Source organism: Verrucosispora sp. NA02020, from assembly GCF_013364215.1.
Lineage (GTDB): Bacteria > Actinomycetota > Actinomycetes > Mycobacteriales > Micromonosporaceae > Micromonospora.
Map to the genome: position 1 here is coordinate 5900884 of NZ_CP054923.1, position 227589 is coordinate 6128472.

Consider the following 227589-nt stretch of genomic DNA (forward strand, 5'->3'; position numbering starts at 1 on the left):
CCAGACCGGGTCGCCAGACGACGGCGACGGCCGCCCGCACAGCAGCAACAGCCTCGACACGCTCGGTCACCGAGAACGCCGACACGTGCTATTCTCCGGCGTCGATCTCCGCAGCGCGGACCCGGATCGGGTCGATTGTCGCAAAGGACGCCCTCCCCCGATGTCGGTCCACACCGCTTCGACCGCGCCACCCACTTCGGTGCAGCGCCCCGCCACCGGTGCGTTCACGCTGATCTTCACCCGGTTACCGGCATTGCTGCGACTGTCCTGCGGCCTTTTCGTCGCGGTGGTGGCGCTCTCCGTCCGTACCCCTCCGGTCCGGGTCGAGTTGTTGATCCCGGCCGTGACGGTGTTGACCGCCTGGGCCGTCTGGTATTCGCTGCGTGCCTTCCGGCACGGCATCGGTGCGGCCATGGTCACCGGGGACGTGGCCCTGACCACCGTCGCGTGCCTGGCGATGCCGGTCCTGGTCGCCCCGGAGGTGCTGCCCGGCGAGGCGAGCTGGATCGCGGTGCTGGCCAGCACCACGGTCATCAACGCCCAGGCGACCGCTCCGGCGCGCTGGTCGATCACCGCCGGTCTACTGGTCACCGCGAGCTACGCCGTCGGCGCGTACGCGGCCGCGGACCCCGTCGAGGCCGGCGCCCACTCGGTGACGCTGCTGGCACAGATCGCCTGCACCGCCATGATGACCGCGGTGATGCGTCGCCGGATGCTCCGCGCCGACGCCGAGTTCGTGACGAGCCAGAAGGCCACCCGGGAGGCGCTGCTCGCACGCACCTCGCGGGAGTCGGAACGGCAGCAGAACCGCGACCTGCACGACACCGTCCTGGCGACGCTGACCATGGTCGGACAGGGTGCCGTACCCGGCCCGTCGCCGGCCCTGCGCGACCGGTGCGCCACCGATCTGCGTACCCTCGCCGCCCTGGCGGACGCCCGGTCGGTGCCGGCGGGCGGCACGGCCCGGGTGGACGAACGGCTGCGGGCGGTGTTCGCCCGGCTGCCCGGACTGCCGGTCAACGCCGACCTGCCGCCGTGCCCGGCACCGGCGCCGGTCGCCGAGGCGCTCGCGGAGAGCACCCACGCGGCGCTGACCAACGTGCTCCGGCACGCGCCCGGCGCCGCCACCACCGTGCGGCTGCGGCGCATCACCGGCACCGTCGCGGTCGAGGTGGTCGACGACGGTCCCGGTTTCGACCCCAGCACCGTCCCGGCGCACCGGTACGGCCTGCGCGAGTCGATCCACGGCCGGATGGCCACGATCGGCGGGCGGGCCGAGGTGGACTCCGCCCCCGGTCACGGCACCCGGATCCGGTTGGAGTGGTCGGATGTCGGCTGAGGCGGGGACGGCACCCGGGGCGGTGGTGCGGCCTGCGGCGCGTACCCCCGGGATGGTCGACGGTGCCGACGCCGGCCGGGCGGCGGCTGCGGTGGCGCGGATCTCCGACCGGGGTGCCCGGGTCGTCGCGGTGACCATCGCGCTGGTCTGGCACCTGGCGATCGGGCTGCCGGCGGTGCTGTCCGCCTGGTCCGAGCTGGCGGTGCCGCAGGTGGTGCTCGGCGGCTGGCTGCTGGTGACGGCGGCCGGGGTGACCGCCGGCGTACGCCTGCTGCACGACCACCCGCTGCCGGCGGCGCCGATGGCCGGGCTGCTGCTGGCGGTCGACGTGGTGGTCTTCGCGGCGGTCGGCCGGGTGCACCTGTTCAGTCCCGCCAACTGGGTCTGGGGCACGCTCGCCTGGTTCTTCCTGGTGGTGCTCTGGGGGCAGCGGGTGCGCTGGCTGCTCGCCCTGCTGGTGGCGCACGCGGCGATCGCGATGTCCGCCGTCGCGTTGTACGGCGCGACCGGCGCGGCGGACCTGGCCCGTTCCACGATGGCGCTGTACGGCACCTCCTCGCTGCCGGCGGCGGTCTTCGTCGGCGCGGTGGCCCTGTCGCTGCTCTCTCGCGAGCGGGCCGCCACCGTCGCGACCACGAACGCGATGGTGGCCGAACGGGAGGCCGCCGAGCACGCCCGACGGGAGCGGCGGGAGCGGCTGGCGCTGGCCAGCGCGGCGGCCAGCGAGGTGTTGACCGAGCTGGCGCAGGGCCGGGCCGATCCGGCCGACCCGGAGGTGCAGCGCCGCTGCGTACGCGCGGCCGGACAGTTGCGTCGGTTGATCGCCGAGTCCGACGACGTGCCGCATCCGCTCCTGCACGAGCTTCGTGCCGCAGCCGACCTGGCGGAGCGCAACGGTCTGCCCATCGACCTGGTCACAATTGGTGCACCGCCACCGTTGCCGGTGCAGGTCCGCCGGAGCCTGACCGATCCGCTCATCGCCGTCCTCGCCGAGGCACGGGAGTGGGCCCGGATGACAGTCGTCGCCGGCCCCGACGAGGTGGTGGTCAGCCTGGTCACACCGGACCGGGGCGGCCCGGAGGCCACCGGGCCGCCGCCGGAGGACGGTGACGCGCAGGTCGAACAGGTACACGAACGGGACGGGGAGATCAGATGGACGCAGACGCGGTGGCGCCGTTGACGCCACACCGCCCCGTCGGAGTGGCCATTGTGGACGATCATCCGGTGGTCATCGACGGGGTACGCGCCTGGCTGGCCACCGAGCCGCGACTGACCGTACTCGCCACCGGCGACGACCCCGACGAGGTGCTGCGCGCCGCGCCCGAGGCCGACGTGGTGCTGCTGGACCTGCGCCTGCACGGCCGGCTGGTGCTGGACAAGCTCGCCGAGCTCTGCGCCTCGGGCCGGCGGGTGGTGGTCTACTCCGAACACTCCGATCCGCGCACCATGCTCGCCGCGCTCGATGCCGGGGCGGTGGCCTTCCTCGCCAAGCACGAGGGGCGGGAGCACTGCGTGGCGACGGTGCTGGACGCGGCGAGCGACCGTCCGTACGTCGCCCCGTCGTTGGCGGGCGCGATGGTCGGTGACCCCCGACCGGACCGGCCGGTCCTCTCCGACAAGGAGCGCGAGGCGCTGCTGCTCTGGTTCCAGTCGATGTCCAAGGCGTCGGTGGCCCGCCGGATGCGGATCAGCGAACACACCGTCAAGCAGTACGTCGACCGGGCGCGGATCAAGTACACCCGGGCCGGACGGCCGGCGGCCACCAAGGCGGCACTGCTCGCCCGGGCGATCGAGGACGGACTAGTCCGACCAGAGGAAATAGGCATCTATCGGTCGCACGCGTCGACCGATTGGCCGACCCCCTAACGGGCGTCATGACAGGGAGTGTCGGATTGGGCGAGGCTCGTGATCAGATGCCCCCGCCAGCACCGGAGGTTCCGTCCCGATGCACGATGATGCGTCCCCGTTCTTCATCGCCCCGCATCGCTTCGACGCGGTGCACGACGACGCCGGCCCGGTCCTGGACCGCCGGCACGAGCTGGTGCCGGAGGCCGGCGAGCAGGTGCTCGGCCGCCACCGACTGAACGTGGCGGGCTACCTGCTCGGCCCCACGGACGCCTCCCGGTCGTGGACGCTGCCCGCCCCGGTCACCCTCACCGTGACCGATTTCCGCATGGTCTACGTCGGGACGCGTTCGCACCTCGCCCTGGTCGGTTCCCGTTCCGGCCCGGGCGGCCGGACCCCGGGCCTGGTCAGCGGGCAGATCCGCTGGCAGTGGCCGTCCCGGCTGGAGTGGCTGCCGGGCACCGGCGACGACGAGATGCGGTTGCTGGTGGTCTGCGACGCGTTGCGGACCATCCGACAGCCGGCGCTCGGCCTGACCGGGCAGCGTGGCGAGGTGAGTGAGCTGGCCCGGCAGATCCGCCGCGCGGTGGCCGTTTTTCGGCTCACCCGGCCGGAGCTGGTGGACCTGTCGCCGCCGGAGCGGGACGCGCTGGCCCGGGTCGCCCGCAGTACGCCGCTGGCCGGTCCGGCGCGGGTGGTGCTGCCCGGCTCTCTGCCCGTCGAGTTCCACTCCCGGGACGACTACTACCGGCCCCGGCACTCCGATCCGATGCCGTACGACGCGGCCTCCGGGCTACGGTGATCCGCCCGCCGACCTGAACCCGCACAGCCCTGATCCGCGCCGGTCCGATCGGCACGGTCTGTCGTGCGCCGGGCGGGTCAGGGGTTCCGGGCACCCCGTCCGGCGTCGATGGCGTCGGCCTGCTCCGGGGTCGGCGCGGTGCCGCCGAGGTGGGCCGGCAGCCACCAGCGGTCCTCCGGCCCGGCGGGCTGGTCCGGGTACTCCCGTTGGACCCGGTCCACCATCGCGCCGAGCCGGGCGGCCAGGTCGGCGGTCATCGCGGCGGTGTCCGGGTACGCGCCGGGCAGCATCGGCTCGCCGACCAGGATGGTGATCGGGGTGTGCCGCCGGCTCAGCGTGCGCGGTCGGCCCTTGGTCCAGAGGCGCTGGCCGCCCCAGAGCGCCACCGGCAGCACCGGCACGTCGGCGTCGCGGGCCATCCGGGCGGTCCCGCTCTTGAGAGTCCGCAGGGTCAGAGACCGGCTGACGGTGGCCTCCGGGAACACTCCGACCGCCTCGCCGGCCCGCAACGCGCGCACGGCGGCGGCGTACGACTCGGCACCCGCCTGCCGGTCCACCGGGATGTGCCGCATCCCGCGCATCAGCGGGCCGGACACCCGATGCCGGAACACCGCGTCCTTCGCCATGAACCGGACCAGTCGCCGGGAATCCAGCGCCCCCAACCCGCAGAAGATGAAGTCCAGGTAGCTGACGTGGTTGCTGGCCAGCACCACACCACCGGTGCGGGGCACGTGGTGCGCCCCCTCCACGGCCAGCTTCAGGTCGAGTACGCGGAACATCGTCTTACAGGCGGCGATCACGGGCGGATACACGAGTTCCGGCATCCGGTAACTTTACCCCTAGTAGGTTACGCGCTGGTAGGACGCCCGTCCGGGCTGCTCAGCCACCATGACCGCGCCCTCAGTCGGCGAGTTTGTGCAGTTCGAGCCGACCACGGGCGAAGGCGTCCACCCGGCCCCATCGGCCCGGGATGTCCAACACCTCGATCCGACCCATGCCCACCGGCAACCGTGGCTCGACCGCCAGGTGACCCTCGTGCGGCTCCAGGCCCAGCATGGTGCGCAGCAGCAACAGTGGGGCCCCCGTCGACCAGGCCTGCGGGCTGCACGCCGTCGGGTACTCCACCGGGAACTTCGTCTGCTCACGCTGGTAGCCGCCGAACGCCTCGGGCAGCCGCCCGTCGAAGTAGCGGGCGGCGTCCAGGATGCCGTTGGCGATGACGGCCGCCTCCTCGGCGAAGCCGTACCGGCGCAGGCCCCAGGCACAGAACGAGGTGTCGAACGGCCAGACCGTGCCGTTGTGGTAGCCGATCGGGTTGTACCGCACCTCGCCCTCGGCCAGCGTGCGTACCCCCCAGCCGGAGAAGAGTCGCGGCCCGACCAGGTGGTGCGCGATCTGCGCGGCCCGGTCCTCGTCGACGATCCCGCTCCACAGCAGGTGACCGATGTTCGAGGTGAGCACGTCGCACTGTCGTCCCTCCGGGTCCAGCGCCAACGCGTAGTAGCCGCCGTCGGAGACCCACCAGTCCCGGTTGAACCGCTCCTTGAGCGCCGCCGCCTCCCGCTCCAACTGGTCGGCGAACCCCGGGTCGTCCCAGAACTCGCGGGCCAGCCGGGTGCCGCGCATCTTCGCGTCGTACGCGTACCCCTGCACCTCACACGTGGCCCGGGGAAACGGCGGCAGGCTGCCGTCGGCGTACGAGATGGAGTCCCAGGAGTCCTTCCAGCACTGGTTCTCCAGGCCGGTGTCGGTGTTGCGGCGTTCGTACCAGATGTAGCCGGTGCCGACGAGGTCCGCGTAATCGTCCATCCACCGGAACGCCCGACGGCACTCCTGCTCCAACTCCTTGACCAGCGCCGCGTCTCCGCTCCACCGCTCGTACTCGTCGAGCAGCACCACGAACAGCGGGGTGGCGTCCACCGAGCCGTAGTACGGCGAGTGCGGCTGCTCCTCGAATGCGGCACTCTCGCCGTAGCGCATCTCGTGCAGGATCCGACCCGGGTCCTCCTCCCGGAAGTCGTCGCACCGGGTGCCCTGGAGTGCGCCGAGGATCCGCAGCGTGGTGGCGCTCAGCTCGGGCGTGAACGGCAGGGTCTGCAGGCAGGTCAGGATGCTGTCCCGGCCGAACATGGTCATGAACCAGGGCAGGCCGGCCGCCGGCAGCGTCTGTCCGCCGAGCGAGAGCGGCGCGAACCGCAGCGCGGCCAGGTCCACGATGCACCGCCGGTACGTCGCCGCGACCTGGTCGTGCTCGCTGTTCACCTTCGGCGCCTTGGCGATCCACTCCTCCAGGTCGTGCTGGAGGGCGAGCCGCTCGGTGCCGTGCACCCGCAACCCGATCCGCAGGTCCCGGTGGTCCGGGCCGAGCGCCAGCGTCTGCACGTCGATGGTGGTGTGCCACTGCTCGTTCGGTTCCAGGTGGATCGTGTACGAGAAGCCGTTGCGGTCGTACCGGGTCGGCTCGGAGGAGGAGATGACGGTCTCCCGCCGGAAGTTGCCGCGCCGGTAGCCGATGCGCAGCTTGTCCGAGTCCACCTCGGCGTACGTCTCGCCCTTCTTGTTCAAGATCTCGTCCTTGACCTCGAACAGGTCGGCGAAGTCGCACGCCGCGTCCATCCGCACCTGGAGGTCGACGGCCTTCTCGTCGTGGTTGAGGATGGTGATGTTCTCCCGGAAGCTGCCCCCGACGGCCCGCTCGCGGATGATCGACAGTTTCGCGTCCACGTAGTGCGTGGCCAGGCCGGGCACCAGGAAGAAGCGCGACTCGAAGTACTGGAGATCGTCGTAGGAGAGCGCGTTCAGCCGCTCACCGTTGACGGTGAGCACCCACTTCGACAGGTAGCGGGTGTCGAAGGAGAACAACCCGGTCGGCTCGGTCGGTGTCGCCTCGATGTCGCCGGTGGCCTCGCAGACCACGAAGGTGCTGCCGTCGAGGATCCGTACGGTGTGACTGGGAGCCATCAGCGGACCCCCTTGCGGTACCGACGCGGCCCCTCGGCCTGCGGCGGCCCGGGAAAGAGCCGGTCCACCTGGACGACCAGGCGCGCGTCGCCGGAGACCGTGACGTCCCCGCGCAGCAGCGCCGCCAGCCCGTTCTCCCGACCGGTCACCAGGTCCTCGAACAGCTCCGGGCTGGTCCCGACCACGGTGTCGGCCGCCAGGTCCTCCCGGGAGACCGTCAGGTTCCCCCGGTCGATGCGCAGCAGCCAGTGGCTGGTCCGGGGCCCCTCGTGCAGATCGAAGCGCAGGGCGCCCGACGACTTCGCCAGCAGGGGCTCGTACCCCCGGTGGTCGAGGTCCTCGAAGAACCGTGTGGTCGCGTCCGACATCACCGCACTCCTCCCGGTCGCTGTGCTCTCCGGAAGGCGGGTCCCCATGCGCGACGGGGTCAACCTCGCCCGGATCGGGTGAGCTGAGCGGGATCCTCACCGCGACCGACGGGCGGCGCGGCGCTGCCGGCACGCCTGCGGCGGGAAGCGTCGACGCCGGCCCCCGAGGCGGGGACCGGCGTCGCACGGGCGGGGAGGCGTCAGTTGTTGGGATCGTCGGCGCTGATGTCGGCCAGCACCGACTGGGGCTCCCGCTCCACGGCCAGGTCACCCATGGAGACCAGACCGATCAGCCGGCCGTCCTCGACCACCGGCAGCCGGCGTACGGCATACGTCCGCATCAGGTCGGCGGCGGCCACGGCGTCGTCGTACTGACTGACCGTGATCACGTCCTTCGAGGTGATCTGGTCGAGCTGAGCGGTGTTCGGGTCCATGTCCTCCGCGACGCCCCGGACCGTGATGTCCCGGTCCGTGATGATGCCGACTACGTTGTCGCCGTCGCACACCACCACGTCGCCGATGGCGGAATCCCGCATCTCCTGCGCGGCGGCGGCGAGCGTGGCGCTGCCGTCCATGGTCACCACCCGGGTCGTCATGAAGTCTCCGACCGTTGTCATGGCGCCTCCCTCTCGGTGTGGGCAACCCGGTGTCTACCCCACGACCGCAGGCAGTAACGCTCAGTGCTCGGCGGCGACCAGCTCGGCGAGCTGCACGGCATTGAGCGCGGCACCCTTGCGCAGGTTGTCGTTCGCGCAGAACAGGGCCAACCCGTGCGGGACCGTCTCGTCGGCGCGGATCCGGCCCACGAACGTCGGATCCTGCCCGGCCGCCTGCAACGGGGTCGGCACGTCGGAGAGCGCCACGCCCGGCGCGTCGGCGAGCAGCTCGTGGGCCCGCTGCGGGCTGATCGGCCGGGCGAACCGCGCGTTGATCTGGAGCGAGTGCCCGGTGAACACCGGCACCCGGACGCAGGTGCCGGAGACCTTCAGCTCGGGGATCTCCAGGATCTTGCGGCTCTCGTTGCGCAGCTTCTGCTCCTCGTCGGTCTCGGCGGAGCCGTCGTCGACGATCGAGCCGGCCAGCGGCAGCACGTTGAACGCGATCGGCCGGGCGAACGAGCGCGGGGCCGGGAACTCCACCGCCGCACCGTCGAAGGTCAGACCGGACGCGGTCTCCACCACCTTGCGGACCTGCTCGTCCAGCTCGGCCACGCCGGACAGCCCGGCACCGGACACCGCCTGGTACGTCGAGACGACCAGGCCGACCAGTTCCGCCTCGGCGTGCAGCGGACGCAGCACCGGCATCGCGGCCATCGTGGTGCAGTTCGGGTTGGCGATGATGCCCTTGGGGCGGACGGTGGCGGCGTGCGGGTTGACCTCGGCCACCACCAGCGGCACCTCCGGGTCCATCCGGAACGCCGACGAGTTGTCGATGACCACGGCCCCGGCGGCGGCGACCCGGGGCGCCAGCTCCTTGGCGGTGCCCTTGCCCGCCGAGAAGAGGACGATGTCCAGCCCCGAGTAGTCGGCGGTGGTCGCGTCCTCGACCGTGACCTCCTCGCCGCGCCACGGCAGCGTCCGCCCCGCCGACCGCGCCGAGGCGAACAACCGCACCTGCTCCGCCGGGAACTCCCGATCCGCCAACACCTGTCGCATGACGCCACCGACCTGGCCGGTGGCCCCCACAATGCCGATCCTCATGCCCGCGAGGCTACCCAGCGGGCCGGTGGCGGTGGGAACGCTTTCCCACCGCCCGGACCGTCCGATCGCCTGATCAACGCGTGGCGTCGATCACCTCGCCCAGATCCGCCGCCACGAGTTCGTCCCTGATCACCGCCGCGTCGCCCTCGACGACGAGGGTCAGCGACTCCGGGAACAGGTGGGCGGCGGCCGCCGCCGAGACCTCCGCCACGTCGGCGGCGAGCAACGACTCACGCAGCCGGGCGTGGTAGTCGTCCGGCAGGTCGTGCACCACGAGCGTGGTGAGCGCACCGGCGATCGCACGGGGACTCTGCAACTCGACCGAGAGCTGCCCGGCCCGCCAGGACCGGGCCACCGCCAGCTCCTCCTCGGTCACCCCACCGGCCTGGGTACGCGCGATCTCCCCGACCGCGTCCACCAGCGCCGGCGCGGTGACGGCGGTCTGCACGCCGGAACTGACCCCGAACCGGCCGAACCGGCGCGACGAGGCGAAGTCACCCCGGATGCCGTACGTATAGCCGCGTACCTCACGGATCAGGTGGTTCAGCCGGGACGTGAAGGCACCACCGAGCACCGTGCCGGCCAGCGCGATCGGCACGTGGTCCGGGTGGGCCCGGTGCGGCGCCGGATGCCCGAGCCGCAGCGTGGACTGCACCGAACCGGGCCGGTCGACCAGGATCACCCGGCGGCCGGAGCGCAGCGGCACCTCGATCGGCGTGCCCCGGTCCACCGGTCCACCACCGGTGCCGGCGAACGCCGTCGCGGCCAGCGCGTCCAGGTCGAGCCGGTCCAGGTCACCGGCGACGACCAGCGTCCCCGGGCGGATGAACCACTCCGAGTGGAAGACCGTGACGTCCTCGACGTCCAGCCCGGCCACCGAATCCGGGTCGCCGTACATCGGGCGACCCCACCGGGTGTCGCCACCGAACAGGTCGGCGCGCAACGCCGCGTCGGCCCGTGGACCCGGATTCGCCCAGTCCATCCGCAACGCGGTCGCCTCGTCGTCCCGGACCCGGCGTACGTCGTCCGGGTCCAGCCTCGGCGTCCGCACCGCCTCGGCGAGCAACTCCACGGCGGCGCCCAGTCGGTCCACCGGCACCTGCACGCTGGCCTGGAAGGTGTCCCAGTCCAGCCCGGTCACCAACTCGGTGCCGAGCGCCTCGATGGCCAACGCGTACGCGGTGGCGTCCCGCTGGCTGGTGCCCTCCTCCAGGGCCTTGGCCAGGACGCCGCCCAGCCCCTCCTTGCCCACCGGCTCCCGGCCCGCGCCCGCGTCGAGCAGCAGCAACGCGACGGCCAGGTTCTGCCCGGGCAGGTGCGCGGCGACGACCTGCCCGCCCGCCACGCTCCGACGCACCACCTGCGGGAACCGGTACGGACGGGCCGCACCCGGTCCCGGACGATCGGCAATCAACGTCACTGGGCTTTCCTTTCGTTCGCGACTGCGGGGCTCGCGCACACCAGGCCACGGCCACCAACCGGTCCGCGCCGCTCACTCCTCGCGCTCACCGGGCTTTCCTTTCGTTCGCGACTGCGGGGCTCGCGCACACCAGGCCACGGCCACCAACCGGTCCGCGCCGCTCACTCCTCGCGCTCACCGGTTGTCCTCCGGAACGTAGGTCAGAGTCGCCCGGTCGGCGGGGGCGAGCACGTCGGCGGCGACCTCGGCGATCTGCTCGGCGGTCACCGCGAGCCAGCCCGGCAGCCGATCGGCGAGCACCCGGGGGTCACCGAACTGGGTGGTGTACCGGCCCAACGCGTCGGCCCGACCGTCCACCGTGGACATCTGCCGCCACCAGGCGGTGGTCAGCAGCGCCTTGGCGCGGTCCAGCTCGGCGGCGGTGACCGGCACGGTGGTCAGCTCGTCGATCACCTCGGCCAGCCCGGCGGCCAGTCGCTCGGCGTCCACGCCGGGACGGGCGGTGGCGGTGGCGATCAGCGGTGCCGGCGCGTGCGCCAGGTCCACCCCGTACGCCCCGACCAGATCCGGCTGGGCGATCCGCTCACCGTCGGCGAGGCGCTGGTAGAGGCGACTGCCCCGACCGCTGCCGAGCACGGTGGCGAGCACCGTCACCACGTCGTACCCGGGGGTGCCGAAGGGGTGCGTGCGGTGCGCGACGTACACCCGGGGCGCCGGAACGTCCGCGACCACCGTCTCCCCCACCGGCTCGCCGCTACCGGCGACGACCAGGCCGTCCGGGGCGGAGGGGATCTCCGGCCGGGGCGGGATGGCGCCGAAGTACTTCTCGGCCAGCGCGGTGACCTCGTCGACGGTCGTGTCACCGACCACGGTCAGCACCGCGTTGTTCGGTGCGTAGTACGTCCGGTGGAACGCCTGGAAGGTGGCCAGGTCGGCGGCGTTCAGGTCGGCCATCGAGCCGATGGTGGCGTGATGATACGGATGGCCCGGCGGATAGAGCAGCGGCAGCAGGCGCAGCCAGGCGTCGCCGTACGGCACGTTCTCGTAGCGCTGACGGCGCTCGTTCTTGACCACGTCCCGCTGGTTGTCCAGCGTCTCCTGGGTCAGCGCCGGCACCAGGCCGCCCATCCGGTCGGCCTCCAGCCACAGCGCCAGTTCGAGGTGCTCGGCCGGGACCGTCTCGAAGTAGTTCGTGCGGTCCGGGTTGGTGGTGGCGTTGAGCGAACCCCCCGCGCCCTGCACCAACTTCATGTGTTCGGTCTTGGCGACGTTCACCGAGCCCTCGAACATCAGGTGCTCGAAGAGGTGTGCGAAACCGGTCTGTCCGGCCGGCTCGTGCCGCGAGCCGACGTCGTACCAGAGGTTGACCGCGACCGCCGGGGCGGTGCGGTCCTCGCTGACCACCACGCGCAGGCCGTTGTCCAGTCGGGTCGTCGAGATGGGCCAGGGATAACCGCTGTCGGGCATGGCCCCGACGCTATCCGATCTCCCGGCCCGGGCGGGGGTGGGACGCGGCGCCCGTGTCGCGGGCGTCCGCGTCCCGACACGGTCAGTCCGGCGGCTCGATCGGGGTCACCGTCTGCTCCGAGGTACGCCGTTCCAGGACGGTGTCCGGTGCGGCGTTGCGGTCGGCCTCGCGGAGGTCCGACTCGGTCAGGATCGCGTCGGCCTGGGCCTGGGGGTCGTCGCTGCCGACCGCCGCCTCCTCCGGCAGCAGGTGGGCCCGCGACTCGATCCGCTCCTGGTCGCTCTGCGCGTTCGTCATGCCGGTTCCTTACCCCCACCCCGTTGCTCACACGCGTGTAAGGAAGGGCCCCTTACTAACGCCTCGTGTCGTACCCGGGTCCCCTCCTTGCATCTCAGGCGCGGAACGGCCCACGGACCTCGTAGGTGATACCGCCCGAGGAGGACCCGCTGGCGCCGCGCTGCGAGGAGAAGTAGAACCGGGTGCCGTCGGGCGAGAAGGCCGGCCCGCAGATCTCCGAGGAGGACTGGCCGGTGATCCGTAGGAACGGCGCCACCACCTCGTCCGGAGTGATCACGCAGATCTCCATGGTGCCGCCGTCCTCGGCGACGTAGAGATCACCCGAGCGGGCACCGGTGATGTTGTCCACCCCGGTCAGCGGTGCGGTGCCGGAGACCAGCGAGTCGTCGTACGCCAGGTCGATCCGCTGCCGGACCGCGTCGTACGCCCAGACCCGGTTGTCGCCCTTCGTGGTGAACCAGCAGGTGCCGTCGGCGTACCAGCAGCCCTCTCCACCGTTGAAGCCCTTGGCGCCGGAGACCTGGCGGCGGGTGAGCGTGCTCGACGCCGCCGGGTCGGGCACCCGCGCCCAGGTGATCGGGCCACTGGTGCCGCTGCCGGCGACCAGCACCTCCAGCGTGCCGGTGGAGAGGTCGCCCCAGTTCGTCGGCCGGAAACGGTAGAAGCAGCCGTCGGTCTCGTCCTCGGTCAGATAGATCACCCGCCGGTCCGGGTCGCAGGCGGCGGCCTCGTGCCTGAAGCGGCCCATCGCCGCCCGCCGCACCGCCGTGGTGCCGCCCTGCGGGTACGTCTCGTAGACGTACCCGCGGCTCACCTCCTCGCAGGAGAGCCAGGTGCCCCACCCGGTGGCGCCCCCGGCGCAGTTCTGGTTGGTGCCGGAGAGGAGCCGGTACGCCGACGCGACGCTTCCGTCGGCGTGGAACCGGACCGCCGAGGCCCCGCCGCCCGGTGTGATCTCAGAGTTCGAGACGTAGATCCAGCCGGTGCCGGCGGCGAAACAGGCGCCGCCGTCGGGAGCGTCGTGCCAGACGTATGACGTGCCGGGCACCGCCTGACGGGACCGGGCGATCACCCGGCTGGTGAATCCGGTCGGCAGCATGATGCCGTTGGCGTCGGCGGTGCGCAGCGGACCGTACGGGCCGGCACCGGGTTGAGCAGGGGCGGCGACGGCAGCGCCGGCCCAGAGACCGCCGGAGAAGGCGGCGGCGCCACCGGCGACGGCGGTACGCAGAACGGTACGACGATCCATCGGAACCCCTCGGGAGACGTCTGTCGGTCGCGCCGAAACTACCGAGCGTTTCATCGACGAGGGTGAACATGAGGCGAGGCTTCGGCGACGAGAAGGTGAGCATCCGCGCACCGTCAGGTACTCTTACCGCCGTGACGCGGTCGTATCGATGGTTTAGGCAGCCGGCTCGGCCGGTGACCTCACCATGATCTGACGTCACCGAATTCGAGCCGGCCGGGCAGGAGCTTTCGTTCCTGCCCTTTCGCGTACGAGCAGCCGGCTCGACCCGGGCACCGGCCCCGGGTGCGGTCGGCGAAAGGATGCCCACCGTGACGACCCCGGAGAACCACCGGGTCATCGACCAGCGGATCGACCGCGTCGTGCCGCTGACCACCCCGGCTCTGCTGCTGCACGAGTTGCCCCTGGACGCCGGCCTCACCTCGGCCGTGCTGTCCGGGCGACGCGCCGTCGGGCAGGTCCTCGACCGTGCCGACGACCGCCTGCTGGTGGTGGTCGGGCCGTGCTCGGTGCACGACCCCGCCGCCGCCCTGGACTACGCGCACCGGCTGCGCGAGGCGGCCGACCGGGTCTCGGACGACCTGTTGGTGGTGATGCGGGTCTACTTCGAGAAGCCGCGTTCCACGGTGGGCTGGAAGGGCCTGATCAACGACCCGGGGCTGGACGGTTCCGGTGACGTGAACACCGGCCTGCGGCTGGCCCGGGCGCTGCTGCTCGACGTGCTGCGCCTGGGGCTGCCGGTGGGCTGCGAGTTCCTCGACCCGATCACCCCGCAGTACATCGCCGACACGGTGGCGTGGGGTGCGATCGGGGCGCGCACGGTGGAGAGCCAGGTGCACCGCCAGCTCGCCTCCGGCCTCTCCATGCCGATCGGCATGAAGAACCGCCCCGACGGCAGCATCTCCACCGCGGTGGACGCGATCCGGGCGGCCGGCGTACCGCACGTCTTCCCCGGCATCGACGTCTCCGGCACCCCGGCGATCATGCACACCCGGGGCAACGCGGACGGCCACCTGGTGCTGCGCGGCGGTGGCGGTCGGCCCAACTACGACGCCGAGTCGGTCGCCGGCGCGCTGGAGCTGCTGCGGGCCGCCGGCCTGCCGGAGCGGCTGGTGGTGGACGCCAGCCACGCCAACAGCGGCAAGGACCACCGCAACCAGCCCACCGTGGCCGCCGACGTGGCCGCGCAGATCGCCGCCGGCCAGCAGGGCATCGTCGGGATCATGCTGGAGAGCTTCCTGGAGCCCGGCCGGCAGGACCTGGACCCGACCCGCGAGCTGACCTACGGGCAGTCCGTGACCGACGCCTGCATCGGCTGGGACAGCACCGACGAGGTGCTCGACGCACTGGCCACCGCCGTCCGCACCCGCCGCGCCCACCACTCGCAGACCCTGCCCACTCCCGCCTGACCTGCTCCCGTCGATCGGAGGTCGGCGTGCGGCGCGACCAGCGAGAACGCCGCCGACCTCATGATCGCCACGGATACAGGGGGAGTTTGGCCGGGTGGGGTGGGGGTAGGTGGCGGACGTGACCGATGACGTACCCGTGACCGGGGCACCCGTGGTGCCCACGGCACCGACGACCGAGGCGCGGCTGCCCGACGCCATCCTGGCCGACGTGCCCGTGGTCGACACCGCGGGCATCGACCCGGCCGTCACCGACCTGCCCGGTACGGCTGCCGCCGTACCCGACGAGGTGGAGACGGAGGAGGTGGAGACCCGGCCGCTCGTCGATCTGCTCGACGACCTCTACCACGGTCAGGAGCGGATCAGTCAGGTGGACATCTACCGGCGGGCGGTCGCCGCGGAGTTGCCGGCGCAGCTGCTCTCCCGGCTCAACGCGCTGCCCCAGGGCGAGTACGCGGTCGACGAGGTGACCGACCTGCTGGGTGGTACGGCGGGGTGACGTCCGGCGCCGACCCGGCCGGTGCCGGCGACGAGAAGAGGAACACGATGTCGCAGCCCGAGGAAGACCAGGACGACCGGATGCCCGCGCTCGGCCAACCCCCGGAGGGCACCGACACCCTCCCCGAGCCGGACTTCGCCAACGAGCACGACCGCACGGCCGTGGACCGGGACATCATCACCGGCGACGACGAGGGCGAACGCGAACCGGAGTCGCCGCGCGGCTGGTCCGGCATGCAGCGCTGACACGACCGGCGTGCGGCGCTGACGCACGCGCACGGAGAGGCCCGGTGTCCCGGCGGCACACGCCACCGGAGGGACACCGGGCCCACGTCACTCCTTGTGGTCGCCCTCGGCACCTCGCTGCGCCATCGCGTACGCCATCTGGAGGAAGTCCGACGCGGTCACCGCGGTCAGGGCGGTGGCCACCAGTCGGGTCAGCCTCGGCGTGAGCACCAGCGCACCGGTGAACCCGGTGGCCACCCAGACCGCCAGGCAGAACGGGCAACTCAGCAGTTCACCTATGGCGTGCCGGGTGGAGCTGCCGGAGTCGCGTACCTGCTCCATCACCTCGCCGCTGCCGATCGGCCGGTCGTACTGCGTGAACGGCGCCCGCAACGGACTGGTCACCGCGTCCTTGGACAGCAGCCGGCTGAGCTTGTGGGTGGCGATGGCCAGGAGCACGACGTCGGACGTGGCGGGCCGCTCCGGCACCGGGCGGCCGGTCGCCTTGACCAGTCCGGCGATGGCACCGGTCACCGCGGCGTAGGTGCCCATCGCCGCCAGGTAACCGCCCAGCGGGCGGTGCTCGTGCGGGGCGTACGCCTGACGCAACCGCGCCACCTTCTGCTTCAGCTCGCTCACCCGGCCTCCTTCGTCTCACGCGGGGGTGAGCCGTCCCGGCCGGGACGGCCCAGATCGCCGCCCGGACTCCGGGCGGCTCTGGTCGGTGTTTCGGCGGGTCAGCCGGCCTGGAGGTTGTCGTCCACCTCGCGGGCCAGCTTGGTGAGGGCCTCGTCGGCGAGCCGGTCGGTCTCGGCACCGCCGCCGGAGATGTCCAGGCGGACCCGGGCACCACCGGCGTCGACCGGCTCCACCCGCAGCTCGGCCCACCAGTCGGTGCCGTGGCCCGCCCACCGGGCCCGCATCCGGTCGCCGTCGCCCTGGTCGGACGAGTCGCCGGTGCGCAGGGGTTCGGGCAGCCAGGCGGCGACCCGGTCGGGATCGGTCGCGGTGTTGAAGACGACCTCGGGGGGCGCGGACACACCGCGTTCGGCGTACGCCATCACGCGTCCCGCAGCCGGCTCGGGTCGACCTCCCGCCCGGGGTGCCGGGCGAGGTACTCGGTCTCGAGTTCGGCGGTGCGCCGCAGGTGGTTGGCCAACGCCGAGTCGGTGGCGTGGCGCAAGGTGTCCAGGCGGGTGCGGTGCAGGCTCTGCACCTCACGGATCAGGTCGTCCTCGCTCAGCTCGGCCGGGTCGACGCCGGGCAGGTCCCCGTCGAGCGGGCCGGCTGTCGTCCGGTCCTCGCCCCACTCGGGGATCCGCTGCTCGGGGCTCACCTCGGTGCCACCGCCGGGAAACCCGTCCGATCGTCCTGATCCGGTCATCTCGCGCCCCCTCGTCCGTGCTGGGCTGGCATCTGTACGGTTGCCCACGCCGGGTGCGGCCAAACCAGCGCGGCCACTACGACACCGCGTCGGAGAGCGGAGCCGCTCCCGGTACCCTCGTTGCCATGAAGCGGCTCTGGACCCCGGCGTGGATCGCCCGCCACGTGGCCCTGGTCGTGCTGGTCACCACCTTCCTCAGCCTCGGCTGGTGGCAGGTCAGCCGGGCCGCCGCCGGCAACGCCATCAGTTGGGGTTACGCCGTGGAGTGGCCGATCTTCGCGGGTTTCGTGGTCTTCGTGTGGTGGCGCGAGGTGCGCCACACGCTGCGGGAGCAGCCGACCGCCGAGTCCGGCGACAGCACGGGAGCGCCCGACACCTCGACGGCGCCCGACACCTCGGCCGGCGGCGACCAGGCCGGAGTGATCGCCGGTACGCCGGAGGCGGACCGGCCGCGATCCGGATTCCGCCGCCCGGTACGGGTGGCCCGCGCCACCGCCGTCGAGGAGGTCTCCGACGACGCGGACCTGGCCGCCTACAACCGCTACCTGTCATGGTTGAACGCCAATCCGGGCGCCAAGCCCGGTGACTACCCCGGCTGAGCCCGGGCCGGAAGGACTGACGGACGTGCGCGCTGCCCTCACCCGCTACCGCGTGATCGCCTGGATCGTCGGCGTGGTGCTGATCCTGCTCGTCGTGATCGGCATGCCGCTCAAGTACGGCTTCGACAACCCGATCCTGGTGGAGACCGTCGGCCAGGCGCACGGCTTCCTCTACATGCTCTACCTGGTCGCCGCGTTCGACCTGTCCCGGCGGGTCAACTGGCCGCTCAAGCGGATGGTCCTGGTGATGCTGGCCGGCACCGTGCCGTTCGTCTCCTTCTGGGCCGAGCGCCGGGTGAGCGCGTTGTACCTGGCCGAGCAGCGGGAGCGGGAGCAGCAGACGCCGGAGCCGGTGGCCGGCTGACCACCCGCCCCGCGCGGCGGGCTCTCACCGGCCCGGTCGCCACGGGTCGGCGGTCGCCATCGGGTCCTCCCACCCGCCGTAGCTGTGCATCTCCCGGGCCCGGCGCAACGCCCGGCTCACCTGGCCGAACTGCTGCTCGTCGTCGCTGCTGAACAGCAGTTCCTCACGATCGCCGCGACGTCCCCACAGCTCGTACGGCGGCGGGCGCCAGCGGTCCCCGGCCGCCGCGAGCAGCACCGGCACCAGGAAGACCGCCCCCAGCAGCAGGTACGCCTCGGCGGTGAGCCGGTGCAGTCCCCCGGTGAAGCCGAGCACCAGGCCGATGCCACCGATCACCACGGCGGAGACCAGTACGGCCCGGGCCGCCACCGGGTCGTGATCCCCCCGGGTGGTGTGCAGATGGGTCAGCTCGGCGACCCGCCAGCTGCTGCGCCCGACGGTGAACCGGTCGGCGGTGACGACGATCCCGGGTCGGGCGTAGAGCAGCCGTTGGCTCCGACGGGCACCCCCGGGCGCGGAGCGTGGTGGTCGTGTCCTCGCACCATCCGGATTCACGGCACCTCCTCCCCCACCACCGGGCACCGCCGGACCGGTCACCGATCCTCGGTGCCGGGCTGACGGGAATCCCGGCTGTGCGCCCATTGTCTGCCGGACGCGCCAGCCTCACCGGCCTGTTTCCGGTGGTCACGCCGCTTCCTCGGCCCGCCAATGCCGGAAAGAGCCGCCCAAGTCCGTCTTATCGGTTATAGCGCCGAGGCATCCGACGTCATATGCCGAGAGCGACCAGTACGGCATCTGCCCAGATAACCCTACATACCCCCTTAGGGTGAATCAGATTCGCCACACGCTCCTCACATGTCCCGACAATCCCTGCCGGTAACTCTGTTCCCGTACTACCTTGGGCAGGTCGGCCCGGTCGACCGCCGTCCACCCGGACGGCACCGGGTCGGTGCCGTCGCGGAGCGTCAGCAGGCCCGCGCCGGCCCTGGGAGAGGAGCATCGAGCTCTTGTCGTCCCTGACGAACACGCTGCGCGCTCTGGCCGTGGCCGCCTGCTCGCTGGCGCTTGTCGCGCCCGCCACGGTGGCCCGAGCCGAGCCGTCGACCGCCGAGTTGACCCGGCGGATCGACAAGTCCTCCGCCGAACTCCAGGACGTGGTGGAGTCACACAACGAGCTGCGCGAAAAGATCAAGGACAACCGGACCGCTGTCGACCGGTTGCAGGAGCGGATCGGTCCGCTGGAGCAGCAGGCCGAACAGAGCCGGGCGGACGTCGGCCAGATGGCCGTGACCGCGTACAAGACCGGCAACCTCGGCGCCGCCGAGGCCCTGCTGCGCACCGACGACTCGACGTCCATGCTCGACCGGCTCGGCACGCTGGACCACCTGACCCGGCAACGCCAGGCGACCGTGGCCAGCTACACCGCCGACCAGCAGCGGCTGCTCGACGAGAAGACCCGGCTGGACGTCACGCTCAGCCGACAGGCCGCACAGTCCCGGGAGTTGGCCGCCGCGAAACGGCGGATCGAGCGGGACCTGGCCAAGCTCTACGAGATGCGCCGGCAGGCGTACGGCCGGGCGACCGAACGCCCGACCAGCAACTCCGGCGGCGCCGACAACGCGCCCTCGGTCTCCGGGCAGGCCGGTGTGGCCGTCCGGTTCGCCTACGGCGCGCTCGGCAAGCCGTACGCCTGGGGGCAGGACGGGCCGAACGGCTACGACTGCTCCGGGTTGACCTCGGCCGCCTGGCGGGCCGCGGGCAAGTCCCTGCCACACAACACCCGGATGCAGTGGGGCAAGGTGGCACAAATCAGCCGTGGCGAGCTACGCCCCGGCGACCTGGTCTTCTATCGCAGCCTCGGGCACGTGGCGATCTACGTGGGCGACGGTCAGGTGATCCACGCCCCCACGTTCGGCCGCAACGTGGAGAAACGTGCCGTCGACCTGATGCCCCCGTACGGCTACGGACGGGTGCGCTGAGTCGACGGTTCGGCGCGCCCGCAGACGGTGAACGGCCGGCGTCCCCCTATCGGACGCCGGCCGTTCGCCGTCATTGATACCAGCTCAGGCGGCCTGTAGGCCCTCCGCGCGAGCCAGCTCGCGCAGGCGCCCGAGCGCCTGGATCTCCAACTGCCGGATCCGCTCCCGGGAGAGCGAGAACCGCGAGGCCACCTCGGTGAGCGAGTGCTCCCGACCGTCCTCCAGCCCGTAGCGGGCCCGCATGATCCCGGCCGAACGGTCGTCGAGGTGGTTGAGCAACCCCTCGATCCGCTGCCGCTCCAGCCCGGTGAGCACGATCTCCTCCGGCGACGGCGCGTCGCTGTCGGCAACCAGGTCACCCAGGTTGGTGTCGCCGTCGTCGCCGACCGGCGTGTCCAGCGACACGGTGTCCTGCGACCAACGGACCAGCTCGTTGACCCGCTCGACGGTCACGCCGAGCGCCGCGGCGATCTGCTCCGGCTCCGGGTCGCCGCCCAACTCGCGGGTGAGCTGGCGAGCCACGTTGCGCATCCGGTTGACGTCCTCCACCAGGTGCACCGGCAGCCGCACGGTGCGCTCCTGCTGGGCGATGGCCCGGCTGATCGCCTGGCGGATCCACCAGGTCGCGTAGGTGGAGAACTTGTAGCCGCGCTCGTAGTCGAACTTCTCGACCGCCCGGACCAGACCGGTGTTGCCCTCCTGGATCAGGTCCAGCATGGGCATCCCGGAGCGGACGTAACGGCGGGCGATCGACACGACGAGCCGGAGGTTGGCCCGGATGAACAGGTCCTTTGCCCGCTCGCCCTCGGCGACCAGCCGGGCCAGGTCGTCCCGGGTGGCACCGTCGGGAATCCGGTCCTCACCGAGCAGGTGCTCGGCATAGAGGCCGGCCTCGATCGCCTTGGAGAGATCGACCTCCTTGGCGGCGTCCAGCAGTGGCGTCCGGGAGATCTCGTGCAGGTAGACTCCGACCAGGTCGCGCTCCTCGGCGACCTCGTCGGTGCGCATTCCGATGTTCTTGTCCACGTTGCCCACGGTCCCCTCGCTCGCGCCGGTTGCCCGGTTCCTTGCCATCCCCACGCCCATCGGCCCTCCCCGCGCCTTCCGCTGTGCCCACCGGAGCCGGCATCTACACAACAGATGAGACGTGTCAGGGATTCCTTGTCGTGGGTCGAAAGTGTCACGAATGCCTGATAATCCGCTGAGAGCGCGGTCCACGTTTGCTGTCAGCACCCTGCCTGACTGGGGTCGGCAGGCACCTCGTGAGGTCGACGGATCGACGGATCGCCGTCCGTCCCGGTCCATGGCAACACTGCCCGGCCGACCGACACAGCGACCCGGGTCACCGCCGTGCTGCGATCCTGGTCACTGGCTGATACGCGTACGCGGACCAGTCGGTTCATCCACGCCGGTGGTAATACCCCACGCCCAGATGAACAATCCGTGCCCCGCTTCTATGCCCGGCCCGTCGGGCGCCCGTGGGCGTGTCGGATTCAGGACGCGAGGAGCGCGAGCGCACCGCGTACCTGGTCGGCGGAACGCGCCAGAGCCGCCCGCGCGGTCGGCGCCCCCACCCCCGAGACGAGGCTGACCAGGGCGGTCTTCAGATCGCCGTCCGCCTCGTCGAGGGCCTGCCGGGCCCGCTCCTCGGCACAGCCGGTCGCCTCGACCAGGATCGAGAGCATTCGCCCCCGGAGCTTCGCGTTGGTCGCCACCATGTCGATCATCAGGTTCGAGTAGACCCGGCCCAGCCGCACCATGACCGCGGTGGAGAAGCTGTTCAGCACGATCTTCTGGGCCGTGCCCGCCTTCATCCGGGTCGACCCGGCGACCACCTCCGGCCCGGTGTCCAGGCCGATGAAGACGTCCACCGACCGGGCGGCCGGAGCGTCCGGGTTCGCGCAGAGCAGCACCGTCGAGGCGCCCTCGGTCCGGGACGCGGCGAGCGCCCCGAGGACGTACGGGGTGCGACCGCTGGCGGTGAGACCGACCACCACGTCACCGCTACGTACGCAGTCGGCCGCCTCGGCCACGCCTCGGTTGTCGTCGTCCTCGGCGTCCTCCACCGCCCGCCACACGGCGTCCGGTCCGCCGGCCACGTGGGCGCAGAACCAGTGGCGGGGTGAGTTGAAGGTGGGGGCCAGCTCGGCGGCGTCCAGCACGCCCAGCCGCCCCGAGGTGCCGGCCCCGAAGTAGTGCACCCGGCATCCACCGCGCAGCGCCGTGACGGCGAGGTCGACGCTCTCGGCGATCCGGTCGAGGGCGGCGGCCACCGCGGCCGGTACTCGCCGGTCGGCTTCGTTGATCACGGCCAGCACGTCCCGGGTGGACATCAGGTCCAGATCGACGCTGAGGGGGTTGCGCCGCTCGGTCGGCGCACCGACCCGGATCGTCGGGCGGACGGCGACCGGGGCCACCGCGTCGGGCTCCACCGCACCGGCGGTCATGCCCGCCTCCGGGCGGACCCGACCCGGTGGGACCGGACCGCCTCGGCGGTCGCCTCCAGCGCCTTGCGGGCCCGGGGACGGTTGCGCGCGGCCACCCCGACGAAAAGGCAGTCGACCACGGTGAGCTGGGCGATCCGGCTGGCGGTGGCGCCGGAACGGTACGTCGTCTCCCGGGCGGCGGTGGTCAGGATGTGGTCGGCGACGTCGGTCACCGGCGAGCGCGGGAAGTTGGTCAGCACCACCGTGGTGGCACCTCGGCCCCGCGCCTGCTCCAGCACCTCCACCACGTCCGACGTGGTGCCGGTGTGCGAGATGCCGACCGCGACGTCGCCCCGGCCGAGCAGGGCCGCCGAGGTCAACGCGGTGTGCACGTCCGGGAAGTAGAAGGCGGTCCGACCGATACGGTGCAGCTTCTGCTGGAAGTCCGAGGCCACGAATCCGCTCGCCCCGGCACCGTAGATGTCGATCCGTCCGGCGGCGACGATGGCGTCCACCACCCGCTCGCAGACCGCCGGGTCGAGTTGCTCGGCGGTCTCCTCGACGGCACGGGCGTCGTTGAACGCGATGGTCGCGATGATCTGGGCGAAGTCGGCCCCGGGCGGGATGTCACCGCCCACCACCCGCGCGTCCGGCGGTTCGATCCGCCGGGCCGCCTCGGCGGCGAGCCGGATCCGCAGTTGCGGGTAGCCGTCCATACCGACCGAGCGGCAGAACCGGATGACGGTGGCCTCCGATGTCTGGGCGGTGGTGGCGAGGTCGGTGATGGTGCGCCGGGCCGCGTCGGCGGGGTCGGCGACCACCAGCCGGGCGACGCGCTGCTCGGCCGGTGACAGCGACGGGAGCAGGCCGCTGATGTGGACGATCAGTCCACCCGGCTCCTGACTCGCGGAAATCTTCGGACTCTTCCCCACGTATGAAACTTACTTTCACACGCCGTGAGCGTCAACCACGCCGCGCCCGCCCGACGGACGACACGTAGCGGGCGCACGACCACAGCCTGCCACCCGTCCGAAGGGGCCCGCCTCCTCCGGCGGGCCGGGTCCGGCCGGTCGGGTGGGGCCGACCGGGGGCCGACCGGACGGCGGCACTAGCGTGAAGCCATGACGCGACGCAGTGTGCTGGTCACCGGGGGCACGGGCGGGCTGGGCGGGGCGGTTACCGCCGCGTTCGCCGAGGCGGGCTGGCGGGTGGTCGCGCCGCACCGCGACCGGTCGACGCCGGAGGCCGACCCCGAGGGCGACGCACCGGTCCGACCCGTCGCGGACCTCACCGACCCGCAGGACGTCGCCCGCGCCGTCGAGGTGGCCGCCGGCGACCCCGACGCGCCGTTGCGCGCCGTGGTCAACCTGGTCGGCGGGTACGCCAGCGGTGGCCTGGTGCACGAGACCCCGATCGAGGAGTTCGAGCGGATGCTCACCCTCAACCTGCGCCCGACCCACCTGGTGACCCGGGCGGCCCTGCCGCACCTGGTCGCGGCCGGCGGCGGCGCGGTGGTGTGCGTGGCGGCCCGGGCGGCCCTCGCGCCGTTCCCCGGGGTGGCCGGCTACGTGACCGCCAAGGCCGCCGTGCTCGGTTTCGCCTCGGCTGTGGCGGTGGAGTACAAGGCTGCGGGCGTGCGCTGCAACACGGTGCTGCCCAGCGTCATCGACACGCCTTCCAACCGGACCGCGATGCCCGACGCCGACCACTCTCGCTGGGTGGTCCCCGCCGAGATCGCCTCGGTGATCCGCTTTCTGGCCTCCGACGATTCCGCGCCGACCAGCGGCGCCGCGGTGCCGGTCTACGGCCGGGCCTGAATCGCGACCGGCCCGGTCGCCCACGGCAGGGCCTGGATCGGGACCAGCGCGGTCGCCGGACCGGGCAGCCACGGCCTGACCCGCCGTGGACCCGGCTCGTCCGGCTCGTCGTCGGCGGGAAGCCATGCGGCGAGATGGTCACGGATCTCGCGGGCCACCAGGTCCGCCGGCCGGTCCCCGTCGACCGGTACGAAGCCCGGCGACTCCGGCAGGGTGCGGTAGGCGAGGTCGGCGGCGGTCAGGTAGGGCAGGCTCTCCTGGTCGGTGCCGCGCCGCTCGATCCGCCGGTACGCCTCGGACGGCGGCACCGTCAACAGGAACGTCACCTGCGGCTGCGGGAAGACCCGGTACGCGGCCCGGACCAGCCGCTCCCAGCGCTGGCCCCCGTGTGCCCGCAGGCTCGCGTACTGGCATGCGGCGTACCGGTCCATCACCGCCACCCGGCCGGTGCACAGGCTGCCGAGCAGGGCCATGGCGATGGCGAGCCAGCGCAGCACGGACTCCAGCAGCAGCATGCCGTCGCGCCCGACCAGTCCCTGGGCGTCCGGTCGGCCGAGCCGGTGCGCGGCTCGCCCCAACCAGAGACGCCCCCCGGCGTTGCGGTGATAGGTGGCCGGGTGGCCGGCCGCGGTGAGCGCCTCGGCGAGCCGGTGCGCCTGAGTGGTCTTGCCCGAGCCGTCCACGCCGATCAGGGCCACGGTGCGCAGTCGGGCCGTGCCGCACCGAATACCCGTCGATCTGGCCACTCTCGACAGGATATCCGAGCCCCGCATCACGGCCGGGAGGTTCATCCCGTTATGTGGTTGATCGCGCCCTTACCCGCGCCGCACAGGTGTGGGCGACCGGATTGCCGGGTACCGATCCGGCATCCCACCGGTAGCACTGAACGAGTTCGACGGGAGAGGCGACATGGCCGAGCGCGACGACGAGACTCTCCTGCACACACTGAAGAAGGTCGCCGCCGTGCTCAAGCAGTCGGACATTCCGTTCGCACTCGGCGGCAGCTTCGCCGTGTACGCGCACGGCGGTCACTCCAGCGAGCACGACGTCGACTTCCTCATCCGTGAGCCCGACGTCGAAGCCGCCCTGGAGGCGCTGGTGGCGGCCGGGTTCACCGCCGAGCGGCCCCCGGAGGACTGGCTGGTCAAGGTCTACGACGGCGGCCGGATGGTGGACCTGATCCACCGCCCGATCGAGACCCCGGTGACCGAGGAGACCTTCGCCGACACGGTCGTGCGGCCGGTCGACGCCATCCACATGCCGGTGCTGTCCGCCTCACAGTTGATGGTGCACAAACTGCTCAGCTTCTCCCAGCACTACTGCGACTTCGCGCGAGGGCTGCCGCTGGCCCGGTCGCTGCGGGAGCAGATCGACTGGGAACGGGTACGCAAGGAGACGCAGCACTCGCCGTACGCGGAGGCGTTCCTGGTGCTGCTGGACAGGCTGGACGTCGTGCCCGACGGCGGCACGGCCGACGGGAGGGGAACACCGTGACCACGTACCGCGACCCCGGCGCCGGGCCGCCGGACGAGTACGTCGAGGCGGAGATCCACCGGCTGCTCGCCGAGGATCCCGCCGTCGCCGAGCAGGGCATCTCCGTGATCCGTACGGAACGCGGTCTGGTGCTCCGGGGTGAGGTGGAGAGCGCCCACCGGCGGGAGGAGATCCTGCGCCGGGTGGCCGAGCGCTTCCCCGAGGAGCCGGTCACCAGCGACATCGGGGTGATCCGCACGCAGGCGCCCACTGAGATCGAGCAACTGCCCTGAGGAGGCGCGATGGCTATCCGGATCGCCGCGGTGGGCGACGTACACGTGGACGAGGATGTGGTCGGCCGTTTCCGGCCGGCCCTGGAGGAACTGCCGGACAAGGCCGACGCGCTGCTGCTCGCCGGTGACCTGACCCGGCACGGCACCGAGGCGGAGGCCCGGTGCGTGGCACGGGAGTTCGGCGGGCTGGGGGTACCGGTCATCGCCGTACTCGGCAACCACGACCACCAGTGCGACCAGGTGCCGCAGGTGGTCGGCGCGTTGCAGGAGGCGGGGATCATCGTGCTGGAGGGCGACGGCGTGGTGCTGGACTGCGCCGGCGGCCGACTCGGCGTCGCCGGGGTGAAGGGCTTCGGCGGCGGGTTCGCCGGTCGGTGCGCCAGCGACTTCGGCGAACCGGAGATGAAGGCGTTCGTCCGCACCACGACCGAGAGCGCGGACCGGCTGAGTGCCGCGCTGCGCTCACTGGACTGCGACACGTTGGTGGCGTTGACCCACTATTCGCCGGTGCCGGACACGCTGGCCGGGGAGCCGCTGGAGATCTACCCGTTCCTGGGCTGCTACCAGCTCGGGCAGGCGGTCGACTCGGCACCCACCGCGCTGGCCCTGCACGGGCACGCGCACCACGGCTCGGAGCGCGGCACGACGCCGGGCGGGGTGCGCGTCCGCAACGTCGCACACCCGGTGATCAAGCAGGCGTACAGCGTCTTCCATCTGGGTGAAGACCTTGATCAGCCGCAGGTTTCCGGAGTCGGAGTGGGGGGTATTCAGCAAACATGGAGCTGATTCTCTGGATTCTCGCAGTCGTACTGGTGGTCTCCGGCATCCTCGCGCTGTTCCGCCGGCAGATCCTGTGGGGCATCGTCCTCATCGTTGTTGGCCTGCTCGTGGGCCCGGGTGGTGTGAGCATCTTCAGTTGACGTGGCGGCGCAACGCGTCGCCTGTCCCGGACCCGCCGGGGTCGTCGTGACCGGAACTCCGTCCTCCCGACAGGAGTCACCGGCCACGGCGACCCCGGCGTGCTTGCGTCCGGGCCCGGTCCGCGTCGCGGGCCGCGGATACCGCCGATCCACCGAGGCGGAAGCCCGCCCTGCCGGTGGGGTTTGCCGGCCTGACCGACGGAGAAGCAGGTGAGCATGCGAACGAGTGCGAGCGACACCCGGCGAGGCGGCGCCCGGCAGTGGTGGGCGTTGGCCGGGTTCGCGGCGGCGGTCATCGCGGCAGCGGTCATCGGCAACCTGGCCGCCGTCGGCGCTGCGGACGAGTACCGCAGCGTCGAGCAGCCCTCCTGGGCACCCCCGTCCTGGTTGTTCGGCCCGGTCTGGACGCTGCTGTACGTGACCATCGCGCTGGCCGGCTGGCTCGTCTGGCGCCGGGTCGGTTTCGGCCCGGCCGTGCTCGCCTGGGTGGTACAGCTGGCGCTCAACGCCGCCTGGACCCCGCTGTTCTTCGGTGCCGGGCGGTACGGCCTGGCCTTCGCGGAGATCGTGCTGCTGTGGTTGGCGATCGGCGTGACCGTCCTGCTGTTCCGGCGGGTCAGCACCGCGGCGGCCGTCCTGCTGCTGCCCTACTGGGCCTGGGTGACCTTCGCGGCGGCGCTGAACTACTCGATCTGGCAACTCAACGGCTGACCCGCCCGACGGCCCCTGCCGACCAGACGGGCGGATCGCCCCGATCAGCAGCAGGCCACGTCCGGCACCCTTCGCGATCGTGCCGAGGCAGCCATCCGCATCCGCGCACCGACCGCCCGTGTTGATCAAGAAGTTTGGTCACGGAGCGGGACGACTCAGGGTGCAAACTTCTTGGTCAACTCCTGCGGACCCGACCCGTTGAGGGTGCGGTCGACCGTCGACGTGGGTCGGCCGTCGGGAATAGGTCGACCGGCGGCGGGTCGCCCTGTCACAGTGCACCGGGTATTGGGAGTGGGGCGGCGGCAGCAGGTCGCGCCATGACAATCGGCGGCCCTTGGGAGTGGGGCGGGCGTGAGCGTGGGCTTGTCCGGGGGGTGGTCCGTCGGGCCTGGAGGTCGGGGACGCCGATCGACGAGGGTGATCGCCGACGCTGGGAGCGCACCCACGCAGCGACGACAGGTTTCCGGATTGTTACTCGGTCGTGTCCGTCCCAGGGCTGGACCGCGCGAGATGCAAGCGCTTACATGTGAAAACGCCCATCGGACCGGCGCCAGGTCACCGGATGCGATCCCGGCCGGCGCCGGCTAGGAAGGAGGACGGCATGGCAGTCTTTGCCAGGCCACGCCAGGCCCTCGTGATCGCCGGCGCGCTCGGACTGGCGCTCGGCGCCACCGCCTGCGGCACCGGCAGCAGCACCAGTAGCGGCAACAACACCAACGCCGATTCCGCCGAGTGTGCCCCGTACGAGAAGTACCAGGGCCACGACGGCAAGAAGGTGTCGATCTACTCGTCGATCCGGGACATCGAGGCCGACCGGCTGGACGAGTCGTGGAAGCAGTTCGAAGAGTGCACCGGCATCGAGATCAACCACGAGGGCAGTGGTGAGTTCGAGGCGCAGCTGCCCGTACGCGTCGACGGCGGCAACGCCCCCGACCTGGCGTTCATCCCCCAGCCCGGTCTGATCCAGCGGTTCGCCGAGCGGGACCAGATCAAGGCCGCCGGCGCCGAGACCAAGGCGATGGCCGAGGAGAACTACCCGGCCGACTGGCTGACGTACAGCACGGTCAACGGCACCTTCTACGGCGCGCCGCTCGGCTCGAACGTGAAGTCCTTCGTCTGGTACTCGCCGAAGATGTTCCAGGAGAAGGGCTGGGCCGTCCCGACCACCTGGGACGAGATGATCAAGCTCAGCGACACGATCGCGGACAGCGGCACCAAGCCGTGGTGCGCCGGGATCGAGTCCGGCGAGGCCACCGGCTGGCCGGCCACCGACTGGATCGAAGACCTGATGCTGCGTACGCAGACTCCCGAGGTCTACGACCAGTGGACCAAGCACGAGATCCCGTTCAACGACCCCCGGGTCGCCGAGGCGCTCGACCGCGCCGGCACCATCCTGAAGAACGAGAAGTACGTCAACGGCGGCTTCGGCGGGGTGCGCAGCATCGCCACCACCTCCTTCCAGGAGGCGGGCGTTCCGATCACGGCCGGCAAGTGCGCGCTGCACCGGCAGGCCTCGTTCTACGCCAACCAGTGGCCGCAGGGCACGCGGGTGGCCGAGGACGGCGACGTGTTCGCGTTCTACTTCCCGGCCATCGACCCGGCCAAGGGCAAGCCGGTCCTGGGCGGCGGCGAGTTCGTGACGGCGTTCAGCGACCGTCCCGAGGTGCAGGCGGTGCAGACGTACCTCGCCTCCGGTGAGCACGCCAACAGCCGCGCGAAGATCGGCGACTGGGTGTCGGCCAACAACAAGCTCGACCTGGCCAACGTCGCGAACCCGATCGACAAGCTGTCCGTGGAGCTTCTCCAGGACGACAGCTCGGTCTTCCGCTTCGACGGGTCCGACCTGATGCCGGCGGCCGTCGGCAACGGCACCTTCTGGAAGGGCATGGTCGAGTGGATCAACGGGCGGGACACCGCCACGGTCCTCCAGGGCATCGAGAGCAGCTGGCCCAAGTAAGTCCAGTGGTGGGCCGGTCCGCGAGCGCGGGCCGGCCCACCGGCTCTGCCGACACCTCTGGGAGGGTTGATGAACTTCGACTTCGCCGCACAGGCGCCGAAACTGATGATGTTGCTGTGGGGGCTGGTCGCCTTCGCAGTGGTGGTCGGCGGCCTGCTCATCCTGCTCGACGTGGTACCGGCGTTCTTCGCCCGGCGCCGTGAGGCGCAACTCGTCGCGGCCTCCGCCGGCGGCGGCGTGCCCCTGCCCCGCCGGACCAAGCCCCGGGAGGGGCTGTTCGCTCTCTTCTTCCTGCTGCCGACCGTACTGCTGCTGATGATCGGCCTGGTCGTCCCGGCGATCCGCACCACGCTCCTGTCCTTCATGGACGGCGGCAGCCAGAACTGGGTCGGTCTGGACAACTACCGCTGGATGTTCGCCGAGGACGCGATCGTCCGGGTACTGATCAACACGCTGGTCTGGGTGACGCTGGTCCCGCTGGTCGCCACCGGCATGGGCCTGCTCTACGCCGTGCTGGTCGACAAGGCCCGGCTGGAGTCGCTGGCGAAGTCGCTGATCTTCATGCCGATGGCGATCTCGTTCGTGGGCGCCGCCATCATCTGGCGGTTCGTCTACGCCTATCGGGGTGAGGGCCAGGAACAGATCGGTCTGCTCAACCAGATCGTCGTCAGCCTCGGCGGCGAACCCCGACAGTGGCTGCTCGACTCACCACTGAACACGCTGCTGCTCATCGTGATCATGGTCTGGATCCAGGCCGGATTCGCCATGGTGGTGCTCTCCGCGGCGATCAAGTCCATTCCGGCCGACATCGTGGAGGCGGCCCGCCTCGACGGGGTCACCCCCTGGCAGATGTTCCGGCAGATCACCGTGCCCAGCATCCGGCCGGCCATGATCGTCGTCGTGGTCACCATCTCGATCGCCACGCTGAAGGTCTTCGACATCGTCCGCACCACGACCAACGGCAACTACGACACCAGCGTGATCGCGAACGAGATGTACAACCAGGCGTTCCGGTACGGCCAGAACGGGCAGGGATCCGCCCTCGCGGTCTTCCTCTTCATCCTGGTGCTACCGATCGTGATCTTCCAGATCCGGAACCTGCGTCAGCAGCGACGGGAGGGCTGAGATGACCACCACCACTCCCCCGGTCGCCGCCGGCGCCCAGGACACCAACGGCCCGTCGACGCGGGCGTCCCGGGTACGCAAGCGGCTGAACAGCCGTACCGCGACCGTGGTCGCGATCGTCATCGCGGTCGTCTGGACCATCCCGACGTTCGGCCTGCTCGTCTCCTCGTTCCGGCCGGAGCCCCAACTCAAGACCACCGGCTGGTGGACGTTCTTCCGGGACCCGCAGTTCACCCTGCAGAACTACCAGGACGTGCTGTTCGGACAGGCATCCGGCTCGGGACAACTCGCCAACTACTTCGTCAACTCGCTGGTCATCACCCTGCCGTCGGTACTGTTCCCGCTCGCGTTCGCCGCGCTGGCCGCGTACGCGCTGGCGTGGATCAACTTCCGCGGCCGGGACTGGGTCTACATCGGCATCTTCGCGCTCCAGATCGTGCCGTTGCAGATGGCGCTGGTGCCACTGTTGAGCTTCTTCTCGCGCGGAGTCAGCATCGGCGGCGTCACCCTGATGCCCGCCTGGAACCTCGACGGCGCGCAGAACTTCGCCCAGGTGTGGTTCGCGCACACCTGTTTCGCGTTGCCCTTCGCCGTGTTCCTGCTGCACAACTTCATCTCGCAGCTACCGAAGGACCTGATGGAGGCGGCGCGGGTCGACGGGGCCACCCATCCCAGGATCTTCCGCACCATCGTGTTGCCGCTGGTGGCGCCCGCGCTGGCCGCGTTCGGCATCTTCCAGTTCCTCTGGGTCTGGAACGACCTGCTGGTCGCGCTCATCTTCGCCGGTGGCAGCGACGTCACCGCACCACTCACCGTCCGGCTGGCCGAACTGGCCGGTACGCGCGGCAACGAGTGGCAACGGCTGACCGCCGGGGCGTTCGTCTCGATCGTCGTACCGCTGATCGTGTTCCTGTCGTTGCAGCGTTACTTCGTTCGAGGGCTGCTCGCCGGCAGCGTCAAGGGCTGACACCCCGGGTGGTGCCGCCGTCGACGGCGACGGCGGCACCACCCGGGACATGAGCGGGGTAAGCGTGACCAGGATCGACGACGTCGCCCGGCTGGCCGGAGTCTCCACGGCCACCGTCTCCCGGGCACTACGCGGACTGCCGACCGTGTCGGCCGCCACGCGACACCGGGTGCTGGCCGCCGCCGAGCAGTTGCAGTACGCCGTGTCGCCGAGCGCCTCCCGGCTGGCCGGCGGACGCACCGGCACCGTCGCGGTGGTCGTCCCCCGGATCACCCGGTGGTTCTTCGGCGTCGTCGTCGAAGCGGTCGAGGACTTCCTGCACCAGGCGGGCTACGACCTGCTGCTGCACAACCTCGGTGGCCGGGAGCAGAACCGGCAACGGCTGCTGCACCCCGCCAACCTGCACAAACGGGTGGACGCGGTGATGCTGGTCGCCACCCCGCTGCGGGCACCCGAGCTGAGCGCCCTCGCCGCACTCGACCTGCCCGGCGTGACCGTCAGCTCCGGCACCGACGTACCGGGCTGGCCCTGCGTACGCATCGACGACGTGGTTGCCGCGCGGACCGCCACCCGGCACCTGCTGGACCTCGGCCACCGACGCATCGCCCACATCTCCGGCGACCCCGACGACGAGCTCGCCTTCACCGCGCACCTGGACCGGCGCCGGGGCTATCAGGAGGCGCTGCGCGCCGCCGGGTTGTCACCCGACCCGAGCCTCGACGTGGAGTCCCGGTTCGACATCGCCGGTGGCACCCGGGCCACCGAGGAACTGCTGCGTCGGGGCGACCCGCCCACCGCGATCTTCGCCGCCTGTGACGAGATGGCGATGGGCGCGCTGACCGCGTTACGCGACGCCGGCCTGCGGGTACCCCAGGACGTCAGCGTGATCGGCATCGACGACCACGCGCTCGCCGGGGTGCTCGGGCTGAGCACCATCGCCCAGCCCGCCGCCGAGCAGGGCCGGTTGGCCGCGAAACTGCTGCTCGACCCGCTCGCCGGACCGCCCCGGCAGCCCGGACCGCACCGGGCCACGTCGCCGGTGATCCTGAACACTCGGCTCGTCGTGCGGGAATCGACCGCACCGGCGCGGGCACACTAACGACCAGTCACCATCGTCGTCCGGCGACCCGCCGGGCCGGCTCGATTACGGGAGTCCGTCCTGAACGACAACGCGACGCAGCAGACCACGCCCTCCGCCCCGATCACGGGCTGGTGGACCGAGGCGGTGATCTACCAGATCTACCCGCGCTCGTTCGCCGACGCCAACGGCGACGGGATCGGCGACCTGCCGGGAATCACCGCCCGCCTCGACCACCTCGCCGAACTGGGGGTCGACGCGGTCTGGCTCTCCCCGTTCTATCCGTCGCCGCAGGCCGACGCCGGTTACGACGTGGCCGACTACCGGGACGTGGAGCCGCTGTTCGGCACGCTCGCCGACGCCGACGAGCTGATCGCGCAGGCCCGCGCCCGGGGGCTGCGGGTGATCGTCGACCTGGTGCCCAACCACACCTCGTCGGCACACCGGTGGTTCCAGGCCGCCCTGGCCGCCGCGCCGGGCAGCCCCGAACGGCAGCGGTACGTCTTCCGCGACGGCCGGGGCCCGGACGGCACCGAGCCGCCCAACGACTGGCAGAGCGTCTTCGGCGGACCGGCCTGGACCCGGGTCCCCGACGGGCAGTGGTACCTGCACCTGTTCGACACCGCCCAGCCCGACCTGAACTGGGACGCACCGGAGGTACGCACCGAGTTCCTGGACGTGCTGCGGTTCTGGCTGGACCGGGGCGTGGACGGCTTCCGCGTCGACGTCGCGCACGGGCTGGTCAAGCAGGCCGACCTCGCCGACTGGCGGGAGCCGCAGGAGATCCTCTCCGGGCAGGAGGCCGACAAGCCCCGCCCGCCGATGTGGGACCAGGACGGCGTACACGAGATCTACCGGGAGTGGCGGCGGCTGTTGGACGGCTACCCCGGGGAACGCGTCCTGGTCGCCGAGGCGTGGGTGGAGCCGGCCGAGCGGCTGGCCCGCTACGTCCGCCCCGACGAGATGCACCAGGCGTTCAACTTCGAGTACCTGGTCGCCTCCTGGACCGCCCCCGCCCAGTACGCGGTGATCACCCGGTCTCTGGAGGCCACCGACGCGGTCGGCGCACCCACCACGTGGGTGCTCTCCAACCACGACGTGGTCCGGCACGCGTCCCGGCTCGGGCTGCCGGTCGGCACCGCCCGGCCCAACGGCATCGGCGTCGGCGACGAGCAGCCGGACGCTGCGCTCGGGCTGCGCCGTGCCCGGGCGGCCACCCTGCTGATGCTCGGTCTGCCCGGTTCGGCCTACCTCTACCAGGGCGAGGAGTTGGGTCTGCCCGAGCACACCAGCCTGCCCGACGAGGCCCGGCAGGACCCGACCTGGGAACGCAGTGGGCACACCCAGCGGGGCCGCGACGGCTGCCGGGTGCCGATCCCGTGGGAGGCCGACGCCCCGTCGTACGGGTTCGGGCCCACCAACGCGAGCTGGCTGCCGCAGCCGCCGGTCTGGGCCGAGTACGCCCGGGACCGCCAGCGCGACGTGCCCGGCTCGACGTACGAGATGTACCGCACGGCGTTGCGGCTGCGGCGTACGCACGGGTTGGGTCGGGGCACCCTGGAGTGGCTCTCCTCCGGCGACGACGTGCTGACCTTCCGCAACGGCGACCTGGTCGTCTCGACCAACTTCGGCCCGGAGTCCGTGCCGGTGCCCGACGGCGAGGTGCTGCACAGCAGCGCCCCGCTCAACGAGGACGGCTCCCTCCCCACCGACGTCACCGTCTGGCTCCACACCCCCTGACCGTGCGCCGGGGCTGGGTGTAAGGAAGGGCACCTTATTAACGCCTCAGGTAGAGGAAGGGCCCCCTGTTAACACCGCCCGTCGCGGACTGCGGCAAGGCGAGCAGCCGCCGGCCGGGGCTGTCCCGTGCGGCCCGCCGGCTGGCGGTCGTTTGTTAACAGGGGGCCCTTGCTATGCACGAGGCGTTAATAAGGTGCCCTTCCTTACATCTGTCACAGCTTTTCGGCGCGGGTGTGCAGCAGGTCGCGGACGTCGGCGATGTCCTTGGGCGACGTCCGGGCGGCGAACCAGTACATGATCCCGGTGGGGATGAAGAAGAGCTGGAACGCGGCCAGCCCGACGGCGTAGTTCAGCGGCGGCGGGAAGGCCGCCCGCAGGGCGTGGAAGACCACGCCGACCAGCCCGTTGCCGGCCGCCCGCCCCACCCCGTTGACCAGGTTGCCGAGGCTGTAGACGGTGCCCCGGTGCTCGGGCGGGTTGGCGTCGGCGATCAACGCGAACCAGTTCGGTGAGTTCGCCGACGTCAACGCCAACGCCAGCATTGCGGTGAGCAGGCTCAGCCCGACCGTCGGCTCGGTGAACACACTGCCCACCACCGCCGCCACCACCGCGCCGGTACCAGCGCCGTCGGGCACGTCGATGCGGATCGGCACGAAGAACAGCACCAGGTAGAGCGGGACCGCGGCGAGGATGCCGACCGCGGCGACCAGAGCCCGGCCGGAGGGCGTACGCCGTTGCAGCGCGTCGCCGATCAGACCGCCGACGATGGAGAACACGCCGCCAAGCTGGAACAGGGTGGCGAAGACGCTGCCCACCACGATCGCCGTCGCCGGTGAGTAGCCCTGGTCGCGTGCCCGCTCGGTGAAGAGCACCGGCAGCCAGACCAGCGAACCGAACGCGGCCTGTGCGGTGAGGCCCTGCAGGACGAGCCACCGGTTGGTCCGCCGACCGAGGATGACCGGCAGGTCGGAGCGGCTGATCCGGTGGTCGTACTCGGCACCGGTCGCGAGCGCGGCGGCCAGTTCCGGTTCGCTCTGCCCGCGCCGGATGTCGTAGGTGAACAGGTACGCCGCGGTGGCGGCCAGGCCGACGACGGTGAGCAGGAGGAACGGGCGTCGCCAGTCGGCCGCGCCCAGCAGCCCGCCGACCAGCGTGCCGGCCAGCGTGCCGATGCCCTGGGAGAGTCCCCAGAAGCTCATCACCAGGCCACGGCGGCGGGGCGAGATCAGGTCGGTGACGACCGAGAAGCCGACCGATCCGACCGCACCGAGCCCGATCGCCGCCAGCAGCTGCGCGGCGAGGAACGTCGGGTAGTTGTCGGCCAGACCGCTGCCGCCGGTGCCGACCGCCCAGATCAGCGTGCCGATCATGAGCAGTGGCTTGCGGTTGGTGCGGTCCCCGAAATACGCCCAGCCGACCGCCGCGACGGCACTGACCAGGAAGCTGATCGCAGTGACCAGGCCGAGCAGGCGCTGCGGCACCGCGAAGGAGTCGGCGATCGCGCCGTAGAGCGGCGGCACCAGCCCGATCGCCACGTTGTCCAGCGAGGCGAGCAGCACGAAGACCACGACGCTGTAGATCCGGTGCGTGGCGCTCCCGCCCCACACCCGCGCGGATCGGCCCGTGCGCAAGGTCATGCCGGCAGCCAACCAGGACCGGATATCGGCCTGGTCACCGGGTCCACCCATCCCGTCACCGCGACGGGCGGACCGGTCCGAACCCGCGCCACCGATCCACCCAGGCCGCCGACCTGCCGAACATGCCACGACTCCGACCGACCGGACGAGGTCCGACGCCCTCATCCGGCCCGCGGATCGCGTCGCCCGCGTCGCGATGATCACGCTCGATCCTGGATCGAGTGGCATCCCGGCGCCGCAATGACCACTCGATCCTGGATCGAGCACGACCTTGGGGCGAGCACGACCTTGGGGCGAGCACGACCTTGGGCGGCGGGATCCGGGCCGGGGCGGTGTCGCACCCCGGCCCGGAACGCGTGCGCTATCCGGCCGTCAGGCGGTCCAGGTGACGCTCCCGGGCTTCGGCGTAACGCTCCCGGATGGCCGGCACCGGCTCGGCGGCGTACTCCTCGGTGCCGGACGGTGACCACGACGGCGGTTCCGCACCACCGAGGGCCAGCCAGGCGGCCTGGCGGGCGGCCCCGTCGGCGACGTACTCGCCGGGGGGTGGGACGACCACCGGGCTGCCGAAGACCTGGGCGGCGATCCGGCGGACGGCGGCGGAGCGGGCCCCACCACCGACCAGGATCACCCGCCGGACGGTCGCCCCGTGGGCGGCCAGCGCGTCCAGCCCGTCGGCGAGCGCGCAGAGCAGGCCCTCCACCGCTGCCCGGGCCAGGTGGGCCGGGGTCGAGGTACCCAGGGTCAGCCCGTGCACCGCCCCGGTGGCCAGCGGCCGGTTCGGCGTCCGCTCACCCTCCAGGTACGGCACCAGGACCAGCCCGTCCGCACCGGGCGGTGCCGACAGCGCCAGCTCGGCCAACTCGTCCAAGCCGACCCGCAGCATCCCGGCGGCGGCGTCCAGCACCCGGGCCGCGTTGAGGGTGCAGACCAGCGGCAGGAACCGGCCGCTGGCGTCGGCGAAGCCGGCGACGATCCCGGTCGGGTCGGCGGCCGGGGCGTCGGCGACGCTGAACACGGTGCCGGAGGTGCCGATCGAGACGACCACGTCGCCGGGTCCGGCGCCGACCCCGAACCCGGCGGCGGCGTTGTCCCCCGCGCCGGGTCCGAGCAGCGCACCGCCGGGCAGCGCGCCGGCCGCCTCGGCGGCACCCAGCACGGTCGGCACCCGTACCGTCCGGCCGAGCGCCCGTTCCAGCAGGTCGGGGCGGTACTCGCCGGTGGCCGGCGACCAGTATCCGGTGCCGCTGGCGTCACTGCGGTCGGTCCGCAACGCCGCCAGGTCGGACGATCCGGACAGCCGCCAGGTCAACCAGTCGTGCGGCAGGCAGACGGCGGCCACCCGGTCGGCGTTGGCCGGCTCGTGCCGGGCCAGCCAGCGCAGCTTGGTGACGGTGAAACTCGCCACCGGCACGCTGCCCACCGCGTCAGCCCAGAACTGCCGGCCCGCCGTACCGGCGCCGGCCTCCTCGACCAGGTCGGCGGCGGCCTGCGCGGAGCGGGTGTCGTTCCACAGCAGCGCCGGCCGCACCACCTCGCCCGACTCGTCCAGGCAGACCATGCCGTGCTGCTGGCCGGCGACGGAGACGGCGGCGACGTCGTCCAGCCCACCGGCGGCGTCGATCGCCGTCTGGAGGGCCGACCACCAGGCCGAGGGGTCGACCTCGGTGCCGTCCGGGTGCGGGGCCCGGCCCTGGCGGACCAGGTCACCGGTGTCCGCGTCCCGGACGACCACCTTGCAGGACTGGGTGGAGGAGTCCACCCCCGCGACGAGCGGCATGCCGTCGCCTCAGCGCGCGCCGAGCACGTGCTCGACGGCGAGCTGGTTGAGCCGGATGAAGCCGAAGCCCTTGGCGCCGGCCGCGTCGACGTCGTAGCCCTCGAACGCGCTGGTGTCGGCGAGCAGCTCGGCGTAGCCCTCACCCTCGCCCAGGGTCGGTACGCCCAGCTCGCCGACCTTGGCGGCGGCCAGTGCCTCGACCACCTCGGGGTCGGCCCGGAACGCCGCGGCCCGCTCCTTGAGCAGCAGGTAGGTCCGCATGTTCGCGGCGGCGGAGACCCACACCCCGTCCATGTCCTCGGTGCGGGAGGGCTTGTAGTCGAAGTGGCGCGGCCCGTCGTACCCCGGGCCGCCACCCGGGGCGCCGTGCTCCAGCAGGTCCACCAGCGCGAACGCGTTGAGCAGGTCACCGTGGCCGAAGACCAGGTCCTGGTCGTACTTGATGCCGCGCTGGCCGTTGAGGTCGATGTGGAACAGCTTGCCCTGCCAGAGCGCCTGGGCGATGCCGTGCACGAAGTTCAGCCCGGCCATCTGCTCGTGGCCGACCTCCGGGTTGACGCCGACCCGGTCGGGGTGGGCGAGCGTGGAGATGAAGGCCAGCGCGTGCCCGACGGTCGGCAGCAGGATGTCGCCGCGCGGCTCGTTCGGCTTGGGCTCCAGCGCGAAACGCAGGTCGTAGCCACGGTCGACGACGTACTGGCAGAGCAGGTCGACCGCCTCGCGGTAGCGGTCCAGCGCGGCCTGCACGTCCTTGGCGACGTCGTACTCGCCGCCTTCCCGGCCGCCCCACATGACGAAGGTCTGCGCGCCCAGCTCGGCGGCGAGGTCGACGTTGCGCAGCACCTTGCGCAGCGCGTACCGCCGGACGTCGCGGTCGTTGCTGGTGAAGCCGCCGTCCTTGAAGACGGGCTGCTGGAAGAGGTCGGTGGTGACCATCGGCACCACCAGGCCGGTCTCGTCGAGCGCCTTGCGGAACCGGGCGATCTGGCCGTCGCGGGCGGCGGCGTCCGCACCGAACGGCACGAGGTCGTCGTCGTGGAAGGTGACGCCGTACGCGCCCAGTTCGGCGAGCCGGTGCACCGACTCCACCGGGTCCAGGGCCGGTCGGGTGGCGTGACCGAACGGGTCTCGGCCCTGCCAGCCGACCGTCCAGAGGCCGAAGGAGAACTTGTCGACGGGGGTGGGACGGGATGCCATTACAGACCTCCGGTGGTGTCGTCCGCTATTTGTTCAGTGGTTGAATTAAATGGCCGCGATGTGGCAGTGTCAAGGGGTGACCCGACTCGCAGCCCCGGCCGGTGGCGTACGCCAGGGCAGCCTGCGTGAGCTGAACCTCGCCCTCGTCCTCGGCCGGATCGCCGCGGCCGACCGCCCGCCCTCCCGGGCCGCGCTGGCGGCCGAGACCGGGCTGACCCGAGCCACCGTCTCGGCCGTGGTGGAGGACCTCGTCGCCGGTCGACTGGTCACCGAGGCCGAGCCGACGCCACGCTCCGGTGCCGGGCGACCCGCCCGTGGCCTGGTGCTCGCCGGTGACGGCCCGGCCGGGCTCGGGCTGGAGATCAACGTCGACTACCTGGCCGCCTGCGTGGTCGACCTCTCCGGCGAGGTCCGGCACCACACCGTGCACCGGGCCGACCTGCGCCCGGTCTCCCCCACCGACGCGCTGGCCCGGCTGGCCCGGCTCGCCGCCCAGGCGCGCGCCGACGCCGACGCCCAGGGCCTCACCCTGGCCGGCGCGGCCCTCGGCGTACCCGGGTTGGTCGACGACACCGGCCGGGTCCGCCTCGCGCCGAACCTGAGCTGGCGGGACGTGCCGGTGCCGGAACTGCTGGCCGCGCTCCCGCCGCTCACCGAGACCGTCGAGGGCGTACCGGCGCTGGTGGTGGACAACGAGGCCAACCTCGCCGCGCTCAGCGAACTGCACGCCGGCGCCGGACCGGGCAGCTTCCTGCACCTCTCCGGCGAGGTCGGCATCGGTGCCGGGATCGTGCTCGACGGCGCGTTGTTCCGGGGCGTCCGGGGCTGGAGCGGCGAGATCGGGCACATCCCGGTGCGGCCGGACGGACCGCCCTGCCGGTGTGGCGGCCGGGGCTGCCTGGAGCGTTACGCCGGACAGGAGGCGATCCTCGCCGCCGCCGGCCTGGCCGGGGCCGACCTGCCGGCCGACACCGCATCGGTGCGGCTGGCCCAACTCGCCGAGGCCGGTGAGCCCACCGCCCGGCACGCGCTGCACGAGGCCGGTACGGCCATCGGGATCACCGTGTCGAGCGTGATCAACCTGCTGGACCTGGACACCGTGGTACTCGGCGGTGGTTACGCCCCGCTCGCCCCCTGGATCCGGCCGCCGGTGCTCGCCGAGATCGAACGTCGGGTACTCACCGCCGCCTGGTCACCGGTGACCGTACGACCGGCGACCCTCGGCGCCACGGCCGCCGCGGTGGGCGCGGCGGGCTCGGTGGTGCGCCGGATCATCGCCCGACCCGCCGGATGGCTGGCCCGGCTCTAGGCCCCCGGCGTTCCTGGACGGACGGCCCTCGGAGGACCTCGGTACCCTTGCCCCCAGGCAACAAACCCGTGGACCCGAGGAGCAGAGCACCGGCATGCGTACAGGTCGACAGCGCGTGGCGCAGGGCGACCGCCGGTGACCAGGACCCGACGGGGCCCGGCCGCCGGCGCCACCGGCCGTGGGCGAGCCGGCCGCCTCGGCTCCGCCCCCTCGGTGGACCCGGATCTCGCGCGGGAACTCCTCGACGGGCTCGCCGAGGCGGTGCTGATCGCCGACAGCGTCGGGCAGGTTCTCCTGGTCAACGCCACGGCCAGCGCGCTGCTGCCGGAGCTGCACCCGGGCGTCGCCCTGCCCGGCTCCCCGGTGACGATGCTGTCGCAGGCGTACGCGACCGGCGCGGACGACGTCGAGGGTGAGCACCGGGACCGGCGGCTCCGGGGCATCCGCCGCCCGTTGGCCGGTGACCGGTCGGCGTGGTACGTGCGGGACGTCACCGACGACCACCTGCGCGCCGAGGCGCTGCGGACCGAACGGGGGCGTACCGACTTCCTGGCCCAGGCCGGACGCCGTCTCGGCCTGGCACTACAGCGCGAGCAGGCGCTCCAGGCCGCCGCGACGCTGCCGGTGCCGTACCTCGCCGACCTGGCCCTGGTCGTGTACCTGCCGAGCGGGACGGTCGAGTACCAACCGCAGTGGATCCGGCACTCCGGCCACGGATCGACGCCGGCCCTCGGCGCCGCCGGCTGGGACGCGGTCAGCGCCGTACCCGGGCTGGTCGAGGCGCTCGACGGGGAGACCGGCGTCCCACGGCCCTGGCCCGTCACCGAGCGCGGCGGAGCCGGGCCGCTGATCCCCGACGATCTCGATCCGGCCGCGACGCTGCTGGTCAGCCCGATGCCGGGGGCCGGGCGGACGGCGGGCGCGCTGGTGCTGGTGCGGACCGGAGCACGTGACGGGTTCGACCGGCGCGACGTCGAGCTGGTCCGGGAGTTCGCCGCCCGAGCCGGTGCCGCCCTGGCCACCGCGCAGCTCTACGACGCGCAGATCCACCTGGCCCGGGTCCTGCAGAACAGCCTGCTCCCGCCGGGCCTGCCCGCCGTGGGCGGCGTACGGCTCGCCGGTGGGTACCGGGCGGCCGGCGACAGCCTGCGCATCGGCGGTGACTTCTACGACGTGCTCCCGACCGACGGGGGCGCGCTCTTCGCCCTCGGCGACGTCAGCGGCAAGGGCGTCGGCGCGGCCGTGCTGACCGGCCGGGTCCGGCAGTCGTTGCAGACGCTGCGGCTGGTCGAACACCGGCCCCGGGAGTTGCTCGCCCTGCTCGACCGGGCTCTGCTGGACATCCCGGACGCGACCCGTCGCGGCCAGTTCACCACCCTGCTGCTGGGCGCGCTGCATCCGGAGCCGGACGGCGGGCTACGGGTACGGGTGGCCGGCGGCGGGCACCCGGCGCCGCTGCTGGTCGACGCTGCCGGGACGGTGACCCCGGTCCAGGTGGGCGGCATGCCGGTGGGTGCGGTGCCGGGGGCGCGGTTCGACGAGGCCGAGATCCGCCTGCGGCCGGGTGAGCTGCTGCTGGCCCGCACCGACGGGGTCACCGAGGCCCGGGGCGGGCCGCACGGCACCGAGATGTTCGGCGAGCGGCGGCTGCACCGGGCCCTGGTCGAGGTCGCCGGGTCGTCACCGTCGGCGCTGGTCGACCGGGTGCTCCGGTTGGTCGACGAGTGGTGCGGCGGGCACCGGCACGACGACGTGGCGATGCTGGCGGTGGGCCCGGCCGGGCACGGTTGAGCGCCGCCGGTCAGGCGGTGCGGGAGACCGAGGTCTCCCCCGCGGACCAGCCCCGTGCCGGCGGCTCGGCGACGTGCTCCACGGCGGTCAGCCCCGCCGGCAGCTGTTCCGGGTGCGTCTCCTGCTGCGGCACCAGCGGCGACACCGGCCGCATCACCCGCGCCCGGGCCGCCGCGTCGAACTCGCGCAACCCGTGCAGCAACGCCTCCCGGGCCTCCGGGGCCATCGCAGCGAGGATCGTGGCCAGATGCTGACGGCGGTCCTCGCGCAGCTCGGCGAGGAGCCGGCGGGCCTCGGCGGTGAGGTGCAGCGAGATCTCCCGGCGGTCGGCACGGCCGGGCTCGCGTTCCAGCATCCCGGCGGCGACCAGCCGGTCGCAGAGCCGGCTGGCCGAGGAGAGCAGCATGTCCAGCCCGGCGGCCAACCGGCGCAGGTTGATCCCGTCCTGCCGTTCGACGAGCATGACGGCTCGCAGCTGGGCGGTGGAGATCCGGTTGGCCGTCCGTTCCCGTGCACCGTCCCAGACGGTCAGCAGGGCGCCTGCCGCGGTATCCAGCTCGGCAGCCATACTCGTCTCAGGTCCCGGTGGACCATGCAGTTCCGCCATGGTGGGCCTGAGCGTACTCCGATTCTGTCGCCGCATGGGCTTGTGATCAAGGAGAGACGATGAGCGAGCCGGTCGACGAGGCCCGTGCCACACTCACGGCGGCCCCGGCAGACCTGCTCGTCCGGCGGGTCGCGGAGCTGCTGGAGCGGGAGTACGGCATCACCGAGACCGAGCTGCTCCAGGTCGACTACCGCCTGGCCGCGCTGCTCCCGCTCACCGGGGGCGACGAGGTGACCAGCCCCGGTCACCCCGCCTGGCGCTGTTTCGACCACGAGACCCCGGTGTACGCGGACGGCACCGGTTACCTGCCGGTCAACATGCGCGGTGAACGGCGCGGAGTGCTCCGGGTCGCGCCGCTGGCCGACGACGGGCTGCTGGGCGAGCTGCTGGAGATCGCCACGTCCCTGGCCCACGAGCTGACCGCGGTCGACCCCGGCACCGACGTGTACCGCATCGCCCGGCGTACCCGACGGCTCACGCTCGCGGCCGAGGTGCAGTGGGAACTCCTCCCCGGGCGCAGCCGCACCCGGCCCTCGTTCAGCCTGGCCGGCCAGCTCGAACCCGCGTACGCGGTGCGTGGCGACAGCTTCGACTGGTCCGACGACGGTGAGCGGGTCTGGACCGCGACGATCAACGGGATGGGCGAGGGGGTGGCCGCCTCGATGCTCACCACGCTGGCCACCTGCGCACTGCGCAACGCCCGACGGGCCGGCATCCCGCTGGCCGACCAGGCGACCCTGGCCGACCAGGCGATCTACGACCTGCACCGGGGTGAGCAACATCTCTCCACCCTGCTGCTCGAACTCGACCTGCGGACCGGCCTGCTCACCGCCGTCGACGCCGGTTCGCCCCGGCTGGTGCTGCTGCGGGCCGGCCAGGTCACCGTGCAGCCGCTGGAGGCGCAGTTCCCGCTCGGCATGTTCGAGGGGACGACCTACGTCGAGCAGTACATCCAGCTCCAGCGCGGCGACCGCCTCTTCATGATCAGCGACGGGGTGATCGACGCCACCGGGCGCAACATCCGGTACGGCGAGACCGCACTGGACCGGATGTTGCGCCGTACCGCGCCGATGACTCCGCTGGACGCGGTCCGTTCCCTCCTCGGCGATCTGCGGGCCTTCGTCGCCGGCGACCTGACCGACGACGCGGTCGTGGTGTGCCTGGACTGGACCGGCCCGCAGCCGTAGCCACCTCGGGTCAGTACGCGCCCCGACTGTTGATCACCGCGCCGAAGGTCTTCCAGAGGATGGTCAGGTCGGCCGCGAGCGACCAGTTCTCCACGTAGTAGAGGTCCAACCGGATGCCGTCCTCCCAACTCAGGTCGGACCGGCCGCTGACCTGCCAGAGACCGGTCATTCCGGGCTTGACCAGCAGGCGGCGGGCCACGTCGCCGTCGTAGCGGGCCACCTCCGACGGCAGCGGCGGCCGGGGCCCGACCAGGCTCATCTGCCCCAGCAGCACGTTGACCAACTGGGGAAGCTCGTCCAGGGACCACTTGCGCAGCAGCCGACCGACCCGGGTCACCCGGGGGTCGTCCCGCATCTTGAACATCAGGCCGTCGGTCTCGTTGCGCACGGTCAACTCGGCCAGCAGGGCGTCCGCGTTCACCACCATGGTGCGGAACTTGAAGACGCCGAACTCACGCCCGCCCTGACCCACCCGGGTCTGCCGGAACAGCACCGGCCCCCGGCTGTTCACCTTCACCGCGAGCGCGATGGCTGCCAGCAGCGGCAGCAGCAGGGTCAGCGCCACCAGCGAGACCGAACGGTCGACCAGCCCCTTGACCAGTTTGCGCACCCCACGGAACTCGGGTGCCTCCACGTGGATCAGGGGCAGCCCGGCGACCGGGCGGGTGTGGATGCGCGGGCCCGCGACGTCGGTCAGCGCCGGGGCCAGCACCAGGTCGATGCCGGTTCCCTCCAGCTGCCACCCGAGTCGGCGCAGCCGGGTGGCGGTCAGCTCCCCGCAGGCGGTGACCGCGACCGTGTCCGCGCCGATGGCGTCGGCGGCCTCCGGGATGCCCCGGAACGAGCCGACCACCGGCACGTCACCGAGCCGCTGCGCCACCGGAGCCAACAGTGCGTCCGGGATGCAGGCGCCGACCACCTGGTAGCCGGCGTACGGCTCGCGGCGCAGCGTGTGCACCAGCTCCAACACGTGTGCGGTGTCACCGACCACCAGCACCCGCCGAGACCAGCCCGTCCCCCGCGACCGGGCTCGGTGCAGACGTTTGCGCGCGGCGAACCGGGCCACTTCCAGCCCGATCGTGCCCACCGCGAACGAGATCGCCAGGAAGCCACGGGACACGCCGACGTCGGCGACGTACCCGAGGATCGCGACGGCGCCGGCCAGCCGGAGGCTGGCCATGCTCACCCGCCGGTACTCGTCCGCGCCGTAGCCGACCACCCGGTCGTCGTAGCAGCGCAGGACCTTCAGGGAGACCAACCAGGCCAGCACCAGGGCCGGCGCGAACAGGACGTAGGGCACGTGGGTACCACGTGGCACGGATTCGCCGAATCGAGCCGCGTAACCGATGAGCACCGCCACGGACAGGACGGTGGCGTCCAGCACGACCAGGGTACGGACGTACGTCCGCTGGTCGCCACGCACCGACCCGCTCGATGGCGGAGTGTCACCCGATCGCGATGACGATCTGGCGGGGGTCAACAGCGTCGCCGAGGTCACCAGCCCTCCCACACTTCACTCGGAGACGGCCCGGGACCGGCCGGGACGGAGGCCAGATCTGCCGGTGCACGAGAACATCCTGCCTTGATAACTATGACGGCCGATTGCTTCGGACGTATTGCCGTCACTTTCCGGGGTGGAGGACGACCGGAAAGGGGCCTGTCGTACCGCTTTCTCCGGTACCGCAGACCCCGTCCCTGTGCATTCGCTCAGGCCGGCGCCTTCCTCAGGGCGATCGCCCTGAGGAAGATGTCACTGATGTTGGTGGGGTCGGCGGCGATGAACGCCCCGCCACCGGCTGCACCGGCGATGGTGTCCAGCTCCGACTTGCTCACCTCGGTGCCGATACCCACGATGATGACCTGGATCGGCTGCTCCGGGTCCTTGATCCGATCGAGCTCGGCGAGCAGATCACGTTGCGAGATGCCGTCCGGGTTCTCGTTCTTGCCGTCGGTGAAGAGCACGATCGAGTTGACCTTGCCCGGTTCCCAGTTGCGCTGGACGTCCTTGTAGGCGGCCAGCAGCGTGTCGTACAGCCCCGTGTCACCGCTGGACGAGGTGACCGTGTCCAGTCCCCGCTCCAGCGTGCCGCGCTGCCGTGACAGCGGCCCGATCGGCACCAGCTCGCGGTAGTCCCGCGACCCGGCCAGCTTGGTGGAGAACACCCACAGCCCGATCGACCAGGAGTCGTCGAAGAGGTTCAGGCCGCGCCGGGCCGCCTCGATGGTGACCTGTTGCCGGGTTGCCCCGTTGGCCGTCGGCACGGTCTTCTTCATCGAGCCCGAGACGTCGATGATGCAGAGCATCCGGCCGGACAGGGTCGCGATCGACCAACTCGACACCGCCCGCTCCACCGCGTCCGGCGCCAGTCCGCCGGCGGCCACCCCGCCCTGCGGCGGGGGCGCTGCGGAGGCGTCGCCACCGGCCGGAGAGGGCGCGCCCTGCGGGGCGGCGAAGCCGCTCCCCCAGTTCCCGTCCGGCCCGCGCAGCGACTGCGCGGCCAGCTTGTCCTTGAACGACGAGGTGGTCAGCGCCTCGAACAGCACACGGGCGGCGGACGCCTTGGCCGGATCGATACCGGGCAGTACCGCGTACGGATAGTCCAACGGCAGCGGCGCCGGTTTGAGATAGAGCGCCGCCAGCGGCACCGGAGGCTTGCGGGCGTTGTACTGGATGACGTCCTCTTCGGAGAGGGCCGCCGCACCGAGCGCACTGGCGAGCGTGGTGTTGTCCGTCGAGGTCGGGAACTTCGCGAGCAGGTCCTGACGCAGCGCCGAGGCGCCCGACGCCAGCGCCCGCAACGCGCCGACCCGGTCCTGCTCGGCGGTGGCACCACCGGTGGACGACGCCGCGGTCATCAGCGACAGCAGGCCGGACAGCCCGGCGGCGTCCCGGGTCGGCTCCACGATCCCGGTCCGCAGCGGCCGGTCGCTGTTGACCCGGGCCAGCAACTGGGTCCAGTCGAGTTCCTTCTGCGGCCAGCCCAGCCGGGCGGCGATCGGCTCGGGCATCGCGACGACCACCGGGCTGCTGGCGATCGACGCCCCGTTGCCCGGCTCGAAGGCCGCCGCGCCACCGGTCTTGAGCCGCAGCAGCCAGGTGGAGGAGTCCGGGATCCAGACATCGGGGCTCACCGCGGTGCCACTGGCCTGGCCGACGCCGGCCAGGGTCGCGCCGTGCTTGGCCGCCACCACCGCCGCCACCTCGACCGGGTCGGCCGCCGAGACCGTCACGTCGATGCAGGTCCCCTCGACGGCGGCACCCTTCTCCTCCCACTCGGTGGCCGCTTGGTCCACCGCGGGAGCGATCTCGTTGGCCACGGCGACGGACAGCTCGATCTTGCCCGAGCAGTCCTGACCCGCGAGTTGGCGATAGCCGACCCATCCCCCGGCCGTGACGACGAGAACGCCGACCGCCGCCGCGGCGGCGGCGCCGTGAAAACCTGAACGCATGCGATGGCGGCCTGCTGACACGCAGACCATCTTGCGTATCCCGCCGGTGGACTGCCATGGCCGTTCGGTCGAAAGTTACAGAGGAGAAACAGTTTCCCTCGATTTGATAACTTTGCGTGACGAAGTCACGGCGCAATGTGGATGCATCTATGTCTCAGGCCCACGATCAGGGCAGAACGCAGGTAGGGCTCGCGACCACCAGCGGCTCCCCCAGTGGCGCCGGTACGCCGGTCTCCCGATCGAGGAGAAAAATGCGTACCATATCCGCCCGCTCGTCGGCGACATAGAGGTGCTCGCCGATGATGACGAAGTGGCGCGGCCACTCGCCGCCGGTGTCCACCTCGGCGACCTGCTCCGGAAGTTTCGCGCCGAGGGCGAAGACGGTGATCGTGCCCACTCCCCGGTTGGCGACGTAGAGGAAACGCCCGTCGGCACCCACGGCGATCTCCGACGGCTGTACGTGCCCGCCCCTGCTGCTGGCCTCGACCCGACCGAGTTCCTGGAGCCCACCGTCGCCGGCCACCTCGTACGTGAGGACCGAGCCGTCCAACTCGCCCGAGACGTAGCAGCGCCGGCCGTCCGGGTGCCGGGCCAGGTGCCGCGGGCCCACCCCCGGGGCGGTCCGTACCCGGGCACCCCGGGGCGACAGTGCGCCCGCCGCGTCGAGGTCGTACCGGTAGATCGAGTCGGTGCCCAGGTCGACGGCGAACAGCGGTGCGCCGTCCGTGCCGGGCACGACCATGTGGGCGTGCGCCTGCTCCTGCCGCTCGGGGTCCGGCCCGTGCCCCTGGTGGGCCACCACGTCGGTACGCGCGCCCGGGACACCGTCGGCGTCGAGCGGGAACACCGTCACGCTGCCGCTGCTGTAGTTGGCCACCACGAGATGCCCGCCGTCCGGCGTGACTGCCAGGTGGCACGGATCCGCGCCACCGGTCGGCTGCGTGCCGGCGGCGTCCAGCTCTCCGTCGGCCCCCACCCGCCAGGCGCTGATCTCACCGGTGGGTAGTTCGTTGACGGCGTACAGCATCGGCAGTCGGGGGTGGCGGGCGAGGAAGGACGGCGACGCGGTGACCGCGACCGTGCCCAGCGACGTCAGGTCGCCGGTGTGCGGATCCCGGCGGGCCGCGACGATGCCGGTGGCCCGGCCGCCGCTGGACGCCGTGTAGCCGCCGATGTGCACGATCTCGCCCTGAACCGCCACCGTGTTCCGCCTCCCTGCCGAATGTCGTGTCGATCTCACCAGAAGCCTTGCCCCGATGCGGGCCGGTTAGACCTGGAATCCGCGACGGACCTCCGGTCCTTCCCGGAGCAGCCCGGCCCCGGCCCGCCTCCGGGACCGGGTCAGGCGGCCGGCACCGGCTCGCCCCGCTGCCGGGCCACGTGCTCGACCAGGGAGATCAACACTGTCTTGCCGGACTGCCGGTCGCGGGCGTCGCAGAGCACCATCGGCACGTTGCCGTCGAGGTCGAGAGCGCGGCGGACCGCCTCCAGGCTGAACCGCTGCGAGTTGTCGAAGCAGTTGACGCCGACCACGAACGGGATACCACGCTGCTCGAAGTAGTCGATCGACGGGAAGCAGTCGGCCAGCCGCCGGGTGTCCGCCAGCACCACCGCGCCGAGCGCCCCGAACGCCAGCTCGTCCCAGAGGAACCAGAACCGGTCCTGCCCGGGCGTACCGAACAGGTAGAGCTGGAGGTCGTCGTTGATGGTGATGCGGCCGAAGTCCATCGCCACCGTGGTGGTCGACTTGGTCTCCACCCCGGAGAGGTCGTCGGTCTCGATGCCCGCCCCGGTCAGGATCTCCTCGGTCTGCAACGGCCGGACCTCGCTCAACGCGCTGACCAACGTCGTCTTGCCGGCGCCGAAGCCACCGGCGACGAGGATCTTCAGCGCGATCGGGATACCGTGTTCCCGCCGCTCGCCGTCATAACGCACGGAGTCCATCGACCACCGCCTTGAGGATGTCGTTGTCGGGCAGGTACGTGGCACGTGGCGGCTGGTGCACGGCGACCAGTCCCCGGGAGAGTAGATCGCCGAGCAGTACCCGGACCACACCGATGGCGAGATTGAGGTCGGCGGCGAGTTCCACGACCGGCGTTCCCCGACCGGCGAGTTCCACCAACAGCCGGTGTTCCGGGTACAGCTCCGGGTAGGCGCCGAGGTCCGGGTCCGGCTTCGCCAGCACGTACGCCACCAGGTCCAAGGCGTCCGCGCTGGCCCGTACCCGGCCACCGGTCAGCGTGTACGGCCGGACCACCGGCCCGGCATCGGCGTCGAGCCATTCGTGCTGGTTCCCCGGTAAGTCAGTGCGCATCGGCGGCACCCACCGACGCCCGGGTCGGTGTCCCGAGATTCTCGCCCACCCGGGTCACCAGCATCGCCATCTCGTACGCCACCAGGCCGATGTCGGCATCGGCGTCACTGGCGACAGCGAGGCAGGCACCCTGCCCCGCCGCCGTCACGAAGAGGTACGCGTCCTCCATCTCCACCACCGTCTGACGCACCGGCCCGCCGGTGAGGTGGCGGCTCGCGCCCCGGGCCAGGCTGGACAGTCCGGAGGCCAGCGCACAGAGGTGCTCGGCGTCGGCCTTGTCCATCCCGGTGGAGCAGCCGAGGAGCAGCCCGTCCGCCGAGAGCACCACCGCCTGCCGCGCGGTCGGTACCCGCTCCAACAAGTCGTCCAACAACCAGCCGAGATCGGCACTCTGCCTCGTCGAATGCATCAGGCGTCCCTCTCAGTCGCGGTCGGGGGTTGCACAGTCGCCGGGTCACCGGCCGGCGGCCCTGCCGGCTCGGTGTCTCGGTCCTGCTCGTGGTCGGCGGAGGTCGCACCGGATCGCCCCGCCTCGCCGTTCGGCGGTCCGGTACGCACCGCGTCTCCGGTGGACGGTCCGGTGGACCCCGCGTCGTCGTTAGGCGCGACGGCGGCGCGTCGGCCCCGCGCGGTGCCCGCCTGGAGTGCCGACATGAACCGACGGGCCTCCTCCGGGCTGCGTGGGGTCGGCTCGCCGAGCGGCCGGATCGGCCCGCGCGGGACCACCACCGGTTGCCGCATCGTCGGCCCGTCGATCGCCGAGGACACCGCCGGCATCTGCACCGTCGGCGCGTCGAGGCCGTCCTGCGCACGGCGCGGTGCCGCCCGGTGCCCGGCCGGACCGGACGACCCGTCACTGGACGCACCGCTGCCGGACGGACCGGTGCCGGAGGCCACTGGGGGCGTCGACCCGACCGGCGCCGGTCCGGCGGCGTCGGCGACCGGGGATGAGGTGGCGGCGGAGGGTACGGCGGTGTCTGGCGACGCGGTGGCGGCCGACGGCGTGGTGGCGGCCGGGCCCCGCTGACGGATGCGGCGGGGCAGACCGTCCGCCTCGGCCGGGCCGACCGTGGAGCCGAAGGTGGGACCGCCCCGGCCACCGGTCGTGCTCGCCGGCACCGCCTCGGTGGTGGTCGGCTTCTCCGGCTCGGCCTGTGATCGCGTGGTCTGCCGGGGCACTGTGGTCAACCGGGTGGCCCGGGCCAGCCGGCGCTGTTCCGGGGTGGTGGCCTGGTCGTCTCCGGCGGGAGTGTCCAGGTCGGGCAGGGGTGACGGCTCGGCGGTGATGAGTGCCCCCGGGATCAGCACCACGGCGGTCAGCCCGGTCCCGTCCGACTCCCGCAACCGCACGCGTACGTCGTGCCGGGCGGCGAGCCGCGCGACCACGAACAGCCCCAGCCGCGCGGTCTCGGCCGGGTCGAAGTCCGGTGACCGGGCGAGCTTGCGGTTGGCCTCCTCGATGGCGGCGGCCGTCATGCCGAGCCCGTGATCGGTGACGGAGAGCGCGTACCCGTGGGCGACGTGCTCGCCCGAGATCTCCACACGGGAGTCCGGCGGCGAGTACGCGGTGGCGTTCTCGATCAGTTCGGCGAGCAGGTGGATGACGTCGCCGACGACCCGACCCACCGTGCCGGCGGCCTGGACGTTGACGATGTCCACCCGGTCGTACGACTCGACCTCGGAGATCGCGCCCCGGATCAGGTCCACCATGGCGACCGGGTTGCGCCAGCCCCGCCCGGGTGCCGCACCGGCGAGGATGACCAGGTCCTCGGCGTGCCGCCGCAGCCGGGTGGCGAGGTGGTCCACCCGGAACAGTTCGGCCAGGTGGTCCGGATCCTCGGCGTCGCGTTCCATCCGGTCGAGCACGGTGAGCTGCCGGTGCACCAGGCCCTGGCTGCGTCGGGCGATGTTCAGGAAGACCTCGTTGAGGCCGCGACGCAGGCTCACCTCGACCATGGCGGACCGGATCGCGGCCTTGTGCACCTCGGTGAACGCCTGGGCCACCTGGCCGATCTCGTCCGCGCCCCGGTCGGCCAGCGGCGCCTCGTGGGCCACGTCCACCTGCTCGCCCCGGCGCAGCCGCTCCACCACCTCGGGCAGGCGCTCCTCGGCCTCCTTGACGGTGCCGCGTACCTGGGTCAACCGCTTCGCCAGCGACCGGCCTACCCGCAGCGCGACGACCAGCGAGAGCACGACGGCGACCAGACCGAGCAGCCCGGCGGCGGCCAGCCGGACCAGGGTGCGCACCGCCATCGGCACCGAGCGGTCGGCCAGACCGTCGGCCTGGGTCAGCTCGAAGTCGCGCAGCGACCGCTGCACCGTGTCGTAGCTGGTCTGCCAGGCCTGCTGGTCGATCCGGAGTCGGGCCGAGGGATCGGCGGCGACCAGCTCGTCCTGCATCTGCCGCAACTGCGTGAACTCGTCCTGCTCGGTCAACCGCTGGTACGCCACACGGTCCGGCTCCGGCAGGTCGGCCACCGCGCTCTCGGCCAGGAAGCGCTGGTTGGCGATGCCCTGCACGAGCAGCGTGTGCTCGCCCTCGGCGAGTCGTCCGCCGATCAACGCGCCGGCCAGCAGCGCGTCGGTCTGACCGAGCAGCTCCCGCGAGCGGCCGATGTCGGTCAGCGCCCGCGCCTCCCGGTTGAGATCCTGGTCCGGCAGGTTCGCCAGCGCGGAGAAGGTGTGGAACGCGGACGAGATCATGCCACTGTAGAGACCGATCACCCCGGCCCGGTCGAGGTCCCGGCGATCGATGAACGCACGCCCCGACGGCAGCGCCTCCAGTTCGCCGAGGAGCCGGTCCAGCCGGGTCTCCAGCAGCTCACCGGCGGCGTCGCGCAGTTGCTCTCCGGAGACCCGGCGCTGGAGTTCGGCGATCGCGATGTCGGTGCGGTCCCGCTGTGCGACGAGCTCCGGCAGTACGCAGTTGGTCGGTGGTTGACCGCAGACCGTGCGCGGCGAGCCGAGATGGACAACCGAGAGCCGCCGCTCCCGTTGCAGCTCGGCCACCACCGTCTCGCCCGGCCGGCCCAGGTCGTACAGAAGGGTCCGGGCGGCGAGCAGATCCAGTGCGGGGCCGAAGGTGAGCGTGGTCGCGAAGATCCACAGTGCCAGCAGCGCGGTCACCGGCACCACGACCAGCGCGGTCAGCTTGGAGCGGATCGGCCAGTCGCGGGTGTTCAATCGGACCTCGCCCGGGAGGGTGGCTGGAAGGGCTCCGGCACGGCCGGGCAGCACCGTCACCGACACGCGCCTCGGCTGCCCGCCGGGGCGCCGGGGTTCGGGCGCCTTGGGCAGGATACGTAATCCCCGCCGGACGCACTACCGTCTGTCGAGACTACCTATACGGTGCCGGACGTACCGAGGACGCCCCTGCCGCCCGCAACGGGCGACCGTGCGGTGCCCGTCCCGGTCCCGGCCTCGGTCGATGTGACTGTCCGCCCTTCGCCCCCTTCGGACGACGTTCCGCCCTGGCCACCACCGATCCGGATGAGGAAAGTGCCCCGGAACGGGATTGGCGATCAGTGCCAGGAGGGAATACCTGAAGCGAAGGAGGAGCCATGTCGCCCACGCAGATAGTCGTCACCGTCCTCGTCATCCTGGTGGTCGCCGCCGTGGCCGCGGCCGTCGTCGTGGCCGGCCGCCGCCGTTCGCTACGGCAACGCTTCGGCCCGGAGTACGACCACGTCGTCGCCGAGCGGGACAGTCGCAGCGACGCCGAGCGCGAGCTGCGGGACCGGGAACGCCGGCACGCGGATCTCGAACTCGTCCCGCTGGACCCCGAGTCCCGCGCCCGGTACGCCGCCGCCTGGGAGGAACTCCAGGTGCGTTTCATCGACTCCCCCGCCGAGACCGTCGGTCAGGCCGACGAACTGGTCACGCGACTCGTCGCCGAGCGGGGTTACCCCACCGGTGACTTCTCCGACCAGCTCGCCCACCTCTCCGTCGAGCACGCCCGGACGCTCGGCCACTACCGGGACGCGCACGAGATCCACCTGCGCAACTCGCGGGGCGAGGCCGGCACCGAGGACCTTCGCCAGGCCGTCGTCCACTACCGCGCCCTCTTCGCCGACCTGCTCGGCGAGGAACCGGTCGCGTCGACCACCACCCCGGAGCAGCGCCACCCCGAGGCCGCCCATGACGCCACGAACCGCTGAGGAGAGCACCATGCGGCAAGACGAGCAGCAGCTCAACAACGACCACCCCGAGGCCGTCCGGTCTGCCCCGGTGGCAGTGCCGCCGAACGGTGACCACCGGGACGTACCGGACGACCTCGACCACACCGACGAGCCGACGGACCGCGACCGGGTGGAGTCCACCGACCGCAACCGCCCCTGGGACGGTCGGCCGGGCGACGACGACCGTGCCGACGAGGTGACCGATCCCGCTCCGGTGCCGACCGCTTTCGGCGCCACCTCGGTCGGTGGCGCGGTGGCCGCGTCCGCGCTGGCCAGCCCGCGCCCGGAGGACGAGATCGACCCGCGCGAGGAGCGCACCGCGGCGCCGGGCGACGGCGCGGTCGACGGTGAGCGGGAGGGGCTGCGGGCCGACCCGACCGCCGAGTTCGACCGGAGCGGCGACGACCTCGACGAACTCGACGACACTGGTACGGCCGTCGACCGTGGGCCGGGCGGCCACCGGGCCGACGACCTCGACGGGCGGATCGAGTCGCGGGACCTCCCCGGTGACGCGTCGACGGTCGACACCACCGACGTGGCAGCGGCTGGCGGCCCCGGTTACGGCAGCGCCACCGCGACGATGGTCGACCCGGACGGGCAGTCGCCGGCCGGCGGCACCGACGCCGGATCGACGGTTCCGGCCGGCGCGGCGACCCTCTTCGACGAGTCGACCGCACAGGGCTTCCGGGACCGCTGGCGTGACGTCCAGCTCCGTTTCGTGGACGACCCGCAGGCCGCCGCCGGTCAGGCGCAGTCGCTCGTCGACGAGGCCATGCAGGCGCTGTCCGCGGCGCTGGCGGAGCACAAGAGCAAGCTCGGCGGGTGGCAGGATGCGGGCTCGCCCGACACCGAGCAGCTCCGGGTGGCGGTCCGCGGTTACCGCGACTTCCTCGACCGGGTGCTCGGCCGCTGATCACCGTCGAAGGCGGGTGTCCCCGGACGGGACGCCCGCCTTCGTCGTGTCGTCGCAGGCATGGCCCGGTGACCGGCGGGTACCCGCAGGGGGCCGGAGGAACCGTGCGGCGGACAGGAGGGCGGCAGGATGACGGATCGCGACCGACCGCTGGAGGAGCGCCCCGAGGTGGCCGCGGCGGTGGACGACGACAGCGGCGTGCCCGAGTTGATGACCGGCGGCGGGGCCGACCGGGACACCCCGGCCTTCGCCGGGCCGGGTGAGCGGATCGACCTCGACGCACCCACCGAGGACGTCATCGCCGACCCGTACGCGGCGGGCACCGGCGCGACCGGGACCGGCACCGGAGCCGCCCCGGCCGACATCCGTACCGGTGCCGAGCAGCCGTGGGACCCGGAGGACCTGGTGATGGCCCGAGGCCAGGACCTCACCCCCGAGAACATCGAGCGCGCCCGGCGTGAGCTGGCCGAGACCGGCCGGGCGGCGATCGAGAAGACGGTGCCCTGAGCACGGTACGGGCCCACCCGGTTCGAGTGGACCCGCGCCGCGCGGCGAGAGGGGCCCCTGGTCCGACCGGTGCGGTCGGACCAGGGGCCCGGGGAACCCGCCGCCGCAGCGCCTCACCTACTGCTGGCGGCCGGTATGCCTGACCGTCAGGACAACGGCGGGTAGGCGTTGCGCATCAGCTCGGCGAACTGCGCCGAGAACCAGGCGCCCGAGATCGGGGCGTCGGCCAGGGCACCGCTGCGGCTGTTGCCGTTACGGTCGTTACCGGTGTAGGTCGGGTCGCACATCCGGTCGAAGCCCTTGCCGTCGTTGTTCGGGATCTCGCGGCTGGAGCCGTCCGACTCGCCCGGGGGCTTGGCCCAGACGTACGCGTCGATACCCGCCGCCGGCGCGGCCTTCGGCCGCTCGCCCATGCCCGCACCGGCCTGGTTGCACCAGTTGCCCTTGTGGATGCGACGGTCGACCCGGCCACCGTCCACGTAGGCGTCCACGCTGGTCGTCGGGCCCGCGCCGGTGGGCCGGGCGCTGCCGCCCCAGCCGTTACGGGAGGTGTCGATCAGCATGCCGATGCCGCTCGGGAAGCCCTGCCGGACCAGTTCCTGCCGGAACGCCTGAGCGAAGCTCTGCTCGTCGTTGTAGAAGTTCCAGTCGATCCACTTGGCCTGGCGCACCGTCTGCCCGTTGACCGTGTCGCTGATCTTCGCGTACGGCTCGATCAGGGCGGAGTAGTTCGCCGTGTTGGTGATGAAGCCGTGCACGTGGTTGACCGTGCTGCCGGAGGCGGTCGCGGCCTGCTTCAGGACCTGGGCGCTCGGGACGAAGTTGCTGTCCCAGCCGAGCCAGCCGTGGTGCCCGGCGTCGACGTAGTTGTAGACGTTCGAGAGCGCGCCCAGCTTGGCCAGCGCGTAGCCGACACCCTGCACGTACGCGCCGTTGGCCTTCACCGTGTCGCACATCACGGTGCCACCCGGGTTGTTGGAGGTGTTGGTCACCAGGTTCGGCAGCGAGTCGACCTCGATGACGTTGATGATCCGCAGGTTGCGGTACTTCGCGTCACCCATGATCGCCGCGATCGGGTCGATGTACTCCGCCTTGTACCTCGGCAGCTCGTCGGCCTTCAGCTCACCGTTGGAGGCGAGCGCCGCGCAGTCACGGCCGGGCAGGTTGTAGATGACGAACTGGATGTACTCGGCGTTCTGCCGCAGCGCCTCGTCCAGGTGGTCCCGGATGCCCATCGGGCCGTTGGACTGGCTGTTGTCCGTACCCTCGATCGCGGCGATCCGGTCGATCCAGACGGCGGTCGAGATGCTCGACACCCGGTTGCCGCCGGTGACCGACTCGGCCCGGGCCTTCCACTCCGGGTTCACGTAGCCTCGGGCGTTCAGGTACGGGTTGTCGACCTTGGTGCCGGGCGGCGGCGTCGTGGGCGGCGGGGTGGTGGGCGGAGGCGTCGTCGGCGGAGGCGTGGTGGGCGGCGGGGTGGTCGGCGGCGGAGTGGTGGGGGGCGGCGTGGTCGGCGTGGTGCCGCCGTTGCAGGCGACCCCGTTCACCGTGAACGAGGTGGGCTTGGGGTTGCTGCCGCTCCAGGCGCCGTTGAAGCCGATGCTGGTGCTGGCACCGGTGGCCAGGTTGCCGTTGTAGGACTCGTTCTGCGCGGTCACGTTCCGGCCCGACTGGGTCCAGCGGGCCGACCAGCCCTGCTGGACGCGCTGGTTGGCGTCGGGGAACGTGAAGCCGAGGGTCCAGCTGGTGAGCCGGTCACCGATGTTCCGGATGGTGATGTTGGCGGTGAAGCCGCCCTGCCAGTCGTTGGTCGTGTACGCGACGTCGCACTGCGTCGCGGCGTGCGCCGCGGTGACGGGGATCGTCACCAGACCGCCCGCGACCAGCGCGCTCGCGCCGGCCAGCGCGACGGTCCGTCGTCGACTGGACAGCCTTCTCCACACATTCATGCCACTGATCTCCTTGGGCGAGACCGGATCCGCGTACGGCCCGGCACGTGGCGTCCGAGGGACGTCCTACGCGGACGACCGCCGATGCCAACGGGATTCTTCGGGAGCGCCCGACCCGGGCGGGCGTTGGTGGTGGTGCACGACCGGGGTACCCGGTCGACGGCACGGTGGTCGTCCGGTGACACCGGCTGCCCTCGACACCTGCCTGCGCGGTGTGGCTCCGATCACCGCGTGCAGCGATTCTTGCATGGGAGCGCTTCCATGGCAATGGTTCGATATTTTCGAAAGCTTAACCCGGCATTTCTGGCGCCGCCCGTGACACACCGCCACCGGGGTGACGTCCACCGACCACAGGGCGTGAACCACCCCACCCGGGACGCCCCGGCACGCGTCTCTCAGCAGAAGCCGACCGATCGGGTAAAACGCATGAATGCCAGAACACGAATCTTTCCCTGCATAGGTCATGAAACGGTCTAACGTCAGTTCTGGCTCGGTTGTGCGGGCCGCAGGACAACAGGGATGGAGTGACACAGGTCATGGCTAAGAAGATGCTGGGGAAGGTCGTTGCGGGTGCCGCCCTCGGCGGTGCTTCCCTGCTGGTGTTCGCGCCCGGGGTCGCGCTCGCCGACGGCCACGCTCCCGAAGACGAGGGCAAGGTCTTCGCCAAGCCGCACGCGGTGAAGCCCGGCGACGAGGTCAAGCTCGTTCAGATCTGCGAAGAGGCGCAGGAGCACCCCTTCGTCTGGTCCAAGGTCACCGGCAAGGTCAAGCTCGAAGCGGCCCACAAGGGCGGCGACAAGGGTGACCAGGGCGGCGACCGGGACTGGAAACAGGACCGCAAGGACTGGCAGGACAACAAGGACTGGCAGGACAACAAGGACTGGCAGGACCGTGGGGACTCGCAGGACGGCAAGGACTGGCAGCCCGGCGGCGAGGACCGCTCCGAGGGCAAGGACTGGTCGGGCGAGGCCGAGTCGGCGCCGGAGTCCAAGGGCGCCGGTGGCGGTGCGGCCGACGCGGCCGACGCCGGAGGCAAGGACCGCGACTGGAAGGCCGAGGAGCACGGCCAGGACGCGGAAGGTGCGCGGGACCACAAGGCCCCGTCCGCCGAGGAGGAGCACGGCGCGAAGTCCGAGAAGGACTGGTCGAGCGAGGCCGAGCGCGAGTGGTCCGGCGAGAAGGACTGGTCGAGCGAGGCCGAGCGCGAGTGGTCCGGCGAGAAGGACTGGTCGAGCGAGGGCGACTGGTCGGGCGAGCGCGGCAAGGACGACTCGGGCGACCGCTGGGAGCACGAGAAGGACTTCGTCTACTACGGCGAAGCCCGCGTCGCCAAGGACGCCAAGCCCGGCACGTACGAGCTCAAGGGCTCCTGCGGCGTCGGTGAGATCGTGGTCCTGCCGCACGGTGGGGTCGACGGCGGAGACGGTGGCATCGCCACCGGCGCCAACGGTGGCCTGGCCACCGCCGGAGCGGGCATGGTCGGTGCGGCGGCCCTCGGTGGCCTCGTGCTGATGCGTCGGCGCCGGGTCGATGAGTTCGCGGCCTGACGCGACGGCGAGACGGGCCGGCGGCCGTCACGGTTCTCCGTGGCGCGCCGTCGGCGCCGCCGTCGTCGTGCTGCTGGCCATGGTGGGTTCCGGGCTGATCGGCGCGTCGCTGCGGCCCGTCGAGCCGGTACGCCCACCGCAGCCCCTGGCGCAGGCCGGTCCGAGTACCCCCGAGCCCCGCGCGTCCGAGCCGTTCGACGACGCGGACCTCGACGACGGTGATGCCGTCACGACCCGCCCCGCGACCGGGCTGCCCCGGTCCGCGCCGACCACGATCACCATCCCCCGCATCGGCGTCAACGCGAAGATCATGATGCTCGGCACCAATGCTGACGGCACCGTGGAGGTCCCCCCGCTGGACCAGGCCATGCTCGCCGGTTGGTACTCGCCGGGTCCCAGCCCGGGCGAGGTGGGCAACTCGGTGATCGTCGGGCACGTGGACTCCGCGGCGATCGGTGCGGCGGTGTTCTTCTCCCTCGGCGCGCTGCAGTCCGGCGACGTCATCACGGTCAGCCGGGCCGACGGGGGCTCCGTCGACTTCCGGGTCGACTCGGTGTCCGCCCACCCCAAGGACGCCTTCCCCACCGAGCAGGTGTACGGCCCCTCCGACCGACCCGGGCTCCGCGTGATCACCTGCGGCGGCCAGTTCGACGAGGTCAAGGGCGACTACCCGGACAACGTGATCGTCTTCGCCTCGCTGATGAGCTGACCGAGACGTTAGGAAGGGCCCCTTCCTATGCACGAGGCGTTAGAAAGGGGCCCTTCCTTACATGTCAGCTGGCTGAGGAGGTCCGCACCAGCGTCCGGATCTGCCGCAGCAGCACCGAGAGCGCGGCCAGGTCGGCGCGGGACTCGTCGAACTCCCCCATCGCCCGCTCGGCGCGGTGGATCGAGGTGGCGTTCGACTGTTCCCACTGCTGCACCCGCTCCGACGGCGAAAGGTCACCCGGCGTGGAGTCGAGCACCTCCCCGGTGAGCGCGGCCAACGCGGCGTACAGGTCGTAGCGCAGCGCCATCCGGGCCAGCGTCTGCCAGCGGTCCTCGCGAGGCAGCAGGGAGATCTTCGACAGCAGCGAGTCGACCCGGAACCGGTTCGAGAGCACGAAGTAGACCGAGGCCACCTCGCTCACGTTCCGCCCGCTGCCGGCCGCGGTCTCCACCACGTCCAGCAGACCGAAGCTGTACATCAGGCGGGTGTTGCGCTCGGCCAGCTCACGCGGCACGCCCCGCTCGGTCATCGAGTCGATGTGCGCCGCGATGCCCTCCCGCTCGGTGCCGTAGAACAGCGTCTCCAGCTTCGGCAGCAGCTCCGCCACGCCCTCCCGCAACCGGGCGATCTCGGCCGGCACGTCCAGCGGCGAACGCCGGTTGGTGACCAGCCAGCGCACCGCCCGGTCGAGCAGCCGCCGGGTGTCCAGGTAGGCGCTGGTCTGCAACTCCGGGTCGACGCGGTTGTCCAGGGCTTCGATGGCGTCCCAGACCTCCCGCAACCCGAACACCTCGCGGACCACCACGTACGCCCGGATGACGTCGGCGGCGGTGGCGGCGGTCTCCTCGACCACCCGATAGACGAACGAGATGCCGCCCCGGTTGATCGCCTCGTTGACCAGCACCGTGGTCACGATGTCGCGACGCAGCCGGTGCCGGTCCATCCGGTCGGCGAACCGCTCCCGCATCGGGGTCGGGAAGTAGTTGACCAACACCTCGTTGGTCCACTCCTCGTCGGCCAACCCCTCGGCGATGATCTCCTTCTCCAGGGCGATCTTCACGTACGCGAGCAGCACCGCGAACTCCGGCGCGGTCAGCCCGGACTCGGCGCGTACCGCCAGTTCCTCGTCCGGCGGCAACGCCTCCAGCGCCCGGTTCAACTCGCCGGAGCGTTCCAGGTGGGTGATCATCCGCCGGTGCACCGGCAGCAGCGACGCGGCCTGCGTCTGGGCGTTGTTGATCGCGCGGGCCTGGTCGTAGTTGTCCCGCAGCACCAGCTCGGCGACCTCGTCGGTCATCCGGGCCAGCAGGTCGTCCCGCTCGGGGACGGACAACTCGCCGTCGGCCACCGCCGTGTTCAGCAGGATCTTGATGTTCACCTCGTGGTCGGAGCAGTCCACCCCGGCCGCGTTGTCGATGAAGTCGGTGTACATCCGGCCGCCCGACTGGGCGTACTCGATCCGGCCCTGCTGGGTGAAGCCCAGGTTGCCGCCCTCGCCGACCACCCGGCAGCGCAGGCTGCGCCCGTCCACCCGGATCGCGTCGTTGGACTTGTCGCCCACCTCGCCGTTGGTCTGGGTGGAGGCCTTGACGTAGGTGCCGATGCCGCCGTTCCAGAACAGGTCGACCGGTGCGGTGACGATCGCCTTCATCAACTCCTGCGGGCTGATCTGCGTCACGTCGTCGGGCAGCCCGAGCACGGCGCGGACCTGCGGCGACACCGGCACCGACTTCGCGGTACGCGGGTAGACGCCGCCGCCCGCCGAGATCAGCTCGGTGTGGTAGTCCTCCCAGGTCGAACGGGAGAGCTCGAACAGCCGTTTGCGCTCGACGAACGAGGTGGCCGCATCCGGATTCGGGTCCAGGAAGATGTGCCGGTGGTCGAAGGCGGCCACCAACCGGATGTGCTCGGAGAGCAGCATCCCGTTGCCGAACACGTCGCCGGACATGTCGCCGACGCCGACCACGGTGAAGTCCTGGCTCTGGGTGTCGTGGCCCAGCTCGCGGAAGTGCCGCTTGACCGACTCCCAGGCACCCCGGGCGGTGATGCCCATCTTCTTGTGGTCGTACCCCGCCGAACCGCCGGAGGCGAACGCGTCGCCCATCCAGAAGTTGTGTGCGACGGAGATCTCGTTGGCGATGTCGGAGAAGGTCGCGGTGCCCTTGTCGGCCGCCACCACCATGTACGGGTCGTCGCTGTCGTGCCGGACCACGTCGTCGGGCGGCACGATGTCACCGGCCACGATGTTGTCGGTGACGTCCAGCAGCGCCGAGATGAACTCCTTGTAGCAGAGCACGGCCTCGTCCCGGTCGCCCGGCTTCTGCTTGAGCACGAAGCCGCCCTTGGCGCCCACCGGCACGATCACCGCGTTCTTGACCATCTGCGCCTTGACCAGGCCGAGCACCTCGGTGCGGAAGTCCTCCCGCCGGTCGGACCAGCGCAGCCCGCCCCTGGCCACCGGCCCGAACCGCAGGTGCACACCCTCGAACCGGGGCGAGTAGACGAAGATCTCGAACTTCGGCCGGGGCGCCGGCAGGTCCGGGATGGCCTGCGGGTCGAGCTTGAACGCCACGTACGACTTGGGCCGCCCGCCGACCGGCTTCTGGTAGAAGCTGGTCCGCAGGGTGGCCTGGATCAGGTTCAGGTACGCCCGCAGGATGCGGTCCTGGTCCAGGCTGGCCACGTCGTCGAGCGCGGCGTCGATCTCGGAGACCAGCTCCGCCGCCCGCTCCTCCCGCTGCTCGGCGGTGAGCGACCCCGGTTCGAACCGCGCCTCGAAGAGCCGCACCAGCAGTGTGGCCATGACGGGGTACGCGATGAACGTGGACTCCATGTAGTCCTGGGAGAAGACGGTGCCGGTCTGACGCAGGTACTTCGCGTACGCGCGCAGCACCACCACCTGCCGCCAGGTGAGCCCGGCGCGCAGCACCAGCTCGTTGAAGCCGTCCACCTCGGCCTCGCCCCGCCACGCCGCCGCGAAGGCGTTCTCCACGTGCGGGCGGACCTCGGCCAGCTCCTGGTGGCCCTCGGGCAGGCGCAGCCCGAAGTCGTACAGCCAGATCCGGCCGTCGACGCGTTCCACCTCGTACGGGTGCTCGTCGACCACCTTCACGCCGAGCGAGTGCAGCACCGGCAGCACCGCGGAGAGCATCATCGGCTCGCCGTAGCGGTAGACCTTGAACCGGACGTCCATCGACTCGTCGACATCGGACCGGACGACCGCCCGCGGCAACGGCTGCTTGCGGAACAGGTGCATCTCGAGCTGGCCGGACTCCTCCAGCAGCTCCAGCTTGGCCAGGTCCTTCATCGCCTCGTACGGCGTGTGCCCGTCCTTGTAGCCCTCCGGGAACGCGTCGGCGTACCGGGCGAACAGGTGTTTGGCCTGCTCGTCACCGAGCTTGCGTTCCAGCACCAGCCGGTAGTCGTCGTCCCACAGCCGGGTGGCGTCGGCCAGTTCCTCGGCGAGCAGGTCGGCGTCGATGTCCCCGGGCGGGCTGCTCGGGTCGGTACGCACGATGAAGTGCACCCGGGCCAGCATCGACTCGGTGACACGGGTGGTGTAGTCCACCCCGACCCCGTTCAGCTCGCGCAGCAGGATGTCCTGCATGCGCAGCCGGTTCTGGGTGGTGAACCGGTCCCGGGGCAGATAGATCAGGCAGGAGATGAACCGCCCGTACGCGTCCCGGCGCAGGAACACCCGCAGTTGCCGGCGACCCGCCATCCGCAGTACGCCGATCACCGCGTGGTAGAGGTCGTCGGTCTTGATCTGGAACAGCTCGTCGCGCGGGTACGTCTCCAGGATCTGCAACAGGTCCTTGCCGGAGTGGCTGCGCTGGCTCAGTCCGGAACGGTCCAGCACCTCGGCGACCTTGCGTCGCACCACCGGCAGCTCCTGCACGCTGGTCCGGTACGCGGCGGTGGAGAAGAGCCCGAGGAACCGCCGCTCGCCCACCACCCGACCGTCGGCGTCGAAGATCTTGAAGCCGATGTAGTCGAGGTACGCCGAGCGGTGCACGGTGGCCCGCGAGTTCGCCTTGGTGATGATCAGCAGGCGCTTCTCGGTGACCTTCTCGTGCGCCTCGGGTGTCATCGACGACAGCGCCCGCGCCTCCGGCGAGTCCTGCCGCAGGATGCCCAGCCCGGTGCCGAGCACCGCCTCCAGCGCCGGCCCGCTCTCGGCCGAGTTCTGCACCAGCCGGTACTCGCGGTACCCGAGGAAGGTGAAGTGGTCGTGGGCCAACCAGCGCAGCAGCTCGACCGAGTCGGTGATGTCCTTCTCCGGCACCGGCGGCCGGTTGTCGCTGGTCCGCGCGGCGGCCAGCTCGTCGGCGAGGGAGAGGGCCCGCTGGCGCATCTTGGGCCAGTCCTCGACGGCCTCGCGCACGTCGGTGAGCACCCGCTGCAACTCGCGGCGCAGCTTGTCGCGTACCTCCTGGTCGCGGACCGGGTCGATCTCGATCCGCATCCAGCTCTCGACCAGGTCACCGTCGATCGCGTCGTCCGGCTCCACGTCGGCGGCGACCTCGACCAGTCGTCCCAGCGGCTCACGGCGCACCACGACCAGCGGGTGCACCAGCAGGTGCACGTCCAGGTGGTGGCTGTTGAGCAGGGCGGTCACCGAGTCGACCAGGAACGGCATGTCGTCGGTGACGATCTCGACGACGCTGTGGTGCTGCTCCGCGTCGGGTGAGTGGATCCGCAGCTTCAACTCGCCCGGCACCCGCTGGTCGGCGAGCTGGCGGTGGGCGCGTGCGGCGTCGAGCATCTCCTCGGCGGTGAAGCCGATCAGCTCCTCGTCCGGCGCGAACCGCCAGAACCGACCCACCAGGGTCGCCGCGTCGTGGTCGTCGCCGGCGAGGGCGACCGCCTGGGCCACCAACCGCTCGGCGTTGGGCACCGGCTCGTCGAGTTCGGCGTCCTCCACGTCGTCCGCCAGCGCCTCTGGTGGCAGACCCAGGTCGTAGAGGGTGTCGATGCTCGAACCGGTCATCCCGGTCGTTCCTGTGTCGAGTCGGCCGTAGCCGTCTCCGTCGGTCGCCGTGTCGAAGCTGTCGTCCCGGCCGGTGTCAGCCTGCCGGAGGTCGGGTCCCGGTTTGATCGCCGGACGCCGGTCCATTCGGTGCCACTCCCCTCGACCCACCGCGTTGTGGGTCACTCTCGACGCCCAGCCTAGGCCAGACCGACCGGTCGCCCCGTCGGCGTACCACCAGCCGGACTTCCGGTGCGTGACGTCGTCCTTTCGCCCGTTGCGGTACGAGGTTCGGCCGGGTCAGGAGTACCCCGCCAGATGTTGTTCATCACACCGGCGCGGCCCCGTCTTTCGCCCACCTGGGACATCACGGGGCAACCCCAGGTGCCGCGGCGTACTAGCGTGCAGGGCAGCCCGAGCAGGAGGACCCCAGGCTGATGCACCGTGCGTACCGCAACCGTCACGTCTCGTCACGATTGGCCGCTGTCGCCGCCTGCCTCGTGATCTCGGCCACTCTGGTCGCCTGCTCCGGTGAGGACGGCCCGGAACGCAGCGTGGACGCCTTCCTCTCCGGCTGGCCCACGGGTGATCTCCAGGCGGTCGGCTTCGTCGACCCGACCGGCAGCCGGCTGGCCGCCGCCGACGTCGCTCGGGAGATCAAGGAGCTCTCCGGCGAACTGGCCGAGACGCCGCCCAAGCTGAGTCGACAGGGCAAGCCCACGGTGGAACAGGAGACCGCGACCAGCACCGTCCGCGTCGAGTGGACGCTGCCCGGCGACGTCACGTGGACGTACGACCGGCCGGTCCGGCTGGTCAAGGGACGCGACGACGTCTGGCAGGTGATCTGGGAGCCGCAGGTCCTCGCCGAGCAGCTCACCCGCGGCGACCGGCTCGGTCTGCGGCGCGACCCGGCACCCCGCGCCGGGCTGCTCGACGGTGCCGGCGCACCGCTGGTGGCCCCCCGGGCGGTGGTCCGGGTCGGGTTGGAACCCCGCGCGGTGACCGACGTGAAGGCCGTCACCCGCGACCTGGACGCGGCGTTCCGGGCGATCCGCCCGGCGATCACCCCGCCGGTCGACCTGTCCGGTCTGGCCGACCGACTCGACGAGGCGAAGCCGGACGCGTTCGTCGAGGTGGTCACGCTGCGCGACGAGGCGTTCCAGCAGATCAAGTCACGGATCGACGGCCTGCCCGGGGCCATCACCCAGAACGACGAGTTGGATCTCGCCCCCACCCGTGAGTTCGCCCGCGCGGTGCTCGGCACGGTCGACCCGGCCCAGGCCGACGACCTGACCAAGTTCCCGGACCGCTACTCCCCTGGCGACATGGTCGGGCACGGCGGCTTGCAGGGCCGCTGGGACGAACGGCTCCGCGGCGTGCCGGGCCTCACCGTGGTGGTCACCCGGGCGTCGGCGACCGGCACGGTGGAACGCACCGGCACCGAACTGTTCCGGCATGACCCGAAGCCCGGCGAGCCGGTGCGGACCAGCCTCGACGTGGCCACCCAGAACGCGGCCGACCAGGCGCTGCGCGGCGAGCGGCGACGCTCCGCCCTCGTCGCCGTCCGGATCGGCGACGGCGCGGTGCTCGCCTCCGCCAACGGCCCCGGTGCCGCCGGGGAGAACCTGGCCTTCACCGCCCAGGTCCCGCCGGGCTCCACGTTCAAGATGGTCAGCGCGCTCGGGCTGGTGGAACGCGGCGCGGTGACCCCGGACACCCGGGTCGACTGCCCCAAGACCCAGGTCGTCGACGGCCGGTCGTTCAAGAACTCGAACGACTTCGCCCTCGGCGAGGTGCCCTTCCGCACCGTCTTCGCCCGGTCCTGCAACACCACGTTCGCTGCCCTGGCACCGCAGCTCGGCGGCGACGGACTGGCCGCGACCGGCCGGACGCTCGGCCTGGAGGGCCAGTGGACGGTCGGGCTCGACGCCTTCACCGGCAAGGTCTCCGCGAACGGCGGCGCCACCGAGCAGGCCGCCGCCGCGATCGGCCAGGGCACGACCCTGGTCAGCCCGTTGGCCATGGCGGCGGCGACCGCAGCGGTGGCCAAGGGCGGTTTCACCCCGCCGAAGCTGGTGCTGGACCCCGCGCCCGAGGCGACGGCCGCGCCGGGACCGGAGCTGAACGCCGAGGCGGTGGCGGCGGTTCGGGGGATGATGCGCGAGGTCGTGACCAGCGGCACCGGCAGCGCGTTGAAGGACGCCCCGGGCGGGCCGGTGCACGGCAAGACCGGCACCGCCGAGTACGACGACGACCCGAAGAACACCCACGCCTGGTTCGTCGGCTGGCAGGGCGATGTCGCCTTCGCCGTCTTCGTGGAGAAGGGCGGCTCGGGTAGCGGCACCGCCGTGCCGATCGCCGAGCGATTCCTGCGCGCGCTGTCCCGCTGACGGCTCAGGCGGTCAGACCGCCCGGTGCCGACGCGGGCCGGGTCACGTCGTCGGCCGGGTCGACGTCGTCGACTTCGGCCTCGTCGGAGTCGACGACGCCCGGTTCCGACTCCGGGTACGCGCCGTCCGGTTCCGACGTCGGGTACGCGCCGTCCGGTTCCGGCTCCCGGTCGGTCCGGGCGTCCCGCTCGGGTTCGCCCCGGCGCTCGTCGGTCGGCGGGGCAGCGGCGACCGGTGGCACCACCGGCAGGAGCGGTCCGGCCGGTGGCGGGTCGACCGGGTCGAGGCCCCGGCGCGGGGCCGGAGCGGGACGCTCGACGGGCTCGGGACGCAGCCGGGGCGGCACCGAGCCGGGCGCGGTCACCGGGCGCAGCCCGGCCACCAGCGTGTTGACGATCTCGGCCGCGTACGCGCCGTCCGGGTCGTAGTCGGGGTCGAAGACGGTCAGCTCGACGCCGAGGCAGTGCGGGGTGTCGACCAGCCCGGCGAGCAGGATCTCCAGCTCGGCGAAGGCGATCCCACCCGGGTCGGGCGCGTCGACCGCCGGCATCACGGCCGGGTCGAGGACGTCCACATCGACGTGTACCCAGTAACCGGCGCAGTCGGCGAGCTGCTCGTGCGTCCACTGGGCGGTGCGGGCGGCGCCCTCGGCCCGCAGCGCCGGGACCGGCCGGGTCAGGATCCCGGCGGCCTGGAGGTCCAACCGGTACTCGTCCTGGGCACGGATGCCGAGCACCACCACGTCGATGTCCCGGAAGTACGGGCGTCGCCCCTCGATCGCCGCCAGGTCGGCCTGACCTCGGCCGGTGACCAGGGCGAGGTCCTCACCGGCCGCAGCGCCCACGTAGGAGGCGTTGCCCGGATGCCGGAAGTCGGAGTGCCCGTCCACGAAGACCAGGCCGATCCGGCCGCCCACCGCCTCGCCGAGCCGATGCATGGCCAGTGCCGAGCCGAGCAGGATCGAGCAGTCGCCACCCAGGATCACCGGGAACTCACCCCGGTCGATGATCGCGCCGATCCGGTCGGCCAACCCCACCGAGTAGTCGGCGATCTCCCGGGCGTGGCACACCCCGTCGCCCGGCCGCCAGTCCCCGGCGTCGTACCGGGGCGGCGTCAGATGACCGGCGTCACGGGCCCGCAGCCGGGGCAGCAGACCCTGGTCACGCAGTGCGCCGGGCGCCTTGCCGCAGCCCGGCACCGAGGTCGGCGTGGGTGGTCGCAGACCGAGGTTGCTCGGCGCGTCGAGGACGGCGATCCGACGCATCATCGACCGCTTTCGTTCGCGACTGCGGGGCTCGCAAGCTCACTGCTCGCGCTCACATGGGCTCCCGTCCTCCGATGTCGGGCGGGCCGGCATCACGCCGGCCCGCGCTGGCGTGGTAAGTGACTCAGAACAGGGCGCTGGCCAGGGCCCGACGCGCCGACGCGACCGCCGGATCCTCCGGACCGGCGATGGTGAAGAGGCCGACCAGGTGCTGTCGTACCTTCTCCCGGTCCTCCCCGGTGGTCCGCCGGACCACCGAGACCAGCCGCTGGTACGCCTGCTCGGCCAGACCGCTGAGCACCTCGATGTCGGCGGCCAGCAGTTGCGCGTCGACGTCGTCGGGGTCGGACGCGGCGGTGGCGAGCGCCGCCTGCGGGTCCGCGCCGGCCACCCGGCGGGCCAGCCCGACCTGGGCCAGCCCGGCCGCCGCCGCCGCGTCCGCCGGCGTCTCCGCCAGGATCTTGCGGTACGCCTGCTCGGCGGCGTCCAGGTCGCCGGTCATCAGGGCGTCGTCCGCCTCGTCCAGACGCGGGTCCTCCGGCTCGGCGACGGCCACGCCGCCGGCCTTGAGCACCGCCCCGATCCACTGGCGGAGCTGCGCCTCGGGGACCACGCCGGAGAAGGCGTCGACCGGCTGCCCGCCGACCACCGCGTACACCATCGGGATGCCCTGCACCCGGAACATCTGCGCCAGTCGAGGGTTGGCGTCCACGTCGACCTTGGCGAGCACCCAGGCGCCGCCGCCCTCCGCCGCCAACCGCTCCAGCACCGGGGAGAGCTGCTTGCACGGCTCGCACCACTCGGCCCAGAAGTCCACCACCACGGGTGTGGTCAGCGAGCGCTCCAGCACCTCGGACTGGAAGGTCGCCTCCGTCACGTCGATGACGGTGACGCCGCCGCCGACGGGGTTGCCGGGCGCGGCGGCGGGCGGGCCGGACTGGGCCGGTGCCGGGGTGGGACTGGGCGCGGCGGGGCGCAACGCGCTGAGGTCGACCGCGCCGCGGGTGAAGATCGACGAGGTGATCCGTGGGTCGCTCATGGTTACCTAGTCTCGCACGCGATTTGCCGAACTCAGGTGCAGCCACCGCCCGTGCGGTTGCCGCTGTCGCCCCTGCCCAGACACCCCCGCCGGAGCGGGTGTCAGAACCGGGCGGGCTCGCGGTAAACGCCCCATTCCGCACGCAGCGCGTCGCAGATCTCGCCGAGCGTGGCTTCGGCCCGGACGGCGTCGAGCATCGCCGGGATCATGTTCTCCCCGGTACGGCTCACCGCCACCATCTCCTCTACGGCCGTCCTGGCCCGGGCCTCGTCCCGGTCGGCCCTGCGCGCGGCCAGCAGCCGGCGCTGCTCCAGCTCCACCTCGTGCGAGATCCGCATGATCTCCAGTTCCTTGGCGACCGTGCCGGTGTGGCAGTTGACGCCGACGATCTTCTTGTCGCCCTTCTCCAGCGCCTGCTGGTAGACGAAGGCCGACTCGGCGATCTGGCCGGTGAACCAGCCGTCCTCGATGCCGCGCAGGATTCCGGAGGTCATCGGACCGATGGTGTGCGGACCCTCACCGCCCAGCGCGCGGATCCGGGCGAAGATCTCCTCCGCCTCCGCCTCGATCCGGTCGGTCAGCGCCTCGACGTACCACGAGCCGCCGAGCGGGTCGGCGACGTTGGTCACCCCGATCTCCTCCATCAGCACCTGCTGGGTCCTCAGGGCGATCTCGGCGGAGGAGTCGGTGGGCAGCGCCAGCGTCTCGTCCAGCGCGTTGGTGTGCAGCGAGTTGGTGCCGCCGAGCACTGCGGCGAGCGCCTCGACGGCGGTACGCACCACGTTGTTGACGGGCTGCTGGGCGGTCAGCGACACCCCGGCGGTCTGCGTGTGGAAGCGCAGCCAGAGCGCCTTCTCGCTGGTGGCGCCGTAGACGTCGCGCAGCCAGCGGGCCCAGATCCGGCGGGCGGCGCGGAACTTGGCGATCTCCTCGAAGAAGTCGACGTGCGAGTCGAAGAAGAAGCTCAGCCCCGGGGCGAAGACGTCGACGTCCATCCCGCGCGAGAGCCCCAGCTCGACGTAGCCGAACCCGTCGGCCAGCGTGTACGCCAACTCCTGCGCGGCGGTCGAGCCGGCCTCGCGGATGTGGTAGCCGGAGACGGAGAGCGGCTTGTAGCGCGGGATCTCCCGGGCGCAGTACTCCATCAGGTCGCCGATCAGACGCAGGTGCGGCTCGGGGTCGAAGAGCCACTCCTTCTGCGCGATGTACTCCTTGAAGATGTCGGTCTGCAGGGTGCCGTCGAGCGTCGACAGGTCGGCGCCCTGCCGCTCGGCGGCGACCAGGTACATGCAGAAGACCGGCACCGCCGGACCGGAGATGGTCATGCTCGTGGTGACCGCCGCCAGGTCGATGCCGTCGAAGAGCGCCTCCATGTCGACGGCGCTGTCCACCGCCACCCCGCAGTGGCCCACCTCGCCGAGCGACTGCGGGTCGTCGGAGTCGCGGCCCATCAGGGTGGGCATGTCGAAGGCGACCGAGAGACCGCCGCCGCCCGCGCCGAGGATCATCTTGTAGCGCTCGTTGGTCTGCCGGGCGTTGCCGAACCCGGCGAACTGCCGGATGGTCCAGGTCCGCCCGCGATAGCCGGTCGGGTGCAGGCCCCGCGTGTACGGGAACTCGCCCGGCCAGCCGATCCGGTCGAAGCCCGGGTACGCGGCACCCTCCGGGGGCCCGTAGACCGGCTCGACGGGCAGCCCGGAGAGCGTGGTGAAGTCCGCGTCCCGCTTGTGCGCGGCGTCGTACCGGGCCTGCCAGCGGGCCCGTCCGGCGGCGATCTCGTCGGCGTTCATCCCCGGGCTCCTCCTCGAGTCCTCGACAGCACGTCGAGTGTAGAGCCCTTACCTGAACGATCGCTAAGGAAACGCCTACCGGTCGGTAATGTCGAACCGCCCTCAGACGGCGGGACCACCGATGGCGACGTCGTCCACCCGGATGTTGATCTCGTCGACCCCCAGGCCGTACGCCTCGATCGCCTGGGTCACCCCGACCCGCACCGCCGAGGTCACCTCGGGCACCGCGTGCCCGGCGTCGATCACGATCACCAGGTTGACCACCGCCGCGCCGTTGGTGACGTGCGCCGAGCACCCGCGCCGGGCGTCACCCACCTGGTCCAGCCCGACCCGGTCGAGCACCGCGTTGAAGAACCGCGCCATGTCACCGCCCAGCTCGACCACACCGGGCACGGCCTTCGCCGCGGCCACCGCGATCTTCTCCACCACCTCGTCCGAGATGTCGGTACGACCGCCCGGCACCGCGTCCGGCGTCATCGGCAACTCCTGCGTCATCTCGTGGTCCATCTCTCTCCAGCAGCCGTCACACCACCCCACGCGCTCTGCGAAGGCGGTGCGAGCGTAACCGCCGGAGACGGTCCGCAGTGGACTACGTTCAGCCGGAGAGCTGGGCCAGCAGGGTGTCCGCAGCGGCGTACGGATCGACCGCACCGGCGGCGACCTCGGCGGCGAGCGCCGGCAACTGCGTACCGTCGCGAAGCGAGCCGATCCGGGCGCGCAGCGCGCCGAGCGCGATCGCCTCGACCTCGGCGGCGGCCCGCGCCTCCCGGCGGCGGCGCAGCTCGTCGTGCGCGACCAACCAGTCACGGTGCTTGTCGACGGCGGCGGCGACGTCGTCGATGCCCTCGCCCCGCACGGCGACCGCCCGCACCACCTGTGGCCGCCACTGCCCCGGGCCGCGCTCACCGAGCGCGATCATGCCCTGGATGTCCCGGACCGTCGCGTCGGCGCCGTCCCGGTCGGCCTTGTTCACCACGAAGATGTCGGCGATCTCCAGGATGCCGGCCTTCACCGCCTGGATCGCGTCGCCCATGCCCGGCGCGAGCAGCACCAGCGTGGTGTCGGCGAGCGAGGCCACCTCCACCTCGGCCTGCCCGACCCCGACGGTCTCCACCAGCACCACGTCGCAGCCGGCGCCCTCCAGCACCCGCACCGCCTGCGGGGTGGCCGCCGACAGCCCGCCCAGGTGACCCCGGCTGGACATCGACCGGATGTACACACCGGGGTCGGTGGCGTGGTCCTGCATCCGTACCCGGTCACCGAGGATCGCCCCACCGGTGAACGGACTGGACGGGTCGATCGCCAGCACGCCGACCCGGTGCCCCCGCGCCCGCAGCGCGCGGACCAGCTCGTTGGTGGTGGTCGACTTGCCCACCCCCGGCGAACCGGTCAACCCGACCACCTGGGCCCGGCCGGTGTGCGGTGCGAGCGCCGCCGCGATGCGCGGCAGCGTCTCGTCACCCGACTCGACCAGGGTGATCAGGCGGGCGACCGCGCGCGGGTCACCCTCGCGGGCCCGCTCGACCAGCATCGGTACGTCCCGACTGCGTCGCACCGAACCAGCCGCGGCCGGCGCGCTCCCCGTCGCCTCGCTCATGCAGCCGCCCTCGACCGCACGACCCGCCCGCGCACCGCGCCACTCGTCGTTCCCGACTGCCGGGCTCGCCGGATCGGCGTGCTCCTCGTGCTCACAGGTCGGTCTCGGTGGGGGCGGGGACGTGGATGATCAATGCGTCGCCCTGGCCACCGCCACCGCAGAGCGCCGCCGCGCCGGTGCCGCCGCCACGCCGCTTCAGCTCCATCGCCAGGGTCAGCACCAGCCGGGCGCCGGACATGCCGATCGGGTGCCCCAGCGCGATCGCGCCACCGTTGACGTTGACCTTGTCCGGGCTGATCCCGAGATCACGGGTGGACTGGATACCGACCTGGGCGAACGCCTCGTTGACCTCGATCAGGTCGAGGTCGGAGATGCCCAGCCCGCCCTTGCGCAACGCGTGCTGGATGGCGTTGGACGGCTGCGAGTGCAGGGAGTTGTCCGGGCCCGCCACGTTGCCGTGCGCGCCCACCTCGGCCAGCCAGGTCAGCCCGAGTTCCTTGGCCTTCGCCTTGCTCATCACGACCACCGCGGCGGCGCCGTCGGAGATCGGCGACGAACTGCCGGCGGTGATGGTGCCGTCCTTGGCGAAGGCCGGACGGAGCTTGCCCAACGTCTCGACGGTGGTGTCCGGACGGATGCCCTCGTCCTCGCTGACCACCAGCGGGTCACCCTTGCGCTGCGGGATGACGACCGGGGTGATCTCGTCGGCGAAGTGACCGTTCTTCTGCGCGGCGGCGGCCCGCTGGTGGCTGGCGGCGGCGAAGGCGTCCTGCTCCTCGCGGCTGATCTCCCGCTCGGCGCCGTGGCGCTCGGTGGACTCCCCCATCGAGCAGCAGTCCCACGCGTCGGTCAACCCGTCGAGCGCCATGTGGTCCTTGACCACCACGTCGCCGTACTTGTAGCCGCCCCGCTGACCGAGCAGCAGGTGGGGGGCATTGGTCATCGACTCCATGCCACCGGCCACCACCACGTCGAACTCGCCGGCCCGGATCAACTGGTCGGCCAGCGCGATCGCGTCCAGGCCGGAGAGACAGACCTTGTTGATGGTCAACGCGGGCACCGACATCGGGATGCCCGCCTCCACCGCCGCCTGGCGGGCCGGGATCTGGCCGGTACCGGCCTGGAGCACCTGCCCCATGATCACGTACTGGACCTGGTCCGGGGCCACGCCGGCACGTTCCAGTGCCGCGGAGATGGCGATACCGCCCAGTTTCGTCGCGGGTAGGTCCTTCAGGTTGCCCAGCAGGCGCCCCATCGGGGTCCGCGCGCCACTGACGATCACCGAAGCCATGACTGCCTCCGAGGGGGTGCCGACCTGTACGCCTTAACTATCGTTCGGCCAGACTAGCGTCATGCCTGAGAACTCCCCCGCCGAGCCCGCTGCCGACTATGTCACAGACATCGGTCTACGCCGCATCGACCATGTCGGGATCGCGGTCGCCGACCTCGACGCCGCGATCGACTTCTACCAACGGACCTTCGGCATGCGCTGCGTGCACACCGAGGTCAACGCCGAGCAGGGGGTACGCGAGGCGATGCTGACGGTCGGGCCGACCGCCGAGGGCGGGTGCGTGCAGCTACTCGCCCCGCTGACCCCGGAGTCGACGATCGGGAAGTTCCTCGACCGCAACGGCCCCGGCGTGCAGCAGGTCGCGTACACCGTGGCCGACATCGACGTGGCCTGTGCGGCCCTGCGCGAGCGCGGCGTACGCCTGCTGTACGAGACGCCCCGACGCGGCACCGCCGACTCCCGGATCAACTTCGTGCACCCCAAGGACGCCGGCGGCGTCCTGATCGAGCTGGTCCAACCCGCCTGAGTACCCGACGTCGAGCGCGCCGTGGTCGAGCGCGCCGTGTCGAGGCCCGACGCCGGGGGTGCGGTGCAAGGAAGGGCCCCCTGCTAACGCCTCGTGCATAGCAGGGGTCCCCTCCTAACACGCAGCGCGCCGCACGCACCGCGCCGCACGCACCCGCACCGCGCCGCACGCACCCGCACCGCGCCGTGCGCACCCGCACCGCGCCGTGCGCACCCGCACCGCGCCGTGCGCACCCGCACCGCGCCGTGCGCACCCGCAGTGCGCCGTGCGCACCCGCAGTGCGCCGTGCGCATACGCAGCTCGCCCTCACCCACACCCGAGCCGCGCCGTACCCTCGCGCAGCTCGCCCGTACGCACACGCAGCGCAGCGGATGCAGCCGCAGCTCGCCGGGACGACGCGGCTCGGGTGCGGGCGGTCGCTGTGCCCGGGTACGGCGGAGCGGACGCGACGGCTGACCTCACGGACGAGGTCCCGGTGGCCATTCGGTGAACCGCCTTTGGCTTTCCCAGAGGTACGCCGACACCCATTCGAGTGGGACGGGGGCGGCCGGAAACATAAGGACACCGGGCCCCTTTTCCGCGTCACGCTGCGTGCCATCACGCTCGCCTCGGAGCTGGCAAGATCGCCACTTCCCCCGGCGGTCCGGCGCGCTGTCGAGTTGACCATGTAATGAGGACGGCAAAGGGCGGCACGCTCTTGCGAAGCACCCCGGGGGGTCTGCCAGTATGTCCCAATGCCCCAGCAGCAGTCCTCCCCTCTCGCGTTCTTCGATAACGCGAACTCGCAGCCCGATTTCACGGTTGGCCTGCGCGGATACAACACCGGTCAGGTCGACGACTTCATCGGCCGGCTCAACGCCGCCCTGAGCCAGGCCAACAAGGATCGCGCTGACGCCGAGCAGGCGCTCAACGACGCCCAGCGCCGGCTCCGGCAGTCCGAGCAGCGGCTCACCGCCCTGGAGCAGAAGCTCACCGACACCAGCAAGCAGCTGGAGGAGAACAGCCGCCCGACGCTCTCCGGTCTCGGCACCCGGGTCGAGCAGATCCTCCGGCTCGCCGAGGAGCAGGCCAACGACCACCGCAACGAGGCCAAGCGCGAGTCGGAGGGCATCCTCTCCGCCGCCCGCCTCGAGGCGCGGGAGATCACCGACAAGGCCCGCGCCGAGGCCGCGGCCATGAAGGCCAGCGCCGAGCGGGAGGCGGGCAACGTCCGCACCGCCGCCGAGCGCGAGGCGGCCGAGGTCCGGGTGCAGGCCCGCCGGGAGGCCGACACGCTGCGCGCCGACGCGGAGCGGGAGACCAAGCAGCTGCGTACGGTGACCGCGCACGAGGTCGCCGAGCTGAAGTCGACCGTCGAGCGTGAGGTTGCCACGCTGCGGGCCACCGCCGAGCGGGAGATCACCCAGCAGCGGGCCAAGGCCGCCCGTGAGGCCGAGGAGAAGCGCGCCGAGGCGACCAAGCTGCTCACCGACGCCCGCGACAAGCGCGACAAGGACCTTCAGGCGCTGGAGCTGCAGCTCGCCGAGCGGCGGGAGAAGGCAGAGCGCGAGGAGTCCGAGCGGCACGCCGCCCAGGTCGCGCAGACCCAGAAGCTGGTCAGCGAGGCCGAGCAGCGTGCCCGGGCCGCGCAGGAGCGCGCCAAGGAGATCGAGCAGCGCGCCGAGGCCCGGCGGGTCGAGTCCGAGCGCAACGCCACCGAGACGATCGAGAAGGCCAAGGCGCTCTCCGAGCGGACCCTCAGCGAGGCTCGCGCCGAGTCGCAGCGTCTGCTCAACGAGGCGCGCACCGAGGCCGAGCTGACCACCCAGGCGGCCCGCCGCGAGGTCGAGGACCTCACCCGGCAGAAGGACGCGGTCACCTCGCAGCTCGGGCAGATGCTCTCCGGACTGGCCGGCATCGTGCCGGGCGTACCGAACAACGCGAACGCCGCCGCAGCCGACAAGCCGGCGGCCAAGAAGGCCGACGAGGCCGACGAGAAGGTCGCTGCGGAGACCACCAGCTGATCCGGCGGATCGGGGCATGATCGACGGCGCGGGGTGACACCGGGTGACGGTGCCACCCCGCGCCGCCCTGCATACGCGGGACGTGTCGGCATCCCGCTCCCCCGGCACGTGAAGTAGCTCCCAACAGGGGCGTCCGTATCGCCCCAGGAGTGGCCGTTGCGTGTGAGGATGGGAGCATGTCGCACGGCGAGGAACTGTTCTCTCTCGGCGGGGATGTGACCACGGAGCCCAGCTTCGAGTCCGCCCTGCGAGGGTACGAAAAACGGCAGGTCGACCGGTATGTCGCTCGTGCGGAGCACGAGATCTCGGCGTTGGCGGCCGAACGGGAACAGGCCTACACCCAGATCCACAAGCTGGCCGGTCAGGTCGAGGTGCTCCAGCGTGACCTCGCCCAGGTCCGTAAGCAGGTCGGCGTGGTCGACCGGGCCGCGTTCCGTCATCTGGGCCCCCGGGTGGAGCAGATCCTCGCTCTGGCCGAGGAGCAGGCCGAGGACATTCTCGGTGCCGCCCACGAGGAGATCGAGGCGCGCCGGGCCACCGCCGAACACATCATCGACGAGGCGCGCGCCGAGGCCGCCAAGGCGCTCAAGGACTTCGAGATCGCGCTGGCCACCCGGCGGGCCGAGGAGGAGCGCCAGGCCGCCGCCCGTAAGGCGGAGTCCGAGGCCGCCGCCCGGGCCGCCCGCGAGGAGGCCGCCCGGCTGCGCAAGGTCGCCCAGGAGGCGCTGGCCAAGGCCGAGCAGGAGGCAACCCAGCTCCGCGACGCCGCCAAGGAGATCCACACCCGGGCCCAGCAGGAGGCGACCAAGCTCCGCGAGGCGGCCCGCGAGGTGCACGCCACCGCCCAGCAGGAGGCCACCCAGCTCCGCGACGCGGCCAAGGAGGTGCACGCCAAGGCCCAGCAGGAGGCCAAGCGACTGGTCGACCAGGCCACCGAGGCGGGTCGCGCCACGCACGCCAAGGCCCAGCAGGAGGCCAAGCAGATCATCGACGACGCCGCCACGGCCGGTCGCGCCGCGCGCGACAAGGCTCGCCAGGAGGCCGATCGGCTGACCGCGCAGACCACCGAGGCCGCCCGTCGCACCCGCACCGAGACCGAGGCGTACGCGCAGCGCATGCGCACCGAGACCGAGGCGTACGTGCAGCACGCCCGCGCCCAGGCGCAGCAGGAACTGGGTGCCTGGCGGGCTGGGGTGGAGAAGGAGGTCAACGGCCGGCGGGAGGCGGCGGACCGGGAGCTGGCCGAGCGACGGGCGACCGCCGAGCGTGAGTTCACCGGCCGTCGCGAGGAGCTGGAGAAGCAGTACACGACGCGCAACGCCGAGCTGGACGAGCAGTTCCGGGCCCGTACCGTCGAGTTGGAGTCGGGTTTCGAGACCCGCCGCACCGAGCTCGAATCGGAGTACACCACCCGGAAGAACGAGATCGAGCAGGGCGCCGACGCGATCCGCCAGGCCGCCGAGGAGGAGGCCGCGACGGTACGCGCCGAGGCCGAGGAGCGGGCCACCGCGCTGCTGCGCGACGCCGGCACCGAGGCGGCCGACAAGCGCCGCGAGGCCGACGAGTACGCCACCGTCACCCGCCGCGAGGCCGACGAGCACGTCACCGGTGCGCGCCGCGAGGCCGACGAGTACGTCGCCTCCTCCCGCCGCCAGTTCGAGGAGTACGCCGCCACCACCCAGCAGCACCTGGCCACCACGCAACAGCACCTGGCCGCGACGCAGCAGGAGGCGGCGGCGAGCCGCCAGCAGCTCGCCCAGGTGATGCTGGAGATCGCCAAAGCTCAGCAGCAGCTCGCCGACCTGCGTCAGGAGACCTGGAAGTCCCGGCAGGAGTCCGACGAACTGCAGCGCAAGCTGCTCGACCTGCGGCTGACGGCGGCGGCGGGCCCCGACGGTCCGGGTGCTCCCGCCACCGTGGCCGCGCCCGCCATGGCCGCCTCCACCACGGGTGCCTCCGTCACCACCGCGTCTGTCCCGGCTGCCTCCGCCACGGCGCCGGTCGCCGTCAACGGCAACCGCCCGATCAACGGCGTCGTCGGTGCGGCGGGCGGACCGGGTGGCGCGGCCGACACCGCCACCAGGCCCGCGACCTCAGGTGACGACGGGTCGGCGGCCATGGGTGGCGACGGACCGGCCACGGAGCCCGCGACCGCAGGTGACGACGAACTGGCCACGACGTCGGCGATCACGGACGACGACGGGCCGGCGACGAAGCCGGTCGCGGAGCCGGTCACCACGGTCGAGGACGCGACGGCGAAGCCGGCCACCGAGCCCACCTCGGTCGACGGCAGTACGGCGAGCGCCGGTGTGGACGGCGAACCGACGGTGGCGGCGGTGCCCGGCACCGGCGGACGCAGCGCCACCCCGACGAAGATCACCAGCACCGGCGAGAACGGCAAGCGCCCGACCAAGCCGACCACTGACGAACGCAGCGCCAAGCCGAGCAAGGTCACCTCGGACTGAGCCGGATGCGGGGCGACGCGGCCCTGCCCCGGCCCGCCGAGGGCTGAACACCGCGCCGCGTCCCGAACTCCGGCTTCCGGCACCCGGTAAGGCACCTACCACCCGGCACCCGGTGCTCGGTGCTCGGTGCTCGGCGGTCAGAGTGAGTCGGGGCGGCGGTGGGCGATCGGTCGACGGGCCGCGCCCCAGGCGACGAACCGGTCGAACAGCGTCCGGGGTTCAGGGCCGTCGTGCGGGTTCAGGTGGTACAGGTCCCGCATCGCCTCGTACATCAGACCGGCCAGATAGATGGTGAGGCCGGCGCTGTTGGCGTCGTACTCCGATCGGAGCAGCAGGCGGGCCTCTCCGCAGGGCCACGGCTGCCCGTCGGCGCGGCAACACCAGGTCGGCCGGAGCGGGGTGTGCGGGGGCCGACTGCCGACGGAGCGGGGGCGCTCGGGACGGGGACCGTCACCCGGTACGGGCAGGCGTGTCGTGATCATGAGAGGCCGCCCGGCGAACTGCCCTTCGCCCGCCACCTCGTCGGGCACTGGCAACGCTGACTGCGCACATCGACCTCCCTCGGGAAAGCCCGGACACACCTGCCGCTCACGCGACGACGGATGCGGCCAGGACTGCGGGAGGGGCCGCCCACGCGGGGGGGAAGGCGGGGGCGGCCCCGGCCTGGACCAGCCCGCGCCCCCTCGGCTACGAACCAGTCCGGCATGGCTGACAGTCTGCTGAGCAAACCACTACTGTCGGAAGGCATCGAGGCTGGTCGTCGTACCGCTGCGAAGTCCCGCCCCCGACCGGAAATCCCGAGCGTTTCTCGGGCGCAGACTGTGGAGGCACTGTGGAGGGAACGACGGCGGACCTGATCCGGGCCCAGCTTCGCCGACTGCGCGTGGCCGCCGGGCTCAGTCAGGAGGAGTTCGGCAAGCAGGTGCACTACTCGCCGTCGATGGTCTCGGCCGTCGAGACCGGCAGCCGACCGTACGACCGGTCGTTGCTCGCCCGCGCCGACGAGGTGCTGCGCTCCGGCGGTCTGCTGGTCGCGTTGCAGCGGATCGCCGAACGGGAGGGACAGCCCTCGTGGTTCCTGCCGTGGCTGGACGCCGAACGCATGGCCCGGCAACTCCGGGTCTTCCAGCCCACGCTGATCCCGGCCCTGTTGCAGACCGAGGGCTACGCCCGCGCGGTGATCCGCTGCGACGACCTGCTCAGCGACGAGGAGGTGGACCGGCGGGTCGCCGCCCGGCTGGACCGGCAGACCGTCCTCACCCAGCCGGAGCCGCCGCAACTCATCGCGGTCGTCGACGAGGCCGTCCTGCATCGGAGGGAGGAGCGCTTCTGGCCTGTCATGGTGCACCAGATCGAGCACCTGATCGCCTGGGCGGAGCGAACCCAGGTCAGCATCCACGTCGTCCCGCTCGGGGTCGGGGTGCACATCGGGCTCTCCGGTCCGTTCTCGCTGGCCCGCAGCGAGGAGGGCGGCTGGGTGGCGATCATGGAGAACCAACTGACCGCCACGCCGACCGACAGCGAGACGGACCTGGCTACGCTGTTGGCGCGCTGGGAGACGGTGCGCAACGAGGCGCTGTCTCGCCAGCAGTCGATCGAACTCCTCGACAGGGTGGCGAAGTCATGGACCTGAACGGCGCGACCTGGCGCACCGCCAGCCGCAGCGGCAACACCGACTGCGTGGAGGTGGCCGACAACCTGCCCGGCGTGGTCGCGGTCCGCGACAGTAAGGACCGGCAGGGCCCGGTGCTCGCATTCGCCCCGCAGATCTGGCGCTCGTTCATCCGGCAGATCAAACAGCGCTGAGCCGGTGGCAACCGCGAGGGTGAGCGACCACGCGGGTCGGTGACCAGCAGCAAAGCCCCACCGCCCTGGTCGAGTCATCCCGGCCCACGAGCGGTCGGGCGGCTCAGCAGCCCCCGATACGACGCATCTGCTGGCTCGGTCCGCCGACCCCGCATTACCCTGCCGAGCAGGATCCGACGGCCAGCGAGGCTGGGCGGGACCGACACGGCTCAGGCAGCGATCAGCCCGGGCCAGAGCGGGGAGACCGAATGGCGCAGGACGGGCCGGAGCAGCCCGAACGAGAGCAACCCAAACGTGAGCAACCAAGGGCGGGCCAGCACGACAGCGCGAGCCAGGACGACAGGGACCAGCCCCGAGCGGGCCAGCGTGCCGGGGAACAGCCTACGGCGGGGCGGCCCAGGGCGATGGCGGTGAGCTCCGACCACGAGAGCTCGTCGACTGCCGAGATGGCCAGGGAAGCGTCGGCCTCCGGGGCAATGGACGGTCCGGCCGGAGCGGAGGCGGGTCGGTTCGGTACGCCGGGGCGACCGCTGCGGCGCAACAGCTTCCTGGTCGGGTTCACCGGTGCGCTCGGCGTGCTGCTCGCGTACGCCGTCTATCTGGGGTTGCGCAACGCGGCCGGGATGGTCGTGCTGGTGGTCATCGCGCTGTTCCTCGCGGTGGGCCTGCACCCGGCGGTCGTGCGCCTGCGGTCGTGGGGGGTGCCGCGCGGCCTGGCCGTGGCACTCGTGGCGCTCGTCGTGGTGGCGCTGCTGAGTGCGGGCGTACTGGCCCTGGTGCCGCCGATCGTCACCCAGACGACGCAGTTCATCGACCAGTTGCCGAGCTACCTGGAGTCGTTGCGTCGCAACGAGACGGTCAACGATCTGGTGGAACAGTTCGACCTGATGCGGCGGGCGCAGGAGTTGGCCAGCGCCGACGTGGTCGGTCGGGCGCTGGGCGGTGTGCTCGGCGGTGCCCAGTTCCTCTTCGGCACGCTGTTCCGGGTGCTCACCGTGCTGGTGCTGACGATCTATTTCCTGGTCTACTTCGACCGGATGCGCGACCTCGCGTACGCCCTGGTGCCGCGCTCGCGTCGGGAGCGGGTGCAGCTCATCGGGGACGAGATGCTGACCAAGGTCGGCGCGTACATGGTCGGCGCGCTCTCCATCGCCGTGCTGGCCGGTGTCGCCGCCTTCGTCTTCGCGCTCGCGGTGGGCCTGCCGTACCCGTTCGCGCTCGCCGTGGTCGTGGCGATCACGGACCTCATCCCGCAGATCGGCGCGACGCTCGGCGCGGTGGTCGTCAGCCTGGTCGGGTTCGCCACCGAGCCGTCCGTCGGCATCGCCTGCATCGTGTTCTTCGTGATCTATCAGCAGATCGAGAACTACCTGCTCTACCCCAAGATCATGCGTCGGTCGGTGCACGTCAACGAGGTGGCGGCACTGGTCGCCGCGCTCCTCGGGGTATCACTGCTCGGGGTCATCGGCGCGCTGATCGCCATCCCGACGGTCGCCGCGATCCAGATCGTCCTGCGCGAGGTGGTGATCCCCCGCCAGGATCGCCGCTGACCGGCAGGACTCAGTCGGCGCGACGCTGCTCCGGGCCGGTGACCGGGGTGTCGGCGAAGGCGGCCACCGTGCGGTCGGCGTACGCGCTGGCGTCGCCGGTCTCCATCGGACCGTCCCAGGTCGTCGGCAGCGGCACCGGCACCGCCGGGTTGACCCGCCGGACCACCTCGTCCAACACCGTCTCGGCGTCTCCGACCCAGAGGTGCTTTGCCCCCGGTACCCCGACCACTTCGGCCTGCGGCACCGCGGCGAACCGCTCGCGGGCCTGCTCGGGGCGGAGGTAGTCGTCGAACTCCGGCACCAGCGCGGTCAACGGTCGACCCGACTCGGCCCAGTTGGCCAGATCGGCCGGCTCGGAGAAGCGCAGCGGCGGGGAGAGCAGGATCGCGCCGGACACGGCCGGGTCACCGCCGTACTTGAGCACCAGGTCGGTGCCGAACGACCAGCCCAGCAGCCAGATGTTCGGCAGCTCGTGGAACTCGGCGTACTCGATGGCGGCGGCCACGTCGTACCGCTCGCCGACGGCCGAGTCGAAGCTGCCCTCGCTGGTGCCGCGCACGCTGCTGGTGCCCCGGGTGTTGAACCGCAGCACGGCCAGGTCGGCCAGCGCGGGCAGCCGCCAGGCCGCCTTGCGGAACACGTGGCTGTCCATCATTCCGCCGTGGGTGGGCAGCGGATGCAGGCAGACCAGGGTGGCCACCGGCTCGCGGTCGGCCGGGCGGGCCAGCTCACCGACCAGCCGCAGTCCGTCCGCGGTGTGCAGTTCGATGTCCTCCCGGCGGCCGGGCAGGATCGACGACGCGCGAATGGGTGCACTCACTCCCCCATCCTCCCGTCCCAACGGCCCGGCCGCGCGGGCAGGTGACAAAGATCGCCGGAAGGCGGGTACAGGCTGCCCGCGCCGCCGCAACGGGCGACTCGGCAACCCGGCGACCCGCGACCCGGCGACCGGCGACCGGCGACGGGCAACCCGGCGACCGGCGACCGGCAACCCGGCGACCGGCGACCGGCAACCCGGCGACGGGCGACGGGCGACTTGGCGACCCGGCGGCCGACGACGGACGTGCGCCGGCGTTCAGCCGTGGCGGGGGGCGCTGCGGCCGCGCTGGATCCCCGGTGTCCGCCGGTCCCGGGCGCGCCAGCAGCCGGTGTGCCAGTGCCGCCGGTCGGTCAGGTCGCCCCGGTCGTCGGCCGGCCAGGCGACCAGATGCGCCACGCCGGGCCGGATCTCCTGGTCGCAGCCGGGACAGCGGTACGTCTTGGTCGACCCACCGCCGCTGATCGCGCGTACCTGCCAGTCGCCGTCCCGCCACTGCTGCACCGAGGCGACTCCGTGCCGGGCACGTTCGGCGTCCAGACGCGTGTCGTCGTCACGGCGGGGACGGTTGCGACGAGGGCTCACATCACCCAGCGTAAGGCCGGGTGGCACCGTGCTTCGCGTCGGCTGGCCGGCGCTGCGGTTAGCAGGGGACCCTTCCTATACCGCAGGCGTTAATAAGGTGCCCTTCCTTTCACGAAGGCAGCGAGCGGAAGCCGCGCCCGGTGCGGTCGCCGAGGTGACCGGCGGTCACCAACTGCTCCAGCAGTGGAGCCGGGGCGAAGCCCGGATCGCGCAGTTCCCCGTACAACCGCCGCTGGACGGCCAGCGCCACGTCCAGACCGACCGCGTCGAGCAGGGCGAACGGGCCGACGGGGTAACCGCAGCCGAGCCTCATGGCGTGGTCGACGTCGTCGGTGCCGGCGTAGCCGGCCTCCAGCATCCGCACCGCGTCGTTGAGGTACGGGAACAGCAGCGCGTTGACGATGAAACCGGCCCGATCGGCGCAGACCACTGCGGTCCGCCCCAGCGTGGCACAGACCGCCCGCGCGGTGTCCACCACCTGGTCCGAGGTCCGGATGGTCCGCACGATCTCGACCAGCGGCGTCGAGGTGCCCGGGTGCACGAGGTGCAGGCCCACCACGTCGTCCGGGCGCCCGGTCGCCATCGCCAGGTCGATCACCGGCAGCGCGGAGGTGGTGGTGGCCAGCACGGCGCCCGGCTTGCAGACTGCGGCCACCTCGGCGAGGAGGGCCTTCTTGACGTCGAGATCGTCGGCCACCGCCTCGACCACCAGGTCCGCGTCGGCCAGCGCCGTCGACGCCGTCGACCAGGTGATCCGGCCGAGGGCGGCGGCACGGTCGGCCTCGCTCAACCGGTCGGGGGAGACGTTCTCGTCCAGTGCGGTCCGCACCGCCGCACCGGCCGTCGTGGGATCCCCGAATCCGGGGCCGACCGCGACGACCTGGTATCCGGCGGCGGCGAAGACCGCGACGAGCCGGTGCGCCGACGCGCCTGCTCCGACCACGCCGACGGTGCGTACCGGGTCGGTGGGTGCCTCGCCGGCCGGTGCCGGCGTCCGTGCGTCGGGCACGACGGTGCCGGAGCCGGGCCGCTCGTAGGTGTAGAAGCCCCGGCCGGACTTCCGCCCGAGCAGCCCGGCGGTCACCATCTGGCGCAGCAGTGGCGCCGGGGCGTGTCGGCGGTCCCGGCCGCCACGGCGGTACATGGTGTCCAGGACCTCGTAGGACGTGTCCAGCCCGATCAGGTCCATCAGGGCCAGCGGGCCCATCGGCAGTCCGCAGCCGAGCTTCATCGCGACGTCGATGTCCTCGCGGGTCGCGTACCCCGCCTCGACCATCGTGACGGCGTGGTTGAGGTAGCCGAACAGCAGCGCGTTGGCGACGAAGCCGGCCCGGTCGCCGATGGTGACGTCGACCTTGCCGAGTCGCCCGCAGAGCGCCTCCACGTCGGTCACCACGTCGTCGGCGGTGACGACCGTGCGCACGACCTCGACCAGCTTCATCACCGGTGCCGGGTTGAAGAAGTGGATGCCGATCACCTGTTCGGGCCGGCCGGTGGCGACCGCGATCTCGGTGACGCTCAACGACGAGGTGTTGGTGGCGAGGACGGCCTCGGGCCTGCAGATCCGGTCCAGGTCGGCGAAGAGCCGCCGCTTCAGGTCGAGGCGCTCGGGTACCGCCTCGATCACCAGGTCGACCGCGTGCAGCGCGTCCAGCCCGACGGCGAAGGTGACCCGGCCGTGCAGGGCGTCCCGGTCGGCGGCGGCGAGCCGGCCCTTGGCCACGGCCCGGTCGGTCGAGCGGGTCAGCGTGGCCCGGCCACGGTCCAGGGCGTCGTCGGTGATCTCGACGGCCACCACGTCGACGCCGCTGCGGGCGAAGACCTCGACGATGCCGGCACCCATGGTGCCCAGACCCACCACACCCACGCTGGTGAACTCGCGCGCCACGCCCGGCCTCCCCTTGTCCGCGGAACCGGCGACCGGACTTTAACGGTCGCTCAGGTCATGCGCGCGAGTCTGCCACGTGGCGCGGGCCTGTCCAGACGCGGTGGGGTTTGTCACCGCGCCGGGCACAGGTCGGCGGTCGGGCTCAGGCCAGCGGCCGGGTGCAACAGGTCAGGAGCCGCCGGTGATGGCGCGTGTGGAGGGCGCGACCGGCAGCGGCAGCGTCGGTCGCCGCTCCTGGCGCGGCACCCCGAAGCTGAAGCCCACCGGGTCGGTGAGCGCCACCCCCGGGTCGAAGAACCGCAGGTCGGTACGACCGATCCGGACCACGTCGCCGTCGCTGAGCCGGGTCAGCTCGGTGATCCGACGTTCGTTCACCCAGGTGCCGTTCGTCGAGCCGAGGTCCACCAGGGACACCCCCTCGCCGGCCAGCCAGATCTCGGCGTGCCGACGACTCAGATGCGGGTCGTGCACGACGATGTCGACCGCCGGATCGCGGCCGATCACCTGCGGCTGACGACGCAGCCGGAACCCGAGCCCGCGCATGGGCCCGGCGGCCACTGTCAGCAGCGGCATCAGTTGCGGATATTCCTCCATGGACAGTCGGACCTCCACCCCGCGCGGCCACCCCCGCGTCAGCCTGCCACCACCGGGCGGCCACCTCCACCACCCGGCCAGTCATCACCGAGTAACCGGCCGGACACCTTCCGTTCGACCCTTTCGGTGGACAGGGCACCTGCCTTCCGGCGAAAACTGCTGCTCAGTCCGATTCAACCATCCGCCGCCCAGCCCGCTCGGCCCCGCACCACTCCCTACCTGTGAGTAATATTCGGGTCTAGAATCCCGTCATGACGGCTCCCCACCGCCCCGGCACCCCGACGATCGAGGGCGGCCACCTGATCTCGACCAACCCGGCCACCGGCGACGAGGCGGGACGCGTACCGGTCGCCACCGGCGTGGAGGTGGAGCGCGCCGTCGCGAACGCCCGCGCCGCCGGCCTGTGGTGGGCCGGTCTCGGCTTCGACGGGCGGCGGGAACGGCTGCTGCGCTGGCGGCGGCTGCTCGCGCAGCGGATGGAGACGCTGGCGGAGCTGGTCCACGCCGAGGGTGGCAAGCCGATCGCGGACGCGCTGGTCGAGATCGTGACCGCGGTGGAGCACGTCGACTGGGCGGCGAACAACGCGCGCCGGGTGCTCGGCGCCCGCCGGGTCCGGTCCCGGCTCATCCTGGCCGAGTTCTCGGCCCACCTGGAGTACCAGCCGTACGGGGTGGTCGGGGTGATCGGGCCGTGGAACTACCCGGTCTTCACCCCCATCGGCTCCGCCGCGTACGCGCTGGCCGCCGGCAACGCCGTGGTCCTCAAACCGAGCGAGTACACCCCGGTGGTCGGGCAGTGGCTGGTCGACACGTTCGCCGAGGTGGTGCCCGAGCAGCCGGTGTTCAGCGCGGTGCACGGCCTCGCCGACGTGGGCGCGGCACTGTGCCGGTCCGGCGTCGACAAGCTCGCCTTCACCGGCTCCACCGCCACCGCGAAGAAGGTGATGGCGGCCTGCGCCGAGTCGCTGACCCCGGTGCTGTTGGAGGCCGGCGGCAAGGACGCGATGATCGTCGACGCGGACGCCGACCTGGACGCCGCCGCCGAGGCCGCCGTCTGGGGTGCGATGACCAACGCCGGGCAGACGTGCATCGGCATCGAGCGGGTCTACGCGGTGGAGCCGGTCTTCGACGCGTTCGTCGACAAGGTGGTCGAGCGGGCGGGCCGCCTCACCGTGGGCCCCGACGACGCCGACGTCGGCCCGATCACCATGCCCAGCCAGCTCGACGTCATCCGACGGCACATCGACGACGCGCTGACCCGGGGCGGACGCGCCGCCCTCGGCGGCCGGGACGCGGTCCGGCCGCCGTACGCGCACCCGACCGTGCTGGTGGACGTGCCCGAGGACTCCGCGGCCGTACGCGAGGAGACCTTCGGCCCGACGCTGACCGTCAACCGGGTGCGGGACGCGGACGAGGCGCTCGCCCGGGCCAACGCCCTGCCCTACGGTCTGGGCGGTTCGGTCTTCGGGCGGCGTCGGGCGGTGGCGATCGCCCGTCGACTCCGGTCCGGCATGGCGTCGATCAACTCGGCGCTCACCTTCGCCGGCATGTCCACCCTGCCCTTCGGCGGGGTCGGCGAGTCGGGGTTCGGCCGGATCCACGGCGAGGACGGGCTGCGCGAGTTCGGCCGGGCCAAGGCGGTGACCCGTCGCCGGGGCCGGACGCTCCTGCCGTCGACCACCTTCGACCGCACCCCTGCTGACGTGGCCCGTCTCGTCAAAGCGGTCAAGATGCTCTACGGCAGGTAAGCAGGCGGTCCGAAAGCCGCCACTGTCGGAAAGCCGATCATCGTCGGCTTCGATACGGGACAGAGGTTTAGCGTCGGTAGCCGCGACGGTACATTCCGTTAAATGCGCCCCCATCGATTGCGATTCCATCTCGTCGACAAGGACGGCTCATGGGCCGCGCGGCAACGCCAACGCCGCGCCGAATGGCTGGTCCGCACGTTTCCCCGGCTGTCCGAGATGAACGTGATCGACCTTGGTGGACGCCTCGGCACCTGGACCCGCGCGGCCGTCCGGCCGGCCCGCGTACACGTGGTCAACCTGGAGCGACCCGCCGTCGACGTGCCCGAGTGGGCCGAGGTCGACCAGGCCGACGCCTGCGACCTGCCGGCCCACATCACCGGGCGCCGCTACGACCTGGTCTTCTCCAACTCGGTGCTGGAACACGTGGGTGGACACGAGCGCCGGCTGCGGTTCGCCGAGGCGGTGCACACGCTGGCCGAGCGGCACTGGGTGCAGACGCCGTACCGCTACTTCCCGATCGAGCCGCACTGGATCGCCCCGGGCATGCAGTTCCTGCCGGTACGCCTGCGCACCGCGGTCGCCCGGCGCTGGCCGCTCGGGCACAAGGCCACCCACTCCCACGACGCGGCCATCCACCAGGTGCTCTGGACCGAGCTGCTGGACCGGTCCCAGATGCGGCACTACTTCCCGCAGTCCCGCATCCTGGTGGAGCGGGTCGGCGGCCTGCCCAAGTCGCTGATCGCGGTCCGCACCACGATCCCCCGCCAACGCACCACCTGACCGCGCCGCCGACCCTCAGAACAGGGTCAGTTCGTCGCGCTCGATGCCGCGCAGCCGGTCGTAGTCGACCACCACGCACCGGATGCCGCGATCCCGGGCGAGCACCCGCGCCTGCGGCTTGATCTCCTGCGCGGCGAAGACGCCGGCCACCGGTGCGAGCAACGGATCGCGGTTGAGCAGTTCGAGGTAGCGGGTGAGCTGCTCGACGCCGTCGATCTCGCCCCGGCGCTTCACCTCGACCGCGACCGTGCCCTGGTCGGCGTCGCGGCAGAGCAGGTCGACCGGCCCGATGGCGGTCATGTACTCGCGGCGGACCAGCGTGTACCCCTCGCCCAGCGTCTCCGGGTTGGCGGCCAGCAACTCCTGCAGGTGTGCCTCCACCCCGTCCTTGCGCAGCCCCGGGTCGACGCCGAGTTCGTACGAGGTGTCCTGAAAGATCTCCTCCAGGGTGATCCGCAGTTCCTCACCGGCCTTGTTGACCACCCGCCACACCCCGGGCGCCTCCTCCAGCCGACAGGGCGGGCTCATCCAGTTCAACGGCTTGTAGGCCCGGTCGTCGGCGTGGATGGACACCGAGCCGTCCGCCTTCACCATGAGCAGCCGGGTGGCCGGCGGCAGGTGGGCCGAGAGGCGTCCGACATAGTCCACCGAGCATTTCGCAATCACCAACCGCACCCGACGAGGGTAGCGGAGAGGCCGGGCATCGCCGCCGAGCGGCACTGGCGCGCCGGTGCCATGCTGAGATGGTGCTCGAAGTGCTGACCGGTACCGGCCTCGCCGCCTCGGCGGGGCTCAACGCCTACATCCCGCTGCTGTTGATGGGCGGTCTGGCCCGTTTCACCAGCGTCATCGACCTGCCCGGCGGCTGGCAGTGGCTCGGTAACGACTGGGTGCTGGGCATCCTCGCCGTGCTGCTCGTCGTCGAGGTCGTCGCGGACAAGGTGCCGGTGGTGGACCACGTCAACGACCTGGTGCAGACGGTGGTCCGGCCGACCGCCGGTGGGCTGGCCTTCGGTGCCGGCTCCGCCTCGGAGACGGTGACGGTCAGCGACCCGGACAGCTTCTTCACCGACGGCGGCCAGTGGCTACCGGTCGTCGTCGGGGTGCTGATCGCGCTCGGCGTACACCTGCTCAAGTCCGCCGCCCGGCCGGTCATCAACGCGACCACGGCCGGTTTCGGCGCCCCGGTGGCGAGCACCGCCGAGGACGCGACCAGCGTGGTGATGTCCCTGGTGGCGATCGTGCTGCCGGTGCTGGTGCTGGTGTTCCTGGTCGCGTTCGCCCTCTATCTGCCGTGGTTCCTGCGCCGACGCGCGGACCGACGCCGGGAACGCCAGGCCGCCCGGGACGCCGGCTTCCGGGTCTGATCCTCAGGTACGCGGGGCAGACCGGTTGCGTAGTGGATCTACGCTGCCCCGCATGACGTACCACCCGACTCCGGTCCCGCCCCGCAACAACCGCCCGCTGCGGATCGTGCTCGTCGTGGTGGGGGTGGTCGTCGCCCTCTGCTGCCTGGGCGGTGCGGTCGGCGGCTGGTTCCTCTACCAGACCGTGCAGGACGCGGTCGGTCCGGCCCGCAGCGCCACCGGCGAGTATCTGGACGCCCTCCGGGACGGCGACCACCAGCGCGCCTACGACCGTCTCTGCCAGCGGCAACGCGACGAGGTCACGGCGGACGAGTTCGCCCGGCAACGGCAGGCGATGCCGAAACTGGTGGAGTACGACATCACCGGGATGCGGGTCTCCACCAACAACGGCCGGACCACCGGGGCCGCGTCGGTACGCCTGGAGACGGCCAACGGCGAGACGAACGAGTCGATCAGCCTGCTCCGCGAGGACGGCGAGTGGCGCGTCTGCCCCTGAGGACCGGCGAATCGGTCCAGCCCAGCCCTCCGAAAGCCTAAAATTAGGGCAAATCAACGGAGGAGGGTGGGTCATGACCGCAGCGATGGAGATGCCCCGGGTCCAGGAGTGCGTGGTGTCCGCCTGCGCGTACAACCACACCGGCGACTGCAACGCCTTCGCCATCACGATCGGCAGCATGGACCACGCGCACTGCCACACGTTCATCGAGATGCCGGCCGTCCGCGCCGGCATCGACGGCCAGGTGGCCCAGGTGGGCGCGTGCCAGCGGGCCGACTGTCGGCACAACCAGCAGTTGGAGTGCCAGGCCCCGTCGATCAAGGTCGGCCCGGACGCCGACATGGCCGACTGCATGACGTACAGCCACCGCTGATCGACCTCCGGGTGGCGTCCGCCGGGCGGACGGACCCGGAACTGTGCAGAACCGCACAGCGGAACGACGGTGACGCCCGGGTCCGAGTCGCCCGTGACGGGGAGGAACCACCACCCCCCGGTGCGGACGGCGGACCCGGGCGCCCCGCACACTTGACGGCATGAGTGACGACGTCGCGATCCACGTCCGGGGCCTGCGCAAGGCGTACGGCGACAACGTCGCCGTGGCCGATCTGGACCTCGACGTCCAGCGGGGCGAGGTGTTCGCTCTGCTCGGCCCGAACGGCGCCGGCAAGACCACCACCGTGGAGATCCTGGAGGGCTACCGGCAGCGCGACGCCGGTGAGGTGCGCGTACTGGACACCGACCCCTCCTTCGCCCACGGCTCCCGGTCGGGCGGATCCCGCGCGCCGGGCCGCTCGGTGCGCGACTGGCGGGGTCGGGTCGGCATCGTGCTCCAGGGCACCGGCGAGTTCGACGAGCTGACCGTGGCCGAGGTGGTGCACCACTTCGCCGGCTTCTATCCCGACGGCGACGACCCGGACAAGGTGATCGCCCGGGTGGGGCTGACCGCCAAGGCCGGCGCCCGTACGCACACCCTCTCCGGCGGGCAGAAGCGTCGCCTGGACGTGGCGCTGGGCATCATCGGCCGTCCCGAACTGCTCTTCCTCGACGAGCCGACCACCGGTTTCGACCCGGAGGCCCGCCGCGAGTTCTGGGAACTGATCCGGGACCTCTCCGCGGCCGGCACCACCATCGTGCTCACCACGCACTACCTGGACGAGGCCGAGGCGCTCGCCGACCGGGTGGGCGTCATCGCCGGCGGCCGGCTGGTCGAGGTCGCCGTACCCGCCGAGCTGGGCAACCGGCAGGACGCGCTGGCCACGGTCTCCTGGCGTACCCCGGAGGGCACGTCGGAGAGCGCGCAGAGCGCGACGCCGACGGCGCTGGTGGCCGAACTGGCCGCGCGTTTCGGTGGCGAGGTGCCCGGCCTGACCGTCACCCGGCCCACGCTGGAGGACATCTACCTGCGGATGATCGGACACTCATGACCACCACCACCCGACCGGACGCCCCGGTCGCCGCCCCCGCCACCCGCCGCCCCGGACCCGGCGGTCTCGCCCTGCGCCAGGGCCGCATGGAGATCCGGCAGTTCCTGCGCAGCCGGGAGTCCGTCGTCTTCACGCTGGGCTTCCCGATCATCATGGTGCTGATCTTCGCGTCGATCTTCGACGGCGACCTCGGCGAGGGTGTCAGCTACACGCAGTACTTCATCACCGGAATGATCGCCACCGGCCTGATGACGGTCAGCTTCCAGAACCTCGGCATCTGGATCCCGATCGAGCGGGACCGGGGCGTGCTCAAGCGGTACCGGGGCACGCCGATGCCGAAGTGGGTCTGGTTCGCCGGCAAGGTGATCATGGTGCTGGTGACCGGCGTGGCGATGACCGCACTGCTGCTCACGGTCTCGGTGCTGCTGTTCGACCTGAACCTGCCGACCACCGCGACCGCCTGGGTCACCTTCGGCTGGGTCAGCGCGCTGGGCATCACCGCCTGCACCCTCTGCGGCATCGCCATCTCGTCCCTGGCCCGTACGGCACGCAGCGGCTCGGCCGTGGTCACCCCGGTCGCCCTGGTGCTCCAGTTCATCTCCGGGGTGTTCTTCGTCTTCACCAACCTGCCGAGCTGGATGCAGCAGGTGGCGGCCATCTTCCCGCTCAAGTGGATGTGCCAGGGGCTGCGGGCGGTGTTCCTGCCGGAGAGCTTCGGCGCCAACGAACCGGGTGGTTCGTTCGAGCTGACCCGGGTCGCGCTGGTGCTGGGCGCCTGGTGCGTGATCGGCCTGGTGCTCTGCCTGACCACCTTCCGCTGGACCACCCGCCGCGACGGCTGAGGTGCAAGGAAGGGCACCTTGTTAACGCCTGCGGTAGAGCAGGGGTCCCCTGCTAACAGCCCGGCAGCCCTCGACGGGCAGCGCCGTTAAAAGGGGTCCCCTGCTATGCACGAGGCGTTAGCAGGGGACCCCTCCTTTCATCCGGTCAGTACGAGTAGAAGCCCTGGCCGGTCTTGCGGCCCAGGTCGCCGGCGGTGGCCATGCGCTGGAGCAGTTCCGGCGGGAAGAACTTCTCGTCACCGGTGTCGGTGTAGATGTTGCGGGTGGCGTTGAGCAGCACGTCCACGCCGGTCAGGTCGACGGTGGCGAGCGGCCCCATGGCGTGCCCGAAGCCGAGCTTGCAGGCGGTGTCCAGGTCCTCGGCGGAGATCACGCCGGTCTCGACCAGCCGGACCGCCTCCATCGCCAGTGCGGTGATCAGCCGGGTGGTGACGAAACCGGCGATGTCCCGGTTGACCACCACCACGGTCTTGCCGATCTCCTCGGCGAACGACTTCGCCGTGTCGAGCGTGGCGTCGCTGGTCTTGTAGCCCCGGATCAGCTCGCAGAGCTTCATCATCGGCACCGGCGAGAAGAAGTGGGTGCCGACGACCGCCTCGGGCCGTTCGGTGACCGCCGCGATCTGGGTGACCGGGATGGCCGACGTGTTGGTGGCCAGCACCGCGTCGGACTTGCAGATCTTGTCCAGCGCGCGGAACACCTCGTGCTTGATCTCCAGCCGCTCGAAGACGGCCTCGACCACGATGTCCGCGTCGGCCGCCGCCTCCAGGTCGGTGGTGGCCGTGATCCGTCCCAGCGCCGCCTCGGCGTCGTCGGTGGAGATCCGGCCCTTCTCCGCGAACTTCCCCAGCGACGTACGGATGCCGTCCAGACCGCGCCGGGTGGCCGCGTCGTCCAGGTCCCGCAGCACCACCTGCCAGCCCGCCTGTGCCGCCACCTGTGCGATGCCCGAGCCCATCAGCCCGGCGCCCACGACCGCGAGTCGACCCGCCATCTGATACTCCCTCGCTGCGATTTCGAGTGTCTTCCTGCACCCTAGTCGGCGAGCCTGAACGAAGGCTAAGGAGGCTCAAATGGTCAGTTCGGGTTCCTCCGGCGCGGTGGCCCGCTCCACCTCGATGCCGAGCGCCCGCAGGTCGGCCACGAAGTCGGGGTACCCCCGGTCGACGTGGTGCACGTGCGACACCTCGGTCACCCCGTCGGCGCAGAGCCCGGCGATGATCAGTCCCGCGCCGGCACGGATGTCGGTGGCGCGCACGGGTGCGCCGGAGAGTTGCTCGCGTCCGCGTACGACGGCGTGATGGCCGTCGGTCTTGATGTCCGCGCCCAGTCGCATCATCTCGTTGGCGAACATGAACCGGCCGTCGAAGATGTTCTCGGTGATCAGGGACGCGCCCTCGCTGAGCGCGGCGAGCCCGATCGCCATCGGCAACAGGTCGGTGGCGAAGCCCGGGTAGGGCAGCGTCACCACGTCCACCGCCCGGGGGCGGTCGTCCATGCGTACCCGGAAGGCGTCCGGCCGCGTCTCCACCAGGCCGCCGGCCGCGACGACCTTGTCCAGCGCGACCTCCAGGAAGCCGGGGTCGAGACCGGTCACGGTCACGTCGCCACAGGTCATCGCCGCGCCGAAGGCCCAGGTCCCGGCGACGATCCGGTCGCCCACCGTGGCGTGCCGGACCGGTTGCAACCGGGGTACGCCGACGATGGTGATCGTGGAGGTCCCCTCCCCCTCGATCACCGCGCCCATCCGCTGGAGCATGGTGCAGATGTCCACGATCTCCGGCTCGCGGGCGGCGTTCTCGATCACGGTGGTGCCCTCGGCCAGCACCGCGGCCATGACCAGGTTCTCGGTCGCGCCGACGCTCGGGAAGTCCAGCGTGATCTCCGCGCCCCGCAGGCCGTCCGGCGCGGCGGCGATCACGAAGCCGTGTTCGCCGGAGATGTCGGCGCCCATCCGGGTCAGCCCGGAGATGTGCATGTCCAGACCGCGCGAACCGATCGCGTCGCCGCCCGGGTGGGCCACCCGGACGTAGCCGCGCCGGGCCAGCAGCGGCCCGAGTACGCAGATCGAGGCCCGCAGCCGGCGGACGAGGTCGTAGTCGGCCTCGACGCCGGGCTGTTCCGGCACGTCGATGGTGACCGAGCGGGACCGGGCCACCCCGCCGACGGCGACCATCGGGTCCACCGGCTCGTCGGCGTCGAAGCGCACGCCGCAGCCGAGTCGGCGCAGCACCTCGCCCATGATGGCGATGTCGGTGATCCGGGGCACGTTGGTGATCACCGTCCGGCCCGGCGCCAGGAGCGCGGCGGCCATCAGCTTCAACGCGGAGTTCTTCGCCCCCACCACGTGCACGGTGCCGGCGAGCCGGGCTCCGCCGCGTACCCGGATGACGTCGACGTCGGCGACCGCCGCGTCACCCGCGTCACCCGGGCCGACCCCGCTGGACCAGCCCGTACCGGCTGTCGGCCGGGTCGGGATCGTCAGGTCCGGTATCCGTAGGCTGTGCGTCATGGCCGTCCACCTCACGCGCATCTACACCAAGGCCGGCGACGCCGGCATGACCAGGCTGAGCAACAACGAGCAGGTGCCGAAGAACGATCCACGGATCGCCGCGTACGCCGACGTGGACGAGTGCAACGCCACCATCGGCATGGCGCTCGCCCTGGGCGGGCTCGACGACGGGTTGCGAGCGGTGCTGGGGCCGATCCAGAACGACATGTTCGACGTGGGGGCGGATCTGTCCACCCCGGTCGAACCGGACCCGAAGTACCCGCCCCTGCGGGTGACCGAGGAGTACGTCGAGCGCCTTGAGGGCTGGTGCGACGAGTACAACGGGCGCCTGAGCAAGCTCGACTCCTTCATCCTCCCCGGCGGTACCGCGGGTGCGGCACTGCTGCACGCGGCGCGGACCGTCGCCCGGCGCGCCGAGCGGTCGGCATGGGCCCTCGTCGCACACGACCCCGACCGGACCAGCCATCTCCCGGCAAAGTATCTCAACCGGTTGTCGGATCTACTCTTTATTCTGGCAAGAACGGCAAATCCGGACGGAGACGTGCTATGGGTTCCGGGCGGAGGTCGTTGACGCTCGGAGCACTGCACCACGTGGAGGTCTGGGTACCCGACCTGGGCGTCTCGATGCGCAGTTGGGGCTGGCTCCTCGGCCAGTTGGGCTGGACCCCTTTCCAGGAGTGGCCGGCCGGTCGGTCCTGGCGGCTCGGCCCGACGTACCTCGTCCTGGAGGAGTCCCCCGCGCTCTCCGGGCGGCGTCATGACCGTCTCGCGCCCGGCCTGAACCACCTGGCCTTCCACGCCGGCCCGCCGGCCGCCGTGGACCGCCTGGTCGAGGAGGCTCCCGGGTACGGCTGGACGCTGCTGTTCCCGGACCGCCACCCGCACGCCGGTGGCCCCGACACGTACGCCGCCTACCTGACCGACGGGCAGGGGTACGAGGTGGAGTTGGTCGCCGCCACCTCGTGACCCCCGCCCGGCCGGCCGGGACGAGCCTCGCTCAGCCGGCCACGGCGCGGAAGACCGGGTAGTACCCGCCGGACTGGCCGGCCGCCGTCGGGTGGTAGGAGACGCCGATGTTGGCGAAGTTCAGCGCGTGCAGCCACTTCTCGCCGTAGCTGCAGAGCTGGTGGCCGACGAACTGGGAGCGGACGTCGGCGAACGCGAAGCCGGCGGCCAGGGCGGCGGTGCGGATGATGTCGTTCACCAGGTTGATGCCCTCGTTGATCTTCGTGCGGGAGGTCGCGCTGAGTCCCGCGCAGATCGTGCCGAGCTGATAGAAGACCGGGTAGCCGGTGACCACCACCCGGGCCGACGGCGCCCGACTCCTGATCCCGTCGTAGACGGCGCGGAGCAGCCTCGGCAGGTCGGCTCGGGCCTTGGCCTGTGCCGCGTCGACCGCGGCGACGCATTCCGTGGTGCCCTGGAGCACGCAGGTGCTCATGATGGTGCCGAAGCCGACGTCGTTGCCGCCGACGGTGACGCTGACCAGCGTGGTCCGACTGGCCAGGGCCGAGAGCTGGGTGTTGACCACGCTGGTGGTGGTGGCGCCCGAGCAGGCGACCGAGCGGTACGACGCCGGGCCGACACGGGTCGCGTAGAGCGCCGGATAGGCGGCGGTGCTGCGTTGGCAGGAGCCGCTCTCGGAGGTGTAGCTGCCGGCGCCCACTCCGGAGGCGTACGAGTCGCCGAGGGCCACGTAGTGGTCGCTCGGTGCCGCCTGGGCGGGGGCGGCGGTCAGGCTGAGGGTGGTGGCGAGGGCGACGACCATGCTTGTGGCAAGCGTCGCCAGACGAGTTCTCCGCACGTCGTTACTCCGGGGTAGCAGGGGGACGTTCGGAGATTGATATCACTAGATATCGATGAAGGGAAGATCTCTAGGCGATTCCACCGGACACCCGGGCGAGATCTGGCACGGATGTGCCACCACCGCACGGGCACGGTGGTGGCGCTGAGGTCGGTTACCGGGACCGGTCAGACGGGCGGGAGTGGCACACCGGGACACGGCCGGACACGGCACACACCCGGTGCGTGCCGTTGAGACACGAGATCGATCAGGCGGCGGGCCAGTCCTGCGACGAGGCCAGACGCGGCGAGGCCGCCCCCGGAGGGGCGGCCTCGAGCCAGGAGAGGAATCCGGTGACGGTGGATCGCGCCATGGCGATCTCGACCGGAGCATGTCCGCTGCTACACCGGAGGATGATCCAGTCCGAGGGCATGGACATTCGCTCCTGCCCCTCGGGCAGGCGCCGTCGATCCACGGTCAGCCCCTCGCGGCACAGCACCCGCTTGGGCCGCACCGCGAAACTGACCAGGCGGTACCAGCGGAGCTCGTCACCGGCGAAGCGACCGAAGCCGGGCGCCCAACCACGGCCGTCGAGCATGGTGGAGGTCCGCACGCTGAGCCGGATGATCCCTCCGCTACGGGTCACCAGCGCCCGCCGGGCGAAGAGGACCAGGATCGCGCCGAGGATCACGGCGACGCCGATTCCGACCCCTTCGACGATCTCCATCGGCGGGTCGGCTCAGTTGCCCTGAGCGGCGGAGGCCCGGGTCGCGGTCTCGGCCAGCACAGTCACGCCCCGCTCGTTCACCGAGAGGAAGCCGCCGGCCACCTCGTAGACGACCTGCTCGCCGCCGGGCAGCTTGATGCGGACCTGGCCGGAGTCGGCGAGCTGGCCGAGCAGGGGCGCGTGCCCCGGCAGCACACCCAGCTCACCCTCGGTCGTACGGGCCATGACCATCTCGGCCTCGCCCGACCAGACCTTCTCCTCGACGGCCACGAGCTGGACGTTAAGGTGTTGTGCCACGCTGTCTCCTTGCTGAGGCGGCGGATTGGGGAAAGTCTAGTCGCGGCCCTGACCTGTGCTTCATGCGGGTGCCGGGAGCCACGCCGCGATCAGCCCTTGTTGACGAACTTGGGATGTTCGAGCAGGAACGGGTCCAGGAGTTCCCGCTCCAACGCGACGAAGAAGTCGTCCACCTCGGGCTCGAACCGCTCGCCGAGGTAGTTGCCGTTCTGCAGGATCCCGCCACCCGGCAGCTTGATCATCTGAATGTTGCCGGGCCGGATGTCCTTGAGCGCGAGGCCGAAGTCGATCACGCTGTGCCCCCGGCCGCTGAAGATCAACGACTCACCGGCCGCCCGCAGCACCCGGTCCAGCTTCACCGGGTTGGTCACCACGTCGGCGCTGAGCGCCTGACCCGCCATCGCCTTGACGAACTGCTGCTGGTGCCGCTGCCGGCCGTAGTCGCCGTCCGGCACACCGTTCTCCGGGTAGCGCTGGCGGACGTAGTCCAGCGCCTGCCACCCCTGCAGGTGCTGCTTGCCCTTCGGATAGATCGCCTGCGGCCCGATGTAGCCCCCACCGCCGGGCCGGCCCTCACGGTGCTTGCCGTCCGGCTGGCGGTGCCGGGAACGGACCTCCCGCTCGATGTTCATCGTGACGCCGCCCATCGCGTCGACGATCTTCTGGAAGCCGGAGAAGTTGATGATCGCACCGGCGTCGAACCGCTCGATGCCGGTGACCTTCTGCGCGGTGAGGGCGAGCAGCTCGAAGCCGCGCGCGGCGTCCGGCTTCCCATCGGGCACCCGGCTGCCGAAGGACATCGCCGCGTTCAGCTTGGTGGTGCTGCCGTTGAAGTTCGCCTTGGGGAACGCGGGGATCTCGACGTAGAGGTCCCGGGGCAGCGAGAAGAGGTACGCCCGGTCCATCTCCTTCGGCACGTGCAGGATCATGATGGCGTCGCTCAGCGGCGGCCGGTCGTCCCGGACCGGGTCGATGCCGACCAGCAGGATGTTGAGCGGGCCCTCGATGTCGCTCTTGGCCTCGCCCGCCGCCTGGTCACCGAAGAGGTCGGCCTTGCCGATCGCTCCCTCGTAACGGGCCATCAGCGCCTCGGCCCCCACCAGCGACGTGCCGCTGACCATCATCAGCACCACACCGAAGATGGTGCAGAGCTTCGCCCACAGCGGTACGCCCCGCCAGATCGACGTCTTCTTGCCACCACGCGTGCCGCGCGTACCGCCCCTGCCGGCCTTGCCCACAAGCTTCTCCGTTCGTCGCGTCCCCGGGAGGTGTACGGGTCCGCGTAGCCGAAAGGTTTAAGTCGTTCGCCGCTCATCCGCGCCTGAGCTGCACTAGACGGTATCTCGGGCACGGCGTGATCGCCGAGCACGGGAAACCGGGCAGCCAGGATCGTACGTCCCGTAGATGAACGAAAGGCCGTCCCGGCGTGAACCGGGACGGCCTTTCTTCGTTCGAACCGAAGGGTCAGCCCTTCATCAGCTCGGCGGCCTTCTTCTCCAGGTCGTCGAGCCCACCGCACATGAAGAACGCCTGCTCGGGGAAGTGGTCGTACTCACCCTCGCTGATCTTCCGGAACGCCTCGATGGTCTCCTTGATCGGGACCGTCGAGCCCGGCACACCGGTGAACTGCTCCGCCGCGTAGGTGTTCTGCGACAGGAAGCGCTCGATCCGACGGGCCCGCTGGACCGTGATCTTGTCTTCCTCGGAGAGCTCCTCGATACCGAGGATGGCGATGATGTCCTGCAGGTCCTTGTAGCGCTGGAGGATCCGCTTGACCTCACTGGCCACCTGGAAGTGCTCCTGGCCGACGAACTCCGGGGCGAGGATCCGCGACGAGGACGCCAGCGGGTCCACCGCCGGGTAGATGCCCTTGTCGGAGATGGACCGCTCCAGGTTGGTGGTGGCGTCCAGGTGGGCGAAGGTGGTGGCCGGGGCGGGGTCGGTGTAGTCGTCCGCCGGCACGTAGATCGCCTGCATCGAGGTGATGGCCTGGCCCTTGACGGAGGTGATCCGCTCCTGGAGCTCGCCCATCTCGTCGGCGAGGGTCGGCTGGTAACCCACCGCGCTGGGCATCCGGCCCAGCAGGGTGGAGACCTCGGACCCGGCCTGGGTGAAGCGGAAGATGTTGTCGATGAAGAGCAGCACCTCCTGCTTCTGCACGTCACGGAAGTACTCCGCCATGGTCAGCGCGGAGAGCGCGACGCGCAGCCGGGTGCCCGGCGGCTCGTCCATCTGACCGAAGACCAGCGCGGTCTTGTCGATGACGCCGGACTCGGTCATCTCGTGGATGAGGTCGTTGCCCTCACGGGTCCGCTCCCCCACACCGGCGAAGACGGAGGTACCACCGAAGTTCCGGGCGACTCGGGTGATCATCTCCTGGATGAGCACCGTCTTGCCCACGCCGGCACCGCCGAACAGGCCGATCTTGCCGCCCTTGACGTACGGGGCGAGCAGGTCGATGACCTTGATGCCGGTCTCCAGCATCTCGGTCTTCGGCTCCAGGTCCGCGAAGGCCGGGGCCTTGCGGTGGATGCCCCAGTGGTCGTCGGCGGAGATGGTCTCGCCCTCGGTGAGGTTGAGGCACTCGCCGATCGCGTTGAAGACGTGGCCCTTGACCGCGTCGCCGACCGGCACCCGGATCGGGAAGGCGGTGTCCCGCACCTCGGCGCCCCGGACCAGACCGTCGGTCGGCTGCATCGAGATCGCGCGGACCAGGTTGTCACCCAGGTGCTGGGCGACCTCCAGGGTCAGCGTCTTCTCGCCACCGGAGAGGGACACGTTCACGTGCAGGGCGTTGAAGAGGTCCGGCATGGCGTCGCGCGGGAACTCGGCGTCGACGACCGGGCCGATGACCCGGACCACGCGACCGGTGGCGGTCGTGGTCTCGGCTGGTCCTCCAGCAGTGGAAACAGTCATCACACTTCACTTCCCGACGCGGCCAGCGCGTTGGCGCCGCCGACGATCTCACTGATCTCCTGGGTGATCCCGGCCTGGCGGGCCGAGTTCATCTCACGCGTGTACTTGTCGATCATCTCTTCGGCGTTGTCGGTGGCGCTCTTCATCGCCCGCCGCCGGGCCGCCGACTCGCTCGCCGCCGACTCCAGCAACGCCGCGTAGATCCGCGTGTTGATGTACTTCGGCAGCAACGCGTCGAGCAGTTCCTCCGGGTTCGGCTCGAACTCGTAGTCGGGCAGCAGCCCGGGGGCCGCCTCCGACCGAGGCCGCTCCTCCACCTGCAGCGGACCGATGATCCGGGTCACCGGCGTCTGGGTCATCAGGGACTTGAACTCGGTGAAGACGATGTGCAACTCGTCCACCCCGAGCACCCCGTCCGCACCCGGACCGCCGTCGAGGTCGTCCGCGCCGGCCGAGAACGCCTTGACCAGCGTCTCGCCCACCTCGCGGGCGTCGGCGAACGACGGTTGCTCGGAGAAGCCGGTCCAGCTCGCCTCGATCGGCCGGTTACGGAACCGGTAGAACGAGACGCCCTTGCGACCGACGACGTAGAGCACCGGCTCCTTGCCGTCCTCCTTGAGCCGCGCGACCAGCGACTCCGCCGTCTTGATGGCGTTGGAGCTGTAACCGCCGGCCAGACCCCGGTCGGCGGTTACCAGCAGCACGCCCGCCCGCCGCACCCGCTCGCGCGGGGTCAGCAACGGGTGGTCGACCGACGCGTTGGACGCCAGCGCCGTGAGCACGCCGGTGATGGCCCGGGCGTACGGCAGGGACGCCTCCACCCGGGCCTGGGCCTTGGCGATCCGGCTCGTCGCCACGAGCTCCATCGCCTTGGTGATCTTCTTCATCCCCTTCGCCGAGCGAATGCGTTGACGAAGAACACGTACCTGCGCCGCCATGGCCCGGCCCTAACGCTTCTGGGCCGGCGCTGCGCTGTAGCGGGTGACCGTCTCCTGCTCGGCCTCGCCCTCCAGCGGCGCCGCCGGCGCCTCGTTGATCGTGCGCTCGTCCTCCCGGCCGAGGAAGCCCTGCTTGAACTCCGCGACGGCCGCGTCGAGGGTGGCGATGATCTCGTCGTCCCACTTGTTGTCCGCGATCGCCAGCAGCGTGGCGTTGTGCTTGCGCCGCAGGTGCTCCAGGAACTGGGTCTCGAAGCGCCGCACGTCGCCGACCGGAACGTCGTCCAGCTTGCCCTCGGTGCCGGACCAGACCGCGATGACCTGCTCCTGCACGGAGTACGGCGAGTAGTTCGGCTGCTTGAGCAGCTCCACCAGGCGGGCACCACGATCCAGCTGGGCGCGGGAGGCCTTGTCCAGGTCCGAGGCGAAGGCGGCGAACGCCTCCAGCTCGCGGTACTGGGCCAGGTTCAGCCGCAGCGAACCGGAGACCTTCTTCATCGGCTTCACCTGCGCCGCGCCACCGACCCGGGAGACCGAGGTACCGACGTTGATCGCCGGCCGGACGCCCTGGTTGAACAGGTCGGTCTCCAGGAAGATCTGACCGTCGGTGATCGAGATGACGTTGGTCGGGATGAAGGCCGAGATGTCGTTGGCCTTCGTCTCGATGATCGGCAGACCGGTCATCGACCCGCCGCCCATCTCGTCGGAGAGCTTCGCGCAGCGCTCCAGCAGACGGGAGTGCAGGTAGAAGACGTCACCCGGGTACGCCTCACGGCCCGGCGGGCGACGCAGCAGCAGCGACACGGCCCGGTACGCCTCGGCCTGCTTGCTCAGGTCGTCGAAGACGATCAGGACGTGCTTGCCGCCGTACATCCAGTGCTGACCGATGGCCGAGCCGGTGTACGGGGAGAGGTACTTGAAGCCGGCCGGGTCGGAGGCCGGGGAGGCGACGATGGTGGTGTACTCCATCGCGCCCGCCTCCTCCAGCTGCCCCTTGATGGAGGCGATGGTGGAGGCCTTCTGGCCGATGGCGACGTAGATGCAGCGGACCTGCTTCGTCGGGTCGCCGGAGGCCCAGTTCTCGCGCTGGTTGAGGATGGCGTCCAGGGCGACCGTGGTCTTGCCGGTCTTCCGGTCACCGATGATCAGCTGCCGCTGGCCACGACCGATCGGGGTCATCGCGTCGATGGCCTTGATGCCGGTCTGCATCGGCTCGGAGACGGACTGCCGGGCCATCACGTTCGGGGCCTGGAGCTCCAGCTCACGGTAGCCCTCGTCGGCGATCTCGCCGAGACCGTCGATCGGGGCGCCGAGCGCGTTGACCACGCGCCCCAGGAAGGCGTCACCGACCGGCACGGAGAGCACCCGGCCGGTGCGCTTGACCCGCTGGCCCTCTTCGAGGCCGGCGTAGTCGCCCAGGACGACGACACCGATCTCGCGGACGTCGAGGTTCAACGCCACGCCGAGCGTGCCGTCCTCGAACTCGAGCAGCTCGTTGGTCATGGTCGAGGGCAGGCCCTCGACGTGGGCGATACCGTCGCCGGTGTCAGCGACGGTACCGACCTCTTCACGGGAGACGTCGGGCGAATAGGAGGAGACGTAGCGCTCCAGGGCGCCGCGGATCTCCTCCGTCGAGATGGTCAGCTCGGCCATCCTCTGCTTCCTTAAGTATCAGGGGCCCGGGATACCTAGTACCGACCGGTCCTCGGGTCGACTGTTATTCCGGGCGCTTCGCGGGGTGCTGGTCAGCGCTTCGCGAGCGCGTTGCGGGTCTCGTTGAGGCGACGCAGGATCGTCCCGTCGTACAGGTCCGAACCCACCCGGACGCTCGCTCCGCCGAGGATCGTCGGGTCAACCGTAAGCTTCACCGCGACCGCCCGGCCGTAGATGGCCGAGAGCTGGTTGGTGAGCCGGCTCTCCTCCTCGGCGGTCAGCGGGGCCGCGACGGTCACGTACGCGACCTGACGGTCACGGCGCTCGGCCGCCAGCTCCACCAGCCGGGACAGCGCGGCGGAGAACGACCGACCGCCGAAGCCGGCCAGTGCCGCCTCCACCAGTCGCACCGTCACCGGCCGTGCCTTGCCCGTCAGGAGCATCCCGATCAGCTCGGCCCGCTGGGCCACCGGTGCCGCCGGGTCGGACAGGGCGTTGGAGAGCCGCCGGTCCGCCGCGACCACCTGGCCGAAGCGGAACAGCTCGTCCTCCACCTCACCGAGTTCGTCGGCGCGGTCCGCGCTGGCGAGCAGCGCCTGCACACCGAGACGCTCGGCACCGTCGAGCAGCTCCGACGGTGCCGACCACCGGCCGGCGACCAGTGCACCGAGCAGGTCGAGCGTGTCCGCGCCGACCTTGCCGGAGAGCACCGAGGTGAGCAGGCCGCTGCGGTCCGCACCCGAACGGGCCGGGTCGGAGAGAGCCCGACGCAGCCGGACCTCCCGCCGCAGCAGGTCCGCCACGGCGAGCAGCTCGGCACCGGTGGTGGCGAGAGCCGTCGAATCGGCGCCCCGGACGTACTCCTCCAGCCGCTGACTCACGGCGGTGTAGGACTCCCGGCTGGCGGCCTGCATCAGCGGGCCCCCGCGCTCTCGAGGTCGGTGAGGAACCGCTCGACGGTGCCCTTGCGGCGGGCCTCGTCGGCGAGCGACTCGCCCACGATCCGGCCGGCCAGGTCGACCGCGAGACCGCCGACCTCCGCGCGCAGCTCGCGCACGATGGTCTCACGCTCCACAGCCAACGAGTCCCGGCCGGCGGCGATGATCCGGTCGGACTCCTCCCGCGCCTTGGCGAGGATGTCGGTGCGGATCGACTCGGCGTCGGCCCGGGCGTCGTCCCGGATCCGTGCCGCCTCGGTACGCACCTCGGCGAGCTGGGCCCGGTACTGCTCAAGCAGCTGGTTGGCCTCAGCCTGCGCCGCCTCGGCGCGCTTGAGGCCACCCTCGATCGCTTCGACCCGCGCCTGGTACATCGCCTCGATGCGCGGCATGACGAACTTCAGCAGCACGAAGCAGAGCAGGGCGAAGGCGATCGTCCCGATGACCAGCTCCTGCCACAGCGGCACGAGCGGGTGGTGCTCCACACCTTCGGCGGCGACAAACATTTCAGACCTCCGGGTCGGGAAGCGGACGGTCAGTTAACGGCGAAGGCGAGCACCAGGCCGAACAGGGCGAGCGCCTCGACCAGGGCGAAGCCCAGGACCAGCCAGGTCCGGTTGTAGCCGGCCGACTCGGGCTGACGGGCGCTGGAGTTGATGTACGCAACGAAGATCAGGGCCACGCCGATCGCGGGGCCGACAGCGGCGAGGCCGTAGCCGATCGTGTTGACGTTACCGCTGATCTCGGCAAGAACAGTCATTGCGGGTATTCCTCCTGTTTGACACGTGAGATCTCACGCGTACCGGTCGTACCTGAAGCTTTGGGCGGGTGCCCCGCGAAAAGGATCAGTGTTCGGTTGCGAGCGCCGATCCCATGTAGTTGGCGCTCAGCGTGACGAAGACGTATGCCTGCAACAGCGCGATCAGCACCTCGAAGAAGGCCATCACGATCGCCATGATGAACGAGAAGATCGAGGTCGCCTGGATGAAGATGTTGTCCGAGGCGAGCAGCACGAAGCCACCGATGGTGAAGACCAGCAGGATCAGGTGACCGGCGAACATGTTGGCGAAGAGACGCACCGCCAGCGTGACCGGCCGGTTGATGAAGGTCTGCAGGAACTCGATCGGGATCAGCAGGATGTGCATCGGCCACGGGATGCCCGGCAGGATCAGGCTCTGCTTGAGGTAGCCGCCCACGCCGTGCGTGCGCATGCCCATGTAGATGTACATCACGTAGGTGATCGCCGCGAGCACGATCGGGAAGGCGATGTGCGAGTTCGGCGAGATCTGCAACCCCGGGATGATGCCGAAGAGGTTGGTCAACGCGATGTAACAGAAGAGCACCGTGAAATAGGGCGCGAACTTGACGCCCGCGCTGCCCATCTGTTCCTTGGCGATGTTGTCCCGGACCAGGCCGTAGATCGACTCCGCCATCCACTGGCCCTTGGTCGGCACCAGCTTCGGGTTCCGATAGGTGACCATGAAAAAGATGATCAGCAGGCCGACGGCCAGCCAGATCATGAGGGTGAACTTGGTGACGAATGGGCCGGCCACTTCCGGCAGGTAGAAGTCCTTGACCCCCGGGGGCCAGGGCAGCCCTTCAGCGGCGACAAGCTGTGCGCTCACCGTGTCATCCTCCGCACTCGACAGACCCGCGCGTGCCGAAACTCAGGCACCGAGCCTCTTCATGATCAGGTAGATCGCTCCGGCTGCGCCGAGCATCATGCCCACGCCGATCCCGATGCCGGTCGGCAGGCCGAGGAGCGTCCCCGCCAACCAGCCGAGGAATCCCCACACGAGGATGCCGGCGAGCAGGTAGCCAAGAACGGCTCCGGCAACGCCTTCCGACGAGTGCTCGTCGGAGCTTCCGCGATGAGGGTTGTCGGCCATGACGAGGCGAACTTTATCAGCCGGGGGTTTCGCGAGTGTGCGGCACCCCCCACACTGCGAGCAGCGTGCGGGCAATCGATACGGCGCCTCAGCCGCGCTCAGCTTACTCCTGCACGGCCCGCCGGGAAGGGGGGCGAAACGCCGGGCGAACACCGGCCGTACGGTCAGTGACCCGACGCCCGGTCGACGGTGGGCAGCGGGGAGCGCCAGGCCCAGGTGGTGTGCGCGACGATCCACACCAGCACGCCCGCGATGATCGCCACCCCCATGTCGGGCAGCCCGGGCCAGCCGGCCTGCGCCACGGCGGCCATCACCACGCCCAGGAACACCATCTTGGTGGCGTAGGTGACCAGCCCCACCGGCATGACCATCTTCGGGCTCACCGCGTCCGCCCAGGCCACCGAGAACCCGGAGACCAGGTAGCTCACCATCACCAGACCGATCCCGGCGGCCACCCCGGCCGCGCCGGTCGGGCCCCGCAGCAGCGCGGCGACCGGCACGCCGACCACGGCCAGCCCGGCACAGGCCAGCAGCGGCAGGCGCAGGTGCGGCAGGCGGGCACGGATGGCGCCGGGCTCCCCCGCACGAGGCGCGGTCATCGGGCGTACGCCGGGAACTCGGCGACCAGCTCGGCCACGTCGGAGGCGACGCGGGCCAGCTCGTCGGTGCCACCCGGAGCCGCCGGGTCGGTGCGTACCGCCCGGGCGATCAGCTCGGCGACCTGGCGCATCTGCGGCTCGCCCATGCCCTGCGTGGTGACGCTCGGGGTGCCCACCCGGATGCCGGAGGCGACCATCGGCTTCTGCGGGTCGTACGGGATGGCGTTCTTGTTCAGTGTGATGGTCGCCGCGTCGCAGCGGGCCTCCGCCTGCGCTCCGGTCACCCCGGTCTCCCGCAGGTCGACCAGGGCCAGGTGGGTGTCGGTGCCGCCGGAGACCGGCCGCATCCCCTCCGCCGCCAACCCGTCGGCGAGCGCCTGCGCGTTGGCCACGACCTGCGCGGCGTACGTGCGGTACTCCGGCTGCGCCGCCTCGCGCAACGCGACGGCCTTGGCCGCCACCGCGTGCATCAACGGTCCGCCCTGGGTGAACGGGAAGACCGCCTTGTCGATCCGCTCGGCCAGCGACTCGCGGCAGAGGATGATCCCGCCGCGTGGACCGCGCAGCACCTTGTGCGTGGTCGCGCAGACCACGTCGGCGTACGGCACCGGGGAGGGGATGGCCTGCCCGGCGACCAGCCCGATGAAGTGCGCCGCGTCCACCATCAGGTACGCGCCCACCTCGTCGGCGATCTCCCGGAACCGGGCGAAGTCGATCAGCCTCGGGTACGCCGTCGCGCCACAGATGATCATCTTCGGTCGGTGCGTGCGGGCCAGGTCACGAAGATCGTCGTAGTCGATCAGCTCGGTGTCCCGCCGGACGGTGTAGCCGACCGTGTCGAACCACTTGCCGGAGAAGTTCACCCGGCTGCCGTGGGTCAGGTGCCCGCCGTGCGGCAACTCCATCGCCAGCACCGTGTCACCCGGCTGCACCAGCGCGGCGTACGCGGCCAGGTTGGCGCTCGCGCCCGAGTGCGGCTGGAGGTTGGCGTGCTCGGCGCCGAACAGCTCCCGGGCCCGGGCGATGCCGAGTTCCTCGGCCCGGTCCACCTGGGCGCACCCGCCGTAGTAGCGCCGACCCGGATAGCCCTCGGCGTACTTGTTGGTCAGCGTCGAGCCGAGCGCGGCCAGCACCGCCGGGGAGGTGAGGTTCTCGCTGGCGATCAGTTGCAGACCGCCGCGCAGCCGGTCCAGCTCGCCGAGCACCACCTCCGCGATCTCCGGATCCGTGGTGCTGAGCTGCTCGAAGTCGGGCCCCCAGAAGGTGCCCTTACCGGTCTCCACAGCGCCCGAGTCTATTCGGCCGCAGACTGGAGGCCGTGAGATGTCTGGTGACCGGTGCGACAGGCTACATCGGCGGGCGGCTGGCGCCGCACCTGCTGGCCGAGGGACACACCGTGCGCTGCCTGGCCCGGCGGGCCGGACGGCTGCGGGACGTGCCGTGGGCCGGGCAGGTCGAGATCGCCGAGGGGGACCTGAGCCGGCCGGAGAGCCTGGCCGGGGTCTTCGACGACGTCGACGTCGCGTACTACCTCGTGCACTCGCTCGGGCAGGCCGGTTTCGAGGACGCCGACCGGCAGGCCGCGTCGGCCTTCGCGACGGCGGCCCAGGCGGCGGGCGTACGCCGGATCGTCTATCTCGGGGGGCCGGAACCGGCGGCCGGTGACGCCTCCTCGGCGCACCTGCGCTCGCGGACCGAGGTGGGCCGGATCCTGCTGGGCAGCGGCGTGCCCACGGTGGTGCTGCGCGCGGCGGTGATCATCGGTTCCGGCTCGGCCTCGTTCGAGATGCTGCGTTACCTGACCGAACGGCTGCCGGTGATGGTCACCCCGCGCTGGGTGTCGAACCGGGTGCAGCCGATCGCCGTCCGGGACGTGCTGCGCTACCTGGTCGGCTGCGTGGGCCTGCCGCCGGAGGTGAACCGGGCCTTCGACATCGCCGGCCCGGACGTGCTCACCTTCGGCGACATGATGCAGCGGTACGCCCGGGTCGCCGGACTGAGCCGCCGGGTCCTGCTGCCGGTCCGCGCGTTGACGCCCCGGCTCTCCTCGCACTGGGTCGGTCTGGTCACCCCGGTACCGAACGCCCTCGCCCGTCCGCTGGTGGAGAGTCTGGTGCACGAGGCGGTGGCGCACGAGCACGACATCGCGGCGTACCTGCCGGACCCGCCGGAGGGGTTGACCGGCTTCGACCGGGCGGTCGATCTGGCGCTGGCCAAGGTCCGCGACGCCGAGGTGGAGACCCGCTGGTCGTCGGCGGCGGGCCGGGACGCCCCGGCCGAGCCGCTGCCCAGCGACCCGCACTGGAGCGGCGGCAGCGTCTACACCGACGTGCGGGAGCAGCCGGTGGCGGCCTCGCCGGAGGCGCTGTGGCGGGTCGTCGAGGGGGTCGGCGGCCAGCACGGCTGGTACTCGTTCCCGCTGGCCTGGTCGGTGCGCGGCTGGCTGGACCGGCTGGTGGGCGGCGTCGGGCTGCGCCGGGGGCGGCGGAATCCGCACCGGCTGCGGGTGGGCGAGGCGCTGGACTTCTGGCGGGTGGAGGAGATCCTCCCCGGTGAGCTGCTCCGGCTGCGGGCCGAGATGCGGCTGCCCGGCCGGGCCTGGTTGGAGATGCAGGTGCGGCGCGACGACGACGGGCAGGTCCGGTACCGCCAGCGGGCCGTCTTCATTCCCAGGGGCCTGGCCGGGCACGCGTACTGGGCGGCGGTGGCGCCGTTCCACGCGGTGGTCTTCGGCGGGATGGCCCGCAACATCGCCGCCGACGCCGAGCGGACCGCCGTCGAGGCGCCACCGGCGGCGCGCTGACCGTCGCCCGCTCGCTCAGTCGCCGCTGCGGGTGGTGGTGTACCGCCACGCGGTCGTCTCGCTGGGCGGCACGAAGTCCCGGGACGGCACGTCGCGCAGCGCGAAGGCGAGGATCTCCCCCACCCCCTCCACCATCCGGCTCTGCACCGCCCGGCCGACCGCGTCCTGCGGATCGTCCGGGTTGGCCGCCATCGCCGCCGCCGCGAGCTGCGGGGTGAAGGCCACCACGGTCTCCGTGGCGTACCGCTCGGAGCTGCCCGTCTTGCCGGCCACCGGCCGACCGAGCTGTCCGCGCAGGGCGGTGGCGGTGCCGCCGTGGCAGCCCTGGTACATCGACTGGTCCCCGACCGGGCAGCGGGCGGCGTCCGCCGCCGCGCGGGCCACGTCCACGTCGAGCACCTGGCGGCAGTCCGGTTGGCCGGCGGTCACCCGGCGGCCGGTGCCGTCGACGATCGAGGTGACCGGGGTGGGCGCGCACCACGTCCCCTCGGCCGCCAGCGTGGCGTACGCCCCGGCCAGGTCCAGCGGGGTGGTGGCGGCCACCCCCAGGGTGAACGGCCCCCACTCGCGCGCGCCGTGCCGGGCCAGCCGGACGTCGTCCTCGGCCCGCAGCACGATGCCGAGCCGCTCGGCCATCTCCACCACGCGGTCCGCGCCGACCCGCTCGGTCAGCCAGACGAAGTACGTGTTGACCGACTCGCCGAACGCGGACCACATGTCGTGCTCGCCGCGCATCGAGGCGCTGGCGTTCGACGGGCACCAGTACCCGCCGCAGTTCGTCTCGCCGCTGATCCGGTAGTCGGTGAGGATGCGGGTCGGCGCGTCGTAGACGGTCCGCAGCGGCATCCCGGCCTCCAACGCGGCCAGCATGGTGAACAGCTTGAACGTCGAACCGGCCTGGTACCCGACGATCGTGCCGCCCCCGGCGACGAGCTGGTTGACCGTGTTCGGGTAGTTGGTCTGGCCGGGCGGGTTGGCCGCGACGCTGTAGTTGCGGTTGACCGACATGGCGAGCACCCGACCGGTGCCGGGCTCGACGACCGCCGTCGGCATGGCATGCGGCTCGTCCACCGAGTAGACCCGCCGCACCTGCTCGGTGGTGGCCCGCTGCACGCTCGGGTCGAGCGAGGTGACGATGGTGAAGCCGCCCCGGCGCAGGGTGCGCTGCCGCTCGTCGACCGTGCCGCCGAACGCCTTCTGCTCGTTCCACCAGCGGGTGAACCAGTCACAGAAGAAGCCCCAGTCGTTGTGTCCCGAGGGCACCGCCGTGCAGTCGTTCGGCGTCTCGCTGGGGCGCAGGTTCAGCGCTTCCGCCCGGGCCGCGTCCGCCACCTCGGCGGTGACCTGACCGGTGGCGACCAACTGGTCCAGCACGTACCCCCGGCGGGCGGTGGCCGCGTCCGCGTCACCGTTGATCGGGTCGTCGGTGTGCGGGGAACGGACCAGCCCGGCCAGCATCGCCGCCTGTGCCAGCGTGAGCCGGTCCGGCGAGGTGGAGAAGTAGCGCTTGCTGGCGGCGGCGACGCCGTACGCCCCGGCACCGAAGTACGCGATGTTGAGGTACCGGGCCAGGATCTGGTCCTTGGTCAGCTCCCGTTCCAGCGCCAGCGCGTACCGCATCTCCTGGATCTTGCGGGCGGTGCTCACCTCGGTGGCCGCCGCCCGTTGCGACTCGGTCAACCGGGGGTCCGTGCTCAACACGTTGCGGACGTACTGCATGGTCAGCGTGGAGGCGCCCTGCCGGGTGCCGCCGGAGCCCTGGTTGGCGGCGAAGGCCCGCGCCACGCCCCGCAGGTCGACGCCGCTGTGCTCGTGGAACCGGACGTCCTCGGCGGCGATGATGGCCTGGCGCATCACCGGGGCCACCTCGTCCAGCGGCACGTCCACCCGGTCCTCCTGATAGAAGGAGGTGATCAGGGTGGTGCCGTCCTTGGCGTACAGGTTGGACCGCTGGGCCGTGGGTGGCGTCCGGAGCGTGTTGGGCAGCTCGGTGTACGGCTCGGCCACCGCCGAGAAGCCGATCCCGAACACCAGCGCGGCCGGCAGTGCCGCCACCGCCAGCGCCAGGCCGGCCAGCGTGCCGGCCAGCAGAACGGTGAACACTTTCGGCAGGAACGCCCGGGTCATCAGCTCTCCCCGCAGGAGCCGTCAGGACCCTCCCAGAATGGCGCTAACCACCCTTTACGCCTCGGTTTTGCTCAAACCCGGAGGTAATTCACCGATCAGGGCAGCAGGATCGCCGCGAGCGGATGGATCGTCTCCTCGATCTCGTCCGCCACCCGGCTGAAGCACTGGTCGCCGCGTCCCCACGGATCGTCGAGGTCGTCGCTGGGCAGCAACGACGTGCCCTGACGGGCGACGTTCGCGGCCTCCACCACCGCCACGCCCCGGGCGTACACCGCGTCCGGGGTGGCCTCGACCGGGGGCAGCCCGTCGCGGTCCAGCGCGGTCAGCAGCCGACCGAACTCACCCAGCACGAAGGTGCGCGCGGCGGCGTCGGGGCGCAACGCCACCACGTACTCCTGCTGGTCGGCGGTGGCGGTCAGGACCAGGTCCGCGGCGTCGATGTGGTCGGAACGCAGCTTCCGCGCGGCGAAGCCGCTCACGGTGCCGCCCCGGGTGGTCACCTGGCGGGCCGCCGGCGGGTTCATCTCCTCGCCGGCGTGCCAGCCCCCGGTGCCCGCGCTGTGGCTGTGCAGCAGCTCCTCCACCCGGCCGGGGTCCAGGTCACGGCGGGCCAGTCGCTGGCCCACCGCGAGGGTGAGCAGCCGCTCCGCCATCGGCGAGCGGCAGATGTTCCCCATGCAGACGTGCAGGACGGTGAACGGAGGCATTCACGCCACCCGGCTCTCGACCAGCTCCGGCACCACGTCGCGCAGCCGGGCCAGGTCGATGGCGCCCTCGCGGACCATCGTCGGCACCTCGCCGGTCAGGTCGACGATCGTGCTGGGCAGCGGGTCGACGGCCGGTCCGGCCTCCAGGTACGCCCGCACCGAGTACGCCAGCTGCTCCCGCGCCTCGTCGGCGGTCTGCGCCGCCGGACGGCCGATCTTGTTGGCCGAGGCGACCGCCATCGGCCCGGTCTCCCGCAGCACCTCCAGCGCCACCGGGTGCAGCGGCATCCGGACCGCCACCACCCCGCTGTCGTCACCGAGATCCCACCGCAGGCTCGCCGAGTGCTTCACCAGGATGGTCAGCGCCCCCGGCCAGAACGCCTCCACCAGATCCCGGGCGGCCTGCGGCAGCGTGTAGACCAGACCGTCGAGGGTGTGTCGGGAGCCGATCAGCACCGGCGGCGACGCCTGCGTCCCACCCTTGGCGTCCACCAACGCCTTCACCGCGTACGGCGTGAAGGCGTCGGCACCGACCCCGTACACGGTGTCGGTCGGCAGGACGACCAGTTCGCCGTTGCGCACCGCCTCGATGGCCGCAGCGATGCCGCGGTCCCGGTCGGCGAGGGACCGGCAGTCGTAGAGCATCACGAGGAGCCAGTCTGCCACGTGTCGGACGTCGCGGGTCGCCGGTGGTCCGTGCGACGGAACGCGGTGGCGAAACGGGAGCGGCCGGCGAGGTCGTGGTGCGCGGTGATCGCGGTGTACCGGCCGTCGGCGGCGAGCAGGTCGGGCACCGACGCGCCGTGGGTGTCGTCGTGCTCCACCCCGAGCGCACCACCGGGCCGCAGCAGGGCCGCCGCCCGCCGCAGCACCGGACGGATCACGGTCAGACCGTCGTCCCCGCCGAACACCGCCTCCGCCGGGTCGTGCCCGGCCACCTCCGGCGGTACGACCACCGCGAGCGGCACGTACGGCGGGTTGCAGAGCAGCACATCCACCCGGCCGACCAGCTCCGCCAGCAGGTCCGGTGCGGTCACGTCGGCCGCCAGCACCTCGATCGGCCGGTCCCCCGCCGCCGCCCGGGTCGCCGCGTTGCGACGCAGCCAGGCCAGCGCGGCAGGCGCACGTTCCACCGCCACCACGCGGGCGGTCGGCACCTCCTGCGCCACCGCCAACGCGATCGCCCCCGACCCGCTGCACAGGTCCACCACCACCGGCGTCACCCCGTCGGCCACCCGCTCGGCGGCCCGCTCGACACCCCAGCCGGCGAGCAGCTCGGTCTCCGGGCGGGGCACGAAGACGCCCGGCCCGACGGCCAGTTCCAGATGCCGGAAGCCGGCGCTCCCGGTGAGATGTTGCAGCGGTTCACGCCGGCAACGCCGGCTCACCAACGCCTCGAAACGGTCGCGTTGCTCGTCGGTGAGACCGTCCGCGAGCGCCAGCCGTCCCCGGGGCACGGCCAGCACGTACGCGGCCAGAATCTCCGCCTCGACGCGGGCCGAGGGCACCCCGGCGTCGGCCAGCGCACGGGCGGCCCACGCCAGCACGACGGTGGGGCGCTCACGTCTCGTCCCTTCGGACGGGTGTTGCGGCACGGAGGTCACGCCATAATCATGAGTCGTCGCGGTGCACGTGCATAAGCGGGTGCATCCGGCGACACACCGACGGGAGGTCGCGGGTGGGCTGGCTCGACCGGGTCGATGACCAGGTTGACGCCCTGACGAAGGCGCGGGCGTTGCAGGAGGTGAGCCGCTCGGCCGAGGCGTCCGCGCTCCTGGATCGGGTGCTGTGCACCAGCAGCGACTCCCGGGTCCGCGCCGACGCGCTCGTCCAGCGGCTCTCGGCGTTGATCAATCTCGGTCGTACGGCGGAGTACACCCGGGCGATCGAGGAGGCTTCCGCCGCCGTCCGCGACCTCGCCGAGCCGTACCTGCACGGCCACCTCAACGCGCTGGCCGCGCTGGCCGCCCACCACCAGGGCGCGCTGGACCGCTGCGTGACGCACCTGGTGAAGGCCGCCCGGGCGCTGGGCGCGGTCGACGACCCGGACCGCGACACCGCCTGGGGCTGGCACGACCTGGCGATGGCGTACTCCTATCTCAGCTTCCACGGGTACGCGCTCGGTGCGATCGAACGGGCCCGTCAGCTCGGCACCGCCGCCGGAATCCCGGAGGAGACCTTCGCCGCCCCCGGGATCCGGCTGCGCAACGCGGTCGCCCTGGACCACACCGGCGACAGCGACGGGTGCCTGCGGGTCCTGCGGGACGTCGCCACCGACCTGGACCGGTTCGTCACCGCCGGCCGCGCCGACCGGCTGCGGCCGAGCAGCCTGGCCGCGTACGGCTACGCGGCGGCCCGCCGGGCCGCCCTCGGCGACGTGATCGACTCGCCGTCCGGGGCCGACCCGGCCCGGTTGCTCGGCCACGGCGCGGACAGCGCCCGGGCCCGCGACATGCGCCAACTCGGCCAGGCATGCCTGGCGGTGGCGGCCGGTCGGCCGATCGAGGCGGTCACCCGCCTGGACGCCGTCCAGGTCTCCGCCGAGACGCTGGGCGCGGCCGAACCGGCACGCCTGCGCAGCATCGCGTTGGCCCGCGCCGGTGACCACGCGGCGGCACACCGCGCCGACCGGCTGGCCTTCCGGCTCGCCGCGCAACGACACGACCGGCTCCGCGACGTCTACATCGACGGCATCGCCGCCCGGATCGACCACGAGGAGATGCGTCGCGAGGCGGCCCGGTTCGAGGGCGAGGCGCTGACCGATCCGCTGACCGGGCTGCCGAACCGGCGCCGTCTGGAGCGGTACATCGCCGCGGTGGTCGCCCGGGGCGAACGGGTGGTGATCGGCGTCTGCGACCTGGACGGCTTCAAGGCGGTCAACACCCGGCACGGCCACCACTCGGGCGACCTGGTCCTCCAGCGCGTCGCCGGGGTGATCAACCGGGTGATGCGCCGGGGCGACTTCGTGGCCCGCTACGGCGGCGACGAGTTCGTCGTGGTGCTGGCCGGTGCCGGGATGTCCGAGGCCGCCGAGGTGGCGCGCCGGATCGACGCCGCGATCCGGACCGAGGACTGGGAGTCGCTGGTGCCCGGCACGCCGGTCGGCGTCAGCATCGGCTTCGCCGAGGTGGGCGCCGCCGGGCCGGGACACCGCGACGCGCTCGGCGCCGCGTTCGAGGCCGCCGACCGCGAGATGTTGCAGGCCAAGGTCCGGCCGCGCAGCGCCTGAGCGGCGTCAGCGGCGGGTCAGCTCCGGGTCGCCGGCCAGGCGGGCGGCCCGGTCCGCCTCACTGAGCGCGTCGAGCACGCCGTCCAGGTCGCCGGCCAGGGCCAGATCCAGGTTGTACGCGGTGTAGCCGATCCGGTGGTCGGTGATCCGGTTCTGCGGGAAGTTGTAGGTGCGGATCCGCTCCGAGCGGTCCACCGTGCGGACCTGCGCCTTACGCGCGTCCGAGGCGGCGGCGTCGGCCTGCTCCTGGGCGGCGGCGAGCAGCCGGGCGCGCAGGATCCGCAGGGCCTGCTCCCGGTTCTGCAACTGGGACTTCTCGTTCTGGCAGGAGACCACGATGCCGGTCGGCAGGTGGGTGATCCGCACCGCCGAGTCCGTGGTGTTGACCGACTGGCCACCGGGACCGGACGACCGGAACACGTCGATCCGCAGCTCGTTCGGGTCGATGGTGACGTCGACCTCCTCGGCCTCCGGCAACACGAGGACGCCGGCCGCGCTGGTGTGGATCCGCCCCTGCGACTCGGTCACCGGCACCCGCTGCACCCGGTGCACGCCGCCCTCCCACTTGAGCCGGGACCAGACGCCGTTGCCCCCGTCGGGTACGCCCTTGGTCTTGATCGCCAGCGAGACGTCCTTGACCCCACCGAGGTCGGAGTCCTGGGCATCGATCACCTCGGTGAGCCAGCCCCGCCGCTCCGCGTACCGGGTGTACATCCGCAGCAGGTCACCGGCGAACAGCGCCGACTCCTCGCCGCCCTCACCGGCCTTGATCTCGACGATGACGTCCTTGGCGTCGTGCGGGTCACGCGGGATGAGCAGCTCGGCCAGGCGTTCCTCCAGGGCCGGCAGCGTCGACGCGATCGTCTCCGCCTCGGCCGCGAACGACGCGTCCTCGGCGGCCAACTCCCGTGCCGCTACCAGGTCGGCCCGGGCCTGCGCCAACTCCCCGGCGGCCTTGTGCAGCGGCACCAGTTCGGCGTACCGGCGGCCGACCCGACGGGCGGTGCCCTGGTCGGCGTGGATGGCGGGGTCGGCCAGGCGCTTCTCCAACTCGGCGTACTCGTCGAGGAGGGCGGCCAGGCGCTCGCTGCTCATGCTGCGGATCGCTCCTTGGACGGCGGTGAGACCGGACGACAGACGGACGACGCCCGCGTCCGGGAGAAACCGGACGCGGGCGTCGGACCAGGAGCTACTTGGCCTTCTTGGCCTGAACCTTGGCGTACTTCTGCTGGAACTTCGCGACCCGGCCCGCGGTGTCCAGGACACGCTGCTTGCCCGTGTAGAACGGGTGGCAGGCGCTGCACGTCTCGACGTGGATCGCGCCGCCCTTCGCGGTGCTGCGGGTGGTGAAGGTGTTGCCGCAGGAGCAGGTGACGTTCGTGGTCACGTACTCCGGGTGGATGTTGGACTTCATCTCGCCTCGGTCCTCTCGTCGTGGTCGCCGGGTCGCCCTCGCGCGCCAGTACGCGCGAACGGGGCGTGAACCGGAACCGGTGGCCGATTGACCAGTCTGCCATGGGGCCCGGCAGACCCGCGAAGCGGGCCGTACCGGCTGATCGACCAGGTCAACGCCGGACCCGTCCCCGGCATTCCCCGCGCGGGCTCGCGCATTCCGACCTGCCGGAGGCGGTACGCGAGAGGTCGATGGGGCCGCCGTGGCGCAGGAGAGAACCCCGGCGGGTACGTCGAAGGGGCGCGACCGTGTCGGCCGCGCCCCTTCGACGAGTGTCACCCGGTGGAGGTCACTCCCCCGGCGTCGACTTGGCGATCTGCATCAGGAACTCGATGTTGGTGCGGGACTGCTTGAGCCGGTCCAGCAGGAGGTCGAGCGCCGCCTGCGAGTCCAGCGAGTGCAGCACCTTGCGGAGCTTGTGCACGATGGCCAGCTCCTCCGGCGCGAGCAGGATCTCCTCCTTGCGCGTACCGGACGGGTGGATGTCGATGGCCGGGAAGGTCCGCTTGTCGGCGATCTTCCGGTCCAGCTTCAGCTCCGCGTTACCGGTGCCCTTGAACTCCTCGAAGATGACCGTGTCCGCCATCGAACCGGTCTCCACCAACGCGGTGGCGAGGATGGTCAGCGAGCCGCCGTTCTCGATGTTCCGGGCCGCGCCGAGGAACCGCTTCGGCGGGTACAGCGCGGTGGAGTCGATACCACCCGACATGATCCGGCCGCTGGCCGGCGCCGCCAGGTTGTACGACCGGCCGAGCCGGGTCACCGAGTCGAGCAGGACGACCACGTCGTGACCCAGCTCGACCAGGCGCTTGGCCCGCTCGATCGCCAGCTCGGCGACGGTGGTGTGGTCCTGCGGCGGACGGTCGAACGTGGCCGCGATGACCTCGCCCTTCACCGACCGCTGCATGTCGGTGACCTCTTCGGGCCGCTCGTCCACCAGCACCACCATCAGGTGGCACTCCGGGTTGTTGTGCGTGATGGCGTTCGCGATCGCCTGGAGCACCATCGTCTTACCCGCCTTCGGCGGCGAGACGATGAGTGCCCGCTGGCCCTTGCCGATCGGCATGACCAGGTCTATCACCCGGGTGGTGAGGATGTGCGGCTCGGTCTCCAGCCGCAGCCGCTCCTGCGGGTACAGCGGGGTGAGCTTGTAGAACTCCGGCCGACGCTTGGCCTCGTCCGGCTCCATCCCGTTGATGGTGTCCAGCCGGACCAGCGGGTTGTACTTGTCCCGCCGCTGCTCGCCGTCGCGTGCCGCGCGGACCGCGCCGGTGATCGCGTCACCACGCCGCAGTCCGTACTTCTTGATCTGGGACATCGAGACGTACACGTCGTTGGCACCGGCCAGGTAGCCGGTGGTCCGGACGAAGGCGTAGTTGTCGAGCACGTCGACGATGCCGGCCACCGGGACGAGTACGTCGTCCTCGCTGACCTGCGGCTCACGACCGCTGTCGGTGCCGCCGCCCTCGTTACGGTCGCCACGACCGCGTCGGCGGTCCCGGAAGCGGCTGCGCCGGCTACGCCGACCGCCGCCCTCGTCGTCGTCACCGTCGTTGTCCCGATCGACCCGCTGCCCGCGCTCGCCCCGGTCACCCCGGTCACCCCGGTCGTTGCGGTCGTTGCGGTCACCCCGGTCACTACGGTCGGTGCGCTCGCCGCGGTCACCCCGCTCGGTGCGCTCGCCCCGCTCGGTGCGGTCAGTGCGCTCGCCCCGCTCGGTGCGGTCGCCACGGTCGCCCCGCTCCGCACGCTCGGCGCGGTCGGTGCCACGCTCGGCGCGGTCGGTCTTCTCCGCGCGGTCGGTGCCGCGCTCGTTGCGCTCGCCCCGCTCCGCACGGTCGCCACGCTCGGCGCGGTCGTTCCGCTCCGCACGCTCGGCGCCGCGCTCGCGGCCGGACCGGCCCTCGGTGCGCTCGCCGGTCTCGGCGGCGGGCTCCTCGGTCCGGGGCTCCTCGGTCCGGGGCTCCGCAGCGGCGGTCCGGCTGCGCCGGGTCCGGCTACGTCCCTCGGTCTCGACGCTCGCCGCCGGCTGCTCGGTGCGGCGCTCGGCCTCCGGCCGCTCACCCGCGTCGCGGACCTCCGCGTGAACCTCCTCGCGGACCGGTGCGGCGGCCGCCGCGACCTCGGCCCGTGGTCGAGGGGCCCCGGCGGCGCTGCCCTGGCGCTCGGAGATCGCGCTGATCAGCTCGCCCTTGCGCATACGAGCCGTACCCGAGATGCCGAGCGACGCGGCCAGGCTCTGTAGCTCCGGCAGCAGCATCGCCGACAGGCCGGTGCCGCTGCGCCGACGCCGGGCAGGGGCAGCGGTGGTGGCATCGCCAGCGACGTTGGAAACATCCGACGTCACGTCGGTGGTGTCGCTCAATGGATTCCTTCCCTCGATAAGGCCGGGACTGCCCGGAATCGACTAACAGGTGGCCGGGCGGCCTCGGTGCACCCGCCTCGCATGACGCTTCGCGGGAGTCTGTGACACAGCAGCCGGTCGGTCGCCCGACCCACCAGGAAGCTGGTGAGCGGGTTTCGCCGTCTGCGGCGACCAGTGAAGACTGCGGTGCGGCGTGTGCCTAGGCAGGGGTGACGGGCTTACCGCCGAGAGCTTCGGGGGTGCGCCGACCCGCAGGAGATCGCATGCTTCGCGGCTGTGCTAAGTCTAGAGCGTAATCAACTCTTCCGACCTGCGGCAACAGGGTCCCGCTCCGCGTGTCCGAGTCTACCCTGCTCGACCTGCGCGCCGGGCACGTCTATCGGCAACCGCAGAATCTGCCATTCTGTTCCCGCGTCGAAGCCTTCCGGCAGCTCAGACAGGGCGAGCACGGTCGGTCCGGCACCACTGACCACGGCTGCCACACCGGCCGCACGCAACTCCTCGACCACTGCGGCCGTACCCGGCATCGACGATGCGCGATAACTCTGGTGCAACCGGTCGACGGTGGCCGGCAGCAGCAGACCCGGCTCCGTGGTCAACGCGTGCACCAGCAGCGCCGCCCGTCCGGCGTTGAGCGCGGCGTCGGCGTGCGGCACGGTCGCCGGCAACGCCGCCCGCGCCGACGCGGTCAGTCCGCGCTCGGTCGGCACCAGCACCGTCGGGTGTACGCCCTCGGCCACCGGCAACGACAACGCCCGCGCACCGCCGGACTCCGTCCAGGCCAGCGTGAACCCGCCGAGCAGGCAGGGCGCGACGTTGTCCGGATGCCCCTCGATCCGGGCGGCCAACCGCAACGCGGCGTCCTCGTCGAGCCGCTGCTCCCCGTCGACCACCAGGGCACGGGCCAGCAGCACACCGGCCACGATCGCGGCCGAGGAGGAACCGAGGCCACGCGCCTGCGGGATCCGGTTGACACACTCCAACGCCAGCCCGGACGGCTGGCCGCCGAGCTCGTCGAAGGTCGCCCGCATGGCGCGTACCACCAGGTGTCCGTCGTCGACCGGCAGGTCGTCGGCGCCCTCACCGGCCACCGACACGGTCACGCCACCCGCCGTCACCTCGGCGGCGACGTCGTCGTAGAGCGCGAGGGCGAGGCCCAGGGCGTCGAAGCCGGGACCCAGGTTCGCACTGGTGGCGGGGACCCGGACCCGGACCGGGCCGGCGGCGAATGTGGTCGGCACGCCGCCCATGCTAGGGCCCCACCGGCGACGCCCGACGCGCTGCCCGCCCCCTGGGACGCACCTCGCGCCCGGCACCCTTGCCCACAGGTCCTAGTCTGCCCAGACCGACGGCTTCGGGAGGACTGCGTGAGCGACGTCAGATATCTGCTGGTGCAGGTGGCGATGGATCTGCCGACGTTGATGGTGCTGATCACCGGAGGCGTGCTGGCGACGTCCGCCCGGGGGCGGCTGCCGGGAGCGGCCCGTCGTCTGCTGCTGGCCGGGCTCGCCGTCCTGCTGGCCGCCACGCTGATCAGCCTCGTGTGGTCGGTCGCGTTGCCCTGGGCGGTCACCGGGGGTACCGCCCGGTTCAGCGCGCTGTCCCTGGTCGTCGGGGTGATCAACGCACTGCTCTTCCCGGCCGGAGTCGGGCTGCTGATCGCGGCCGCGCTGGTCGGCCACCGGAGGGCGCCGGCACCGGGCGCCGCCGCACCGGGCGCCCCCACGGCCTGGGGTCCGCCGCCAGCCGACGCGTACCGACCTCCGGCGGACGCGTACCAGCCGCCGGCCGACCCGTACGGACCTTCGGCGGACCCGTACCGGCCGCCCACCGTCACGCGCTAACGGGGCGGGTCTACCGGGTCCCGGTCTCGGCGACGGTCGGCGCCGGGGCGGCGAGCGAGAGCCGTCGGGTGGCCACCCGCCAACCGATCGCGTACGTCAACGTGACCAGGCCGCAACTGGCCAGCACGATCCGTTCGTCCACCACGTCCACCACGGCGGCGACCGCGAGCTGGCTGACCGAGATCGCCAGGGTCGCCAGCATCATGTCGGTGGCGAACACCCGGCCCCGTAACCGGTCCGGCACCTCGCCCTGCAACGCGAAGTTCGACATCACCCAGTTGCTGCCGCCGGCGAAGTGCGCCACGAAGACCAGCACCAGCACCAGCGGGAACCAGGGCACCACCGAAGTGCCCAGATAGGCCAGCCCGTACGCCGACATGGACAGTGCCAGTCCGGGCAGCAGCCAGGCCCGGTTGGTCAGTACCCGGCGCATCAGGATCGGGCCGACCAGCGCGCCCGCGCCGCGTACCGCGAACAGCAGGCCGGTGCCGAGCGCGCCGACCCCGTACACCCCGGCCAGCAACGGGAAGACGGTCAGCACGCCGTTGCCCAGGCCGACCGCCGACTTCACCGTCACCAGGGCCAGCACCCGTGGGCGGTGCGCGATGTAGCCCAGCGCCTCGCGGATCGCCGCCCAGGTCTGCGGCGGTGCCTGGTCCTGCTCGCGCGCCGCCTGGAGGGGCCGGCGGATGCGGGTGGCCAGCAGCGCGGCGAGCACCAGCGCGACCGCGGCGACCCAGAAGCAGACGTACGGCCCGGCGGCGGCACTGAGGACCCCGCCGAGGGAGGCACCGACGACGGTCATGGTGCCCCAGGCCGACCCGGCCACCGCGTTGCCCGCCGCCAGCTCGTCCGCGTCGAGCACGTTCGGCAGGGCCGCCTGCGCGGCCGGGGAGTAGAACGCCTTGGCCACCGCGATCACGCCGATACCGAGCATCGCCAACCAGGCCGTGCCGGCATCGCGTACGCCGAGCAGCAGCAGGGCGCCGACGAGCGCGGCGACGTTCGCGGCGATCATGATCGTACGACGGTCGAAGCGGTCGGCGACGGTCCCGGTGTACGGCAGCAGCAGCGCCACGATGCCGGTGTCCACGGCCAACACGAGCGCGCCCCACACGCCACTGCCGGTGAGCTGCGGCAACAGGACCAACAGCGGCACCATCACGAACCAGTCGGCGCCGAAGACCACCAGTTGAGCCAGGAAGAGACTGCGGAAGTTCCGGTTGCGGGTGATGACCCCGACGGTGGACGCCACGAGCCGGACCCTACCCGGCCGTACTCCCCCGGTGAGTCGGGGCGCGGACACCCGGATGTAAGGAGGGGTCCCCTGCTAACGCCTCGTGCATAGCAGGGGACCCCTCCTTTCACTCGGTGGGTGGGAACGGTGAGTTGCGGGTCTTCGGCAGCCGGAGCACCTCGAACTGGTCGGTGCTCTCGATCAGGGCGCCGGAGGGTGCCGCCGGCACCGGCCGGCTCTCCGGTCTGCGCTCCTCGGCGGGCGGCGCGGTCGCCGTCGCCTCCCGTCCGGCCGGCTCGTCGCCGGGCGCGTCGTCCGGGTCGGCGTCGCGCGGCTCGTCCTCGGACGACGGGCCGGACCGGCCCCGACGCCGGGCCAGCACCGACTCCTTGGTGTCCTCCACCATGGCGTACAGCGTGGGCACCAAAATCAGCGTGAGCAGGGTGGAGCTGAGCAGACCGCCGATCACCACGATCGCCAGGGGCCGGGAGATGAACCCGCCCTCGCCGGTGAGCCCGAAGGCCATCGGCGTCAACGCGAAGATGGTCGCGATGGCGGTCATCAGGATCGGGCGGAGCCGGTGGCGTCCACCCTCGACCACCGCCTCCCGCACGCCCATCCCCTGGGCGCGGTACTGGTTGACCAGGTCCAGCAGCACGATCGCGTTGGTCACCACGATGCCGACGAGCATGAGCACGCCGATCAGCGCCGGCACGCTCAACGCGGTGCCGGTGGCCAGCAGCAGGGCGACCGCGCCGGTGGCCGCGAACGGGATCGAGACCAGCAGGATCAGCGCCTGTACGACGCTGCGGAAGGTCGCCATCATGATCAGGAACACGATCGCGATCGCGGCCAGCACGGCCAGACCGAGATCGGCGAAGGTGTCCCGCTGCTCGGCGCTGACGCCACCGATGGTCAGGGTCGCTCCGGGTACGTCGATCGCGTCCAGCTCGCGTTGCAGCTCGGCGCTGATCGCCCCCAGGTCGGAGCCGGTGACCGTGCCGGTGACCGAGACGCTGCGCTCACCGTCGATCCGTCGCACCTGCTGCGGTCCGGTGGTCTCGGTGACCTCGGCGATGTCGTCCAGCTTGACCGCGCCGACCCGCATCTCGCGCAGCTCGGTCACGGTCGTCGGCGGCTGCGCGGAGAGCCGCAGCACCACGTCGCGCGCACCGCCGTCCAGGCTCACCTGGCCCAGCGGCGTACCCCGGAACGCCTGCGCGACGAGCTGACCGACCGCGGCCTCGGTGAGCCCGGCCCGGCTGACGGCCGTCCGGTCGACGGTCACCTCCACCCGTGGCACCTGCTCGGTCAGGGTGGACGAGACGTCCTCGACGCCCCGCAGGCGGGTCAGCACCGCCTGCGCCTGCTCGGCCGCGCGGGTCAGCGCCTCGGGGTCGGCGGCCCGCACCACCACGGCCAGCTCGTTCGCGGACGCGCCGCCCTGGCCCGCCGGGAACGTGATCTCGCCCGCGTCGGCGCCGAGCGCGCCGATCCGGTCCCGCAGGATGCCGCGCATCTCCTTGGCATCGGTCCCCTCGCCGAGCAGCAGCGCGTAGCTGGCCACGTTGTTGCCGGCGCCACCACCCCACGGCGAGTCGCCGCCACCGGCGGTGACCTGGTACGACCGCACCCCCGGCGTCTCCGCCAGCACCGCCTCGACCCGGCGGGCCGCCGCATCGGTGCCGCCCAGCCCGGTGCCCACCGGCAACTCCTGCCGGATGTTCAGGGTGTCCTGGCCGGAGTCGTCGAGAAAGTTGGTCTCCAACTGCCGGGCCAGGCCGAACGTGCCGAGCAGCACCACCAGACCGGCCGCCAGGGTGGCCAGGCGGAACGCCCGCCGGCCGGTGGCGAACCGGATCACCGGCAGGTACGCCCGCTGCAACGGGCTGCGCAGTTCCCGCTCCTCGGCGGCGCGGCGCACGGTCGCCCCGTGGGCGCCGGTCACCGGCTTGAGGAACCAGTACGCGAGCACCGGCACCACCGTCAGCGATACCAGCAGCGAGGCCAGCAGCGCCACCGTGACCGTGATCGCGAACGGCGCGAAGAGCTGGCCGACGAAGCCGCCGACCAGGGCGATCGGCGCGAAGACCGCGACCGTGGTCAGGGTGGAGGCGGTGACTGCTCCGGCCACCTCGCGGACGGCGGTGAGGATCGCCTCCCGCTTCGGCCCGCCGTACGTCAGGTGCCGTTTGATGTTCTCCAGCACCACGATCGAGTCGTCCACCACCCGCCCGACGGCGACCGTCAACGCGCCGAGGGTGAGCAGGTTGAGCGAATAGTCGCCGATCCAGAGGGCGAGCAGCGCGACCACCACCGACAGCGGGATGGAGACCGCGGTGACCACGGTGGAGCGGATCGACAGCAGGAACACCAGGATGACCACCACGGCCATGATCAGGCCCAGCAGACCCTCGGTGCTCAACGTCTTGATCGACTTCTCCACGAACGGGGCCTGGTCGAGCACGACGGTCAACTCGGCACCGGTGGCGGCCCGCAGTCCGTCGAGCCGGTCGGCCACCTCGTGCGAGATCTGCACCGCGTTGCCGTCCGGGTCGGCGGTGACCGTGATGCCGAGGCTCTCGCGACCGTTGGTACGCGTGATCGCGGTGGCCGGGGCGAGTTGCTCAGAGACGGTGGCGACGTCACCCAGGCGGACCGGACCGGTCTTGCCCTTCGGCGGCGCGACGATGACGGCCCGCAGGTCGTCCAGCGTGGTCAGGGGCGAGCCCACCTGCACCGGCAGCGCCCGGTTGCCGTCCAGGACCGCCCCGGCGGGCACCGACACCCCGTTGGCCTGCAACGCGGTGCCGATCGCGGTCGGCTGCACCTTGGCCCGGGACAGCTTGGCCGGGTCGGGGGTGATGACCACCAGGTCGTCACGGACGCCGGTCAGCTCGACACCGCGTACGCCCTCGATGGCCGCCAGCTCGGGCACCACCGTGTCCCGCAGCTTGGCCGCGAGGGCACGCTCGTCGTCACCGCCGCTGGCGGCCAGCACCACGGCCGGCAGGTCGTCCGTGCTGCCCGCGATCACCTGCGGCTCGACGTCGTCGGGCAACCGGGTGCGGTTGAGCGCGGTCTGCATCCGGTTGACCACGTCGTCCAGGTCGGTGCCGAACTCGTACTGCACCTGGATGGTGCTCAGGCCCTCACGGGATGTGGAGGTGACGCTGTCCAGCGCGGGGATGCCCCGCAGGCTGTTCTCGATCGGGACGGTCACCTGGGACTCGACGACCTCGGGTCCGGCACCGGGGTAGGACGCCACGATGAACGCGGCGGGGAACTCCAACGAGGGCAGGAGTTGCTGCTTCAGCGACGGCACGGCGTACGCACCGAACGCCGTGGTCACCACCGCGATGAGGGCGACCAGCCCTCGGTTGGCGAGGCTGAATCTGGCGAGCAGCGACATCGGCGTGGCTCACTCCTGGGGGAGACGTTCGAAGGGCACGAGCAGTGTGCCCGACCCGATTCGCCCGTCGGTGTCCGGGGCGGGCCCGGCGGGCACCGGTTCGGCGGTGCCGATCCGCAGCGACGCCACCAGGTCCCGGTACAGCTCGTCGGTGCGCAGCAGGGTGGCGTGGTCCCCGACGGCGCGGATCCGGCCCCGCTCCATCACCACGATCTGGTCGGCGTCGAGCACGGTGGAGAGTCGGTGCGCGATCGTCACCACCGCCCCTTCCTCGGCCCGCTGCCGGACGCACCGGCTCACCACCGCCTCGGTCAGGCCGTCGACCTGCGAGGTGGCCTCGTCGAGCAACAGCACGTCCGGCGTCCGCAGCACCGCCCGCGCCAGCGCGATGCGCTGCCGTTCGCCGCCGGAGACGGTGGTGGCCGCCAGCGGCGTGTCCAGCCCGAGTTCCAGCCCGCTCACCTTCTCGTGCAGGTTCACCGCCCGCAGCGCGGCCCAGAGTTCGTCGTCGCTCGCGTCGGGGTGGGTGAAGCGCAGGTTGTCCCCGATGGTGCCGGGCACGACCGGCGCCTCCTGCTCCACGTAGGCCAGTCGCCCACGGATCTGCGCCGGGGTGTGGTCCGGGTAGCGCCGGCCGTCGAGCAGCAGTTCCCCGTGCTCCGGTTCGAGGAAGCGCAGCAGCAGGGAGAAGAGTGTGGTCTTGCCGGCGCCGGAGGGCCCGACCAGCGCGGTGTGGCCGACGCGGGGGATCTCCAGGTCGATGTCGCGCACGGCGGGTGGCGCGGAGGGCGCGTACCGGGCGGTGACGCCCCGCAGCGTCAGCACCGGCCCGGAGCGGTCGCGGTGGCCGGCGGTGACGACCGGCGGTACCGGCTCCGGCGCGGCGGACGCGGTGACGGTCGGCGACGAACCGGGTTCGGCCTCGACCGCCTCGATCTCACGGAGCCGACCGGCCGCCGCGATCCCGGCCTGCATGGCGGTGAGGTTCTGGGTCAGCTCGCCGATCGGCCCCATCAGCCCGAAGGCGTAGAGCAGGAACGCGATCAGGGTGGAGACCTCGATCAGGCCGCGTTCGGCCCGTGCCGCGCCGACGCCCAGGATGACGATGACGGCGAGCTGGATGCCGGTCCAGGAGATGGTCCACACCAGGGCGCTGCGGCGGGCCGCGCGGAGCCCGTGCTCGGCGGCCTCGCGGGCGTGCGTGGTGAGCGCCGACGTCTGGCGCTGCTCGGCGCGACTGGCCTTGACCGTCCGGATGGCGCGCAGGGAACCCTCCAGGGCCCCGCCGAACCGCCCGACGGATTCCTGGGCGGCTTCCTGGGCGCGGCCGATCGAGGGCAGCAGGTATCCCATCAGGACCGCCACCACGACCACCGCGACCATGGTGGCACCGAGCAGCACCAGGTCGAGCGCACCCATCAGCACGAGCGTTCCGACCAGCGCCAACGCACCGTTGGTCAGGCCCACCAGGCTGCCGGACGCCTGGTGCAGCAACGCAGGGTCGGAGGTGGCCCGGGTGACCAGTTCACCGCCGGAGCGGTGCGTGAGCTGGTCGATCCGGGCAGCGAAGTAACGGCGGATCACCCCGGTGCGGGCGTCGAGCACCACCCGTTCGGCGATGCGGCCCATCAGGATCCACTGCCACAGCGAGATGGCGGCACCCACCACCACGAGCACCAGCAGCACGGCGACGGGTCGGGCCAGCGACTCACCGGCGCCGAGGGTGTCCAGCACCCACTTGGTCACCAGCGGGGTGGCCAGCCCGGCCGCGTTGGCGACCAGGCCGAGCAGCAGCCCGACCAGCATGGCCGGCCAGTGCGGCCGGAGGTAGGTCAGCAGCAGCCGGGTCCGGGCCCTCGGGGCGGTCGGCTCCGATTCGGTCGCGGCGGGTACGGCGGTCACAGTCACCCGGCAATGGAACACCACTGTTCCACTACGGGCAAGCAATATTCCGAATCTGTACGTTGGTAACCTGTCCGGCGTGATGACCACCGACGAGAGCGGCAGCCGGGCGCGGACCCGGCAGGCGATCCTGCAGGCCGCGATCGAGGTGCTCAGCCACAACCAGGCCGCCAGCCTGAGCGAGATCGCCACCGCCGCCCAGGTCGGCCGGACCACCCTGCACCGCTACTTCGCCGAACGCTCCGACCTGCTGGCCGCCGTGGCCGCCGAGGGCGCGAACCGGCTCAACGAAGCCACCGGACGCGCCCGCCTGGCCGACGGCACCGGCGCCGAGGCGCTGCTCCGTCTCTGCGCGGAGTACTTCGACCTGGGTGACCTGCTCTCGCTCGTCTTCGCCGAGCCGACGATCATCGAGGACCCGATCTGGGGCACCGAGGTCTGCGACGACGACTTCTACGCGATGATCGCGCGCGGCCACGCCGACGGCAGCATCGACCCGGCGCTGCCCGCGCCGTGGGTGCAGTCGGTGCTCTGGTCCCAGCTCTACGCCGGCTGGAGCTACCTGGCCTCCCACGAGGTCTCCCGGCACGAGGCCCTCGGCCTGGTCATCCGGACCGTCGCCGGCGCTGTCGCACCCCGGGGCTGACCCTCCGCCGGCTCACCCTCGTTCAGCCCCGACCGGCGGCATCGGCCCGTCGACGGCGGTCCGTCCACGCGGCACGCCCGCACCACCACGGCGCGTCGAGCGGGACACCGCCGGGGCGCCCACCCGCAGCAGCCGTGGACGCCGCCGGGCGGCGAGGTCCTCGATCCACCCGACGGCCAGCGCCGCGACGGCCGTCAGCAGGACCATCCCGACCAGCCGTATCCCCACGTGGGCGACGGAGTCGAAGGAGAGCCACGGCATGAGCAGGGCGGTGATCGCCGCACTGGCCGGGATGTGCCACAGATAGACGGTGAGCGCCCGGGCGTTGACCAGGCGCAGCAGCCCGCCGCCCCGCGTCGGCCGGACCTCCCCGGTCGACCGGGCAACGGCGGTCGACCGGGGGGCCCACCGCAACAGCGCCGCGACCCAGGCCATCGACCAGATGGTGGAACCGGCCGGGATGTGGTTGAGCTCGCCCGGCGCACCCGTGGTGGCGGCGAGCAGCACCCAGGTGCCACCGACGGTGGCCAGCACCAGGACCAGACCGTGGTAGAGGCGGGCCGGCACCCGCCGCAGCAGTCCGTCGTGGTAGGCGAAACCGAGCAGCCAGCAGGGCAGGTACGACACGACGAAGTAGAACTGGGTCACCCCGGCGAGATGAGCGCACACCGGCAGGGCGGTGGCCGCCGCCAGCACGGGCCACGGCCAGCGGCGGTACAACGGCAGGAGCAGCGGTGAGAGCAGGGTCAGCCACAGGTACGTCGAGACGTACCAGAGGCCGACGGTGAACGCCCACCCCCAGGACATCGCGCCGGCCGACGGCACCCGCAGCGGCAGCAGCCACCAGCAGACGTCGCCCCAACCGAACCCGCTCGGCGTGCCGGAGACCTGACCGGCGACGGCCACCAGCACCAGCACCGTCGCGCCGAAGGCCCAGAACGGCACCAGCAGCCGCCGCATCCGACGGCCGACGGCACGGGTGCCGTACCGGTCCAGCGACGCGGCGAGCAACGCGCCGGCGACGCCGAACATGACGCCCATCGCCGGCACCAGCAGGCTCAGCCACAGCCACCCGGTGGCGTGGTACAGCAGCACCCGGGCCAGTGCCGCAGCGCGCAGCAGGTCCAGGTAGGAGGTCCGTGACTGCGCGGCCACCACGGGCGCGACGCCTGTCGCGTCGGGTGTCCGCCGAGCCTCGGCAGCCACCGGGTCGGTAGCCACCCCATAGTTGTACCGCCAGAAGACGCCTTTGCGACCAAAATGCCCATAAAGGAGCAAGTGTCGGTTTGGCTGCCTCAGGCGAGATCGAGCGAACGGGCGGCGGCGAGCGGGTCGTTGGCGATGGTGACCGGCGCCGGAGCCGTGGTGATCGCCCACTCCGGATCCTTCAGACCATGCCCGGTGACCGTGCAGACCACGGTGGAACCGGCCGGCACCCGCCCGGCGGCGGCCTGCTGCAACAGACCCGCCACGCTGGCCGCGCTGCCCAGTTCCACGAAGACGCCGACCTCCCGGGCCAGCAGGCGGTACGCGGTCAGGATCTCCCGGTCGGTGACCGACTCGATCAGGCCGCCGCTGGCGTCCCGGGCGTCCAACGCCTTCGTCCAGCTCGCCGGGTTGCCGATCCGGATCGCGGTGGCGATCGTGGACGGCTCGGGCACCACCTGCCCGGTCACGATCGGTGCGGCACCGGCGGCCTGGAAGCCGTACATCTTCGGGGTGCGGGTGGCGTTGCCGGCGGCGGCGTCCTCGCCGTAGCCCATCCAGTACGCGGAGATGTTGCCGGCGTTGCCGACCGGCAGGCAGTGGATGTCCGGCGCGTCGCCGAGCGCCTCCACGATCTCGAACGCGGCCGTCTTCTGACCATGCAGCCGATCGATGTTGACCGAGTTGACCAGCGCCACCGGGTAGTCCTGGGCGAGCTTGGCGGCGAGTGCCAGACAATCGTCGAAGTTGCCGGTGACCTGGAGCAGCTTCGCGCCGTGCACCAGAGCCTGGGCCAGCTTGCCGAGGGCGATCTTGCCCTGCGGCACCAGCACCGCGCAGGTCACCCCGGCGCGGGCCGCGTACGCGGCGGCGGAGGCACTGGTGTTGCCGGTGGAGGCGCAGATGATCGCCTTGTTACCCGCCTCGACCGCCTTGGAGACGGCCATCGTCATGCCCCGGTCCTTGAACGAACCGGTCGGGTTGGCGCCCTCCACCTTGAGGTAGACGTCGCAGCCGAGCCGCGCGGAGAGCACCGGCGCGGGCAGCAGCGGCGTGTTCCCCTCGTGCAGCGTGACGACCGGCGTGGCGTCGGTGACCGGCAGCCGGTCCCGGTACGCCTCGATCAGACCCCGCCACATGCCGCTCTCCTCGCCTCTCGTACCCGTCACCGGTCACCACCGGCCGGGAGCCGTACCCATCCGGTCCGCCCGCTCACGAGCCCCCCTCGACCCGCAGCACGCTCGCCACCGAACGGACGATATCGAGCCCGCGCAGTTCGTCGACGGTCGCCGCGAGCGCCGCGTCCGGCGCCACGTGGGTCACGATGACCAGGATCGCCTCGCCCGCTCCCCCGGTACCGCCGCCGGCCGGCCCCTGCCGCACGGTGGCGATCGAGACGTCGTGGCGGGCGAACACCCCGGCCACCGCCTCCAGCACACCCGGACGGTCGGCCACGTCGAGACTGATGTGGTAGCGGGTGAGCGCCTCGCCCATCGGGCGTACCGGCAGGTCGGCATAGGCGGACTCGCTGGCCGCCCGGACCCCGGCCAGCCGGTTGCGGGCCACCGCGACCACGTCGCCCAGCACCGCGCTGGCGGTCGGCGACCCTCCCGCGCCCCGGCCGTAGAACATCAACTGCCCGGCCGCGTCGGCCTCGACGAAGACCGCGTTGAACGCGTCGCCGACGCCGGCCAGCGGGTGGCTCAGCGGGATCATCGCCGGATGGACCCGGACGCTGACCGTCTCGCGGCCCTGCCCGTCGGCACCGCGCGCGGCGATGCAGAGCAGCTTGATCGTGCACCCCATCGCCTTCGCGCTGGCCACGTCGGCGGCGGTCACCTCGGTGATGCCCTCACGGTGCACGTCGTCGGCACCGACCCGGGTGTGGAAGGCCAGCGAGGCGAGGATCGCCGCCTTGGCCGCCGCGTCGAAGCCCTCCACGTCGGCGGTCGGGTCGGCCTCCGCGTACCCCAGCTCGGTGGCCTCCTCCAGCGCCTCGGCGAAGCCGGCGCCGGTGGCGTGCATGGCGGAGAGGATGAAGTTGGTGGTGCCGTTGACGATGCCGGTGACCCGGGTGATCCGGTCACCGTGCAGCGACTCGCGCAGCGGGCGCAGCAGCGGGATCGCCCCGGCCACCGAGGCCTCGTAGTAGAGGTCCGCGTCGCCCTCGGCCGCCGCGTCGTGCAGCGTGCCGCCGTCCTCGGCGAGCAGCGCCTTGTTGGCGGTGACCACGCTCTTGCCGGCCCGCAGCGCCTCGACCAGCCAGCCACGCGCCGGTTCGATGCCGCCGACCACCTCCACGACCACGTCCACGTCGTCGCGCTTGATCAGCCCGAGCGCGTCGGTGGTGAACAGGGCCGGATCGACCGGCAGGTCACCACGGTCACGCCCGAGCCGGCGTACCGCGATGCCGGCGATCTCCAGCGGAGCACCGATCCGGGCGGCGAGGTCGGCGGACTGCACGTGCAGCAGCCGCACCACCTCGGCGCCGACGGTGCCGCAGCCGAGCAGGGCCAGGCGCACAGGTTGATTCATCCCACATCCAAGGCGAGCAGGTCCTCTTCGGTCTCCCGTCGAACGATCAGCCGGGCCTGGCCGTTCCGCACCGCGACCACCGGGGGGCGGGGCACGTGGTTGTAGTTGCTGGCCATGCTGCGGCAGTAGGCACCGGTGCCCGGCACCGCGACAAGATCTCCGGGCTGCACGTCGGCGGGCAGGAATTCATCCTTCACCAGGATGTCCCCGGACTCACAATGCTTTCCCACCACGCGGGCGAGCATCGACCCGGCGGAGGTCGCCCGGGAGGCCAGCGTCGCCGAGTACGCGGCGTCGTAGAGCGCGGTCCGGATGTTGTCGCTCATCCCCCCGTCGACGCTGACGTAGGCACGGTGCCCGTCGGCCGCGTCACCACCGGCGCCGACCAGCACGGACTTCACGGTGCCCACCTCGTAGAGGGTGAACACGGCCGGGCCGACGATCGCCCGACCCGGCTCGATCGAGACGCGCGGCACGGCCAGCCGCTCCGCCGCGCACTCCGCGTCGACGATCCGGCGCAGCCGCTTGGCCAGCTCGTGCGGGGTCGAGGGGGCGTCCTGGGTGGTGTACGCGATGCCGAAGCCGCCGCCGAGGTCCAGCTCCGGCAGCTCGACGCCACGGGCGTCGCGGATCTGCGCCTGGAGCGCGAGCACCCGGCGGGCGGAGACCTCGAAGCCGCTGGTGTCGAAGATCTGCGAGCCGATGTGCGAGTGCAGGCCGCGCAGTTCCAGCACGTCCTCGTCGAGGATGCGCAGCGCCGCCGCGCTCGCCGCGCCCCCGGCCAGCGAGAAGCCGAACTTCTGGTCCTCGTGCGCGGTGGCGATGAACTCGTGGGTGTGCGCCTCCACGCCGACGGTGACCCGGATCATCACCCGGGGCCGGACGCCCCGCTCGCGGGCCAGCGCGGTGAGCCGGTCGATCTCGGCGGACGAGTCGACGATGATCCGGCCCACCCCGGCGTCCAACGCCCGGGTCAGCTCGGCCACGGACTTGTTGTTGCCGTGGAAACCGATCCGCGCCGGATCCATCCCGCCGGCCAGCGCCACGGCCAGCTCCCCGCCGCTGCACACGTCGAGGAAGAGGCCCTCCTCGGCGATCATCCGGACCACCGCCCGGCAGAGGAACGCCTTGCCCGCGTAGTAGACGTCCTCGTCCGGAAAGGCGTCCCGGAAGTCGCGGCAGCGCGACCGCAGGTCCTCCTCGTCCAGCACGTACACCGGGGTGCCGAACCGGGCGGCCAGGTCGCGGACGTCCAGGCCGGCGACGACCAGCGCGCCGTCGTCGCCGCGCCGGGTCGTGCGCGGCCACAGGCGCGGCACCAGGGCGTTGACGTCGGCCGGGGCACGCAGCCACGACGGCCCCCGGTTGCCGATGTCACCGTGCAGCGCACCGGCCTCGTGAGCGCGCATCGGTCACATCCTCTCGGGGGCCGAGACGCCGAGCAGGCGCAGGCCGTTGGCGATGACCACCCGGGTGGCGTCGTTCAGCCAGAGCCGGGCCCGGTGCAGGTCGGTGATCTGCTCGTCGCCCCGGGGCAGGACCCGGCAGTTGTCATAGAACCGGTGGTACGCCCCGGCCAGGTCCTCCAGGTAGCGGGCCACCCGGTGCGGCTCGCGCAGCTCGGCGGCGGCGGCCACCACGGCGGGGAACTCGGCGAGCGCCTTGAGCAGCTCGTTCTCCTTGTCGTGGTCGAGCAGCTCGGGCCGGAACGAGCCGGTGTCGCCCCGGGTCAGCCCGACCTCGGCGGCGTTGCGCGCGACGTTGGCCGTCCGGGCCGCCACGTACTGCACGTAGTAGACCGGGTTGTCGCGGGTGGCCCGGGTCCACAACTCGATGTCGATGTCGATGGGCGAGTCGCTGGAGTAGCGGGCCAGCGCGTACCGGGAGGCGTCCACCCCGATGGCGTCGACCAGGTCCTCCAGGGTGATCACGGTGCCGGCGCGCTTGCTCATCCGCACCGGGGCGCCGTCGCGCACCAGGTTGACAAGCTGGCCGATGAGGATCTCCAGGGTCTGCTCCGGCTCGTCGCCGAAGCAGGCGGCCATCGCCTTCATCCGGCCGATGTAGCCGTGGTGGTCCGCGCCCAGCATGATCACGACCCGGTCGAAGCCGCGCTCCCGCTTGTCCAGGTAGTAGGCGCAGTCGGCGGCGAAGTACGTCCACTCGCCGTTGGACTTGCGCAGCACCCGGTCCTTGTCGTCACCGAAGTCGGTGGTGCGCAGCCAGGTCGCGCCGTCGGCGTCGAAGACGTGCCCCTGCTCGCGCAGCCGGGTCAGGGCGTGCTCCAGCTCACCCCGGTCGTGCAGGTCCTTCTCGTTGAAGTAGGTGTCGAACTCCACCCCGAAGTCGCGCAGCGAGGACTTGATCTCCTCGAACATCAGCGCGACGCCCTCCACCCGGAAAACCTCCTGGGCGGCGGTCTCGTCGAGCGACAGCACCTCCGGCCGCCGGGTGGTGACCTCGGCGGCGATCTCCGCGATGTACGCCCCGCCGTAGCCGTCCTCCGGCGCCGCCTCGCCCCGGGCCGCGGCGAGCAGCGAGCGGGCGAACCGGTCGATCTGGGAACCGGCGTCGTTGAAGTAGTACTCCGTACCGACCTCGGCACCGGCGGCCCGCAGCAGGCGGCTCAGCGCGTCGCCGACCGCCGCCCACCGCACGCCGCCGATGTGCACCGGTCCGGTCGGGTTGGCCGAGACGAACTCCAGGTTGACCTTCAGGCCGGCGAGCCGGTCGCCACGGCCGTACTCCTCGCCCGCCTCGACGATGCTCCGGGCGAGCTGGCCGGCGGCGGCGGCGTCCAGCCGGATGTTGAGGAAGCCGGGGCCGGCGATCTCCACCGACTTGACCCCCGCCGTGCTGCCCAGCGCGGCGGCGAGCCCGGTGGCCAGCTCGCGGGGCGGTACGCCCACCTTCTTGCTGAGCTGGAGCGCCAGCGTGGAGGCGTAGTCGCCGTGCTCGGGGTTGCGGGGCCGCTCGACCGTCGTGTGCTCCGGCAGCGCGGAGCGGTCCAGCCCCCGGTCGGTGAAGACGGCGTGAGCGGCGGCCAGGACGGCTTCGGCGAGTTCAGCGGGAGTCACCGAACCATGTTATCGGGGGTAGACTCGGTCCCCGCGGCGGCGACCCGGCATCGGGGGCTGGGCCGCCGGACTCCTCTGACCGACCGACCTGACGAGGCACGATGAGCATCAGCACCCCGGGCGGCCCGCAGCGCCGCCCGACCGTGGTCAGCACCGGTAAGAAGCCGGCGGCTGGTCGGCCGGCCGCCGGCGACAAGCCGACCGGCGACAAGACCGGGTCCGGCAAGCCGGCGACCCCCCGCTCCGGCGGTGGCAAGGGCCCCCGCAAGCCGATCACCCCGGTGAAGGTCAGCCAGGGGCGCTCCTGGGGGCCGATCGCCCTCTTCGTCGCCGTGGGCGTGCTCGCCACCTCGATCATCGGCTTCGGCGCCTGGGCGACCTTCAAGGGCAGCCAGTCGTGGCAGGACAAGGCTGCGGCGATCGACGGCGTCGTCAACTTCCGGGAGAGCGACCCGGAGAGCATCGCCAACCAGGAGCACCGGGCCGGCAAGATCGAGTACCCGCACAGCCCGCCGGTCGGCGGCCCGCACAACAACACGTGGCAGCGCTGCCAGGGTGACGTCTACACCGCGCCGATCGCCAACGAGCACGCGCTGCACAGCCTGGAGCACGGCGCGGTCTGGATCACCTACCGCCCCGACCTGCCCGAGGCGGACGTGGCGAAGCTCGCCGACATCATCCGCGGCAACGACTTCATGCTGATGAGCCCCTACGAGGGCCTCGACAAGCCCGTCTCGATCCAGGCGTGGGGCTACCAGCTCAAGGTCGACGACGCCGGCGACTCCCGGCTGAAGGAGTTCGCCACCGTGCTGGCACAGAACGCCTCGATGGAGCCGGGCGTGCCCTGCTCCTCCGGCAACTACACCACCGGCACCGGCACCGAGCCGCGCGAGATGCAGCCCACGCAGGGCGGCTGACATGCCCACCGCCGTGCAGGACCCACCGGTGACCGAGCAGACGGGCGGGGCAGCACCCCGCCCGGCCTCCCGGACCCTGCGGTACCTGACGCTGGCCGTGACCGCGCTGATGCTGCTCGCCGTCGGGTGGACGGCTGCCACGCTGGCCGCCGGGCGGACGCCGGGTGAGGAGTCGGCCGAGGCCGGCTTCGCCCGGGACATGTCCCGGCACCACGCGCAGGCGGTCGAGATGGCCATGCTCGCGTACGCCAAGGGGCAGGATCCGGCGATCCGGCAGATGGGGTACGACATGGCCCTCACCCAGCAGGCGCAGATCGGGCACATGCAGCGCTGGTTGCAGGAGTGGGACCTGCTGCCCACCGGCACCCGGCCGGCGATGGAGTGGATGCCGGACGGCGTACGGGTGGACGCGAACGGGCTGATGCCCGGCATGGCCACCCGGGAGCAGATCACCCAGCTCCACGAGGCCCAGGGTGCCGAGGTCGACCGTCTCTTCATCGACCTGATCATCAAGCACCACCTCGGCGGGATCCACATGGTCGACGGGCTCCTCAAGACGTCCGACCGGGCCGAGGTGGTCCGGATGGCCGAGGCCATGAAGCAGGCGCAGCAGAAGGAGATCAACGAGCTCCGGAAACTCCAGCAGGCCGCCGGCTGATACCGGGACGGTCCGCGACCGCCGCAACACGTGTACGACCGGAGAGGGGCCCCGCCGGAACACCGGCCGGGCCCCTCGCCCGTCCGCAGGTCAGCCCCGAGCGTGCCCCACTTGTCCGATAGACACTTTTAGTACTTTCTGAACTAATTACCGAGCTTGACAACCTTTCTCCCCACATATCGTGACCAGTTGGGATTCGGGCTCGTTGCGCAGGACGTGGGGGTTGCACTCAGAGACGCACGGCGTTCGGTCACCAGTTGGTGCCGACGCCACACCATCGGCGGTGACGGGACGGTGGCAGCCGTCCGTCGCGGACAGCGGCAGAGCGAGTCGGGAGCGCTCAGCCGCGAGCAGGAGCTGGAACTCATCGACACCCTGCGGGGCGTCCACCCCGACGAGTTCGGGCTGGACGAGGAACTCTGGACTCGCCAGAGTCTGCACACCCTGATCGAGCAGCACTTCGGGCTGACCCTGGACGCCGGGGTCGTCGGGGCGTACCTGCGGGCCTGGGGGCTGGGCCCCCGCGAGCCGCGCGAGCGCGCCTGCGGGCTCTGCGTCGGCGCGGTCGAGCGGTGGGTACGCGGCGAGTACCCGGCCATCACCCGGGCCGCCCAGGAGCACCTCGCCGAGGTCTACTGGCTCGGCCGGGTACGCCTCCGGGGCACCATGCCGGCAGCCGACGTGATCTCGGCGGTCTCCTCGCGCGGCCGGGTGCGGTTCATGGTCACCACGCCGTCGGTGGATCCGGCACTACCCCGGGACTTCGTGCTCCGCCTCAGCGGCACCGAGCAGCGCACCGTGCACCTGATCGTGGACGGCTCCTGGGCCCGCAACGAGTGGCCCCGCCGCCTCCCCCGACGCATCGTGCCCCACCCCCTCCCCAGCTGCGGCCGCACCCAAGCCGCCTGACCCACCCCACCCCGTCCCCGTCCCCGCCCCCTCTCGCTGCGTTGATCAAGAGGTTTTGGCCTTCGGAATAGCCCGTCGAGTACCAAAACCTCTTGATCAACCGGACGACGCGGGGGTGGGTGTAAGGGTGGGGTCGGGGTGCCGGTTCGGCGATCGAAGGGTGAGTTTGCTAGTCTTCTCCAGTCGCTGAGCCCCCGTAGCTCAGGGGATAGAGCACCGCCCTCCGGAGGCGGGGGCGCAGGTTCGAATCCTGCCGGGGGCACCAGAGCAGACCAGCACGAGCAAGGCCGTTGACCAGAGATTCCCGGTCAGCGGCCTTTTTCGCGCCCAGCGGGCAGCACCGGACACGCACCGACCACGGCTGGATCGCCCTTCCGGGCCGTGACGACCCCCGATCGGCGGTCAGTACGGGGATGCGTGCCGACACTATGCTGTGAGCACCTCGCCACTCTGCGGAAGGGCTGCCGGTGCCCCGGGTGAACGTACGGTGGTCGCGGATCTCGGCCACCGAGAAGGCGTCCTACGGTGGTGCGGCGATCGCGGCCTCGGCCACGGTGGCGGTGGCGGTCGTGCAGGGCGCGGTGCCGTTGCTCGCCGGGCAGGGCGGTACGATCGCGGTCGCGGTGGTGTCGTTCCTCGCCGGGGTGGCCGTCACCGGCGCGACGGTCGCGGTGGTCGCCACCGTACGCCGACGATCCCTGGCCGGCGACGGACCGGAGTTCGACGTCTTCGTCTCGACGCCGATGGCCTCCCTGCCAAAGTCGGAGTACCCGGCCCACCGCCGACAGATCATGACGCTGATCCGGGAGATCGAGCAGCGCGCCGGGCTGAGCTGCTACTACGCCGGACGGGACCGTCCCGAGATCGCCGACTTCCCCGCCGTCGACCTGGGGTTCCGGGACGAGTTGCGGGCGCTGACCCACAGTCGACACTTCCTGCTGGTGCTGCCCGTGTCGAATCCGTCGAGCGCGCTTGTCGAGGCCGGGGTGGCGATCGCCCTGCGCACACCGTCCATCTATTTCAGACACACGTCCGCGGTGCTGCCGTTCCTCCTCCGGGGAGCGGCCAACTCCAATCATCCGGACATACCCCGGATCCGGGTCTACGAATACGCTGATTTCAGCGAGTTGGCGACCCTGGTCCGGGTCAACGGCAAGGGCCTTTTCGAGAGCCACACCTGACCAGCACGATCGGAACGTGGATGTCGAACATCTCGGGCGCCAAGAAACTCTTCGTCATCATGCCGTTCGGTCTGAAGCGGCTGCCCTCCGGCCTGATGCACGACTTCGACCGCTTCTATCACGGGATCCTCCGCCCGGTGGCTCAGGACGCCGGGTGGTCGGTGTTCCGCGCCGACGAGATCACCGAGCCGGGCACCATCGTCAACCAGGCGTTCCGGCACCTCCAGGCCGCCGACGTGGTGGTCGCCGACATCAGCTCGCCCAACGGCAGCGTCTACTACGAGTTGGGCGTGCGGCAGGCCATCTCGCCGGGCAAGACGATTCTCGTCGCGGTGCACGGCACCGAGTTGCCGTTCGATCTGAAAAGCCAGCGGGTGCTCTTCTACAGCCCACAGTTCGACCAGGATCCACGGTTCCGGTTCGCGTACCGCGAGGCGCTCATCTCGGACAGCCCGCACGTCCACAATCCGGTCCGGGACGCGTTGAGCGACCTCGGGTTGAACTTCCATCCGCGTACCGACCGGGTCGCCTTCGAGCAGGAACTGCACCACAAGATCGAGCGGAGCCGCAACATCGAGCAGTTGCTCGCGGTCTGGCACTGGGCGCGGCAGTCGGGTGACCTGCCGACCGGGGCGTTGCTGTCGTTGAGCAACCGGTTGGCCGCCGAGGGCGACTACGCCAGCGCGGTGCAGGTCCTCGACGCCGCCTTCCCTGAGGCTGACGGCGACTGGGAGGTGCACCGGCAGCGCGGCTTCTACCTGCGCAAGCTGACCCGGCTCGACGCGGCCGAGGTGGCGCTGAACCGGGCGTACGAGCTGAACCCCTCGGACCCGGAGACGCTCGGCATGCTCGGCGGCGCACTGAAACGTCAGGGCCGGTACGCCGAGGCGCTGCGCCTCTACCAGCAGGGTGCCACCCTCTCCCCCACCTCGTTGTACCTCGCGGTGGCCTGCGCCGGCATGCTGGCCATCGCCGATCCCGGCAACCCCGAACCGGCGCTCGCCCGGTACCGGCAGTTGCTCGACGAGATCGACTCCCGCCCCGGGCAGGAGACCGACTCCTGGGCGAACCTGGTCCGGGCCGAGGCACACTTCGTGCTGGGCGACGTGGAGGCGGCCCGCCGCTTCGGGCGGGCGGCGGTCCGGTACGGCGCGGAACGGCTGCACCTGGAGTCGACCGCCGACCAGATTCTCATGCTGCACGCCAACGGCCTGCCGCTGCGCGACGCGGACGGTTTCGCGCGCTGGCTGGTTGACGGGGCCAGGGATCCGGCGTCCACGACCGTGGAGGAGCGGGGCGCACCGGCGACCGATCCGGACTTCCCCCGTCGGATGATCTTCCACATCTCCGACGTCCACTTCGGATCGATCACCGAGGGCGGCAGCCGCATCGACGTGCACCGGTTCGCCGACACCGAGAACTCCGACCGGCTCAGCGTCGAGCTGACCCGGGAGTTCCACGGCGCCCTCAAGCGGTCGGGCTGCGCCGCCTCCGACGCCGTCCTGGTGGTCTCCGGCGACTCCACCTACACCGGACGGCAGGACGAGTTCGACCTGGTCCGGCAGTTCCTCACGGAGCTGTGCGAGAACACCGGGATGGACCGCAGCCAGGTGGTGCTGGTCCCCGGCAACCACGACATCGACTGGCTCCAGACCAAGTCGAACCGGGCCAACCGCTTCGACAACTACCTCACCTTCGCGCACCAGTTCTATGGCGAGGAACTGTTCCACGAGGTCTATCCCCGCATCGAGTGGGACCTGCGGACCTCGGGCACCCGGCCGGAGGCGAGGGAGATCGTCTATCGGCGTACCGACCGGACGATGACCGTCGTCGGGTTGAACTCCTGCATCTTCGAGGACGACCAGAACCACTACGGCTACATCGGCAAGCGTCAGCTCGACATCGTCAAGGACCTGCTGGAGCAGGAGCCGCCGGAGAACGTACGGGTCGCGGTCATGCACCACCACCTGCACCCCTTCCCCGAACCGCTGGAGCCGCGACGGGGTGACGCGGTCGTGCTCGACCTGTCCACCGTCCGCGACGCCGGGCTGGTGGAGCAGCGCCTGGAGCGGCTCGGCTTCTCGCTGCTGCTGCACGGGCACAAGCACAAGCCGCAACTGCGCGAGACGCTGGTGCGGATCCCGCAGAACGACTCCAGCGTGACGCCCCGCCCGCTGATCGTCTCCGGCTGTGGCAGCACCGGAGTCAGCCAGCACGAACTGGAGCACAACCAACCGAACCACTTCGCCGTCCTGGAACTGGCCCAGCCGGTCCGGGTGCCGGGTGCCGACTTCCTGGTCATCGAGTGGCGCGAGCTGGCCGTGGCACCGGGCGCCGAATGGGTCACCAAGCAGCGCTGGACCATCAAGGGCTGACCTCGCCCGGTGCCTCCGCGAGGGCCGGGTCCGCGCACGTGCCGGTCGCCGAGGGGCCTGTTGGGGACGGGACCTTGGTCCTGCCCGGCTCAGGTGTTCCGGCCCGGGTGCCGGAGCCCCGGCGCGGGGGATGGTGATCCCGTAAGAAGCTGACTGCGGAGGCGACGATGACCATCCACCACGGCACCCGACGATCGATCGAACGGCCGCTGGAGCACGCCGAGATGCCCGGCGCCATGCTCACCGTCACCGCCGCGCGGGCGCTGGCCGTGCTGCGGGTCGCCACCGGCCTGATCTTCCTCTGGGCCTTCCTCGACAAGACCTTCGGCTTCGGGTACGCTACCCCGGCCGAGCGGGCCTGGATCAACGGTGGCTCCCCCACCCGGGGCTTCCTCGCCAACGTGGAGGTGGGCCCGTTGCAGTCGATCTCCCACACGATCGCCGGCACCTGGTGGGCCAACGTGCTGTTCATGGTCGGTCTGGCCGCCATCGGCGTCGCCCTGGTGGCCGGTGTCGGGCTGCGCGTCGCCGCCGCCTCGGGCACCGTGATGATGGCGCTGATGTGGCTGGCCGAGTTCCCGCTTGCCCGGTTCACCGCCGCTGGCGACCCGACCGGCTCGACCAACCCGCTGGTCGACTACCACCTGATCTACGCGGTGGCGCTGATCGCCCTCGCCGCCGCGTACGCCGGACACACCTGGGGTCTGGGGCGGATCTGGGCCCGCCTGCCCTTCGTGCAGCGGCACCGCTGGATGATCTGACGCCCCGACCGACGCCGGGCCGGACCGCCTCCAGGGTCCGGCCCGGCGTCGTGTCGGCACCTGTCGACGAACCCGCACCGTCTTCCGGCGGACCGGACCCGGCACAGCACCAGGCGGACCGGACCCGCACCGCACCGCACCGGGCAGACCGGACCTCAGCCCGACTCTCCGGAACGGGTTCCTCGGCGCGTCGGTCCTCTGCTGCCGCCCTCGGCGCGCCGGCCCGTCACACCGTCCTCAGCCGCCCTCGGCGCGCCGGGCGCGGGCCCGGCGCCGGCCCTCGTGCATGGCCTGCACCCGGGGTACCGGGATGGTCCGCCCCTCCTCGACCAGGTCGGCCGGGAGCGGCTGCGGGGACGGCATCGCCTCGGCCCACGGGTCACCGTCCGCGAGCAGGCCGGGCACCGTCCGGATGGTGAAGTCCGCCGGGGCCACCGACTCCAGGTCGGCCCAGGGCACCGGGAAGGAGACCGGCACACCGGGCCGCAGCCGGGCGCTGTAGACGGACACGACGGTGGCTCCGCCGGACCGGGTCGGGTCCACGAAGACCTTGCCGGCCCGGTCCTCCCGGATGAACGCGGTGGTGGCCAGCGCCGGGTCGAGCCGTTCCGCACGGGCCGCGAGGGCCCGGGTGGCGGCGGCCAGTTCCTCGGCGTCCGGACCGGCCGCGATCGGCACGAAGACGTGTACCCCCTTGGCGCCGCTGGTCTTCACCGCACCGGTCAGCCCGGCGTCGGCGAGGGCCTGGCGGACCAGCAGGGCGGCGGCCACCCCGGCGCCGAAGCCGCCGTCGGAGGGTGGGTCGAGGTCGAGCACCAGGTGCGTGGGACGGCTCAGGTCGTCGACCACCGCCAGCGTCGGGTGGTACTCCACCGCGCGCTGGTTGGCGAACCAGAGCAGGGTACGGCGATCGTCGCAGAGCGCGTACGCGATCTCGCGGTGGGACGCCTCGGCCCAGACCGGCGTCCGGCGTACCCAGTCGGGGGTGTAGCGGGGCAGGTTCTTCTGCATGAACGGCGGCTGCCCGGGGCGTACCCGGACCACTGACAGCGGCCGTCCGCGCAGGTGCGGGACGAGCCGGTCGGCGACCGCGTCCAGGTAGTCGACCAGGTCCCGTTTGATCGCGCCGGACCCGTCGAAGAGCGCCTGATCGAGGTTGGTCAGCGCCACGCCGTCCCTGGTCTCGTCCCCCCGACTCATCCGCCCACCATCCCGCCGCCGCGACACGCGGTCAACCGGAACGCGCCGATCCGCCTACGCACTCAGCTCGAAAGGCGCACTGGCGCACTGGGGCGCGGACGGTCGGCTCGACTCACCCGCGGGACGGGGCACCCGGCTCCGCCCAGCTCACCCGCTCAGGCCAGTCGTTCGCCGGCGGCGACCGTGGCGAGCAGTCGGGCGGTGTGCGCACGGATCGCCGCGTACACAGCGGAGCCGTAGCTGATCCGGGCCACGCCGAGCGAGGCGAGTTCGGCGAGCGTCGGTGCCGCCGGGCGGGCCAGCACGTTCACCGGTCCGGGCACCTCCGCCACGAACGTCCGCAGGTCGGCGGCGTCGGCGAGCACGATCGGATAGACGCAGTCCGCACCGGCCGCCAGGTAGCGGCGGGCCCGGCGGATCGCCTCGGCGAGTCGCCGGGCCGGGTCGCCGGCCTGCTGGAGGAAGACGTCCACCCGGGCGTTCAGCACCACCGGTACGCCGGCAGATCCGGCCGCCGCCCGGATCTCGGCCAGCAGGTCGGCCTGCTTCTCGGTGTCCACCATCGCGCCGCCGGCCGGCTCGGAGTCCTCCAGGTTGAGCCCGACCGCGCCAGCGTCGAGCAGGCGCTCGACCAGTTCCGCCGGAGGCAGGCCGTACCCCCGCTCCAGGTCGGCGGTGACCGGCACGGTCACCGCACGGGCGATCCTGGCCACCGCCGCGAACATCTCGGCCGGTGGGGTGCGCTCGCCGTCGGCGTAGCCGAGCGACTCCGCGACGGCGGCGCTGCCGGTGGCGACAGCGGGGAATTCGGCGTCGGCCACGGCCCGAGCCGAGCCGGCGTCCCAGGCGTTGGGCAGGACGAGTGGTTCACCGGGACGATGCAGCGCGCGCAGTGCCGCCGCCCGATCGATCGCGGTAGAGGTCATAGCGCGATTCTGGGCATCGGACGGGCGGGAGCCCGAGAGCCAATCACACCCGGGTGGTTGTGGCGAAGACCACTGATCTGACCGATCGGTCAGCCTCTGACCGATCGGTCAGGCATGCTGGCTGCCATGGCCCGCCCGACCCAGCAGACCCACGACGAGATCCTGGCCGCCGCCACCCGGCGGTTCGCCGCCACCGGCTACCGGGGCACCTCGTTGCAGGACATCGCGCGCGAGGTCGGCTGCTCCAAGGCGGCGGTGCTCTACCACTTCGCCAACAAGGAGGCGATCCTCACCGAACTGATGGCGCCCGCCGTCGAGGTGTTGCAGGCGCTGGACGACCGGATCGCGGCGCAGGCCGACCCCGCCCGCGCCCAGCAGGTCGCCACCGAGGGCTTCGTCGACCTCGCCGTCCGGTTCCGTGGCGAGATCGCCCTGCTCCGCGGCGAGTTCCCCGAGCTGCTGCAACAACCCGACTTCGCGCACATCCACGAGATCTCCGAGCGGCTCATCGCCGCCCTGGCCGGACGCTCGTCCCGGGACTCGGCCCGGATCTGCGCGCTGGTGCTCCTCGCCGGCATCGCGGAGACCTGCGGACAGTTCGCCGAGGTGTCCGACGAGGACCTGCGGGCCGCCCTGCTCGCCCTGCTGCGACGGGCGCTGGAGCCCGTTCACTGACCCGTTCCACCATTCACTGAACCGAGGGAAAGGACCTCATGGCGACCCTGCTCTACCGGCTTGGCCGGGGTTCGATGCGCCGACGGCGGCTCGTGGCCGCGATCTGGCTCGTCGTACTCGTCGGGCTCGGCCTGGCCGCAGCGACCCTGCGCGGCCCGACGGCCAGCAACTTCACCATGCCCGGGACCGAGTCGCAGCGCGCTCTCGACCTGCTCGCCGAGCAGTTCCCGGCCGCATCCGGTGCCACCGGCACGATCGCCGTCAAGGCGCCCACGGAGGGACAACTCGGCACACCCGAAGGCCAGGCGGTGGTCCAGTCGATCACCCAGGAGGCCACGGCGGTTCCCGGCGTCCTCGCCGCCGTCGATCCGTTCCAGGTCGGCGCCGTGTCGCCGGACGGCCGGTACGCCCTGATCCAGGTGCAGTTCGGCGGTGGCTCCGACGCGATCACCGACGAGCAGCGCGAGGCGTACGAGCAGGTCGGCACCCAGGCCGAAGGCCAGGGCTGGCAGGTCGCGCCCGGCGGTGAGGTGCTGAACGCCGAGCCCGAGGTGGGCTCGACCGAGGCGATCGGTGTCGCGGTCGCCCTGGTCGTTCTGGTGATCACCTTCGGTTCGCTGGTGGCGGCCGGGATGACCATGCTCAACGCGCTGATCGGTGTCGGCGTCGGCATGGCCGGTCTCTTCGCGCTCAGCAGCGTGGTGGAGCTGACCAGCACCGCGCCGATCCTCGCGCTGATGCTCGGCCTCGCCGTCGGCATCGACTACTCACTGTTCATCACCTCCCGCTACCGGCAGAACCTCCTCGAAGGACTGCCCGCCGACGAGGCGATCGGTCGAGCGGTCGGCACCGCCGGATCGGCGGTGGTCTTCGCCGGGGCCACCGTGGTCATCGCCCTCGCCGGCCTGTCGGTGGTGAACATCCCGTTCCTGACCGTGATGGGTCTGGCCGCGGCCGGCACGGTGACCGTGGCCGTGCTGGTGGCGATCACCCTGCAACCGGCCCTGCTCGGCTTCGCCGGCCGCCGGGTGCTGCCCCGCAAGCTGCGTACGGCCGCACCGCAGGCCGCCGACGGCGACCAGAGCACGCCGGAGCCGACCGAGAGCGGTGCGGGCACCGACGTGGCCGCCGTCACCGGCGAGGACCGGTCGACGTTCGGGTTCCGCTGGGCGGCGTTCCTCACCCGCTTCCGGATCCCGGTGATCCTGGCCGGCGTGATCGGTCTCGGCCTGCTCGCGCTGCCCGCGCCGGACATGCGTCTGGCCCTGCCCGACGCCGGCACCGCGCCGGCCGGTTCGGCTCCCCGGGTCGCCAACGACCTGATCACCGAGGGCTTCGGGCCGGGCTTCACCGGCCGTCTCGCGGTGGTCGTGGCCGGCGACGACGCGCAGGCCACCGCCGCTGCTGTGCCGCAGGTGGCGAACCTGGTGCAGAACACCGAGAACGTGCTGGCGGTGGCTCCGCCGCAGCTCAGCCCGGACGGCCGGACCGCGCTGCTCGGGGTGATCCCGCTGACCGGCCCGACCGACCCGGCCACCGAGACGATGGTGCACGACATCCGTACGGCGGTCGACGGCGTCCAGGGCGCCGACGTGCTGCTGACCGGCGTGACCGCGATCGGCATCGACATCTCGGAGAAGCTCTCCGACGCGATGCCGGTCTATCTGGGCCTGGTGGTCGGCCTGTCGATCCTGCTGCTGATGCTGGTGTTCCGGTCGGTGCTGGTGCCGGTCAAGGCGGCGCTGGGCTTCCTGCTCACCGTGGCTGCCACCTTCGGTCTCACGGTGGCGGTGTTCCAGCAGGGGCACCTGGCGGGCCTGCTCGGCCTGGACACCCCGGGCCCGCTGATCAGCTTCCTGCCGATCCTGCTCATCGGCATCCTGTTCGGCCTGGCCATGGACTACGAGGTCTTCCTGGTCTCCCGGATGCGGGAGGACTTCGTCCACGGTGACACCGCCCAGCAGGCCACCATCAACGGGATGGGGCACGGTGCCCGGGTGGTCACCGCCGCCGCGCTGATCATGACGTCGGTCTTCGGCGGCTTCGTCTTCCTCGACGACCCGGTCATCAAGTCGATGGGCTTCGCGCTGGCGGTCGGTGTGGCCATCGACGCCTTCGTGGTCCGGATGACCATCGTCCCGGCGGTGATGTCGCTGCTCGGCAAGGTGGCCTGGTGGCTGCCGCGTTGGCTGGACCGGATCCTGCCCAACGTCGACATCGAGGGCGAGAAGCTGCGCGCCAAGCTCGACGACAAGGCGCACGCCAACACCTGACGGCATGCGTGAAAGGAAGGGTCCCCTGCTAACGCCTCGTGCATAGCAGGGGACCCTTCCTAACATCAGCACCCCGAGCGCCCGCACCCCACCCCGCAGCGCGAGCGCGCGTTCAGACGCCCGCTGGATAGGTCTCCATCTCGCCCGGTGTGGTCAGCGCGGGCAGCGGATGCAGGGCGGTGGCCTCGTCACACCAGACGAAGGCGTCGTACCGGTCCCCCAGCCGGGTCGGCACGTAGTTGCCCCACGACTCGAACGACGGGTCGTAGACCACGCCGATCGCCCGGTGGTCGAGCGTGTCGGTGACCCAGCCGGGCTGGTCCGGGCCGCCGAAGACCAGCACCGCCCGGTCCGGCATCAGCTCGTGCAGCCGGTGCTCCAGCGAGCCGGGGCGGGCCGGCGGCACCACCATCGCCTCCGCCGGGGACCCCCAGCGCGGTGCCGCCGTCACCGTGCCGTGATAGCTGCCGAAGCCGATCAGGGCCACCCCGTCCGGTCCGTACCGCTCCCGGGCCAACTGGCCGATGGTGAGCATCCCGTCGTCGGCCATGTCGGTGGCCCGCGCGTCGCCGACGTGCGTGTTGTGCGCCCAGACCACACCCCGGGCACCCGGCCCGTAGCGGTCCAGCAACCGGTCCAGGGTGTCGGCCATGTGGCCGTCCCGGATGTTCCACGACCCCGGCCCGCCGGCCACCATCTCCCGGTAGTACCGCTCCGCGCCGGCCACCACCTCCGCGTTCTGCCAGGCCGAGAAGGCGCCCGGCCCGTCCGTGGCGGCGTGTTCGCGGGTACGCGCCAGCAGCCGCACCACCTCCTCCTCGCAGCGGGCGGAGACGAAGCGGCTGGCCAACCCGTACTCCTCGACCTGCTTGCCGTACGGCTCGAAGCACCGGTAGGCGTCCTGGGCGGCCTCCAGCGACGCCGGGTCCTCCTCGCCGAGGTAGTCGAAGATCGCCTGCATGGACTCCCAGAGGCTGTACACGTCCAGCCCGTGGAACCCGGCCCGGGACGTCTCGGGCCGTTCCAGGTTCCAGGCTCGAAGCCAGCGGCAGAACCGGGCCACCTCGGCGTTGGACCACATCCACGTCGGCCAGCGTTCGAAGCGTTCCAGCGCGGTCTGCGGCTCCGTCGCCCCACCCGACGCAGCAGTCACCGACCGGTTCACCCGGTCGCAGTCCGGCCAGTCCCCCTCCACCGCGACGAAGCTGAACCCGCACTCGGCGATCAACCGCCGGGTCAGCTGTTCCCGGATGCGGTAGTAGTCGTGGCTGCCGTGCGTGGCCTCGCCGATCATCACCACCCGGACGTCCCGGACTCGCTCCAGCAACGGGTCGAGGTCGCTCGGTGCGCCGAGCCGCTGTACCAGCATGCCTGCGGCTACCCGGCACCCCCGGCAGCAAACCCGGGGGTGTGCCGGGCGCCTCGGGCGGGTAGGCCGTCAGCATGACCGACAGTGGTGCCCTCCTGCCGGAGCAGATCGCGGGGCTGGACTTTCCCGTCTCCCGCGAGGACCTGATCCGCTGGTGCCAGGAGAACGGCGCCAGCACCGAGCAGTTGGAGGCGGTCCGGGCGCTGCCGGTGGCGCACTTCGGCTCCCCGGCCGACCTCGGCGAGGCCCTACGCGCGGCGACCTGAGCAGACGTCACCGTGGTGACCTGACCGGCGTCAGCGTGCGCTGCGCGGCGACCTGAGCCGACGTCAGCGCGGGACGCGGGTCAGGCGGGCAGGTCGACGGTGGCGGAGCGGGTCCGGGCGGTCTCGGCGGCGGCCAGGACGGCGACCACCTCGCGGCCGAAGCGGACGTCGCAGCGGTGGTCCCGGGTGCCGCCGTCCACCTCGGCCAGCAGTTGGTCGATGGCCACGCCGAGGGCGGTCGCGGAGGAAGCGCTCGGGTTCGGCAGCCGCTCGACGCCGTTGTCGCCGTAGAGGGTGAACTCCGCCGCCACCGCCTCGGGCGGGGCGTCCAGCGTCAGCGACACCGTGCTGGTGGCCCCGCCGTCGTGGGTGAGCAGCAGGTGCACCAGGTCACCGGGGCCGTCGACGGCCGCCACCCGCCGTACCCGGCCCAGCACCGGCAGCAGGACGGCCAGCGCGTGCGGGCCGATGTCCCAGAGCGCGCCGCGTTCCCGTCGCCAGGGCGACTGGGCGTACGGGCTGCTGGGCTGGAAGACCGACGCGAACCGGACCACGTTGGCGGTGTGCCAGCCGCCGGCCGCCGCGACGGCCGTGAGGAAACCGGCGACCTCCGGTTGGTACCGGCCGGTGAAGAAGACCACCGAGGCCACGCCCGAGGTGGTGGCGGCCTCGACCACCCGGTCGGCGTCGGCGACGGTCAACGCCAGCGGCTTGTCCAGCAGCAGGTGACGCCCGGCGGTGGCGGCCCGGACGGCGATGTCGGCCTGTACGTCCGGGGGCAGCGCCACGGCGACCGCCTCGCACGCCTCGATCAGCGCCTCGACCTCGGCGAAGGCCGGTACGCCGTACCGGGTGGCGAGCGCGGCGGCCCGATCCGGGTTGCGTCCCCAGACGCCGACCAGTTCCGCCCTCGGGTGCGCGTCGAGCGCCGCCGCGTGCGTCTGTGCCGCCCAGTGGCCGGTGCCGAACAACCCGAACCGCATTACCGGTACCTCCGCCGTCTCGCCTGGCTGCCGCGTACCCGCAGCGGGGTCCACGCTAGTCCCCGGTCGGTCCGGCCCGGCGCCCCGCCGCCTGTACTACGGGGGTTAGTAGAGTGGGCCGGTGATCGGAACGAGCACCGGACGGACCCGGTGACCGCCGCGCCCGTCGCCGGGTCCCCGGTCGACGGCGTCCCGGCGACCGTCGCCATCGTGCTGTCGCTGCTGGTCGCCGTGTGGGCGCTGGTGGCCACGCTGCGCCACCGCGCGCCGGACCGGGTACAGATGATCGGCCTGGCCGTGCTGGAGTTGGCGTTGCTCGGGCTGGCGGTGCTGGCCGGGGTGGCCCTCGCCGGTGGCGAGCAGCCCGGCGAGCCGGGCGCGTTCTTCGGCTACCTGGTGACGCTGGTCTGCCTGCCGCCGCTGGCTGCGGTGCTGGCCCGGATGGAGCCGACCCGCTGGGGTTCGGCGATCGTCTGCGCGGTCTGCCTGGTGACGCCGGTGGTCGTGGTGCGGCTCCAGCAGACCTGGGAGGTGCTCGGTGGCTGAGGCGCGGACCGCCGGGACGACCCGGACCAACGCCGGCCCCGGCCGTCTGCTGATCGCGGTGTACCTGCTCTTCGCGATCGCCGCCACCAGCCGCGCCGGCCTCCAGATCATCACCCGGTTCGACGAGGCGCCGCTGGCGTACCTGCTCTCGGCGTTGGCCGCACTGGTCTACATCGTGGCGGCGGTGGGGCTGGCCCGGGCCGGGCACACCGGTCGTCGGGTGGCCCTGGCCTGCTGCCTCGTGGAGTTGGTCGGCGTGGTCGGGGTGGGCGCGTTCAGCCTGGCCCGCCCCGACCTGTTCCCGGACGAGACGGTCTGGTCCGGTTTCGGCAGCGGGTACGGCTACATCCCGCTGGTGCTGCCGGTCCTCGGCCTGGTCTGGCTCTGGTCCACCCGCCCCCGGATGTAAGGAAGGGCCCCCTACTAACGCCTCGTGTATAGGAAGGGTCCCCTGCTAACACCCACCACCCACCACCAACAGGAGCGGGTCAGTCGCGCGGCCCGCCCGCGACGTAGATCACCTGACCGGAGACGAAGGACGCGCCCTCGCTGGCCAGGAACGAGATGGTGTGCGCCACGTCCTCGGGCCGCCCGACCCGACGGACCGGGATCTCCCCCTCGGCGTGCTTCTGCATCGCCTCGAAGTCGATTTTCATCCGGGCGGCGGTGGCGGCGGTCATGTCGGTGACGATGAAGCCCGGCGCCACCGCGTTGACGGTCACCCCGAACGGCCCCAGCTCGATGGCGAGGGTCTTGGTGAACCCCTGCATCCCGGCCTTCGCGGCGGCGTAGTTGGCCTGCCCCCGGTTACCGAGCGCGGACGTGCTGGAGAGGTTGACGATCCGACCCCACTTGGCCTCGACCATGTGCTTCTGCGCGGCCTGACTGACCAGGAACGCACCCCGCAGGTGTACGCCCATGACCGTGTCCCAGTCGGCGTCGGTCATCTTGAACAGCAGGTTGTCCCGCAGTACCCCGGCGTTGTTGACCAGCACGGTCGGCGCGCCCAGCTCGGTGGCGACCCGTTCGACGGCGGCCTCCACCTGCGCCCGGTCCGACACGTCCGCGCCCACGCCGAGCGCCCGGCCACCGGACGACGTGATCGCCTCCACCGTCTCGGCGGTCGCCGACTCCTCGATGTCGACCACCGCGACGGCCAGCCCGTCGGCGGCCAACCGCCTGGCGGTGGCCGCGCCGATTCCCCGCGCCGCCCCGGTCACGATCGCGACCCGCTGCCCCTCCGACATGCCTACCTCCCGGTAACCTCGCTCGACGGCAGGAGCCTAACCCACCGTGCGCCCACCTCCGGCCCACCGAGATCCCCGACCGGCCGGCGACGGTCGGGGAATCCGGTGGGGAGGCTAGACGGACCAGGATCGACAGAGCCGGATCCACCGGTACCCGTGGCCGGCGATCTTGAGCTTGTCCAGCTTGCCCACGTCGTCGTAGTTGCGGTCGGCGAGCACGTCGATCGGCAGCTCCGCCTCCGACTCCAGCAGGCTCAGGTCGACCTCGGCGTCGTCGGTGCCCAGGTTGTGCAGGAAGACCATCGTGCCGGTCGGCCCGTCGGCCCGGTGCGCCAACACCCCCGCAGGCATGGGTACGTCGATGTGGGTGGTCGAGCCGAAGCCGATCTCCGGCGCCTCGCGCAGCGTACGGATCATCCGCTCGAACCAGCCGAGCAACGAGTTGCGGTCCCGTCGTTGCAGGGTGACGTTCACCTTCTCGTACCCGAACTCACCCTTGTCGATGACCGGGCGCACGAGCTTCTCCGACTCCGCCCGGGAGAAGCCGGCATTGGGCTCGTAGGACCACTGCATGGGGGTACGGATCGCCTCCCGCCCCGGCAGCGCCAGGTCCTCGCCCATCCCGATCTCCTCGCCGTACCGCAGCACGGGCGTGCCGCGCAACGAGAACTGGAGCGAGTACGCCAGCTCGATGCGCCGCCGGTCGTTGCCGAGCATCGGCGCGAGCCGCCGACGGATGCCCCGGTCGTAGATCCGCATGTTCTCGTCCGGGCCGAACTGCGCGTACACCTGGTTGCGCTGTTCGGCGGTGAGCCGGGACAGGTCGATCTCGTCGTGGTTGCGCAGGAAGGTGGCCCACTGGCCGCCCTCGGGCAGGGCCGGGGTGTCGCGCAGCGCCTCGATCACCGGCTCCGGGTCCTGGCGCGCCATGGCCAGCATCAGCCGCCCGTTGAGCATGAAGTCGAAGAGCATGTGCACCCGGTTCGCCGAGCCACCGCGGTCGCCGAAGAAGGCGGGCAGTTGGTCCGGCTCGACGTTCGCCTCGGCCAGCAGCACCGCGTCGCCCCGACGCCACTGCACGTGCTGGCGCAGCTCGGTGAGGAACTCGAAATCCAGCTCCGGGTTCGGGTCGCCGGGCTCGGTGCGCTCGATGATGAACGGCACCGCGTCCATCCGGAACCCGGCCACCCCGAGCTGGAGCCAGAACGACATGATCTTCTTGATCTCGGCGCGTACCTGGGGATTCGTGGTGTTGAGGTCCGGCTGGAACTTGTAGAAGCGGTGGTAGTACCAGGACTTGGCGGTCCGGTCGTAGGTCCAGGTCTCGTGCTGCTCGCCGGGGAAGACCATGCCCTGGTGCCGGTCCGCGGGCTCCTCGTCGGACCAGACGTACCAGTCGCGGTACGGCGAGTCCGGCGACGACCGGGCGGAGACGAACCAGGGGTGCTGGTCCGAGGTGTGGTTCACCACCAGGTCGATGATCACGCGGATGCCCCGGTTGCCGGCCTGGTGCAGCAGCTCGGCGAAGTCGCCGAGGGTGCCGAAGCGGGGGTCGACGTTGTAGAAGTCGGTCACGTCGTACCCGTCGTCACCGTTGGGCGACGGGTGGATGGGGTGCAGCCAGAGGCAGGTCACGCCCAGCCGGGCCAGGTAGTCCAGCCGGCCGATCAGACCCCGGATGTCACCGACCCCGTCGGCGTCGGAGTCCGCGTACGTGTCGATGTCGAGGCAGTACACGACCGCCTCGGAGTACCACCTGTCAGACATGCCCGGGAACCTTCTCCGTACGGCTCGCCCGGCAAACCCGCCGAGGTCGCGGGCGGGGCCCCGCCGGGGGGCGGCTGCTCGGTACGGTGCCGTCATGCGGAGCATCGATTGGTCCAGCGGGACCTGGCACGGGCAGCCGGTGCGGACGACCCAGGAGCCGGCCGGCGTCCTGAGCGTCGAGCCGGGGGCGAGCAGCGACCTGTGGCGGCACACCAGCTACGGATTCGTGCACGACGACGCCCCGGCCCTGCTCACGCCCTTCCCGGTGGGCAGCGCGATGGAGGTGGACTTCCCGCTCGACTACACCGAGCAGTTCGACCAGGCCGGCGTACTCGTGTGGGTGGACGACCGCACCTGGGTCAAGGCCGGGGTGGAGGTCAGCGACGGCCACCCGCAGGTCGGTGCCGTGGTCACCCGGGACTTCTCCGACTGGTCGGTCGCCCCGGTGCCCGAGTGGGCCGACCACGAGGTGACGGTACGCGTCAGCCGCACCGGCGACGCGCTGACCGTACGCGCCCGGGTGGCCGGCGAGCAGTGGCGGCTGGTCCGGCTCGCGCCGCTCGCGCCCGACGCGGTCGCCTCCGCCGGGCCGTACTGCTGCTCTCCCAGCCGGGGCGGGCTGACCGTGCGCTTCACCGACTGGCGACTCGGCCCGGCCGACGCCGCCCTGCACCCCGAGGAGTAGCAGCGGCTCCGGGCGGGTAGGAGCCTTCCCTCTACGCCGATCCTCGCGGAGGCACCGGATGGCACTCGCCCAGGACGTCGACCCGAGCCAGATCGGTGGACTGACCGGCTGGGTGGCCGGTGTGATCGACGCGGGCGGTGCGGTCGGCGTGGCGCTGCTGGTCGCCCTGGAGAGCATCATCCCGCCGATCCCCAGCGAGATCGTGCTGGCGATGGCGGGATACCTGGCCGGCGAGGGCCGCTTCAACGTGGTCGTGGTGACCGTCGCGGCCACCGCCGGTTCCCTGCTCGGTGCGCTGGTGCTCTACTGGCTCGGCGCCGCGCTCGGCGAGGAACGGCTCAAACGCTGGCTCGACCGGCTGCCGCTGGTGGACCTGGAGGACCTGGAGAAGGCCGACCGCTGGTTCGAGCGGTACGGCCGGTGGGCGGTCTTCTTCGGCCGGATGGCACCGGTGGTCCGCAGCCTGGTGTCGGTACCGGCCGGCGCCAACCGGATGCCGCTGGTCGAGTTCGTCACGCTGACCACGCTGGGCAGCGGCATCTGGAACGGGCTGTTCATCGGGCTCGGCTACGCGCTCGGCTCGCAGTGGCACGAGATCGACCGCTACAGCTCCTGGTTCGACTACGGCATCATCGCCGTCTTCGTCTTCATGATCGCCTCCTGGGCGATCAAGAAGAAGCGCCGCCGCGCCCGCCCCCGCACCCCCGTCTCCCGCTGACCTCGCGGCAGTGTCCCGCCCCGCCGTCAGCCCCCGCGATCATGGAGTTGTGGCTCTTGTTCTGACCACTTATGCGGCTTCTTCGGGAGCCACAACTCCATGATCGACGGAATGAGGTGGGGCGGGTTCAGGCGGTCAGGGGAGGGTGCGGAGGTGGGGGGCGACGGTGCGGGCGAAGGAGTTGTTGTGGGTGACGTCCCAGTTGATCGACCAGGTCATCGCGCCACGCAGGCCGGGGTAGGTACGCGGCGGACGGAAGCTGCCGCAGTTGGTGCCCCGGGTGAGGCAGTCCATCGCGGCGTTGACCACGCTGGGCGCGACGATGCCGCCACCGGCAGCCCCGGGACCGGCCGGCAGGCCGAGCCCCACCTGGTCGGGCCGTAGTCCCGCCTCCAACTGGATGCAGGCCAGCGCGACGATGAAGTTGACCGTGCCCTGGGCGTACGCGGCGTTGTTGTCGCAGCCGAGCATCGCCCCGGAGTTGTAGAACTGCGTGTTCACCACGGTCAGGATGTCCTTGATGTCCAGCGCCAGCTTGAAGTAGCTGGTGGTGGGGTTCTGCATGTCGATGGTCTGCGGCGCCATCGCGATGATCAGTCGGCTGCCCACCTTCGCCCGCAGGGAACGCAGCGCCTGCCCCATGTAGGTCGGGTTCAGGCCGTTCTCCAGGTCGACGTCGACGCCGTCGAAGCCGTAGCGCTGGATCAGCGCGTACACACTGTCGGCGAAGGCCACCGCGGACGCCGCGTCGTTCACCGCGACCCGGCCGGTCTCACCGCCGACCGAGATGATCACCTTCTTGCCACGGCTCTGGAGGGTGCGCACGTCGGCGGAGAAGTCGGCGTCGGTGTAGCCGCCGAGGGCGGCGGACAGGCCCGGGTCGATGGCGAAGGAGACCGCGCCGGGCGTGGTGGTGGCGTCGGCGAAGGCGACCGCGACCAGGTCGTACTCGGTGGGCACGTCCCGCAGCCGCAGCTCGACGGCCGGGTTGTCGAAGTTGTGCCAGTACCCGGTGAGGATGTGCTTCGGCAGGCCGGTGACCGGCGGCGGGCTGGTCGGCGGCGGTGTCGTCGGAGGTGGCGTGGTGGGCGGCGGCGTCGTCGGGGGCGGGGTGGTCGGCGGCGGGGTGGTCGGGGTGGTGCCGCCGGCGCAGGCCGCGCCGTTGAGCCGGCAGTTCGCGGGTACGCCGGAGCCGCTGCCGAGGAAGCCGAAGGAGACCGACGCGCCGGGGGCGATGGTGCCGTTCCAGGAGCGGTTGGTGAACGTGTGGCGCTGGCCGCTGGAGGTCAGCAACGCGTCCCAGTAGCTGCCGAGCGTGGTGCCGCTGGGCAGGTCGAAGGCGAGGCTCCAGCCGTTGACCGTGCTGCTGCTGCCGTTGGTGATGGTGTACTTCGCCTCCCAACCGGAGCCCCAGTCGGACGTCTTGGCGAAGCTGGCGGTGACTCCGGCGGCGTACGCGGCGGGCGCCAGCCAGACCGCACCGAGTGCGGCGGCCAGTGCGCCGACCACTGTGAGCACCAGGGTTCTGGACCGTTTCATGTGAGCCTCCAGACCGGACGGAAATCCATGGGCATCGACCTGGCGCTCATTATTAAGACTGTTAACTATTTCTGTCCAGGGTTGGTGTGAGGTTGTTAGGAGGGGTCCCCTGCTATGCACGAGGCGTTAGCAGGGGACCCCTCCTTGCACGGACCCGCGTGCGCGACGAGCACCGCCCTGCCGGGCAGCGTGTGCTCAGCGGCGGAACTGGAACCAGTTGACGTTGACGAAGTCGTTCGGCTGGCCGCTGCTGAACGTCAGGTAGACGGTCTGCCGGCCGGTTACCGAGGTGACGTTGCCGGGCACCGAACGCCAGCTCTGCCACCCGCCGGTGTTCGCGAGGGCGAAGCTGCCGATCGGCGTACTCGTCGGGCTGCCGATCCGCACCTCGACCAGACCGCTCACGCCGGCCGCCGCGCCGGAGGCCACCCGGGCCACGAAGTCGCGCGGCGCGGTGGAGCCGAAGTCGACGTTGTCGAAGCGGACCCAGTCACCGTTGCGCAGCGCGGCGATGTTCTGCCCGCCCTCGGAGCACGCCTCGACGATCACGCCGTTCTGCGCGTTGTACGACTCGGCCTGGATGGTGCCGTACGCGTCCCGCACCCCGGTCGGCGGCGGGGTGGTCGGCGGCGGCGTGGTGGGCGGGGTGCTGCCGCCACGGCTGTAGACGGCCACGTAGTCGACGAGCATCGGCCGCCCCGGCACGGTGCCCGAGGTCGGCGTGGTGCTGCCGGCCACCCCGTTCGGGAAGGCGCCACCCATGGCCACGTTGAGCAGCAGGAAGTAGCCCGCGTGGCTGGTCATCTGCGACCAGTACGGCTCGCCGACCCGGGACTGGCTGACGGAGTGGTAGAGCTGCCCGTCGACGTACCAGCGCAGTTGCTGGGGGCTGGTCGAGGCGTCCCACTCGAAGCGGTAGGTGTGGAAGGCCGACTGGCAGGTGCTGCCGGGGCAGGCGCGGGAGCCGCCGATGCCGTTGAACTCGTCGCACGGGCCGCCGGGCGCCACGCCGCAGTGCAGCACGCCCCAGACGGTGTTGAGCCCGTTCACGTTCTCCATCACGTCGAACTCGCCGATGCCGGGCCAGTTCTGGTAGTTGCCCCGGTACGGCGCGCCGAGCGCCCAGAAGGCGGGCCAGTAGCCGGAGGCGGCGGCGCCGGTGACGTTGGGCATCTGGATGCGTCCCTCGATGGCGAGGATGCCGCCGCTCGGGGCCTTGAAGTTGCTGCGGACCGTCTCGATCCGGGCCGAGGTCCAGCGGCCGGAGCTGTCGCGCAGCGGCGTGATCCGCAGGTTGCCGGCGCCGTCGTGGCTGACGTTCGCGGTGCTGTTGGTGTACGTCTGGATCTCGCCGGTGCCCCAGTTGGGCGGCCCGCCCGGGTAGCTGGTGCCGGTGTCGATGATCCAGTTGTTGGACGACGGGAGGGTGCCGGCGGCGCCGGTGAAGTCGTCGCTCCACACCAGGCTCCACCCGGACGGGGGCGTCGGCACGGCGGCGTCGGCGGTCGCGGCGAGCCCGGCGACGCCGGTGACGGTGGCGGTGATCAGGGCCAACGCGAGCCGCAGTCGGCGTCGCGCGGGCAGGGCGGCGGGCGCCGCCGGGGCAGGTGTCATGGGACGTACCTCTCTGCGGGACGGAGGTGTGAGAGCGCTCTCTCAGGAGTTGTACGTCCCACTCGAACAGTTGTCAATGTCGATCGACGGTGCTCCGGTTCCGCCGGATGTTAGGAGGGGCCCCCTGCTATGCACGAGGCGTTAGCAGGGGACCCCTCCTTGCACCGAGCAGGGCGGGTTTCCCTGGACCACCACGGGGGGTAATTGCCGGCCGACGGCGCGGACGTACCGCCCCGGCAGAAGCGGACGGTGGTAGTGATGGTCAGGCAGGTGGCGACGGCGCCGACCCGGCCGGTCGAGGAGACCGACCTGCTCACGGTGGGAGTCGAGGAGGAGTTCCTGCTGGTCGACCCGGACGGCGGCGCCGCGGTGCCCGCCGTCGAGGCGGTCATGGAACAGGTACCGGCGGAACTGCACGGCCAGGTCGAACGCGAGTTCCAGACCAGCCAGATCGAGATCGGCAGCCCACCCGGGCTGGAACTCTCCTCGATCCGGCACTCCCTGGCCCTGCTCCGCGCGGGGCTCGCCGACGCCGCCGAGCGGGCCGGTGCCCGGCTGCTCGCCATCGGCACCGGGCCGATCGACGGGCCGGTGCCGCCGGTGGTGGACAAGCCCCGCTTCGACCGGATGATCGAGCGCTACCGGCTGCTGGTGCCGGGGCCGGGCAACAACGGCATGCACGTGCACGTCGGGGTGCCGGACCCGGACACCGGGGTGCAGGTGCTCAACCACGTCCGGCCGTGGCTGCCGATCCTGCACGCGGTGACCACCAACTCGCCGTTCTCCGCAGGCGAGGACACCGGGTACGCGAGCTGGCGCTCGATCGAGTGGGAACGCTGGCCGTCGGTGGCGCCGACCCCGTTCCTGACCTCCCACCACCACTACCGACGGCTGATCGACCAGCTGATCGGCAGCGGGGTGATGCTCGACGAGGGGATGCTCTACTGGTATGCCCGGCTGTCGGCCAAGTACCCGACGGTCGAGCTGCGCATCGGCGACGTCTGCCCGACGGTGGACGACGCGGTCCTGGTCGCCGGCCTGGTCCGCGCGCTGGTGGCGACCGCGCTGGACGACATCGCCGCCGGACGGCCGCCACTGCCCGCCGACCACCACCTGCTGGTCGGCGCGCACTGGCGGGCCGCGCACGACGGCATGGAGGGCGACGCGGTCGACCTGGCCACCGGTGAGCTGCGCCCGGCGTGGGACCTGCTGAACCAGCTCGTCGGTCGGCTCGGCCCGGCGCTGGACCGGCACGGTGACCTCGCCGAGGTGACCGAGCTGCTGGACCGGCTGCGGGAGCACGGCACCGGCGCGACGCGGCAGCGTGCGGTGTTCGCGCGTACCGGTCGGTTGGAGGACGTGGTGGCGGACGTGGCGCGACAGACCCGGGGCGAGATCCCCGGCTGAGGAGGAGGATGGCCGTGGCGGAACGGTTGATCGTCGTCGGCGGGGACGCCGCCGGCATGGCGGCTGCCGCCCAGGCGCGGCGCCGCCGCGGCCGGGAGGACCTGGAGATCGTCGCGTTCGAGCGGGGGCACTACACCTCGTACTCGGCGTGCGGCATCCCGTACTGGATCAGCGGGCTCGTCGCCGACGCGCAGCAACTCGTGGCCCGGGATCCGGCGACCCACCGGGAGAAGTACGACATCGACGTCCGACTCCGGCACGAGGTCACCGAGATCGACCTGGACCGCCGCGAGGTGGTCGCCCGCGATCTGGACGGCGGCGGCGAGGTCCGGGAGGGCTTCGACACCCTGATGTACGCCACCGGCGCGGTGCCGACCAAGCCGGACTGGGCGGGTACCGACGCGCTCGGGGTCTTCGGGGTGCAGACGCTCGACGACGGCGCGGCCCTGCGCACGTGGCTGGAGTCCGACCCGAGGCCGGAGCGCGCGGTGGTGGTCGGCGGCGGCTACATCGGCGTGGAGATGGCCGAGGCACTGGTCCGACGTGGGCTGTCGGTGACCCTGGTCGAGCGCGACGAGCAGCCGATGTCGACCGTGGACCCGGACATGGCCACGCTCGTCACCGAGGCGATGCGGGGCCTCGGCGTGGACATCCGCACCGGCGTGCAGGTCGAGTCGCTCGGTGTCCGCGACGGCCGGGTCAGCGAGGTGGTCACCGACGACGGCCCGATCCCGACCGACGTGGTGGTGCTCGGCCTCGGCGTACGCCCCAACACCGCACTCGCCGAGGCCGCCGGTATGCCGCTCGGGCCGACCGGCGGCATCCGGGTGGACCGCCGGATGCGGGTGGCCGAGGTGCCCGGGGTGTGGGCCGCCGGGGACTGCGTGGAGACCCTGCACCGGGTCAGCGGCATGCCGGTGCACGTGCCCCTCGGCACCCACGCCAACAAGCAGGGCCGGGTGGCCGGCATCAACATCGGCGGCGGGTACGCCACCTTCGCCGGGGTGATCGGCACGGCCGTGGCCAAGGTCTGCGACCTGGAGGTCGGGCGGACCGGGCTGCGGGAGCGGGACGCGCTGGCGGCCGGCTTCGAGTTCGTCTCGGTGATCGCCGAGTCGACCAACCGGGCCGGCTACTACCCGGGCGCCCGGCCGATGACGGTCAAGCTGATCGCCGAACGCCCCAGCGGGCGGCTGCTCGGTGCCCAGATCGTCGGCTGGACCGAGGCGGCGAAGCGGATCGACACGTTGGCCGTGGCGCTGTGGAACCGGATGACGGTGGACGACATGACCGCGCTCGATCTCGGCTACGCCCCGCCGTACGCCCCGGTCTGGGATCCGGTGCTGGTCGCGGCCCGCAAGGCCGTCGACGCGCTCGACCCGCGCTGAGGTCTGCTCGGATCTCTGTCGGTGGGGGTGGCTAGGTTGTGCCTGCCGCCCCAGACAGGGGCGGTGCCGACCCCTCGGAGGACCCGCATGTCGCAGGAGACGACCTACCTCGAACTGTCCGAGACGGACGGAGCGCACAAGTTCTACGAGGTGGTGGTCGACGACACCACGCTGACCGTGCGCTACGGCCGGATCGGCGACCAGGGTCAGGTCAAGACCTCCGGCTACCCGGACAACGTGCGGGCGCGGGCCGCCGCCGCGAAGAAGATCGGCGAGAAGGTCCGCAAGGGGTACGCCCCGGCGGTGCCGGGCGTCCGCCAGAAGCGTTCGGTGTCGCGGCGGCAGATCGTCAGCACCCGCTCGACCGCCCGCACCGCCCCGGTGCTGTGGCGATACGACTCCGGCGCTCCCGCGTTCGGCATCTTCATCGACGGCCGCACCTGCACGGTCGGCAACGAGCGGGGCGTCATCACCACGCTCGACCACGACGCCCGGGTGCTGGACCAGGTCCGGCTGCCCGACGGGGTGAAGTGCATCGTCGCCGACGACGCCTGGATCTACGCCGGCTGCGACGACGGCAACGTCTACGACCTCTCCGGCAAGATCCCCCGGGTGGCGTACACGATCGCCCCCGACATCGACATCTACTGGCTGGACATCCACGACGGCGTGCTCGGTGTCTCCGACGCCGACGGCGGGATCGCCGCCGTCGACCACGAGGACGAGTTCCTCTGGCGGCGGGGCGGGCGCGGCAGTTCGGCCTGGATGGTGCGCTGCGACAGCGACGCGGTCTACCACGGCGACTCGACCGGGGTCAGCGGCTACGACTGGCGCACCGGGCAGGAGCTGTGGCACACCCGCACCGGCGCGGTGCTGTTCGGCTGGCAGGAGCGCGACGCGGTGTTCGCCGGCACCGCGACCCGCGAGGTGGTCCGCATCGGCAAGGACGGCCGGCACGCCCGCACCTACCGCGCCGACGCGGCGGTCTTCTCCTGCGCCACCGCCTCCGACGGCCGGTACGTCTTCGCCGGTGACAGCCAGTCCTCGATCTACTGTTTCGCCGAGGACGGCACCCGGTTGTGGAAGCTCGGCACGGGCTGCGGCTCGGCGTACTCCATGCAGTATCACGACCAGCGCCTCTACGTGGTGACCACCAGCGGCCATCTGGCCTGCATCGACGCCAGCGAGCCGGCGATCCGGGCGGCCGAGGCGGGCAGCGTGCCGACCGTGGTCGACGTGAAGGCACCGGCCCGGATGCCCGAGCCGGCGGCCGTCACCCAGGTCGAGATGGTCGCCGACGGCGGTGACGGGGTGATCGTCGAGTGCGTCGAGCAGGGCGGTCGGCTGCGGGTGCACGTGCTCTCCGCCGGCTACCACCAGAACTGGTCGGTGCAGTTCCCCAAGGGCATCCGCCAGCCGGGCGCCCGCTACCTGGTCACCGAGGTCCGCGAGTCCGGCCGGGGCGGTTTCTACCGCGCCTACGGCGACATCCGCCGCCTGCGATGACCCACCCGGTGCGGATCCCTGACGAGTTGACCTGGTTGCGCTCGATGCCGGGCGGTCCAGAGTGGTTGGCCGGGCTGCCGGAGCGGCTGACCACCTGCGCCCGGCACTGGTCGCTGCGGGTCGGGCCGCCCTTCGGGCACGGCACGACCTCGCTGGTGGTGCCCGCTGACCTGCCCGACGGCACCCGCGCGGTGCTCAAGTTGCAGTTCCCGGACTCGGAGAGCGAACACGAGGCGACCGCGCTGCACCACTGGGACGGCGACGGTGCCGTCCGGCTGCTCGCCCACGACCCCGACCTGCGGGCGCTGCTGATCGAGCGTTGCGATCCCGGTACGCCGTTGCGCGTACTCCCCCTGGACGACGCGGTGGACGCGGTGGTGGCGCTGCTCCCGCGCCTCTGGCTGCCCGCAGATCGGCCGTTCCTGTCGCTGGCCGAGGCGGTGCGGGGCTGGGCGGTCCGGCTACCGGCCGCCTGGGAACGGGCCGGGCGACCCTACGAGCGGAGGTTCGTGGACCTCGCCCTCGACCTGCTCACCGGGCTGGCCGCCAGCCAGGGCGAACAGGTGCTGGTCAACCAGGACCTGCACGCCTCCAACGTGTTGCGGTCCACCCGCGAACCGTGGCTGGCGATCGACCCGAAACCGCTCGTCGGCGAGCGGGAGTTCTCGGCGGTGCCGATGGTGCGCGGCACCGAGCTGGGCCACTCCCCCGCAGCCGTGCGCCGCCGACTGGACCGGCTCAGCGCCGAGCTGGGCCTGGACCGGAGCCGGGTACGCGACTGGACGATCGGCCACACGATGGCCTGGAGCATCGCCGGTGACACGGTCTTCACCGACCACATCGAGATCGTCCGCTGGCTCCTCGACTAGTGCCTGTCTCCTGAGGGCGGCCGGCCGGTCCTCAGGAGACGGTCCCCGAGCGCGGAGGACGTCCCCCGGTCCGCCGTAGGATCCGACCGTGATCCGTGCCCCGGAAAAGTATGTCGGCGAGGTCGTGAACGCGAAGCGGTCAGGATCCGTCGCCACTGGTGTCGCCACGCCGAAAGGGATGGCCTACCTGTGACACGCGACCTCCTCCTCAAGAAGCTCAAGCTGGAGCGGATGCCACGCCGGTTCGTGGCGTTCGTCCTTGCCGCGCTGGCGCTCCTCTCCGCCGCCACCGCCGTCGGTTTCGGCGTCGCCTCCGCCCGTGACGACGTGCTTGTCGGCGACGCGGTCACCGACAAGCAGATGACGGTGCTCATCGCTGCCGCCGGGTCCTGCCCGACGCTGACGCCGGCGAGGCTCGCCGGGCAGCTCATGGCGGAGTCCGGGTTGGACGACCGGGCGGCGACGACCATCTCCGGCGGTCAGGGCATCGCCGGTCTCGAAGACGACAAGTGGAAGACGTGGAAGCCGTGGCCGGACGCCCGACGCTCCGACATGTCGGCGAACATCCTGGCCCTCGCCCACCAGATGTGTGACCTCACCGGTCATCTCCGACTGGCGGGTGCCGGCGGTGACCAGTGGCGTCTCGCGGTGGCGGCCTTCCACGTCGGGCTGAACCCCGTCGCCGAGGTGCGCGGGGTGCCCGACGCCGCCACGACCTACGTCGACCGGGTCAGCGCCTACGCCGGGTACTACGGCAAGCTGCGGCAGTTCGGTGGGCCCGGTGAGACCGACCGGACGGCACCGGCCGCCGAGGCGAAGGGGGTTCCCGCCGAGTACGTGCAGCACATCAACCGGGCGGGTTCGCTCTGCCAGGAGGTGACCCCACCACTGGTCGCCGCCCACATCATGGCGCAGTCCGGGTTCGACGCGAACCGGCTCGGTGCGACCGGTCAACGCGGCGTCGCGCAGTTCCGGTCGGACATGTGGCAGTCGTACGGGCCGAAGGGTCGTTCGGTGTGGGAGCCGGAGGTCGCCGTCCCCACCATGGGCTACGCCCTGTGCAGCCTGGTCCGCGAGCTGTCCGGCCTGAAGGGTGACCCGCTTCAGTTGGCGCTCGCCGCGTACCGCAACGGCACCACGGCGGTACGGCAGAACGGTGGCACCATCGACCGGCAGACCGAGACGTTCCTGCGGTCGGTGAAGACCTTCACCGACGTCTACGCGCTCGACAGCCGGCTGACGGCGAACCTGCCGACCAGCCCCTCCCCCTCACCCACCCCGTCGCCGTCCGGGTCCCCGAGCCCGAGTCCGGACGCCAGCCCCTCCGGCAGCCCGAGCCCGAGCAGCCCCAGCACGGCGGGGGCGAACGCGGGCGCATCGACGCCGCCGGCCCCCGACCCGAAGCCGACGCGCCCGGCCGACGCGGTGCAGATCCTCCACGTACAGACGAAGCGGTGCGTCAGTTCCGGCGCTGGCGACGGGATGCAGCTCAGGCTGCGCACCTGCACCGAGGATCCGGCGCAGTGGTGGACCTTCCGCAGCGACGGGACCATCCGTTCCCGTGGTCTCTGCATGGACATCGCCTGGGGTGGTTCCGAGGACAACACGGTGGTGCAGGCGACCACCTGTAGCGGCAACCCTGCTCAGCACTGGCAGATGAACTCGAAGGGCCGCATCGTCAGCAAGCTGAACGGCAAGGTCCTCGACACGATCATGGCCGACCCGAACAAGCCGCTCATCATCTACACCGACAAGGGCTACGCCGACCAGAACTGGCGCAAGCAGTAGCACCACCCCGGATCGGCGGGCGCGAGCACCGTCGCCGGGCGTTAGGAAGGGCCCCCTGCTATGCGCGAGGCGTTAGCAGGGGGCCCTTCCTTACATCTGGCACGTCGAGCACCAGTACAGGTTGCGGGCGCCGAGGGTGCCCCGGCTGACGGCGGTGCCGCAGACGTGGCAGGGCTGGGCGGCACGGCGATAGACGTACACCTCGCCGCCGTGCCGGTCGACGCGGGCCGGGCGGCCCATCGCCTCGGGCAGGTGCGCGGCGCGAACGGTGTCGATGCGACCGGCGGCGACGGCGAGCGTCATCAGCTCGACCAGGTCGGCCCAGATGGCGTCCCAGGCGGGACGGCTCAGCTCCCGGCCGGGCATCCTCGGCGGCAGCCCGGCGCGGAACAGCGCCTCCATCACGAAGATCAGACCGGTGCCGGCCACCACCGACTGATCGAGCAGCAACGAGGCCAGCGGCGTGGAACTGCGCCGGATCCGGTCGTACGCGCGGTCCGGGTCGGCATCGGCACGCAGCGGATCGGGGCCGAGGCGGGCCCGCAACGCCGCCACCTCGGGCGGGGTGAGCAGCTCACACGCGGTCGGCCCGCGCAGGTCGAGCCAGTGCCGGTCGCTGGCCAGCCGCAGCCGGATCTGCCCCACCGGCTCCGGCGGCTCACCGTCACCGTCGGTCACCTTGCCGTAGAGACCGAGGTGTACGTGCAGGGTCCGCTCACCGGCGTAGTGGTGCAGCAGGTGCTTGCCGTACGCCTCGGTGGCCTCCAGCACACTCCCGGAGAGCAGCGCGGCACCCTCGGCGAACCGGCCCTGAGGGCTGGCGGCGAGCACCTTGTCCCCGGCGAACAGCTCGGCGTGCCGAGCCGCCAGGCGATGGATCGTATGTCCCTCTGGCACGACACCAAGCGTAGTCAGCCCGCCGTCGTGGTCAGTGTGAGCGGTGCCGCACCTGCCGCACGAAGGCCGTCCAGGCGTACGGCGTGACGGTGAGCACCGGGCCGCACGGGTCCTTGCTGTCCCGGACGGCCACCACGCCGGGCAGGTTGTCGGCCACCTCGACGCAGTCGCCTCCGCTCCCGCCGCTGCGGGTGCTCTTGCGCCAGACGGCCCCGGCCAGATCAGTCATGATGCTCCTCGATGATCATGTTGATCATTTTCTCTGATTCTGCCTCACCGGAGGCGAGTGACTCCAGGTCGTTCCAGACGTGTACGAAGGCGGCCACCTCCGTCGGCCGGTCGAGATAGAGCGCGCCGGTGATGTTCTCCAGGTAGACGGTGGTGGGCTCGGTCGAGGCCCGGCCGAGCCCCTGCGGGAAGCCCAGCACGACGAAGGTGCCGGTCTCGCTGGCCAGCGGCGGGCCGGCGGCCAGTGGCAGGACCCGCAGCGAGACGTTCGGCAGCGCGGCCACGTCGAGCAGGTGGCGGAGTTGCTCGACCATCGCCTGCCGGTCGGGGAGGGTGCGGCGCAGCACGGCCTCGCTGAGCACCACCCTGAGAGTGGGCGCGGCGGGCAGCCGGCGGACCAGGATGCTCTGCCGTTGCAGGCGCACCGCCACCAGTTTCTCCCGCTCCTCGGGGGTCATCGTCGGGTTCTTGCGGCGGAAGAGTTCGCTGGCGTAGGCGCGGGTTTGCAGCAGCCCGGGAATCAACTCGGAATCGTAGCGCCGAATCAGTGAGGCGGCCGATTCCAGGCCGACGTAGAGCGAGAACCAGGACGGGACCACGTCGCCATAGGAGTGCCACCACCCCTTGGCCCGGGTCTCCTTCGCGAGCCCGGCGACGATCGCCGCCATCTCCTCCGGCACCCGATAGAGATCACACATCGCGCGGGCGTCCACCAGCCGGACCGGCACCAGGCCCTTCTCGATCCGCCAGATCTTCTGTCGTGAACAGTCCAGCGCCCGCGCCGCCTCGTCGAGGGTGATCGTGGCGTGTTCCCGCAGCTCGGTGAAGAGTCGCCCGAGCTGCCGTCGGGGCACGGTGGACCCGCTTGTTTCATCCAGCATGCAACATCACCGCTTTCCTTCCTGCAACACGTGATGTTCCCGGACGCACGCGATCGCGTTTCCGGACGCACGCGATTCATTTCCATTCGTCGCGCACAATTACCGAAAGACATTAGGGCGGTGCGGAACGTTGCGCAAGACGGGCGGGAGACGGATTGTGGAGGCCGTCCGGGGCTGAATGAAATGCCGTCATGAATTGACGTGAAAAGGCAACGGAGCACTTCTTGCCGACGATCATCGCCGCGCCGAGAGGACCACGATGCACGTAGCCTCCACGACCACGACCGGCACGGTCGCGTACTCCCCGCGTGGTGCACGGTGACCCGCCACGGCCCGGTGCTGCCCACCTGGATGTGCGCCGGATGCGACCGGCCCTGGCCCTGCGCCCGCCGCCGCATCGAACTCCGCGCCGAGTACGACCAGGCGCCCGTCTCGCTCCGGCTCTATCTGGGCTCCTGCCTGGTGGCCGCCAGCCAGGACATGTCCTGGGCCACCGCCGGTACCCTGCACCACCGCTTCCTGGGCTGGCTGTGACCCGCCACCTCCCCACCGACCGCGTCCCGGCCGAGCGGGGGCACGACGGTCAGCTTCGGGCCGGTGACCTGGTGCGCGTGACCCGTCGGGCCAGCGTGCAGTTCCATCGGTCGATCATGTTCCGGGTGATCCGCGAACTGGACTGGACCACCTACGACGGGTGGGTCTGGCTGGACGGATACCAGCTCGACATCCAGGGGCACGCGGTCACCCGCCGGTCGATATTCGTCCAGCGCGCCGGCCTCACCCTGCTCCGCGCCGCACCCCGCCAGACCTCCGCCCGCACCACACGGAGTCCGGCCCGAGGCGTACGCCGATAGCCGGCCGGACTCTCTACTCATTGGTAGGGAGTACTCAGAAAACTCTGGTTCAATTGCGCCTCGGGCCGCCGGGAGGGCGGGCACCATCGGTGCGATGAGGACGGTGGGGCATGGCGGAACGAATGCGCTGCGCAGTGGTGATCGGCAACAGTGACGGGATCGGGTTGGCGTTCACCCGACGGCTGCTCGCCGACGGCTGGCGGGTCGCCGGAGTGTCCCGCCGCGACAACGGCATCGGAGTCCCCACGTACGCCCACCACACCGTCGACGTGACCGCGCCCGACTACCCGGAGGTGCTGACGAAGGCGATCGACGAGCTGGACGGGGTGGACCTCTGCGTCTACGCCGCCGGCATCGGCGAGCCCGTCGACCTGGCCGACCTGGAGGCGCAGACCCGCACCCTGGAGGTCAACCTGATCGGGGCGGCCCGCACGGTCGCCACCGTCGTGCCGAGGATGGTGGCCGCCGGTGACGGGCACCTCATCGGGCTGTCCAGCATGGCGGACCGGATGGTCTCCGGCGACGCACCCGGGTACGCCGGGTCGAAGGCGGGACTGTCGTCGTACCTGCTGGGGCTCTCGGCGGCGCTGCGCGGACAGGGCGTGAGCGTGACCACCGTGCGGTTCGGGTTCGTCGACACCAAGATGGCCAAGGGCCCGGTCCGGCCGCTGATGATGACGGTGGACCGCGCGGTGGACGTCCTCGTCCGGTGCGTCCGCAACCGTCCCGTCCTGGTCTCCCGCCCCCGGCGGGCGGCCCTGCTCACCACCCTCCTGGCACCCCTCACCCGCCCCCGCCGCTGACCCGTCCCGCCCCTCACCGCTGAGCCGGTCCGCCCTCGCCGTCGAGCCTGGTCCGCCCTCGCCGTCGAGCCGACCCGCACAGGATCCAGTCGGCTCGATGCCACACGGGTGTCGGGAAAGTGCGGGATGGGTATCTCGGGGTCGTTGACGCGTGGAGTGGCGATGAACGGGGTCGCGGCGCCGGCCACGCATGACCTGGAGGTGAACCCATGAGATTTCCTTCGCTGTCCCGCCGGGAGGAGCCCGCGCCGCCCCCGGCCGCCGGTGACGAGGCCGACCGCACCGGCACGGTGGCCACCGAGGCCCGTCCCGCCGACCGCCCGAGCGTCGAGGAACGCACCGACGACGGCACCACCTACCGGGGCGCGGCGGCGACCACCACCACGACCACCGACCCGGACCGCACCGCCGCCGAGCGCGCCGCAGGCCGATACCGCGCCGCCGCCGAGCGCGCCACCGACCGGCTCCGCGCCGCCACCGGACGCGCCACCGGTCGGGACCGCACGGCCGCCACCCCCGCCGCCGTCGAGGACCGCGCCGACACCGGCCGGGATCGCTCCGTCGGCGCCGTAGCCGCAGATCGCACCGCTGCCGACGCGGACCACGCCGCCACCGCCCGTGCGACCGACCGAGACCGCACGGCTTCCGCGCGGGCCGCCGACCGGGACGACGCCGCCGGTGCGGCCACCACCACCGAAGCCGGTACCGGTCGGACGACCGACGCTCCCGCCGCCGAGCGGGCTGCCGTGGCGCGTGCCGTCACCGCCCGTTCCGGCGTCGACGGTTCCCGCCGCGCCCGCACCACCGCCCCGGTCACGGGCTCCGCCCCGGTCACCGAGACCGACCCGGACGTGCGTACCGACCGGGCCCCGGTCACCACCGACCGCGACACCACGACCGACCGCGACACCGTGGGCGACCGCGACACCGTGGGCGACCGGGACACTGTGGCCAGCCGGGAGACGACGGCCGACCGGGACACCGTTCCCGCTCCCGACGCACCGCCCGCGCCCGCCGGGCCGCGCCCCCGGGCCAGCCTGCTGGCCACACTGGGCCTGATCGTCGGCGTCGGCGGCATCCTCTTCGTCCTCACCGGAACCCTCGCCGGATACGGCATCGCGGTCGGCGCGGTCGGCGCGGTCCTCGCCGTGCTGGGCCTGATCGCCACCCGGCGGCGGCACATCGCCGGCAAGGCCGACGCGCTGTTCGGCATCGCCATCGGCCTCGGCGCGGTGGTCCTCGGCATCCTGGCGATGACCGGCCAGTACGACTGGCCGACCACCGACGGCGACACCGTGGCCCGCTTCCGCGAGTGGCTTGACTCACAGTTTGTCGATCGCATCTAGAGGGCACATTTCAGCCCGCCGGTGGTTCACCGGCGCCCGGCCGGCGAGGTACCGGCCGTAGCCCGACCAGTTCTGGTGGTTCACCAGCCGGGCGCACACACCCTCGTCAGGGGCGGCGATTCGCCGCCCCTGACGCGTGTCCGGAGCACCTCGAACAGTCCTCTCGATGCGGCGGCGTGAGCAGGTCCGTGGAGCCACGCAGCGGCGTGAGTAAGGCCGTGGGGCTGTGCGGCGGCGTGAGCAGGTCCGTGGGGCCACGCAGCGGCGTGTGAGCGACCCTTGTGGGCCGAGAAGCGGGAACTGGGGCCTTGCCGGCGGAGCGGGCGAGGCGTGCGGTGGCCAGGTCACGTGACCGCGTCCTCCGAACACACCCCGAGCAGGATTCGCCTGGCAATCTTGGACAGTTTCCGTTAGCTGCTAACGGAAACTGTCCAAGATCTGCGTCGCGCTGACGGGACCGTGGGTTCGCTGGTCCGCCGGTCGCTCGAACGGAGGCCGCTCCGGCCGATTCCACCCGACCAACGGTGTCCAGGACACCGCAAGCACCCAGGACACCGACAGCACCCCCGACACCGCGAGCACCGATCAGCGCCAGGGAGCCAGGCAGCGTCCGGCTGCCGCACACCCGCTACGGACGTCATCGACCGCGCGGCGAGACGACCACGCACGGTGAGCAAGCCGAGGGCCTCTCGCACGAGGCCATCGAGACGTGAACGCAACGATCAACCGCCACCGCCACCTGAGACGCAACGATCAGTCGTACTGCGCAAGGGTCGGCGGTGGATTATGCGGCTGGGCGGCGCATAACGTTGAGCAACGGCGCCAGCCCGTGGGCCGACGGTGGCCAGGGCGCGCCCGAGCCCTGGGAGCAGGACAATGACGATGGACGCCACCAGCCAGCGCTTCCTGATGTGCCGGCCGACGTACTTCGCCGTCGACTATGCGATCAACCCGTGGATGGACCCGACCGCCCCGGTCGACACCGACCGTGCCGTGCGGCAGTGGGAGCGGCTGCGGCAGGTGTACCGCGACCTGGGTCACGTCGTCGAGGAGATCACCCCGCTGCCGGGCCTGCCCGACATGGTCTTCGCCGCCAACGGGGGCACCGTGATCGGTGACCGGGCGATGGCCGTGCAGTTCCGCGACCCGCAGCGCGCCGACGAGGCGCCCGCGTACCGGTCCTGGTTCGAGAACGCCGGCTTCGAGGTGTACGACCCGAAGCACGTCAACGAGGGCGAGGGCGACGTCCTGCTCGCCGGTGACGTGGTGCTCGCCGGCACCGGCTTCCGCACCGCGCACGCCTCGCACGCCCAGTTGCAGGAGGTGTTCGGCTACCCGGTGGTCACCATGCACCTGGTCGACCCGCGCTTCTACCACCTGGACACCGCGCTCACCGTGCTCGACGAGCGGACCGTGGCGTACCTGCCGGAGGCGTTCTCCCCCGGCAGCCGGGCCGTGCTGCGCCGGTTGTTTCCGGACGCGGTGCACGCCACCATGGCCGACGCCGAGGTGCTGGGCCTGAACGCGGTCAGCGACGGTCGGCACGTGGTGCTGCCGGAGCAGGCCACCGGCCTGGCCGCGACGCTGCGGGACCGGGGCTACCAGACGATCGGCGTCGACCTGTCCGAGCTGCGCAAGGCCGGCGGTGGACCGAAGTGCTGCACGTTGCGACTCCGTCAGGGAAAGGCGAGCCAGTGATCGAGGACATGCTGCGGACTCCGGCCGCGGTGCGGGACGCCGAGCGTCACACCGCGCACAACTACCACCCGCTGCCGGTGGTGATCTCCTCCGCCGAGGGTGCCTGGGTCACCGACGTGGACGGTCGGCGGTATCTCGACTGTCTGGCCGGCTACTCGGCGCTGAACTTCGGGCACCGGCACCCGACGCTGATCGCCGCCGCGCACGCCCAGCTCGACCGGCTGACGCTGACCAGCCGGGCGTTCGTGCACGACCAGTTCGCCGACTTCTGCCGGGAACTCGCGGCGCTCTGCGGCAAGGACCTCGTGCTGCCGATGAATACCGGCGCCGAGGCGGTGGAGACCGGCATCAAGGTCGCCCGCAAGTGGGGTTACCAGGTCAAGGGCGTACCGGACGGGCAGGCCACCATCGTGGTCGCCGACGGCAACTTCCACGGCCGGACCACCACCATCGTCAGCTTCTCCACCGACGAGGACGCGCGGGCCGACTTCGGGCCGTACACGCCGGGCTTCCGGATCGTGCCCTACGGTGACCTGGCCGCGCTGGCCGAGGCGGTCGACGAGCACACCGTGGCGGTGCTGCTGGAGCCGATCCAGGGCGAGCAGGGCGTGGTGGTGCCGCCGGAGGGCTACCTGGCCGGTGTCCGGCGGCTCTGCGACGAGCGCACCGTGCTGTTCATCGCCGACGAGATCCAGTCCGGTCTGGGCCGCACCGGCGCCACCTTCGCCTGCGAGCAGGAGGGCGTGGTGCCGGACATGTACCTGCTGGGCAAGGCGCTCGGCGGCGGCATCGTGCCGGTCTCGGCGGTGGCCGCCGACGCGGCGGTGCTCGGGGTGCTCCGGCCCGGCCAGCACGGCTCCACCTTCGGCGGCAACCCGCTGGCCTGCGCGGTGGCCACCGAGGTGGTCCGGCTGCTGGCTACCGGCGAGTTCCAGCGGCGCTCGACCGAGCTGGGCGAGCGGCTGCACGCCGGCCTGCGCGCACTGATCGGCAAGGGCCTGGTCGCGGTACGCGGCCGGGGGCTGTGGGTCGGGCTGGACATCGACCCGACGCTGATGAGCGGCCGGGAGGCGTGCGAGCGGCTGATGGAGCGCGGCGTACTCGCCAAGGACACCCACGGCTCGACCATCCGCCTCGCCCCGCCGCTGGTGATCACCGAGGAGGAGATCGACCACGCGGTGGCCCAGTTGACGGCGGTACTGGCCGGCTGACACCCGCAGGGCGGGCGTCGGGACCACGGTCCCGGCGCCCGCCGTCGTCCGCGTCAGCGGGGCAGGCGCATCGCCATGGTCGGCGCCTCGGACATCACCGAGTCGGGGTTGTACGGCGCACCCGAGGGCAGATCGCTCGGCCGCCCGATCTGCACGCCCGGGTACAGCTCCACCATGTCCCCGCTCCCGAGGGCGCGGGACTGCTGCGGTGCCAGCGGCAGGCGGTCCGACTCGGCCATCGAGCCGCCCGGCCGGATGCCGGAGCCGTTGGTGCTCACGTCGGTCGCGACGATGTCGCCGCCCCGCAGCTCAAGCCGCAGATGACTGCGGCTGATCCAGCGCCGGGCCTCGTCGTTGAGCCACTGGCCCAGCATGATCGCGTTGGCGCTCTCCGGGGCGCGGCCGATCGTGACCGGCTGGTCCTCGGTGAGCACGAAGCGACGCCGGATCAGGCCACCGACGCGTACCGCCAGGACCTCGCTGCGCGGCCGGGGGCCGTCGTCGCGGAGCCGGGTGCCGTGCCGGGGGCAGGTGGGTACGCCACCGCGCAGCGACGGTGGCGGCTGGCCGGTCGGCGCGCGGTCGATCCGGGCCAGGTCGGCGAAGGCACCCCCGCCGCCGGCACCGCCGAAGAGGGTGCAGCCCGACTCGGAACAGCGCCACTGCCGGGCGAGCAACTGGACACCGGCCGGTGACGGCGGCCCGGTGAGCGGGATGTGGCCGCCACCGACATGGGCGATGAAGACCGGCCCACCGGCACCGGGCACCGGGGCGAGCACCCGGCCGGGCTGGTCGACCAGCCAGGGGAACCGCCCGCGCAGGCCGTCGAAGCGGACCCGGCTGAGCACCGGCAGGCCGAGCAGGTCGGCCACCTCAAGCATCCGGTCACCCGGATTGTCCAGCACCTCGACCAGGCCGTCGTCGGCCCAGCGGCGGACCACCATTCGCTCGTTGGAGGTCAGGTCGGCGTCGGAGAGCACCCCCCGGTGCACCACCGCGTAGACCGGGACGGTGTCCTCCTCCAGGCTGCGCGCCAGCGCGTCGAAGACCATGCCGAGGCGCAACGTGCTGGCCGGTCGGCCGCCGTCGAGGTCCTGGTAGCGGATGACCTCGGCGAGGTCGATCACCGCACGGACGAGCTGCGGGCCGGTGCAGACCCGCCCCTCGATCGCGTCCAGGACCTTGCTGATCTCGAACCTCATCGGGCCGCCCCCACGATCTCGTCGATCCGCCGGGCCAGCTCGACGTCGCGCAGGGTGACGCCGCCGGCCGAATGGGTGACACAGCGGAACGTCAGCGTCCGCCACCGGATGTCGATGTCCGGGTGATGGTCCAGCTCCTCCGCCACCACGGCGACCCGGTCGACGACCGTGACGGCGGCCGGGAAGCTGGCCAGCTCCACCGTGCGGGTGATCCCGGCGGGGTCTCCCGACCAGTCCGCCAGTCCACCCAGCTCGTTTCGCACCGCCTCGGCGGTGAGCACGTCAGCCATGGCAAGGACCCTACCTGTGCCGTCCGACGGCGACGCGACCAGCGGCTGCGCCATCGATCAGCTCATCCGGCCCATGGCGTCACGGAGACGACCCAGGTCGCGACGGCGGCGTTCGTAGGTGGCCGCGAGACCGATCAGCGCCAACCCGGCGACGGCCAGGAAGACCCACCGGGGCAGCAGGTCCCAGCTGCGTCCCGCCTCGTGCAGGGCGAGCCGGGCGAGGGTCAACCCGCCGAGCACCACCGGCGCCTGCCAGCGGCGGACCGCCCCGAGCAGCGTGACGGCCAGCGCGGCGACACCGAGCAGCAGACGGCGCCACGGCTGGTCGTCGGCGTCGAACAGCAGGGTTCCCAGACTGGGCAGCAGCAGCGCGACCAGGCCCGGGCCGAGGGCGAGCCAGCTCTTCAACCCCGGCCGGGTACGCATCGCCACCGCACCGAACACGAGCGCCAGCACCGCCGCCGGCACCGTGTACGCCTCGACCACCCGCACCTCGCCGGAGCGCAGCAGCAGCCAGATGGCGAGGAGTTCGCTGCCACCGGCCACCGTGGCGAAGACCCACCGTCGTCCGGTCGACTCGCCCCGGCGCAGCAGCCGTACCCCGACCGCCACTCCCCAGAGCACGCAGATCGTCGCGGCGTACCGGCCGGAGCCGACGGTCAGCAGCACCGCGACCAGCGCCACCGCCTGCGCGGTGACGTCCAGCACCGAGCGGACCGCCGACAGGGCGACGGCCAACGCGAGGACCAGCACCGCGACACCGAGCACCGTGAACCCGGCCACCCGCAGCGGCAGCCCACCGGCCAGCGGGGAGGTGATCGCGAGACCGGTCGCCGCCGCGATCGCGACCAACCAGCCGACCAGGCGTACCGCGACCGTCCGGGCGGCCACCCCGACCACCGTCGCCGCCACCACGAGCAGGCCCAGACCGGCCAGCGTGCCCGCCCGGGTGGCCTGGAGGTTGAGCAGCCCGGCACCGGTCAGCACCAGACCGACGGGCAGGCCGGCACCGAGCAGCGCGCCGGACCGACCGCGCAACGCGGTGACCAGCAACGCGGCCACCCCGCCGAGCAGCGCCGTCGCCGGCACCAGCGGCCAGGGTGCGGCGGCGGCCACCAGCAGCACCGGCCCGGCGGCGGCCACGAACGGCAGCAGCACCGCGACCGTCCGGCCCCGACCGGCCCGGTGCGCCGGCCAGGTGGCCAGTGCCGCCGCCAGGGCCAGCACGGTCAGCGCCACGCCGACCGGCAACGCGCCCGGGGCGGCCACCGTCGACGGCACGCCGGACCACGGGACGGGCGGCGGGCCGTACGGGGCGACCAGCGCGACCACGGTCACCGGGAGCGCCGCCAGGACCGCCGCCACGGCCAGCCACACCCCGGCCACCAGCGCCGGAATCGGCGGGCGGGACCGGACCACGGAGACGGCGAGCAGCAGCGCCGCGACCGCCGCATAGACCGCCAGCCGCTCGTCGGCCGGCACCGTCAACGGCGCGAGGCCGGTCAACAGGGCCGCCACGGCGAGACCCGCCGAGGCGTACGGGTGCAGGTCCGACCAGAGTCGGCGGACGACGAGCAACACGACCACCGGCAGGGCGAGAGCGGCCAGGGCCGCCCGTGCCTGCCACCACGGGGTTGCGCCGGCACCGATCAGCGCGATCGCCGCGCCGGCCGGCACCACCAGCACCGCCAGGGCGGCACCGACGCCACCGACGGCACGCTGCACCACACTGCCGCGCCGGCCCAGCACGGCCGCGCCGACGCCGACGGCCAGGATCACCGCGCAGGCCGCACCGGCTCCGGCCGGTGCGGCCAACCCCACCAGCAGACCGTGCCCGAGCAGCGCGACGCCGGTCAGCGCCGCCGCCACCGGAAGCACACTCCGCGTCGCCGGGCGGGCCACCGCGACGAGCACCAGCGCCGCCCCCACCGGCAGGTCGAGGGCGACCAGCGCCGGCCACGGCGCGGCCCAGGACAGCGGCACGGCCAGCGCGGCCAGACCGACGCCCACCGCCGCGACCGCCGGACGGGCCGTCCGGGGCAGCAGCCACCCCACCGCGACCGCGACCAGGGCGACCGTCACGGCGAGCTGCCAGCCCAGGTCGAACGTCTCTCCCGCCGCAGCCCCCCGCCACGGCGGCACCGACCTGCCCACCGCCATCGCGGCCGTCACCAGGGTCGTCAACGTGACCAGCAACCCCACCCCGGCGACCACCAGCATGGTGCCCGCCCGGGGACCGGGCCGCCAGGAGGCCGGCAGCAGCCCCAGCGCGCCGACCAGCGCCACCGCGAGCAGGCCCCCCGCCAGCAGCCACACCGACGGCTCCACCTCGGCGATGGGCCGGAGCACCGCGCCGGCCAGCACCGGCACCAGGAACGCGCCGGCCAAAGCCCGCCCGGTCGGGCCACCGGCCCACAACGACGCCCCGAGCAGGGTGAGCGCCACCAGCAGCATCGGCCCGCCGGCCAGCACCGTGCTGCCGCCCGCCTCGCCGACCAGCAGCGGCGCCAGGGCACACCCGGCGGCGAACAGCACCGCCACGGCGTACCCGACCCAGGCCGCCATCTGACCGGCGAACCTCGGCCCCGGAGTCGTCGTGGCCCCCTCGCCCGCGACGACGGTCCGGCGCCGTAGCGCGACGATCACGGCCAGGTCCACCAGTGCCACCCCGACGAAGGCCACCGCCCATCCCGCCGCGCCCGGCCGGGTCTCGGCGGCGAGCAGCGGCACCACCGGCTGCGCGGCGAGCAGCGCCGCGAACCACGGCACGGTCAGTCGGCTGATCAGGGCGTACCCGGCGGCCACCCCGGTCGCGACCACCGCGACCAGCCCCGCGTACCGGCTGCCCGGCCAACTGGAGACCCCGAACAGGTCCACCGTCCAGGCGGCGTACCCGTCGAGCACCACCAGCAGCAGGCCGACAGCGGCGAACGTCTCGGCGGTGCTGTACAGCCGACGCCAGCGGGCGACGAACGGCACGGTGAGCATCAGCGCGGTGATCGCCAGCAGGATCAACGCCCGGCCGGGCACCCCGACCGACGCCCAGGCGACGGCGGTGAACACCGTCGCGGCCGTGCCGAGCAACAGGCCGCCGAGGACGAAGAGCAGATTCTGCACCGTCTTGGTGGAGGCCTCCGCCCCGCCCGGTCCGGCGGCGTTCGCAGCCGCCATCGCCGGCACCGGCGTCCACCCCGCGCCGGGCACCTGAGGCTGCGGTCCGCCGGGGACCGATCCACCGGGCATCTGCCCCTGCGGCACCGGCCTGCCGGGAACCGGGCCGCCAGGAACCGGGCCGACCGGCAGCGGGCCGCCGGGGATCGGGGCCCGGGGTGCGCCGGGGACCGGCGCGGCCGGAGCGGCCGTCGCGGCGACCGGCACCCCCGGCCGACCCGCCACCGGACCCGCCGGGAACTCGGCGCGTACGGCGGCGGCCAGCTCGGCCCGACGCCGACGGACCGCCGACAACCGGCCGGTCAACCCCTCGAACGCCTGACGGGCCCGTTGCACCTCGCCGCCGAGCACGACGATCTCCCGGTCGAGCCGGATCACCTCGGCGGCGGCGGCGTGCGGCGGGCGACCGCAACCGGTGCACCCGGAACTCAGAGTCGCCGGTGCGCCGCAGGCCGGGCAGGGGTAGCCGTTGTCCACCAGGTCATCCTTGACGGGCGACCCCCACCAGCACCAGAGTGCGGGTACTCAGGCCCGGGTGTGCTCGAACACCCAGGTCGCGTACGCCGGGTCGCCGCAGTCCACCCGGCTGACCAGGATCTCCGGCACCTCGTACGGGTGGCTGGCGCGGATCTGCTCCACCAGCGCGTCGACCCGGTCCGGTGCGGTCTTGAACTGCAACGACCACTCGGTGCTGGTCTCCACCCCGGAACGCCACCAGTAGGTGCTCTCCACCTGGCCACCGACCTGGGCACAAGCCGCCAGTCGACCGGCCACCGCGGCGGCGGCCAGCAGATCGGCGACCGACCGCGCGTCCACCACCGTCGTCACCACGCTGATCTGGTCCATCCCGGAACCCTACGCGGCGTCGTCACGATTGGCCGCGATCCACTCGTCTATCCGACTCCACCACTCGTACAGCCAGTCGATGCGCTCCTGCCGGCCGGTCGGGATTTCCTCCGGCGGCACCGACCAGAACCGCATCACCAGCCGCTTGTCCATCGGCAGTTCGCGCCACACGTCGGCGACGGTGAGCATCCGGTCCAGCCCGGTGTGCGCCACGAAGATCACTCCGGCGTCCGGCGCCGCGTCCAGCGCCGCCAACAGGCCGCCGGGCTGCGGGGCGAGGACGTGCTGCATCGCCTCGGCCTTGACCGCCATCCGCTCGTGCCCCCGGTCCCGCAGCCGGGCGATGGCCCGCAACCGCCGCTTCGGGGTGAAGTTGCCGCCCTCGGGGAAGATCACGAAGGCGTCGTCGTCGTCCAGACCGACGGCGAGGTGCCCGATCTGGTCGGTGAGCGAGCCCCGGCCGTCGCGCCCCGGCGCGATGAACCGGCTCGGCAACCGGTTGAGCAGCACGTCGATCGCCGGGTCCCACTGGAGGGAGTCCTTGAGGACGATGCGCGGCTCCCGCTGGAACCAGTTCACCAACGCGTGGATCAGGATGAACGAGTCGCCCGGACCGGCGTGCCGGCAGACCACCAGCTCGGGACGGCCGGGCAACGCGGTGTCCGGGTCGGTGCCGACCACGTCGATGGTCAGCCGCAGCGTCCACTTCGCCTGCCAGAACAGCACCCGCAGGAACCAGCCGGCCAACACGTAGTGGGCGCGCTGGAAAGCCGGCGAGCCGACCCGCCAGCCGAAGCCGGAGGCGACCCAGAGCCCGAAGAGACAGAGCAGCGCCGCCGCGTCCCAGAGGAGATAGCAGAAGCCGATCCAGAGCACCCGCAGTGGGCGCAGCCGTCCCGGCACGAACGGGGACACGGCCAGGGCCAGCACGGCCCACACCGGCACGGTGGTCACCAGCAGGAGCACCAGCAGCACCATTCCCGGCGCCAGCAGCAGACGGCGGATCCACCGGTGCGGTAGCGGCATCAACGCTCCAGATTCGCCAGGTAGTGCCGGGAGGCCGAGTACGCGCGGCTGATCCGCCGCCCCACCGCCGCCATGTCCCGGTACGCCCACGGGGTGTCGTCGCGCGGTTCCAGCCCGCCGGTCGGCAACACGTGCACCTCGACCCCGTCGGGCAGGGCCGCCATCTCCCGGGCGAACCGGTGCCGGCGGGCGATCTCGAAGGCCACCTGGGCGATCTCCCAGGGCCGCCGGGGCGGCGCCAGCGCCCGTTCGATCCGTCCCACCTGGAGGACGAAGATCCGGCCCGCGCCGGCCACCACCGCCTCGCCGATCGGGATCGAGTTGACGATGCCGCCGTCGACGTAGTGCTGGTCGCCGATCCGGGCCGGCGGCAGCAGCCCCGGCACCGACGCGGAGGCGAGCACGGCGGGCACCACCGCCCCGCTGACGAACCAGTGCTCGGCGGCCCGCTCGATGTTCGCGGCGCAGCAGCGGAACGGGACCTGGAGGTCGGCGAAGGTGGTCTCCGCACCCAGCTCGCTCTCCAGCAGCTTGCGCAACGGTCGGGGCGAGTGCAGGTGGGTACGCGCCGCGAAGCGCCGCAGTTGCCGGGCCACCGAGTCGCCGTACACCTCACTGGCCTCGGGGGACGCCCAGAGGCGGACGAGCCGGTCGGTCACCGCCTCGGTCGGATCGGCCGCCACGAGTGCGCCGTTGACAGCGCCGATAGACGTGCCGAGCACCATGTCCGGGCGGATCCCGGCGCGGAACAGGGCCCGCAGCATGCCCACCTCGACCGCGCCGAGGACGCCACCGCCCCCGAGCACGAACGCCACCGGTCCCCGAGCCATGCCGTTCATCCTGGCACGTCCGTGCCGTACCCCGTTCACCCCGGCACAGCAGGCCCCCCTGCGTACGCAACGTGTCCGAACCGGTACGGGCTGCCCGACCGACCGTTGACAGGGCGGCAACATTCGCGCAACCTGATACCGCTCCCACCTATGAGGGCAGGTGCGATCCGTGAAGCCAGCACTGCAGCCCGGCCGGTTGCTGGCCACCCGTTACCGGCTGATCGACCAGATCGGTGCCGGTGGCATGTCGGTGATCTGGCGGTCCCACGACGAGGTGCTCGACCGGGTGGTCGCACTCAAGGTGCTCGCCCCGTCGCTGGCCGCCGACGCCCGGTTCCGCGACATGGTGCGCGAGGAGGCCCGCGCCGCCGCCGCGCTCGTGCACCCGCACGTGACGTCGGTGCACGACTACGGCGAGACCGTGTCGCCGGACGGCTCCATCACGTCGTTCGTGGTGATGGAGCTGCTCACCGGCGAGGAGTTGGAGTTCCGGCTCACCGAGGGGCCGCTGCCGTGGACCGAGGCGGTGGAGATCGGCGCGCAGGTCGCGGACGCGCTCGCCGCCGCGCACCGGCTCGGCATCGTGCACCGCGACGTCACCACCGCCAACGTGATGATGACGCAGGTCGGCGCCAAGGTGCTGGACTTCGGCATCGCCACCCGCATCGGCGCCCCCGACGACGACGAGGACGGCGGCACCTTCGGTACCCCGGCGTACGTGGCTCCGGAACGGCTGGACGGCGCGCCGACCCAGCCCGCCACCGACGTCTATTCGCTCGGGGTGCTGATCCACGAGATGCTCACCGGCCGGGTGCCGTACCCGGCGGACACCTGGGAGGAACTCAGCCTCGCGCTGGCCGAGGGGGCACCGCCTACCCTGGACGGTGTGCCGGGGCTTCCCCCGACGGTGGCCCAGGTCTGCCTGCGGTGCCTGTCCCGCGACCCGGCCGACCGTCCCACCGCCCGCCAGGTGGCCACCGTGCTGCGGGACCAGATGCTCCCGGCCGACCCACAGGCCACCACCATGCTCTCCCCCACCGTCACGCTCCCCGCGCTGACGTCGACCCGCGCCACCGCCGCCGTCGGTCCGGCCCACAGCACCATCGTCGGGCCGGTCGTTCCCGGCGCCAGCGGAGCGGCCGGTGCCCCGACGACGGCCACGGCGGCCGGGGAACCCACGCCCGGCGGCCACCAGCCGGGAACGCGCTCCCCCGGCGACGACGCCCCGACCGAACGACGCCGACGGCTGCTGCGACCGGCGGTCCTGGTCCCGGCAGCGATCCTGGTGATCGGGGCGGCGCTGCTGGTCCCGGCACTGCTGCCGGAGGGCGACGAGCCCCCTGCGGCGCTGCCCACGCCCCAGCCGAGCGCGTCGGCCGGGCCGACCGCGCCGGACGACACCGCCAGCGCGCAACCACCCGTGGCACCGCCGATCACCTCGGCCGCGCCGCCCCCGACCAGCGCCGCGCCCACCCGGGCGAGCCGACCGGACACCCTGGTCGAGGCCGCGAACCGGCTCGACCGGGTGATCGGCGCCGGTCTCGCCGACGGCGGCATCCGCGACGACGTCGCCCTCGACCTGCGCAACGAACTACGCAACCTCACCCGGGCGGTGGCCCAGGGCGACGGTGAACTGGGGCCCGAGGTCGCCCGGCTCCGCGAGAAGGTCGCCACCCGGCTGCGCGAGGAGGGGCTGAGCCCGGCGTACGCCCGGCAACTGGACGCGGCGATCACCGCGCTCGGCGCCGCGCAGGTCTAGGCCGCACGGGGTCCGCGCCGCTCGGCGCCGCGCAGGTCCAGGCCACGCAGGGGGTCCATGCCGTCACGGGTCTAGGGCCTGTGTCGAAGTCCTCGGTCGAGCCGAGGCGGAGTCCAGGCTGCGGTCCGGCAAGGCGGGAATTGGTCCGGATACCGGTGTTGTATCCGGACCAATTCCCAACGCGGCCGGTCGTCGCCTGGGCCCGCCGCAGGCCGGCCAGGGACTTCGACACAGGCCCTAGGCGCGGGTCACCCGAGCCGGTTCCCGTGTCGCGGACCGTGGGGTGGCCGCCGCCAGGAACCGGCGGTACACCTCCTCGTAGCCGGCCGCCATCCGCTCCACCGAGAAGGTCCGGGCCACGTGCGCCACGCAGTCCGCCGGGTCGAGGCGGGGTGCCTCGCGCAACGCCGCCGGCAACTCCTCCGGACGCTCGCAGATCAACCCGGTCACCCCGGGCCGGACCAGCTCCGGCACCGCGCCCCGGCGCAACGCCACCACCGGCGTGCCGGTGGCCATCGCCTCCAGCATGACGATGCCGAAGGGCTCCTCCCACTGGATCGGCATGATGAGGCAGGACGCCTCGACCAGCAGCCGCAGCGCGACCTCCCGGTCGGCGTCGCGGACCACCGTGACGTCCGGGCCGAGCAGCGGTCGGACGACCTCGTCGAAGTACCGCTGCTCCGCCGGCTCGCTGCACTTGCCGGCCAGCACCAACGCCAGGCCGGCCTCCCGGCAGGCACGGATGGCCAGGTCCGGCCCCTTGTCCGGACTGAAACGGGCGAGCCACAGCACCGGCCCGTCACCGGCTGCGGTCTTACGCGGGAACCCGCCGACCTCCATCGCGTTGTGCACGGTGCCGACCCAGGGCAGTCGCGGGTTCAGCCGCCGTTGGGCATGCGAGATGGCGACCAGACCGACGCCCTGGTCGGTGTCGCTGAGCACGGTGCCGTACTCGCCCACCGGGTTGCCGTGCACGGTCGCCACGGTGGGCACCGCGCGACGTCCGGCGACCAGCGGACCGATCGTGGTGTGGTCGTGCACGACGTCGAAGTCGGCCGCGCTGAGCAGATGGTTCACCCGGGCCAGATGGGCCAGTTCGGGCAGTGACTCGCCGAGCCGGTCGTACTGCAACTCGTCGAGGGTGGCGAGGAAGTCGCCCGCGGTGCCGTGCGCCGCACCGGCGCCCATCAGGGTCACCGCGTGTCCCCGGTCGACCAGGGCGTCCACCAGGCCCGCCACCACCTGCTCCAACCCGCCGTAGCCGGGCGGGGGCACGGACAGCCAGGGTGGCACCACCATCGCGATCCGTAGTGGGCGTTCCCAGGGAACGTTGTCGGCCACGAGCCCTCCCCGTCCGTCTCCGCTGGCCCCGATCCCCGGTACGGCGGCCGGGGATCGAAGCGGTTTCCCGGTGCCGCCGCCGGCAAACGGGACACCACATCGCGGCTCAGCCGCCCACGATCAGTTCGTCGCGTACCACCGACACCCCCTCGGCCGACCAGGCCATCCGTTCCGCCTGGTCGCGTTCCCACCAGGACCGCACCACCCCGGTCAGGGTCACCGTGTCGCCGCTGACCTGCACGGTCACCCGTTCCGTGCCGATACCGCGCAGCAGGGCACGTTGCACGTCGCGGCGTACCCGGTCGCCGTCGGGCGGGGCGGCGGACCGCACCCCGACCAGGTTCGTCACCCCGCGTACGCCCCGCAGCCGGCGCAACTCCCGCTCGGCGGTACGCCGTTGCCACCCGAACTCCACCTCGCCGCGCAGCATCAGCCAACCGGCGGCGACGGTGACGTCCAGGCGTTCGGCCGGCACGAAACTGTTCCACTCCAACGCCCGGGCGGCCGCGATCGCCAGTTCGCCGTCGGTGATCCCGTCCGGCCCGGCGGGACGCACCTCGATCTCGTCGGCTATCGCGCGGACGCCGCGTATCCGTCGGGCCGCGCCGACCGCCGCCCACCTGCGGGCCGCACCGTCCACCGCACCGGTCAGCGTCACCACCCCGTCGTGCACGGTGACCCCGATGTCGGTTCCGCGTACCCGCGGATCCCAGTCGAGCTCGTCCAGTACGTCCCGCTGGACCCGGTCGTCGGTCCGGGCCGTCGCTGCCGTGGTCATGGGTCCCCCATCCGCCTGACCTGCTCCCGCAGCGCTGAGCCTGCCCGAATACCGGGTGAGCGCGGGTCACCTGCTGCGGGTGACCCGTCCCGGGACCACGAAGAGGGGCGGTGGGTGCCGCGACCAACCCCCTTGGCCGCGCCACCCACCGCCCCGGAGGGAGGAAGCAGATCCGTGCGTCAGGACGCCTCGGCGAGCGTCACGGTCACCGTCGCCTCGGCGCTGTTCCGCACGTAGGCCACCTCGACCTGGTCACCGACCTTGCCGGCCTGCACGGCCCCGACCAGGTCGGTGGAGTCGTTGATCCGCTTGTCGCCGAAGCGGATGATCACATCGCCCAGTTGCAGGCCGGCCCGCTCGGCGGCACCGCCCGGAAGCAGGGAACCGACCATCGCACCGCCGCCGGGCGCAGCGTTCACACTCACCCCGAGCGACGGGTGGCTGATCTTCTCGCCGCGTCGCAGCTTGTCCGTGACGTCCTTGGCCTTGTTGCTGGGGATCGCGAAGCCCACGCCGATGTTGCCGCTGGAGCCCTGCCCGGAGGTGGCGATGGCGGTGTTGATGCCGATCACCTCGCCCCGCGTGTTGACCAGCGCACCGCCGGAGTTACCGGGGTTGATCGGCGCGTCGGTCTGCAACAGCCCGGAGATCGAGCTGGCCGACTGGCCGGGCTGTCCGCTGCCGGCCTGGATGGTGCGGTCCCGGGCGCTGAGGATGCCCGCCGTCACCGAGCCCTGGAGGCCGAGCGGGCTGCCCAACGCGAGCACCGTGTCGCCGACCTGCATGGCGTCGCTGTCGCCGAACGTGGCGGCCTGGAGGTTCGTGACCCCGTTCGCCTTCAGCACCGCCAGGTCGGTCTTCGGGTCGGTGCCGACGATCTCGGCCCGTGCGGTGGTGCCGTTCGCGAAGATCACCCGGACGTTGTCGCCGCCGTTGGCGATCACGTGGTTGTTGGTCAGCACGAAACCGTCGGCGCTCAGCACCACCCCGGAGCCCCCGCCGCTGTCGGTGCTGATCGACACCACGCTGTCCTGCACGGAAGCGGCGATCCGCGGCAGGTCGGCACCGTCGATCACCGGCGCGGCGGAGAACGTGCGGTTCCCGCTGCCGCCGTCGTTCAGCATCAGCGCGAGCGACCCGCCGGCCACACCGCTGCCGAGCATCAGCACGAAGACCGCGACACCGGCGCCGATGAACTTGGCGACCCGCCCCGGCTTGGACCCCTGGGACGGGGCCGGTCCCCACGGGGCGGGCTGGCCCGGGTAGCCGCCGGGTGCCCCCGGCTGACCCGGGTAACCCGAATGCCCGGAGCCGCCGCTCTGGGTGCCGCCGCTCCAGCTCGACTGGCTCGGGTACCAGGACGCGCCGGAGTAGCCGGCACCGGACTGGGGGTAGCCGGACTGACCGGGCTGACCGGGCTGGCCCCCGTACCCGGACTGACCGGACTGGCCGCCGTAGCCGGACTGGCCCGGCTGGGCGCCGTAGCCGGACTGCGCGCCGTAACCGGACTGGCTGCCGTAACCAGACTGCGCGGCGTAGCCGGACGGGGCGCCGTAGCCGGCAGGGCTGCCGTAGCCGGGCTGGGCGGAGACCGGCTGGCCGGGCTGGTGCGGTTGCCCACCCGACGGCGACCAGGTGGGTCGACCGGAGGCCGGCGGAGCCGAGCCGGCGGTGGGTAGGCCGGTCATCGTGGGCTCGTTGTCCTGCCCACGGGTGCCCGGCGCGTCGACCGCCCGCACCGGGACGGTCGGCGCCTCGGCGGTCCGGTCGGCACCGCCGCCGGAGGCCGGAATGCCAGGAGAGTCGGTCCGCGCGTACTCGGCACGGGACAGCTCGGGATGCGACGGCTCGGCGTCGGTCGGTGCCGGCCGGCGCGGGTCGGACTCGTACTCGCTCATGCCTCTACCTTTACCCATCGCACTGCGTTCCGCCTTAGCCGGGCCTGAGCGTTCGCTGAAAATCATTCGTCATCGATGTCCGTGGCGGGCGCCAACGGCAGCCGGATCCGGAAGGTGGCACCCCCACCCGGTGTGTCGGTCACCTCCACGGTGCCCTGGTGCACCGACACCAGCGCCGCGACGATGGCCAGGCCCAGGCCGGTACCGGTGTACGACCCACTGCGTCGGGTCCGCGAGGCGTCCGCCCGGTAGAAGCGTTCGAAGACCCGTTCCGCCTGCTCGCCGGTGAGCCCCGGCCCGGTGTCGGCGACCTCGATCACCGCCAGGTCGCCGGGTTCGGCGCGCAGCCGCAGCGTCACCGACGCCTCCGATGGGGTGTGCCGCAGCGCGTTCGTCATCAGGTTGCCGATCACCTGCCGCAGCCGGGCGTCGTCGCCGCGCACCACCAACGGCCCGGAACCCGACTGGATCTCCAGCTCGATCCGCCGGTCCGGCGCGGTCGCCCGGGCCGCCTCCACCGCGTCGGCGGCCAGCACGGGCAGTTCCACCGGGGCGAGCGACAACGGCCGCTCCAGGTCCAGCCGGGCCAGCAGCAGCAGGTCCTCCACCAGCAGACCCATCCGGGACGCCTCGTCCTCGATCCGACGCAGCAGGTCGGAGGTCTGCTCGGGGGCGCGGGCCGCACCCTGCCGGTACAGCTCGGCGAAGCCCCGGATGGTGGTCAGCGGGGTCCGCAGCTCGTGCGAGGCGTCCGCGACGAACTGGCGCATCCGCTCCTCCGAGCGCCGGGAGCGCGCCTCGGAGGCACGGGCCGCCTCCGCCGCCTCCCGGGCGGCGCTCTCGGCGGAGCGGGCCGCGAACTCGGACGCCGCGCGGGCGGTGAAGGCCATCTCGATCTGGCTGAGCATCGCGTTCAACGCACGGGACAGCCGACCCAGCTCCGAGGTGGGACAGGGCTGCCCGTACTCGGGGTCGGGCACCCGGCGGCTGAGATCACCCCCGGCGATCGCGGCGGCGGTACGTTCGATCTCCACCAACGGTTTCAGGCTGGTCCGCACGATGGCCGCGCCGACCGAGGCGAGCAGGATCAGCACCGCCCCACCGACCAGCATGTCGATCAGGATGAGCCGCTTGACCGCCGCCTCGACCTCGGTGAGGTGCTGCCCGATCGCCAACACCTCGCCGTCGGACACCTCGACGTAGTACATCCGCCACCGGGTGTGCCCGTCCCACGACGTCACGGTCCTTGGCTCCCCCACCCGCTCGGAGAAACCCTGCACGTCGTCGGGGACGCGCGGCAACTGCTGCGGACCGAAGGTGTTGTCGTCGTAGTACGGCCGGGTGAGGCCGAGTTCCGGGTTCGCCAGCACCACGAAGTAGTCGCTGGGCAGCATCGCTCCCACCCGGCCGGTCTTCATCAGGGGGACCAGTGGACCGAGCGTCTGGCCCGAGCCTCGCAACTGTGTGTCGATCTGCCCGACCAGGTAGCTGCGGAGGAAGATCGTGGTCAGCGAGGCGATAACCAGCAGCGCAGCCGCGACCAACGCGAGTACGGCCGCGACGAGCTTGACCCGCAGCGGTACCGAGCGGAGTCGGGTCTTGCCCTGCTGGACCGGATTCACGCCGCCGGCTTGCGGAGTACGTACCCGACCCCCCGCAGGGTGTGGATGAGCCGGGGCTCGATGGTGTCGACCTTGCGCCGCAGGTAGGAGATGTAGGACTCGACGATGTTGTCGTCGCCCCGGAAGTCGTAGTTCCAGACGTGGTCGAGGATCTGCGCCTTGGAGAGCACCCGGTTGGCGTTGAGCATCAGGTAACGCAGCAGCTTGAACTCGGTCGGCGAGAGCTGGACCCGCTGACCGGCCCGATACACCTCGTGGGTCTCCTCGTCCAGCTCCAGGTCGGCGAAGGTGAGGCGGGCGGGCGTCTGCTCGCCGGTGCTGGTGCGGCGCAGTACCGCCCGGATCCGGGCGGTCAACTCCTCCAGGCTGAACGGCTTGGTGACATAGTCGTCGCCGCCGAGGGTCAACCCACGGATCTTGTCGTCGGTGGCGTCCCGGGCGGTGAGGAAGACCACCGGCGTACGGGTGCCGCCCTCGCGCATCATCCGGATCACCTCGAAGCCGTCCAGGTCCGGCAGCATCACGTCGAGCACCACCAGATCGGGCCGGTGGTCCCGGGCCGCGCTGAGCGCGGCGCTGCCGCTGGTGGCGGTGGCCACGTCGAACCCGGCGAACCGCAGGCTCGCGGAGAGCAGTTCGAGGATGTTGGGATCGTCCTCGACCACGAGCAGTCGGGCCTCGGTCTGGGTAGCCGCCATGCCGCCCATCATCCGCGCAGTCGCTGCGCCCATGCTGGGCGGTCACTGAAAAAACCCTGTGAGCGGACGGCTCAGGCGGCGAGCGGCATCTCGGGTCCGGTCGTACCGGTCGGCGACGGCCCGACCACACGCTGCGGGGGCCTCCACAGCGACCGTACCGGCACCGGCGCGGTGGGCGGCACACCCGCCGACGACGGTACGAGGTGCACCGCCGATTCGGCGACCCGGGCGAGCGCCCGACGGTCGGCGGTACGGGTCGGGTATAGCGGCGCGGCGATCTCCACGGTGACGGTCAGCTCCCGCAGGGCGAGCACCCGCCAGACCGACCGCAGCAGGCTCTCCGCGCCGAGGAAGGCCGGTGCCGTGGTGGCTGGTCCGGTCGTCCCGAGCCGGTAGCCGATCCGCAGCGGCACCACGGGCGCCCCGGCGTCGATCGCGGCCTGGAACATCGCCGGCCGGAAGCCGGTCCGAGGGCGGCAGGCGGCACGCGTACCGCACCAGGTGGTGCCCTCCGGGAACACCGCGACGGAGCGGCCCGCCCGCAGGGTCGCCGCCACCCGGTCCACGGTGGCCGGCAGGCGGCGCGGGCGGGTGCGGTCCACGAAGACCGTGCCCGCCGCCCGGGCCAGCAGGCCCACCAGCGGCCAGCGACCGACCTCCCGCTTGGCCACCAACCGGGCCGGGGCGACCGCCAGCAGCGCCGGCACGTCCCACCAGGAGACGTGGTTGGCGACCAGCAGGACCCGCCGCCGGGGCAGCCGCCCGCGTACCCGCAGACGCACCCCGCAGGCCCGGGCCGTGGCGCGGGCCCAGGCGCTGGTCAGGCCCGCCCACTCGCGGGCGGGCAGCAGCGGGAGCAGCGCGGCCACCCCGACGCCGAGCCCGAGCATGCCGAGCAGGGCGGTGGCCCGGAGCAGCCGTCGGGCCACCGGGACGGTGTGGGTCTCGTCGGTGCGGGACAGGCACTCCGGACCGCAGGTGGAGTCGGGTCGCCACAGCGGGTGGGCGAGCGCGGTCACGGTCGACCACCGAGGAAGTGCCGCCGGTAGCGGGGGTTCATCCGGTCCAGGTCGAGCAGCACGTAGTAGTCGGCCACCCCGAAGTCCGGGTCGTACCCCGGCTCGCCGCAGACCTGGGCACCGAGCCGCAGGTAACCGCGGAGCAGCGGCGGGATCAGCCCGGCGGCACCCGCCACCGGCACGCGCGGCACGCCCGGCTCGGCGAACCAGGGCCGCAGCGGACGGACCCGCAGCGCGGGCGGCGCCAGGTGGCGGGCGCGCACCTGCGCCCAGACCGCGGCGGCGGCCAGGCCGCCGTCGGCCACCGGCACCGAGGCGCAGCCGCCGAGCCAACGCAGGCCGCGCAGGTGCAGGTAGCGGGCGATGCCCGCCCACATCAGGTTGATCACCGCGCCGGTCCGGTGATCCGGGTGTACGCAGGACCGACCCGCCTCGACCAGCTGCCCGTCCAGCGGGTCGAGCGGGGCCAGGTCGAACTCTCCCGCCGCGTAACGACGGTCCGTCCGGCCCGGCGGCAGGAGGCGGTACGTGCCGACCACCGCCCCGGTGTGCTCCTGGCGCACCAGCAGGTGGTCGCAGTACGGATCGAGGGCGTCGGTGTCCAGGCCGGGTGCGTCCGGCGCGACGGTCGCGCCCAACTCGCCGGCGAACACCTCGTGACGCAGGCGTTGCGCGGCCTCGACCTGGCGGGGTCCGTCGGCGATCGAGAGGGTGTAGCCGCTGGTCGTGATAGGTACGTCCGCGGCGGACAGAACAGCCATGCCCTCTGTGTAGCCCCCGACGGGTTGCCGGCTCCGGTGGCGACCGGTGTCGATCCGGTGAACGCCGGTGGGCGACCGGTGGCCGACCTGCCGGCCGGTCCGGCCCGGGGATCGTGCGAGGCTGCCCGGGGTCTGCCCGGCGACGGGGCCGGGCGCGGCGGAAGGAGTCCGATGATCATCGAGGCGCGCTACCACGGGCCGCCCGGCTCCGGAAACGGCGGATGGAGCGCGGGCGTCTTCGCCTCGGCGTACGGCGGGTCCGGGCCGGTGGAGGTGACTCTGCGTCGACCGCCGCCACTGGACACGCCGCTGACGCTGACCGAGGGCAAGGTGCACGATCCGGCCGGCGAGGTGGTCGCGCAACTCCGTCCCGCCGAGCCGTTCGACGTGGTGGCGCCGCCGGTGGACTCGGCCACCGCCCGATCCGCCTCGACGGCGTACCCGGGTCTGGTGGACCACCCGTTCCCCGGCTGCTTCGTCTGCGGCCCGGAGCGCGCCGACGGCCTGCGGATCTTTCCCGGACCGCTGCCGGAGGGCCGGACGGCCGCGCCGTGGCGGGTGCCGGCGCAGGTGGGCGTGCCGACGGTCTGGGCCGCGCTGGACTGCCCGGGCGGCTGGACGGTGCTCGGCGCGGACCGGCCGTACCTGCTCGGGCGGATCGCCGCGCGGGTCGAGGCGCTGCCCGAGCCGGGCACCGAGTGCGTGGTGACCGGTGTGGTGATCACCACGCAGGGCCGCAAGGCGTTGGTGCACACCAGCCTGTACGCGCCGGAGGGTGATCTGCTGGCCCACGCCCGTGCGACCTGGATCGCGGTGGAGGACGACCGTCGATCGGGTCGTACCTGGGGATGAGACAGCTCCTGCCTGGGACGGAGCACGATCTCCGGAACGCGCCCGATTGATTTGCCTGACCATTACCGTCACGCTGTGCAACGGCGCACCCCGGCGCCACGGGAGGAGAATGATGTCCGACGGGCAGTCACGCCCCAATAACGACGCGCAGATCGTGGTCTCCGGTCTGACCAAGCAGTACCGCAACGTGCTGGCGGTCAACAATCTGTCGTTCACGATCGAGCCGGGCCGGGTCACCGGCTTCCTCGGTCCGAACGGCGCCGGCAAGACCACCACGCTGCGGATGCTGCTGAACCTGGTCACCCCGAGCGCCGGCACCGCCACCATCGGTGGCCGCCGGTACCCGGACCTGGTCGACCCGCTGCGGCACGTCGGCGCGGTGCTGGAGGCGTCCAGCGCGCACAAGGGGCGTACCGGAATCAACCACCTGCGAGTGATCTGCGCGGCGGCCGGGTTGCCCCGGCAGCGGGCCGACGAGGCGCTCGCCATGGTCGGCCTGAGCCCGGCGGCGAAGCGCAAGTTCAAGGGTTACTCGCTGGGTATGAAGCAGCGCCTCGGCATCGCCGCGGCGATGCTCGGCGACCCCCAGGTGCTCATCCTCGACGAGCCGGCCAACGGTCTGGACCCGGAGGGCATCCGGTGGATGCGCGGGTTCCTCAAGGGCCTGGCCGCCGAGGGCCGCACCGTGCTGGTCTCCAGCCACCTGCTGTCGGAGATGCAGTTGCTCGCCGACGACGTGGTGATCATCGCGGCCGGGCAGCTCGTCCGGCAGGGACCGGTCGAGCAGGTGATCGGGTCGATGGCGCAGGGTGCCCGGGTCCGGGTCCGCACCCCGCAGGCGGACGCGCTGACCGCGGCGCTGGCCGGCGGCGAGGCCACCGTGCAGACCGACGAGCACGGCACCCTGCTGATCGCCGGGGTGGACGCCCCGACGGTGGGCCGGGCAGCCCTGGCCGCCGGGGTGGAGCTGCACGAGCTGAGCACCGAACGACCCGACCTGGAACGCGTGTTCCTGGAGCTGACGGCCGGAAAGGCGGGCATCCGATGAGCAACCTCGTCCGCGCCGAACTGCTCAAGATCCGCACCACCAGCACCTGGTGGTGGCTGGCCATCGCGGCGTTCCTGTCGATCGCCATGGCCTTCCCGTTCAACGCCTGGCTGGCCAACGAGACGCTCAGCGGCGGCGGGGAGGAGTTCGGTTACACCGGCGACGCCGCCTCCGCGCCGGCACAGGCGGCGAACATCTACACCTCGGGTCAGTACCTCGGCCTGATGTTCGTGATGCTGATCGGCATCCTGATGGTCACCAACGAGTTCTTCCACCAGACGGCGACCACCACCTTCCTGGCCACCCCGCGGCGGACCGCGGTGATCGTCAGCAAGCTCATCGCGGCCAGCCTGCTGGGCTTCGCGTTCTGGCTGGTGACCACCGTGATCGACCTGGGTGCCGGAGCGCTGTTCCTGACGCTCAACGACCACGGCACGATGCTCGGCGAGTGGGAGGTCCAGCGGGCCCTGCTGCTCAACCTGATGGCGTACGCCATCTGGACCGTGCTGGGCGTGGGTATCGGCACGCTGATCACCAGCCAGCTCGGTGCGGTGATCACCGCGTCGGTGCTTTACCTAATTGGTACACAAGTTGTCGGTCTGCTGTTCCTCCTGCTGTCGAACTGGCTGGACAACATGGCCGTGATCAAGTGGCAGGTGATCTGGCCCGCGGCGGCCTCCCAGATCATGATCACCCCAGGTGAGAACGAGATGTTGCCCGCCTGGTGGGTCGGTGCCGTGGTGCTGATCGGCTACGCCGTGGTGAGCTGCGTGGTCGGCATCCTGATTACGCGGCGTCGCGACATCTCCTGATTCGCGGACCCGGAGAGCGACCGGGCCGGGCCCGGTCCGATCGGCGACGAGCCGGTCGGGCCGGGCCCGTGTCATAGCAGCTAGCAGGGCGACACGCTGGGCTTACGGAACTTCTGGCATCTTCTGTGAATCGGACCACGGGACGGAGGTGGAAATGCCTCAGCGATCAGTACGGCGTAGCCTTGAACCCGTCCTGTGTGCGCTCGTCCTGGCGCGGACGGACACCGCGTGACACACCAAACCCGCGTGAAAGAGGCGATTACCGGCCGTGTCGACCCAGCAGACTTCGCAGGAGAACCCACTGGCGGGTTTCGGCCCGAACGAGTGGATCGTCGAGGAGATGTACCAGCGCTACCTCGCCGATCCCAGCAGCGTCGACCCGGCCTGGCACGACTTCTTCGCCGACTACCGGCCCGGCCCCGGCAAGGGCCGCTCCGCCGACGGTGACGGCCCGGCGACCACCACCGAGTCCGCCCCGAAGGCCCCGGCCAAGACTGAGCCGAGTGCCGCCAAGTCCGAGCCGAGCGCCAAGGCCACACCCGCGGCCAAGGCGGAGCCGGCCAAGTCCACGGCACCGGCGAAGGCCAAGCCGGCCGCCAAGTCCGAGCCGGCCAAGGCGACCACGACGAAGTCCATCCCGGCGAAGTCGGCCCCGACCGCCACCGGGCCGCAGACCACGCCGCTGCGCGGCGTCGCCGCCCGGATCGTGCAGAACATGGACGCCTCACTGGCCGTGCCGACCGCGACCAGCGTGCGCGCGGTGCCGGCCAAGCTGCTGGTCGACAACCGCATCGTGATCAACAACCACCTCGCCCGAGGGCGCGGCGGCAAGGTCAGCTTCACCCACCTGGTCGGCTACGCGCTGGTCCGGGCGATGGTCGCGCACCCGGAGATGAACAACTCCTTCGCCGAGGTCGACGGCAAACCGGCGATGGTCCGCCCCGAGCACGTCAACCTGGGCATCGCCATCGACCTGGCCAAGCCCGACGGCAGCCGGACCCTGGTGGTGCCCTCCATCAAGGGTTGCGAGCAGATGGACTTCCGGCAGTTCTGGCAGGCGTACGAGGACGTGGTCCGGCGGGCCCGCCGCAACGAACTGACCATGGACGACTACTCCGGCACCACCATCTCGCTGACCAACCCCGGCGGCATCGGCACCGTGCACTCGATGCCGCGCCTGATGCAGGGCCAGAGCGCGATCATCGGCGTCGGCGCGATGGAGTACCCGGCGCCGTACCAGGGCATGAGCGAGGCCACCCTCGCCGAGCTGGCGGTCAGCAAGGTCATCACGCTGACCAGCACGTACGACCACCGGATCATCCAGGGCGCGCAGTCCGGCGAGTTCCTCAAGGTCATGCACGAGCTGCTGCTCGGCGAGCACGGCTACTACGACCAGATCTTCACCTCGCTGCGCATCCCGTACGAGCCGGTGCGCTGGATGCGCGACGTCGCGGTCGACAGCGAGGGGCAGATCAACAAGACCGCGCGGGTGCACGAGCTGATCCACTCCTACCGGGTCCGGGGCCACCTGATGGCCGACACCGACCCGCTGGAGTTCAAGATCCGCAAGCACCCCGACCTGGACGTCCTCCAGCACGGGCTGACCCTGTGGGACCTGGACCGCACCTTCCCGGTGAACGGCTTCAACGGCCGGCAGCGGATGCGGCTGCGGGAGATCCTCGGGGTGCTGCGCGACTCGTACTGCCGCCGGGTCGGCATCGAGTACATGCACATCCAGGACCCGGCCGAGCGCCGCTGGATCCAGGAGCGGGTCGAGCGCAAGTACGAGAAGCCGCCGGCCGACGAGCAGAAGCACGTGCTGAACCGGCTCAACGCGGCCGAGGCTTTCGAGACGTTCCTGCAGACCAAGTACGTCGGGCAGAAGCGCTTCTCGCTGGAGGGCGGCGAGTCGCTGATCCCGCTCCTCGGCGAGGTGCTGGAGGCGTCCGCCGAGAACGACCTGGACGAGGTCGTGATCGGCATGGCCCACCGGGGTCGTCTCAACGTGCTGGCCAACATCGTCGGCAAGCCGTACGAGAAGATCTTCTCGGAGTTCGAGGGGCACCTCGACCCGCGCTCCACCCAGGGTTCCGGCGACGTGAAATACCACCTGGGCCAGAACGGCAAGTTCACCACGCCGGCCGGTGACCACTCGGTCAAGGTCTCGGTGGTGGCGAACCCGTCGCACCTGGAGGCGGTCGACCCGGTGCTGGAGGGCATCGTCCGCGCCAAGCAGGACCGCATCGACCTCAAGCTGGAGGGCTACACAGTGCTGCCGCTGGCGGTGCACGGCGACGCCGCCTTCGCCGGTCAGGGTGTGGTGGCCGAAACGCTCAACCTCTCCCAGCTGCGCGGCTACCGCACCGGTGGGACCGTGCACGTGGTGGTCAACAACCAGGTCGGCTTCACCACCGCGCCGGAGTACTCCCGGTCCAGCCTCTACAGCACCGACGTGGCGCGGATGATCCAGGCGCCGATCTTCCACGTCAACGGCGACGACCCCGAGGCCGTGGTCCGGGTCGCCCGGCTGGCCTTCGAGTACCGGCAGACGTTCAACAAGGACGTCGTGATCGACCTGGTCTGCTACCGGCGGCGCGGGCACAACGAGGGCGACGACCCCTCGATGTCCAACCCCCAGATGTACAAGATCATTGACTCGAAGCGCTCGGTCCGCAAGCTCTACACCGAGGAGCTGATCGGGCGGGGTGACATCACCGTCGAGGACGCCGAGGAGCTGCTGCGCGACTACCAGGCGCAGTTGGAGCGGGTCTTCAAGGCCACCCGCGACGCGGCCAGCACCCCGCGCCAGGTCAGCCGCCCGGCCCGGCAGGACGAGCCGGAGCCGCAGGTGGAGACCGCGACCGACGCGTCGGTGGTCAAGGCCGTCGGCGAGGCGCACGTCAACCTGCCGGACGGCTTCACCCCGCACAAGCGGATCCAGCAGTTGCTCGACCGGCGGGCCCGGATGTCCGTCGAGGGCAACATCGACTGGGGCTTCGGCGAGATCATCGCCTTCGGGGCACTGCTGCACGACGGGGTCACCGTCCGGCTCGCCGGACAGGACTCCCGGCGCGGCACCTTCGTGCAACGGCACGCCTCGATCGTGGACGCCGAGACCGGTGACGACTACCTGCCGTTGCAGTCGCTGACCGGCGACGGCGAGCGGTCCCGGCTCTTCGTGCACGACTCGCTGCTCTCCGAGTACGCCGCGATGGGCTTCGAGTACGGCTACTCGGTGGAGAACCTGAACGCGCTGGTCTGCTGGGAGGCCCAGTTCGGCGACTTCGTCAACGGCGCCCAGTCGGTGATCGACGAGTTCATCTCCTCCGGTGAGGTGAAGTGGGGCCAGCGCTCCGCGGTCACCCTGCTGCTGCCGCACGGCCACGAGGGACAGGGCCCGGACCACACCTCCGGCCGGCCCGAGCGGTTCCTCCAGCTCTGCGCCGAGGACAACATGCGGGTGGCCATCCCGACCACCCCGGCGAACTACTTCCACCTGCTGCGTCGCCAGGCCCTCTCGCCGAAGCGCAAGCCGCTGGTGGTGTTCACGCCGAAGTCCCTGCTGCGGCACAAGCTCTGCGTCTCCCCGGTCGAGGACTTCACCACCGGCACCTTCGCACCGGTCCTGGCCGACCAGGCGGCACCCGCCGCCGATCAGGTCAAGCGGGTGCTGCTCTGCTCGGGCAAGGTCTACTACGACCTGTTCCAGGCGCGGCAGGAGCGCGGCGTCACCGACACCGCGCTGATCCGGCTGGAGCAGCTCTACCCGATGCCGGTGGAGGAGATCCGGGCCGCGCTCGCCCAGTACCCGAACGCGGAGGACTTCGCCTGGGTGCAGGAGGAGCCGGCCAACCAGGGTTCCTGGTCGTTCGTCGCGCTCAACCTGCTGGAGCACCTCGACGGGGTCCGCCTGCGTCGCATCTCCCGCCCCGCCGCCGCCGCCCCGGCCGTCGGCTCGGCGAAGATGCACGAGGTGGAGCAGAACGCGCTCATCGAGGCGGCGCTGCCCCGCCCCTGACCCACCGACCGCGAACACCGGGGCGGGCCATCGGAGACGGTGGCCCGCCCCGGTGAGCATGTCCGAGGAGACCTGATGTACTTCACCGACCGTGGCATCGAGGAGTTGGTCCAGCGCCGGGGGGACGAGGACGTCACCCTGGAGTGGATCGGCGAGCGGCTGCGGGACTTCGTCGACCTCAACCCCGAGTTCGAGACCCCGATCGAGCGCTTCGCCACCTGGCTCGCCCGGCTCGACGACCCCGACGACGAGTAGTCCGCAGCCCGGACCGCCCCGGCACCGGGCGTCGGTGCCGACGAAAAAGCCCTGGTAGGCCCGGTCCCCACCGGCCGGGACGGCGGGTATGGTGACGGCCATGCTTCGCAGCTCCCGCCGCCCTGCCCTGGTGGCGGGGATCGCGCTGACGCTCCTGCTGACCGGGTGCGGCGACGAGGCGCCCGAGCGTCCACCGACGGAGACCGTCAGCGCCGACCGCTCGTCACCGCCGCTGCCGCCGACCTTCTACGTCGACCCGCGTGGCGCGGCGTCCTGGCAGGTCACCGAGTGGGCGCAGGAGGGACGGGCCGAGGACGCCGCCACACTGCGCCGGATCAGCACCCGCCCCACCGCCCGCTGGCTGGTGGGCGACTCCGCCACGGTCACCGAGGAGGTGTCGGAGTTCCTCGCCGGTGCCAGCCGCTCCGGGCAGACACCGGTGCTGGTCACCCACAACCTCCCGCAGCGCGACTGCGGACGGCAGGGTCAGGGCGGCGCCGAGTCGGCCGGGGCGTACCAGGACTGGATCCGGCGGGTGGCCGCCGGGGTGCAGGGACGCCCGGTCACCATCGTGGTGGAACCGGGCGCGGTGCCGGACGCCGTGGACCGGTGCGTCGACGACGTCGACGAGCGACTGGACCTGCTGCGGGACGCGGTGACGGTGCTGGGCAGCACCGGGAGCGCCCGGATCTATCTGGACGCCGGGCACCCCGGCTGGATCACCGACGGCGCCCGGCTGGCGGCGGCGCTGCGCCGTGCCGGTGTCGCCGAGGCCGACGGCTTCGCGCTCAACGTGGCCAACTTCGTCGGTACGCCGCAGAACGTCACCTACGGCCACGAGATCTCCGACGCCCTCGGCGGCACCACCACCTTCGTCATCGACACCAGCCGCAACGGCCGGGGCCGGTATCCGGGCGAGACCGTGCGGTCGGCGCCGAGCTGGTGCAACCCGCCGGGCCGGGCACTCGGCGCGGACCCCACCACCGACACCGGCCTGGAGCGGGTCGACGCCCTGCTGTGGGTCAAGTACCCGGGCGAGTCCGACGGCGCCTGCCGCCCGGGCGAGCCGGAGAGCGGTGCCTGGTGGCCCGAGTACGCCCTCGGCCTCGCCCGACGCGCCGGCTGACACTCTCGGGCGAGGGACGTCCGGGCGTACCGGCTGTCAGCAGGTCAGGGGCGTCCCCGCCGGGCGGTGGCGGCCACCGGGGCGGGCACCGGTGACGGTGGAGCCGCCGGGCCGACGGGCGCCAGTCCGGTGCGCTTGAGCTTCTGCCAGCCCAGCCGCCCGCCGGTCAACGCGGTGACCACCGACTGGAGCAGCACGAGGTACATCAGCTGGCGATAGACGAACTGCTGCAACGGCAGCACCCAGAGGACGCCGAGCTTCTCCTTGTCGAGGCGGAACGCCACGATCGCGGTCAGGAACTGCAACCCCAGCATGGCGGCCCAGGCCAGCGCCGTCTCGGTCCGGTTCAGGAAGATCAGGCCGTAGATGGCGAGCAGGTCGATCACCGGGGCGGTCAGTGGGAGCAGCACCCCGAACAGCGTCAGGAAGGCCAGGCAGCGGCGGCTGAACCGGCCGGAGGCGCCCTTGTCGAGCACCGAGCGGCGGTGCTTCCACATCGCCTGCATGGTGCCGTAGCTCCACCGGTACCGCTGCTTCCACAACTGCCCGAAGCTGGCCGGTGCCTCGGTCCAGGCGCGGGCGCTCTCCTCGTAGACCACCTTCCAACCGGCGCGGCCCAGGGCCATGGTGATGTCGGTGTCCTCGGCCAGCGTCTCGTCGGTCATCCCACCGGCGTACTCCAGCGCCTCGCGGCGGAACGCGCCGATCGCGCCGGGGATGGTCGGCATGCACCGCAGCGTCTCGTAGAGCCGGCGATCGAGGTTGAAGCCGATCACGTACTCGATGTGCTGCCACTTGGCGATCATGCTGCGCCGGTTGCCGACCTTGACGTTGCCGGCCACCGCGCCCACCTGCGGGTCGCCGAAGGGCTGGACCAGGCGACGGACGGCGTCGGGCTCGAAGACGGTGTCCCCGTCGACCATCACGATCAGATCGTGCCGGGCCAGCGCGACGCCGGTGTTCAGCGCGCTCGGTTTGCCGCCGTTGGGCTTGCGGACCACCCGTACGTTCGGCAGGCCGAGCCCGGCGGCGATGTCGGCGGTGCCGTCGGTCGAACCGTCGTCGACCACCACCACCTCGATGCCGCCGGGATGGTCGCCGGTGGCGAGTGAGCGGACCGCCTCGGCGATGCCCTCCTTCTCGTTGTACGCGGGCACGATCACCGACACCGGTTCGGTGACCGGCGGTCCCCAGGCGAAGCCCTTGCGGCGTCGTTTGCGGGCGTGCCGTCGCGCCAGCACGAACAGCAGCACGGTACGCCCGATGGTGAGCGTCCCGACCAGCACGAAGAGGACGCCGAAGAGGACGAAGGTGCCGTCGGCGGCGCGTACCGCCATGATCAGCATCTGGCCGCGCCAGCGCTCGGTGAACGTCGCCTCGGTCGGTCCGGCCGTGGTCCCGGTGGCGCCGGCCTCGGCCAGCGCCCGGTTCAGTCCGCCACTGATCGTGGTGAAGGTGTATCCCCGCTCCTTCATCAACGGGATGTACCGGTCCAGCGCCTCGACGGTCTGCGAGCGGTCGCCACCGGAGTCGTGCCAGAGCGTGACCGCTCCGGAGTAGCCCTCCGGTACGGTCCGCTCGATCATCCCCTCCACGCCCTGCCGCTCCCAGTCCCGGCTGTCCAGGTCGTTGACCACGCTGAGGTAGCCGAGCTCACCGGCCTGCTGCAGCAGCGGCCAGTCCTGGTCGACGAAGGCGTCCGCCCGCGACGAGTACGGGAAGCGCAGCAGGTTGGACCGCTGGCCGGTGGCTCCGGCGATGACGAGCTGGGTCTGGGTGTACTCCATCCGCCGCTGCCATCCCGGGATCTGGGTGAGGTGCGGGTGGGTGAAGGTGTGCACGCCCAGTTCGTGCCCCTTCTCGGCCAGCTCGCGGACCAGGTCGGGGCTGCGCACCACCTGGTTGCCGAGGACGAAGAAGGTGCCCGGGACCTGGTGCTTCTCCAGCACCTTCAGCACGGCCGGGGTCCAGATCGGGTCGGGGCCGTCGTCGAAGGTCAACGCGATGGTCCGCGCCGGCAGCCGGTACGACTGCGGCCGGTCGGCGGTGGTGTTGACGATCGGGCCGCCTTCGAGGATCTCGTCGGGGACGTCGTCCTGGCCGCTGCCGAAGGTGTTCTCCGCCCGGTAGTCCGGGATGAACGAGCCGTTGGCGTACGCCTGCACGAAGAGGATGCCGCCGAGCAGTACGAAGACCATGGCGTAGACCGCCCAGCTCGGACGGGGGATGAACCGCCGGGCGCGGGCGGCCGGACCGGGTCGGGCGTGCTGCCGGGGCTGTTCGGGCGTCCGGCTGGGGGGTGGGTGCGTCGGTCGGCCGGGCGGGTAGGGGTGGCTCATCAGGGAGCGGTCGCCTCACTCGTGTCGTTCGGGTCCGGCGACGGCGTTGTCGTGGGCGTCGGGCTGGTCGGGGGCGGGGTGCTGGGCGGCGGCGTGCTGCGGGGCGGGGTGCTCCGGGACGGGCTGGCCGACGGCGTCCGGCTGGGACGGGCGCTGGTCGGCGCCGTCCGGGACGGGCTGGGGGTGGGACTGGCCGACGTCGTGCCGGTGCCGGGCGTGGAGGAAGGGAGCACCGGGCGCTGCGGCGTGACCTGGGTCGGCGGCGGCGCAGGCGAGGTCGAGCGGCTGGGCGAGGGCGTCGGGGAGACCGGCGGCGCTTCCCAGGTCTCGGCGGGCTCGACGAACGGGATGATCGTCTCCGGGCGGACCGGTCCGCCGGCGAAGCTGATGCCGACCATCATGGTGTACGCCACTCCGGCCAGACCGAGGGCGTACGCGGTCCGGCGTAACCACCGCCTGCGGCGGCCACTCGGATCGACGAAGACGGGGGATGGTTCCGGGGCGACAGGAATGATCTGTGTTGGTCCCTCCACCTGGGCGAGTCTAAACGTGAAAAGCTCTCGCTTTCTCGCCCAAGTGTCCCATCTGACATGCGAAAACAGGCGCAACCAACCCTAGATGGTTGTCCGAGGACAACCAACCGGACCGAGTAGGTTGGGCCGCATGGCTCGCAGCGTCTACCTCACCAGCGTGGGATCCGGCGGCGGAAAATCCGCCATCGCGTTGGGTCTCGCCGAGCTGCTGTCCCGGCAGGTCGAACGGATCGGCGTGTTCCGGCCCCTGGTGCCGTCGAACGGACCCGACCACATCCTCGCCCTGCTCAGCGAGCGCTATCGCGTGCAGGTTAACCCGTCCGACCTGTCCGGAGCCACATATGCCGAGGCCACGGCGCTGGTATCGGACGGACGGCGGGAAGAACTGATCTCCAGGATGGTGCAGCGCTACCGAGCGGTCGAACGGCAGTGTCCGGCCGTCGTGGTGGTCGGAAGTGACTTCGCCGACTCCGGCGACGGCACCACCCCCCGGGAACTCGCCTTCAACGCCCGGCTGGCCACCGAGTTCGGCAGCGTGGTGGTGCCGGTCGTGGACGGGCAGGGCCAGTCACCGGCGGCGATCGCGGCGGCGGCCCGGGGCGCGTACCACGACCTGGTGGACCTCGGCGCGACGGTGCTCGCGGTCATCGCCAACCGGGTGCCCGAGCCGATGGACCTGCCCGACCTGCCGGTGCCGGCGTACGCCATCCCGGAGGTGCCGACCGTGTCCGCGCCGACGGTGGCCGAGGTGGCCGCCGCGCTCGGCGCGACGCTGCTCACCGGCGACGAGGCGGCGCTCGGCCGCGACGTGCTCGACTACGTGGTCGGCGCAGCCCACGTGCCGACGCTGGTGGAGCACCTGACCGACGGCTGCCTGGTGATCACCCCCGGCGACCGGGACGACCTGCTGGTGGCCGCCGGAGCCGCGCACGTCTCCGGCCAGGTCTCGATCTCCGGGCTGGTGCTCACCCTCGGCGAACAACCCGACCCGCGCGCCCTGCGCCTCTTCGAGGGACTGAACACCGGCCTGGCGGTCCTCAGCGTCGCCAGCGACAGCTACGACACGGTCGCGGCGTCCAGCCGGATCGAGGGACGGCCCAGCGCGGCCAACACCCGCAAGGCGGAGGCCGCCCTCGGCGCGTTCGAGGCCAACGTGGACACCGACGAACTGGCCCGCCGGCTCGCGGTCACCCGCTCACAGCGGGTCACCCCGCTGATGTTCGAGTACGACCTGATCGACCGGGCCCGCGCCCAGCGCCGCCACCTCGTGCTCCCCGAGGGCACCGAGGACCGGATCCTGCGGGCCACCGAGATCCTGCTGCACCGGGGGGTGGCCGACCTCACGCTGCTCGGCCGCCCCGACGACGTGGCCCGCCGGACCCGGGAACTCGGCGTCGACATCACCGGGGCCACCATCGTCGACCCGGCGACCAGCCGGTGGCGGGACGATTTCGCCGAGGCGTACGCGAAGCTGCGCGCCCATCGGGGCGTCACCGTCGAGCTGGCGTACGACGTGGTGGCCCAGCCGAACTACTTCGGCACCATGATGGTCTGGGCCGGGCACGCCGACGGCATGGTCTCCGGCGCCACCCACACCACCGCCGCCACCATCCGCCCCGCCTTCGAGATCGTGAAGAACCTGCCGGACGTCTCCGTCGCGTCCAGCGTCTTCTTCATGCTGCTCGCCGACCGGGTGCTGGTGTACGGCGACTGCGCGGTCAACCGCGACCCGGACGCCGCCCAGCTCGCCGACATCGCGATCTCCTCGGCCGACACCGCGGCCCGGTTCGGCATCGAGCCCCGGGTGGCGATGCTGTCGTACTCGACCGGCAGTTCCGGCGCCGGTGCCGACGTGGAGAAGGTCGCGGCGGCCACCGCGCTGGTCCGTGAGCGTCGGCCCGACCTGGCCGTGGAGGGCCCCATCCAGTACGACGCGGCGATCGACCCGGCGGTGGCGGCGACGAAGCTGCCCGACAGTGCGGTCGCCGGCCGCGCGACGGTCTTCATCTTCCCGGACCTCAACACCGGCAACAACACCTACAAGGCGGTGCAGCGCTCGGCCGGGGCGGTGGCCGTCGGGCCGGTGATGCAGGGCCTGCGCCGGCCGGTCAACGACCTCTCCCGAGGGGCCACCGTGCCAGACATCGTCAACACCGTGGCGATCACCGCCATCCAGGCCGCCGCCCTCACCGACGCTCCCGCACCCGGAGGTGCCTGATGACCGACAAGGTGCTGGTGCTCAACTGCGGGTCGTCCTCGGTCAAGTACCGGCTGTACGACGGTGACCGGGTGCTCGACAAGGGCACCGTCGAGCGGATCGGTGAGGCCGGTGGCGACGCGCCCGACCATGCCGGTGCGGTCCGGCGGATCCTGGCCGGGCTGGACCTGACCGGGCTCACCGCGGTCGGGCACCGGGTGGTGCACGGCGGCCGGCGGTTCACCGCGCCGACGCTGGTGGACGACGCGGTGCTGGCCGCCATCACCGACCTGGTGCCGCTGGCACCGCTGCACAACCCGGCCAACCTCGCCGGCATCGCCGAGGCGCGCGCCGTCCTGCCCGAGGTGCCGCAGGTCGCCGTCTTCGACACCGCGTTCCACCACACGCTGCCCGACTCCGCCGCCACGTACGCGATCGACCGGGACGTCGCGCAGCGGTACGGCGTCCGGCGGTACGGCTTCCACGGCACCTCGCACTCGTACGTCTCCCGGCGCACCGCCGAGCTGCTGGACCGCCCGTACGCGGAGGTCAACACGATCACCCTGCACCTGGGCAACGGTGCCAGCGCGTGCGCGGTCGCGCAGGGACGCAGCGTGGCCACCTCGATGGGGATGTCTCCGCTGGAGGGGCTGGTGATGGGCACCCGCAGCGGTGACCTGGACCCGACCGTGGTGTTCCACCTGCGCCGCGAGGGCGGACTGGGCGTGGACGAGATCGACGACCTGCTCAACCACCGCAGCGGCCTGCTCGGGCTCTCCGGCGTCAACGACATGCGGGAGGTGCTGTCCCGGCGGGCGGCCGGGGACGAGGCGGCGACGCTCGCCTTCGACGTCTACTGCCGGCGGATCACCGGCTACGTGGGGGCGTACTACGCGTTGCTCGGCCGGGTCGACGCGGTCACCTTCACCGCCGGGGTCGGCGAGCACGCGGCACCGGTACGCGCGGCGGCACTGGCCGGGCTCGAACGGCTCGGCATCACCGTCGACCCCGAGCGCAACACGGGCAGCGGTGACCGGTTCATCTCACCGGACGGCGCGGAGGTCGCGGTCTGCGTGGTCGGCACGGACGAGGAGCGCGAGATCGCCCGGGCGGCACGCGCGGTGGTGGCGGCCACCGCCTGATCGGGTCGGCGGCCGGCGGCGAACCGATCAGGCGAAGGCGAGCCAGCTCGCGAGCGCGACCAGCACCACGGCGACCACGGCGGCAGCGATGATCAGGCCGTTACGGGAGGCCGTCTCAGCGGGCGCGTCCGGGGTGCCGGCGAAGGCGCGGAACGCCTCGGTGTTGCCGCTCGGATCGGTGTAGTTCTCAGTCATGCCGTGACCTTAGCGAAAGCAGTCCAGTCGGACGGTCCGTGCGCGCCGTCCGAACGGATGGCGTACGGCACCGGTCAACCGGACCCGGACGGGTGACCCGGGGTCCTACCGTGATGTCGTGGGAATCGCACGGGGGTTCACCGCACTGGTGTCGGCGCTGCTGATGGCGTTGACAGCCGGTTGCGCGGCGAGCGGCGAGCAGTCCGGCCAGGCGCTCGGGGGCCGGCTGGCGCCGGAGGTGCCGTACGCGGTGGGTGTGCGCACCCTCACCGTCGACCCGGCCTCGGAACGTCCGCTGCCGGTCACACTCTGGTATCCGACGCAGGGCAGCCGGGTCGCCGAAGGGCGGTTCCCGGTGGTGATCTACAGCCACGGTCTGGCCAGCCTGCCCGAATTGCACTCCGGACTGACCGCCCGGTGGGCCGCCGCCGGCTTCGTGGTGGCCGCGCCGACATACCCGCACACCCGGCGCGGCGCGAAGCGGTTCTCCCGGGCCGACGTCCGCCACCAGCCGGCCGACGGGTGGCGGGTGATCCGGCACCTGGTCCGGCTCGACGGCCGCTCCGGCGACCCGCTCGCCGGTCACCTCGACGTGCAGCGGGTGGCGGCGGCCGGACACTCGGCGGGCGGCTTCACCACCGCCGGCATGTTCACCGCCGGGCACCCGTCCCGGCTGCGGGCCGGCATCGTGATCGCCGGAGGCGGGATGGCGGGCAGCTTCGCCGGCCCGAGCGCCCCGATCCTCTTCGTGCACGGCACCGCCGACGCGGTGGTACCGCTCAGCGTGGGGCGGGCGGCGTACGGCCGTACCCCCGGACCGGCCTCCTTCCTCAGCCTGCTCGGCCAGGGCCACGGCGAGTACCTCGTCCCCGGCCGGCCCGGTTTCGCCCAGGTCCTCGGCGCCACCACCGACTTCCTGCGCTGGACCCTCTACGGCGACCAGGAGGCCGGGCGGCGGCTGCCCGGCCGGGCGCTGCTGGCCGGCGTCACCAGCTTCGAGACGCGACCAGCGGGCTGACCTGCCCGACGGCGTCACCTGCACGTCAGGTGAGGGCGTGGGCGCAGCACGTGGAGCGCCGGACGGTTCGGTCGTCGGGCGAGGCAGAATCGGAGTCATGTCGCGCCGCGCCCTCCCTCTCCTGCTCGCCAGTACGCTCACCGCCGTCCTGCTGGTCGGCTGCTCCGCCGACCGCGAACCGGACGAGCGGGCCGAGGCGCCCGCCCCCTCGGCGACCGCCTCCGCACCGGCCGCGTCGGCGCCGGACATCCCCGCCGGCACCGCGCCGGAGCAGACCTTCGCCGTCGGCGTACGGCAACTCAAGCTCAACCGCGACGGCAACCGACCGCTGCCGGTGACCGTCTGGTACCCGGCGGCCGGTCGGGCCGGCGGGAAGCCGCAGTCGTCGGCGGACGCCGCCGAGGGGCGGTTCCCGGTGGTCATGTTCAGCCACGGCCTCGGCGGTCGACCCGCCGACTACCAGGCGCTACTGACCCGGTGGGCCGCCGCCGGTTTCGTGGTGGCCGCGCCGACGTTCCCGAACACCTCGAAGGCGGGTGGCGAGAACAACGTGCTCGACGTGCTCAACCAGCCCGCCGACGTCTCGTACGCGCTGACCGAGGTGCTCGCGCTCGACGCCCGCGACGGCGACGTGCTGCGGGGCCGGCTCGCCACCGACCGGGTGGCCGCCGCCGGGCACTCGGCGGGCGGGGTGACCACCATCGGGCTCTTCACCGCCGGCCGGGACGAGCGGCTGGCCGCCGGGATCGTCTTCGCCGGCACCGCGCTCGGCGTGGGCACCGCCTTCGCCGGTGCCGCCGCACCGCAACTGTTCGTGCACGGCGAGGCCGACGAGGTGGTGCAGTACACCGCCGGCAAGGCGGTCTACGACCTGGTGCCCTGGCCGAAGGCGATGCTCAGCCTGCCCGAGGGCGACCACGGCCGGAAGCTGCTGAGAGACGACACGTCGCTGGGCGTGGTGGCGAACACCACCGCCGAGTTCCTGCGCTGGACGCTCTACGGCGACGCCGAGGCCAAGGAGCGCATCCCCACCGCCGCCGCCCGCGACGACATCGCCACCCTCGACAGCAACCTCTAGCTCCCGGGGTTTGTTGTAAGGAAGGGTCCCCTGCTAACGCCTCGCGTATAGCAGGGGACCCTTCCTAACGCCGCACGCCCTAACGCCGCACGCCCTCGCACTGAGCGCGTGCGCCTCGACGCGTGCCGTGCGTCAGCTGGCGTGGTCGATCACGACCTTGCCGAAGGCGTCGCCGGAGTGCAGGCGGGCGAACGCCTCCTCGACCCGGCTGAACGGCACCACGCTGTCCACCACCGGGCGTACCTTCCGCTCGGCGCAGAACGCCAGCAGGTCGGCCAGATCGGCCTCGGTACCCATCGAGGTACCCAGGATCTCCAACTGCATCGCGAAAACCCGGCGCAGGTTGACGGCCGGCTCGTGCCCGGCGGTCGCCCCGGAGACCACGATCCGCGCGCCCGGCGCGGCCGACTTCAGGGAGTGGTCGAAGGTGGCCGCACCGACCGTCTCGATCACCACGTCGACCCGCTCGGGCAGCCGGGCACCCGTCTCCAGCGCGGTCGCCCCCAGCCCGGCGACCCGCTCCCGCTTGGCCCCGTCGCGGCTGGTCGCGTACACCCGTTTGCCCATCGCGGTGGCCAGCACGACGGCGGCGGTGGCGACGCCGCCCCCGGCGCCCTGGACCAGCACCGCCTCGGCCTCGTCGACCCGGCCCTTGGCGGTAAGCATCCGCCACGCGGTCAGCCAAGCCGTCGGCAGGCACGCCGCGTTCGCCGCCGACAGGCCCGCGGGCAGCGGAAGCAGATTCCACCGGGGTACGGCCACCCGCTCGGCCAGCGTGCCGGGGAAGTGCTCGGAGAGGATGGAGATCCCGCGCGGGTCACCCGGGGTGGGCACCACCGGGTAGACGACCACCTCGTTGCCCTCCGGGTCGACACCGACGGCGTCGCAGCCCAGGATCATCGGCAATTGTTCGGCTCGCAGTCCGACACCGCGCAGTGACCAGATGTCGTGGTGGTTGAGCGAACTGGCCGTGACGCGCAGGGTCACCCAGTCGTCGTCGGGCAGGCTCGGCTCGGGCTGCTCACCCACGGTGAGCGCGGCGAGCGGATCGGCGTCGTCGAAACGGGAGGCGAAGGCGGCACGCATGATCCGCACCGTAACAAGCTGAGCGGCCGTTAAGAAGGGTCCCTTCCTCGACACGAGGCGTTAGGAGGGGACCCTTCCTTACACGTCAGGCTTACACGTCAGGCTTACACGTCAGGCGCGAGCGACGCCGTCGCGGCGGGCGGCTTCGGCGACCGCTTCGGCCACCGCCGGGGCGACCCGGGGGTCGAGCGGCGAGGGCACGATCGCGTCGGGCGTGAGCGTCTCGGCCACCACGGCGGCGATGGCGTCGGCGGCGGCCACCTTCATCGACTCGGTGACCCGGGTGGCCCGGGCCTGGAGCGCGCCCCGGAACACGCCCGGGAAGGCCAGCACGTTGTTGATCTGGTTGGGGTAGTCGCTGCGGCCGGTGGCGACCACCGCGACGTGCCGGGCGGCGACGTCCGGGTGCACCTCGGGGGTGGGGTTGGCCAGCGCGAACACGATCCCGCCGGACGCCATCCCGGCCACCGCCGCCTCCGGGATCTGACCGCCGGAGACACCGATCAGCACGTCGGCGTCACGCAACGCCTCGGTGATGTCGCCCTGCCGGCCGTCGGCGTTGGTCAGCTCGGCCAGTTCGGCCTTGGTGCCGGTGAGGCCGTCACGCTGACGGGAGACGATGCCCCGGGAGTCGCAGACCACCACCCGCTGCGGGTCCACTCCCCCGGCCACCAGCATCTTCGTCACCGCCACGCCGGCCGCGCCCGCGCCGCTGACCGCCACCCGCAGGTCGCCGAGCTTGCGGTCGAGCAGGGTCGCGGCGTTACGCAGCGCGGCCAGCACCACGATCGCGGTGCCGTGCTGGTCGTCGTGGAACACCGGGATGTCCAGCGCCTCGTCGAGGCGGCGTTCCACCTCGAAGCAGCGTGGCGCGCTGATGTCCTCCAGGTTGATCCCACCGAACGACGGCGCGAGCGCCTTGACCGTCGCCACGATCTCGTCGACGTCCTGCGTGTCGAGGCAGACCGGCACCGCGTCGACGCCGCCGAACTGCTTGAACAGCACGGCCTTGCCCTCCATCACCGGCAGCGCAGCGCGCGGGCCGATGTTGCCCAGGCCGAGTACGGCCGAACCGTCGGTGACGACCGCGACGGTGTTCGACGCCCAGGTGTACTCGTACGTCAGCGACGGGTCGGCGGCGATCGCCTCGCACACCCGTGCCACGCCCGGCGTGTACGCGAGGGAGAGGTCTTCGCGGCTGGTCAGCGGGACGGTCGAGAGGACGGCCATCTTGCCGCCCCGGTGCAGTTGGAAGACGGGATCAGCGGGGTCCACGGTGGACGAAGGCATGGTGACTCCAGTGTCGTTTCAGCAGCTGGGCCGGCCGGTCGGGGCGCACGGTGAGGCGAGCGAGCGGCGGCACGAGTGCGGGGGGTCACCCAGGCACTTTTCGAGCATAGTCACGCCACCGGCAGCCAGAGGTGAGCAGGGTCATAACGGCTGCGGCGGCAATCGGCCGGGACGGGGCCAGTAGCGGAACACCACCCGACCGAGGACGTCGGCCACCCCGTACGCCCGGGAGTCGTCGGTCACCAACTCGTTGTCACCGTACAGCCACCAGCCGCCGTCGACGGGTCGGACGGCGCGTTTGACCACGAGCAGCTCGGGGCGGCTGCGGAAGACCGCGACCACCACGTCCCCCGGCCGGGTGGCGCGACCCCCCGGGCGGACCAGCACCGCGTCGCCGTGCCGCAGGGTCGGCGCCATGGACGGACCGGTCACGAGTACGGCCGAGAGCGGTCGCCGGAGACGGGGTACCGGCATGTGGTTTCACCTCCTGCGGCCTCGGGGACCACGTCCAGGAGTAATGTCGTCATGGATCATCGCAAACTTCCCATGGAGGATCCCGATGCGACTTCCACGCATCCTTGCGCCCCGGGTGACCGCGAGCGCGCACTGCGACCTGCCCTGCGGCGTCTACGACCCCGCGCAGGCTCGGATCGAGGCCGAGTCGGTGAAAATGATCTGCGAGAAGTACCAGGCCAACACCGACCCCGAGTTCCGTACCCGGGCCATCCTGATCAAGGAGCAGCGGGCCGAGCTGGTCAAGCATCACCTGTGGGTGCTGTGGACCGACTACTTCAAGCCGCCGCACTTCGAGAAGTACCCGCACCTGCACCAGCTGTTCAACGAGGCCACCAAGCTGGCCGGCGCGGCCGGCGCCAAGGGCGCCACCGACCCGTCCAAGGCCGACGAGCTGCTGCAGAAGATCGACGAGATCTCGAAGATCTTCTGGGAGACCAAGCAGGCGTGACGTGACCCGGTCACGCCTGTCGTCGGCGGCCGGCCCTGCCCCTCGGGGCGGGCCGGTCGCCGACGCGTTTCCGGTCGAGCGCCCCGGTCCGTACCAGGTCGCCCGGCTCGCCGTCCGCCGCGCTGACGGCCCTCCGCCGCCCCGCCGCCTGAGCGGGTAGAGTCCCCGACCGGGGGGATGAGTCGTGACTCAACTGACCGGACAACCGACCACCGACGACGACGTGGTGCACCTCACCGTGCCCGCCGACGGCGGCTATCTGAGCGTCCTGCGTACGGCCACCGCCGGTCTCGCGGCGCGTCTCCAGTTCGCCCTCGACGAGATCGAGGACCTACGCATCGCCGTGGACGAGGCGTGCGCCATGCTGCTCGCCATCGCGCCCCGGGGTGCCGAACTGGACTGCCGCTTCGCGGTCACCGAGGACGCGTTGACCGTCGAGGTGACGGTGCCGACCGTGCCGGGCGCCCGACTCCCTGCGGAGTCGTCGTTCGCGTGGAAGGTGCTGACCGCGTTGACCACCTCCGCCTCGGCGGGAGCGGCTGACGGCCGGGCCACCATCTCGCTGCTCACCCGCCGCGCCTCCGGCTGGTGAGCGGAGCTCACTCGAAGCCGAGGGCCCGCGTGGTGGGCGGGCTCACCAGCAGCCAGGTGACGCCGAGCCCGAGCGCGATCAGCGGTACGCCGAGCCAGCCCAACCCGCCCTGGATCATGAACCAGCCGATCGGCAGCAGCATGAGTTGCAGCACGATGGCGGGTGCCCGGGCACCCGCTCGACGGCGCAGCAGCGCGCTGCCCAGCGCCCAGAGCGCGATCGCCGCGCCGATGGCGAACGCCGTCACCAGCAGCGCCGACACCAGGTCGGTGGTGGCGGCGGTGAAGTCGGCGACGACCAACCAGGCCGCGATCAGCCCGACGGCGATCGCCTGACCCCGCAGGAGGAAGACCGCCCACCGGAGGGTCACCGGGGTCGGGTCGGAGTCGATTGCCACGCGGTCACGATACCCGTGGCGGGTCGGGGTACAGTGCCGCCCATGCGGGCCGTCCTGCTGGTCAATCCGAAGGCCACCACCACCAGCGAGCGTGCGCGGGATGTGCTCGTCCGAGCGCTGCGCAGCGAGGTGGATCTCTCCGTGCGCTACACCCGGCGCCGCGGCCACGCCACCGCGCTGGCCCGGGAGGCCGCGGTGGAGGGCGTCGACGTGGTGGTCACCCTCGGTGGTGACGGCACGGTCAACGAGGTGGTCAACGGCCTGATGACGGCGACCAGTGCCGGCGGTGCGGCACCGACCGCCGAGCGGTTGCCCGCGCTGGCCACCGTGCCGGGCGGCTCGACGAACGTCTTCGCGCGGGCGCTGGGCCTGCCCAAGGAGTGGCCCGAGGCGGCCAGCATGCTCCTGGAGGGGCTGCGGCTGAGCCGGCACCGGACGATCGGCCTCGGCCGGGCCGACGACCGCTACTTCACCTTCTGCGCCGGCTTCGGGCTCGACGCGGCGGTCATCCATCGGGTCGAGGAGGCCCGTCGGCGGGGCCGGGTCTCCTCGCCGGGGCTCTATTTCCGCGCCTTCACCGCGCAGTTCCTGCTCGGTGCCGAGCGGCGCAACCCGGCGATCCAGTTGGAGCAGCCGGGCGAGACCACGGAGGGCGATCTGGCGACGGTGATCGTCCAGAACACCGCCCCGTGGACGTTCGTCGGCGACCGGGAGGCCAACCCGAACCCGGAGGCGTCCTTCGATCTGGGCCTCGACGTGATGGCCCTTCGCCAGCTAGGCGTCGCCAGTACGACACGGACAGTGAGGCAATTCCTGTCCGCCACGCCGGATCCGCAGGGTCGCCAAGTTCTTCGTCGGCACGATGTTGCCGAGTTCACGCTGGTAGCGAGCCGTCCGCAGGCGTTTCAGCTCGACGGCGACTACCTTGGCGAACGAGAAAAAGTTGGATTCGCCTCCGTTCCGGCCGCACTCAGAGTAATCTGTTAGGTCTCCGGTACCCCCGGGCGGAGAGGTCGGCGCGCCCCCGACACGCGACGACTGCGACACCCGGGACTCGTGCCGGAAATGTCGGCAATGTGCGCGGGACTGTACTATATTGATCCTCGACTGTGATAAGCCAGGTAAGCCAGTGCCCCCTGGAACCGGGACAAATGGGTTGTGGGCTTGCTCACCGCCCGGAGTTTTTCCAAGCGTCACCCTTGACATCGCCAGAGTTCGTGAAAGTATTCACAAGCGAACTTGAGTTACCGGGACATTGCCTGGACATGCTCGGCAGGTTGAGCTGTTCCAGCAGGTCCCCCGGGCCAACAGCCTGCTCACGCACTGCCGAATTGACGAACGCAAACCGTCACCATCGGCAATGCGGATGCATATAGGAAAAGCACGAAGAAGCAACATCTGCCACCCATCCAGAATGAGGAGTGTTGCCGCCATGGACTGGCGTCACCATGCTGTCTGCCGCGACGAGGACCCGGAACTGTTCTTCCCGATCGGGACGTCCGGTCCGGCTCTCCTGCAGGTCGAGCAGGCCAAGGCCGTCTGCAGGCGCTGCTCCGTGACCGACCAGTGCCTGCAGTGGGCGCTGGAGTCCGGTCAGGACGCTGGCGTCTGGGGCGGGATGAGCGAAGAGGAGCGCCGCGCTGTCAAGCGTCGCGGTGGCCTCCGGGTGCTGCGCGCTCACTCCGCCTGACCACAACCGCACCGAAGCGACACGCCCCGGCCGGGCTCAGCCCGCCGGGGCGTTCTGCTGTCCACCCGCACCTGGATGTAAGGAAGGGACCCTTCCTATACACCAGGCGTTAGCAGGGGACCCCTCCTTACATCCACAAGGGCGCTCAGCGCGTCGAGGGCGCCTGGACGTCCACCCGGTCCAGCACCAGCCCCACCAACTCCGGCGCGTCGGTCAGCGGCGCCGCCACGGCAACCGCGCCGGCCTCCCGCGCCGACACCGCCACCGCGTCGTGGAACAACCCGGGCGCCAGGAAGTACGCGGCCACGGCGACCCGCCGCGCGCCCCGCGCCCGCAACCGGGCCACCGCCGCGCCGACGGCCGGTGGCGCCGCCGAGGCGTACGAGACCCGGGTCGTGGCACCCAGGACCGCACCGAGTTCCCGGGCCACCCGGCCGACCGAGGCGCGGGCGGACGCGTCCCGGGTACCCGCCGCCGCCAGCACCACCGCGTCGAACCGACCCGGTTCCGCCTCCGCCAGCCGCCGCCCCAGCGCGTCCAGCAGCGACCGGTCCACCCGGTTGCCGACCGGGCCGAGCACGTCGGTGACGGTCACCGCGATCGGCGGACCGGACTCCTGGGCGGCCGCCACCGCCGCCGGGATGTCCACCCGCCGGTGGTACGCGGCGGTCAGCAGCAGCGGCACCAGGACCGCCCGGGAGTGCCCGGCGGCGGCCAGTCCTCGCAGCGCCTCGGTCGGACCGGGCTCGGTGTGGTCCAGCCAGCTCGCCAGCACCGGGGTGCCGGGCCGGGCGTCCGACACCGCCCGCGCCAGCGCCCGGGTGGCCTCGGCGGCCCGTGGATCGCGGCTGCCGTGGGCGACCAGGAGCAGCGGGTCCCGCCCCGACCCTGGTGGGCCGGGGCGGATCGGGCCGCCGTCGGTTTCCGCCGCCTCGGTCAGAGGTGCAGTCCGCACTCGGTCTTCTCGAACATGGCCCAGCGGCCGGCGCGCGGGTCCTCCCCCGCCGTGGTCCGGCGGGTGCACGGCCAGCAGCCGACCGAACCGTAGCCGCGCCGGAGCAGTTCGTTGACCGGCACCTTCCACCGCGCGACGTACGCGTCGACGTCCGCCTGGCTCCAGGCCGCGATCGGGTTGACCTTCACCCGACCCCGGCGCGGGTCGAACGCCACCACCGGCGTGTTGGCCCGGGTCGGCGACTCGTCCCGGCGCAGTCCGGCGGCCCATGCCTCGTAGCCGGCCAGCGCCCGTTCCAGCGGCTCCACCTTGCGCAACCGGCAGCACTCGTCCGGTGACCGGTTGAACAGCCGGGGCCCGTACTCGCCGTCCTGCTGACCGACGGTGAGTCGGGGCCGGATCGACCGGACGTTCACCGGCAGGGTGCGGGCGACCTCGTCGCGGACGGCGAGGGTCTCCGGGAAGTGCAGGCCGGTGTCGAGGAAGACCACGTCCACCCCGGGTGCCACCCGGGAGACGAGGTGGGCGAGCACCGCGTCCGCCATCGAGCTGGTCACGCAGAACCGGTCACCGAAGGTCTCCGCGGCCCACCGGGCGATCTCCAGCGCGGGCGCGCCCTCCAGTTCCCGGCCCGCCCGGTCGGCGAGTTCCCGCAACTGCTCGGGGCTGCGGCGGGTCGGGTCGGCCGGCGCGACCGCCGGGGCGGGCGCGGTGTCGACGAGTCCCAGACCGGCTGCGGAGACCAGCGCGCTCATCGCCGCACCGCCTGGGGGAGCAGACCGGTGAAACGGACCGTGAACACTCGGGCGCAGCCGTGGCACTCCCAGGCGCCGTGCCCGGTCTCGCTCGGCCGCAGGTCCTCCTCGCCGCAGTAGGGGCAGTACAACGGCGCGGCACGGGTCTCGCTGCTCATCGCGTCACCTCGCTCATCGCAGTAGTTCCTCGTCGGCCCGGACGACCCAGTTGGCGAACGTCTCGTTCTCGGTCCGGCCGTCCAGGTAGCGCCGGGCCAGCCGTTCGACGTACTCGGGAAGCTCGTCGGCGGTCGTCTTGAGACCGCGCAGCTTGCGCCCGAACCCGGCGGTCTGGCCCTCGGCCATGCCCAGCCCGCCGCCGAGGTGCACCTGGTAGCCCTCGACCTGCTGGCCGTCCGGGCCGGTCACCAGTTGTCCCTTGAGCCCGATGTCGGCGACCTGGGTGCGAGCGCAGGCGTTCGGGCAGCCGTTGATGTGGATGGAGATGTCCGTGTCGAAGTCACGCAGCCGCTGCTCCAGGCGGGCCACCAGCTCCTCGCCGCGCGCCTTGGTCTCGACGATGGCGAGCTTGCAGTACTCGATGCCGGTGCAGGCCATGGTGCCGCGCCGCCAGCTCGACGGGTGGGCCTCCAGACCGATCCCGCGCAGCGCGGTGACCAGCGAGTCGGTCCGCTCCTGCGGGACGTCGAGAACGAGCAGTTTCTGGTACGGGGTGAGGCTGATCCGGCCGCTGCCGTGCGCTTCGACGACGTCGGCGAGCTGGGCGAGCTGGGTGCCGGAGACCCGCCCCACCACCGGGGTCGCGCCGACGTAGTTTCGGCCGTCCCGCTGGGCGTGCACGCCGATGTGGTCGACCGGCCGCTCCGGCAGGTCCGGGGCCGGGCCGTCCAGCAGCGTCCGGCCGAGGTACTCCTTCTCCAGCACCTCGCGGAACTTGGCCACGCCCCAGTCGGAGACCAGGAACTTCAACCGGGCTCGGTGGCGCAGCCGGCGGTACCCGTAGTCGCGGAAGATGCCGACCACGCCGACCCAGACGTCCGGCACCTCGTTCAGCGGCACCCAGACGCCGAGCCGCTGGGCCAGCATGGGGTTGGTGGAGAGCCCGCCGCCGACCCACACGTCGAAGCCGGGGCCGTGCTCGGGGTGGTCGACGCCGAGGAAGGCGATGTCGTTGGCCTGGTACGGGGTGTCCACCAGCCACGAGATCGACGACTTGAACTTGCGTGGCAGGTTGGAGTACTCCCGGTCGCCGACGTACCGCCGGACGATCTCGTCGATCGCCGGGGTGGCGTCGATCCGCTCGTCCGCGGCCACACCCGCGACCGGGCTGCCCAGCACGATGCGGGGGCAGTCGCCGCACGCCTCGGTGGTCTGCAGGCCGACGGCCTCCAGCCGACGCCAGATCTCGGGCATGTCCTCGACCCGGATCCAGTGGTACTGGATGTTCTGCCGGTCGGTGATGTCGGCGGTGTCGCGGGCGAACTCCCGGGAGATCTCCGCGATGGTGCGCAGCTGCGCCAGGTCGAGCTGGCCGCCGTCCACCCGCACCCGGAGCATGAAGTACTCGTCCTCCAGCTCGTGCGGCTCCAGCACGGCGGTACGTCCGCCGTCGATGCCCGCCTTGCGCTGGGTGTAGAGGCCCCACCAGCGGAACCGACCGCGCAGGTCCGCCGGGTCGATGGAGGCGAAGCCGCCGTGGGCGTAGATGTTCTCGATCCGCTCCCGCACGTTGAGCGGGTTGTCGTCCTTCTTGCTGCGCTCGTTGGGGTTGAGCGGCTCGCGGTATCCGAGCGCCCATTGGCCCTCGCCGCGGGGGCGGCGGGGAGCCCGCGCGGGGCGCGCCGTGGGATCCCCGGGTCGGGCCGGAATCTCGCTGACCGCCATCGCGGCGTCCTCCGTTGTCTGCTGTGCCTCGGCTGGGGTAAGCGGACGCGATCGGCTCCCGGAAAGGGGCCGTGGACGGCGATGTCAGGAACGGCCGGCGCGCCAGGTGCCCGAGGCAGGGTGGTCGGGCGTCGTCAGTAGGCCGGACAGATGGCGCTGCGCACGCGGCCGTAATCAACGTGGCGGCGAGCCACGAAGCGGCGCACGACGGCGGCAGTCATGAACGTCATGTTGCCACACCGGGTATGGGCCGGCCAATGACTGCGTGCCGCATCCCACATCACGGGCGGTCGCTGCCGCCACTCGGAGCGCGATCGTGTGGCAGGCTCGCAATGTGGGGGATTTGTCCGATAGGTCGGTCCCGGTCGCCGGAACCGGCGTCCGGCTCAGCGGCGTACGCCTGCGTGCCCTGCCGGTCTGGCTGCTCCCGGCGGGCCTGACCCTGCTGGTGACGCTGGCCGGGTTGGACTCCGCCCAGCCGTGGCGGGACGAGTTGGCCACCTGGAGCGCCGCCACCCGGCCGGCGGCCGACCTGTTCCGGCTGACCGGCACCATCGACGCCGCCGCCGCGCCCTACTACCTGCTCGTGCACGCCTGGACGGCGGTGGCCGGCGACTCGGTGGCCGCGCTGCGTCTGCCGTCCGCACTGGCCATGGCCGTCGCCGCCGGCCTGACCGCCACGCTCGGTCGACGGCTCTGGGACGCCCGCGTCGGCACCCTCGCCGGGCTGCTGTTCGCGGTCCTGCCCAGCACCTCCCGCTACGGCCAGGAAGCCCGCCCGTACGCGCTGGCCACCGCCCTGGCCGTGCTGAGCACCCTGCTGCTCGTGGACTCGCTGCACCGTCCCGGTCCACGCCGCTGGGCCGGGTACGCCGTGACCACCGCCGCCCTCGGGCTCGCCCACCTGGTCGCCCTCACCCTGCTCGCCGCACACGCCGTCGCCGTACTCACCGCCACACCCCGCACCGCTTCACCGGGCACCACCGCACCGCCCGCCGCCGACCCGGCGTCATCGGACCGGGCGTCGACCCCTGACCCCGGGCCCCGGGCCCCGGGCGACCTCGGGGCCGGTGGGGGGCGGCGGCGGTTCCGGCGACGGGTGGCGTGGGGGTGGGTGGCCGCGTTGGTGCCGGTGTTCGCGGCGGTCACCCCGTTGGCGCTGCGGGCCCGGGGGCAACGGGCCCGGCAACTGGACTGGGTGGACGCGGCGCGGCCCGGGGACCTGGCGGCGCTGCCCGGCGGGGTGGTACAGAGCGGGGTGGTGGGCGGCCTCCTGGTCGGGCTCGCCGCTCTCGGTACGGTCCGGGCCGGTCGGCGGGCGCTGCTGCCGGCCAGTTGCGTGCTGCTGCCCGTGCTGCTGCTCTTCGTCGCCGGGTCCGTCGTCCCGCTCTGGGTTCCCCGCTACCTGGTCTTCGTGGTGCCGTTCGGCTGCCTGCTGGCCGGTGCGGCTCTGCGTACGGTCCGGGCGCCCGGTGCACTCGCCGTGGTGGCCCTGGCCGGGCTGCTCGGTCTGCCGGACCAGGCCGCGTTGCGACGTACCCACGAGTGGCCGCGCAGCGCCACGGTCGACTACGCGGGCGCGGCCCGGATCGTCGCCGACGACCTGCGCCCCGACGACACGGTGGTCTACTCGCCCCGGGAGAGCTGGCTCTTCCTCGACCTGGGGCTGCGCTACCACCTCGGCGAGCGGACGCCCCGGGACGTACTGGCGGTGGCGGACCCGCAGCGCCGGGGCGATCTCTTGGCCACCGAGTGCGACCGGCCGACGGAGTGCCTGGCGGGGGTGGACCGGGTCTGGCTGGTGGTCGCCGGCGGTCCGGACGACCCGCTGGCCGCCGTCCCCGGGGCCAAGGGAGACGCGCTGCGGAGCGGCTACACCGTCACCCGGGTCTGGCCCCGACCCGGCCTCACCGTCGCCCTGCTCACCGCCGACGACCGCTGACCGCCCGCCGGGCGCGGCACCGAGGGCGACCGGCGACACTCCCGGTCGGCCCGGGGCACAGTCGACGCCGGGGCACGCTCAGGCGCCAGGGCACGCTCAGGCGCCAGGGCGTTCCGGGGCGGTGCGGGCCAGCGGGACGATCAGGACCGCCTCGGTGCCGCCCTCGGCGCCGGGCCGCAGCTCGATACTGCCCCGCAGCTCGCCGGTGACCAGGGCGCGGACGATCTGCAGACCGAGCTTCCCGCTGCCGGAGGCGTCGAAGTCGTCCGGCAGCCCCCGACCGTTGTCGGCGACGGTGACGTGCAGCATCTTGCGGGCCCGGTGCGCCGACACCACCACCTCGGGCGCGTCGGCGGTGGGCGGGCCCGGTGGCTCCGGCTCGACACCGACCTCGTCCTCGGCCTCACCGGTCGGCGGGAAGCCGTGCTCGACGGCGTTGAGCAGCAGCTCGTTGAGCACCATCACCATCGAGGTGGCGATCTCGGCCGGCAGCACGCCGAAGCTGCCCGTGCGTCGCATCCCGACGCTCACCTCGGTCGCCGCCACCTCGGTCGCCGCACTGGCCACCCGGTCGACGATCCCGTCGAACTCGACCGCCTCGTCGCTGGACATGGAGAGCGTCTCGTGCACCAACGCGATCGAGGCGACCCGGCGTACCGACTCCTCCAGGGCGACCCGCGCCTCGGGTATGCCGACCCGGCGGGCCTGGAGGCGCAGCAGCGCCGCGACGGTCTGGAGGTTGTTCTTCACCCGGTGGTGGATCTCCCGGATGGTGGCGTCCTTGGTGATCAGGGCGCGGTCCCGGCGGCGCACCTCGGTGATGTCCCGGACCAAGACCAGCGCGCCGATCGGCACACCGGCGGGCATCAGCGGCAGGGCCCGGGTGAGCATGGTCGCGCCCCGCGCGTCGATCTCGCGCCGGGGCGGCGCCTCGCCGCGCAGCGCGGCGAGGATGCCGTTGCCGGCCTCGGTCCCCTCCAGCGGGTCGTTGGCCAGTCGGCGGTGCAGCGCCGCGAGATCCTCGCCCACCAGGTGGGAGGCGTAGCCCAACCGGCGGTACGCGGACTGCGCGTTCGGACTGGCGTAGGTGACCTTGCCCCCGGCGTCCAGCCGGACCAGCCCGTCACCGACCCGGGGCGCCGAGGTGGTCTCGCCGGGGTGCCGGGGCGGCGGGAACGTGCCGTCGGCGATCATCTGCGCCAGGTCGTCGGCAGTGGTCAGGTAGTTCAACTCCAGCTGGCTGGGCGTACGGGCGGTGGACAGGTTGGTGTCCCGCCCCACCACGGCGATCACCTCGTCGGACTCCCCGTCGGCGGCTCGCAGCCGGACCGGGATCGCCTCGTGTCGGGCGGGCACGTCGCCGTACCAGACCGGATCGCCCTCCCGCCAGATCCGGCCCTGTCCGTAGGCGACGTCCAGGTGCGCCACCTCCGGGCCGCCGACGATGCGTCCCACCTGGTCGTCCTGGTACGCGGTGGGCGCGGTGGTCGGGCGGACCTGGGCCACGCAGAGGAAGCTCCCCTCACCGTCCACGGGGACCCAGAGCAGCAGGTCGGCGAAGGACAGGTCGGACAGCAACTGCCAGTCACCGGCGATGCGGTGCAGGTGGTCGATGTCGGCCGGACGCAGACGGGTGTGCTCCTCGGCGAGATCGCGCAGCGTTGACACGCCGACCAGCGTGCCACGCCGAGGGTCACCTCGTCGCGGTGACCTTCTTCAGGCCCCGGGGCGCGTCCGGGTCCTCGCCCCGGGTCAGCGCGAGGGCCAGCGCCAGCCGTTGCAGCGGCAGGATGTCCAGCAGCGGGGCGTAACGCTCGTCGACCTCGGGCACGCCGAGCCGGGTGGCCCCCTCGACCTCGGCGGAGCCGACCACGACCACGTCGGCCCGACGCTCGCCGAGCCGGGGCAGCACCTCGCGCATCGCCTGCCCGCCCGGCCCGGAGCCGACCACGGCCAGCACCGGCACGTCCGGGTCGGTCATCGCGAGGGGGCCGTGCAGCAGGTCGGCGCCGGAGAAGGCCAACGCCGGCAGGTACGACGTCTCCATCAGCTTGAGCGCGGCCTCCCGGGCGGTCGGGTACGCGTACCCCCGGCCGGTGGTGACCAGTTGGCCGGCGAAGCGGTAGCGGGGGGCGAGCTCGGTGGCGGTCGGGTCGGCGAGGGTCCGGGCGGCCAGTGCCGGCAGCGCGGCCAGTGCCCGGCGCTCGTCGTCCGGAAGCGTGCCGTCGCCGGACCGGATCCCCTCGACCAGCAGGAGCAGGGCGAGCAGCTCCGCGGTGTACGTCTTGGTCGCCGCCACCGCCCGCTCGTGTCCGGCGGCGATGTCGACGGAGAGTTCGGCGGTCCCGGCCAGCGGGGAGTCCGGTGCGTTGGTGACCGCGAGGGTGAGTGCGCCGGAGTCCCGGGCGCTCCGGAGCACCTCGGCCAGGTCGGGCGAGCCGCCGCTCTGGCTGACGCCGACGACCAGGGCGTCGGAGAGGTCCGGCCGGGCGCCGAAGAGGGTCACGGCGCTGGGCGAGGCGAGCCCGGCCGGCAGGCCGAGACGGATCTCGGCGAGGTACGCCCCGTAGAGCGCGGCGTGGTCGGAGGTGCCGCGCGCGGTAAACACCACGTGCCGGGGGCGGCGCTCGGCGATGGCGGCGGCGACCCGGGCGATCGGTGCCGCGTACTCGTCGGAGAGCAGTCGCTCGTAACCGGCCGGCTGCTCGTCGATGTCGGCGGCCATGCCGCTTCCTGGGCGCGTCACGCGAACTCCTCCCCTGCGCGGTCCCCGCGCGTTTGATGCTCAGTCTTGCAGGATTCTTCACGTATGAGCAACCGAACGCGCAGTACTGCGCAGTGGATCACCAAAACTAGGAGTCGTCACCTACGCTGACCCGACCTCACCGCGCAACCCGTACCTACCACCGAGAGGACGACGTGGCCGAGGGAACCGACGATCGGGCGTTGCCGGCGACGGAGGAACTGGCCCTGGCCCGGCAGGCCCTGGACTCCGGCGACCTGGCACACGCCGCTGACCACGTGGCGGCTGCGCTGGCCCGGGCACCGACGCTGCCCGAGGTGCACGAGACCCTGGCCCGACTGGCCGTGGCCGGCGGCGACGACCCGGTGGAACTCTTCCCTCTGCAACACCACACCTTCATCGGCGCGGTCGTCGCCCGGGCACACCTGCTCGCCGCCACCGGCCGTCCCGCCGAAGGGCTCGACCTGCTGGTGGCCGCCACCGCGCACGCACCGGGAGCGGACTGGGCCGGTGTCCCCTGGGTCACCTCACCCGACCTGGCCGAACGCCTCGGTCCGGACCAGGCGGCCCGGGTCCTGATGCAGGTCTGCGCCGCCGCCCCCGACCCGGTCCCCGCGTCCGACCGGGCCGCCCTGGCGGCCTACCTGACGCTGGCCCGCAACGCGGTCACCGTCCACCCGGAACACGGGCTGCTGCTGGGCACGGCCTCCGCGCTGGCCCGGCGGGTCGGCGAGGTGCCGCTCGCGGTCCGCTGGGCCAGTCGGGGCGTACGCGCCGCACCGTCCAAGATCGGCGAGGTCTGGCTCGGGTACGCGTTGCGCAGCGCGGGCCGTACCCGGGAGGCGCTCGTCGCGCTGCGCCGTGCCGTCGACCACGACCCGGACGACCTCGCCGTGTACGCCGACATCGCCGGCACGCTGGCCGACCACGGCCGGCTCGACGAGGCGCTGGTCTGGATCGAGCGGGCGTTGACCCGCAACCCGTCCTTCGACTGTGCCGTGCACACCGCGCACCGGCTGCGGTTCCAGCGCGACGCCGACGTACGCCACCTGGTCGCGCTGGCCGACTTCGTCCGCGACCATCCCGACGACTCCCACGAGCACGGCGACCTCGCCGAGTGCTGCCGTGGCCGCCCCTGGCTGGGACAGGTGACGCCGGTCACCGCCCGCCCGCCGTCCGACACCGCGGAGCGGGCACGCCCGACACCGCCACCGCCCTCCGCGGACGCGGCCCGGCGACTCCAGCAGCTCGCCCACCCCGCCTGGCCGCACCCACCGGCCGCGTACGACACGGCGGTCGGCCTGGCCACGCTCGACCTGTCGGACCTGCTCGGCCTGCTGGCCCACCCGCCGGAGGCTCCGCCGACCGCGTTGGGCCGGGTGCTCGCCGGGCAGGATCCCGCGCTCTGGGTGCGCTGCGTCCAGGTGTGGGCCTGCCTCGGCCTGCTGCACCACCGCACCGACGAGCCGTGGGCCGCCTCGACGCGACGGCGGGTGCTCACCGAGTTGACCGACACCGAGGAGGTCGCCGAGGCGGCCCTGTTCGCGTTGGTCACCGCCGCCTGGGTGGACCCGTCGGTCCGGCCCGACGTGGCCGGGCTGGTCGCCGCCCGACTCGCCACGGTGGCCGAGGCGACCCGGCAGGGCCCGGTGCCGATGGCCGCCTCCCTGGCCCACCTGGCGCTGGCCGCCCCGGATCTCGACCCGGACAGCGTCGCCCTGGCGCGCACCCTGGCCGGCGCACCCGCCGGAGGGCACCGCTCGCCGCTGCGCGCACTGCTGCACCGGCTGCTGCGCCCGTTCCGCCCCCGCCTACCCGGCCCACCCTGATCCGCGCATCTCGCGCTCACGGACGTAAGGAGGGGCCCCCTGCTATGCACGAGGCGTTAGCAGGGGACCCCTCCTTACATCCGGCACACCCGGAACATCCGGCACACCCGGCTCACGCGGCTCACGCGGACGGGGAGCGGGCCAGAGCGGTCTCGGCCTGTTCCTCGGGCGTGCCGGTCGGTTCGTTGCTGGTGCGCAGCGGGATCTCGCGGATGAACCAGGCCAGCACCGGCACCAGCACGGCGAAGAGCACCGCCCACAGGAAGACGTGCGAGATCGCGTCGGCCAACCCGCCGAGCACCGCCTCGCGCGCCTGTGCCGGCAACTCCCGGAGCTGGTCGATGTTCATCGCCGCCCCGGCCTCGCCGCCGCCGCTGAAGGCACCCCCGGCGGCGGTACCGGCCAGCCGGTTGGCGAAGATCGCACCGAACAGCGAGATGCCGAACGAGCCGCCGATGGAGCGGAAGAAGGTGGCCGCGCCGCTGGCCGCGCCGAGGTCCTTCTGCTCCACGCTGTTCTGCGCGATCAGCATCGACGTCTGCATGAGGAAGCCCATCCCGACGCCGAGCACGATCATGTAGAGCGACGACTGGACCTTGCTGGTGTGCACGTCCAGCAGGCTCAGCAGGGCGAGCCCGACGGCCATCACCGCGCCACCGACGATCGGATAGATCCGGTAGCGACCGGTCCGGGTGATGGCCCGGCCGACGAGCAGCGAGACCACCAGCATGCCGAACATCAGCGGCAGCAGGAGCAGGCCCGAGTTGGTGGCCGAGGCGCCCTGCACGGTCTGCTGGTAGAGCGGCAGGAAGTTCATCGCGCCGAACATCGCGAAGCCGAGCAGGAAGCCGATCGTGGAGATCAGGGCGAAGTTCCGGTTGGCGAACAGACCCAGGGGCAGGATCGGCTCGGGGGCGCGCCGCTCGACGAACCCGAAGGCGACCAGCGCGACGAGCGCCAGGGCGGCGAGGCCGAGGATCTGCGGGGAGCGCCAGGCGTACTCGTTGCCGCCCCACGTGGTGATCAGCACGATCGCGGTGATGCCGACCGACAGCAGCGCGGCGCCGAGCCAGTCGATCCGGTGCTCGGTGCGGTACCGGGGCAGGCGCAGGGTGGCGATGAGCAGCACCAGCGCCACGCCGCCGAGCGGCAGGTTGACGTAGAACGCCCAGCGCCAGGAGAGGTGGTCGGTGATGAAGCCGCCGACGAGCGGTCCGGCGACCATGGCGATGGCCATGATGCCGGCGATCATGCCCTGGTACCGGCCGCGCTCGCGAGGCGGGACCAGGTCGCCGATGATCGCCATCACGCCGACCATCAGGCCACCGGCACCGAGGCCCTGCACCGCGCGGAAGGCGATGAGCTGGACCATCCCGTCGTCGGGTCCGCCGAGGGCCGACGAGCCGGCCATGCCGCAGAGCGCGGAGCCGAGCAGGAAGAGCACCACGGCGGTGAGGAAGACGTTCTTGCGGCCGTACAGGTCGCCGAGCTTGCCCCAGATCGGGGTGGAGACGGTGGTGCCCAGCACGTACGCGGTCACCACCCAGGTGAAATGGTTGAGCCCACCGAACTCGCCGACGATGCGGGGCAGCGCCGTGCTGACGATCATGTTGTCGAGCATCGCCAGCATCATGGCGATCATCAGCCCGAACAGGACGAGGCGAATGTTGGGTCGTACGGCGGCCTGTTGTTGTGAGGCCATCGGTAAGCTCTCCCCCCGAGACGTGACGCACTTACTTGCCGACCGGCTAGCTACCTTACTAGCCGGACGGTAAGTTGGACAGCAGATGACGGTCAACTGGATTAGGTGGTGCAGGTGAGCCAGAGCACAGGCGGCACCCGGGAGCGGATCAAGGCCGTCGCGCTGGAACTCTTCACCGAGCAGGGCTACGAGGCGACATCGCTGCGTGAGGTCGCCGAACGACTCGGCGTGACCAAGGCCGCCCTCTACTACCACTTCAAGAGCAAGGACGAGATCGTCACCAGCGTCGTCGAGGACCGGCTGGGCCGGATGGACACGCTGATCTCCTGGGGCGAGGGCCAACCGGACACGCTCGCCACCCGCCGGGCGCTGATCGAGCGGTACGCCGACGCGATGTTCGGCGGCGAACAGCCGTCGGTGATGCGCTTCTTCGAGCAGAACCAGACCGCACTGAAGAACCTCTCCGCCGGTCGGGACATGCGCGAGCGGATGTTCCGGCTGGCCTCCGTGCTGTGCCGGGGCGACGACAGCGCCGGTGCCCAGCTACGCGCCGTGCTGGCCCTGTTCGCCGTGCACAGCAGCTGGTTCGCTCTGCGTACGCCGGACATCACCGACGCCGACCGCAAGCGGGTGGCGTTGGAGGTCGCCTACGAGCTGCTGGCCGCGATCGCGGTACCGGCCGAGGCGTGACCGCCCGACCGCCGACGCCCGCCGGAGGTCCGAGCGCTCAGCCGGCCGGGGTCAGCGTCAGTCGCAGGGCGAGCAGGTCGACACCGGGCAACGGCGACCAGTCCTGTTCCGGTACGCGGACGAAGCCCCGCCGCCGATAGAGCCGGTGCGCCGGCTCGGCGTGGCCGGCGCGTACGCAGATCACCAGCGCGGTGCAGCCCCGCCCGGTCGCCTCCGCCACGCACGCCTCGACCAGGGCGGCACCGGCACCCCGTCCCTGTGCGGCCGGATCGACGGCCAGCATGCGGAACTCCGCCTCGTCCGGTCGGCACAGCTCGGCGTACCTGCTGCCGGGCAGGACGAAGGTGACCGTGCCGAGCACCTGACCGGTGGCCGGGTCGACGGCGACCAGGATCCGGCCGTGTGCCGCCCGACCACTGACGTCGGCCAGCACCTCGGCGTAACCGTTCTCGCCCTTCAACTGGCCGTCGGCCTCGTACGCGGCGACGGTCAACCGGGCCACCGCGGCGAAGTCGGCCGGCTCGGCCGCGCGGACCAGGACGCCGGTCAACCGATCACCGCGATCAGGTCACCGTCCTGCACCACGTCGCCCTCGTTGACCGCGAGCTGCTGCACGACGCCGTCGGACTCGGCGATCACCGGGATCTCCATCTTCATCGACTCCAGGATCACCAGCGTGTCCCCCTCGGACACGGTGTCCCCGGCCGACGCGACGACCTTCCAGACGTTCGCCACCATCTCGGCGCGGATCTCCTCGGCCATCTCCCGGCCCCTTCTCTCGCGACTGCCTGCGCCACATCCAATCATGTGGCGGTCCTCCCCGGGCGGCGAGCAGCAGCCCCGGCGAGGATGCGTCGACGCCGACCGCACTAGCATCAACAGGTCGGACCCTGGCTCCGGAGGGCCGGTAGCGTGCCCCGGGGTCGAGGTCGTGCGCAGACGATCATCACGAGGAGGTCACCATGGCGAAGAAGGCCCGCAAGAAGAAGGCCCGGAAGAAGAGCGCCGCCAACCACGGCAAGCGCCCCAACTCCTGACGACGACGCTCCGGTCCCGGCGGACCGGACAGCGAGACGCCGGTGGCCCGTCCGGGCCACCGGCGTCGTCGTCCCTCCCGCGCCGACCGGTCAGTCGGCCAGTTCGCGGGACTCGGTGCTCTCGAACACCACGATCTCGCTGAGGCGTACCCGCAGTCGCTCGCGCAGTTCGTCCGGCGCGGACTCGTTGCCGCAGCAGCGGGCCACCAGCGCCTTCACCTCCTGCTCGATGCCGTACTCCCGCAGGCAGGGACCGCATTCGTCGAGGTGGTGACGGATCCGGGAGCGCCGCTCCTGGGCGCACTCCAGATCGAGGTAGAGGTAGACCTCGGCGAGGACCTCGCGGCAATCCGTCTCGTGCGGGTCTCCACAGCTCACGTCACACCTCCCGGCCGGTGGCAGCGGAACTCCGGGCCGTCGACGGCGCGGCCGAGAAGCCGCGCTCCGCGGCGTAGCCCTCAAGCAGCTTGCGCAGATTACGACGACCGCGGTGCAACCGCGACATCACGGTGCCGATCGGCGTACCCATGATGTCGGCGACCTCCTTGTAGGAGAACCCCTCGACGTCGGTCAGGTACACCGCCAGCCGGAACTCCTCCGGCAGCTGCTGGAGGGCCTCCTTGACGTCACTGTCGGGCAGCCGGTCGAGCGCCTCCGTCTCGGCGGAGCGCAACCCACTGGAGGTGTGCGACTCGGCCTCGGCGAGCTGCCAGTCGGTGATCTCGTCGGTGGGCGCCTGCACCGGCTGCCGCTGCCGCTTGCGGTAGGAGTTGATGTAGGTGTTGGTCAGGATCCGATACAGCCAGGCCTTCAGGTTCGTGCCCTGTTCGAACTGGTGGAAGGCCGCGTACGCCTTCAGGTAGGTCTCCTGGACCAGGTCCTCGGCATCCGCCGGGTTACGCGTCATTCGCAGGCCGGCCGCATAGAGCTGATCGACGAATGGCATCGCGTCCCGCTCGAACCGGGCCCTGCGCTCGTCCGTCTTCTCGGTGGTCAACCGCACATCCCCTCGGGTCGGATGCTTCCCCGCCGAGGATACGCGCACGGACCTCCCGGCAGATTCGGTTCCGACGGGTGTGCCCGTCGCCACCTCGGCCGGTGACACCGTCGCCGGCCAGTCCGGGCCCGCCAGCAGCTGCCGTAGCTGCCGCGCGTCCCGCTCGTCGCGTTCCCGGTTCCGGA

206 protein-coding genes, 1 tRNA gene and 1 pseudogene (1 of these 208 only partly in view) are annotated in these 227589 nt (G+C 72.0%); 92 read left to right on the forward strand and 116 right to left on the reverse strand.

Annotation, left to right across the window (positions count from 1 at the left end):
- Positions 1-160: 160 nt before the first annotated feature.
- The 4 genes from HUT12_RS26270 to HUT12_RS26285 all read left to right on the forward strand — a co-directional run bounded on the left by HUT12_RS26270 (position 161) and on the right by HUT12_RS26285 (position 3986).
- On the forward strand, positions 161-1339 hold the full coding sequence (locus tag HUT12_RS26270) for a sensor histidine kinase (RefSeq protein ID WP_176095062.1): 1179 nt from the start codon (positions 161-163) through the stop codon (positions 1337-1339).
- Between the two features lie 52 nt (positions 1340-1391).
- The gene (locus tag HUT12_RS26275; protein ID WP_254877080.1) at positions 1392-2519 is read left to right on the forward strand and encodes a hypothetical protein; all 1128 of its coding nucleotides are present in this window, start codon (positions 1392-1394) and stop codon (positions 2517-2519) included.
- A complete protein-coding gene (locus HUT12_RS26280; RefSeq protein ID WP_131051743.1) occupies positions 2492-3205 on the forward strand; it encodes a response regulator transcription factor in 714 nt (237 codons plus the stop codon). The genes HUT12_RS26275 and HUT12_RS26280 overlap by 28 nt, the downstream gene beginning before the upstream one ends.
- A 79-nt stretch (positions 3206-3284) precedes the next feature.
- Positions 3285-3986 carry a hypothetical protein gene (locus HUT12_RS26285; RefSeq protein ID WP_131051742.1) on the forward strand — a complete coding sequence of 234 codons (702 nt, stop codon included), beginning with the start codon at positions 3285-3287 and terminating at the stop codon, positions 3984-3986.
- A gap of 77 nt (positions 3987-4063) precedes the next feature.
- Here HUT12_RS26285 and HUT12_RS26290 read toward each other — a convergent pair whose 3' ends face one another.
- The 9 genes from HUT12_RS26290 to HUT12_RS26330 form a co-directional block, all read right to left on the reverse strand.
- Positions 4064-4810, reverse strand: coding sequence for a 1-acyl-sn-glycerol-3-phosphate acyltransferase (locus tag HUT12_RS26290; RefSeq protein ID WP_131051741.1), 747 nt, complete (start codon positions 4808-4810; stop codon positions 4064-4066).
- Positions 4811-4886: 76 nt separating this feature from the next.
- Positions 4887-6947 (reverse strand): amylo-alpha-1,6-glucosidase, encoded by a 2061-nt coding sequence (locus HUT12_RS26295; protein ID WP_176095064.1) that lies wholly within the window; start codon positions 6945-6947, stop codon positions 4887-4889.
- Positions 6947-7315, reverse strand: a complete 369-nt coding sequence (locus HUT12_RS26300) for an SCP2 sterol-binding domain-containing protein (protein WP_131051739.1) — start codon at positions 7313-7315, stop codon at positions 6947-6949. Before HUT12_RS26300 ends, HUT12_RS26295 begins: the two co-directional genes overlap by 1 nt.
- A 200-nt stretch (positions 7316-7515) precedes the next feature.
- A complete protein-coding gene (locus HUT12_RS26305; RefSeq protein ID WP_131051738.1) occupies positions 7516-7932 on the reverse strand; it encodes a CBS domain-containing protein in 417 nt (138 codons plus the stop codon).
- Between the two features lie 60 nt (positions 7933-7992).
- A complete protein-coding gene (locus tag HUT12_RS26310; protein ID WP_176095065.1) occupies positions 7993-9015 on the reverse strand; it encodes an aspartate-semialdehyde dehydrogenase in 1023 nt (340 codons plus the stop codon).
- 73 nt (positions 9016-9088) lie between these two features.
- Positions 9089-10435, reverse strand: a complete 1347-nt coding sequence (locus HUT12_RS26315) for a pitrilysin family protein (protein ID WP_176095066.1) — start codon at positions 10433-10435, stop codon at positions 9089-9091.
- Positions 10436-10609: 174 nt separating this feature from the next.
- Positions 10610-11902, reverse strand: coding sequence for a pitrilysin family protein (locus HUT12_RS26320; RefSeq protein WP_131051735.1), 1293 nt, complete (start codon positions 11900-11902; stop codon positions 10610-10612).
- An 82-nt stretch (positions 11903-11984) separates the two neighbouring features.
- A complete protein-coding gene (locus HUT12_RS26325) occupies positions 11985-12200 on the reverse strand; it encodes a hypothetical protein (RefSeq protein WP_131051734.1) in 216 nt (71 codons plus the stop codon).
- Between the two features lie 94 nt (positions 12201-12294).
- Positions 12295-13449 (reverse strand): alkaline phosphatase PhoX, encoded by a 1155-nt coding sequence (locus tag HUT12_RS26330; RefSeq protein WP_176095067.1) that lies wholly within the window; start codon positions 13447-13449, stop codon positions 12295-12297.
- Positions 13450-13748: 299 nt separating this feature from the next.
- Here HUT12_RS26330 and HUT12_RS26335 point away from each other — a divergent pair, with 299 nt between their 5' ends.
- The 3 genes from HUT12_RS26335 (at position 13749) to HUT12_RS26345 (ending at position 15596) form a co-directional block, all read left to right on the forward strand.
- Positions 13749-14855 carry a 3-deoxy-7-phosphoheptulonate synthase gene (locus HUT12_RS26335; RefSeq protein WP_131051732.1) on the forward strand — a complete coding sequence of 369 codons (1107 nt, stop codon included), beginning with the start codon at positions 13749-13751 and terminating at the stop codon, positions 14853-14855.
- Between the two features lie 253 nt (positions 14856-15108).
- A complete protein-coding gene (locus HUT12_RS26340; RefSeq protein WP_176095989.1) occupies positions 15109-15351 on the forward strand; it encodes a hypothetical protein in 243 nt (80 codons plus the stop codon).
- 47 nt (positions 15352-15398) lie between these two features.
- Positions 15399-15596, forward strand: coding sequence for a hypothetical protein (locus tag HUT12_RS26345; protein ID WP_131051755.1), 198 nt, complete (start codon positions 15399-15401; stop codon positions 15594-15596).
- 87 nt (positions 15597-15683) lie between these two features.
- Here the strand turns inward: HUT12_RS26345 and HUT12_RS26350 are convergent, their stop codons facing one another.
- From HUT12_RS26350 to HUT12_RS26360, 3 genes are all read right to left on the reverse strand, one after another.
- Positions 15684-16214, reverse strand: coding sequence for a DUF1360 domain-containing protein (locus tag HUT12_RS26350; protein ID WP_131051731.1), 531 nt, complete (start codon positions 16212-16214; stop codon positions 15684-15686).
- 98 nt (positions 16215-16312) lie between these two features.
- A complete protein-coding gene (locus HUT12_RS26355; RefSeq protein ID WP_131051730.1) occupies positions 16313-16636 on the reverse strand; it encodes an SRPBCC family protein in 324 nt (107 codons plus the stop codon).
- The gene (locus tag HUT12_RS26360; protein WP_131051729.1) at positions 16636-16959 is read right to left on the reverse strand and encodes a DUF6158 family protein; all 324 of its coding nucleotides are present in this window, start codon (positions 16957-16959) and stop codon (positions 16636-16638) included. Before HUT12_RS26360 ends, HUT12_RS26355 begins: the two co-directional genes overlap by 1 nt.
- A gap of 125 nt (positions 16960-17084) precedes the next feature.
- Between HUT12_RS26360 and HUT12_RS26365 the strand changes: the two genes are divergently transcribed.
- A complete protein-coding gene (locus HUT12_RS26365; RefSeq protein WP_131051728.1) occupies positions 17085-17558 on the forward strand; it encodes a hypothetical protein in 474 nt (157 codons plus the stop codon).
- Between the two features lie 25 nt (positions 17559-17583).
- Positions 17584-17922 carry a DUF3817 domain-containing protein gene (locus HUT12_RS26370; protein ID WP_131051727.1) on the forward strand — a complete coding sequence of 113 codons (339 nt, stop codon included), beginning with the start codon at positions 17584-17586 and terminating at the stop codon, positions 17920-17922.
- A gap of 24 nt (positions 17923-17946) precedes the next feature.
- Here the strand turns inward: HUT12_RS26370 and HUT12_RS26375 are convergent, their stop codons facing one another.
- Entirely contained in the window at positions 17947-18477 is a 531-nt protein-coding gene (locus HUT12_RS26375) for a DUF6232 family protein (protein ID WP_176095068.1), read from the reverse strand.
- A gap of 452 nt (positions 18478-18929) precedes the next feature.
- On the opposite strand from HUT12_RS26375, the gene HUT12_RS26380 reads away from it, so the two are divergent.
- Positions 18930-19901, forward strand: coding sequence for a C40 family peptidase (locus HUT12_RS26380; RefSeq protein WP_131051726.1), 972 nt, complete (start codon positions 18930-18932; stop codon positions 19899-19901).
- An 84-nt stretch (positions 19902-19985) separates the two neighbouring features.
- On the opposite strand, the gene HUT12_RS26385 is transcribed toward HUT12_RS26380, so the two are convergent.
- The 3 genes from HUT12_RS26385 to HUT12_RS26395 form a co-directional block, all read right to left on the reverse strand.
- On the reverse strand, positions 19986-20975 hold the full coding sequence (locus HUT12_RS26385) for an RNA polymerase sigma factor RpoD/SigA (protein ID WP_176095990.1): 990 nt from the start codon (positions 20973-20975) through the stop codon (positions 19986-19988).
- A gap of 419 nt (positions 20976-21394) precedes the next feature.
- Positions 21395-22348 carry an N-acetylmuramic acid 6-phosphate etherase gene (locus tag HUT12_RS26390; protein ID WP_131051753.1) on the reverse strand — a complete coding sequence of 318 codons (954 nt, stop codon included), beginning with the start codon at positions 22346-22348 and terminating at the stop codon, positions 21395-21397.
- Positions 22345-23259 carry a MurR/RpiR family transcriptional regulator gene (locus tag HUT12_RS26395; RefSeq protein WP_131057883.1) on the reverse strand — a complete coding sequence of 305 codons (915 nt, stop codon included), beginning with the start codon at positions 23257-23259 and terminating at the stop codon, positions 22345-22347. The genes HUT12_RS26390 and HUT12_RS26395 overlap by 4 nt, the downstream gene beginning before the upstream one ends.
- Positions 23260-23448: 189 nt before the next feature.
- On the opposite strand from HUT12_RS26395, the gene HUT12_RS26400 reads away from it, so the two are divergent.
- On the forward strand, positions 23449-24144 hold the full coding sequence (locus HUT12_RS26400; protein ID WP_176095069.1) for an SDR family NAD(P)-dependent oxidoreductase: 696 nt from the start codon (positions 23449-23451) through the stop codon (positions 24142-24144).
- On the opposite strand, the gene HUT12_RS26405 is transcribed toward HUT12_RS26400, so the two are convergent.
- A complete protein-coding gene (locus tag HUT12_RS26405; RefSeq protein WP_131053601.1) occupies positions 24129-24917 on the reverse strand; it encodes a dTMP kinase in 789 nt (262 codons plus the stop codon). The genes HUT12_RS26400 and HUT12_RS26405 overlap by 16 nt on opposite strands.
- Before the next feature lie 94 nt (positions 24918-25011).
- Here HUT12_RS26405 and HUT12_RS26410 point away from each other — a divergent pair, with 94 nt between their 5' ends.
- The 10 genes from HUT12_RS26410 to HUT12_RS26455 all read left to right on the forward strand — a co-directional run bounded on the left by HUT12_RS26410 (position 25012) and on the right by HUT12_RS26455 (position 34408).
- Positions 25012-25638 carry a nucleotidyltransferase gene (locus HUT12_RS26410; RefSeq protein ID WP_255446618.1) on the forward strand — a complete coding sequence of 209 codons (627 nt, stop codon included), beginning with the start codon at positions 25012-25014 and terminating at the stop codon, positions 25636-25638.
- Entirely contained in the window at positions 25635-25910 is a 276-nt protein-coding gene (locus HUT12_RS26415; protein WP_176095070.1) for a hypothetical protein, read from the forward strand. Before HUT12_RS26410 ends, HUT12_RS26415 begins: the two co-directional genes overlap by 4 nt.
- A gap of 9 nt (positions 25911-25919) precedes the next feature.
- Positions 25920-26696, forward strand: a complete 777-nt coding sequence (locus HUT12_RS26420; RefSeq protein WP_176095071.1) for a metallophosphoesterase — start codon at positions 25920-25922, stop codon at positions 26694-26696.
- Positions 26687-26830, forward strand: a complete 144-nt coding sequence (locus HUT12_RS26425) for a GPGG-motif small membrane protein (RefSeq protein WP_162854360.1) — start codon at positions 26687-26689, stop codon at positions 26828-26830. The genes HUT12_RS26420 and HUT12_RS26425 overlap by 10 nt, the downstream gene beginning before the upstream one ends.
- 216 nt (positions 26831-27046) lie before the next feature.
- Entirely contained in the window at positions 27047-27541 is a 495-nt protein-coding gene (locus HUT12_RS26430) for a TspO/MBR family protein (RefSeq protein WP_176095072.1), read from the forward strand.
- A 601-nt stretch (positions 27542-28142) separates the two neighbouring features.
- Positions 28143-29498: an ABC transporter substrate-binding protein gene (locus HUT12_RS26435; protein ID WP_131053596.1), complete on the forward strand. Its 1356-nt coding sequence runs from the start codon at positions 28143-28145 to the stop codon at positions 29496-29498.
- Positions 29499-29567: 69 nt separating this feature from the next.
- Positions 29568-30623, forward strand: a complete 1056-nt coding sequence (locus HUT12_RS26440) for a carbohydrate ABC transporter permease (protein ID WP_131053595.1) — start codon at positions 29568-29570, stop codon at positions 30621-30623.
- Position 30624: 1 nt separating this feature from the next.
- Entirely contained in the window at positions 30625-31590 is a 966-nt protein-coding gene (locus HUT12_RS26445) for a carbohydrate ABC transporter permease (protein ID WP_131053594.1), read from the forward strand.
- Between the two features lie 64 nt (positions 31591-31654).
- A complete protein-coding gene (locus HUT12_RS26450) occupies positions 31655-32689 on the forward strand; it encodes a LacI family DNA-binding transcriptional regulator (protein WP_131053603.1) in 1035 nt (344 codons plus the stop codon).
- Positions 32690-32749: 60 nt separating this feature from the next.
- Positions 32750-34408 (forward strand): glycoside hydrolase family 13 protein, encoded by a 1659-nt coding sequence (locus HUT12_RS26455; RefSeq protein ID WP_176095991.1) that lies wholly within the window; start codon positions 32750-32752, stop codon positions 34406-34408.
- A gap of 212 nt (positions 34409-34620) precedes the next feature.
- Here the strand turns inward: HUT12_RS26455 and HUT12_RS26460 are convergent, their stop codons facing one another.
- The 3 genes from HUT12_RS26460 to xylA all read right to left on the reverse strand — a co-directional run bounded on the left by HUT12_RS26460 (position 34621) and on the right by xylA (position 39022).
- Positions 34621-36045, reverse strand: coding sequence for an MFS transporter (locus HUT12_RS26460; RefSeq protein ID WP_176095073.1), 1425 nt, complete (start codon positions 36043-36045; stop codon positions 34621-34623).
- Positions 36046-36406: 361 nt separating this feature from the next.
- Positions 36407-37825 carry a xylulokinase gene (xylB, locus tag HUT12_RS26465; protein ID WP_176095074.1) on the reverse strand — a complete coding sequence of 473 codons (1419 nt, stop codon included), beginning with the start codon at positions 37823-37825 and terminating at the stop codon, positions 36407-36409.
- Positions 37826-37834: 9 nt separating this feature from the next.
- Complete coding sequence (gene xylA / locus HUT12_RS26470; protein ID WP_176095075.1) at positions 37835-39022, reverse strand: xylose isomerase; 1188 nt, start codon at positions 39020-39022, stop codon at positions 37835-37837.
- Between the two features lie 49 nt (positions 39023-39071).
- On the opposite strand from xylA, the gene HUT12_RS26475 reads away from it, so the two are divergent.
- Together HUT12_RS26475 and HUT12_RS26480 are read left to right on the forward strand one after the other, a co-directional pair.
- Complete coding sequence (locus tag HUT12_RS26475; protein ID WP_176095076.1) at positions 39072-40331, forward strand: ROK family transcriptional regulator; 1260 nt, start codon at positions 39072-39074, stop codon at positions 40329-40331.
- A 135-nt stretch (positions 40332-40466) separates the two neighbouring features.
- Entirely contained in the window at positions 40467-42122 is a 1656-nt protein-coding gene (locus HUT12_RS26480) for a PP2C family protein-serine/threonine phosphatase (protein ID WP_176095077.1), read from the forward strand.
- Positions 42123-42132: 10 nt separating this feature from the next.
- Here the strand turns inward: HUT12_RS26480 and HUT12_RS26485 are convergent, their stop codons facing one another.
- Positions 42133-42690: a MarR family winged helix-turn-helix transcriptional regulator gene (locus tag HUT12_RS26485; RefSeq protein WP_131055790.1), complete on the reverse strand. Its 558-nt coding sequence runs from the start codon at positions 42688-42690 to the stop codon at positions 42133-42135.
- Positions 42691-42788: 98 nt separating this feature from the next.
- On the opposite strand from HUT12_RS26485, the gene HUT12_RS26490 reads away from it, so the two are divergent.
- On the forward strand, positions 42789-43916 hold the full coding sequence (locus HUT12_RS26490) for a PP2C family protein-serine/threonine phosphatase (RefSeq protein WP_176095078.1): 1128 nt from the start codon (positions 42789-42791) through the stop codon (positions 43914-43916).
- 10 nt (positions 43917-43926) lie between these two features.
- Here HUT12_RS26490 and HUT12_RS26495 read toward each other — a convergent pair whose 3' ends face one another.
- The 7 genes from HUT12_RS26495 to HUT12_RS26525 form a co-directional block, all read right to left on the reverse strand.
- Positions 43927-45414, reverse strand: coding sequence for a sugar transferase (locus HUT12_RS26495; RefSeq protein WP_176095079.1), 1488 nt, complete (start codon positions 45412-45414; stop codon positions 43927-43929).
- Between the two features lie 209 nt (positions 45415-45623).
- Positions 45624-47387 (reverse strand): substrate-binding domain-containing protein, encoded by a 1764-nt coding sequence (locus HUT12_RS26500; RefSeq protein WP_176095080.1) that lies wholly within the window; start codon positions 47385-47387, stop codon positions 45624-45626.
- A 145-nt stretch (positions 47388-47532) separates the two neighbouring features.
- The gene (locus HUT12_RS26505; RefSeq protein WP_131054267.1) at positions 47533-48567 is read right to left on the reverse strand and encodes a lactonase family protein; all 1035 of its coding nucleotides are present in this window, start codon (positions 48565-48567) and stop codon (positions 47533-47535) included.
- A 140-nt stretch (positions 48568-48707) separates the two neighbouring features.
- A complete protein-coding gene (locus HUT12_RS26510) occupies positions 48708-49310 on the reverse strand; it encodes an ATP/GTP-binding protein (RefSeq protein WP_131054266.1) in 603 nt (200 codons plus the stop codon).
- Positions 49291-49680 carry a DUF742 domain-containing protein gene (locus HUT12_RS26515; RefSeq protein ID WP_131054265.1) on the reverse strand — a complete coding sequence of 130 codons (390 nt, stop codon included), beginning with the start codon at positions 49678-49680 and terminating at the stop codon, positions 49291-49293. The genes HUT12_RS26510 and HUT12_RS26515 overlap by 20 nt, the downstream gene beginning before the upstream one ends.
- Positions 49670-50089 (reverse strand): roadblock/LC7 domain-containing protein, encoded by a 420-nt coding sequence (locus HUT12_RS26520; RefSeq protein ID WP_176095081.1) that lies wholly within the window; start codon positions 50087-50089, stop codon positions 49670-49672. Before HUT12_RS26520 ends, HUT12_RS26515 begins: the two co-directional genes overlap by 11 nt.
- Positions 50089-52863 carry an ATP-binding protein gene (locus HUT12_RS26525; protein ID WP_176095992.1) on the reverse strand — a complete coding sequence of 925 codons (2775 nt, stop codon included), beginning with the start codon at positions 52861-52863 and terminating at the stop codon, positions 50089-50091. Before HUT12_RS26525 ends, HUT12_RS26520 begins: the two co-directional genes overlap by 1 nt.
- Positions 52864-53240: 377 nt before the next feature.
- On the opposite strand from HUT12_RS26525, the gene HUT12_RS26530 reads away from it, so the two are divergent.
- The 3 genes from HUT12_RS26530 to HUT12_RS26540 all read left to right on the forward strand — a co-directional run bounded on the left by HUT12_RS26530 (position 53241) and on the right by HUT12_RS26540 (position 55278).
- Positions 53241-53837, forward strand: a complete 597-nt coding sequence (locus HUT12_RS26530) for a hypothetical protein (RefSeq protein ID WP_131054263.1) — start codon at positions 53241-53243, stop codon at positions 53835-53837.
- Positions 53838-53847: 10 nt separating this feature from the next.
- A complete protein-coding gene (locus HUT12_RS26535) occupies positions 53848-54771 on the forward strand; it encodes a hypothetical protein (RefSeq protein WP_176095082.1) in 924 nt (307 codons plus the stop codon).
- Positions 54772-54900: 129 nt separating this feature from the next.
- Positions 54901-55278, forward strand: a complete 378-nt coding sequence (locus HUT12_RS26540) for a hypothetical protein (RefSeq protein ID WP_131054261.1) — start codon at positions 54901-54903, stop codon at positions 55276-55278.
- Between the two features lie 146 nt (positions 55279-55424).
- Here the strand turns inward: HUT12_RS26540 and HUT12_RS26545 are convergent, their stop codons facing one another.
- The gene (locus HUT12_RS26545; RefSeq protein ID WP_176095083.1) at positions 55425-57230 is read right to left on the reverse strand and encodes a glycoside hydrolase family 6 protein; all 1806 of its coding nucleotides are present in this window, start codon (positions 57228-57230) and stop codon (positions 55425-55427) included.
- A 536-nt stretch (positions 57231-57766) separates the two neighbouring features.
- Here HUT12_RS26545 and HUT12_RS26550 point away from each other — a divergent pair.
- Both HUT12_RS26550 and HUT12_RS26555 read left to right on the forward strand, forming a co-directional pair.
- Entirely contained in the window at positions 57767-58777 is a 1011-nt protein-coding gene (locus HUT12_RS26550; protein WP_176095084.1) for a hypothetical protein, read from the forward strand.
- Complete coding sequence (locus HUT12_RS26555; RefSeq protein ID WP_176095085.1) at positions 58761-59486, forward strand: class F sortase; 726 nt, start codon at positions 58761-58763, stop codon at positions 59484-59486. Before HUT12_RS26550 ends, HUT12_RS26555 begins: the two co-directional genes overlap by 17 nt.
- Positions 59487-59550: 64 nt before the next feature.
- Here the strand turns inward: HUT12_RS26555 and HUT12_RS26560 are convergent, their stop codons facing one another.
- Positions 59551-64602 (reverse strand): NAD-glutamate dehydrogenase, encoded by a 5052-nt coding sequence (locus tag HUT12_RS26560; RefSeq protein ID WP_176095086.1) that lies wholly within the window; start codon positions 64600-64602, stop codon positions 59551-59553.
- A gap of 290 nt (positions 64603-64892) precedes the next feature.
- Between HUT12_RS26560 and HUT12_RS26565 the strand changes: the two genes are divergently transcribed.
- On the forward strand, positions 64893-66845 hold the full coding sequence (locus HUT12_RS26565) for a penicillin-binding transpeptidase domain-containing protein (RefSeq protein ID WP_176095087.1): 1953 nt from the start codon (positions 64893-64895) through the stop codon (positions 66843-66845).
- Positions 66846-67119: 274 nt separating this feature from the next.
- On the opposite strand, the pseudogene HUT12_RS26570 reads toward HUT12_RS26565, so the two are convergent.
- The 6 genes and pseudogenes from HUT12_RS26570 to HUT12_RS26595 form a co-directional block, all read right to left on the reverse strand.
- Positions 67120-68112, reverse strand: a pseudogene (locus HUT12_RS26570) (arginase family protein); the annotation flags it as partial.
- 121 nt (positions 68113-68233) lie between these two features.
- Positions 68234-69148, reverse strand: coding sequence for a tetratricopeptide repeat protein (locus HUT12_RS26575; protein ID WP_176095088.1), 915 nt, complete (start codon positions 69146-69148; stop codon positions 68234-68236).
- Between the two features lie 101 nt (positions 69149-69249).
- A complete protein-coding gene (locus HUT12_RS26580) occupies positions 69250-70938 on the reverse strand; it encodes a methylmalonyl-CoA mutase (protein ID WP_176095089.1) in 1689 nt (562 codons plus the stop codon).
- Between the two features lie 102 nt (positions 70939-71040).
- Entirely contained in the window at positions 71041-71445 is a 405-nt protein-coding gene (locus HUT12_RS26585; protein WP_176095090.1) for an Asp23/Gls24 family envelope stress response protein, read from the reverse strand.
- A gap of 88 nt (positions 71446-71533) precedes the next feature.
- Complete coding sequence (gene meaB, locus HUT12_RS26590; protein ID WP_176095091.1) at positions 71534-72535, reverse strand: methylmalonyl Co-A mutase-associated GTPase MeaB; 1002 nt, start codon at positions 72533-72535, stop codon at positions 71534-71536.
- A gap of 91 nt (positions 72536-72626) precedes the next feature.
- Positions 72627-73826, reverse strand: coding sequence for an acetyl-CoA C-acetyltransferase (locus HUT12_RS26595; RefSeq protein WP_176095092.1), 1200 nt, complete (start codon positions 73824-73826; stop codon positions 72627-72629).
- Positions 73827-73887: 61 nt separating this feature from the next.
- Between HUT12_RS26595 and mce the strand changes: the two genes are divergently transcribed.
- From mce to HUT12_RS26610, 3 genes are all read left to right on the forward strand, one after another.
- On the forward strand, positions 73888-74352 hold the full coding sequence (gene mce / locus HUT12_RS26600; RefSeq protein WP_131055907.1) for a methylmalonyl-CoA epimerase: 465 nt from the start codon (positions 73888-73890) through the stop codon (positions 74350-74352).
- A 734-nt stretch (positions 74353-75086) separates the two neighbouring features.
- Entirely contained in the window at positions 75087-76355 is a 1269-nt protein-coding gene (locus HUT12_RS26605) for a DivIVA domain-containing protein (RefSeq protein ID WP_131055905.1), read from the forward strand.
- 176 nt (positions 76356-76531) lie between these two features.
- The gene (locus HUT12_RS26610; protein ID WP_176095093.1) at positions 76532-78820 is read left to right on the forward strand and encodes a hypothetical protein; all 2289 of its coding nucleotides are present in this window, start codon (positions 76532-76534) and stop codon (positions 78818-78820) included.
- A 137-nt stretch (positions 78821-78957) separates the two neighbouring features.
- Here HUT12_RS26610 and HUT12_RS26615 read toward each other — a convergent pair whose 3' ends face one another.
- The gene (locus HUT12_RS26615; protein ID WP_176095094.1) at positions 78958-79302 is read right to left on the reverse strand and encodes a hypothetical protein; all 345 of its coding nucleotides are present in this window, start codon (positions 79300-79302) and stop codon (positions 78958-78960) included.
- Positions 79303-79652: 350 nt separating this feature from the next.
- Between HUT12_RS26615 and HUT12_RS26620 the strand changes: the two genes are divergently transcribed.
- The 3 genes from HUT12_RS26620 to HUT12_RS26630 all read left to right on the forward strand — a co-directional run bounded on the left by HUT12_RS26620 (position 79653) and on the right by HUT12_RS26630 (position 82176).
- Entirely contained in the window at positions 79653-80453 is an 801-nt protein-coding gene (locus HUT12_RS26620; protein WP_176095095.1) for a helix-turn-helix transcriptional regulator, read from the forward strand.
- Positions 80444-80626, forward strand: coding sequence for a DUF397 domain-containing protein (locus HUT12_RS26625; RefSeq protein ID WP_131056393.1), 183 nt, complete (start codon positions 80444-80446; stop codon positions 80624-80626). The genes HUT12_RS26620 and HUT12_RS26625 overlap by 10 nt, the downstream gene beginning before the upstream one ends.
- Before the next feature lie 446 nt (positions 80627-81072).
- Entirely contained in the window at positions 81073-82176 is a 1104-nt protein-coding gene (locus HUT12_RS26630) for an AI-2E family transporter (RefSeq protein ID WP_254876967.1), read from the forward strand.
- A gap of 10 nt (positions 82177-82186) precedes the next feature.
- On the opposite strand, the gene HUT12_RS26635 is transcribed toward HUT12_RS26630, so the two are convergent.
- The 4 genes from HUT12_RS26635 to HUT12_RS26650 all read right to left on the reverse strand — a co-directional run bounded on the left by HUT12_RS26635 (position 82187) and on the right by HUT12_RS26650 (position 86039).
- Positions 82187-82996, reverse strand: a complete 810-nt coding sequence (locus HUT12_RS26635) for an alpha/beta hydrolase (RefSeq protein WP_176095097.1) — start codon at positions 82994-82996, stop codon at positions 82187-82189.
- Between the two features lie 255 nt (positions 82997-83251).
- On the reverse strand, positions 83252-83578 hold the full coding sequence (locus HUT12_RS26640; RefSeq protein WP_131052243.1) for a hypothetical protein: 327 nt from the start codon (positions 83576-83578) through the stop codon (positions 83252-83254).
- Between the two features lie 109 nt (positions 83579-83687).
- Positions 83688-85466, reverse strand: coding sequence for a 3-hydroxyacyl-CoA dehydrogenase family protein (locus tag HUT12_RS26645; protein ID WP_176095098.1), 1779 nt, complete (start codon positions 85464-85466; stop codon positions 83688-83690).
- A gap of 168 nt (positions 85467-85634) precedes the next feature.
- On the reverse strand, positions 85635-86039 hold the full coding sequence (locus HUT12_RS26650; RefSeq protein ID WP_236145640.1) for an FHA domain-containing protein: 405 nt from the start codon (positions 86037-86039) through the stop codon (positions 85635-85637).
- Positions 86040-86311: 272 nt separating this feature from the next.
- Here HUT12_RS26650 and HUT12_RS26655 point away from each other — a divergent pair, with 272 nt between their 5' ends.
- Together HUT12_RS26655 and HUT12_RS26660 are read left to right on the forward strand one after the other, a co-directional pair.
- The gene (locus HUT12_RS26655) at positions 86312-87808 is read left to right on the forward strand and encodes an aldehyde dehydrogenase family protein (RefSeq protein ID WP_176095099.1); all 1497 of its coding nucleotides are present in this window, start codon (positions 86312-86314) and stop codon (positions 87806-87808) included.
- Between the two features lie 102 nt (positions 87809-87910).
- Positions 87911-88588, forward strand: coding sequence for a methyltransferase domain-containing protein (locus tag HUT12_RS26660; protein ID WP_176095100.1), 678 nt, complete (start codon positions 87911-87913; stop codon positions 88586-88588).
- Between the two features lie 15 nt (positions 88589-88603).
- Here HUT12_RS26660 and nucS read toward each other — a convergent pair whose 3' ends face one another.
- Complete coding sequence (gene nucS, locus HUT12_RS26665; protein WP_131052248.1) at positions 88604-89263, reverse strand: endonuclease NucS; 660 nt, start codon at positions 89261-89263, stop codon at positions 88604-88606.
- A 71-nt stretch (positions 89264-89334) separates the two neighbouring features.
- Between nucS and HUT12_RS26670 the strand changes: the two genes are divergently transcribed.
- The 5 genes from HUT12_RS26670 (at position 89335) to HUT12_RS26690 (ending at position 92717) form a co-directional block, all read left to right on the forward strand.
- Entirely contained in the window at positions 89335-89955 is a 621-nt protein-coding gene (locus HUT12_RS26670; RefSeq protein WP_131052268.1) for a DUF4126 domain-containing protein, read from the forward strand.
- A gap of 52 nt (positions 89956-90007) precedes the next feature.
- A complete protein-coding gene (locus tag HUT12_RS26675; RefSeq protein WP_131052249.1) occupies positions 90008-90451 on the forward strand; it encodes a DUF4878 domain-containing protein in 444 nt (147 codons plus the stop codon).
- Between the two features lie 73 nt (positions 90452-90524).
- Complete coding sequence (locus HUT12_RS26680) at positions 90525-90824, forward strand: DUF1540 domain-containing protein (RefSeq protein WP_131052250.1); 300 nt, start codon at positions 90525-90527, stop codon at positions 90822-90824.
- Between the two features lie 160 nt (positions 90825-90984).
- Complete coding sequence (locus tag HUT12_RS26685) at positions 90985-91875, forward strand: ABC transporter ATP-binding protein (protein ID WP_176095101.1); 891 nt, start codon at positions 90985-90987, stop codon at positions 91873-91875.
- Positions 91872-92717 (forward strand): ABC transporter permease, encoded by an 846-nt coding sequence (locus HUT12_RS26690; protein WP_176095102.1) that lies wholly within the window; start codon positions 91872-91874, stop codon positions 92715-92717. Before HUT12_RS26685 ends, HUT12_RS26690 begins: the two co-directional genes overlap by 4 nt.
- Before the next feature lie 145 nt (positions 92718-92862).
- Here the strand turns inward: HUT12_RS26690 and HUT12_RS26695 are convergent, their stop codons facing one another.
- Together HUT12_RS26695 and murA are read right to left on the reverse strand one after the other, a co-directional pair.
- Positions 92863-93711, reverse strand: a complete 849-nt coding sequence (locus HUT12_RS26695; RefSeq protein WP_131052253.1) for a 3-hydroxyacyl-CoA dehydrogenase family protein — start codon at positions 93709-93711, stop codon at positions 92863-92865.
- Positions 93712-93786: 75 nt separating this feature from the next.
- The gene (gene murA / locus HUT12_RS26700) at positions 93787-95229 is read right to left on the reverse strand and encodes a UDP-N-acetylglucosamine 1-carboxyvinyltransferase (protein WP_131052254.1); all 1443 of its coding nucleotides are present in this window, start codon (positions 95227-95229) and stop codon (positions 93787-93789) included.
- Here murA and HUT12_RS26705 point away from each other — a divergent pair.
- Both HUT12_RS26705 and HUT12_RS26710 read left to right on the forward strand, forming a co-directional pair.
- The gene (locus HUT12_RS26705; RefSeq protein ID WP_131052255.1) at positions 95228-95800 is read left to right on the forward strand and encodes a cob(I)yrinic acid a,c-diamide adenosyltransferase; all 573 of its coding nucleotides are present in this window, start codon (positions 95228-95230) and stop codon (positions 95798-95800) included. The two genes, murA and HUT12_RS26705, sit on opposite strands and share 2 nt — an antisense overlap.
- Positions 95776-96195: a VOC family protein gene (locus HUT12_RS26710; protein ID WP_176095103.1), complete on the forward strand. Its 420-nt coding sequence runs from the start codon at positions 95776-95778 to the stop codon at positions 96193-96195. The genes HUT12_RS26705 and HUT12_RS26710 overlap by 25 nt, the downstream gene beginning before the upstream one ends.
- 31 nt (positions 96196-96226) lie before the next feature.
- Here the strand turns inward: HUT12_RS26710 and HUT12_RS26715 are convergent, their stop codons facing one another.
- From HUT12_RS26715 to glyA, 14 genes are all read right to left on the reverse strand, one after another.
- Positions 96227-97033, reverse strand: coding sequence for an SGNH/GDSL hydrolase family protein (locus tag HUT12_RS26715; protein WP_131052257.1), 807 nt, complete (start codon positions 97031-97033; stop codon positions 96227-96229).
- A 247-nt stretch (positions 97034-97280) separates the two neighbouring features.
- Positions 97281-97739, reverse strand: coding sequence for a DUF2550 domain-containing protein (locus tag HUT12_RS26720; RefSeq protein WP_131052258.1), 459 nt, complete (start codon positions 97737-97739; stop codon positions 97281-97283).
- 12 nt (positions 97740-97751) lie between these two features.
- Complete coding sequence (locus HUT12_RS26725; protein ID WP_131052259.1) at positions 97752-98036, reverse strand: F0F1 ATP synthase subunit epsilon; 285 nt, start codon at positions 98034-98036, stop codon at positions 97752-97754.
- Positions 98037-98125: 89 nt separating this feature from the next.
- Positions 98126-99274: an LCP family protein gene (locus HUT12_RS26730; protein ID WP_131052260.1), complete on the reverse strand. Its 1149-nt coding sequence runs from the start codon at positions 99272-99274 to the stop codon at positions 98126-98128.
- 226 nt (positions 99275-99500) lie between these two features.
- Positions 99501-100952 carry a F0F1 ATP synthase subunit beta gene (gene atpD / locus HUT12_RS26735; protein WP_117225973.1) on the reverse strand — a complete coding sequence of 484 codons (1452 nt, stop codon included), beginning with the start codon at positions 100950-100952 and terminating at the stop codon, positions 99501-99503.
- Positions 100952-101890, reverse strand: coding sequence for a F0F1 ATP synthase subunit gamma (locus tag HUT12_RS26740; RefSeq protein WP_131052261.1), 939 nt, complete (start codon positions 101888-101890; stop codon positions 100952-100954). The genes atpD and HUT12_RS26740 overlap by 1 nt, the downstream gene beginning before the upstream one ends.
- Positions 101891-101899: 9 nt before the next feature.
- Positions 101900-103543, reverse strand: coding sequence for a F0F1 ATP synthase subunit alpha (gene atpA / locus HUT12_RS26745; protein ID WP_131052262.1), 1644 nt, complete (start codon positions 103541-103543; stop codon positions 101900-101902).
- Between the two features lie 92 nt (positions 103544-103635).
- Positions 103636-104457 (reverse strand): F0F1 ATP synthase subunit delta, encoded by an 822-nt coding sequence (locus HUT12_RS26750; RefSeq protein WP_131052263.1) that lies wholly within the window; start codon positions 104455-104457, stop codon positions 103636-103638.
- Positions 104457-104987 (reverse strand): F0F1 ATP synthase subunit B, encoded by a 531-nt coding sequence (locus tag HUT12_RS26755; RefSeq protein WP_131052264.1) that lies wholly within the window; start codon positions 104985-104987, stop codon positions 104457-104459. Before HUT12_RS26755 ends, HUT12_RS26750 begins: the two co-directional genes overlap by 1 nt.
- Before the next feature lie 29 nt (positions 104988-105016).
- Positions 105017-105241: an ATP synthase F0 subunit C gene (gene atpE / locus HUT12_RS26760; RefSeq protein WP_117225978.1), complete on the reverse strand. Its 225-nt coding sequence runs from the start codon at positions 105239-105241 to the stop codon at positions 105017-105019.
- Between the two features lie 85 nt (positions 105242-105326).
- A complete protein-coding gene (gene atpB, locus HUT12_RS26765) occupies positions 105327-106106 on the reverse strand; it encodes a F0F1 ATP synthase subunit A (RefSeq protein ID WP_176095104.1) in 780 nt (259 codons plus the stop codon).
- A 42-nt stretch (positions 106107-106148) separates the two neighbouring features.
- Entirely contained in the window at positions 106149-106370 is a 222-nt protein-coding gene (locus tag HUT12_RS26770; protein WP_131052266.1) for a hypothetical protein, read from the reverse strand.
- 164 nt (positions 106371-106534) lie between these two features.
- On the reverse strand, positions 106535-106969 hold the full coding sequence (locus HUT12_RS26775) for a hypothetical protein (protein ID WP_176095105.1): 435 nt from the start codon (positions 106967-106969) through the stop codon (positions 106535-106537).
- Positions 106966-108252, reverse strand: a complete 1287-nt coding sequence (gene glyA, locus HUT12_RS26780; protein ID WP_131054806.1) for a serine hydroxymethyltransferase — start codon at positions 108250-108252, stop codon at positions 106966-106968. Before glyA ends, HUT12_RS26775 begins: the two co-directional genes overlap by 4 nt.
- 35 nt (positions 108253-108287) lie before the next feature.
- On the opposite strand from glyA, the gene HUT12_RS26785 reads away from it, so the two are divergent.
- Positions 108288-109772: an SDR family oxidoreductase gene (locus tag HUT12_RS26785; protein ID WP_131054807.1), complete on the forward strand. Its 1485-nt coding sequence runs from the start codon at positions 108288-108290 to the stop codon at positions 109770-109772.
- Between the two features lie 15 nt (positions 109773-109787).
- On the opposite strand, the gene HUT12_RS26790 is transcribed toward HUT12_RS26785, so the two are convergent.
- The 4 genes from HUT12_RS26790 to prmC all read right to left on the reverse strand — a co-directional run bounded on the left by HUT12_RS26790 (position 109788) and on the right by prmC (position 114210).
- Positions 109788-111899 carry a transglycosylase domain-containing protein gene (locus tag HUT12_RS26790; RefSeq protein ID WP_176095106.1) on the reverse strand — a complete coding sequence of 704 codons (2112 nt, stop codon included), beginning with the start codon at positions 111897-111899 and terminating at the stop codon, positions 109788-109790.
- A 95-nt stretch (positions 111900-111994) separates the two neighbouring features.
- Positions 111995-112606: a phosphotyrosine protein phosphatase gene (locus HUT12_RS26795; RefSeq protein WP_176095107.1), complete on the reverse strand. Its 612-nt coding sequence runs from the start codon at positions 112604-112606 to the stop codon at positions 111995-111997.
- On the reverse strand, positions 112607-113251 hold the full coding sequence (locus tag HUT12_RS26800; RefSeq protein ID WP_176095993.1) for an L-threonylcarbamoyladenylate synthase: 645 nt from the start codon (positions 113249-113251) through the stop codon (positions 112607-112609). It abuts the gene before it with no gap.
- On the reverse strand, positions 113251-114210 hold the full coding sequence (prmC, locus tag HUT12_RS26805) for a peptide chain release factor N(5)-glutamine methyltransferase (RefSeq protein WP_254876968.1): 960 nt from the start codon (positions 114208-114210) through the stop codon (positions 113251-113253). The genes HUT12_RS26800 and prmC overlap by 1 nt, the downstream gene beginning before the upstream one ends.
- 74 nt (positions 114211-114284) lie before the next feature.
- On the opposite strand from prmC, the gene HUT12_RS26810 reads away from it, so the two are divergent.
- Positions 114285-115835: a diguanylate cyclase gene (locus HUT12_RS26810; protein WP_176095108.1), complete on the forward strand. Its 1551-nt coding sequence runs from the start codon at positions 114285-114287 to the stop codon at positions 115833-115835.
- A 6-nt stretch (positions 115836-115841) separates the two neighbouring features.
- Here HUT12_RS26810 and prfA read toward each other — a convergent pair whose 3' ends face one another.
- The 4 genes from prfA to thrB form a co-directional block, all read right to left on the reverse strand.
- Positions 115842-116930, reverse strand: coding sequence for a peptide chain release factor 1 (gene prfA, locus HUT12_RS26815; protein WP_131056837.1), 1089 nt, complete (start codon positions 116928-116930; stop codon positions 115842-115844).
- 94 nt (positions 116931-117024) lie between these two features.
- Positions 117025-117249: a 50S ribosomal protein L31 gene (rpmE, locus tag HUT12_RS26820; RefSeq protein WP_131056839.1), complete on the reverse strand. Its 225-nt coding sequence runs from the start codon at positions 117247-117249 to the stop codon at positions 117025-117027.
- 328 nt (positions 117250-117577) lie between these two features.
- Positions 117578-119653 (reverse strand): transcription termination factor Rho, encoded by a 2076-nt coding sequence (rho, locus tag HUT12_RS26825; RefSeq protein ID WP_176095109.1) that lies wholly within the window; start codon positions 119651-119653, stop codon positions 117578-117580.
- A 296-nt stretch (positions 119654-119949) separates the two neighbouring features.
- Positions 119950-120903 carry a homoserine kinase gene (thrB, locus tag HUT12_RS26830; RefSeq protein WP_176095110.1) on the reverse strand — a complete coding sequence of 318 codons (954 nt, stop codon included), beginning with the start codon at positions 120901-120903 and terminating at the stop codon, positions 119950-119952.
- Between the two features lie 117 nt (positions 120904-121020).
- Here thrB and HUT12_RS32995 point away from each other — a divergent pair, with 117 nt between their 5' ends.
- The gene (locus tag HUT12_RS32995; protein WP_254876969.1) at positions 121021-121497 is read left to right on the forward strand and encodes a hypothetical protein; all 477 of its coding nucleotides are present in this window, start codon (positions 121021-121023) and stop codon (positions 121495-121497) included.
- Between the two features lie 10 nt (positions 121498-121507).
- Here HUT12_RS32995 and HUT12_RS26840 read toward each other — a convergent pair whose 3' ends face one another.
- The 3 genes from HUT12_RS26840 to HUT12_RS26850 all read right to left on the reverse strand — a co-directional run bounded on the left by HUT12_RS26840 (position 121508) and on the right by HUT12_RS26850 (position 128054).
- Complete coding sequence (locus tag HUT12_RS26840) at positions 121508-122752, reverse strand: MFS transporter (protein WP_176095111.1); 1245 nt, start codon at positions 122750-122752, stop codon at positions 121508-121510.
- A gap of 109 nt (positions 122753-122861) precedes the next feature.
- Positions 122862-126146 carry an efflux RND transporter permease subunit gene (locus HUT12_RS26845; RefSeq protein WP_176095112.1) on the reverse strand — a complete coding sequence of 1095 codons (3285 nt, stop codon included), beginning with the start codon at positions 126144-126146 and terminating at the stop codon, positions 122862-122864.
- Positions 126147-126155: 9 nt separating this feature from the next.
- Complete coding sequence (locus HUT12_RS26850; protein WP_254876970.1) at positions 126156-128054, reverse strand: ABC transporter ATP-binding protein; 1899 nt, start codon at positions 128052-128054, stop codon at positions 126156-126158.
- 76 nt (positions 128055-128130) lie between these two features.
- Here HUT12_RS26850 and HUT12_RS26855 point away from each other — a divergent pair, with 76 nt between their 5' ends.
- Complete coding sequence (locus tag HUT12_RS26855) at positions 128131-128694, forward strand: TetR/AcrR family transcriptional regulator (RefSeq protein ID WP_176095996.1); 564 nt, start codon at positions 128131-128133, stop codon at positions 128692-128694.
- A 12-nt stretch (positions 128695-128706) separates the two neighbouring features.
- On the opposite strand, the gene HUT12_RS26860 is transcribed toward HUT12_RS26855, so the two are convergent.
- The 5 genes from HUT12_RS26860 to argS all read right to left on the reverse strand — a co-directional run bounded on the left by HUT12_RS26860 (position 128707) and on the right by argS (position 135512).
- Positions 128707-129915, reverse strand: coding sequence for an acyltransferase family protein (locus HUT12_RS26860; RefSeq protein WP_161594916.1), 1209 nt, complete (start codon positions 129913-129915; stop codon positions 128707-128709).
- Between the two features lie 74 nt (positions 129916-129989).
- The gene (gene thrC / locus HUT12_RS26865) at positions 129990-131039 is read right to left on the reverse strand and encodes a threonine synthase (protein ID WP_131052105.1); all 1050 of its coding nucleotides are present in this window, start codon (positions 131037-131039) and stop codon (positions 129990-129992) included.
- A 73-nt stretch (positions 131040-131112) separates the two neighbouring features.
- Positions 131113-132423 (reverse strand): homoserine dehydrogenase, encoded by a 1311-nt coding sequence (locus HUT12_RS26870; RefSeq protein ID WP_176095997.1) that lies wholly within the window; start codon positions 132421-132423, stop codon positions 131113-131115.
- Between the two features lie 8 nt (positions 132424-132431).
- Positions 132432-133844, reverse strand: a complete 1413-nt coding sequence (gene lysA, locus HUT12_RS26875) for a diaminopimelate decarboxylase (protein ID WP_131052097.1) — start codon at positions 133842-133844, stop codon at positions 132432-132434.
- A 3-nt stretch (positions 133845-133847) separates the two neighbouring features.
- Positions 133848-135512, reverse strand: coding sequence for an arginine--tRNA ligase (gene argS, locus HUT12_RS26880; protein ID WP_176095113.1), 1665 nt, complete (start codon positions 135510-135512; stop codon positions 133848-133850).
- A 101-nt stretch (positions 135513-135613) separates the two neighbouring features.
- On the opposite strand from argS, the gene HUT12_RS26885 reads away from it, so the two are divergent.
- From HUT12_RS26885 to HUT12_RS26915, 7 genes are all read left to right on the forward strand, one after another.
- Entirely contained in the window at positions 135614-136429 is an 816-nt protein-coding gene (locus HUT12_RS26885; protein ID WP_131052095.1) for a DUF3105 domain-containing protein, read from the forward strand.
- Positions 136430-136457: 28 nt separating this feature from the next.
- Entirely contained in the window at positions 136458-137087 is a 630-nt protein-coding gene (locus tag HUT12_RS26890) for a DUF305 domain-containing protein (protein WP_236145623.1), read from the forward strand.
- Positions 137088-137303: 216 nt separating this feature from the next.
- A complete protein-coding gene (locus HUT12_RS26895) occupies positions 137304-137996 on the forward strand; it encodes a winged helix-turn-helix domain-containing protein (protein ID WP_176095998.1) in 693 nt (230 codons plus the stop codon).
- Positions 137997-138186: 190 nt separating this feature from the next.
- Positions 138187-138261: transfer RNA gene (locus HUT12_RS26900), tRNA-Arg, on the forward strand.
- Between the two features lie 211 nt (positions 138262-138472).
- Positions 138473-139177, forward strand: coding sequence for a hypothetical protein (locus HUT12_RS26905; RefSeq protein ID WP_176095114.1), 705 nt, complete (start codon positions 138473-138475; stop codon positions 139175-139177).
- A 20-nt stretch (positions 139178-139197) separates the two neighbouring features.
- Positions 139198-141552, forward strand: coding sequence for a metallophosphoesterase (locus HUT12_RS26910; RefSeq protein ID WP_176095115.1), 2355 nt, complete (start codon positions 139198-139200; stop codon positions 141550-141552).
- A gap of 167 nt (positions 141553-141719) precedes the next feature.
- On the forward strand, positions 141720-142313 hold the full coding sequence (locus HUT12_RS26915) for a DoxX family membrane protein (protein WP_131052089.1): 594 nt from the start codon (positions 141720-141722) through the stop codon (positions 142311-142313).
- Positions 142314-142550: 237 nt separating this feature from the next.
- On the opposite strand, the gene HUT12_RS26920 is transcribed toward HUT12_RS26915, so the two are convergent.
- Together HUT12_RS26920 and HUT12_RS26925 are read right to left on the reverse strand one after the other, a co-directional pair.
- Positions 142551-143513: a DNA polymerase domain-containing protein gene (locus tag HUT12_RS26920; RefSeq protein ID WP_176095116.1), complete on the reverse strand. Its 963-nt coding sequence runs from the start codon at positions 143511-143513 to the stop codon at positions 142551-142553.
- Between the two features lie 155 nt (positions 143514-143668).
- On the reverse strand, positions 143669-144439 hold the full coding sequence (locus HUT12_RS26925; RefSeq protein ID WP_131054001.1) for an isocitrate lyase/phosphoenolpyruvate mutase family protein: 771 nt from the start codon (positions 144437-144439) through the stop codon (positions 143669-143671).
- A 126-nt stretch (positions 144440-144565) separates the two neighbouring features.
- On the opposite strand from HUT12_RS26925, the gene HUT12_RS26930 reads away from it, so the two are divergent.
- Positions 144566-145114: a TetR/AcrR family transcriptional regulator gene (locus tag HUT12_RS26930; RefSeq protein WP_131054002.1), complete on the forward strand. Its 549-nt coding sequence runs from the start codon at positions 144566-144568 to the stop codon at positions 145112-145114.
- A 38-nt stretch (positions 145115-145152) separates the two neighbouring features.
- Positions 145153-147387 (forward strand): MMPL family transporter, encoded by a 2235-nt coding sequence (locus tag HUT12_RS26935; protein WP_131054003.1) that lies wholly within the window; start codon positions 145153-145155, stop codon positions 147385-147387.
- 112 nt (positions 147388-147499) lie between these two features.
- Here the strand turns inward: HUT12_RS26935 and HUT12_RS26940 are convergent, their stop codons facing one another.
- Positions 147500-148756, reverse strand: coding sequence for an erythromycin esterase family protein (locus HUT12_RS26940; protein WP_131054004.1), 1257 nt, complete (start codon positions 148754-148756; stop codon positions 147500-147502).
- A 74-nt stretch (positions 148757-148830) separates the two neighbouring features.
- Here HUT12_RS26940 and HUT12_RS26945 point away from each other — a divergent pair, with 74 nt between their 5' ends.
- Positions 148831-149022, forward strand: coding sequence for a DUF2795 domain-containing protein (locus HUT12_RS26945; protein WP_131054005.1), 192 nt, complete (start codon positions 148831-148833; stop codon positions 149020-149022).
- 80 nt (positions 149023-149102) lie between these two features.
- On the opposite strand, the gene HUT12_RS26950 is transcribed toward HUT12_RS26945, so the two are convergent.
- Positions 149103-150005 (reverse strand): Gfo/Idh/MocA family protein, encoded by a 903-nt coding sequence (locus HUT12_RS26950; protein WP_131054006.1) that lies wholly within the window; start codon positions 150003-150005, stop codon positions 149103-149105.
- 150 nt (positions 150006-150155) lie between these two features.
- Here HUT12_RS26950 and HUT12_RS26955 point away from each other — a divergent pair, with 150 nt between their 5' ends.
- Together HUT12_RS26955 and HUT12_RS26960 are read left to right on the forward strand one after the other, a co-directional pair.
- Entirely contained in the window at positions 150156-150551 is a 396-nt protein-coding gene (locus HUT12_RS26955; protein WP_176095118.1) for a hypothetical protein, read from the forward strand.
- A complete protein-coding gene (locus HUT12_RS26960) occupies positions 150544-150960 on the forward strand; it encodes a hypothetical protein (RefSeq protein WP_131054008.1) in 417 nt (138 codons plus the stop codon). Before HUT12_RS26955 ends, HUT12_RS26960 begins: the two co-directional genes overlap by 8 nt.
- 79 nt (positions 150961-151039) lie before the next feature.
- Here HUT12_RS26960 and fabG read toward each other — a convergent pair whose 3' ends face one another.
- On the reverse strand, positions 151040-151798 hold the full coding sequence (fabG, locus tag HUT12_RS26965) for a 3-oxoacyl-ACP reductase FabG (RefSeq protein WP_131054009.1): 759 nt from the start codon (positions 151796-151798) through the stop codon (positions 151040-151042).
- A gap of 114 nt (positions 151799-151912) precedes the next feature.
- A complete protein-coding gene (locus HUT12_RS26970) occupies positions 151913-153565 on the reverse strand; it encodes an alpha-amylase family protein (RefSeq protein ID WP_131054010.1) in 1653 nt (550 codons plus the stop codon).
- Positions 153566-153659: 94 nt separating this feature from the next.
- Here HUT12_RS26970 and HUT12_RS26975 point away from each other — a divergent pair, with 94 nt between their 5' ends.
- Both HUT12_RS26975 and HUT12_RS26980 read left to right on the forward strand, forming a co-directional pair.
- Complete coding sequence (locus HUT12_RS26975) at positions 153660-154250, forward strand: DUF1349 domain-containing protein (protein WP_176095119.1); 591 nt, start codon at positions 153660-153662, stop codon at positions 154248-154250.
- A gap of 58 nt (positions 154251-154308) precedes the next feature.
- Complete coding sequence (locus tag HUT12_RS26980; protein WP_176095120.1) at positions 154309-154968, forward strand: DedA family protein; 660 nt, start codon at positions 154309-154311, stop codon at positions 154966-154968.
- Between the two features lie 135 nt (positions 154969-155103).
- On the opposite strand, the gene HUT12_RS26985 is transcribed toward HUT12_RS26980, so the two are convergent.
- Together HUT12_RS26985 and HUT12_RS26990 are read right to left on the reverse strand one after the other, a co-directional pair.
- Positions 155104-156507, reverse strand: a complete 1404-nt coding sequence (locus tag HUT12_RS26985) for a chitinase (protein WP_176095121.1) — start codon at positions 156505-156507, stop codon at positions 155104-155106.
- Between the two features lie 195 nt (positions 156508-156702).
- Positions 156703-158121 (reverse strand): carbohydrate-binding protein, encoded by a 1419-nt coding sequence (locus HUT12_RS26990; RefSeq protein WP_176095122.1) that lies wholly within the window; start codon positions 158119-158121, stop codon positions 156703-156705.
- 258 nt (positions 158122-158379) lie between these two features.
- Between HUT12_RS26990 and HUT12_RS26995 the strand changes: the two genes are divergently transcribed.
- The 5 genes from HUT12_RS26995 to HUT12_RS27015 all read left to right on the forward strand — a co-directional run bounded on the left by HUT12_RS26995 (position 158380) and on the right by HUT12_RS27015 (position 165079).
- Positions 158380-159528: a glutamate--cysteine ligase gene (locus tag HUT12_RS26995; protein ID WP_176095123.1), complete on the forward strand. Its 1149-nt coding sequence runs from the start codon at positions 158380-158382 to the stop codon at positions 159526-159528.
- 14 nt (positions 159529-159542) lie between these two features.
- Positions 159543-160916 (forward strand): FAD-dependent oxidoreductase, encoded by a 1374-nt coding sequence (locus HUT12_RS27000; protein ID WP_176095124.1) that lies wholly within the window; start codon positions 159543-159545, stop codon positions 160914-160916.
- Positions 160917-161003: 87 nt separating this feature from the next.
- Complete coding sequence (locus HUT12_RS27005) at positions 161004-162422, forward strand: WGR domain-containing protein (RefSeq protein WP_176095125.1); 1419 nt, start codon at positions 161004-161006, stop codon at positions 162420-162422.
- Positions 162423-162430: 8 nt separating this feature from the next.
- A complete protein-coding gene (locus HUT12_RS27010) occupies positions 162431-163291 on the forward strand; it encodes an aminoglycoside phosphotransferase family protein (protein ID WP_236145953.1) in 861 nt (286 codons plus the stop codon).
- A 189-nt stretch (positions 163292-163480) separates the two neighbouring features.
- Entirely contained in the window at positions 163481-165079 is a 1599-nt protein-coding gene (locus HUT12_RS27015) for a ricin-type beta-trefoil lectin domain protein (RefSeq protein ID WP_254876971.1), read from the forward strand.
- Between the two features lie 90 nt (positions 165080-165169).
- On the opposite strand, the gene HUT12_RS27020 is transcribed toward HUT12_RS27015, so the two are convergent.
- From HUT12_RS27020 to HUT12_RS27030, 3 genes are read right to left on the reverse strand one after another with little or no spacing between them, the layout of a single operon-like run.
- Positions 165170-165976, reverse strand: coding sequence for an Fpg/Nei family DNA glycosylase (locus tag HUT12_RS27020; protein ID WP_131056550.1), 807 nt, complete (start codon positions 165974-165976; stop codon positions 165170-165172).
- A 31-nt stretch (positions 165977-166007) separates the two neighbouring features.
- A complete protein-coding gene (locus HUT12_RS27025; protein ID WP_117226020.1) occupies positions 166008-166205 on the reverse strand; it encodes a DUF397 domain-containing protein in 198 nt (65 codons plus the stop codon).
- On the reverse strand, positions 166198-167085 hold the full coding sequence (locus HUT12_RS27030; protein ID WP_176095126.1) for a helix-turn-helix transcriptional regulator: 888 nt from the start codon (positions 167083-167085) through the stop codon (positions 166198-166200). The genes HUT12_RS27025 and HUT12_RS27030 overlap by 8 nt, the downstream gene beginning before the upstream one ends.
- Positions 167086-167403: 318 nt before the next feature.
- Here HUT12_RS27030 and HUT12_RS27035 point away from each other — a divergent pair, with 318 nt between their 5' ends.
- From HUT12_RS27035 to rocD, 6 genes are all read left to right on the forward strand, one after another.
- Positions 167404-167619: a hypothetical protein gene (locus HUT12_RS27035; RefSeq protein ID WP_131056545.1), complete on the forward strand. Its 216-nt coding sequence runs from the start codon at positions 167404-167406 to the stop codon at positions 167617-167619.
- Positions 167616-167939 carry a hypothetical protein gene (locus tag HUT12_RS27040; protein WP_176095127.1) on the forward strand — a complete coding sequence of 108 codons (324 nt, stop codon included), beginning with the start codon at positions 167616-167618 and terminating at the stop codon, positions 167937-167939. The genes HUT12_RS27035 and HUT12_RS27040 overlap by 4 nt, the downstream gene beginning before the upstream one ends.
- Before the next feature lie 110 nt (positions 167940-168049).
- Positions 168050-168742: an SDR family oxidoreductase gene (locus tag HUT12_RS27045; protein WP_131056541.1), complete on the forward strand. Its 693-nt coding sequence runs from the start codon at positions 168050-168052 to the stop codon at positions 168740-168742.
- A gap of 209 nt (positions 168743-168951) precedes the next feature.
- Positions 168952-170088: a DMT family transporter gene (locus HUT12_RS33275; protein WP_176095128.1), complete on the forward strand. Its 1137-nt coding sequence runs from the start codon at positions 168952-168954 to the stop codon at positions 170086-170088.
- Positions 170089-170970: 882 nt separating this feature from the next.
- The gene (gene ddaH / locus HUT12_RS27055; protein WP_176096000.1) at positions 170971-171786 is read left to right on the forward strand and encodes a dimethylargininase; all 816 of its coding nucleotides are present in this window, start codon (positions 170971-170973) and stop codon (positions 171784-171786) included.
- Positions 171783-172997: an ornithine--oxo-acid transaminase gene (gene rocD, locus HUT12_RS27060; protein WP_176095129.1), complete on the forward strand. Its 1215-nt coding sequence runs from the start codon at positions 171783-171785 to the stop codon at positions 172995-172997. Before ddaH ends, rocD begins: the two co-directional genes overlap by 4 nt.
- 53 nt (positions 172998-173050) lie before the next feature.
- On the opposite strand, the gene HUT12_RS27065 is transcribed toward rocD, so the two are convergent.
- Genes HUT12_RS27065 through HUT12_RS27090 form a run of 6 tightly spaced genes read right to left on the reverse strand, consistent with a single transcriptional unit; the run spans position 173051 to position 180362 of the window.
- Positions 173051-174199 carry an FHA domain-containing protein gene (locus HUT12_RS27065; protein WP_176095130.1) on the reverse strand — a complete coding sequence of 383 codons (1149 nt, stop codon included), beginning with the start codon at positions 174197-174199 and terminating at the stop codon, positions 173051-173053.
- Positions 174196-174489 carry a 4a-hydroxytetrahydrobiopterin dehydratase gene (locus HUT12_RS27070; protein WP_176095131.1) on the reverse strand — a complete coding sequence of 98 codons (294 nt, stop codon included), beginning with the start codon at positions 174487-174489 and terminating at the stop codon, positions 174196-174198. Before HUT12_RS27070 ends, HUT12_RS27065 begins: the two co-directional genes overlap by 4 nt.
- A 57-nt stretch (positions 174490-174546) precedes the next feature.
- Positions 174547-178137 (reverse strand): SCO7613 C-terminal domain-containing membrane protein, encoded by a 3591-nt coding sequence (locus HUT12_RS27075; RefSeq protein WP_254876972.1) that lies wholly within the window; start codon positions 178135-178137, stop codon positions 174547-174549.
- A gap of 48 nt (positions 178138-178185) precedes the next feature.
- On the reverse strand, positions 178186-178506 hold the full coding sequence (gene cutA, locus HUT12_RS27080) for a divalent-cation tolerance protein CutA (RefSeq protein ID WP_131057047.1): 321 nt from the start codon (positions 178504-178506) through the stop codon (positions 178186-178188).
- A 9-nt stretch (positions 178507-178515) separates the two neighbouring features.
- Complete coding sequence (locus tag HUT12_RS27085; RefSeq protein WP_176095132.1) at positions 178516-179532, reverse strand: 1-acyl-sn-glycerol-3-phosphate acyltransferase; 1017 nt, start codon at positions 179530-179532, stop codon at positions 178516-178518.
- The gene (locus HUT12_RS27090) at positions 179532-180362 is read right to left on the reverse strand and encodes a patatin-like phospholipase family protein (RefSeq protein ID WP_131057051.1); all 831 of its coding nucleotides are present in this window, start codon (positions 180360-180362) and stop codon (positions 179532-179534) included. The genes HUT12_RS27085 and HUT12_RS27090 overlap by 1 nt, the downstream gene beginning before the upstream one ends.
- 169 nt (positions 180363-180531) lie before the next feature.
- Here HUT12_RS27090 and HUT12_RS33280 point away from each other — a divergent pair, with 169 nt between their 5' ends.
- Positions 180532-182121, forward strand: a complete 1590-nt coding sequence (locus HUT12_RS33280; RefSeq protein ID WP_176095133.1) for a serine/threonine-protein kinase — start codon at positions 180532-180534, stop codon at positions 182119-182121.
- Positions 182122-182358: 237 nt separating this feature from the next.
- On the opposite strand, the gene HUT12_RS27100 is transcribed toward HUT12_RS33280, so the two are convergent.
- The 7 genes from HUT12_RS27100 to HUT12_RS27130 form a co-directional block, all read right to left on the reverse strand.
- Positions 182359-183420 carry a glycosyltransferase family 4 protein gene (locus tag HUT12_RS27100; RefSeq protein ID WP_131055004.1) on the reverse strand — a complete coding sequence of 354 codons (1062 nt, stop codon included), beginning with the start codon at positions 183418-183420 and terminating at the stop codon, positions 182359-182361.
- A 148-nt stretch (positions 183421-183568) separates the two neighbouring features.
- Positions 183569-184240: a BON domain-containing protein gene (locus HUT12_RS27105; protein ID WP_176095134.1), complete on the reverse strand. Its 672-nt coding sequence runs from the start codon at positions 184238-184240 to the stop codon at positions 183569-183571.
- 179 nt (positions 184241-184419) lie between these two features.
- Positions 184420-186138 carry a trypsin-like peptidase domain-containing protein gene (locus HUT12_RS27110; RefSeq protein ID WP_176095135.1) on the reverse strand — a complete coding sequence of 573 codons (1719 nt, stop codon included), beginning with the start codon at positions 186136-186138 and terminating at the stop codon, positions 184420-184422.
- A 62-nt stretch (positions 186139-186200) separates the two neighbouring features.
- Positions 186201-187760 (reverse strand): HAMP domain-containing sensor histidine kinase, encoded by a 1560-nt coding sequence (locus tag HUT12_RS27115; RefSeq protein ID WP_131055001.1) that lies wholly within the window; start codon positions 187758-187760, stop codon positions 186201-186203.
- The gene (locus HUT12_RS27120; protein WP_131055002.1) at positions 187757-188458 is read right to left on the reverse strand and encodes a response regulator transcription factor; all 702 of its coding nucleotides are present in this window, start codon (positions 188456-188458) and stop codon (positions 187757-187759) included. Before HUT12_RS27120 ends, HUT12_RS27115 begins: the two co-directional genes overlap by 4 nt.
- 71 nt (positions 188459-188529) lie before the next feature.
- Entirely contained in the window at positions 188530-189477 is a 948-nt protein-coding gene (locus HUT12_RS27125; protein WP_176095136.1) for a lysophospholipid acyltransferase family protein, read from the reverse strand.
- Entirely contained in the window at positions 189474-190238 is a 765-nt protein-coding gene (locus HUT12_RS27130) for a GNAT family N-acetyltransferase (protein WP_176095137.1), read from the reverse strand. Before HUT12_RS27130 ends, HUT12_RS27125 begins: the two co-directional genes overlap by 4 nt.
- A gap of 171 nt (positions 190239-190409) precedes the next feature.
- On the opposite strand from HUT12_RS27130, the gene HUT12_RS27135 reads away from it, so the two are divergent.
- From HUT12_RS27135 to HUT12_RS27160, 6 genes are all read left to right on the forward strand, one after another.
- Positions 190410-191090, forward strand: coding sequence for a hypothetical protein (locus HUT12_RS27135; protein WP_176095138.1), 681 nt, complete (start codon positions 190410-190412; stop codon positions 191088-191090).
- Between the two features lie 112 nt (positions 191091-191202).
- Positions 191203-192138, forward strand: a complete 936-nt coding sequence (locus HUT12_RS27140; RefSeq protein WP_176095139.1) for an ABC transporter ATP-binding protein — start codon at positions 191203-191205, stop codon at positions 192136-192138.
- Entirely contained in the window at positions 192135-192950 is an 816-nt protein-coding gene (locus HUT12_RS27145; protein ID WP_131053079.1) for an ABC transporter permease, read from the forward strand. The genes HUT12_RS27140 and HUT12_RS27145 overlap by 4 nt, the downstream gene beginning before the upstream one ends.
- A gap of 268 nt (positions 192951-193218) precedes the next feature.
- Positions 193219-196968 carry a multifunctional oxoglutarate decarboxylase/oxoglutarate dehydrogenase thiamine pyrophosphate-binding subunit/dihydrolipoyllysine-residue succinyltransferase subunit gene (locus HUT12_RS27150; RefSeq protein WP_176095140.1) on the forward strand — a complete coding sequence of 1250 codons (3750 nt, stop codon included), beginning with the start codon at positions 193219-193221 and terminating at the stop codon, positions 196966-196968.
- Positions 196969-197043: 75 nt separating this feature from the next.
- Positions 197044-197223 (forward strand): DUF6104 family protein, encoded by a 180-nt coding sequence (locus HUT12_RS27155; protein ID WP_131053081.1) that lies wholly within the window; start codon positions 197044-197046, stop codon positions 197221-197223.
- A 100-nt stretch (positions 197224-197323) separates the two neighbouring features.
- Positions 197324-198349: a glycoside hydrolase family 6 protein gene (locus HUT12_RS27160; protein ID WP_176095141.1), complete on the forward strand. Its 1026-nt coding sequence runs from the start codon at positions 197324-197326 to the stop codon at positions 198347-198349.
- A 44-nt stretch (positions 198350-198393) separates the two neighbouring features.
- On the opposite strand, the gene HUT12_RS27165 is transcribed toward HUT12_RS27160, so the two are convergent.
- Both HUT12_RS27165 and HUT12_RS27170 read right to left on the reverse strand, forming a co-directional pair.
- Entirely contained in the window at positions 198394-200688 is a 2295-nt protein-coding gene (locus tag HUT12_RS27165) for a glycosyltransferase (RefSeq protein ID WP_254876973.1), read from the reverse strand.
- Positions 200688-201221 carry a hypothetical protein gene (locus HUT12_RS27170; RefSeq protein ID WP_176095142.1) on the reverse strand — a complete coding sequence of 178 codons (534 nt, stop codon included), beginning with the start codon at positions 201219-201221 and terminating at the stop codon, positions 200688-200690. The genes HUT12_RS27165 and HUT12_RS27170 overlap by 1 nt, the downstream gene beginning before the upstream one ends.
- A gap of 121 nt (positions 201222-201342) precedes the next feature.
- Between HUT12_RS27170 and pta the strand changes: the two genes are divergently transcribed.
- A complete protein-coding gene (gene pta, locus HUT12_RS27175) occupies positions 201343-203439 on the forward strand; it encodes a phosphate acetyltransferase (protein ID WP_176095143.1) in 2097 nt (698 codons plus the stop codon).
- Complete coding sequence (locus HUT12_RS27180; RefSeq protein WP_176095144.1) at positions 203439-204560, forward strand: acetate/propionate family kinase; 1122 nt, start codon at positions 203439-203441, stop codon at positions 204558-204560. Before pta ends, HUT12_RS27180 begins: the two co-directional genes overlap by 1 nt.
- Positions 204561-204587: 27 nt before the next feature.
- Here HUT12_RS27180 and HUT12_RS27185 read toward each other — a convergent pair whose 3' ends face one another.
- Entirely contained in the window at positions 204588-204755 is a 168-nt protein-coding gene (locus tag HUT12_RS27185; RefSeq protein WP_176095145.1) for a hypothetical protein, read from the reverse strand.
- A 163-nt stretch (positions 204756-204918) separates the two neighbouring features.
- On the opposite strand from HUT12_RS27185, the gene HUT12_RS27190 reads away from it, so the two are divergent.
- Together HUT12_RS27190 and HUT12_RS27195 are read left to right on the forward strand one after the other, a co-directional pair.
- On the forward strand, positions 204919-205773 hold the full coding sequence (locus HUT12_RS27190) for an alpha/beta hydrolase (protein WP_131053087.1): 855 nt from the start codon (positions 204919-204921) through the stop codon (positions 205771-205773).
- 97 nt (positions 205774-205870) lie between these two features.
- On the forward strand, positions 205871-206851 hold the full coding sequence (locus tag HUT12_RS27195; RefSeq protein ID WP_176095146.1) for a chlorophyllase: 981 nt from the start codon (positions 205871-205873) through the stop codon (positions 206849-206851).
- Positions 206852-206983: 132 nt separating this feature from the next.
- On the opposite strand, the gene HUT12_RS27200 is transcribed toward HUT12_RS27195, so the two are convergent.
- The 3 genes from HUT12_RS27200 to HUT12_RS27210 all read right to left on the reverse strand — a co-directional run bounded on the left by HUT12_RS27200 (position 206984) and on the right by HUT12_RS27210 (position 209701).
- Complete coding sequence (locus HUT12_RS27200) at positions 206984-207946, reverse strand: zinc-binding dehydrogenase (protein WP_176095147.1); 963 nt, start codon at positions 207944-207946, stop codon at positions 206984-206986.
- A gap of 102 nt (positions 207947-208048) precedes the next feature.
- Positions 208049-209227 carry an NADP-dependent malic enzyme gene (locus tag HUT12_RS27205; RefSeq protein ID WP_176095148.1) on the reverse strand — a complete coding sequence of 393 codons (1179 nt, stop codon included), beginning with the start codon at positions 209225-209227 and terminating at the stop codon, positions 208049-208051.
- Positions 209228-209368: 141 nt separating this feature from the next.
- Positions 209369-209701: a S24/S26 family peptidase gene (locus HUT12_RS27210; RefSeq protein ID WP_131055289.1), complete on the reverse strand. Its 333-nt coding sequence runs from the start codon at positions 209699-209701 to the stop codon at positions 209369-209371.
- Positions 209702-209786: 85 nt separating this feature from the next.
- On the opposite strand from HUT12_RS27210, the gene sodN reads away from it, so the two are divergent.
- Both sodN and HUT12_RS27220 read left to right on the forward strand, forming a co-directional pair.
- On the forward strand, positions 209787-210191 hold the full coding sequence (gene sodN / locus HUT12_RS27215) for a superoxide dismutase, Ni (RefSeq protein ID WP_131055291.1): 405 nt from the start codon (positions 209787-209789) through the stop codon (positions 210189-210191).
- 184 nt (positions 210192-210375) lie between these two features.
- A complete protein-coding gene (locus tag HUT12_RS27220) occupies positions 210376-210783 on the forward strand; it encodes an anti-sigma regulatory factor (protein ID WP_131055293.1) in 408 nt (135 codons plus the stop codon).
- Between the two features lie 7 nt (positions 210784-210790).
- On the opposite strand, the gene HUT12_RS27225 is transcribed toward HUT12_RS27220, so the two are convergent.
- Complete coding sequence (locus HUT12_RS27225; RefSeq protein ID WP_131055295.1) at positions 210791-211180, reverse strand: hypothetical protein; 390 nt, start codon at positions 211178-211180, stop codon at positions 210791-210793.
- A 42-nt stretch (positions 211181-211222) separates the two neighbouring features.
- On the opposite strand from HUT12_RS27225, the gene HUT12_RS27230 reads away from it, so the two are divergent.
- Positions 211223-212167, forward strand: a complete 945-nt coding sequence (locus tag HUT12_RS27230; RefSeq protein ID WP_131055297.1) for a diacylglycerol kinase family protein — start codon at positions 211223-211225, stop codon at positions 212165-212167.
- A 445-nt stretch (positions 212168-212612) separates the two neighbouring features.
- Positions 212613-212870 carry a WhiB family transcriptional regulator gene (locus HUT12_RS27235; RefSeq protein WP_007072794.1) on the forward strand — a complete coding sequence of 86 codons (258 nt, stop codon included), beginning with the start codon at positions 212613-212615 and terminating at the stop codon, positions 212868-212870.
- A 145-nt stretch (positions 212871-213015) separates the two neighbouring features.
- Here the strand turns inward: HUT12_RS27235 and HUT12_RS27240 are convergent, their stop codons facing one another.
- From HUT12_RS27240 to HUT12_RS27255, 4 genes are read right to left on the reverse strand one after another with little or no spacing between them, the layout of a single operon-like run.
- On the reverse strand, positions 213016-213777 hold the full coding sequence (locus HUT12_RS27240) for a sirohydrochlorin chelatase (RefSeq protein ID WP_254877081.1): 762 nt from the start codon (positions 213775-213777) through the stop codon (positions 213016-213018).
- 29 nt (positions 213778-213806) lie between these two features.
- Complete coding sequence (locus HUT12_RS27245) at positions 213807-214580, reverse strand: phosphoadenylyl-sulfate reductase (protein WP_176095149.1); 774 nt, start codon at positions 214578-214580, stop codon at positions 213807-213809.
- A complete protein-coding gene (locus HUT12_RS27250; RefSeq protein WP_162854390.1) occupies positions 214577-214738 on the reverse strand; it encodes a hypothetical protein in 162 nt (53 codons plus the stop codon). The genes HUT12_RS27245 and HUT12_RS27250 overlap by 4 nt, the downstream gene beginning before the upstream one ends.
- A gap of 13 nt (positions 214739-214751) precedes the next feature.
- On the reverse strand, positions 214752-216464 hold the full coding sequence (locus tag HUT12_RS27255; RefSeq protein WP_176095150.1) for a nitrite/sulfite reductase: 1713 nt from the start codon (positions 216462-216464) through the stop codon (positions 214752-214754).
- Positions 216465-216864: 400 nt separating this feature from the next.
- Here HUT12_RS27255 and HUT12_RS27260 point away from each other — a divergent pair, with 400 nt between their 5' ends.
- Positions 216865-218406: a glycosyltransferase family 39 protein gene (locus HUT12_RS27260; RefSeq protein WP_254877082.1), complete on the forward strand. Its 1542-nt coding sequence runs from the start codon at positions 216865-216867 to the stop codon at positions 218404-218406.
- A 96-nt stretch (positions 218407-218502) separates the two neighbouring features.
- On the opposite strand, the gene HUT12_RS27265 is transcribed toward HUT12_RS27260, so the two are convergent.
- Positions 218503-220074, reverse strand: a complete 1572-nt coding sequence (locus HUT12_RS27265; RefSeq protein ID WP_176095151.1) for a PAS domain-containing sensor histidine kinase — start codon at positions 220072-220074, stop codon at positions 218503-218505.
- A 25-nt stretch (positions 220075-220099) separates the two neighbouring features.
- The gene (locus tag HUT12_RS27270) at positions 220100-221131 is read right to left on the reverse strand and encodes an SIS domain-containing protein (protein WP_176096005.1); all 1032 of its coding nucleotides are present in this window, start codon (positions 221129-221131) and stop codon (positions 220100-220102) included.
- A 194-nt stretch (positions 221132-221325) separates the two neighbouring features.
- Here HUT12_RS27270 and HUT12_RS27275 point away from each other — a divergent pair, with 194 nt between their 5' ends.
- Positions 221326-222978 carry a tetratricopeptide repeat protein gene (locus HUT12_RS27275; RefSeq protein WP_176095152.1) on the forward strand — a complete coding sequence of 551 codons (1653 nt, stop codon included), beginning with the start codon at positions 221326-221328 and terminating at the stop codon, positions 222976-222978.
- A 121-nt stretch (positions 222979-223099) separates the two neighbouring features.
- Here HUT12_RS27275 and HUT12_RS27280 read toward each other — a convergent pair whose 3' ends face one another.
- Complete coding sequence (locus HUT12_RS27280) at positions 223100-224680, reverse strand: MDR family MFS transporter (RefSeq protein WP_131054328.1); 1581 nt, start codon at positions 224678-224680, stop codon at positions 223100-223102.
- 108 nt (positions 224681-224788) lie between these two features.
- On the opposite strand from HUT12_RS27280, the gene HUT12_RS27285 reads away from it, so the two are divergent.
- A complete protein-coding gene (locus HUT12_RS27285; RefSeq protein WP_176096006.1) occupies positions 224789-225370 on the forward strand; it encodes a TetR/AcrR family transcriptional regulator in 582 nt (193 codons plus the stop codon).
- Positions 225371-225407: 37 nt separating this feature from the next.
- Here the strand turns inward: HUT12_RS27285 and HUT12_RS27290 are convergent, their stop codons facing one another.
- The 4 genes from HUT12_RS27290 to HUT12_RS27305 all read right to left on the reverse strand — a co-directional run.
- Positions 225408-225920: a GNAT family N-acetyltransferase gene (locus HUT12_RS27290; RefSeq protein WP_176095153.1), complete on the reverse strand. Its 513-nt coding sequence runs from the start codon at positions 225918-225920 to the stop codon at positions 225408-225410.
- Positions 225917-226132: a biotin/lipoyl-binding carrier protein gene (locus HUT12_RS27295; protein WP_093405215.1), complete on the reverse strand. Its 216-nt coding sequence runs from the start codon at positions 226130-226132 to the stop codon at positions 225917-225919. Before HUT12_RS27295 ends, HUT12_RS27290 begins: the two co-directional genes overlap by 4 nt.
- Before the next feature lie 365 nt (positions 226133-226497).
- Positions 226498-226785, reverse strand: a complete 288-nt coding sequence (gene rsrA / locus HUT12_RS27300; protein ID WP_131054331.1) for a mycothiol system anti-sigma-R factor — start codon at positions 226783-226785, stop codon at positions 226498-226500.
- 1 nt (position 226786) lies between these two features.
- On the reverse strand, positions 226787-227589 hold the 3' portion of the coding sequence (locus HUT12_RS27305) for a sigma-70 family RNA polymerase sigma factor (RefSeq protein WP_162854371.1). It continues 13 nt past the right edge of the window; the window shows 803 of its 816 coding nt (coding positions 14-816); its start codon lies beyond the right edge, outside the window — the gene reads right to left on this strand; its stop codon occupies positions 226787-226789.

Excerpts from the sequence above, each read along its gene's own strand:
- HUT12_RS26695 (WP_131052253.1), bottom strand. The coding sequence starts at position 93,711 with ATGGCGGGTCGACTCGCGGTCGTGGGCGCCGGGCTGATGGGCTCGGGC.
- HUT12_RS26930 (WP_131054002.1), top strand. The coding sequence starts at position 144,566 with ATGGCCCGCCCGACCCAGCAGACCCACGACGAGATCCTGGCCGCCGCC.
- HUT12_RS26420 (WP_176095071.1), top strand. The coding sequence starts at position 25,920 with ATGGCTATCCGGATCGCCGCGGTGGGCGACGTACACGTGGACGAGGAT.
- HUT12_RS27105 (WP_176095134.1), bottom strand. The coding sequence starts at position 184,240 with ATGACCACGGCAGCGACGGCCCGGACCGACGACCGGGTCCAGCGGGAC.
- HUT12_RS26705 (WP_131052255.1), top strand. The coding sequence starts at position 95,228 with ATGGCCGTCCACCTCACGCGCATCTACACCAAGGCCGGCGACGCCGGC.
- HUT12_RS33275 (WP_176095128.1), top strand. The coding sequence starts at position 168,952 with ATGAGATTTCCTTCGCTGTCCCGCCGGGAGGAGCCCGCGCCGCCCCCG.
- HUT12_RS26275 (WP_254877080.1), top strand. The coding sequence starts at position 1,392 with ATGGTCGACGGTGCCGACGCCGGCCGGGCGGCGGCTGCGGTGGCGCGG.
- HUT12_RS27090 (WP_131057051.1), bottom strand. The coding sequence starts at position 180,362 with ATGGCTCGGGGACCGGTGGCGTTCGTGCTCGGGGGCGGTGGCGTCCTC.
- HUT12_RS26445 (WP_131053594.1), top strand. The coding sequence starts at position 30,625 with ATGACCACCACCACTCCCCCGGTCGCCGCCGGCGCCCAGGACACCAAC.
- HUT12_RS27025 (WP_117226020.1), bottom strand. The coding sequence starts at position 166,205 with ATGACTGATCTGGCCGGGGCCGTCTGGCGCAAGAGCACCCGCAGCGGC.
- HUT12_RS26550 (WP_176095084.1), top strand. The coding sequence starts at position 57,767 with ATGGCTAAGAAGATGCTGGGGAAGGTCGTTGCGGGTGCCGCCCTCGGC.
- HUT12_RS26755 (WP_131052264.1), bottom strand. The coding sequence starts at position 104,987 with ATGTTTGTCGCCGCCGAAGGTGTGGAGCACCACCCGCTCGTGCCGCTG.
- HUT12_RS27245 (WP_176095149.1), bottom strand. The coding sequence starts at position 214,580 with ATGAGCGCGCTGGTCTCCGCAGCCGGTCTGGGACTCGTCGACACCGCG.
- HUT12_RS26910 (WP_176095115.1), top strand. The coding sequence starts at position 139,198 with ATGTCGAACATCTCGGGCGCCAAGAAACTCTTCGTCATCATGCCGTTC.
- HUT12_RS27270 (WP_176096005.1), bottom strand. The coding sequence starts at position 221,131 with ATGGCCGCCGACATCGACGAGCAGCCGGCCGGTTACGAGCGACTGCTC.
- HUT12_RS26925 (WP_131054001.1), bottom strand. The coding sequence starts at position 144,439 with ATGACCTCTACCGCGATCGATCGGGCGGCGGCACTGCGCGCGCTGCAT.
- HUT12_RS26605 (WP_131055905.1), top strand. The coding sequence starts at position 75,087 with ATGCCCCAGCAGCAGTCCTCCCCTCTCGCGTTCTTCGATAACGCGAAC.
- HUT12_RS26475 (WP_176095076.1), top strand. The coding sequence starts at position 39,072 with ATGGCCGCGATGTGGCAGTGTCAAGGGGTGACCCGACTCGCAGCCCCG.
- HUT12_RS26975 (WP_176095119.1), top strand. The coding sequence starts at position 153,660 with ATGCGGAGCATCGATTGGTCCAGCGGGACCTGGCACGGGCAGCCGGTG.
- HUT12_RS27295 (WP_093405215.1), bottom strand. The coding sequence starts at position 226,132 with ATGGCCGAGGAGATCCGCGCCGAGATGGTGGCGAACGTCTGGAAGGTC.
- HUT12_RS26740 (WP_131052261.1), bottom strand. The coding sequence starts at position 101,890 with ATGGCGGCGCAGGTACGTGTTCTTCGTCAACGCATTCGCTCGGCGAAG.
- ddaH (WP_176096000.1), top strand. The coding sequence starts at position 170,971 with ATGGACGCCACCAGCCAGCGCTTCCTGATGTGCCGGCCGACGTACTTC.
- HUT12_RS26985 (WP_176095121.1), bottom strand. The coding sequence starts at position 156,507 with ATGAAACGGTCCAGAACCCTGGTGCTCACAGTGGTCGGCGCACTGGCC.
- HUT12_RS26540 (WP_131054261.1), top strand. The coding sequence starts at position 54,901 with ATGACGGATCGCGACCGACCGCTGGAGGAGCGCCCCGAGGTGGCCGCG.
- HUT12_RS26270 (WP_176095062.1), top strand. The coding sequence starts at position 161 with ATGTCGGTCCACACCGCTTCGACCGCGCCACCCACTTCGGTGCAGCGC.
- rpmE (WP_131056839.1), bottom strand. The coding sequence starts at position 117,249 with ATGAAGTCCAACATCCACCCGGAGTACGTGACCACGAACGTCACCTGC.
- HUT12_RS26995 (WP_176095123.1), top strand. The coding sequence starts at position 158,380 with ATGGTCAGGCAGGTGGCGACGGCGCCGACCCGGCCGGTCGAGGAGACC.
- HUT12_RS26770 (WP_131052266.1), bottom strand. The coding sequence starts at position 106,370 with ATGGCCGACAACCCTCATCGCGGAAGCTCCGACGAGCACTCGTCGGAA.
- HUT12_RS27135 (WP_176095138.1), top strand. The coding sequence starts at position 190,410 with ATGATCATCGAGGCGCGCTACCACGGGCCGCCCGGCTCCGGAAACGGC.
- HUT12_RS26400 (WP_176095069.1), top strand. The coding sequence starts at position 23,449 with ATGACGCGACGCAGTGTGCTGGTCACCGGGGGCACGGGCGGGCTGGGC.
- fabG (WP_131054009.1), bottom strand. The coding sequence starts at position 151,798 with ATGTCGGAGGGGCAGCGGGTCGCGATCGTGACCGGGGCGGCGCGGGGA.
- HUT12_RS26280 (WP_131051743.1), top strand. The coding sequence starts at position 2,492 with ATGGACGCAGACGCGGTGGCGCCGTTGACGCCACACCGCCCCGTCGGA.
- HUT12_RS26430 (WP_176095072.1), top strand. The coding sequence starts at position 27,047 with ATGCGAACGAGTGCGAGCGACACCCGGCGAGGCGGCGCCCGGCAGTGG.
- meaB (WP_176095091.1), bottom strand. The coding sequence starts at position 72,535 with ATGAGCGAGGCGACGGGGAGCGCGCCGGCCGCGGCTGGTTCGGTGCGA.
- HUT12_RS26310 (WP_176095065.1), bottom strand. The coding sequence starts at position 9,015 with ATGAGGATCGGCATTGTGGGGGCCACCGGCCAGGTCGGTGGCGTCATG.
- HUT12_RS26795 (WP_176095107.1), bottom strand. The coding sequence starts at position 112,606 with ATGCCTCCGTTCACCGTCCTGCACGTCTGCATGGGGAACATCTGCCGC.
- HUT12_RS27110 (WP_176095135.1), bottom strand. The coding sequence starts at position 186,138 with ATGAGCGAGTACGAGTCCGACCCGCGCCGGCCGGCACCGACCGACGCC.
- thrC (WP_131052105.1), bottom strand. The coding sequence starts at position 131,039 with ATGTGGCGGGGTCTGATCGAGGCGTACCGGGACCGGCTGCCGGTCACC.
- HUT12_RS26660 (WP_176095100.1), top strand. The coding sequence starts at position 87,911 with ATGCGCCCCCATCGATTGCGATTCCATCTCGTCGACAAGGACGGCTCA.
- HUT12_RS26325 (WP_131051734.1), bottom strand. The coding sequence starts at position 12,200 with ATGACGAACGCGCAGAGCGACCAGGAGCGGATCGAGTCGCGGGCCCAC.
- HUT12_RS26285 (WP_131051742.1), top strand. The coding sequence starts at position 3,285 with ATGCACGATGATGCGTCCCCGTTCTTCATCGCCCCGCATCGCTTCGAC.
- HUT12_RS26680 (WP_131052250.1), top strand. The coding sequence starts at position 90,525 with ATGACCGCAGCGATGGAGATGCCCCGGGTCCAGGAGTGCGTGGTGTCC.
- HUT12_RS26720 (WP_131052258.1), bottom strand. The coding sequence starts at position 97,739 with ATGGAGATCGTCGAAGGGGTCGGAATCGGCGTCGCCGTGATCCTCGGC.
- HUT12_RS26625 (WP_131056393.1), top strand. The coding sequence starts at position 80,444 with ATGGACCTGAACGGCGCGACCTGGCGCACCGCCAGCCGCAGCGGCAAC.
- HUT12_RS26510 (WP_131054266.1), bottom strand. The coding sequence starts at position 49,310 with ATGGACTCCGTGCGTTATGACGGCGAGCGGCGGGAACACGGTATCCCG.
- HUT12_RS26345 (WP_131051755.1), top strand. The coding sequence starts at position 15,399 with ATGTCGCAGCCCGAGGAAGACCAGGACGACCGGATGCCCGCGCTCGGC.
- HUT12_RS26320 (WP_131051735.1), bottom strand. The coding sequence starts at position 11,902 with ATGCCCGACAGCGGTTATCCCTGGCCCATCTCGACGACCCGACTGGAC.
- HUT12_RS26935 (WP_131054003.1), top strand. The coding sequence starts at position 145,153 with ATGGCGACCCTGCTCTACCGGCTTGGCCGGGGTTCGATGCGCCGACGG.
- HUT12_RS26300 (WP_131051739.1), bottom strand. The coding sequence starts at position 7,315 with ATGTCGGACGCGACCACACGGTTCTTCGAGGACCTCGACCACCGGGGG.
- atpE (WP_117225978.1), bottom strand. The coding sequence starts at position 105,241 with ATGACTGTTCTTGCCGAGATCAGCGGTAACGTCAACACGATCGGCTAC.
- cutA (WP_131057047.1), bottom strand. The coding sequence starts at position 178,506 with ATGGACCAGATCAGCGTGGTGACGACGGTGGTGGACGCGCGGTCGGTC.
- xylA (WP_176095075.1), bottom strand. The coding sequence starts at position 39,022 with ATGGCATCCCGTCCCACCCCCGTCGACAAGTTCTCCTTCGGCCTCTGG.
- HUT12_RS26555 (WP_176095085.1), top strand. The coding sequence starts at position 58,761 with ATGAGTTCGCGGCCTGACGCGACGGCGAGACGGGCCGGCGGCCGTCAC.
- HUT12_RS26845 (WP_176095112.1), bottom strand. The coding sequence starts at position 126,146 with ATGTCGCTGCTCGCCAGATTCAGCCTCGCCAACCGAGGGCTGGTCGCC.
- HUT12_RS27005 (WP_176095125.1), top strand. The coding sequence starts at position 161,004 with ATGTCGCAGGAGACGACCTACCTCGAACTGTCCGAGACGGACGGAGCG.
- HUT12_RS26940 (WP_131054004.1), bottom strand. The coding sequence starts at position 148,756 with ATGCTGGTACAGCGGCTCGGCGCACCGAGCGACCTCGACCCGTTGCTG.
- HUT12_RS27100 (WP_131055004.1), bottom strand. The coding sequence starts at position 183,420 with ATGGTGGTGCCACCCTGGCTGTCCGTGCCCCCGCCCGGCTACGGCGGG.
- HUT12_RS26775 (WP_176095105.1), bottom strand. The coding sequence starts at position 106,969 with ATGACCGCGCCTCGTGCGGGGGAGCCCGGCGCCATCCGTGCCCGCCTG.
- HUT12_RS26950 (WP_131054006.1), bottom strand. The coding sequence starts at position 150,005 with ATGCGGTTCGGGTTGTTCGGCACCGGCCACTGGGCGGCACAGACGCAC.
- HUT12_RS26460 (WP_176095073.1), bottom strand. The coding sequence starts at position 36,045 with ATGACCTTGCGCACGGGCCGATCCGCGCGGGTGTGGGGCGGGAGCGCC.
- HUT12_RS27130 (WP_176095137.1), bottom strand. The coding sequence starts at position 190,238 with ATGGCTGTTCTGTCCGCCGCGGACGTACCTATCACGACCAGCGGCTAC.
- prfA (WP_131056837.1), bottom strand. The coding sequence starts at position 116,930 with ATGAGCAGCGAGCGCCTGGCCGCCCTCCTCGACGAGTACGCCGAGTTG.
- HUT12_RS26440 (WP_131053595.1), top strand. The coding sequence starts at position 29,568 with ATGAACTTCGACTTCGCCGCACAGGCGCCGAAACTGATGATGTTGCTG.
- HUT12_RS26520 (WP_176095081.1), bottom strand. The coding sequence starts at position 50,089 with ATGCATTCGACGAGGCAGAGTGCCGATCTCGGCTGGTTGTTGGACGAC.
- HUT12_RS26535 (WP_176095082.1), top strand. The coding sequence starts at position 53,848 with ATGCGGCAAGACGAGCAGCAGCTCAACAACGACCACCCCGAGGCCGTC.
- HUT12_RS27255 (WP_176095150.1), bottom strand. The coding sequence starts at position 216,464 with ATGGCGGTCAGCGAGATTCCGGCCCGACCCGGGGATCCCACGGCGCGC.
- HUT12_RS27165 (WP_254876973.1), bottom strand. The coding sequence starts at position 200,688 with ATGAGCCACCCCTACCCGCCCGGCCGACCGACGCACCCACCCCCCAGC.
- HUT12_RS27160 (WP_176095141.1), top strand. The coding sequence starts at position 197,324 with ATGCTTCGCAGCTCCCGCCGCCCTGCCCTGGTGGCGGGGATCGCGCTG.
- atpD (WP_117225973.1), bottom strand. The coding sequence starts at position 100,952 with ATGACTGTTTCCACTGCTGGAGGACCAGCCGAGACCACGACCGCCACC.
- HUT12_RS27205 (WP_176095148.1), bottom strand. The coding sequence starts at position 209,227 with ATGCCTTCGTCCACCGTGGACCCCGCTGATCCCGTCTTCCAACTGCAC.
- HUT12_RS26980 (WP_176095120.1), top strand. The coding sequence starts at position 154,309 with ATGGCACTCGCCCAGGACGTCGACCCGAGCCAGATCGGTGGACTGACC.
- HUT12_RS26405 (WP_131053601.1), bottom strand. The coding sequence starts at position 24,917 with ATGCGGGGCTCGGATATCCTGTCGAGAGTGGCCAGATCGACGGGTATT.
- HUT12_RS27120 (WP_131055002.1), bottom strand. The coding sequence starts at position 188,458 with ATGGCGGCTACCCAGACCGAGGCCCGACTGCTCGTGGTCGAGGACGAT.
- HUT12_RS27030 (WP_176095126.1), bottom strand. The coding sequence starts at position 167,085 with ATGCTGGATGAAACAAGCGGGTCCACCGTGCCCCGACGGCAGCTCGGG.
- thrB (WP_176095110.1), bottom strand. The coding sequence starts at position 120,903 with ATGGGCGGCGTGCCGACCACATTCGCCGCCGGCCCGGTCCGGGTCCGG.
- HUT12_RS26330 (WP_176095067.1), bottom strand. The coding sequence starts at position 13,449 with ATGGATCGTCGTACCGTTCTGCGTACCGCCGTCGCCGGTGGCGCCGCC.
- HUT12_RS27230 (WP_131055297.1), top strand. The coding sequence starts at position 211,223 with ATGCGGGCCGTCCTGCTGGTCAATCCGAAGGCCACCACCACCAGCGAG.
- HUT12_RS26630 (WP_254876967.1), top strand. The coding sequence starts at position 81,073 with ATGGCCAGGGAAGCGTCGGCCTCCGGGGCAATGGACGGTCCGGCCGGA.
- HUT12_RS26385 (WP_176095990.1), bottom strand. The coding sequence starts at position 20,975 with ATGGCAAGGAACCGGGCAACCGGCGCGAGCGAGGGGACCGTGGGCAAC.
- HUT12_RS26790 (WP_176095106.1), bottom strand. The coding sequence starts at position 111,899 with ATGACCCGGGCGTTCCTGCCGAAAGTGTTCACCGTTCTGCTGGCCGGC.
- HUT12_RS27250 (WP_162854390.1), bottom strand. The coding sequence starts at position 214,738 with ATGAGCAGCGAGACCCGTGCCGCGCCGTTGTACTGCCCCTACTGCGGC.
- HUT12_RS26435 (WP_131053596.1), top strand. The coding sequence starts at position 28,143 with ATGGCAGTCTTTGCCAGGCCACGCCAGGCCCTCGTGATCGCCGGCGCG.
- HUT12_RS26425 (WP_162854360.1), top strand. The coding sequence starts at position 26,687 with ATGGAGCTGATTCTCTGGATTCTCGCAGTCGTACTGGTGGTCTCCGGC.
- HUT12_RS26295 (WP_176095064.1), bottom strand. The coding sequence starts at position 6,947 with ATGGCTCCCAGTCACACCGTACGGATCCTCGACGGCAGCACCTTCGTG.
- HUT12_RS26885 (WP_131052095.1), top strand. The coding sequence starts at position 135,614 with ATGAGCATCAGCACCCCGGGCGGCCCGCAGCGCCGCCCGACCGTGGTC.
- HUT12_RS27070 (WP_176095131.1), bottom strand. The coding sequence starts at position 174,489 with ATGGCTGACGTGCTCACCGCCGAGGCGGTGCGAAACGAGCTGGGTGGA.
- HUT12_RS26335 (WP_131051732.1), top strand. The coding sequence starts at position 13,749 with ATGCCCACCGTGACGACCCCGGAGAACCACCGGGTCATCGACCAGCGG.
- HUT12_RS26655 (WP_176095099.1), top strand. The coding sequence starts at position 86,312 with ATGACGGCTCCCCACCGCCCCGGCACCCCGACGATCGAGGGCGGCCAC.
- HUT12_RS26545 (WP_176095083.1), bottom strand. The coding sequence starts at position 57,230 with ATGAATGTGTGGAGAAGGCTGTCCAGTCGACGACGGACCGTCGCGCTG.
- HUT12_RS26990 (WP_176095122.1), bottom strand. The coding sequence starts at position 158,121 with ATGACACCTGCCCCGGCGGCGCCCGCCGCCCTGCCCGCGCGACGCCGA.
- HUT12_RS26970 (WP_131054010.1), bottom strand. The coding sequence starts at position 153,565 with ATGTCTGACAGGTGGTACTCCGAGGCGGTCGTGTACTGCCTCGACATC.
- HUT12_RS26615 (WP_176095094.1), bottom strand. The coding sequence starts at position 79,302 with ATGATCACGACACGCCTGCCCGTACCGGGTGACGGTCCCCGTCCCGAG.
- HUT12_RS26575 (WP_176095088.1), bottom strand. The coding sequence starts at position 69,148 with ATGAGCGACCCACGGATCACCTCGTCGATCTTCACCCGCGGCGCGGTC.
- HUT12_RS27190 (WP_131053087.1), top strand. The coding sequence starts at position 204,919 with ATGGCGTTGACAGCCGGTTGCGCGGCGAGCGGCGAGCAGTCCGGCCAG.
- HUT12_RS26595 (WP_176095092.1), bottom strand. The coding sequence starts at position 73,826 with ATGGCTTCGGTGATCGTCAGTGGCGCGCGGACCCCGATGGGGCGCCTG.
- HUT12_RS26390 (WP_131051753.1), bottom strand. The coding sequence starts at position 22,348 with ATGACCGCCGGTGCGGTGGAGCCCGACGCGGTGGCCCCGGTCGCCGTC.
- HUT12_RS26650 (WP_236145640.1), bottom strand. The coding sequence starts at position 86,039 with ATGCCGCTGCTGACAGTGGCCGCCGGGCCCATGCGCGGGCTCGGGTTC.
- HUT12_RS26750 (WP_131052263.1), bottom strand. The coding sequence starts at position 104,457 with ATGCAGGCCGCCAGCCGGGAGTCCTACACCGCCGTGAGTCAGCGGCTG.
- HUT12_RS27280 (WP_131054328.1), bottom strand. The coding sequence starts at position 224,680 with ATGGCCTCACAACAACAGGCCGCCGTACGACCCAACATTCGCCTCGTC.
- HUT12_RS26610 (WP_176095093.1), top strand. The coding sequence starts at position 76,532 with ATGTCGCACGGCGAGGAACTGTTCTCTCTCGGCGGGGATGTGACCACG.
- HUT12_RS26490 (WP_176095078.1), top strand. The coding sequence starts at position 42,789 with ATGAGCGAGCCGGTCGACGAGGCCCGTGCCACACTCACGGCGGCCCCG.
- HUT12_RS27045 (WP_131056541.1), top strand. The coding sequence starts at position 168,050 with ATGGCGGAACGAATGCGCTGCGCAGTGGTGATCGGCAACAGTGACGGG.
- HUT12_RS26580 (WP_176095089.1), bottom strand. The coding sequence starts at position 70,938 with ATGAACGCCGACGAGATCGCCGCCGGACGGGCCCGCTGGCAGGCCCGG.
- HUT12_RS26915 (WP_131052089.1), top strand. The coding sequence starts at position 141,720 with ATGACCATCCACCACGGCACCCGACGATCGATCGAACGGCCGCTGGAG.
- HUT12_RS27235 (WP_007072794.1), top strand. The coding sequence starts at position 212,613 with ATGGACTGGCGTCACCATGCTGTCTGCCGCGACGAGGACCCGGAACTG.
- murA (WP_131052254.1), bottom strand. The coding sequence starts at position 95,229 with ATGACGCACAGCCTACGGATACCGGACCTGACGATCCCGACCCGGCCG.
- HUT12_RS26675 (WP_131052249.1), top strand. The coding sequence starts at position 90,008 with ATGACGTACCACCCGACTCCGGTCCCGCCCCGCAACAACCGCCCGCTG.
- HUT12_RS26485 (WP_131055790.1), bottom strand. The coding sequence starts at position 42,690 with ATGGCTGCCGAGCTGGATACCGCGGCAGGCGCCCTGCTGACCGTCTGG.
- HUT12_RS26355 (WP_131051730.1), bottom strand. The coding sequence starts at position 16,636 with ATGGCGTACGCCGAACGCGGTGTGTCCGCGCCCCCCGAGGTCGTCTTC.
- HUT12_RS26945 (WP_131054005.1), top strand. The coding sequence starts at position 148,831 with ATGACCGACAGTGGTGCCCTCCTGCCGGAGCAGATCGCGGGGCTGGAC.
- HUT12_RS27210 (WP_131055289.1), bottom strand. The coding sequence starts at position 209,701 with ATGCCGGTACCCCGTCTCCGGCGACCGCTCTCGGCCGTACTCGTGACC.
- atpA (WP_131052262.1), bottom strand. The coding sequence starts at position 103,543 with ATGGCCGAGCTGACCATCTCGACGGAGGAGATCCGCGGCGCCCTGGAG.
- HUT12_RS27085 (WP_176095132.1), bottom strand. The coding sequence starts at position 179,532 with ATGCCGCTACCGCACCGGTGGATCCGCCGTCTGCTGCTGGCGCCGGGA.
- HUT12_RS26365 (WP_131051728.1), top strand. The coding sequence starts at position 17,085 with ATGAAGCGGCTCTGGACCCCGGCGTGGATCGCCCGCCACGTGGCCCTG.
- HUT12_RS27145 (WP_131053079.1), top strand. The coding sequence starts at position 192,135 with ATGAGCAACCTCGTCCGCGCCGAACTGCTCAAGATCCGCACCACCAGC.
- HUT12_RS26560 (WP_176095086.1), bottom strand. The coding sequence starts at position 64,602 with ATGGACCGGCGTCCGGCGATCAAACCGGGACCCGACCTCCGGCAGGCT.
- HUT12_RS27140 (WP_176095139.1), top strand. The coding sequence starts at position 191,203 with ATGTCCGACGGGCAGTCACGCCCCAATAACGACGCGCAGATCGTGGTC.
- HUT12_RS27180 (WP_176095144.1), top strand. The coding sequence starts at position 203,439 with ATGACCGACAAGGTGCTGGTGCTCAACTGCGGGTCGTCCTCGGTCAAG.
- HUT12_RS27185 (WP_176095145.1), bottom strand. The coding sequence starts at position 204,755 with ATGACTGAGAACTACACCGATCCGAGCGGCAACACCGAGGCGTTCCGC.
- HUT12_RS26565 (WP_176095087.1), top strand. The coding sequence starts at position 64,893 with ATGCACCGTGCGTACCGCAACCGTCACGTCTCGTCACGATTGGCCGCT.
- HUT12_RS26710 (WP_176095103.1), top strand. The coding sequence starts at position 95,776 with ATGGGTTCCGGGCGGAGGTCGTTGACGCTCGGAGCACTGCACCACGTG.
- HUT12_RS26690 (WP_176095102.1), top strand. The coding sequence starts at position 91,872 with ATGACCACCACCACCCGACCGGACGCCCCGGTCGCCGCCCCCGCCACC.
- HUT12_RS27155 (WP_131053081.1), top strand. The coding sequence starts at position 197,044 with ATGTACTTCACCGACCGTGGCATCGAGGAGTTGGTCCAGCGCCGGGGG.
- HUT12_RS26360 (WP_131051729.1), bottom strand. The coding sequence starts at position 16,959 with ATGACCGGATCAGGACGATCGGACGGGTTTCCCGGCGGTGGCACCGAG.
- HUT12_RS26685 (WP_176095101.1), top strand. The coding sequence starts at position 90,985 with ATGAGTGACGACGTCGCGATCCACGTCCGGGGCCTGCGCAAGGCGTAC.
- lysA (WP_131052097.1), bottom strand. The coding sequence starts at position 133,844 with ATGCGCGCTCACGAGGCCGGTGCGCTGCACGGTGACATCGGCAACCGG.
- HUT12_RS26530 (WP_131054263.1), top strand. The coding sequence starts at position 53,241 with ATGTCGCCCACGCAGATAGTCGTCACCGTCCTCGTCATCCTGGTGGTC.
- HUT12_RS26855 (WP_176095996.1), top strand. The coding sequence starts at position 128,131 with ATGACCACCGACGAGAGCGGCAGCCGGGCGCGGACCCGGCAGGCGATC.
- HUT12_RS26585 (WP_176095090.1), bottom strand. The coding sequence starts at position 71,445 with ATGGACCACGAGATGACGCAGGAGTTGCCGATGACGCCGGACGCGGTG.
- HUT12_RS26305 (WP_131051738.1), bottom strand. The coding sequence starts at position 7,932 with ATGACAACGGTCGGAGACTTCATGACGACCCGGGTGGTGACCATGGAC.
- HUT12_RS27065 (WP_176095130.1), bottom strand. The coding sequence starts at position 174,199 with ATGAGGTTCGAGATCAGCAAGGTCCTGGACGCGATCGAGGGGCGGGTC.
- HUT12_RS26515 (WP_131054265.1), bottom strand. The coding sequence starts at position 49,680 with ATGCGCACTGACTTACCGGGGAACCAGCACGAATGGCTCGACGCCGAT.
- HUT12_RS27195 (WP_176095146.1), top strand. The coding sequence starts at position 205,871 with ATGTCGCGCCGCGCCCTCCCTCTCCTGCTCGCCAGTACGCTCACCGCC.
- xylB (WP_176095074.1), bottom strand. The coding sequence starts at position 37,825 with ATGCCGCTCGTCGCGGGGGTGGACTCCTCCACCCAGTCCTGCAAGGTG.
- HUT12_RS26920 (WP_176095116.1), bottom strand. The coding sequence starts at position 143,513 with ATGAGTCGGGGGGACGAGACCAGGGACGGCGTGGCGCTGACCAACCTC.
- HUT12_RS26800 (WP_176095993.1), bottom strand. The coding sequence starts at position 113,251 with ATGCTCTACGACTGCCGGTCCCTCGCCGACCGGGACCGCGGCATCGCT.
- mce (WP_131055907.1), top strand. The coding sequence starts at position 73,888 with ATGCCTGAGAACTCCCCCGCCGAGCCCGCTGCCGACTATGTCACAGAC.
- sodN (WP_131055291.1), top strand. The coding sequence starts at position 209,787 with ATGCGACTTCCACGCATCCTTGCGCCCCGGGTGACCGCGAGCGCGCAC.
- HUT12_RS26290 (WP_131051741.1), bottom strand. The coding sequence starts at position 4,810 with ATGCCGGAACTCGTGTATCCGCCCGTGATCGCCGCCTGTAAGACGATG.